Below are 230,194 nucleotides of genomic sequence, written 5' to 3' on the forward strand. Positions count from 1 at the left end.
GGCCTTCAGCACGGCCGGGTCCTTGCTGATCAGCGAGACGCTCCGGCGATCGGCCGACTCCTTGGCCACGCCGATCGCGCGGCCGTCGACCGACAGCACCGGGAGCGCGTCGCGCAGCGGGACCTGACGGTCCAGCTCGAGCGTGACCCGGTACCCGCCGGCCACGCGCTCGATCTGCCAATCATTGCTCTTGGCAACAGTATTCGAGGTCGGGGACGGTGCCGCCGATGCCGACGGCACCAGTCCCCAGCCCAGTAGTGCGACCATCCCCAGCGACAGTGTTTTGCTGCCGATCAACCGCACGAGGTTCCCTTCGTCGACGAACAGGTCGTCCGTCAGACCCCTGCGGCGGAGGATTGGTTGTCGTGGTCAACGGATCGGGACGAAGATCATGCCACGGTCCGACCTCGGGTCATGCCACAGTCTGACGCGGCAACCAACGACCTGTGGTCACCCGTGATCGTCGTCCACGATCAGCCCTGACCTGGTCACCGGCCCGTCGAGCTCCGCGCCGTCGACCGCGTCGACCCTGATGGTGAAGGACTCGGCCTTCTCCGGCAGCTTGTCGTCGAGCAGCGAGACGTCGATCCAGCCGACCCGCTGCCCCGCTTCCACCAGGCCGTACGCCGTGTTGCCGCCAGGTGCGTAGCCCTGCAGGTCCTTGCCGAGCACCGCCGTCCCGCCGATCAGCTTCGCGTCGAAGCCGATGTCCTTGCCGCTCGCCGCGGACAGCCGGACCGGAAAGCGCATCTCGGCCGTCCCCTCGTGGCCGATGGCGTCGCCGATCGTCAGCACCGGCGCCGGGTCGTCGTCCAGCACCACGCCGTCGGCCTGCGCGTCCCCGACGATCGCCTGCGTCGGCAGCGACAACTGCAGCGTGCTCTGCAGGTCGTAGTCGTCGATGGTGTTCGCCTTCACCACCACGCTGACCTTCTGCTTGGTCTGCCCCGGCTCGAACACCAGCCGCCGGCTCACGTCTCCCGGCGCGGCCGGGTACACGTCCCCGGTGTTGGTCTCGGCCCACACAGTGACCCGTACGGCGGACGGCCGCGACAGCGAGACCCAGTAGTCCAGTGAGGTGGTCCCGGTGTTGCCCTCGGTCGCCTTGGCGTCGGCCACCGACACACTCGGCAGCTTGACCGGAGCCGACGCGCCCGGACCGGCGCCGGAGAAGGCCAGGTCGGACAGGTAGATGGAGCCGGCGGCGGTCCGGTCGGTGCGGAGCTCCACCGAGCGGATGTCCTTCCGGTCCAGCTTGCCCAGCCACCACAGCGGCAGCCGGACCGTCCGCAGCAGCGTCTTCGGCAGCACGTAGTCGTCCGCACCGGGCAGCCGGAGCAGCGCGTCGCTGATCGCCGACACCGGCACGTGGACGAACTGACCGCGGCCGTCGGTGACCCGCAGCGAGAGATCCGGCCTGGCCAGTCCGGTCGGCTCGGGTGAAGCGCGGAAGCTCAGCGCGGTGTACTTGGTGACGTCGCGCTGCCCGGCAGGCAGGTCGAACCGCACCGAGCCGGTCGGCCCTGTCCAGCGCAGTCTGGTGACAGCAGTCGTCGGAGCGGTCCTGGCGATGGCCGCCGAGTTCCAGTGCGGCATCTTCCAGCCGTCGTACGACGTCCAGCACGGCGGCAGCGCCGGGGCGGGCCCGCTGTCGTCCGGCAAGCCGGCACAGACCTCCGCCTTCGCGGCGCCACTGACAGCGCCGGCTGGTAGTGCGGTGTCCAGCCGGTTCACGTCCTTGCGCTGCGCACCCGGTGCCTGCGACACCACCCGGACGATGGCCTTGCCCACCGAGGCGGCCCGGGTGTTGGACCCGTCGAACAGCGGCAGCAGCGCCTGCTCGCGGCCGAGCTCGAGCCGGAAGAAGCCCGCGATGTACGCCCGGCCGACGGCCTGCTGCTGCACGGCGGTCAGTCGCATCCCGCCCCTGACCGAGCAGGGACTCGTCGTCGTACCGTCGTCGTAGCCGTCGTCGGAGGACGGCGCAACCGACTGACCGGGCGTCCACTCGCGGTTGAAGAAGTTGTGGTTGGTCCCGAACACCAGCAGGGTCGACCGGCGCGCCTGGTCGGGCGTCACGGCGTACCGGCTGTCGTCGTAGAACTTCTGGCCCTGCAGGTCGATGACGTCGCCGTCGCAGTACGGCAGCATCACGCTCATCGCGACACCGGGCACGGTCGGCCGGGAGAAGTCGACGGGTGCGAGCGGCAGTACGGCGCGGATGCCGTACTTGCCACCGAGCTGCGCGTTGAGCAGTGCGGCCCGGGCAACGCCCTCACCACCGCGCGAGTGGCCCATCAGGCCGACGTTGCCGAGGTCGACCTTGCCGACGTACTGGCTGCCGTACGGGCCGCCACCGGTGGTCGACCACTGCTTCCACAGATCGAGGTGGGCCAGCACCAGCTGCGCGCGGGCCATCGCACCGCCGTCGTAGGTGCCGTCGTCCCAGGCGTTGATCGCGTTCGCGCTGATCGAGACGACCTGGTAGCCGTGGCTGGCCAGTGCCCACGCGGGGCTGTCGTAGCCGCGGAAGCTCGGGATCGACTTCCACTGGCCGGTGCACGGCCAGGGCTTCTCCGGGTACGCGTCGCCGCCGTAACAGACCTGATGGCGCCCGTGCAGGAACACCACGAGCGGCCGGGGTCCGGTCGCTCCGATAGGCGTGTAGACGCGGCCCTGCAGCTCGGCCTTGTGGCCCAGGTCCGGCAGGTTGATCGCCTCGGCACCGAGGTTGTACTCCGACAGGCCCACGCCGTACTGGCCGAGCGCAGCGGGGTCCACCGCGTTCGCCGGGCCCGGTGGCAGCTGCTGCCACTCCTTGAGCAGCGTCGGGTCAGTGGTGGAGCGTCCGGCCTTCCCCCTGTTCAGCTCGGTCGACCAGACCAGGGTGACCTGCTTGCCGGTACGGACAGCCTTGTCCTGGGTGACGACGGTGAGCGTACGGCGGTCCGCCGACTCCTTCGCCGTACCGACGACCCGGCCGTCGACAGCCAGCAGCGGCAGGGCCGCACGCATCGGTACCGGAGCGGCCAGCCGCAGTGTGACCTCGTAGCCGGCGGCGACCGGCTCGATCGACCAGTCCTTGTTCTCGGTCTGTGCCGCCTGACTCTGGACTGCTGCCTGACTCTGGATCGCTGGGACCAACAGGGCCAGCGCTAAGACCGGCACCACCCCCAGCCTCGCGAACAACCGCACAACTGCCCCCTCGACGCCGTGGGCCGCGCGCATGCGGCCCCCTCCCCTTACCTAGACGCCAACGGGGGCAAAACGTTGCTTCGCGGCGTCACTTTTGCACGGAGGTGCAAAGCTGCCGAAAAGCCCGCTCGACCTCTTGCGGGTGCTCCATCTGGGCCACGTGACCGGACTGCGGCAGGTAGAGCGACCTGGCGTCGGGGAATGCGGCCTGCGCCTTGGTCCGGATCTTGGCGTCCACGAGCCGGTCGCGGCCGCCGTACACGAGCAGGACCGGGCAGGTGATCTTCGCGGCGTCCGCCCACAGGGACCGGCGCGGCGGGGCCAGCTGGGAGAACAGGATGCTGCGAGCGCCGTCCAGCGTCGCCTGGGCTCCCCACGGCTGGGTGTCGCGCCGGTGCAGCTCCTCCTCGTACGCCGCGCGCACCTCGGGCGCCAGCGAGCGCGGATCGCCGAACACCATCGAGAGCGAGGCCTGGAAGCGCTGCTCGAACGGCAGCTTGCGGGTCCGCTCCATCACCATCTGCCCGAGCCGCGGTGTGGCCAGTGCGGTGAACCAGAGCGCGCTGGCCGAGGCCCGCGGGTGCGGCAGCGCCGGAGAGATCAGCGTGAGCGAGGCGACCCGCTCGGGCCGGCGTGCTGCGAGTGCGACGGCGGCGGCGCCGCCCATGGAGTTGCCGAACAGGTGGACCGGCTGGGCACCCAACTCCTTGTCCATCAGCTCGGCCAGTACGTCGGCCTGCGCGCCGATGCCGATGCGGCCGACCGGTGGGGTCCGGCCGAAGCCCGGGAGGTCCGGAGCGATGCCGCGAACCGTGTCGCTCAGCAGGAGGCCGAGCGCCGTCCAGTTCAGCGACGAGCCGCCGAGGCCGTGCACGTAGAGCGCCGGTGGGAGGTCCTTGCTCGCGTCGGGGACCTCTCGGACCAGCAGGTCCACGCCTGCGACCGGCACCGTGCGGGCCGGCCATTCCTGTGCACCCAGCGGCGCCCCAGCGCCGGTTACTCCCGCGTAACTGTCCACAGAGCCATGTTAGAACCCCTCCGAGGCTGGACACTGGGAGCCATGGCGGCCGGACAGACCCAACTGACCACCGAGGTCGACGGGCAGACGATGAAGCTCACCAACCTCGGCAAGGTGCTGTACCCGCAGACAGGGTTCACCAAGGCGGAGGTGATCGACTACTACCACCAGATGGCCACCCTGCTGCTCCCCCACCTGTCCGACCGGCCGCTGACCCGCAAACGCTGGCCGGACGGCACGGGCGCGGCGTACTTCTTCGAGAAGAACGCACCACGCGGTACGCCGCCGTGGGTGCGCACCGAGACCCTGCCGACGCCCGGCAGCTCGACCGGCCGGGACGAGGCGTCGTTCGTCGTGGCTGACGACGTACAGACCGTCGTGTGGCTGGCCAACCTCGCCGCGCTCGAGCTGCACGTGCCGCAGTGGCGGATCGGGCTGTCCGACGGCGGCAAGGACCCGCAGGCCGACCTGGTGGTCTTCGACCTCGACCCGGGGCCTGGCGCGAGCATCGTCGAGTGCTGCGACGTGGCACTCGCCCTGCGCGAGCTGCTCGGCCACTACGGGCTGGAGGGGTGGCCGAAAACGTCCGGAAACAAGGGGATGCACCTGTACGTGCCGATCGTGCCGACGTCGTCCCGGACCGCCAGCGCGTTCGCCAAGCAGCTCGCGGAGCAGCTGGCCGAGGCGCTGCCGGAGAACGTCACCGCCACGATGACCAAGGCGCTGCGGCCCGGCAAGGTCTTCATCGACTGGAGCCAGAACGCCAGCGCCAAGACCACGCTCGCGCCGTACTCGCTGCGCGGTGCCGAGGAGCCGCGGGTCTCCACCCCGATCGACTGGGACGAGGTCGCCGCGGCCACGTCGAAGGAGGAGCTGACCTTCCTGCCGCACGAGGTCCTGGCGCGGGTCGAGGAGTACGGCGACGTGCTGGAGGGCCTGTACGACGATCCCCAGCCGCTGCCGTCCTGAGAGGGCTGATCGGCCCGCTGAACGCACCGGACAGCGCCGCAGCGCGCGGGAGACGACTACCGCTAGGTAGGATTCGGACGGTATACACCGGGGGCGGGTCGTCGCCGGTGCCGCACCACCGTAAGGAGCCGATGTGTCGACGACACCGGAGACCGCACCGAAGCGTGGCAGTCGCCTGCCCCGGCTGGCTCGCCGCGCGCAGCTGCTCGAGGCCGCCCAGGAGGTTTTCGTCGCCAACGGCTACCACGCCGCCGCGATGGACGACATCGCCGACCGGGCCGGCGTCTCGAAGCCGGTCCTGTACCAGCACTTCCCCGGCAAGCTCGAGCTCTACCTGGCGCTGCTCGACAGCTCCTGCGAGGCGATCGTCGCGTCGGTCCGGGACGCGCTGAAGTCCACCGAGGACAACAAGCAGCGCGTCGCCGCCACCATCCACGCGTTCTACGAGTACGTCGCCAACGCCCAGGGCGCGTTCCGGCTGGTCTTCGAGTCCGACCTGACCAACGAGCCGGCCGTCCGCGAACGCGTCGACCGCGTCACCCAGGCGTGCGCCGAAGCCTGCTCCGAGGTGATCAGCGCCGACGCCGGCCTGAACAAGGAACAGTCGATGGTCCTGGCCGTCAGCCTCGTCGGCATGGCCCAGGTCAGCGCCCGCTACTGGCTCGCCTCCGAAAACCCCACCCTCGCCCAGCAACAAGCCGCCGACCTGGTAGCCAGCCTCGCCTGGCGAGGCATCCGAGGCTTCCCCCGCACCGAAGGCTGACCCTTTTCCTTCCTTCGACCTCATGTCCTGACAGGACAGGTAGAGGGGTCCGAAGGCCGTCGCGTTTCTGCTCTTGGCGGACTGGTGAGAGCTGGGGGGCGGCAGCGGATAGGCTCGTGGCGTACCGGCGAGACGCGCCGGTCGGAACGTGCCCGGGAGGGTTCCGTGGAGGTCAAGATCGGCGTGCAGCACGCCAATCGTGAGTTGGTGCTGGAGAGCGAGCAGACCCCGGAGGAGGTCCAGTCGGCCGTCGCCGAGGCGCTGACCGGCAAGAGCGGGCTGTTGACGCTGGTCGACGAGAAGGGCCGCCGGCTGATCGTCCCGGCCGAGAAGCTCGCGTACGTCGAGATCGGCGAGTCCGAGATCCGCAAGGTCGGTTTCGGCGCGGTCTGAGACAACCGCGCGGCCACGGTCTGGGATCGGTCCGGACTCGATCGCGTGTCCCGGTTGCGGAGCGCCACGATCGGGGCACGATGAGGATGAGACCTGCGTTCAGGTGGTCTGACGAAGTACCCGTTTGACCTCGGGCACTGGACAGGCGCAGGTAGCCATTCTCAAGGAGGAACCGTGGGATTCTGGGTCTGGATGATCATCGTCAGTCTCATCGCCGGAGTCATCTTCGGGCCACTGGCCCGTCTGGTGCTTCCGGGCAAGCAGAACATCAGCCTCGGTTGGACCATCCTGGGCGGCGGCATCGGCGCCTTCCTCGGCGGACTGATCGCCTACTTCCTCGGTGTCAAGGACACCTCCGGCCCGGACTGGATCCAGTACCTGATCCAGATCATCTGCGCCGCGATCGTGGTCGCGTTCATCTCGTCGCGCAACAGCGGTAAGGCCAGAGTCTGACCGCAGCTTCACCGGCGGCCGCCACCCCCACCCGGGGGCAGGCGGCCGCTTTGCGTTGTGCGGTACGACGGCCGCCTGAGCCCGCCGTACTACGGCTGCAGCCCCAGCGCTGTCATCCGCGCCGTGTGCGCCTCGGTCAGCCGCGTGAACATCCGCCCGATCGCCGCCAGGTCCAACCCCGGCCGATCCACAGACCCAGCCAGCAGCGCCGCGAGCGAGTCCCGATCGGCAGCGATCCGCTGCGCCTGGCTCAGCGCCTCACCGACCAGCCGGCGCCCCCACAAAGCGAGCCGCCCGCCAAGCTTCGGGTCCTCCTCGATCGCCGCGCGCACCCGGTCCACCACGAACTCGGCCTGGCCGGAGTCCGCGAACACCTCGAGCACCAGCGCCCGCGTCTCGCCGTCCACGAACGACGCGATCTCGCGGTAGAAGTCGTTGGCCAGGCCGTCCCCGACGTACGCCTTGACCAGGCCCTCGAGCCAGTCCGACGGCGCCGTGTGGTCGTGGAACGCCTCCAGCGGCGTCACGAACGGCTGCATCGCGTCCATCGGGTCCACCCCGAGCGCGACCAGCCGGTCCCGCAACTGCGCGAAGTGTCCGAACTCGGTCGTCGCCAGCTGGGCCAGCTGGGCCTTGTCGTTCAGGGTCGGCGCCAGCTTGGCGTCCTCGGCGATCCGCTCGAACGCGGTCAGCTCGCCGTAGGCCAGCACACCCAGCAGATCCACCGCCGCGGCCCGGTAGGCGGGATCGTCGAAGGCCGTCGTCTCGGTCATGCCCCGCACCATATCGGCCCCGGCGTACCAGCAGGTGAAATCCGCGCTGGACGGCGCTGACATCGATTGCGGTTACACTGGACGGTGTTTCGCCGGTGACGCGCCCAGATGGGCAGCTGGTGCGAGCCGCTTGCACAGTGTCCCGCGCCTCACGATGAAGGACTTCGAGTGTCCGACCGAAGGACACCGGACCCTGGCGCCGGCCCTGTGCATTCTGTCCGTACAAGCATGTGAGAGGCGATCAGCCTGACCACCTTCCGAGAGCTCGGGGTCCTGCCCGAGATCTGTGACGCGCTCGACCGCGTCGGCATCGTGGAGCCGTTTCCGATCCAGGAGATGACGCTCCCCGTCGCACTGATGGGCACCGACCTGATCGGTCAGGCCCGGACCGGGACCGGTAAGACCCTCGGGTTCGGCATCCCGCTGCTGCAGCGCACCATCTCCCCGGGCGAGCCCGACTACGAAGAGCTGGCTGCCCCTGGCAAGCCGCAGGCCCTGGTCGTGACCCCGACGCGTGAGCTGACCATCCAGGTCGCCAAGGACCTGACCACCGCCTCGACCGTTCGCACGGTCCGGGTGATGACGATCTACGGCGGCGTCGCGTACGAGCCGCAGCTGGACACCCTGAAGTCGGGCGTCGACGTCGTCGTCGGTACGCCGGGCCGCCTGCTCGACCTGGCCAACCGCGGTGTGCTCGACCTGTCGCACATCAAGGTGCTGGTGCTGGACGAGGCAGACGAGATGCTGGACCTCGGCTTCCTGCCTGACGTCGAGCGGATCCTGCGCAAGACGCCCGAGCTGCGCCAGACAATGTTGTTCTCGGCAACGATGCCGTCGGCCGTGATCGGCCTGGCACGCACCCACATGCGGCACCCGCTGAACATTCGCGCGGAGTCGCACGAGGACACCCAGATGGTGCCGACCACGGCCCAGTTCGTCTACCGGGCGCACGATCTGGACAAGCCCGAGGTCGTGGCGCGGATCCTGCAGGCCGAGGACCGCGGCCGGGTGATGATCTTCTGCCGGACCAAGCGCGAGGCCGGCCGGCTGACCGACGAGCTGACCGACCGCGGCTTCAAGGCCGCCGCGATCCACGGCGACCTGAACCAGCAGGCCCGCGAGCGGGCGTTGACCCGGTTCCGCGGCGACAAGGTCGACGTACTGATCTGCACCGACGTCGCGGCGCGGGGAATCGATGTCGAGGGCGTCACGCACGTCATCAACAACACGTGCCCCGAGGACGAGAAGGCCTACATCCACCGGATCGGCCGGACCGGCCGCGCCGGTGCGAGCGGCATCGCGGTGACGTTCGTCGACTGGGCGGACCTCGTGCGCTGGAAGACGATCAACAAGGCGCTCGACCTGCCGTACGACGAGCCGCAGGAGATCTACTCCACGTCGCCGGAGCTGTACCACGACCTCGGCATCCCGACCGACGCCAAGGGCCGGATCAAGGCGGCGCGCGAGGACAAGCCCGAGCGTGACCGTCCGCCGCGTCGCAGCGAGGGCGAGTCGGGTTCGGCGCCGGCCTCGGGCGAGCGCCCGGGCCGCAAGCGGAACCGGAACCGTCGTCGGACCCGCAGCGGCCAGGCCGTCGAAGGCGTCGAGCAGAAGACCGATGCCGACGTGACCGCGAAGACGCTGGTCCCGCCGACCGCGGCGACGTCCACCGAGGCCGCCGAGCACGGGACCGTCGAGCGCGAGCGTGGCGAGCGCAAGCCGCGCCAGCGCAACCGTCGTCGTCGCGGTGGAGACAGTGGTGAGAGCACGGAGTCGCTCGCGCCGCAGCAGGCTGCTGTGGAGCCGGTGGTTGCCGAGCCGGTGGTGGCGAAGGCCGCTGACGGCGACGCTGCTGCTGACAAGCCGCGTCGTACTCGCACCCGTCGGCGCAGCGAGTCTGCGGCCGAGGCCCCGGTCGAGCCGACCGCTGCCGAGGCCGCTCCGGTTGCCGAGGTGAAGGCTGCTCCGGTGGCCGAGAAGGCTGCTCCGGCTGCCGCCGAGGCGGACGCTCCGGCGGAGAAGCCTGCGCGTCGTACGCGGACTCGCAAGGCGGCTGCCTCCAGCGAGGTTGCTGCTGAGGCTGCACCTGTTGAGGCTGCTCCTGTTGAGGCTGCTCCTGTTGAGGAGAAGCCGGCTCGGCGTACGCGGACCCGCAAGACCGCGGCTCCTGCCGAGGCGACGGTTGCCGAAGCTGTGGACGCGCCTGCTGAGGAGAAGCCCAAGCGGACGCGTACGCGGAAGGCCGCTGCTCCGGTAGAGGCTGCTGCTCCGGTCGAGGCTGCTCCGGTTGAAGCTGCTCCTGCTGAGGAGAAGCCGAAGCGGACGCGGAAGAAGGCTGTTGCGGCGCCGGCTGCCGAGGAGGCTCCGGTGGTCGAGGCGGCTCCGGTCGCCAAGAAGGCCGCGGCCAAGCGGCCGGCCAAGAAGGCTGCGGCGAAGAAGGCAGTGGCCAAGCCGGCTGCCGAGGACGCTGTCGAGGCCGTCGAGGAGAAGCCGGTCAAGCGGGCCCGCAAGAAGGCCGCGCCTGCCGCGCCGACCTTCACCGCACCCGAGTAACACCGAACGTCGCAGGCGACCCCGTCCAGTTTCTGGGCGGGGTTTTCTGTTGCCCGACCGTGACCGAACGCCGCAACGCCGTACCCCCGGACGACCGTCCTAGCTGGACAGATCGTCGAGGGGAAAGAAGGTGTGGGCGATGGTGAAGACCCGGTGGACCGCCGTGGCGGCAGGGGTTGTGCTGGCGGCCGTGGCGCTGTCCGGTTGCAGTGGTGGCGGCAACGACTCGGGCTCGGCGTCGAGCGACGCCGCGGCGCCGGAGTACAGCGGACCGCAGGACAAGGCCGCGCCGCAGGCGGACACGGCAGGCGGTTCCGGCGAGGCGAAGGAGAAGGCCGGTGCTCCCGCGCAGCCGAACCTGACGCGGGCGATCGTCAAGACCGGTTCGCTGACCGTCGAGCACGCGGACGTCGACAAGCAGCGGCAGGCGGCGATCAGCGTGGTGACGGGCCTGCGCGGTCAGGTCGCGTCCGAGGACACCGGCAGCGACAACGACGGCCGGATCACGCGCGCAAACCTGGTGCTGAAGGTGCCGACGTCGTCGTACGAGACCGCGATCCAGCGGCTGTCCGAGCTCGGCACGAGGACCGCGATCCATCAGGAGTCCAGCGACGTCACCGAGCAGGTCGTCGACGTGGACAGCCGGATCGCTTCCCAGCGCGCCAGCCTGGAACGGATGCGCGCCCTGCTGGCGAAGGCGACCACGATCGCCGAGATCGTCTCGGTGGAGTCGGAACTGACCCGTCGCGAGGCCGACCTCGAAGCCCTGCTGGCCAAGCAGAAGGCGCTGTCCGGCCAGACCGAGCTCGCCACGCTGTCCCTCGTCATCGCCGAACCAGGCAAAGCACCGGCCGTGGAGAAGGACGACCGAGGCTTCCTCGCCGGCCTCCAGGGCGGCTGGAACGCCTTCACAGCAACGTTCTTCGCGCTGGCGACCGCCATCGGTGCCCTGCTGCCGTTCCTGGTGGTCCTGGCTCTGATCGGCATCCCTCTGTGGCGCTACCGCCACCGCATCCGCCGTACGGCGATCGCTACGCCTCCCCCCAGCGAGGGGTAGCGAGGAGGGGCCTGCGCGCCTCGCCGCGCAACAGGCTGCGCCGCTGCGCCCCCTCCCCGCCCTTCGGGTGCAGCCCGTCCCATCCACGGCGCTGCTTTCCCCGCCTGGCTCTGCTTCTACAGCAGCGACTTGGCGAGTTCGCGATACGCCGCTGCGCCGGGTGTCCCCGGTGCGGTGGTCAGGATCGTCTGGCCGATCGCCGGAGCTTCGGCGAAGCGGATGGACTTGGGGATGGGCGGCTGGAGGACCGGCAGCTCGTACGTGCCGGCGATCGTCTCCAGCACCGTGCGGGCGTGGGTCGTGCGGCCGTCGTACAGGGTCGGGAGGACGCCGAGGATCTCGAGGCCCGGGTTGGTCAGCTGCTGGACGTCGTGGATGGTGTCCAGCAGTTGGCCGACCCCGCGGTGCGCGAGCGTCTCGCACTGCAGCGGGATCAGCACCTCGGACGCGGCCGACAGTCCGTTGACGGTGAGCAGTCCGAGCGTCGGCGGGCAGTCGATCAAGATCCAGTCGTACGACGACGCCAGCGGCCGCAGCGCCGTCCGCAACGACTGCTCGGCACCGCTGTCGCGCGACAGCCGCACCTCGGCCGTCGCCAGCTCGATCGTCGCCGGGACGAGGTCAGGTCCCTCGTCGAGCGCGATCAGGATGTCGCGCGCCTTCGACCCACCGAGCAGCACGTGGTGCAGCGACACGTCGAGGTCTTCGGGATCGACGCCGAGCGAGAACGTCAGACACGCCTGCGGGTCGAGATCGACGAGCAGCACGCGCTGCCCGAGCTCGGTCAGGGCAGCACCGAGCGAGGCGACGGTGGTGGTCTTCGCCACCCCGCCCTTCTGATTGGCGACTGCCAGCGTCCGCGGCACCCGGCCATTGTGCCGCACGGTGGAACGCGCCGCCTCCCGGGCCACCTGTTGACTTAAAGCATTGTTGAAGTTTCAGGATGATCCCCATGACCTCGACCCTGGAGACGACGACCCGAGCAGGCCGGCGCGAGTGGCTCGGCCTGGCCGTGCTGGCCCTGCCGACCATCCTGATCGGCCTGGACATGACCGTCCTGCACCTGGCCGCGCCGATGCTGACCGCCGATCTCGGCCCGAGCAGCTCGGAGCTGCTGTGGATCATCGACGTGTACGGCTTCGTCGTCGCCGGGCTGCTGATCACGATGGGCACGGTCGGCGACCGGATCGGCCGGCGCCGGTTGCTGATGATCGGCGCCGCCGGGTTCGCCGTCGCGTCGCTGGTGGCCGCGTTCGCGACCAGCGCGGCGATGCTGATCGGCGCGCGGGCCCTGCTCGGTCTGGCCGGTGCGACGCTGATGCCGTCGACGCTGTCGCTGATCAGCAACATGTTCCGCGACCCGCGGCAGCGCCAGATGGCGATCGCGATCTGGATGACCAACTTCATGGTCGGCGGGATCGCCGGTCCGCTGGTCGGCGGCGTCCTGCTGGAGAACTTCCACTGGGGCGCGGTCTTCCTGATCGGCATCCCGCCGCTGCTGCTCCTGCTCGTGCTGGCTCGGCCGCTCCTGCCGGAGTTCCGCAACCCCGGCGCCGGCCGGATCGACGTGGCCAGCGTGGTCCTGTCCACCGGTGCGATCATCGCGGTCGTCTACGCGCTCAAGGAGACCGCCAAGGACGGCGTACACCCGATCAGCCTCGTCGTACTGGCTGCAGGTCTGCTGGCCGGCTACACCTTCGTACGGCGTCAGCTGAGGCTGGCCGACCCGCTGCTCGACATGCATCTGTTCCGGCTGCCGTCGTTCAGCGTCTCGCTGGGTGCCCAGACCTTCGGCCTGTTCGTACTGGCGGCCACAGGATTCCTCTCGGTCCAGTACTTCCAGCTGGTGCTCGGCCTGTCCCCGCTGCACGCCGGCCTGTGGATGATGCCGTCGGCCGTCTCCGGGATCATCGGCACGCTGGGCGGACCGCTGATCGTCCGCCGGCTCAGCGCCCGTACGTCGATGACGCTCGGCTTCCTCATCGCGATCCCCGGCCTGGCCCTGATGGCGCTGTCCGGCCGTACGGCGATCGTCGTCGGCCTGGTGATCGCCAACTTCGGCATCCAGCTCGTCCTGGCCCTCACCTACGACCTGGTGGTCGGCAGTGCGCCGCCGGAGCGCGCTGGAGTCGCCTCCGGCATGGGCGAGACCGGTACCGAGCTCGGCATGGCTCTGGGCGTTGCTGTCGCAGGCAGTCTGGTCACAGCGGTCTACCGCAGCCAGGTGACCGAGCAGGCGCTGCCCGCTGGGGTCTCCAGCGAGGCGCGCGACACACTGGGCAGCGCAGTCGCAGTAGCCGACCACCTGCCCGGCCCGCTGGCCAGGGAGGTCCTGCAGCTCACCAGAGCGGCGTACACGGACGGCGTACAGCTCGCAGCGCTGGTCAGCCTGGGCATCATCGCCGTACTCGCTGTGGCGACCGCCACCCTGTTGCGGACCAGGCAGCGGGATACCGTGGAGTCGTGAGTACGCCGCGCACGCTGACCCTGCCCGACGGAGTTCGTCCCGTCACCCTCGAGACCGACCGTGGCAGCTTCGCCACCCTGCAGGCTGTGCCGGACGTCGGTACGCCGCTTGGTACGGCGCTGCTGGTGCCGGGCTGGACCGGCAGCAAGGAGGACTTCGCGCCGCTGGTGGACCACCTGGCCCGCTTCGGCTGGCGGACGGTCGCAGTGGATCAGCGGGGCCAGTACGAGACGCCTGGCCCGGCCGACCCTTCGGCGTACACGCTGAAGGAGCTGGCGCTCGACGTGGTCGCGATGAGCAAGGAGCTGGGTGGCTACAGCCAGCTGGTCGGACACTCGTTCGGCGGTCTGGTCGCGCGTGAGGCGGTGCTGGCCGACCCGTCGGTCTTCTCGACCATCACGCTGCTCTGCTCGGGTCCGGGCGGCTTCAGCGACGAGGCGAAGGTGCAGGGGCTGCAGATGCTTGCCTTCGGCCTCGACAACCTGCCGATCGAGCAGGTGTACGACCTGAAGCTGGAGCACGACAGCAAGGAGCCGCGGTACGTCGCACCGGCGACCGAGATCGCGGCGTTCCTGCGCAAGCGGTTCACCGGGAACGTGCCGGTCAGCCTGGCCGAGATCACCAAGCGGCTGATCGACGCCGAGGACCGGACCGACCAGCTCGCCAAGTCCGGCGTACGGGCTCAGGTCGCGTACGGCGAGACCGACGACGGCTGGCCGCTCGCGGTGCAGGACCGGATGGCCGACATTCTCGGCGTGAAGCCGCAGGTGATCGCCGACGCCGGCCACTCCCCCGCCATCGAGCAGCCGGCCGCGACCGCGCGAATCCTGGTGGACTTCTTCCACGACCACCACTAGTCATCCAGCGTCGATCCATCGCGTACACAACGTGTATCGGCGCTGAATAGCGTTGCAGGCATGACAACCGAAAGCACAGACCGCTCGGGCTCGGTGGGTCGCCGTAGCCTGATCGGCGGCGGCATCGCGGCCACCGTCGCGGCGTCCACTCTGACTTCTGCTTCCTCCGCCTCGGCCGCCACCACGGACCTCCCGCCGGGCGAACTCAAGGGCTACAGCCTGCCGCTGAGCGCACGCGGTACGGCGAACATCGTCGGCGCCCCGCCGTGGCACTACGTCGGCGACCTGATCGGCGCCGAGTTCTGGACCAGCGCCGACGCGGCCAAGGCGGCGCTGCCTGCCGGCCTGACGCCCGACCCGGCAACCGCGGGCCACGGCTACGCGCTGTTCATCGACTGGCAGTTCTCCGGGGACCACCAGGAGTACCTCGACCCGGACCGCAGCCTGTACTCCGAGTTCCTGGTCCTGCTCGACGCGCAGTTCAAGGGCGCGCCGGTCGCCTGGTGCCCGTACATCTACGTCGACAACGACGCGGCGCTGGCCCGCGGCTGGTTCCAGGGCTTCCCGAAGAAGCTCGGCACGATCAAGCAGACCCGCGCCTTCCCGGTCGCCAGCAACGCGGCTCCGGTGGTCGGCCCGGGCGGGACCTTCGCCGCCGCGATGTCGTCAGCCGGCCGCCGCCTCGCCGAGGCCCGCGTCACCCTCGACAAGCCGATCGCCGGAATCCCGGCGCTGGGCCGGCCGATCGTCAACCTGCGGCACTTCCCGCGGCTGACCGCCGGCAACTTCAACAACCCGGCCGTTCATGAACTGACCCAGTCGATCCTGGAGAACCCGACGGTCGCCAACACCTGGGGCGGCACCAGCGACCTGAACTTCCTGCCCGCGCCGGGGGAGGAACTGGCCGATCTCAAGATCGTCCGCAAGGGCATCGGCTTCCGCGGCAGCCTGTCGTACTCGGTCAGGGACCTGAAGATCCTGACCGGTCCGGACGCGACCAGCTGACATTGCGCCATAGTTCTCGAGTGGTTCTCTCGAGTGAGGCCCTTGAAGACTTTGGGTGGGCCGCCGCTGCCTTGGAGGGGTGCACTGCGGCGGCCTACCTACTCGGCTAGGAGACCGGCCGGATGTACGGCTGCAGATCCAGCGAGTCCACGCCGATCGGCTTCAACGCGGTCAATGTCTTCTCGTCCAGGATCCGCAGCTCCACCCGTACCGGCTTGTCCCCCACGCCAAGGCCCGTCGCCGTGATCCCGTACTCCGCCCGCGGCAGCGCGTCGACCGCCTTCTGTTGCTCCGCCGCCTCCGCCTGGCTCACCTTCACCTGCGTCACGCACAGGTTGCCCATGACCAGCGGGTCCACCGCCCGCCGTACCGCCGCGACATCGCCGCGCGCTACGCCGATCATCACGACACTCGGCTTGTTCGGCGGCGCTCCCGGCGTCGTCTCGGTCGGGAAGCCCTCCGGCCAGCCGATCCACGGATTCTGCAGCTCGCTCGCGTGCGCCTTCACGTACTTCTCGAGTGCCGGCGTCATCGACTCACTCGCATCGCCGGCCTTCCACCCACCAGCCGGCGCCGCGCACGGAACCGTCGGCGCCGAGTCGCCCGGCTGCACGGTCACCGGAGGCCCCTGCTCGTCGACCGCGATCGTCCCGGCCGTCCACTTCCCGACCAGCCGCGCGTTGCCTGACCTCACACCACCGATCACGCTCAGATCGACCAGCCGCGTGAGGTCCACCCCGGTCAGATCCACCGCCCCGCCAGGCGCACACTCCGGCGCCCCACCCGCGACGGCGAGCGGCGCGGTCGTCGGCAGCGGCAGGCAGTACCGCACCGGTACGCCGGGAGCCGCGATCACCTGACCGCTGACCTCCACCCGGTCCCCGTCCCTGACCTCCAGCGGATGCGTCTTCCCGTTGCCCGGGGCAACCACCGGCTCGTCGTCTCCACCGGGCAGGACGATCAGCGCGGCCGTCGCGATCGCCGCGACACTCGCCGCGGCCAGCGCCGGAACCAGCCAGCGCTTCGGGGGCTTGCGGGTGATCCGCTCCAGGTCCGGCTCCGGCGGCGAAGGCTGCTCGGCACGCCACCGAGAACCCGCCTGCCGCAGCAGCTCGTCGATCTCGTCGGTCGGTGTCATTCGCTGACCTCCAGCAAGGACCGCAGGCGTGCCCGCGCGTCGGAAAGAGTTGATTTCACGGTGCCCTCGGAGCACCCCATCACCGCCGCCGTGTCGGCCACCGACAGGTCGGCGAAGTAGAAACAGTCCACGGCCAGCCGCTGCCGCGCCGACAGCGCTTCCATCGCCTGCCCCACGTCCACCCGGCCGTCGACGTCCCCACCCGTGGCCGCGGCGTCGTGCTCCGCCAGCTCCACCACCGGCCGAACCCGCCGCGCAGCCTTCCGCGCCTGGTCCGCCGTGATCGCCAGCAACCACGCCGACGCCGACCCGCGCGCCGCGTCGTACTGCCCACGCTTCATCCAGGCGCGCGTCAGCGCCTCCTGCACGATGTCGTCCCGGTCGGCCCCCACCCCCAACCGGCCGGCCACCCGAGCCATCGCCGGCAGGTGCGGCCGCACCCACGCCACGAACCCAGCCCCGTCCGCCGGAGGCGCCACCACCCCACCCCGCTCGATCATCGTCGCAGCCACACCCTGTCTACCCTCTCCACCCCACACCTGGTTGGGTCCCTCCACCAAACCCCCAACGACCCCACCCCCACCAGGTCACAACTGAAACCTCCTCACCACTTATCCACAGATCTAATTCCCCACCCACAGCCCCTCCCGAACTAACTACCTTCGAAGAACAACGACCACCTGGGGGATCAGATGACCGCGACGCCCGACCTTCCGGAGCCCAGCGACCTGCACGCCGGGCTCACCGCCGCGGGCCACGACCTCGACTGGGACGATCCGGTCCCGACCACAGCGCAGCTCATCGCGGAGTTCGGCCTCGAGGCAACGACGGCGAGCCTCTCTCTGCTCCAGCAGGCCCTGGCGCACCACGACTCCACGACTCGGGAGTTCCTTCAGTCGATCGGCGTCGACGTACCGCATGAGCTGGACCATCGGGTGAAGTCGCCACAATCCCTGGCCAGGAAACTCTGGAAGCAACGCCACACCGGCGTACCGGTCGTGGACGTGCTTCGCTTCACCGTGATGACAGAGGCCCCGAGCAGCCTGGTCGACTCGGTCCGCAGCACTGTCGACCGGTTGATCGACGCCGGATGGACGGTGGGCTCGGCCCATCAGTCGTACGTCGACGGCAGCCGCTACAAAGGTGTGCACGCGATCATGCGCACCACTGACGGGATTCCGGTCGAAGTACAGTTCCACTCGACCGAGTCCATCGAGGTGAAGATGCGGACAAAGAGCCTGTACCAGATCGAACGCGACCCGGAGCAACCCCAGTGGCGGCGCGACGAAGCCACCGCTCAGGCAAGGGACGCGTCGGCTGCAATGGCCTTCCCCGCCGGCCTCGAGAGCCTGACAGTGCTGGGTGGCCGCCCGGTCGAGACGAAGCGCTACGGTACGCCGGTCACACGGACGGCACGGCAATCCACCGACGGAACCGAAGAACGCCCAGGCCGGACCGCCGGCATGGCGCACGAGCAGACCAAGGACAACGGGAGAGCGAGATGACGAAGCTGTACCTGGCCTCACACGGCGAGCGCAAGCTGTGGGTCGTCGCGCTGATCGACTCCGACGTCTGGTCGTACCTCCCGAACACCGGCAAGTTCCACCTCAACCTCGGACTCCGGGACGAGTTCTTCACCGGCGGCGACCTCACCTTCACCGACCTCCGCACCAGCGACGCCCGCCACCTGATCGATCAGGAGCTCGGCCGCCTGGCCGCCCAAGGCCTCAACCAGGCCCTCCACGCTTGGGAGGCCGACACCAACACCCTCGATCCCGACACCGTCCTCGCCAGAGCAACCGCCGACCTCGGCTGAGCCGGTACGGCGGCGATGCAGGTGACGCATGCCTACCTGGTCAGGTCCAGCGGGCGAGCTCCGGACGGCGCGTGGATCGAGAACGACGGGCGGACGAGATGACACGGTTGTTCCTGGCACGTGACGAAGAGCGGCTGGTGTGGGTGATGGCGCTGATCGACGGGGACGTGTGGACCTATGTCGCCAACACCGGCAAGTTCCACCGCAACGAGGCCCTGCGTGACGACTACCTGGCCGGCACGATCTTCAGTTACGAGGAGGTCGGTGTGACCGAAGCGCGCCGCGCCGTCGAGGGCGGAGTCGGCCTGCTGGACGAGGAAACCCGAGCAGTCCCCCTCCGAGCCTGGCGAGCCGACCAGCACCCGATGGAACCCGACGTAGTCTTCGCCTCCCTCATCGCCGACCTCGGCTGAGCGGCACGACAGGACGTCCGCCCACGGCGGGGGTTGTACGACCAGCCGACCGCCGACCTCGGCTGAGTACGGCGTACAGACTGATGCCCTGGGCAACTGAGCTGGAGTCAGTCGGTGTGGATGCGGGGGTCGGCGTAGAGCTTGGTGATGATGGATTCGATGGGGGGCTCTTGGACGGAGAGGTCGACCAGCGGGTAGGTGGCGGCGATTTCGGCGACCAGCGGGGCGGCTGAGGTGGTGGGTGGGAAGGAGAGCCACTGGCGGGGGCCGTCGGTGCGGGTGACGGTGGCGCCGGTGATGGTGATGGGTGGGTGGGGCGTGGCGAGGTCGACGACCAGGGTGCGCGGGGCTGATTGGGAGGCTCTGAGGCCGGTGAGGGTGCCGTCGTAGACCTGGTGGCCGTGGTCGATGACCATGACTCTCGAGCAGAGGGCCTCGATGTCGTCGAGGTCGTGGGTGGTGAGGATGACCGTGGTGCCTCGGGACTTGTTGAGTTCGGCCAGGAAGGTTCTGAGGCGAGCCTTGCTGACGATGTCTAGGCCGATGGTGGGCTCGTCGAGGTAGACGATCTCGGGGTCATGGAGCAGGGCGGCGGCGATGTCGCCTCGCATGCGTTGGCCCAGGGAGAGTGCGCGGACGGGGACGTCGAGGAGCTCGCCCAGGTCGAGGAGTTCGACGAAGGTGTCGAGGTTCTCGCGGTGGCGGGCGCGCGGTACGCCGTACATCTTTTGCAGGACGGCGAACGAGTCCTTCAACGGAAGGTCCCACCACAGCGTGGTGCGTTGGCCGAATACGACGCCGATGCGTTTGGCCAGGCGGGTGCGGTGGCGGGAGGGATCGACGCCGGCGACGCGGATGGTGCCGCTGGTGGGGACCAGAATGCCGGTGAGCATCTTGATCGTCGTGGACTTGCCGGCGCCGTTCGGGCCGATGTAGCCCATCACCTCGCCGGGTTCGACGGTGAACGACAGGTCGTCGACGGCGCGGACCTCGCGGCGGGTACGACGCAGGCCGGTGCGGGTGGAGACGGTGAACGCGCGGGACACCTGGTCCAGCTCGATGACGGGCACGACGAATCAGCTCCCTGTACTGCGGTAGCGGCGGAGACCGCCTCGCCAGGCCAGCGACGCGACCGCGGTCATCACGACCGCGACGGCCGGGGCCAGCAGGCCGATCCAGGACGGCAGGCCCAGCGGGGCCGGTTTACCCAGCACGTAGAGCACCGGGTAGTAGTTGACGAAGGCAAGCGGTACGACGAACGTGACGGCGCGGACGATGTCCTGGCCGAAGATCGACAGCGGGTACTGGGTGAGCTGCTGCCCGCCGTACGTGAACGAGTTGGCGAGCTCGGCCGAGTCGATCGCGATGAACTGGAACGCGCCGCCGAGCACGAAGATCGCGGCGAAGATCACCGCGCCGCTGAGCAGCGAGACGACCAGGAAGACCACCTTCAGCGCCGTCCAGTCGATGTCGACGGCACCGATCCCGAGGCCGAGGATCAGCCCCGCCTGCAGCGGCCGGCCGAGCCGCCGGAGCGCGAAGTTGTCCGCGATCGCCTGGACGAACGCCGGGACCGGGCGGACCAGCCAGACGTCCAGATCACCGGTCCGGATCCGCTGGCCGATGCGTTCGATCGAGCCGGTGACGAGGTCGGCGATGCCGAGCGTCATCGACGCGGTGCCGTACAGCAGCGCCATCTGGCCGAGGTCGAAGCCGCCGAAGCTCTTGATGTGGCTGAACATGATCAGTACGGCGACGAAGTCGGTCACCGTGACGAGCGCCGAGCCGATCAGCAGGAACACGAACGACGCGGGATAGGCCAGCGACGACCGGATCCACATCAGCACCAGCATCCAGTACTGGCCCGGCCAGGCCATTGCCCTACGCAACGAGATCTCAGCCACCCTGGATCACCACCTTCCGGGTCGCCAGCACGGTCGCGAGCCGGCCGACCAGCAGCAGGACGACGACCCAGCCGAGCTGGAACCCGAGCGCCCGGGCCAGCCCGTTCTGCCCGAGCCAGACGTCGATCGGGACCTGCATGGTCGCCGCCCACGGCGTCGCCCGGGCGAACTCGCCGAACCAGCCCGGGAACACCACCAGCGGCAGGATCGAGCCGGAGAAGAACAGCGACAGCACCAGCGCGAACCCTTCCAGGCCACGCGAATCGGTCATCCAGAACCCGGACAGCGCGACCAGGTACCGGATGCCGAAGCTGACCAGGATCCCGAACGCCAGCGCGACGCCGACCGCCAACCCTTGCAGGGCCGACGACGGGAAGCGCAGGTCGAAGACGAGCGAACCGACGAGCAGCGGGACGCCGCCGCGGGCGACCAGTTCGAACGCGGCCCGCCCGGCGTCCATCGACAACCACCACAGCATCAGGTGGGTCGGCCGGTACAGGTCGACGGCGATCTCACCGGTCCGGACCCGCTCGCCCAGCTCGACGGTGGTGCGCGCGCCGAAGATCCCGATCGGGACCAGCAGGCCCTGCTGCAGCCAGACGAACGTGAGCGCGTCGGTGACGTCGTACCCGCCGAGGTTCGGGCGCTGGTCCCACAGGGTCAGGTAGACACCGCAGAAGATGAACCCGAAGACGGTGTTGGTGAACGCGCCCGACAGGGTGGCGATCCGGTACGTCGAGAACCGGCGGAACGACCGGACCGCGATCGCCCAGTAGACGCCCACGGCAACCTCCTTTCGTCAGACGAAGGTGGTGTCCGGGGCACAGCGGCACGCTGAACTGCCCCGGATCCTGAAGGACCCGGGGGTTCGGACACCACTGTGGCGGCACGCTGAACGCGCCGTTGTCAAGGGAAGGAGAGTGACGGTACGCCGGGGTGCCGCGGGGCGTCAACCTGGTTTGCAGCAAGTGGCAGCCCGGCCCACCTCAGGCGGTCTGGTCGGACTCCAGCAGGCGACTGAGCAGGGTGGCGAACTGGACCGGGTGGGAGGCGTAGCCGGTGTGGCCGCCGGGGAAGGTGACGACCGGCCAGCCGATCTCGTCGGCGATCACGGCGATCGGGCGGGCCGGCAGGTGCTCGGCGGAGTCCGCTCCTGCCGCGGGGACGATCTTGCCGGCGATCTCGCGGAGCGCGTCGAGGTCGGGACGATAGCGGGTGAAGGGCAACAACTTGTGCGCGAAGAAGGTGTTGGTGTTGCCCATCATGCGCTCGATGGCGTGCCGGTACTCCGGGCGCAGGTCCTCGGGTGCCGGCTGGTCGTCGTCGTCCAGCCCGAGGCCGCCGGCAAACAGGTGCAGCGCGGGGACCGGGCCGTCGGTGGTGTAGGTGCTGTGGACGTCCTCGAAGAACGCGTGCGCGGTGGTGGCGTCGGGCAGTACGTCGACGGCGGGTGGTTCGTGCGCGATGAGCATGCGGACGCGGTCCGGGTGGCGGGCGATCAGCTCGAGCCCGGTGATCGCGCCGGAGGAACTGCCGAACACGTACGCCGGTTGGTCGCCTGCGACTGCGTCGATGAGTGCCAGGGCGTCCTCAGCCGACTGGTCGATCCGCTCGTCGTACGGGTGAGTGCGCTCGTCGGTGGCAACTACTTGAGGGCGGGGGCCGGCCGGGCGGCGGGCCTGCTCGGCGTCGTACGGGCTGCGGGAGTTGCCTCGGGGGTCGTAGGTGATCACGGTGTAGTCGGCCGCTAGCTGGCCGACGATGGAGTCGAAGATGCCGCCGTCGGTGAAGCCGCCGGCGATCAGCAGCAGGACCGGGCCGCTGCCGGTGACCTCGTAGTGCAGGGTCGCGCCGGGCACCGTCAGCTTGTTCACGGTCTTCGTGGTCATGGTCACCCCTCTGTCGTTCGGTGACCCCACTGTCCCGTCGCCCGCTGGCACCACACGCACACGGCGCTGGTACGGGCGCTCAGCCGGCCTTGATGAAGTCCGAGACCGCGTCGGCAACCAGTTGGACGGCGATGGCGCTCAGGAGGAGACCCGCGATCCGGGTGACCAGGAGGACGCCGTTCTCGCCGAGGATGCGCATGATCAGGCCGGAGAAGCGGAGGGTGAGCCACATGACCAGGTGGATCAGGACGATGCCGACCGAGATCGCGACCACCTCGGGCAGGGAGCCGTCGGCGCGCTGGACGAAGACCATGGTCGCGACGATCGCGCCGGGGCCGGCCAGCAGCGGGGTACCGAGCGGGACGAACGCGATGTTGACGTTCTTGGTCTGGACTGGGTCCTCGGCCGTGTCGGTCAGCAGCTGCAGCGCGATCAGCAGGAGCAGCAGACCGCCCGCGGCCTGGAGGGCCGGCAGCGTGATTCCGAGGTTGTGCAGGATCTGCTGACCGAAGGCGGCGAACACCACGATCACGCCGAAGGCAACCAGTACCGCCTGCCAGGCGGCCTTCTTGCGGACCGCGCGGGACTGCCCGGCGGTCAGCGAGATGAACACAGGCACCGTGCCGGGCGGGTCCATGATCACGAAGAGCGTGACGAAGACCTCGCTGAGCAGGCCGAAGTTGATGACGGAGCTCACGGCAGGTACGCCTCGGGCACCTGGGCGCCGCTGGCCGCCGCGTTCGCCTTGGCGACCTCGAGCAGGCGCTGGAACTGCTCCGGGTCGGTCGTGTTCACCCCGAGCTCGTGGTTCACCTTGCCGAGCCCGTGGTGGTCGCTCGATCCGGTCCAGATGATGCCGAGGTCCTCGGCGATCCCGCGCAGCGTCTCCCGCGACTCCGGCCGGTGGTCCTGGTGGTCGACCTCGATCCCGGCCAGCCCGTGCTCGGAGACCAGCTGGGCGATCGTCTCGGCGGTGACGACCTTGTAGCTCGACCGTCCCCACGGGTGCGCGATCACCGGTACGCCGCCGGCGGCGCGGACCATGTCGATCGCCCGGCCCGGGTCGATCGCGTAGTGCGACACGTGCCCCGGCCGGCCGTCGGCCAGGAACCGGTCGAACGCCTCGCCGCGGTTCGCGACCGTGCCGTTGGCAACCAGCGCGTCGGCGACGTGCGGGCGGCCGACCGACGGCGTACCGGTCGCTTGGGCGAGCACCTCGTCGACGGTGAGCTGGACGCCCATCCCGTTCAGCCGGGCGACGATCGAGGGGATCCGCTCGGTCCGGCCGTCGCGGACGATGCGCAACTCCTCGGCGAGCGGCTGGTACGACGGGTCGGGCAGGTACGCGAGCAGATGGACCGCGATCCCGTGCAGCTTGCAGGAGATCTCGATCCCGGGCACGAAACCGATCCCGAGCTCCTCCGCGGCGCGCCGGCCCTCGGCCCACCCGTCGGCCGTGTCGTGATCGGTCAGCGCGATCACGTCCAGGCCGTCCCGCTTCGCGTGCGCGATCAGGACGTCGACCGGGTCGGTGCCGTCCGAGCGGTTGGAGTGGGTGTGGAGGTCGATGCGCACGAGCGATCAGGATCCTTTCTCTCGACAAGACAGACCCGTTCTGGACAAGTCTCGGCACTGATGCTATCCGGACCGCACCCCTCTCCTTACTGTTATCCACATGGAGCGTGACCGGATCGACTGTGTCGGGGCCCTCGTGTACGACGAGCAGCACCGCCTGCTGCTCGTCCAGCGGGCCAACGAGCCCGGCCGCGGGCTGTGGTCGTTGCCGGGCGGCCGGGTCGAGCCGGGCGAGGACGATCCGACCGCCGTGGCCCGCGAGGTCGCCGAGGAAACCGGTCTCCAGGTGGTCGTCGGCGACCTGGTCGGCGAGGTCGAGCGGGACGCGCCCGACCGGCGTCTCTACGTGATCCGCGACTACCAGGCCGAGCCGGTCGGCGGCACGCTGAAGGCGGGCGACGACGCCGACGACGCCCGTTTCGTCAGCCGTGACGAGTTCGAGAACCTGCCGACCGCGACCCTGCTGGCCTCCACGCTCGCCCAGTGGAACGCCCTCCCGGGCTGAAAACCCCGCGACCGTCGAGCCGCGCTGTGCTGATACTGGGCAGATGCTGATCCAGGCGATCGAGGACAACGCCGCCGAGCTGCTGCTGAGGATGGGGACAGCGGGTGGCGGCGTACGGCGTGACGACGCGCAGGTGCGCTGGACGATCGGCGGGTCGCCGCTCGACTACCACAACGCGGTGGTCGCGGCGGAGCTCACCGCTGAGGACGTCGACGCAGTGATCGCCGAGTCGCTCGACCTGATGAAGGCCCACAAGGTGCCCGGCACCTGGCACGTCGGACCGTCGATGCGGCCGGACGACCTGGGTGAGCGATTACTGAAGGCCGGGTTCACGTACGACGGTCGCGAGCCGGCAATGGCCGTCGAGATCGCCCGGATGCCGAAGAAAACGCCGAAGCCCGGGCTGGAGATCACCCGGATCAGCACGGACGAGGAGCTGGCGGTCTGGGCCGACACGCTCGGCCAGGGATTCGGCGAAGGACCGGTCGAGGCCGAGTGGGTCGCCGAGATCTACCGCCGGGAAGGATACGACGATCCCTGGCGGCACTACCTGGCCAGGCTCGACGGCAAACCGGTGGCAACGGCAACGATCTTCCTGACCGAGGACGTCGCCGGGGTGTACTTCGTGATGACGGTTCCCGAAGCCCGCAGGCAGGGCATCGGCGCAGCGATCACCCGGTACGCCGTACAGGACGGCAGCGAGCGGTACGCGGTGCTGGAGGCGTCGTCAGCAGGGCAGAGCGTCTACGCAAGTCTGGGATTCGAGGAAGTCGGCGGGATCGAGCTCTACGAGTTCCACTGATGGATCGCCGCTGAGCCGCGTTCCCAGCCGAGGATCGAGACCGTCGCGGTGTTGAGCACGAAGTGGCGACCCTCCGTGACGTCCAGCTCGAGCCAGCGGGCGGTGAGGGCGCGCAGCGCGTGCGAGTGCCCGAACACCAGGACGTCGCCGTCGACGGCCGCGATCCGGGCGTTCACGCGGTCGAGGCGCTCGGAGACCTGAGCGGGCGTTTCACCGTTGGGTACGGGGTTGGCCCAGACCGTCCAGCCAGGCACGGTCTCGCGGATCTGCGCGGTGGTGATGCCTTCGTAGTCGCCGTAGTCCCACTCGACCAGGTCGTCGTCGACCTCGGCGTCGGCGAAACCGGCCAGCTCCGCCGTACGCCGGGCGCGTTGCCGCGGACTCGTCAGCACCAGGTCGAAGTCGTGCCCCTGCAGGCGGTCGCGCAACTCCCCCGCGATCCGCTCACCCTCCGCGGTCAGCGGCAGGTCCGTCGTAGACGTGTGCTTGCCCGACTTGCTCCACTCGGTCTCGCCGTGGCGGACCAGCCAGAGCCGGTCCTTCCGCTCCCCTGACGCTGCGTGTGTGGTCACCGGGACATCGTCTCAGACAACACATCGAGCAGCCCCGAACCCTTGACCAACCACCCCGGGACAAGGCAGGGTCGAAAACTGTAAGCGCTTCCATTCTGATCCGAAGCCTCCTGAAGGAGCCCCTGCGATGCCCTCCGGACCGACCGGCAAGCCGGCGACGATCTACGACGTCGCCGCGCTGGCGCAGCTGTCGATCGCGACGGTCTCGCGGGTGCTGCAGGGCACCGGTCCGGTGTCGGCCAGGGCCCGGGAGCGGGTCGACCAGGCGGCGCACGAGCTCAACTACGTTCCGCTGCGAGCCGCCCGAAGCCTCGCGGTGCAACGTCACGAGGCGCACGGGCTCGTGCTGCCCGACCTGGCCGGCCCGTTCTACGGAGACCTGCTGATGGGGTACGAACGCTGGGCGGGCGAGCACGGGCAGAGCGTCGTCCTGACCGTCACGCACGGGAATCCGAACCCGGCCAAGACCGTGCGCGACCTGGCGAGCCGCGTGGACGGGATCGTTGTCCACGGCAACGCACTCGGGCCGGCCGTGATCCAGGACCTGCGTCGCGCGAACGTGCCGGTGGTCGTGGTCGCTCACCCGCCCGTGACCGGGTGCGACTCGGTCCGGACCGAGAGCGTGCCGAGCGCGGAGCGGTTGACGACGCGGTTGCTCGACCACGGCCGGCAGGAGCTGCTGTTCGTCGGCGATCCGGCCAGCTCGTACGACGTGTCGCAGCGTTACGCGGGGTTCGCGAAGGCACTGGGTGCACGAGGTCTGAAGGTCCCGGAGCCGGAGCGTGTACCGCTGACGGAAACAGCGGGTGCCGCGTTCGCCCGGGAGTTGCTGAAGGCAAGCACCCGGCCCGACGGTCTCGTCTGCGCGAACGACGAGCTCGCGCTGGCCGCCGTACAGACGCTGCGCGACGGCGGTGTCGCCGTACCCGAAGACATCGTCGTGACCGGGTGGGACGACGTGATGGCGGCGCGGTACGTGTCGCCGGGGCTGACGACCGTGCGGCAGCCGATGGCCGAGCTCGGCCGGCTAGCCGCCCAACGACTGCACGAACGCGTGACCGGGGAACGCACCCGCGCGCGGAACGACGTACTACCGACAGAACTCGTACTGCGGCAGAGCTGCGGTACGGCACCGGGGGACGGAACGGCAACAGCAGTAAACGACTGAGGAGACGAGCATGATCACCCAGAGCACCCGTGGCCGGCTGGTGACCGGCGGCGCCGTACTCACCGCCGTGGCGCTGGCCCTGTCCGGCTGCGGCCGGTCCGAGGACTCCCCCGAGTCGGCCCCGCAGGCGACCACCAGCATCGGCAGCGACCCGGCCACCGGGAACCTGACCGTCTGGGCGATGGGCACCGAGGGCGAGAACCTGCCCAAGCTGACCAAGGACTTCGAGGCCGCCAACCCCGGCACCAAGGTGACGGTCACGCCGATCCCCTGGGACGCCGCGCACAACAAGTTCACCACCGCGATCACGGCGCAGTCGCTGCCGGACGCCGCGATGGTCGGGACCACCTGGATGGGTGAGTTCGCCGACCTCGGCGCGCTCGACCCGACGCCGGCCGGGATCGACACCAGCACCTTCTTCCCGGGCGCGCTGGACACCACCAAGGTCAAGGACGTCAGCTACGGCGTGCCCTGGTACGTCGAGACGCGGGTCGTCTACTACCGCAAGGACCTGGCGGCCAAGGCCGGCATCACGACGCCGCCGACCGACTGGGACGGGCTGAAGGCGATGGCCAAGGCGATGCAGGAGAAGGCCGGTGCGAAGTACGGCATCAACCTGCAGCCGGGCGGTCAGGGCTCCTGGCAGTCCGTGATGCCGTTCGCCTGGTCGGCCGGGGCGAACATCACCTCCGACGACGACTCGCAGTTCACCCTCGACACCCCGGAGATGCAGGAGGGGCTGAAGTACTACCAGTCCTTCTTCGCCGAGAAGATCGCCGGGACCGACCTGCCGCCGAACCAGACCGAGGCGCAGTTCGTCAGCGGTCAGGCACCGATGTTCATCTCCGGTCCCTGGATGGCGGGCTCGATCGCCAAGCTCGGCGGCGACAAGATCAAGCCGAACATCGGCGTCTTCGAGCTGCCGAAGAACAAGACCTCCACGTCGTTCGTCGGCGGCAGCAACTTCGTCGTGTTCAAGGGCAGCAAGAACAAGGACAGCGCCTGGAAGCTGGTCAAGTGGCTGTCCGACGGCAAGACCCAGGCCGACTGGTTCAAGCTCTCGACGGACCTGCCCGCCGTACAGGCTGCGTGGAAGGACCCGAGCATCGCGAACGACCCGCTGCTGCCGGTGTTCGGCAAGCAGCTGGAGACCGCCAAGGCGCCGCCGGCGATCGTGAACTGGGAACAGGTCGCGACCGCGTTCGACACCGAGGTGGAGAAGATGGCCAAGGCCAACCAGTCCCCGGCCGACACCGCGAAGGCAATCCAGGCGAAGGCTTCGTCGATCGGCACCGGTAGCTGATCGTGCGGACGCTGAGGCGCGAGACCGCCGCCGCGTGGATCCTCGTCCTGCCGTTCGTGGTGCTGTTCCTGGCCTTCACGGCCGGGCCGGTGCTGGGCTCGTTCGGGATGAGCTTCACCGACATCAAGCAGCGTGACCTGCGGACGCCGTTCGCGGTCGAGGGTGTCGGTCTCGACAACTACGTGAAGGCCCTGTCCGACGAGACGTTCCGCAAGGCCGCGTTCAACACGGCGTACTTCGTGGTGGTCGGCGTCCCGCTGACGCTGGCAGTCGCATTGGCCGCGGCGGTGCTGCTGGACCGTGGCATCAAGCGGTTCCAGGCGCTGTTCAAGGTCGGCTACTACCTGCCGGTGGTGACCTCGATCGTCGCGATCGCGGTGATCTGGCGATTCGTGCTGGCGCCGGACGCCGGTCTGCTGAACACGGTGCTCGGCTGGTTCGGGATCGACGGGCCGAACTGGCTGGCGTCGAAGACCTGGGCGATGCCGTCGCTGATCGCGATGGCGGTCTGGCGCAACTTCGGCTCGGCGATGATCATCTTCCTGGCCGGGCTGCAGGGCATCCCGGCCACCGTGGAGGAGGCCGGCCAGATCGACGGTGCGGGCCCGTGGCAACGGTTCCGGTACCTGATCGTGCCGTTGCTGCGGCCGACCATCCTGTTCACCAGCGTCACCACCGGGATCGGCTACCTGCAGTTCTTCGAGGAGCCGCTGGTGATGACCCAGGGCGGTCCGCTGAACTCGACGCTGTCGGTGTCGATGTACACCTACCAGCAGTTCGGCTTCGGCAACTACGGGCTGGCCACGTCGATGGCCTACATCCTGTTCGTGGTGATCGCCGTGATCACGTTCATCCAGTTCCGGCTGCTGAGGGAGAAGTGATGCGCCGCACCTGGTGGATCTACCTGATCGCCGTGCTCGGGCTGGTCGCGGTCGCGGCGCCGTTCGTCTGGATGCTGCTGGGCAGCTTCAAGACCCAGGGCGAGCTGCTCCAGGTCCCGCCGACCTGGTTGCCGCAGGCACCGACCTCGCAGAACTACGACGACCTGTTCAACAAGGCGAACTTCCCGCGCTACTTCTTCAACTCCACGGTGGTGGCGCTGGCGGTCACGGCCGGCAACCTGGCGTTCTGCTCGATGATCGGGTACGCGCTGGCGAAGCTGCGGTTCAAGGGCCGCAACGCGCTGTTCGTGCTGGTGCTGGCGACGCTGATGGTGCCCGGGATGGTCACCTTCGTGCCGCTGTTCGTGTTCGTCACCAACGCCGGGCTGGCCAACAGCTACCCGGGGCTGATCCTGCCGTTCCTGGTCTCGCCGTTCGGCGTGTTCCTGATGCGGCAGTTCTTCTCCGGGCTGCCCGACGACCTGATGGACGCCGGGCGGGTGGACGGCACCAGCGAGCTGGGCATCTTCGCGCGGATCATGCTGCCGCTGACCCGGCCCGCGCTGGCCACGCTCGGCATCCTGACCTTCCTCGGCTCCTGGAACAACTTCCTCTGGCCGCTGGTGATCGCCCAGACCGAGGACAAGTACACCCTTCCCGTCGCCCTGGCGCTGTACTCGACCGGGCAGAACGCGCAGAACTACGGCCTGCTGATGGCCGGCGCGGTCGTGGTCGTCGTACCGGTGCTGGTGATGTTCCTGGTCTTCCAGCGGCACGTCACCAAGGGCATCGCCATCACCGGACTCAAATAACCTAGGAGACGTAGATGACCGCCAACATCAGTCGCCGCACACTACTCGCAGCCACGGGCGCAACAGCCCTTGTGGGCACAGCACTTCCCGCGTACGGAGGAACAGCTTCACCAGCTGATCAGCTGAAGGGTGGCTGGAAGCCCAACCGCCAAGATCGTGCCCTGGTCGGCCGCTGGGCGCGTGACACCTGGCGCAGCATCGTCGCGATGACCGACGAGAGGACCGGCCTGCCCGCCGACAACATCGGCGCCTCGGTCACCGACCCGGTCCGCAGCAAGTACACCTCGCCGACCAACATCGGCGGCTACCTGTGGAGCACGGTCGTCGCCGCCGAGCTCGGGATCATCTCGCCGCACGAGTCCCTGCGCCGGCTCACCCAGACCCTCACCACGATGTCGAAGGTCGATCACCACGAGCCCAGCGGCATGTTCTTCAACTGGTACGACGAAGCAACCGGCGAGGTCCTGCACGTCGACCCCGACGGCACCCGCGAGATCACGCCGTTCGTCTCCAGCGTCGACAACGGCTGGTTCGCGGCCGCGCTGATGGTGGTCCGCAACGCCGAGCCGCGCGTACGCCGGCTGGCCGACGGCCTGCTCGGCAAGATGAACTTCGCCTACTACTACAACCCGGACGCACGCCCGGGTGTCGGTGCCGGCCTGATGCGCGGTGGTTTCTTCGAGACCCCGCCGCCGGACGAGGAGACCGACAAGGGCAACCACGCCGGGACCGGCCCGGACGTGTACTACCGCAAGTTCCACTACGACACCTGCAACACCGAGGCCCGGATCGCGCCGTACATCGGGATCGCGCTCGGTCAGGTGCCCGCCGAGCAGTACTTCGCGACGTACCGGACCTTCCCGGACTCGTGCGACTGGTCGTGGGTCGAGCAGCGGCCGGTCGGCGTGCACCGGACGTACCTCGGCATCGACGTGTTCGAGGGCAGCTACTCCTACCGCGGGATGCGGCTGGTGCCGTCGTGGGGCGGCGACATGTTCGAGTCGCTGATGCCCGACCTGTTCGTGCCCGAGGGCCGCTGGGCGGCTCGCAGCTGGGCGATCAACCACCCGCTCACCGTCCGCGCGCACATCGAGCACGGGCTGAACGACGCGAAGTACGGCTACTGGGGCTTCTCGCCGGCCTCCAACCCCAAGGGCGGCTACAGCGTGTACGGCGTGGACGCGATCGGGATGGACCCGAACGGCTACCCGTCGGATCTGGAGGCGACCAACTTCGACGCCGGGTTCGAGGGCTGTCGCGAGGGCGTGAACCCGACTCCGGCGTACGGCGACGGCGTGGTCACCCCGCACGCGGCGTTCCTGGCCATGCAGTACGCGCCGCGGCAGGCGATCGACAACCTGGCGAAGATCGAGTCCCGGCTGAAGGCGTACGCCGGCGGCGGGTTCTACGACTCGGTCGCGGTGAAGTCCGGGCTGATCGCCAAGCGCTACCTGTCGCTGGACCAGGCGATGGTGATGGGTGCCATCGGCAACGTGTTCGGCAACGACGTGATCCGGCGCAACTTCAGCCGCGGCGCGGTCGAGCGGCGGGTCAAGCCGCTGATCGCGATGGAGCAGTTCACCGCCGGTCTCGACTGACGACAACCACCACGGGAGATTTGACGTATGAGTGACGCCAAGGCCGACTGGGACGCGCGGATCGCGGTCCGCAGCGACGAGGTCCGGGAGTTCGAGTTCCCGGACCTGGACCCGCCCAAGGAGGTGAGCGCGGTCGGTGGCGTCGGCCAGGTGACGGTCGACTGGTCGCTGGTGCCCGGCGCGGTCGGGTACCTGATCCTGCGGGGTCTGGAGGACGGACCGCTGGAGCCTGTCGACCACCACAGCGGCGACGTGCTGTCGGTGCCGCTGCCGCCGTACGTGGACACGACCTGCACGCCCGGTACGCCGTACAGGTACGCCGTGGCGAGTGTGCCGGAGGTGACGGTCGCCGGACGAGCCAGTGAGGTCGTCGGGGCCGTGCCGCTGGTGGCTGACGGGCCGGCGCCTGTGCTGCAGGTAGCGGTGGATGCTCACGCGGAGGGGGTCGAGCTGCCGAAGCCGTGGGTGCCGATGGTGGGCAGCGAGCGGCTCAGCCAGCTGCTCTGCACCGACCTGAGTGGTGGCCGGGAGATCGGGCCGGAGCTCGAGCAGGCGCTGCGCCGGATGCACGACGACATCGGTGTGCGCACGGTGCGGGCACATGCGATCTTCCACGACGACACTCGCGTCTACACCGAGGTCGACGGGGAGCCGGTCTACGACTTCACCGTGGTGGACGCGATCTACGACAAGCTGCTGGGTCTCGGGCTGCGGCCGGTGGTCGAGCTCGGGTTCATGCCGCGCGACCTGGCGTCGGACCCGTCCAAGACCGTCTTCGAGTACGGCGCGATCATCTCGCCGCCGCACTCGTACGAGCGCTGGGGCGCGCTGGTGACCGCGCTGGTCCAGCACCTGGTCGGGCGGTACGGGCCGGACGAGGTGCTCGGCTGGGACTTCGAGGTGTGGAACGAGGCCAACCTGGAGGTCTTCTGGTCCGGCACCAAGGCCGAGTGGATGCGCCTGTACGACGTGACCGCCGCGGCAGTGAAGGCCGTGGACCAGCGGCTGGCCGTCGGTGGGCCCTCGTCGGCCGCTGCGGGCTGGGTGGACGACCTGCTGGCGCACGCCGCGTCCGTGGGGTCCCCGGTGGACTTCGTGACGACCCACACCTACGGGAGCCCGCCACTCGACGTACGGGCTTCGCTGGAGCGGCACGGGTTCGGTGAGGCGCGGATCCTGTGGACGGAGTGGGGCGTCACGCCGACCCACTTCAACCCGATCAACGACTCGGTGTTCTCCGGAGTGTTCCTGCTGCGCGGCATGAAGTCCGCGGCCGGGCGGGTGGACGCACTGGCCTACTGGGTCGCGTCGGACCACTTCGAGGAGCTGGGCCGGCCACCGCGGCTGCTGCACGGTGGCTTCGGGCTGCAGACGGTCGGCGGGCTGCCGAAGCCGCGCTTCCACGCGATGTCGCTGCTGAGCCGGCTGGGCCCGGTGGAGCTGCCGGTGGCCATTGAGGGGGACGGTGCAGGCAGCCTGGTCGAGGCCTGGGCTTCGCGAGACCGCGACCGGGTCGCCGTACTGCTGTGGAACCTCACGCTGGACCAGACGAAGGCAGCAGGCGACGCAGACCTCAGCCGCACCGTGGAGCTGTCGGTACCTGGTGTGGACGACAGTTGGACAGCCACGGCGACCTACCTGACTCCCGAGGGGTCAGGAGACCTGGTCGCGGCCGCTAGCGCTCTGGGCGTGGGTGACTGGCCCACTGACGAGCAGTGGACGCAGCTGGCCGCTCACTCGGTACTGAAGAGCGAGCGGGTGTCGCGGGACGGCGACAAGGTGCGGTTGCCCCTGTCGATGCCGTCCGCCGTACTGGTGGAGTTCCGGCCGGTCTAGCTGAGAGGCGTGGGGCGGCCCGGTTGTTCGCCGCCCCGCGCTTCCAGGTAGGAGTTCTTCGGGACCATCACCTTGCGCTTGAACAGGCAGACGACGGTGCCGTCCTGCTTGTAGCCCTTGGTCTCGACGTACACGACGCCGCGGTCGTCCTTGGACTTCGACTCCCACTTGTCCAGGACGACGGTCTCGCCGTAGATCGTGTCGCCGTGGAAGGTCGGGGCGACGTGCCGCAGCGACTCGATCTCCAGGTTCGCGATCGCCTTGCCGCTCACGTCGGGCACCGACATGCCGAGCAGGATCGAGTAGATGTAGTTGCCGACCACAACGTTCTGCCCGAACTGCGTGGTCTCCTGGGCGTAGTTGGTGTCCAGGTGCAGCGGATGATGGTTCATCGTCAGCAGGCAGAACAGGTGGTCGTCGTACTCGGTGACCGTCTTGCCGGGCCAGTGCTTGTAGACCGCACCGACCTCGAACTCCTCGTAACTGCGCCCGAACTGCATCCGTGCTCCTTCCGGTTCCGGCTCATGTTGCCCGGTCCTGAGGCAGCGGCGCAGCCCCCACGCCAGTGGTCTTGATCTCACGCCCGCCGTACGGCGCAGTGGCGTTGGTCTCATCGGGGTGAGCGATCGGTGAGCGGGTGCTGCTTCTCTGAGGAGATGCTGCGGATCCACTTCACCGCCGACGACCTGGCGCGGACCACTCTTGCGGACGAGCCTGACGAGCTGTGGGAGGTCCTGCTGAGCCTGCACATGCTGCAGCTCGAGGAAGGGCCGGTGCCGTACGGCGCCTGGCGGCAGCGGATGCGGCGGCGGCTCCCGCGCGAGACGATCGGCCCGCTGGCCGCGCTGGCGCCTCCGGTCGGCTACTCCCCCGACTTCCTCACCCCGTCCGGTTTCACCGGCGGGTTCGAGGCCGGGCTGGACGAGCTGCTGTCGACGCCCCGGCCCCGCCTGCGGCAGGACCTGTCCAGGCTGTCGACCCGGCGGGGCTCCGCAGCCTGGATCCGTCAGCTGGCCGAAGCCCAGCCGGAGTCCCTGCGTCACCTGGGGCACGCGGTCCGCGTGTACCACCGGTCCGCGCTGGCGCCGTACTGGTCGTCGCTGCGGGGCGCCGTACGGGCGGACCACCGGCAGCGGCTCGAGCGGATGTCGACGGACGGGATCGGCGGCGTGCTGGCCGAGCTGCATCCCGGTGCGCGCTGGCAGAACCAGGTCCTGGAGGTCGCCGACTTCCCGGACGAGGAGCTCCGGCTGGACGGCCGTGGGATCCGCCTGCAGCCGTCGTACTTCTGCTGGCGGGCACCGACGAAGCTGGGCGACCACGATCTGCCGCCGGTGCTGGTCTACCCGATCCAGGACCCGACCGGCCTGCAGCTGGATCAGCTGGCCGACGACTCGGCGCAGAGCCTGGCCGCACTGCTCGGCCGGACGCGGGCGACCGTGCTGAGGCTGACCGTCGACGGCTGCACGACGACGCAGCTGGCCGTGGCCTGCAACATCACCCTGGCGACGGCGAGCCACCAGACCGCCGTACTGCGGGATGCCGGGCTGATCGGGTCACAGCGGATCGGCAAGTCCGTGCGGCACCAGGCGACCGCACTCGGACTTGCCCTGCTGAACGGCCTCTCGGACTAGCTCGACTGTTCCGGCAGTCGCGGGGTGACCTCACCCTTCAGCGCCAGCTTGGCGAGATGGTTGCGAGCCTCTTCGGCGAACTTGAAGTCGCAGAGCACGTCGTACGTCGTCGCCACCACCGCGGTGCGCGAGGTGAAGTCGCGGCGGCCGCCCAGCTGGGCGTAGCCGATCGCGCCGAACGCCATGCCGAAGATCGCGCCGAGCACGACACCGGTGAGCAGCGCGGCGAGCCAGCCGCCGTCGCTGGTGAACAGGCCGAGCAGCACGCCGACGAACAGGCCGAACCAGGCACCGCTGGCCAGACCGGCGGTCAGCGCCCGCGCCCAGGTCAGCCGGCCGGTGATCTTCTCCACCTGGCGCAGGTTGTTGCCGACGATCGTGGTGTGCTCCACCGGGAACTTCTCGTCCGAGAGGTAGTCGACCGCTCGCTGCGCCTGCAGGTAGGTGTCGTACGTGCCGATCGTCAGCCCCGTCGGGCGGGGGTCCATCGAGGGCATGCCCTGGGTGGTCATCGTCGTTCCTCTCCGCTGTTGCTTCCATCCCATCATTGCCGACGCGTGGTAAGGACAGCGCGGCAGCCACACCGGCGGGGCGTTGATAGCCTCGCGTCGATGACCGGACGAAGGTGGGACATGGGCGCCTCCCGGCGCGTCGGACGGGTGTTCGCCCGTCGGCCCGCCGTTCCCGAGGTCCCGGAGTTCGACCTGGTCGGCAGCGGCAAGCTGGACGGCGCACTGGTCGACTGGGCCTACTACCGCGACGGCCGGCGTGACACCCACGACGGTGAGTACGTCGACGCGCTGCAGCGGGCCCGGCGGGGCGAGGGCTACGTCTGGATCGGCCTGTTCGAGCCGAACGAGCACCAACTGGCGGTGATCGGCCAGCAGTTCGGTCTGCACCCGCTGGCGCTGGAGGACGCGACCGAGGCGCACCAGCGGCCCAAGCTCGAGCGGTACGACGAGACGCTGTTCGCCGTACTGAAGACCGTGCGGTACGTGCCGCACGACGACCTGACCGCCACCAGCGAGGTGGTCGAGTCCGGTGAGGTGATGGTGTTCTGCGGGCCCGGCTTCGTGATCACCGTGCGGCACGGGGACCACGGCGAGCTGACCGGGCTGCGGCAGGAGCTGGAGAAAGAGCCGAAGCGGCTGGCCGCCGGGCCGGGCGCCGTACTGCACGCGATCGCCGACCACGTGGTGGACAGCTACCTGGCGGTCGCGGCCGCCGTACAAGCCGACATCGACCAGATCGAGATCGAGATGTTCAGCCCGCGCGGCTGGCGCAACATCGACCGGGTGTACCAGCTCAAGCGCGAGGTGCTGGAGCTGAAGCGGGCGGTCGCGCCGCTGACCGGGCCGATGCGCGCGCTGGCCACCCTGCGGCACCCGATGATCGCCGACGAGACCCGGGACTACTTCCGCGACGTCGACGACCACCTGCTGCGGGTCAAGGAGCAGGTGATCTCGTTCGACGAGCTGCTCAGCTCGATCCTGCAGGCGGGCCTGGCCCAGGTGCAGGTCTCGGAGAACGAGGACATGCGCCGGATCTCGGCCTGGGTCGCGATCATCGCCGTGCCGACGCTGATCGCCGGCGTCTACGGGATGAACTTCGAGAACATGCCGATCCTGACCACGAAGTACGGCTACTACGTCGTGCTCGGCGTGATGCTGGTCGCCTGCACCGTGCTCTACCGCCTGTTCAAGAGGAACAACTGGCTGTAGCGGTTGTGCTACCTGGCGTGCTTTGGTTCAATGCAATGAGTCTGCTGGGGAGGGCTCCGTGCTCCGCATCCATTTCACCCCGCGCGACCTGGCCCGGGTGACGATCTCGACCAAGCCCGCGCCGCTGTGGGAGATCCTGCTCAGCCTGCACATGCTGCAGCACTCCGACGGGCGGCTGGTGTTCGACGACTGGCGCAAGCACGTCCGGACCAAGGTGGCGCCAGACCAGATGCGGCTGCTGCTCGAGCTGATGCCGGCGCGCGGTTACTCCCCCGACTTCCTGACACCGGCCGACTGCCCGGCGGACTTCGACAGCGCGCTGGAGAAGGCCCTGTCGACTCCGCAGCAGCAGGTCCGGTCCGAGCTCGACCTGCTCAGCAAGTACCGGCCGGTCTCGCCGTGGACCCGCGAGCTGGCCCAGGGCGACCGCTCGGCGATGCGCAAGCTGGGCCACGCGATCCGGACCTACCACGACGCCGCCATCGCGCCGTACTGGAAGTCCATCGGGACCCACGTGGCCGCGGACCAGGCGCACCGCGGCGACGCGCTCGCCCGGCACGGTGTGGACCGGCTGCTGTCGTCGCTGCACCCGCGGGTCCGCTGGGTCGCTCCGGTGCTGCAGGTGCTCGACATGAACGACCGCGACTTCTACCTGGACGGCCGCGGCATCGAGCTGCAGCCGTCCGCGTTCTGCTGGCAGGTGCCGACCAAGCTGCGCGACCCGGGCCTCAAGCCGATCCTGGTCTACCCGATCCAGCACGCGCCGGGCATCCTGCGGCAGTCGTCCGACACCTACCGTCCGTCCGACGCGCTGGGCTCACTGCTCGGCTCCACTCGCGCGGCAGCGCTGGAGGCATCAGTAGAAGGCTGTACGACGACCGAGCTGGCCAAGCGCTGCAGCATCTCCCCGGCGGCGGCCAGCCACCAGGCGACCGTGCTGCGCGAGGCCGGGCTGATCACCACCCGCCGGGCGGGTGCGTCGGTGAAGCACGAGATCACCCAGCTGGGCATCTGGCTGCTGTCCGGGTACGGCTCCGGTGGTCTGCGGCACGACAAGCGGCCGGTCGTCACGCCTTGAGCCCTTACGTGTAAGGCTTTTTGCACACCGGCTGTTACGCGTCGGCCAGCAGGCGCTCGACCTCGGCGCGCAGGTTGTCCAGCAGTCCCTGGCCGTGGTCGTCGATCAGCTCCAGCGCGTAGCTCCACGCCTGCTTCGCCGCGGCGTCGTCCGTGCCCTGCCAGGCGTGGCCGAGCCTGACCTGCGAACCGACCGCGGCGGCCGGGTTGCCGATCCGCAGGTTCAGCATCACCGCGGCCGCGAACCGCTCGGTCGCCAGCTCGACCTCACCCAGCCCGACGTACGCCTGACCCAAGGTGTCGTTGACGAAGCACAGCGGCCGCAGGTCGGTGAGGTCCTGGCAGATCCGCACGCACTCGATCGCGGTCAGCCGCGCCTCGGCGTACCGGCCGGACTCGTTGTAGGTCATCGCCAGGTTGTTCAGCAGCCCGGCCGTCGCGTGGTCGTCGCCCTGGGCCCGGGTGATCTCCAGGGCCGCCCGCTGGTGCTCGACGGCTTCGTCGTACTTGCCCTCCAGCTGCCGCAGGAAGCCGAGGTTGCCACGGACCAGTGCGATCCCGTCCGGGTTGCCGAGTCGGGTGAACATCTCCAGTGCCCTCAACAGCTCCACCTCCGCCTGCACCAGCTCACCGCGCGCACCGTGGCTGGTGGCCAGCTGGTTCGCCGCCAGCGCAGCCAGCACCGGATGGTCGACATGCTGCGCGGCCTCCGCCGCGGCCTCCTGGATCGTCAGCGCCTCGTGCAGACTCACCAGTCGCGCCAACGCGTTCCACAGCAGCAGTCCCAGCCGTGCGGCCTGGCCATGCATCCCGCGCGCGGCTCCACCGACCACCATCGCCATCAGCCCGCGCAGCTCCAGGTCGAACCACGCCCGAGCAGCCGGCTGGTCCTCGAACGTCAGCGGGACCGTCCCGGGCAGCGGCTCGTCGATGTAGTGCAGCTTGCGCGGCTCCCCGAGCACCAGCCGCGCCGCGACCGCCGACTGCACCGCCCAGTCCAGCAACCGCTCCCAGGCCGCGTCGACGTCGTCGGTCGCCTTCGCCAGCTCCTCCGCCGCGTACGCGCGCAGCAGGTCGTGCAGCTGGAACCTGTTGGCACTGGTCTCCACCGCGAGGTGCAGATCGGCCAGTCGCCGCAGCAGCTTGCCCGCCGTCCTGGCGTCGTGACCGGTGAGCGCTGCCGCTGCCTGCGGCGCGAAACGCCGGCCTGGGTAGATGCTCAGCATCCGGAAGAACCGCGCCGCCTCCGGATCGAGCGTCCGGTACGACCACGAGAACACCGCGCGCAGGTCGGTCGCCGGATCGTCACTCGCATCGAACGCATCCAGCTGGTGCTCGGTCAGCTCGCCGACCAGCTCGGCCAGCGCGGAGCCCGACCGTCTGGCGACCTGTTCGGCCGCGATCACCAGCGCCAGCGGCAGGTGGTTGCAGCGATCCGCGAGCTGGTCGAGCAGCTGCACACTCCCCGAGTCCGGCAGACCGATCCGGCCAGTCAGCAAGCTCCTGGCGTCCGCCGTCGACAGCTGGTCGATCGCGACCTGCCGTGCGCCTTCCCGTGCGACCAGGCCGCGCAGCCTGCTCCTACTGGTGATCAGTACGACTGCGCCCATCCCTGGCAGCAGCGGCCTGACCTGCTCGGCGTTGAGTGCGTTGTCGAGCACCAGCAGGACCCGCTGGCCCGCAAGCGTGGACCGCAGCAGCGCACTCCGTCCGCCCACCTCAGCAGGGATCTGCGAAGCCGGTACGCCGAGAGCGTGCAGCAGGTAGCCCAGCGCCACCGAGGCATCCACGGGTGCGCCCGGCCCGTACCCGCCCAGGTCCACGAACAGCAGCCCGTCCGGGAACTGCTCTGCGACCAGGTGACTCCAGTGCACAGCCAGACTGGTCTTCCCGACTCCACCCGGTCCGTGCAGCACCACAGCGACGGTGCTCTCGGGGTCGCGGCCGGCCAGTACGCCATCCAGCTTGGCCAGGACATCCTTGCGGCCGGTGAAGCCGAGTACGTCGGACGGCAGCTGGCTCGGCGCGACCCGGCGGGACGGCCTGGTCCGCGTCCCGGTCAGCTCGTCGAACACGGCGCGCAGCTCGGCACCGGGGTCGACACCGAGATCGTCGGCGATGCGGCTGCGCACTTCGTCGTACAGCTCGATTGCTTCCGCCGTACGGCCACTGCGGGCCAGGAGGCGAAGGAAGCGCGCCCAGAGCGACTCGCGCAACGGGTAGGCGACGGTCAGCCTGCGCAGCTCGGACAGCTCCTCGCCACGGTTCTGCGGTGACCGGTCCAGCGAGCGTAGGTCGAAGCGGCGTTCCACGGCGGCCAGATACTGCTCTTCGAGTCGCGGCAGCTCGATCGACTCCAGCCAGTCCGACCGCACCCCTGCGAACGGGCGACCGCTCCACAGCGCCAGCGCCTCGTCGATCGCGTCCCGCTCGTCCACCCGCTCGACGGACTGAGCAGCTGTCCGCAGCAGCCGAGCGAACCGCAGTACGTCGACCTGCTCGGGCTCTACGCGCAGGCTGTACCCGGTCGGACCGGTCGCGACCAGATCCGCGCCGACTGCTCGCCGGAGCCTGGTCATCAACGTGTGCAGGCTCGGACCGGCGTTGGCCGGCGGCGCCTCGCCCCAGATCCGCTCGACGAGCAGAGCCGTCGGGACACTGTCGCCGGCCGTCAGCGCGAGGATCGCCAGCAACGACCGCAGCCGGTCCCCGCCGAGCTCGACGCTCCGCCCGTCGAGCCGCACCGACACCCCACCGAGCAACTGCACCTCAACACTCACACCGCGTCCCGGCCTTCCTCTGCGGTCATCGTGCCGAGCCGCGTGAGGATCTCGTCGCGGTCGAAGTAGATCGACGACTGCCCGTGCCGGTCGGCGGCCTTCACCGCGCGCTGCCAGGCGCCGGCAGCGCCGTCCGGCCGGCCCAGCGCCTGGTAGGCGTCCCCGAGGCTGACCAGCGTCGGCACCTCGACGGCACCGAGCTGCAGCTGCTCGCACAGCCGGGCGGCTTCCTCCAGGTTCGTCACGGCCTGCTGGTACTCGCCTGATCCCAGGTAGGCCGTTCCGAGCGAGTCCAGCGCGTCGGCCTCGTTGCGGGGCTGACCGGTCCGCCGCGCCAGCTCGACCGCCTTGAGCGCGCTGGCGATCGCCTCGTCGTACCGGCCGATGGCGTAGTAGGTGCACGACAGGTTGTTGTGGGCGCCGCCGAGCGAGTTCTGGTCCTCGTTCAGCGCCAGCGCCGTCTTCAGGTGTTCGATCGACGTCTCCGGATCGCCCAGGCGCTGGTAGGTGATGCCGAGGTTGCTGTGGACCTTCGCCATCCCCGTGGTGTCTCCCACGCCGTCGAACAGCTCCAGGGCCCGCAGGAACAGGTCCCGCGACTCCGGGTACCGCTTCACCAGGCCGTAGCTGACCGCGGCCTGGTTGCTGACGAGTGCCTCCAGCAGCGGCTCCCCCGTCCGAGCAGCGGCCCGTACGCCGATCTCGTGCGCCGCGATCGACTCCGGACTGGGTGCGCGGCGCTGGTCGAGGTAGTCCCAGAGCTCGCGCGCCAGGCAGGCGACCAGCCGGTCGTGACCGTGCTCCGGCCAGGCGAAGATCGCCGCCGCCATCGTCACCCACTCCTTGTCGAACCACGCCAGCGCATCCGCGTCACCCGCGAAGACCACCGGCCGTACGCCGGGCAACGGGTCGTGCAACACCTCGTGGCGCAGCTTGCCGCCCCGAGCGCGGCGGGCGGCCTCCGAGGTGTGTGCCAGCCAGTCGAGCAGCCGGGCCAGCGCGTCCTGACGCTCGGCGCGATCGCTGTCGAGGCCTGCCGCGTAGAGCCGGAGCAGGTCGTGCAGCTGGTACCGCGCGGTCCCGACCGCCTCCACCAGGTTCACCTCGACCAGGTGGTCCAGCAGGCGCTCGGTCGTCAGCTCGTCAAGCCCGGCCACTGCTGCCGCGGCCGACCGGTCGAAGTCCGCTCCCGGGTAGCCACCGAGCAGCCGGAACAACCGGGCGACGTCAGGCGCCAGGGCCTGGTACGACCAGGACAAGGCCGCCCGGACGCTGCTCAGCTCGTCGTCCGCGATCTCCAGCTCGTCCAGCCGGTCGCCGGTCTCGGCCAGCTGCCGGGTGATCGCCGCGAGGTCCGAGCCCGCACTCCGTCCGGCCCGCTCGGCGGCGATCACCAGTGCGAGCGGCAGACGCCCACACAGCTCGGCGAACGCGGTCAGCTCGGTCACGTCGTACGGCAGTGCGCCGACTGCGGTCGCCAGCAGGGCAGCGGACTCCTCGGCGGACATCGGGCCGAGGCTGAGGCGCCGCGCGCCCTCACGTGCGACCAGACCGCGCAGCTGGTTGCGGCTGGTCACGAGCACGAAGCCACCGGCGCCCGGGAGGAGCGGGCGGACCTGGGAGGCGTTGCGGGCGTTGTCGAGGACCAGCAGCACCTGACGTTCGGCGACGAGCGTGCGGAACAGAGCGGACCTGGCCTCGACGCCGTTGGGGATCTCCTTGACCGGCACGCCCAGACCGTGCAGCAGGGACTCCAGTGCGTTCTCCGGCTTGACCAGGCCGCCCGCGCTGTAGCCACGCAGGTTCACGTACAGCTGCCCGTCGGGGAACTGCCCGCGGATGCCATGCGCCCAGTGCACCGCCAGCGTGGTCTTGCCGACGCCGCCGGTCCCGTCGATCGCCACGATCACCGCAGCCTGCTCCGGATCCCACGCAGCCAGTAAGCCGTCCAGCTGTTCCAGCGCGGCGTCCCGTCCGGTGAAGCCTGGGACGTCAGCCGGCAGCTGGCGCGGCACTACCTGCTGCGGGGCCTCTGCCGGCTCGCTGTCGAGCAGTCCGGCGTACAGGGCGCGCAGCTCGGCGCCAGGATCCACACCGAGCTCGTCGGCCAGCCGGAGCCGGACGAACTCGTACAGCTCGAGTGCCTCCGCCGTTCGCCCTGCCTGCGCGAGCAACCGGAGCAGCCGCACCCACAGGGACTCACGCAGCGGGTACGCGGCAGTCAGGTCGCGCAGCTCGGCCAGCACTTCGCCGTACTCGCGATCGTCGACCCGGAGGTCGATGCGGCGCTCGACGGCGGCCAGGTACTGCTCCAGCAGTCGCTCATCCGTCGACTCCAGCCAGGACGACCGGACCCCCTCGAACGGCCGCCCGGTCCACAGTCCCAGCGCCTCCACCAGCAGGGCGTACTCCTGCTCGGGATCGTCGCTCTGCTGCGCGGCCCGGACCAGGCTGACGAACCTCAACACGTCCACGGCGTCGGGGGCGATCCGAAGGCTGTAGCCGGCCGGTCCGCTGGTCACCAGGTCGGCGCCGACCGCCCGGCGCAACCGCTTCGTCAACGTGTGCAGGCTGGGCGCGATGTTCTCCGGCGGATCGTCACCCCAGATTCGTTCCGCGATCACCGCGGTCGGCAGCGGATCACCACCGGACAACGCCAGAACGGCGAGTAGCGCACCCACCCGTCCGCCCCCGAGCTCGACCGAGCGGCCGTCCAGCTGCACCGAGACAGCACCGAGCAACCGGATGGCGACCTGCGGCCGCTCCAGCCCTCTTGCCGTCATCTGTCTCCGCTCCCCAGCCGCAGCCCGCAGAGTACCGCCTGGTAACGATTTCCAGCCATGCGTCCGCACTCTGGGTGACAGGGTCGTGACAAGCGTTTTCCCATGGGGCCTGCCTCATAGTGCACGGAACGGGTGCGACGTGGCCGGTGACAGGAAGTTGACAGGGGGTTCCTTGCACGATGGGTGGTGGAGAGAGGAGTACCTGTCGTGCTGCGGATTCATTTCACCAGTCAGGACCTGGCTCGGACCACCCTCGCCGAAGAACCGGACCCGCTCTGGGAGGTGCTGCTGAGCCTGCACCAGCTGCAGGTCCAGGACGGCACGACCCACTACGGCCATTGGCGCGAGCGGACCCGCCGGCAGCTGCCCCGGCCCGCCACCCGGCTGCTGCACCTCGCTCCCCCGCGCGGCTACTCCCCTGACTTCCTGACCCCCGCCCACCACACCGGGACCTTCGACGAGGGCGTCGAGCGCGTGCTGTCCACCTCGCGTGGCCGCTTGCAGCAGGAGCTCCAGCTGCTCTCCGTACGGCGTCCTGCGTCGAGCTGGACCCGGGAGCTGGCCGGCGGCCGCCGTGAGGCGGTCAAGGGCCTCGGCCAGGCCATGCACACCTACCACCAGTCGGCCATCGCGCCGTACTGGGAGTCGATGCGGACGATCGTCCGGGCAGACCACCAGCAGAAGGTCAGCGACCTGTCCGGCGCCGGAGTCGACCGGCTGCTCGGCCACATCCACCCAGCCGTCCGCTGGGAGTCCCCGGTCCTCACCGTCGACGGGCTGCCGGACTCGGACCTGCACCTGGACGGCCGCGGCCTTCGCCTGCAGCCGTCGGTGTTCTGCTGGCGTACGCCGACCAAGCTGCTCGACCCGAACCTGCCGCCGGTCCTGGTCTACCCGGTCAAGCACGGCATGGGCGCACTACGCCGCGGCACAGCCGAGCAACGCTCACGCCCGCTGGCCGCACTGCTCGGCAGCACCCGTGCGGCCGCCCTGGAGTCGATCGCGGACGGCTGTACGACGACCGAGCTGGCCCAGCGCTGCAGCATCTCGCTCGCCGGAGCCAGCCGCCAGGCGGGCATCCTGCGCGAGGCCGGACTGATCACCACCCGCCGGGCCGGTCAGGCCGTGCGCCACGACCTGACCACGCTCGGCCGGATGATCCTCGACGGCTGCGGGACGCCGATCGGATGACCAGGCCCAGCAGTCGTAGCGCCGTCAGGCCTGGTCCCGCCGCGTGCAGCTGGTCAGAGCTTGTAGTCCTCGAGCAGGCGCCGGCCGATGATCATCCGCTGGATGTCTGCCGTGCCCTCCCCGATCAGCAGCATCGGCGCCTCCCGGTACAGGCGCTCGATCTCGTACTCCTTGGAGAACCCGTAGCCGCCGTGGATCCGGAAGGAGTCCTCCACGACCTGCGAGCAGTACTCGCTGGCCAGGTACTTCGCGACCCCGGCCTCGAAATCGTTGCGTGAGCCGGAGTCCTTCTTCCGGGCCGCCTTCACCATCAGCTCGTGCGCGGCCTCGACCTTGACCGCCATGTCGGCCAGCCGGAACAGCACCGCCTGGTGCTCGGCGATCTTCTTGCCGAACGTCTCCCGCTGCTGGGCGTAGGAGATGCCGAGCTCGAAGGCCCGCCGGGCGACGCCGCAGCCGCGCGCGGCCACGTTCACCCGGCCGACCTCGACGCCGTCCATCATCTGGTAGAAACCCTTGCCCGGGACGCCGCCGAGGACCTGATCGGCGGCGATCTCGTAGCCGTCGAAGATCAGCTCGGTCGTGTCGACGCCCTTGTAGCCCATCTTCTCGATCTTGCCGGGGATCGTCAGGCCCTTGTCGACCTCGCCGAAGCCCGGCTCCTTCTCGACCAGGAACGTGGTCATGTTCTTGTAGACCGAGTCCTGACCCTCGTCGGTCTTCACCAGGACGGCGACCAGGTTCGACGAGCCGCCGTTGGTCAGCCACATCTTCTGGCCGTTGATCGTGTAGCTGTCGCCGTTCTTGACGGCCTTGGTCTTGATCGCCGCCACGTCGGAGCCGCAGCCCGGCTCGGACATCGAGAACGCGCCGCGCACGTCCCCGGTCGCCATCCGCGGCAGGTACTTCTGCTTCTGCTCGTCGGTCCCGTGCTGCAGCAGCATGTACGCGACGATGAAGTGCGTGTTGATGATGCCGGACACGCTCATCCAGCCGCGGGCGATCTCCTCGACGCAGAGCGCGTAGGTGAGCAGCGACTCGCCCAGCCCGCCGTACTCCTCGGGGATCATCAGCCCGAACAGGCCGAGCTCCTTCAGCCCCTCGACGATCTGCGTCGGGTACTCGTCGTTGTGCTCCAGCTCGGTGGCCACCGGCAGGATCTCCGCCTCGACGAAGGCCCGGACCGTCTTGAGGATCTCCTCCTGGACGTCGGTCAGTCCCTCGGTCTGCTGCAACCTGCTCATCTCGGCGGCTCCTCGGCTCGGCTTACTCGCGAGTATCGCGACTACCCAGCATCCCGGTACACCCCGACACCCGCTGTGACACCGACCACCTGAATTCCGTCAGGTGCCTCACGCCCAGTGCGCCCACTGGTACGGCGCTGCGCCGGCCCGCCCACCCGACCGTGGACTTCAAGTAGTCGCCACCGAAGCCCGCCTCGTCCCGGGAGGCGGGCTTGACCTACTCGTCGGAGTCCCGCTCCTCGTTGTTGTCGCCCTGGCCGTAGCCGGTGCGGCCGAGGTCGCGGTTGATCGCGGCGATCAGCACGAACTCCTGCGGGGTCGGCTGCCAGTGGTTGGTCCGCTGGGCCGAGCCGAGCCGACGCAGAGCGCTGCGGTACTCGTCCGCCGCCTTGTCGTCGTCCCCCTCGCCGAGCGCGTTGGCCGCCTGGTCCAGGTCCTTGGCCGCCTCACGCACCGGCTTGCTGCCCTCGCCCTGCTGCCCCTGGCGCAGCAGCTGGGCCAGCGTGCGCAGCTGCTTCGCCGTACCGGTCTCGACCGGCTTCGACGGCGACTTCTTGGGCGTCTTCTTCGGCGACGGGGTGACCTTGGGCTTCGGCGTGGGCGTCACCTTGGGCTTGGTGGTCACCTTCGACGCCACGGTCGGGGCGACGGTCGGCGTACCGCCTGCTTGGGCCGGCGGGTCCTGGGAGACGCCTTCCCGCAGCAGGGCGGCGGCCATGATGCCAACCACCAGTACGGCGGCACCGACGAGCACCTTGGTGAACAGGGACCGGCGCTCAGGCGCGATGTGGCTGGTGGTGTGGGCTTCCTCGTCATCAACCGGGTCGCCGAGCAGTTCCGCGTCCAGCGGAGGGCGCGGGGCTGCGACTGGTGCTGCTGATGTGAACGGCAGCAGCTGGGTCGCGTTGCTGACGGGAGCCTCGGGCTGTCCGTTGAGCTGCGCCAGAACGGCTGCGGAGGACGACGGGCGCTGGGCCGGGTCCTTCGCCAGCATCTGCTCGACCAGACCGGCCAGGCCGGGGGCCTCGTCCGTACGGCGTACCGGCGGGACCGGAGCCTCCAGGTGCTGCCGGAGCACGCCTTCGACCGTGTCGGCGACGTACGGCGGGACGCCTTCGAGCAACTCGTACAGGACGCAGCCCAGCGAGTACCAGTCGCTCGCAGTGGTCGCCGCGCCTCCGGTGACCTGCTCCGGGGAGATGTAGGCCGCCGTACCGAGCAGGACCTGTCCGGTGGCGCCGTTGAGGCCACCGGTGTGGGCCAGGCCGAAGTCGGTGATCTTCAGCGTGCCGTCGCCGGCCAGCAGCAGGTTGCCGGGCTTCACGTCGCGGTGGATGATGCCGGCGCCGTGTGCCGCGTCCAGTGCGCGGGAGCCCTGTACGGCGATGTCGGCGACCAGCTTGGTGCCCGGCAGACCCTTGCTGCGCATCAGCTGCGCCAGGTCGGTCCCGATGACCAGCTCCATCACCAGGAACACCTGATCGTCGGCAGCGCCCACGTCGTACGTCGCGACGACGTTGGGGTGCTGCAGCCGGGCGGCGGCCTGGGCCTCGATGCGGAACCGCTGGACCTCGTCCATCGGGTCACCGTCGAGCGCGCGCAGCAGCTTGATCGCCACCGGGCGCGCCAGCACCGTGTCCTCGCCCCGCCAGACCTCACCGGCACCACCTCGCCCGAGCAGGCTGAGCAACCGGTAACGCCCTGCGAGTACCTCGCCGTTCACACCAACACCCCACAACAGTCAGCTTTCGGCCGGATCGCCGCCCTACCTTAGGTGGCGTTCGGCCGGTATGCGAGCCGTCGTCCGCCGTACTGGACGGTCTTAACCTGCTCCTGCCAGGTTTGCGGGTGCCTGACACCACGGCGCGTACTAGGTTGATCGCATGAAGCGATCACTTGTCCCTGCTTTGATCGCGACGACCTTGCTCGCCGCGACGCTGACCACGACGCCCGCCCTGGCGGCACCCGCCGCGCCGTCCGGCCGTCCCGCTCCGACGGTGAAGTGCGAGTTCACCCCGACGCCGGAGAACCCGGCCGCGCGACCGGTCACCGTGCCGAAGGCGACCGCGAAGGCCAAGGGCACCGTCGACGTCTTCTTCGTCACCAACTACGGCCCGTTCGTGGTCCGGATGAACCGCGCGACCGCGCCGTGCGGCGTGCACAACTTCGTGCACCTGGTGCAGAGCCGGTTCTACGACCGCACCCAGTGCTTCCGGCTGACCAACTCCGCGCGCCTCGGCGTGCTGCAGTGCGGCGACATCTACCGCCAGGAGGAGGGCGGCCCCGGCTACAAGTTCCCCGACGAGGTCGACGGCACCGAGACCTACCCCCGCGGCACCGTTGCCTACGGCAACCAAGGCCCGGGCACCAACGGCAGCGAGTTCTTCGTCGTGCACTCGTTCGCCAACATCGACCCGAACTACACCGTGCTCGGCAAGGTCGTCTTCGGCATGTCCACCTTCGACCGCATCGTCGCCGCCGGCATCGCCGACCCCGACCAGGACGGCCCGCCCAACCGCCCGGTCCGCATCCTCAAGGTCCTCACCCTCGGCTGAGCCCCACCATGCTCGACCGGCTGAGCCGGGGCGAACGTATCGCCTGCACAGCAATCGCCCTGGCCGCCGGTGGTGCGGGTGCCGTCGGCGTCTTCCTCGACGGCACCAACACCGGAGGCGTCCCGGTCCTGCTCGCCCTCGGCGCCTTCTTCGGCTACCTCGCGCTGACCGGGCAACGCCTGAACAGCCTCAAGATCGGCGACAACGAGGCAACCTTCCTCACCCGCATGCTCCGCGACCCCGGCCTGTCCGAGCAGACGAAGGTCGAGGTCGCGGAGCAACTGGAACACAGCCCCGGCTTGCCATCGTCGGCCCAGCGCGCGGTCGACGCCGTACTGGACACGCAGCAACAGCTGGTCGCGCAGTACCGGCGACAGGCCCGCGCGGCGATCCAGCGCCTCGCCGGCTCTGCTCTGGAAGCCGAGGCCTCGCTCGACCGCGAGCCCCTCGACTGGGACGTGCTGCTGCGCCCTGAAGGTGGTGCGCAGGTGGCTGTGGAGATCAAGCACCGGCACCGCGGTCTGACCGGCGCCGAAGCGACCGAGATGCTGCAGCTCACGGCTGGGTCGAGCTCGGTGCCGCTGGGGCTGATCGTCGTCAACCAGGATGTCCCCACAGGTGTCCACTACGCGTCAGCCTCGGCCACCTGGCGCATGGTCACCTGGCGAAACCGCGACGACGATGACGCACTCGCTGCGGCCCTGCAGGAAGTGCTGCAGCTCGCCCGCTCACAGGGCTGAATTCTGTTCAGTGCTGGAGTTGCGCGGGCAGGCCGAACAGAGGGAAGTACGCCGGGTCCTGGAAGGTTGTGATCGCGGTGATCTGGTCTGCTTGTACGGCGATCAGGTTGATCGACCAGGCGGCGAAGTTGCCGGTGCCGGAGTCCAGGTAGCAGGCGATCGCCGGTTGGGCGTTGGCGGTGGTCGGCACGGTGCGCCAGGTGCCGCAGGTGCCGCTGAACGGGACGGCTCGAGCGAAGGCGGCGACGGCTTCGCGGCCGGCGTACCAGGCGGGCATGGGCGGCATCGTCCAGGTGACGTTGATCGCGAGGCGGGCGACCAGTGCGTCGATGTCTCCGCGTTCCAGAGCGTCGGCGAACGCTGCGGCGACCGCGCGCTCGCCGGGGGTTGGGCACCCTGCTGAGGTTGGCAGCGTTCGGGAGCTGATGGTGGTTCTGGCTCGTTGGATTGCGCTGGTTACTGAGGCTGTGGAGGCGGACAGGGCTTCGGCGGTTTCGGCGGCGGTGAAGCCGAGGACGTCGGACATCAGGAGCGCAGCGCGCTGGTTGGGTGGTAGGTGCTGGAGGGCCGCGACAAAGGCGAGTTCGACAGCCTCGCGGTGTTCGTAGCGTTCGTCGGGGTGTGGACCGAGCCAGGCAACGTCGGCGCGCGGCTCCGCGTTGTCGACCACGGTGCTCGACGGGCCCAGGTCCATCGGCAGCGCACGGCGTTGCCGGCTGCGCGCTGCGTCCAGGCAGCAGTGCGTCGCAACGGCGTACAGCCAGGAACGCAGCGATCCACGCCCGGAGAATCCGGCCAGCCCGCGCCAAGCCCGCACCAGGGCGTCCTGTAAAGCGTCATCGGCGTCGTGGACGGAACCGAGCATCCGATAGCAGTGCGCATGCAGCTCACCGCGCAACGGCCCCACGAGCTCGGCGAACGACTCCCCGTCCCCCGCAGCAGCCCGCTCGAGCACCCCATCGGTCACCCTTGGAGTATGCCCAGTCAGCAACGGGTCCGGAGGACTGCGACACCTTCGCCTTCGAGGTCGTCGCAGTACGGCGCCCGCCCGATCATCGCCATCACCAACGCGATCGTCGGCCCGGAGACCTCAGCGCCCTCGCCGGTGGTGAAGCTCGTGTCGGTGGCGACCAAACGCAGGCCTCCGATGCGCCCTTTGGCCAGTACGACGACGTCGGTGCTCGCGTAGTACTCGGCGATCGCCGTGAGCACCTCAGCCGAGTAGTCGCGCTGAATCCCCAACGGACGCCGGATGTCCTCGGCGTGCGCGACCGTCTCCGCGAGCGACCACACCGCGCTCCCCCGCCGCCCGAACGGCGTCGTCGACCGGTCAACAGCAGCGCCGAACCGCGCGAGCGTCTCCGCCGGAGACTCACCCAACTGCTCCCGCAGCCGCATCAACACCTGCGCGTCGAAGTCGAACCGATGCCGCAGCACCCCCGCGAACCACCGCGGGAACGACAACGTCGCCCCCGCCGTGAGATGCGCGAGCACCTCACGCACGCTGAGCTCCGTGCAGAGCGACGTCGTACGCCACTGCTCGTCGCTCAGTTCCGCCAGGTCAGCGGCCAGCGCAGCCCTCTCGGCGTGGACCGTCGCCCAGGTGTCGACGGTGATGTGGTCGTGCACGGTGCCTCCTCGTGGAACAGCTGTCACGAGCAAGACGACCGCGCCCGACCCCATTCACCGAACTGTGACTCAGGTCACAGCCATTCAGTCCGTCGGCGGCTGCCACACGTCCGTACGGGTCATCGCGGCGGCGCGCCCCTTCGCCGAGATCACTAGCGCCATCTTCCGCGAGGCCTCGTCGATCATCTCGTCGCCGAGCATCACCGCACCCCGCGCGCCACCGGCGGCGGAGGTGAAGTGGTCGTAGGCGTCGAGGATGTTCTCGGCGTGGTCGTAGTCGTCCTGCCGCGGCGAGTAGACCTCGTTCGCGGCGGCGATCTGGTCCGGGTGCAGGACCCACTTGCCGTCGAAGCCGAGCGCGGCCGAGCGGCCGGCGACGCGGCGGAAGCCGTCGACGTCCTTGATCTGCAGGTACGGGCCGTCGATCGCCTGCTTGCCGTGCGCGCGGGCCGCCATCAGGATCTGCATCAGGATGTAGTGGTACGCGTCGCCGACGTCGTACCCGGGCGGCTGCTCGCCGACGACCAGCGACTTCATGTTGATCGACGCCATGAAGTCGGCCGGCCCGAAGATGATCGTCTCGACCCGCGGCGACGCCTGCGCGATCGCGTTCACGTTGGTCAGGCCGAGCGCGTTCTCGATCTGCGCCTCGATCCCGATCCGCCCCGGCTCGTACCCGTGCACCTTCTCCAGCTGGGTGAGCAGCAGGTCCAGCGCGACCACCTGCTCGGCGGTCTCGACCTTCGGCAGCATGATGCAGTCGAGGTTCGCCCCGGCACCGGAGACGACCTCGATCACGTCGGCGTACGTCCACTCGGTGGTCCAGTCGTTCACGCGCACGACGCGGACCTTGTTGCCCCAGCCGCCCTCGTTCAGCGCGGCGACGATGTTCTTGCGGGCGTCCACCTTGGCGATCGGCGCGACCGAGTCCTCCAGGTCGAGGAACACCTGGTCGGCGTCCAGCCCCTTCGCCTTGGCCAGGAACCGCGGGTTCGACCCCGGTGTCGCCAAGCAGGACCGCCTGGACCGCAGCGCCTTGGTGGCCGTCTCGTCACCCATCGCCTACCCCTTCCAGAGAAGCTGGTTACCCACCAGTTTCACGAGAGCGTACGGCGAAACGCCAGGTCGGCCGGTGACCCGGCTCACTCCAGAGCACGATGTGTCCCGACTCACCGAGCCGAACCGGGCCAGACCGGCGGGCCCTCAGCAGATCGAGTCCCGCGGCGCCGGGTTGCCCAGCCCGAACACCGGCCGCGCCTTCAGCCCCAGCCACGTCCCGCCCAGCGCGGCCAGGCCCCAGATCCACCCGTGCAGACTGCCCGACGCGATCCCCGCCAGGTACGCGCCGATGTTGCAGCCACCCGCGAGCCGCGCGCCGATCCCCATCACGATCCCGCCCAGTACGGCGGCCAGCGCCGTCCCCATCGGGATCCGCCGGTGCAACGTCCACGCTCCCCCGGCCGCGGCCGCGATCGCCGCGCCGAACATGATCCCGAGGTCGGTCAGGCTCGTCTTGTCCGCCAGCACCGCACCGGCCAGCATCTTCGCCTGCGACGGCTGCTGCCAGAACGCCCAGTTCTCCGGGTGCAGCCCGATCCACTGCAGGAACTTCGCGCCCCACAACCCGAACGCACTCGTGATCCCCCACGCCCCACCGGACACGATCAGCACACCCGCACCCAGCGCCGCGAGCACCAGCGCCCCGACCCACAGCGGCCACGACCCGCGGATCACCCGCGCAGCCCCACGCGCAGACGGTACGACGCCAGTCGGCGGCGGCACCCGACGCTTCTGCACCACCGAACTGATCGCGAAAACCCCAGCCAGTACGGCGATCGTGACGACCCACGACCCGACCCAGCCGACGTGATCGGACAACACCACAGCAGGGAACGCCGGTAGGTCGTCCACAAGTTCCCACTGCCACGCGTACAGCACCGACCCGAGGATGAACCCGCCCAGCGTCAGCACGATCGTCGACTGCCCCGACCCGACCGCGAACAAAGTCCCCGAAGCGCATGCTCCACCGAGCTGCATCCCGAACCCGAACAGCACCGCGCCAAGCACCAGCCCGACCCCGAGCGGCCCGCCGGACGGCGCCGGCGTACTGCCGAACAGCCCGGTCCCCGTCCCGATCACCAACGCGAACAGCGTCGCCGTCGTCCCGAGCAGCAAGGTGTGCGCCCGCAGCCCCGTCCCGTTGCCAACAGCAACGAGTTGGCGCCACGCAGAGGTGAACCCGAAGCGCGAGTGGAACAACGCGAGCCCGAGTCCCAGACCGAGCAGCAGCAGTACGCCGGGCTTGGCGCCGTGCCGGCTCCAGACGGTCGCGACGAGCGCGACCGCACCGATCAGGGCGACGACCAGCGGGATCCGGTTGACGGGTCCGGGCGCGGGCGCCGCCGGTCGTTCCTGCGACGTCACGCCGTCGAGAAGCTTGCGAGCCAGGGGCGAAATGCTCGTGGTAGCCATGACTTCAACGATAGAAAGCCTGACGGCGACTGAGCGCCGCTCTCATCATCCGGACAGCTGTGACAGTCTTGGACCGTGACGACGGACGAGGCCGTGGCGGAGATCGCCGGTGTGATGAAGAAGGCCGGACTGGTCTGGCTGTCCTGGAGCGGGCGCCGGGCCGTGCCGGCCTGGTTCGCCGCGGTGGACGGCTCGTACGTCGTACTGGCGGACCGGGACGGTAGCGCTGAGCAGCCGCTGCCCGGTCTGGTCGACGCGGACGCCGTTGAGGTCGTCGTACCGGCTAAGCCTGCTACTGCTCGCCTGTCGGCGTGGAGTGCGACCGTACGGCGCTTGGAGCCCGGCAGCGAGGAGTGGACCGCTGCAGCCCTGGTGCTGCGGACCGAGCGCCTCAACGCCGCCGGTCTGGGCAACCAGCTCGACCGCTGGAAGACCCAGGCCGACCTGCTCGTCCTGGAGCCGACCGGCGCCATCACCGCGGCGTACGACGACACTCACCCCGCGGTGACACCTGCGGAGACGTCGGCCACCACCAGAGGCAAGCGCCCGATCACCCTGCACCGTCGCGCCGGCCGCCGCCCCAAGCTGAGCTGAGGGCGGCGACCGGAGGGCCTAGTTGAGGCCGAAGGCGCGATCGACGGTCTGTACGACGCTGTTGCCCGCCGTGTCCCGAGCGGTGGTCCGCAGGCTCACGTAGCGAGCCTTCGACGGCGCGTCCAACTGCACCTGCCACGTAGAGCCATGGCGGCTCGACCGCAGTGTGCGCCAGCTGGCTCCGTCGTCGTACGAGACCTCCACCGCGACACTGCTGGCCTTGCCCGGCCCAGCCAGCTGCGACGGCGTCACCGACAACCCAGTACGCCGGTGCGCCCGGCCTGCCAGGTCAGTGGAGACCGCGTAGTCCAGCTGGATCAGCGGGAGCGTCTCCAGCTTGGTGTAGTCGGTCTGCGCGGACAGGAAGCCCCACTCGGTCCGAGTGCTCGGCGAGTACGGCCGGCCAGGCAGGTCGCGAGTGGTGTCGACGACCAGCTTGTACGGCAGCCGCTCGGGCGACACCTCGGCGGACGCGTAGTCGGCGCCCTCGCCGAGCAGGGTGTCCCCCTGGTACAGCGACGTCTTCAGCGTCACTCCGTCGAACAGAGTGCCCTCGTGCGCGCCGGAACCCCAGGCCGGCATCCCGAACACGCTGATGATGTCGCCGACCCGCGACGGCGGCGTCGACATCGCGTTGTCGTTCAGCAACCGCGGCCGGGTGATCCCGGCGAACCAGGTCTCCCGGGTGGTGCTGCGGGCGGCGTACGCCGTCGACGAACCGAACAGGCTCACACCGGCCCCGGCGGTCTGGCTCAGCCATTTCACCTTCGGCCCGGCGGTCACCCAGACGGTGTGGTCGCCCTGCGCCTGCAGAGTGCTGCTCGCCGAGCCCACTGCCCACGTGAGGTCGGCCGACAGGTCGTAGCGGATGTCCTGCGCCTCACCCAGCGAGGTGTCGCGGTACGACACCTCCAGCTTGGCCAGGTCACGCGTGGCCGGGCGGTAGCTCAGGTCACGCGGGATGGCACCGTCGTGGTGCTGCACCAGGTCGTACAGGTACTGCGGGTACGGGTGCGAGGTCAGCTTGACCGTCCTGGCACCGTGCCGGAGCTGCGAGACGAGCCGCTGCCCCTGGTCCGTCGGCAGCGCCGCGACCGGCAGGGTCGGGGCCTCCTCGACCGGCAGGTCCGACCAGGCGTCGAGCGGGCCGTAGCCGTCGTTGACGATCAGCAACTGCTTGGCGCCGGCCTTCGCAGCGGACTTGGCCTGCTCAGTGGCCGGGACCCGGTCGTTGCGGAGGACCACTGCGACCTTGCCGCGCACCGACGTCCGCTGGAAGTCCGCGGCAGTTCCGTCGCCCAGGTAGACGAGCGATGCGGCGCCAGTGCCGGCTTTGAGCTTCGGCGACAGGCTCTGGACCTTCGGCGTCCACGAGTCGTTGCCAGAGGCAATCGTCACGGCGGGCTGCGTCTGCCGCCAGCGGGCCGCGAACGTGTACGAGCCCTGGGTGACCTTCTTGGTCGGCGTCGCCCACACGCTGTCGTAGAGCCACCACTCGAGCTGGTAGCTGTCGACGAATTGGTGCAGGTCGGGGTAGCTGCGGTACTGGTCGATCCGGACCCCGTCGTTGACCGTCGGCTGCGGCGCGATCGCACCGACCTTGCGCAGCGTGGAGGCGTCGAAGGTCAGCGTCCGGTCCTTGCCGAGCACGAGCTCGGGCTCGCTGAGCACGGCCCGGGCGAGCGAGTGCGGCCCGTCGAGACCGGGCACGTCGGCGTACATCCAGACGGCGTACGTGCTCGGGCGGATGCTGACGTCCAGGCGACCGGTCTCGTCGACCAGGTACGCCTTCGGCACGGTGTCGCGCAGGACGTCCTTCATGATCACCACGCCGGGCAGCCCGGAGCCGCGCCGGTCCTTGGCGTTGACGGACAGGTTGACCCGCTCACTCTGCTTGCTCAGGCCAACAGGGGTGTGCAGCTCACCAGCAGGCCCGGTGGCGGTCAGCATGGCGCTGTAGCCGGCGTCCTCGACAGCCAGGTCCAGATGCCCTTGTACGCCGACCGTTGCGGTCCCGTGCGCGGGCACGGTCACCTGCTGCGCCGTGAGGGTCAGCAGCCCGGTCGGAACGCCCGGAGCGGTGACAGCCAGGTTCAGCGTGACCGGCTCGGCACCTGTGTTGGTGTAGACGACGTCCTTGGTCTGTACGCCGCTGGACGGGTAGGGCCACTTGGCGAACAGGAATGCCGAGCCGGTCGCGAACACAGTGCTCTTGACCGCGTTGGCGGCGTCAAGGCGACCGCTGCCACCGGCGTACGGGCTGATGGCGACGGTCCGCTTGGTGGTGCTGACCAGAGCGTCCTTCAGCTGAGCACCAGTCCAGTCAGGGTGCACCTTGGCCAGCAGGGCGGCAGCACCGGCGACGTGCGGAGTCGCCTGGGAGGTGCCGCTCATGGTCAGGTACGAGCCCTCACCCTCCGGCGCGTACTGCGACCGAGCAGCCAGTACGTCGACGCCCGGCGCCGTCAGCTCCGGCTTGAGCGCGGAGTCACCCAGCCGCGGGCCGCGGCTTGAGAACGAGGCCAGCCGGTCGGCGGAGTCCACCGCACCGACGGTCAACGCCGCGTCGGCCGCACCAGGAGCTCCCACGCTGAACGGGCCCGGGCCGGCGTTGCCCGCGGCGATCACGAACAGCGCACCGGTCTCGGCGCTCAGGCTGTTCACCGCCTGGCTCAGCGGGTCGGTGCCGTCGCTCCCGCCGTCCGAGCCGAGGCTCATGCTGATCACCTTGGCGTGCTGGTCGCGGGCGGCCCACTCCATGCCGGCGAGGATCCAGGAGTCCTGGCCGCCGCCGTCGTTGCCGAGCACCTTGCCGACCAGCAGGCCCGCGCCCGGTGCGACGCCCTGCTCCTTGCCGCCGGAGGCTGCGCCGGTACCGGCGATGGTGGAGGCAACGTGCGTGCCGTGGCCGTGCCGGTCGGTGATGTCCTCACCGGGGACGAAGCTGGCCGACGCCTTGATCTGGCCGGAGACGTCCGGGTGCCCGGCGTCGATACCTGTGTCCAGCACGGCTACGTCGACGCCCTGGCCGGTGTTGCCGCTCTGCCAGACCTCGGGGGCGCCGATCTGGGCGGTGGTGTCTGCCAGCGAGACCCGCGCCTTGCCGTCGAGCCAGACCTTCGCGATCCCGCCCGGCAGGACCTTCATGCTTGTGCCGCGCATGCTGGTGCCGCGGGCGGCCGTCGTACCGGTGAGTGACTCCCAGAAGCCGGTCGCGTCGCTGCGGTCCGCCACCATCGCTGCGCCGTGGATGCTGGTCAGCGTGCGGGTGCGGCGGGCTCCGTCGGGGACGACCTGCTTGCGGGCGTCGGCGTACGAGACGATCAGCGGCAGCTGGTCGGTCTGGGCGTCGTCGTAGCCGTCGGCGAGCAGGTCGGAGACGTTGAACAGGCCGTCGTCGAGTACGCCGGAGGCGACGTACGGCATGGCCGCGTCGGGGTAGACGTAGGTGTCCTTGCCGACCGTCATGATGTGGGCGCCGGCCGGGCCGCCGGTGGGCTTCTGCACGGTTGCGGTGGTGTGGCCGTCCGCGGTGGTGGTCGCGGTGACCTTGTCACCGGTGATCAGCGTGACGGTCCGCGGCGTACCGGCCTTAACTGTGGCACTGGGCTGCTGGACGCTTGGCTGCTGGGCGGCGGCAGCGCCCGCTGGGGACGACCAGCCGGTCGCGAGCAGCGCCAGTGCGGCACTGACAGCGACCAGCCCGCGTCCGCGGGAGGAGAGCTGGGACAAGGGGACTCCAAGGGGTGCAGGGGTTCCCCGGCATTACATGTGCGCCGTGCCGTCGGCTGCTATCGATTGAGCTGGCGCAAAGCTGACACGACCAATCCGGACAGCGCGTCCAGCAAGTGGACAGCGGTCAGAGCCAGCCGCGGTCCCGCGCGTGCCAGCCGAGCTGCAGGCGCGACCGCGAGTTGGTCCGCTCCATCAGCAGCTGCACCCGGCGGGCCACGGTCCGCCGGCTGATCCCCAGCCGGACCCCCGCAGCGTCGTCGGTCAGACCAGCCACCAGGAGCGACAGCAGGTACCTGTCCTCCGCCGACATCGGGTCCTCCGCCGCCAGCGTCTTCTCGGCCGTCACCACCAGCGGGCTGGCCCGCGACCACACCGTCTCGAACAGCGCGACCAGTGCGTCCAGCAGACCGCATGGGTGTACTAGCAGCGCTGCGTCACGCGCAGGAGTGGCCCAGTCGAGCGGCAGCAGCGCCAGCTCCCGGTCTGCGACAGCCAGCTTCGTCGGCAGGTCATCCACGATCCGCGCCTGCTCACCGGCCTGCACGTGGCTGACCGCGCTGGCCGACAGCAGCTCGTCGCTCAAGGCGCTGCTGTCGTACACGACCCGGTAGGCGACCCCCTCGGCCTGCCGTGCGAGCTGCGTCCGGTTCACCTCGGCCGTTGCCGCGTACGGCGGTGCCACCAGCTCCCGCATCTGTTCCCGGGCCGTCCGCTGCACCCGGTCGAAGGCCAGACCGACCGCTGTCTGGCCGGACACGATCTCGATGAGCTCCTCGGTCCGCCGGTCGCTGGCCTGGTTGTACGCCGCCGCAGTCAGCCGGTACGCCGCCTCGCGCACCCGCTCGAGCTCCTCCTCCTGCCGCTGGACCAGCTGCTCCACCGCCAGGTCAGGCGGCACCGGTACGACGAGCTCCCGCGGCGGGGGCGTCCGGTGGACGAACCCCTCCCGCTGGAGGGCGTCGACAGCCCGCAGTACGTCCGCCTCCGACAGCCCGACCCGGTCGGCCAGCTCGACCACGGTCGCCGATCCCTGCCGGACCAACGCCAGGTACGTCGCCTCGTTCTCGGTCCCCAGTCCAGTGGATCTCAGCATGCCCGCCCCATCCGCCACGCCGATGACAACGATGTACCGGCCCGGAGGAAGTCTAGAAACCGTTTGCCGACTTGGCACCCCACGGTCCAGGGGCCGACACGCCCCCGTCGCCGGGCGGCCGTCGTACCGGGTGTCGACACGGCCTCCTGGGGCGCTGTGTGCGGGTGGGACCGGGTCTGGCGGTTAGCCTCGGGGCATGAGCGGATCTCCGGCGCGTGTGTACGTGGCCCGGCTGGCCGGGTTGCCCGTGTACGACCCGAACGGGGACCAGGTCGGCAAGGTGCGCGACGTCGTGGTGATGCTGCGCCAGGACACCCAGCCGCCGCGGGTGCTCGGGCTGGTGGTCGAGGTGTTCACCCGGCGGCGGATCTTCCTGCCGATGACGCGGGTCACCTCGGTCGACGTCGGCCACGTGATCACCACCGGGCTGCTGAACATGCGCCGGTTCGAGCAGCGGGCGACCGAGGTGCTGGTGCTCGGCGAGATGCTGGACCGGAACGTGACGATCCGCGAGACCGACGCGTCCGCCGTGGTGTTCGACCTGGCGATGGAGCAGTGGCGGACCCGGGACTGGGTGCTGTCGAAGGTCGCCGTCACCGAGGGCGCCAAGCGATTCCGGCGGCGCGGGCAGTCGCACGTGCTGGACTGGGCCGACGTCAGCGGGTTCGCGCAGAGCGAGGACGCGCAGGGTGCGACGCACATGCTGGCCGCGTTCGACACGATGAAGCCCGCGGACCTGGCCGGCGTACTGCACGAGCTGTCGCCCAAGCGGCGCAAGGAGATCGCGTCCGCGCTGAACGACGAGCGCCTGGCCGACGTACTGGAAGAGCTGCCCGAGGACGACCAGGTGGAGATCCTGGCCGGCCTCGACACCGAGCGCGCGGCCGACGTACTGGAGGAGATGTCGCCGGACGACGCCGCCGACCTGATCGCCGAGCTGCCGACCGAGACGGCCGAGCGGCTGCTGACGCTGATGGAGCCGGACGAGGCCGAGGACGTACGACGGTTGCTCACGTACGAGGAACGCACGGCCGGCGGCCTGATGACGTCCGAACCGGTGATCCTGCCCGCCGACGCGACCGTCGCCGACGCGCTCGCCCACGTGCGGAACGCCGAGCTGAGTCCGGCGCTGGCCGCGATGATCTACGTCTGCCGGCCGCCGCTGGAGACGCCGACCGGCCGGTTCATCGGCATCGGACACATCCAGCGGCTGCTGCGCGAGCCGCCGTCGGCGCTGGTGTCCGGCGTACTGGACACTGACCTGGACGGACTACGCCCGGACGACGGGCTGCAGGCTGTCAGCAAGTACCTGGCGACGTACAACCTGGTCGCCGCTCCCGTGCTCGACGACGAGGGCCGCCTGCTCGGCGCGGTCACCGTCGACGACGTACTGGACCATCTGCTGCCCGACGACTGGCGCGGATCCGCGCAGCTGGAGGTGGACCGGGATGCCCCGTGAGGACCGCGACGACCGCCGGAGCAACAGGTCCGACGACCGCCGGCCCGCCCGCTCGGAGGAACGCCGGCTGACCCGCCCGGCCGCCGACCGGCTGGACGTCCCCCGCGAACTGCGCCGCACGCTGGTCCGACGTCGCGCGTACGACGCCGACGCCTTCGGCCGGCTGTCCGAGCGGATCGCGCGCTTCCTCGGCACCGGGCAGTTCCTGGTCTACATGACCGCGACGATCGTGTTCTGGGTCGTGTGGAACATCTTCGCGCCGGAGCACCTGCGCTGGGACCAGTACCCGTTCATCTTCCTGACCCTCGCGCTCAGCCTCCAGGCGTCGTACGCCGCCCCGCTGATCCTGCTCGCCCAGAACCGCCAGGAGGCCCGCGACCGCGTCCAGTACGAACGCGACCGCGACGTCGACGCCCGCTCCCGCGCCGACATGGAGTTCCTCGCCCGCGAGATGGCGTCACTGCGCATGTCCGTCGGCGAGGTCGCCACCCGAGACTTCCTCCGCTCCGAACTCCGCTCCCTCCTCGCCGAACTAGACAAGGACCGCGAGGACGACCGCGTCTGAACTATCGGCCTCGTCTGCGGTGATAGTTCAGGGTGTAGTTAGGGTTGCCTTGCCGGACTCAGGTCACAGTGGACCGTGGTGGGGCGGTTGTGGGGGAGCACGTAGCCTGTGTGCATGGCTCCCTCTGCTGACCAGGTGACCGCTGCGCTCGGGTCGGTCATCGATCCCGAGATCAAGAAACCGATCACCGAGCTGGGCATGGTCGAGTCCGTCGTGGTGAAGACCGACGGCGTGGTCGTGGTGACGATCCTGCTGACCGTGTCCGGTTGCCCGATGAAGGACACGCTGCGGCGGGACACGACCGCCGCGGTGAGCGCGCTGGACGGCGTGACCGGGGTCGAGGTCGTGCTGGGTGTGATGTCGACCGAGCAGCGGGCCGCTCTGCAGACGCAGTTGCGTGGTGGTGTGGCGGAGAAGGAGATTCCGTTCTCGCGGGCGGACTCGCTCACCAAGGTGTTCGCGATCGCCTCCGGCAAGGGTGGCGTCGGCAAGTCCTCGGTGACGGTGAACCTGGCGGTCGCGATGGCCGCCAAGGGGCTGTCGGTCGGCGTACTGGACGCTGACATCTACGGCCACTCGATCCCCGCGATGTTCGGGGTCGCCGACGAGCGGCCGACCGCGGTCGACGACATGATCATGCCGGTGCCCGCGCACGGCGTGAAGGTGATCTCGATCGGCATGCTGAAGCCCAAGCGCGACCAGGTGGTCGCCTGGCGCGGCCCGATCCTGGACCGTGCGCTGGTGCAGATGCTGGCCGACGTCTACTGGGGCGACCTCGACGTCCTGCTGCTCGACCTGCCGCCGGGCACCGGTGACATCGCGATCTCGGTCGGCCAGCGGCTGACCACCGCCGAGGTCATCGTCGTGACGACCCCGCAGGAGGCTGCCGCCGAGGTGGCCGAGCGGGCCGGGACGATGGCGCAGATGGTGCACCAGCGCGTCGCCGGCGTGATCGAGAACATGTCGTTCCTGCCCTGCCCGCACTGCGGCCCCGAGCACCGCATCGAGATCTTCGGCACCGGCGGCGGCCTGCGCGTCTCCGAGACCCTGTCGGCCCGCCTCGGGTACCCGATCCCCCTGCTCGGCGAGATCCCGCTCGACGAGCGCCTCCGCAGCGGCGGCGACCTCGGCCAGCCCCTGGCGCTGTCCGACCCGGACACCCCCGCCTCCAAGGTCATCGTCGACATCGCCGAACGCCTCGGCGGCAAGCCCCGAGGCCTCCTCGGCCGCCAGCTGGGCCTCTCCCCCGTCGGCCGCTGACCCCGTACGACGTGACGCCCCGCCCCGGCTCCGCCCGGGGCGGTTGGGCGGGAAGGAAGTAGCCCGCCGCCCCTCCCTCCGCCACCGGCTCCGCCGGGGCGAACGAGGTTGGGGTCAGGCGGTCCTCGCCCCCGCCACCGGCTTCGCCGGGGCGGCCTTTGGCGTGCCTCGCATGAGTTGCGGAACGCGGTTGCCTGGTTGCGGAACGTGCTGAAAGTCTTGACGTGGGCTGTGACAGTCGGGTATCTCTTGCTGACAACGATGTCACACCGCCCGTGACAGCACCGCCCCATCGACGCAGCAGCGCCCCGCTCATCAGCACGTAGTCCGCCGCCCTGGACCGCGTTCGCTGAGCGGGGTGCGGCCGCGTGGAGTGCACGGTGCCGTCCCGACGTCGAAGGACCGCCCGTGAAGAAGCACCGTCGTACCGCCGCCGTCCTGGCCGGCTCCCTGATCACCGCGCTCGTCTCGACAGCGCTGGCCTCCGCAGTGCCGAGCCCGTCTCCCCAGTACGACGGCCAACCGACCACCGCTCCACCCAGCACCACACCACCAGGCCTCAGAGCGCAGGAAACCCACGGGCAGAGCCGGATCACCAGCAGCTCGCCGGACCCGACCGAGCACGTCGACCCGCTGATCGGCACGTCCAACCTCGGCGACGTCTTCCCCGGCGCGGTCATGCCGTTCGGGATGCTCTCGTTCAGCCCGGAGACCAGCCGCGGCAACCAGTTCCGGACCGCGGCGCCCGGCGGCTACCTGTACGACGCGACGCGCATCCGCGGCTTCAGCCTGACCCACATGTCGGGCACCGGCTGCGCCGGCGGCTCCGGTGACATCCCCATCTTCCCGTACGCCGGGGCGGTGACCACCTCTCCGCAGACCGACGCCAAGGACGAGGTGTACGCCAGCACGTTCTCCCACGCCAACGAAACCGCCAAGCCCGGCTACTACAAGGTCGGCCTCGACTCCGGCGCAACTGCCGAGCTGGCTGCCACCACCCGGACCGGCTCAGCGTCGTTCACCTTCCCGGCCGACAAGGCCAAGTCCCTCCTGTTCCGCACAGCCAACTCCGAGGTCGGCTCCAGCGACGCCACGGTCACCATCGACCCGGCCAAGCGCACTGTGACCGGCTCGGTGACCAGCGGCAACTTCTGCGGCTACCTGGCCTCCGTAGGCCAGCGCAGCTACTACACGCTGCACTTCGTCGCCCAGTTCGACCAGCCGTTCGCCAACCACGGCACCTGGAAGGACGCGACCGTCAGCCCGGGCAGCACTTCAGCCACGGGCGGTACGTCGTACGGGACCGACGGCTGGATGCCTGCGGGCAAGGGCTCCGGCGCCTACCTCGGCTTCGACAGCAGCACCGTGAACATGCGGATCGGCATCTCCTACGTCAGCAAGGCGAACGCAGCCGACAACCTGGCCAAGGAGAACCCGCGCGGCCAGTCACTCGCCAAGACGGCCGCCAAGGCCAAGCAGTCCTGGCGCGACCAGCTGAACCGGATCGAGGTCACCGGTGGCGCCACTGCCGACCGGACCACCTTCTACACCGCGCTCTACCACGCCCTGCTGCACCCGAACGTCTTCAGCGACGTCAACGGCCAGTACTGGGGCTTCGACCAGAAGCCGCACAAGCTGAGTCGCGGCCAGAAGAACCAGTACGCCACCTTCTCCGGCTGGGACGTCTACCGCTCGCAGGTCCAACTGCTGGCCCTGCTGGAGCCGCAGCGTGCCGGTGACGTCGCGCAGTCCCTGCTCAACCAGGCCCAGCAGAACGACGGCATCTGGGACCGCTGGACCCACGCCTCCGGCAGTACGGCGGTGATGACCGGCGACCCGTCGGCGCCTGCCCTGGCTGGGATCCACGCGTTCGGCGGCACCAACTTCGACGTACGGACTGCGCTGAAGTCGCTGGTCAAGGCGGCGACCGTACCGACCGCGAAGGACCTGAGCTCGGCGGGCAAGCCGGTGATGTCGATCGGGCAGCGGCCGTCGCTCGACAAGTACCTGGCGCTCGGCTACATCCCGACCAAGTCGAACGCCTGGGGCGGCGCGGTCGAGACGCTCGAGGACACCACCGCGGACTTCGCGCTGGCCGAACTGGCGACGGCGATCGGTGACCGCAAGACGGCCGACACGTTCGTGAAGCGCTCGCAGTACTGGCAGAACGTGTTCAACCCCGAGAACGGCGGCTACATCCAGAACCGGGACGAGAACGGCGCCTGGCCGGCCTTCACGCCGGCGACGCAGGACGGGTTCGCCGAGGGCAGCAGCGCGCAGTACACGTGGATGATCCCGCACAACCGCGCCGGCCTGTTCGACGCGATGGGCGGCAAGGACGCGGTGAACCAGCGGCTGGACGCGTTCTTCAAGGACGCCGACGGCAACTGGGCGCTGACCAAATCCGGTGACCTGCACGCGGAGATGGACAACGAGCCGTCGATCAACACGCCCTGGATCTACAACTACAGCGGCCAGCCGTACAAGGCGCAGGAGACGCTGCGGCAGGCGATGAGCCAGCTGTGGAACACGACCACCGGCGGCATCCCCGGCAACGACGACCTCGGCGCGATGTCGTCCTGGTACGTGTGGACAGCGCTGGGCCTCTACCCGGAGGTCCCGAGCCGGGCCGAGCTGCAGGTCGCGGCGCCGCTGTTCCCGCGCGCGGTGATCCACCGCGACAAGGGCCGGACGATCAAGATCAACGCACCGGGCGCGACGGCTGCGACGAAGTACGTGCAGAGCCTGCGCGTCGACGGCCGTACGTCGACCAAGCCCTGGCTTCCCGAGTCGTTCGTCAACCGCGGCGGCACGCTCGACTTCAAGGTCTCCGCCACGGCCAACCCGGCGTGGGGCTCGGCCGCGAAGGACGCACCGCCGTCGTGGCGGACCGGTGAGATCCCGTTCCAGACCTCGACCGACATCGGCCGCCTGGTGGTCGCTCCCGGGACCACCTCCGAGCCGGTGACGATCAAGGCCCACCGGCTCAGCGGTACGGCGACCAGCGTCTCGTACACGGTGACAACTCCCGCTGGGCTCACGGCGTCCCCTGCGAGCGGCTCCTTCACCGTGGACCAGTCCGGCGGCGCACCTGTCCGCGTGACAGCAGCTCCTGGTACGCCGGACGGCCGCTACCCGGTCACGGTGGCGCTGAAGGCAGCCGACGGGACCGTGCTGCCGCGGCTGGGCTTCACCGTGGTGGTAGGGCTGCCGAACTCGTTCTCCGTACTGCGGGAGGGTGTGGCGGCGTCGGACGATGCCGGTGACCACACCGAGGCGGACTACGACGGCGGCGGCGTCAGCTACTCGCGGCAGGCGCTGGCGGCCGCTGGGCTCACTCCTGGCGGGACGGTGACTAAGGAGGGGCTCGCGTTCGTCTGGCCCGGCGTACCGGTCGGTGAGCCGGACAACGTACCGGCTGACGGGCAGGTGCTCGACCTGTCTCTGCCGGCCGGAACGACTCAGCTGTCGTTCGTCGGTAGTGCCGTGAACGGGAACCAGGAGGGCAAGGCGACGCTGAAGTTCGCGGACGGTACGACGAGCGAGGTCGACCTGTCGTTCAGCGACTGGACGCTGGGCGGTGGCGGCGACACCGTGCACTTCGGAAACCTGGTCGTCGCCTCCACGCCGTACCGGAACGAGTCCGGTGGCGGACGGGACAACGTCGCGACGCATATTTTCGCCACCGCGCCGGTACCTGTTGCCTCGGGCAGGTTTCCGGTTAGCGTGACGCTGCCGAAGAATCGCGACCTGCGGCTCTTCACGCTGGCCACCGGTTGATCCCGAACCGCCCTGAAGGAGAACCACGATGAGAGCCACCAGCGTCATCGCCTGCGCCGCCCTGAGCGTCGCCGGCCTGCTCGCCACCACCGGTACGGCGCTCGCCGTACCGGCCCCTGCCCCGGCGCCGGCTGAGGCCCCGCAGGTCGTCGCGGCACAGGCGACCACGCCGAGCGGGACCACCACGGGCCCGTGCAAGTACACCGCGACGCCCGACGACCCGTCGCCGCGCCCGGTGACCCTGCCGCCGGACCCGACCCCCACTCCCTCGAAGGGCGTCGTACGGGTCCTCCTGGCCACCAACCAGGGCCCGGTGCTGCTCACGCTCGACCGGGCCAAGGCGCCGTGCACGGTGCAGAGCTTCCTGCACCTGGCCAAGAGCAAGTTCTACAACTTCACCACCTGCCACCGGCTCACGCTGTACACGACCCTGAAGGTCCTGCAGTGCGGCGACCCGACGGGCTCCGGTGAGCGCGGCCCCGGCTACAGCTACAAGGACGAGCTCCCGACCGACCTGCCCGCGTGGCCGACCGACCCGCCGGGCGCCCTCCCCCGCCTGTACGCCCGCGGCACGCTGGCGATGGCCAACGCCGGCCCGAACACCAACGGCAGCCAGTTCTTCCTCACCTTCGGCGACTCCCGCCTCCGCCCCGACTACACCGTCTTCGGCACCATCGACCGCCTCGGCCTCAAGGTCCTCGACCGCGTAGCCGCCGCCGGCATCGTCCCCACCGCCGAAGACCCGGCCCCCATCGACGGCACCCCCGTCCGCACAACCAACATCCTGATCGCGCAGCGCCTGGGCTTCTAGAACAAACAACAGCCCCACAGTCCTCGGACTGTGGGGCTGTTCTATGCCCTGCGCTTGGGCACGTGCGGTCTGTACGGCGACACTGTCGGATCGCCCGGGATCCAGAAGCGCCACGGGTTGTCGGCGGCTTCCCGCAAGCCCACTCGTGGGCCGGTGGACGGGACTCCGTCGAAGCCGTCGCCTGGGAGGAGCCGTACGGCGGACTTCGGCGAGAGCAGGTCGGTGCCGTTGGGTTCTCGGCTGTTGATGCCCAAAGCAACACACAGCCGGGCCGGGCCGCGGGCGAGATCCCAGTCCGGGTTCTTCACCGTGCGTTTGGTGGGCAGCGCCGAGTTGAACTTCTCGACCACCGGCGCGACCGCACCTCGCCGGGCACGGGCAAGCTCGACGCCCTCGATCACCTCGCCAGCACGAAACAGCACCGCCGACGGCTGACCGTCAGGCCCCACGCTGATGTTCATGCAGTAGTGCATGCCGTACGTGAAGTAGACGTACAGAAATCCAGCCGGCCCGAACATCACCGCATTCCGCGGAGTCTCGCCGCGATAGGCATGCGAGCCAGGATCGTTCGGCCCGTCGTACGCCTCGACCTCGGTGATGCGGACGGAAACCGTGCCCTCGTCGGTGGTCCGGCGGAGGACCATGCCGAGGAGCTGAGGGGCGACCTCCAGCACCGGGCCGGCCAGTTGAGTACGACGAACAGGCATGTCTGGACCCTACTGGCCGGGCGGTGAAAGCTCAGGCGAGGCGTTCGGTGAAACGCAGTGCCTGGGCGCGAAGCTCCACCAACTGTTCGGCCACTCGGTCCTTGGCCGTGCCGCCGCGGGCATTGCGGGAAGAGATCGAGCCTTCGACGGTGAGAACTGTCCGGACCTCCGGCGTGAGATGCGGCGAGATCGCCGCCAGCTCGGCATCGCTCAGGTCCCACAGCTCGATCCCGCGCTTCTCGCACTCCTGCACACAAGCACCGGCCAGCTCGTGAGCCACCCGGAACGGCACCTTCTCCCTCACCAACCACTCAGCGATGTCCGTCGCCAGCGAGAACCCCTGCGGCGCCAGCTCCTCCAGCCGCGCGGTGTCGAACACCAGCGTCCGGATCATCCCGCTGAACGCCGGCAGCAGCACCTCGAGGGTGTCGACGGAGTCGAAGACCGGCTCCTTGTCCTCCTGCAGGTCCCGGTTGTACGCCAGCGGCTGCGCCTTCAGCGTCGCGAGCAGACCGGTCAGGTTCCCGATCAGGCGACCCGACTTGCCCCGGGCCAGTTCCGCGATGTCGGGGTTCTTCTTCTGCGGCATGATCGAGGACCCGGTCGAGAACGCGTCGTCCAGCCGGACGAACCCGAACTCCTTGGTCGCCCAGAGGATGATCTCCTCGGCCTGCCGGGACAGGTCGACACCGATCTGCGCGGTGACGAACGCGAACTCGGCGACGAAGTCCCGCGCGGACGTCCCGTCGATCGAGTTCGGCGAGGAGTTGGTGAAGCCGAGCTCGGTCGCCACGAACAGCGGGTCGAGCCCGAGCGAGGAACCGGCCAGCGCGCCCGCGCCGTACGGCGAATCCGCTGCGACGCGCGTGTCCCACTCGGCCAGCCGCTCGAGGTCGCGGATCAGCGGCCAGGCGTGCGCGAGCAGGTGATGCGAGAGCAGCACAGGCTGCGCGTGCTGAAGATGCGTCCGGCCCGGCATCGCCACGCCGAGATGCGTCTCCGCCTGGTCGGCGAGGGTGTTGATCTGGTCGAGCACGAGCCGCGCGATGATCCGGCCGTGCTCACGCAGGTAGCTGCGGAAGAGCGTCGCGACCTGGTCGTTCCGCGACCGTCCCGCACGGAGCCGCCCACCGAGCTCGACTCCCAGCCGCTCCAGCAGACCGCGCTCGAGCGCGGTGTGCACGTCCTCGTCGCCCTCAGCGGGAAGAAAAGCACCGGACAGTACGTCGGCCAGCAGTTCGTCGAGCCCGCGGAGCATGCCCTCGAGGTCGTCGTCGGTCAGCAGCCCGGCACGGTGCAGCACCTTCGCGTGCGCCTTCGATCCGGCGATGTCGTACGGCGCCAGCCGCCAGTCGAAGTGCGTCGACTTGCTCAGCGCCGCCAATGCGTCCGCCGGCCCACCGGTAAACCGGCTGCCCCACAGGGTCTCTCCCGTACTCATCCAGCAATCCTCTCAAGACAGCACACAACACAGCAGGTGGGGGCACGTGATTGCCAAGAGCAACTAGTTCGCGGCGTCCTTCTCGGTCCGCGCCGCCAGGCTCAGGAAGCGAGCGGCCAACGCCTCTCCGCCCACAGGGTTGCGCGACACCACCATCACCGTGTCGTCCCCCGCGATCGTCCCGAGAACGTCGTCCAGCCCGACATGATCGATCGCCGACGCGAAGTACTGCGCGGCCCCCGGCGGCGTCCGCAGGATCACCAGGTTCGCACTGCCCTCCGCCGAGACCAGCAGCTCCGACGCGACCCGCGCCAACCGGGCCTCGAAGGCAGCCGCCTCACCCGCGCGCGGGCTGCGATCCCCGCCCTCACCCGGTACGGCGTACACGAGCTGCCCGATCGCGTCGCGAACCTTGACCGCGCCGATCTCCACCAGATCCCGCGACAACGTCGCCTGGCCGACCCCCAGCCCCGCACCGGCGAGCAGCTCGGCCAGCTCGGTCTGCGACCGCACCGGCTGGCGCCCCAGCAACTCCACGATCCGCTGCTGACGTGCGGTCTTCGTGGTCGGTGCGATGCGCTGGTCGGCGCCGGTGGCGTAGATCGCCCGGTCGGTTGCGGTCTCGGGCATCGCCTGGCGGTCCGCGTCGTTCGGAGTCATGAGGAGAAGTTTCGGGCCAGGAGCCAGGAAAGCAAGGCCTTCTGGGCGTGCAGCCGGTTCTCGGCCTCGTCCCACACCACCGACTGCGGCCCGTCGAGCACCGAGGCGTCGATCTCCTTGCCGCGGTACGCCGGCAGGCAGTGCAGCACGATCGCGCCCGGATCGGCCTTCGCCATCAACTGCTCGGTGACCGAGTACGGCACGAACGGCGCCTCACGCAGCGCGGCCTCGGCCTCCTGCCCCATCGACACCCAGGTGTCGGTGGCAACAACATCCGCACCGGCGATGGCTTCGGAGGCGTCGTCGGTCCACTTGACCGAACCGCCGGTCGCAGCGGCGATCTCGACCGCCTTCGCGAGGATCGCCGGATCCGGCTGGTACTCGGCCGGCGAGCCGATCGCCACGTGCATGCCGGCGGTCGCGCCGCCGAGCAGGTACGAGTGGGACATGTTGTTCGCGCCGTCGCCGAGGTAGGTCAGCTTCAGCCCGGCGGTCTTGCCCTTGTGCTGCCGGACCGTCATCAGATCGGCGAGGATCTGGCACGGGTGGAACTCGTCGGTCAGCGCGTTCACGACCGGCACCTTGGACGCGCCGGCCATCTCCTCGATCCGCGTCTGCCCCGCCGTACGCCAGACGATCGCCGCGACCTGCCGGTCGAGCACCCGCGCGGTGTCGGCGATCGGCTCGCCCCGCCCGAGCTGCGAGGTCTGCGCGTCGATGACCAGCGGCACCCCGCCAAGATCGGCGATCCCGACCGCGAACGAGATCCGCGTCCGGGTCGACGTCTTGTCGAAGATCACCGCGACAGTCTGCGGACCGGCCAGCGGCTGATGCCCGAACCGGTCCCCCGCCAGCTGCGCGGCCAGCGTCAGCACCTCGTCCTGCTCGACCGGGCTCAAGTCGTCATCGCGCAGAAAATGTCTGGTCACAACCCCTCCCGATCCGAATCAAGGAGCATCAAGAGGTTTTGGGGCCTCTCGGTCTGGACTGAGGAGGGAGGGAACGTAGCGACCGACCGACGAGGGAAGACCGGGAGACAAAGCCCCAAAACCCGCGGCGACGAAGTCGACGCCAAAAGCACAGTCATGGAACCTCCACCTTGTCGAGCAGCCCGGGCAGGGCCGCGACGAAGCTGTCCGCGTCGGCCTTGGTCAGAATGTACGGCGGCGCCAGGCGCAACGCGTCGGGAATCGGGTTGTTGATGACAAATCCCGCCTCCATCGCCAATGCCGCGATCTGGTCGGAGACCGGCTGCGTCAGCTGGATCGCGAGGAGCAGCCCGCGACCGCGGACCCCAGCGATCAATGGGTGGTCCAGCGCTTCAACAGCTGCACTCAAGTAGTTGCCAATAGCCCGGACATTCGCCAGCAGCCCGTCCCGCTCGATCACGGTCAGCACCGCAAGCCCGGCGATAGAAGCCACCGGATTCCCGCCGAACGTCGTCCCGTGATTGCCCGGCTGCAGCAACTCCGACGCTGCCCCGAAGCCCAGGCACGCACCGATCGGGATCCCCGCACCGAGGCCCTTGGCAACAGTCACCAGGTCCGGCACGATTCCCTCGGCCTGGAAGGCGAACCAGTCGCCGGTCCGGCCGACGCCGGTCTGGATCTCGTCGATCCACAGCAGCGCGCCGTGCTCCGACGTGATCCGCCGCGCCGCCTGGAGATACCCGGCCGGCGGTACGACGACGCCGTTCTCGCCCTGGATCGGTTCGAGCACGACCGCGGCCGTCTCGTCGTCGACGGCGGCCTCGAGCGCGGCAGCGTCGCCGTACGGGACGAAGGTGACGTCACCGGGCAGCGGCGCGAACTGCTCGCGGTACGCCGGCTTCCAGGTGATCGCGAGCGCGCCCATCGTCCGGCCGTGGAAGGCGCCGACGGTGGAGACGATCTTGGTCCGGCCGGTCTTGCGGGTGATCTTGAACGCGGCTTCGTTCGCCTCGGTACCGGAGTTGGTGAAGAACACCTTGCCGTCGGGCGCGTCGATCAGCGAGAGCAGCTTCTCGGCCAGCGCGATCTGCGGCGCGGAGGCGAAGAAGTTCGACACGTGGCCGAGCGTGGTGAGCTGGCTGGTGACCGCGGAGACGATGAACGGGTGCGCGTGGCCGAGCGAGTTCACCGCGAGGCCGCCGAGCAGGTCGAGGTACTTCTTGCCGTCGGCGTCCCACAGGTACGCGCCCTCACCGCGGACCAGCACCTTCTTCGGCGGGCCGAAGGTGTTCATCAGGGAGTGCGTGTAGCGCTCGGTCAGCGCGGCGCCGTTTCCGCCCGCGGACGACAGCTCGCTCAGTTCGGCCGGCATCAGTTCGGTCATGACGGGATCACCTGGGTTCCACTTCCGGCGTCGGTGAAGATCTCCAGCAGCAACGAGTGCGGCACCCGGCCGTCGATCACGGTCGCCCGCGAGACGCCGGACTGGACCGCGCGCAGGCAGGCCTCCATCTTCGGCACCATGCCCGAGGCCAGCGACGGCAGCAGCTCGGCCAGCTCGGCGGCGTCGATCTGGGTGATGATGTCGTCGCTCTCCGGCCAGTTGCGGTAGAGCCCGGCGACATCGGTCAGTACGACGAGCTTCGACGCACCGAGCGCGACCGCCAGCGCGGACGCGGCAGTGTCGGCGTTCACGTTGTGGGCCTGGCCGTCCTCGTCCGGCGCGATCGTCGACACGACCGGGATCCGGCCGGCGTCGATCAGGTCGATCACGGCTTCGGGCCGGACGTCGACCACGTCGCCGACCAGGCCGATGTCGACCGCCTCGCCGTCGATCATCAGCCCGCGCCGCTCGGCGGTGAACAGCCCGGCGTCTTCACCGGACATCCCGACCGCGAACGGACCGTGCGCGTTCAGCAGACCGACCAGCTCGCGGCCGACCTTGCCGACCAGGACCATGCCGACGACGTCCATCGCCTCGGGCGTGGTCACTCGCAGCCCGCCGCGGAACTCGCTGTCGATCCCGAGCCGGGCGAGCATCTCGCTGATCTGCGGACCACCACCGTGGACGACGACCACGCGGACTCCGCAGTGCCGCAGGAACACGATGTCGGACGCGAACGCCTGCTTCAGCTCGTCGTCGACCATCGCGTTGCCGCCGTACTTCACCACGATCGTCTTGCCGTGGAACTCCTTCAGCCACGGCAACGCCTCGGTCAGGACCGCGGCCTTCTCGACAGCGTTCGCCTGCGCGGCAGCCGCGGAGCTGATCTGCACCTTGGACTGCTCGGTCGCCGTCACGAGGAGTACGCCGAGTTCTCTTCGACGTACGCGTGGGACAGGTCGGTGGTCAGCACCGTCGCCGACGCGTCGCCCGCGTGCAGGTCGATCACGACGTCGATCTCCAGCCCGGACAGGTCGGCCTCGGAACGGTCGACACCCTTGCCACCGGCAACGCAGATCGCGGCGCCGTTCAGCGTGATGTCGAGCAGCTGCGGGTCGAACGCCGTCGGCGCGTTGCCGACCGCCATCGCGATCCGTCCCCAGTTCGGGTCGCTGGCGAAGAAGGCGGTCTTGCACAGGTTGTCCTCGGCAACGACCTTCGCGGCGGCGACGGCCTCGGCCTCGGTGGCGGCGTTCTTCACGGTGATGCTGACGTACTTGGTCGCACCCTCGGCGTCGGCCTGCAGCTGCTTGACCAGGTCGCCGGCCAGCGTGGTCAGCGCGGCCTCGAACTCCTCCGGCGTGACCGTGACACCGGACGCACCCGAGCTGAGCAGCAGCACGGTGTCGTTGGTCGACGTACCGCCGTCGACGTCGAGCCGGTTGAAGGTCTTGCCAACCGCGTTGCGCAGGGCGTGGTCGAGGTGCGGCTGGTCCAGCACGGCGTCGGTGGTGATCACGCTGAGCATGGTCGCCATGTTCGGCGCGCACATGCCGGCGCCCTTGGCGAAGCCGCCAATGCTCCAGCCGCCTTCGTGAGTGAGGAACGCCTGCTTCGGCACGTTGTCCGTCGTCATGACCGCGGTCGCCGCGGCCAAGCTGTGCTCCGCGGTGTCACCGAGAGCATCGACCACGGCCTTCAGCCCGGGCAGCACCTTGTCCATCGGGAGCCGCTCACCGATCAGGCCGGTCGAGCAGACGCCGATCTCGCCCGCGCCGACCCCGAGGATGGAGGCCAGCTCTTCGGCGGTCTTGTGCGTGTCCTGGAAGCCTTCGGGACCGGTGCACGCGTTCGCACCGCCCGAGTTCAGTACGGCGGCCTTCAGCTTCCCGGCGGTCAGCACCTGCTGCGACCAGAGCACGGGGGCGGCCTTCACCTTGTTCGTGGTGAAGACACCGGCCGCGGCGTACTCCGGGCCGTCGTTGAGCACCAGCGTCAGGTCGGGCTTGCCCGCGGGCTTGATCCCGGCGATCACCCCGGCCGCGCGGAAGCCGGCCGGCGCGGTGACTCCGGCGCTCCGATCGACCGAGGCGGACGGGGTGACGGTTGCGGTCACGGTGCGACTCCTACGAGGGGAAGGGCCAGGGTCTCGTCGAGACCGGCGGCAAGATTCATGCACTGCACGGCGGCACCGGCGGTGCCTTTGGTGAGGTTGTCGAGAGCGGCCACGACGACGACGCGGCCGGTGCGCTGGTCCAGGGCGAGCTGCAGGTGCACCGTGTTGGCGCCCAGGGTGGCCTGGGTCTGCGGCCACTGGCCCTCGGGCAGCACGTAGATGAACGGTTCGTCGGCGTACGCCTGCTCGTAGACGGCGCGGAGCTGCTCGATCGTCGTGCCCTCGGTGACCGGCGCGCTGGCGGTGGCGAGGATGCCGCGGGCCATCGGCGCGAGCACCGGGGTGAACGAGACGCTCACCGGTCCGTCGGTGTGCGGCGCGAGGTTCTGCTCGATCTCCGGGGTGTGCCGGTGCACGCCGCCCACGCCGTACGCGGTGGCCGAACCCATCACCTCGGCGCCGTGCAGGTTCGGCTTGGGACCCTTGCCCGCTCCCGACGTACCGCTGACAGCGACCACCACCAGTTGGGCGCTGTCGACGAGTCCTGCCTGTACGGCGGGGAGCAGGGCAAGGGTGGACACGGTGGGGTAGCAGCCCGGTACGGCGACGCGGTTGGCGCCGCGGAGCTTCTCGCGCTGACCGGGGAGCTCGGGCAGGCCGTACGGCCAGTGGCCGGCGTGCTTGCCGCCGTAGAACTCGATCCAGGCCTCGGAGTCGACCAGCCGGAAGTCCGCGCCGCAGTCGATCACGGTGACGTCGTCGCCGAGCTGCTCGGCGATTTCGGCGGACTGTCCGTGCGGGAGCGCCAGGAACACGACGTCGTGCCCACTCAGCGTCGCCGCGGAGGTCTCCTCGAGCACCCGGCCGGCCAGCGGCGTCAGGTGCGGATGGTGCTGCCCCAGGGTGGACCCGGCGTTGCCGCCCGCGGTCAGCGCCCCGATCTCCACCTCCGGGTGCGTCGAGAGCAGCCGGAGCAGCTCTCCCCCGGCGTACCCACTGGCCCCTGCGACCGCGACCCTCAGCGTCATGTGAATGAGTATGTCAGACGACGCATGAATATCCAACCCTGTTTCCAGGGGTCGGCCCTTCGAGACTAGGTGACGCACGTCATGTCACAACGGTCCGGGCGTGGCGTGTCCGGGAGGGTGACTCGAGGAGGCAGGCGATGGCGCGGATCAACTTGGAGCACCGCCGGACGGTGTTCGTACGGGCGATGGAGTGGTACAGCAAGCGCAAGTACGGGGCGGTTCTCGATCCCGGGAAGGTGGCGCTGCACCACAAGGGAGTGCTGACGACCATGCTGGCGATGGAGGGGTCGGCAGCGCGGTGGAAGAGGCTGGACCCGACGCTGAAAGCGCTGGCCACGATGGTGGCGAGTGCCGAGATCGGGTGCAGCTGGTGCATGGACTTCGGGTTCTGGGAGTACCACCACCAGAATGTGGATCGAGCCAAGCTGCGCGATGTGCCAAGGTGGCGGGACAGTGACGTCTACTCGGATCTGGAGCGCGCGGTGATGGGCTACGCGGTGGCAGCGACGGCGACTCCGCCTGCGGTGACCGACGAGCAGGTGGAGCGGTTGCTCGAGGACCTGTCCGAGGCCGACCTGGTCGAGCTGACCGCGCAGATCTCGCTGGAGAACTACAGGTCCCGGATCAACGCGTCCCTCGGGCTGACCAGCCAGGGGTTCAAGGAGACCTGTGAGTTGAGGCCGGCGTGAGTGAAGCAGAGCTGGCGGCGGAGTTCGACGAGCACCGGGCGGTGCTGGTCGGTGCGGCGTACCGGGTGGTCGGGAGTGTGACCGACGCGGAGGACGTCGTACAGGAGACGTGGTTGCGGTGGTCGGCGGCTGACCGGACCGAGGTGCGCGAGGTTCGTGCGTACCTGATCCGGATCACCACGCGGCTCGCACTGAACCGGCTCCGCCAGCAGAAGTCCCGGCGGGAGAACTACGTCGGGCCGTGGCTGCCCGAGCCGATCGTCGCTACGCCGGACGAGCAGGATCCCGCGGCGATCGCCGAGGTGGCCGACTCGGTGTCGATGGCGATGCTCGTCGTACTGGAGACGCTGTCGCCGCTGGAGCGCGCGGCCTTTGTTCTACGTGAGGTCTTCGACCTGCCGTTCTCGGAGATCGGGGACACGCTGGGTCGGTCCGAGTCCGCCGTACGGCAGCTCGCTCACCGGGCGCGCGAGCACGTGCACGCGCGGCAGCCGCGGCATCGCGTCGACAAGGCACGGCACCAGGAGCTCACCGACCGCTTCATGGCGGCGTCCTCGTCGGGCGACTACGAGCAGGTCGTCGCGATGCTCGCGCCCGATGTCGAGCTGGTCAGCGACGGCGGCGGCAAACGCCGGGCCGCGCTCCGGCCGATGTACGGCGCCGACAAGGTCGCCCGCTGGCTCGTCGCGGTGGTCAGCTCGCCGGAGACCGCCGGGATGGAGTTCGCCACGACGCAGCTCAACGGCGAAGTCGCGTACCTGGCCTACAACGGCGACGACGTCGACACCGCCGGCTTCCTCCAACTCGACGAGAACGGCCTGATCAGCCACATCTTCGTCGTCCGCAACCCCGACAAGCTCACCGGCGTCCCCCGCCGCAACCAACTCTGCTGAGGTAGGCCCTCCTCTAGACTCCTCCTGCAACCCAGTCGCATCTAGGAGGTTCTGGTGGAGTACGTCGAGATCGAGGCGGACGCGGTGTCGGATCCTGGGCTGCGGGCGGATCTGCTCGACACCTGGATCGCGGCGACGGACGCCGGGGGCAGTGTCGGCTTCACCGCGCCGGCGCCGGTGCATCTGGTGGCCGAGACGCTGGATCTGGCGCTGGAGCAGGTGGCAGCCGGGCTGGATCTGCTCGGTGTACTGCACAACGGCGACCGTTACGTCGGCATGGGTCTGCTCATCGCCAACAGTGGGCAGCTGAGCTCGCACTGGCGGACGGTGCTGCGCGTGATGGTCCACCCGAAGTACCAGGGCAGCGGCGCCGGGCGGCTGCTGATGGATGGGTTGCGCTCGTCGGGCGAGCAGTTGGGGCTCGAGCAGTTGATGCTGACCATCCGCGACGGCGGTGGACTGGATGCCTTCTACGAGAAGCTCGGGTATCGCGTGGTGGGCAGCCACCCGCGGGCGGTTCGGGTCGCGCCGGACGACTACCGCGACGAGATCATGCTGGTCACCGACCTCGGCAACTGAAGCGAGGGCGGGTCCTGCTCCTCAGCAGGACCCGCCCTCGCTGCTCGTGGGGTTACCGGCCTCGGCGGAGCAGCGTCAGACCGAGCGCGGCGAGCAGGCCGCCCAAGGTCAGCAGGATCGCGGGCGGTCCACCGGTGTCCGGGAGCGTCGCGGCAGCAGGTGCCGCACCACCACCCGGCTGGTCGACCGGCGGCTGAGCGCCGACGGCAACCTTCAGGTGCGACTCGACAGTGCGCCCGTCGGTGTCGGTGACTCGGTAGGCAGTCTTGGCCATCCCGGAGAACGTCCGATCCGGGACCAGCCGGATCGTTCCGTCCGGCAGGACCGACCAGACCCCGACGTCCGGTACGACGAGCCGCGCGACACAGGTCGCTGTTCCAGTCGCGAGGCAGACAGTCGTGGGGATCCACGAAGCACCCTCGGTCGCCGTGTCGTTCAGCAGCGGGTTCACGACGACCGGGTTGCCCGGCGTCGACGTCCCGCCGTCCGGCATCGCCTTCGCACTCAGCGGCGCGGTCACCGTGACCTCCAGCCGCGCGGTGTCCGACGTACCGTTCCGATCCGTCACCCGATAGCCCACGGCTCGCGTCGTACCGCTGAATCCCCCGGCAGGGTTGAAGGTCACGGTCCCGGCAGCAGCAACCGTGAACGTCCCCTCCCCCGGAATCGTCACCGTCTTCTTGTCCTTGCCATCGACCGGATCCCGTACGACGACCGACCCCGGATCCAGCGCCGCCGACGCGTCACCGGCGCGATCGTTGTCCAGCACCGGAACGACCACAGCCTTCCCGTACGCCGTCCGCGCGCTGTCATCGACGGCGACCGGCCGCACCGGCAGCACCGTCACCGCGATGGTCGAGCGCGCCGCGTTCCGGTTGCTGTCCTTCACCTCGTACTGCGTCGGCCGGCTCGTCCCGGTGAACTTCGCCACCGGACTGAACGTGACCTTGCCATCGGCAACCACCAGCATCCCTTGCCCGGCCACAGTCAAACGGCTGACCAAGTCCCCGTCCAACCCCACGAGCAGCAGCGACGCCGGATCGAGCTTCGCGCCCGGTCCAGGCTTGTCGTTGGCCAACGGATCGAAGACCACCGACTTCCCCTGCTTCGTCTTGAACCGATCAGGCTGCGCGACCGGCCGAGCCTCGACAGTCACCGTCACCGTCGCCGTACCGGTGCTCCCGTTCTTGTCGCTCACCTGATAGGTCACCGGCGTGGCCGACCCAGTCGAGCCGCCCTCCGGCACCAGCCGCACTCCCCCATCAGGCTGCGCCGTCCACATCCCTTGCCCAGCAACCCGCAGCGACGCCGCCGCGTCCCCGGTCGCCGGATCGATCATCCGCACCGACGACGGCACCAGCGGCGCACTCGGATCTCCCGCCTTGTCGTTCCCCAGCACCGGCACGGTGATCGGCGTATCGAACGCGGTCGTCGCCGCGTCGTCGACCGCCACCGGCTCGATCCGACTCACCGTCACAGTCGCCGTCGCAGCCGCCTTGTTCCCACTCGTGTCGGTCACCTGATACCCGACAGCGCTCCGCCCACTGAACGTCGCCACCGGCTCGAACGTGATCGCGCCCGTGACAGCGTCGACCTCGAACGTCCCCTGCCCGGCGATCGTCACCTTCCGCTCCCAGACCCGGATCGACGAGGTCCCGTAGATCTGGACCGACGTCTTCTCCAGCTCCGCCGCCGTCCCCGGCACGTCGTTGGCCAGCGGGTCGAAGGTGATCGCGCCGTTCTGCTTGGTCGTGACGCTGTCCGGCTTCGCCTCCGGCCCCTTCCCGACGGTCAGGAACAGCAGCCCTTCGGCGGTCGTCCCGTTGTCGTCGGTGATCCGGTACGTCGCCGGCGTCGTCACGCCCTGGTAGTCCTTCACCGGCGTGAACGACACCCGCCCGGTCTTGTCCGCGACGTACGTCCCCTCCCGCGGCTGCGTCACCTTCGCCCGGTAGACGCCGTCCGCGGGGTCCTTCAGCAGCAGGCTCCCGGGGACCAGCGGCGCGCTCGGATCACCCGGCTTGTCGTTCGCCAGGACGTCGATCGTGATCGCCTGGTTGTACGGCGTGATCGCCGAGTCGTCGGCGGTGAACGGATCGATCGGGGTGGTGCTCAGCAGCAGCGTCGCGGTCGCCGTCGACTTGTTGCTGTCAGCAACGCGATAGGTGATCGGCCGCCCCTTGCCCCGGAACGTTGGCAGCGGATCGAAGAGCACGGCCCCGCTGTCCTGCACGGTGTACGTCCCCTGCCCGGGAACGGTCACGGAACGAGCGAAGTCCGACCGCGCCGAAGCTTCCCGCAGTACGACGGACGCCGGGTCCAGCTTCGCGTCCGTCCCCGGGCTGTCGTTGCTCAGCACGTTCACCGTGACGGTCACGTCCTGCAGCGTCGACGCCGTGTCCGCCCGCGCGACCGGCGGCGCCCCGACGACGATCCGCACGACCGCGGTCACGAGCGTCCCGTTGTCGTCGGCCACCTGATAGGTGAGGTCCGTCGTCGACCCGCTGAACCCGGCCGCCGGATCGAAGACCACCAGGCCGGCGCGAGCGGTGAAGACCCCTTGCCCCTTCACGCTCACCGACGGCTTGAACACCCCGTCGGCCGGGTCCTCGAGCCGCACGCTCCCCGGCACCAGTGGCGCCGTCGGGTCCCCGGCCTTGTCGTTGCCCAGCACCTTCAGCGTCACTGCCTTGTCGTACGGCGTGGAAGCGCTGTCGTCCGCCGCGACCGGAGTCACCGGCGTGACGGTCGCCGCGATCGTCGACCGCGTCGCCTGGTCGAACCAGTCCGAGACCCGGTACTGCAGCGTCGTCGCCGTCCCCGTGAACGACGGAATCGGGTCGAACACCACGGTCCCGTCCGGATCCACGTTCCACCGACCCTGCCCCGGAACCGTGACCACCTTCCGCAGCGACCCGTCGGCCGGATCGATCAGGACCAGACTGAGCGGGTCGAGCCCGGTCCCCTTGCCTGCCACATCGTTGGCCAGGGCATCGATCTGCAGCGTCACGTCCTGCGGCGTCCGTGCGGTGTCGGGTTTCGCGGCCGGCGGTGACGGCTTCGCGATCGTGACCGTCAGGGCCGCGCCGGTCGGCGTACCGTTCACGTCGGAGACCGCGTACGCGAGCGACGTCGCGACCCCGGTGAACGACGGCAGCGGATCGACGTCGACCGTGCCGTCCGGCTTGGCCGTGAACGTCGCCTCGCCGTCGACGACGACCACCTGACGCGGCACCTCGCCGATCGGGTCGATCAGGCGCAGACTGGTCGGCACCAGTGGCAGCGCCGGATCGCCCGCGGTGTCGTTGGCCAGCACCTTGACCGTCACGTTCGTGTCGTACGCCGTACTCGCGGTGTCGTCGGTCGCGTCGGGCTGGACGCGGGACACCTCGGCGCTCAGCGTGGCCGAGCCGATCGTCTTGTTGCCATCAGCAACCTGGTACTTGATCGGGGTCGCCTTGCCGTGGAACGCCGGCACCGGCTCGAAGAGGATCCGCCCGTCCGGGCGGGTCGAGTACTTGCCCTGGCCCGGGATCTCCAGCGTGGTCGCCGCCTCGCTTCGCCCGGCCGTCGGGAACAGCCGCACGCTCTCGGGGTCCAGCGCGGACCCGGTCGGCCCGGGCTTGTCGTTGGCCAGCACCGACGCGTACGCCGGAGTGCCCTGCAGCGTCGTCAACGTGTCCGGGTTCGCCACCGGGGGGCCAGGGGCATCGACACTGACCACGAGCTGCGCCCGCGCCGCGGTCCCGTTCTTGTCCAGCACCTGATAGGTCAGCGCGGTCGTGCTGCCCTGGAATCGGGTCGCCGGCGCGAACTCGATCTTGCCCTCGACCACCTGGAACTCGCCCTGCCGCGCGACCACGACCTTGCTCACCAGCTTGCCGGACTTCGGCTCGACGAGCATCAGCGACGCCGGGTCGAGCGGGGCGTCCGGCGAGCCGGGCTCGTCGTTGTCGAGCACCGGGACGACGGCGTTGGTGTCGAACGGCGTACTGACCGAATCGCCCAGCGCCTTCGGCGTGACCGGCGTGACGGTGACGACCAGCGTCGACTCCGTCAGCTGACCGGTGCTGTCGGCAACCCGGTACCCGATGGTGGTCGCGACGCCGGTGAAGCGCGGCAGCGGGACGAAGTCGACGCCGCCGTCGGGCTTGACCGTGTAGCTGCCCTGGCCCGGAACGACCACCTTCTTCTTGAAGGCCGGGTCCTCCTTCGCGGTGCCGCCGGCCGGATCGCGGAGTTCCACCGTCTTCGGGTCGAGACTGACACCCGGCGCGGCCTTGTCGTTGGCCAGCGGCGTGATCCCGAGGCTGACGTTCTGCGCGGTGGTCGCGGTGTCGGGCGCGGCAACCGGCTTGGCCGGCAGCTCGACCGTCACGATCAGCGTCGCCTTGGCCGTCGCGCCGTTGCTGTCGGCGACGCGGTAGGTGACTGGCTCGGCGACGCCGACGAAGCCCGGCACTGGGTCGAAGTCGATCCGGCCGTCCGGCTTGGCGACGTACTTGCCGCGGCCGACGACGTTGACCATCTGACGACAGGCCGTCTGGTCGACCAGGCAGAGCGAGCTCGGCTGCAGCGGCGTGCTCGGGTCGCCGGCCTTGTCGTTGCCGAGGACATCGGTCGTGACACCGGTGTCGTACGGCGTACTGGCGGTGTCGTTGACGGCGACCGGCGGAGGCGGCGGCGCGATCGCGAGCGGGTAGTCCTCGACCTCGCCGGAGTCGGCCGCGCCGGTCGGCTTCTCGACCTGGGCCGCCGTGTACCCGGCGCGGATGCGCGCGGTGGTGAGCCCGGCCGGCCCGAGCTTGCCGAACTTGGCCCAGGTCAGCATCGTCTCGCCCTGCCCGGCCGCGAAGGTCGAGCAGGCCCGCTCGACGGCCTCGAACGTGCCGTTGCGATTCAGGTCGATCCAGCCACAGACCTGCCCGGGCTTCGACGCGCCGGTCAGCACCACGGGCACGGCGTACGACGTGGCGCTGGTGAGCAGCGGGCCGAAGGTGACGCCGTCGTCGGCCTTGTCCGGAGTCGTCGGGCCGGTCTTCGCGTTGGCGACGGCCGCGTTGTCCTCGGTCGCGTCGGCACCGATCCGCAGGTCGCTGAGCACCGACCAGGCGGCGCCGTACGACGAAGGCGCGTCACCGAAGTCCTCGCCGACCGACGCGACGACCGAGAACGCGTCGGCCGAGGTCGTGGTGTTGAAGGCGGGCAGCTTCGGGTGCTTGGTGAAGAGGGCGGTCAGGTCGAAGCTGATCGTCTTGGCGATGCCGTTGACCTGGACCGAGCCGCAGGCCGCGGTCGCGGTGGAGTCGAGGCCGTCACCGGTGTCGGTGTTCACGCAGTTCGGACCGGCGTCGTGGTTCGCCGCGCTGATCGTGTCGCTGGTGACGGCGAGGTTGTTGCCCTGGCCCACCTTCCGCAGGCTGAGGCCGGCGGTGCCGAGCTTGAGCACGGTGTGCAGCTCGGACTGGCCGCGCGGCTGCCCGTTGACGCTCTGGTTGGACGCGCCACCGATCCCGGCGAGGTGCAGGACCGGGTTGCGGACCGGCTGCGAGAAGGTGATCGTCAGGGTGCCGCGGTTGCCGCAGTTGCCCGTGGCCGCGCAGTCGCCGGTGTTGACCAGGAGGTCCTGCGCCGGAGTGGTCCGCGCAAGGGCCGGTTGGTAGGTCTCTGCAGCGGGGCCGTGATCGCCGACGGTCGTTGCGTCGAGCAACTCGGTCTTGCCGGTGACGGCGATCGTCTGCGTCAGACCGGAGCCGGGCATCGCGGCTGTCGCCGTACCGGCTTGGTCGAAAGGTGCCGAGGGCACCTGGTAGCCGGCCGCCGGAGTCACCACGCTCAGCACGGTCAACGTCAGCAGGATCGCCAGTACCGGTCGGGAACGTCCCGAAATCCTGCCCACAGTTCCGCCCCTCCCCAAAACGCACGTCCTGCATCGCGTCGGCACCGGGGCGAAACGGGCCAGCGCAGAGACAACGCTCCACGCGGAGTAGATGTTACGCGGGAATCACCGCGTCAGTTCGTAAATCTGGACGTGCTGCTCGCGATGTCTCAGCTGGGCGAGCCGCGCGAGCTGCGGCGAGACCGGACCGTCGTACAGATCGGCGTACAGCCAGCGCACGGAGTACTGGTCGCGCAGGCGGCGCAGTACCTCGGGCGTCGGTGCGTCGAGTGCCTGATTGGTGAGCAGAACGCGGTCCGGCCAGGGCGACGGCTGGTTGGTGTAGCGCTTGCCGTTGACGCCCTGTCTGCTCATCGCCTCCTGGGTGTAGGCCCAGCCTTCGATCAGCGTACGGCGGCCGGCGATCCCGCTGACCAGGTAGCCACGGGCGTCGCAGCCCGGGCGCTGCGGTCCGGCCGGGCGGCACCACGTGTTGCTCGCGACAACGTCGTCCGGTCGAGCGTTGCGCGCCAGCCAGAGCGCTGCGGCCGCTTCGTCCGGATGGACTCGCCAGTGCGGTGACGTGAACGTCTTGGCCTGGCGGCTGGTGGTCGCCCGGACGCCGAGCGCGAACGTACTCGCAGCCGGCACAGCGAGGATCGTTGCCAGAGCAACGACTCCCCCGAGCCCAGCCAGCTTGGACCAGCGCTTCGCCGCCAGCGGCCAGAGCAGCGTCAGCACCACGGTCACTGCGAGCACAGCGATCAGCGGACGAGCCACCAGTACGACGCGGTCGAGCTGGTCACCCCTCGGCTTTGCCTTGGTCGCCATCAGCGCTGCCGTGTAGACGAGGCCGAGTCCAGCAGCCAGTACGCCGACGACAACCGCCGCACGCCGCCGGTCCTGCAGTTCCTTGAACCAGAGCGCCGCCAGCCAGCCGATCGCAGCCAAGCTGATCGGTACGACGCTGCGGACGAAGTACGACTCGCTGGCCGACGGGTGATCGACCAGGAGGTACCCGGCCCAGCCAGCAACGAGGCCGCCGAGCAGGAACCAGCCGAGCGGATCCCGTCTGACCTCACGCCGTCCGAGCAGGCCGTAGCCGGCCAGTGCGACCGACTGGGTGATCAGCATCAGCGCGAACACGACCAGCGCGCCGACGATCGACAGGAACCGGCCGGAGGTCAGCGCAGGGAGGAGGAGCCCGCCACCGCCTGCTGGCGTCGCGTCCCCGGTCGCGGCCCGGTAGCCGGCTTGCAGTTTGACGATCGCCAGCAGTTGCAGGCCGGAGCCGCTGGTGCTCCCGGCAACGGTCAGCAGCGTGCCGACCGCGGCAGCCACCAGCACCGCGCCGGCGGCGATGAAGCGGGCCGGCAGCTTGCGGTCCCGGATCAGGACGAACAACGCGGACAGGCCGACCGCACCGACCAGGATCGGCAGGATCGTCGGCTTGGCCCCACCGCCGACCAGAGCGACCGACAGCGCGAGGACCCACAGGCCCTTCGGCTGCTTGCCGCGGAACAGCAGCTCGACCACGAAGATCGCGGCCGCCGTACCGGCCAGCATGCCGAACGTCTGCGACGGGCTGATCAGGCTGAACGGCGGCGCCAGGTCCACGCCGTTGTCGATGAACAGCGCGAGCTGCGGCGCGGCAACAGCGACGGCAACGAGTACGCCGGTCCACCAGGCGCGGCTGACCATCCGGGCGAAGGTGGCGAACACCAGCAGGCCCACCACGAGCAATGGGAGCAGCCAGAGCCGATAGAGCACGAGAATCGGCGACAGCCGAGTGATGTCGACCGCGCCGGCCATGTCGGCGTTGGCGAACCAGTGGTAGTCCAGCTCAAGGCCGGCGACCTGTGGCAGCTGCGGCGGCACGGACCGGGTCAGCTCGTTCACCATCGACAGGTGGAACAGCAGGTCCGGGTAGTACGCCATACCGGCCGGTGGCATCGGGTGGTACGCGTAGACGCCGAAGGTCGCGCCACCGACCATGACTGCTGCGGCTGCGGCCAGTCCCCACGTCCAGGTCGGTGGCAGCGGCTTGGGCTCAGCGATCCGCCAGTGCCTGCGCAGCTGCGGTACGGCGGCGAACAGCGCGAGCACCAGCACCGGCCAGACGACGAGCGCCTGCTGCCAGCCGACCAGAGTGAACAGGGCCCAGCCGAGCAGCTGGTAGGTGAAGCCGACGACGGTCCCCAGGCCCAGGTCCTCGGCCCAGTTGCCGGTGCTGCGCCAGAGGGCGCGCAGCAGGAGGACGCCGGGCAGGGCAACGCCTGCGGCGAAGTAGACGGCGTACCGGAGGATCGCGGTGATCGGTACGTCGACAGTGAGCAGGCCGATGAGTGCGACGGCCAGCGGGAGCAACCACGGCAGCAGCCGGGTCATCGGTCGGGCGGAGCGTTCCGTCAGACCGGCGGGCGGAAGGTCGACGAGGGTCAAGTCGGTATGGTTTCCCGCTCCAGCACCTGGTGGCCGCTGTCGTCGAGACTGTCGTAGCCGACCAGGAACTGCGGCCGTTTCTGACTCGACTGGAACAGGCGGGCGACGTACTCCCCCAGGAGGCCCAGACACAGCAACTGGATCGCGCCGATCACCGCCACGGCCAGGACGGTCGACGTCCAGCCGGGGATGCTCTGGCCGGTCAGCTTGATCACGAGCGCACCGATCACGAACGCCACCGACAGCAGCCCGCCGAACAGACCGAGCCAGGTGGCCAGCCTCAAGGGAGCGGCAGAGAATGCCGTGACGCTGTCGAAGGCGAGCCGGAGCATCTTGCGCAGGTTGTACTTCGTGACACCCGCGGCCCGCTCGGCCCGGACGTACTTGACCTCGGCGCTCGGGAATCCGAGCCACGGAATCACCAGCCGGAACACGCGACCGTCCTCGGGCAACGCGTTCACCGCGTCCACCACCCGGCGCGAGACCAGCCGGAAATCGGCGGCGTCGAAAGGAATGTCCCGACCGACCAGGCGGCACATCAAGCGGTAATACATTCGGGCAGTGGTGCGTTTCGCCCAGCTGTCGCTGGACCGGTCCGATCTTACGCCGTACACGACGTCGACGTCCTTGTCCCGGGCGGTCGTCAGCAGCTCGGCGATCACCTCGGGCGGGTCCTGCAGGTCGGCGTCGATGGTGACCAGATGGTTGCCCCGGGCCCGGCGGAAGCCTGCCGAGATGGCGGCCTGGTGGCCGGAGTTGCGCAGCAGGCGGACCAGCCGCAGCTGTGGCCAGTCGGTCGCGGCGGCGAGCAGCAGCGACGCGGTCGCGTCCCGGCTGCCGTCGTCGACGACGAGCAGCTCGTAGCTGACGCCGAGTCCGTCCAGCAGGGGCCGCATCCGGTCGAAGAAGATCGGCAGCACCTCTTCCTCGTCGTACATCGGCACGACGACGGAAAGATCAGGAACCTGTTCGCCCACCGCGCCCACCCCCAGCCGTTTTTCTGTCCACATCAGTTAAGAACGCCCGAAAAGGGCAAAAAGATGCTTTCGTAGGTGAATTGGCAGCTACTTGCAGGTGATTCGTGACACCGGGCGGCGTGTCCTGCCGCAGAGTCACGACTCCGACACGGCCACGGCACCGGTCCGGCGGGGATCGCCGACGGCCTGCAGGCCGGTCTCGGGATCCCAGAACGCCGCGGCGACGCCACCGAAGTACATCGAGTGCGGCGGCATCGGGCGGATCGGCAGGCTGGTCGTCGCGCCGGTGACCTCGAGGTCGTCCTCGTAATCGACGACGACGTCCGCGCGGACCCGGACGTGCATGCGGGGGTACTCGACGGCTTCCTCGAGCGAGAGCCCGCCGTGGGTGTAGAGGGCGTACGTCTGGGCGATCGCGGTCGGGATCCGGTCCGAGCCCGGCGAGCTGATCGCGAGCACCGCGCCGTCGCTGTCGCGGCGGGCGACGCTGGGTGCCATGTTCGAGGTGAGGCGGGTGCCGGGCGCCAGACTGTGCGGGCCGCCGGACAGCAGCTCCTGCTCGCCGAGCGCGTTGTTCAGCCAGATGCCGGTGCCGGGCGTCATCACGCCGGAGCCGTACCCGGACGAGACCGTGATCGCGCACGCGTCGCCCTCGTCGTCGACGACCGAGACCGTCGCCGTACTGGGTGAGGTCAGTGCGCGCAGATCGCCGGCCGAAGCGAGGTCGAGCAGCTTCTGGCCTTCGAGGCGGCGGACGTCCTCCTCGTCGAGCTCGGCGAGCCTGCGGCCGAAGACGGCGTGCTGGACCTCGACGAGGCGTTCGAGCTCCGACGGGTTCCAGCCGCCTTGGGTCGGTACGCCGTCGAGCAGCGCGAGCATCGCGGCGACCGCGACGCCGCCGACAGCCGGTGGTGGGTTGGTCGCGAGGCTCCAGCCGTTCTGCTTGACGACGAGCGCCGGGCGAACGATCGCCTCGTACGCCGCAAGGTCCTCGGCGGTGAGGATGCCGTCGTTGTTCTGCATGTCGTGCACGAGCAGCCGCGCGAGCTCGCCGGTGTACATGGTCTCGGCGCCGGCCTTGGCAATCAGCTCCAGGGCCTCGGCGAGCTCGGGGATCACGACGGTGGTGCCGGCCTTGATGACCTGGCCTTCGTCGTCGTGCACGACGCCGTGGGACGGTTGGTGCCAGCCGAAGATGATGTCGTGGGTGAAGCCGAGGTAGTACCCCGAGGTCCGGCTCAGCGTGAACCCTTGCCGCGCAACCTCGATCGCGGGCTTCACGACCTCGCTCCAGGGCGCCTTACCGGAACGCCGGTGCGCCAGATCGAGCGCCTTCATACCGCCCGGCGTCGCAACCGACCCGTGGCCGACGGTCGTCGTCGTACCGCCGCCATAGTCGGTGGTGACGTCCCAGATCCCCCGCCCGAACCGGTCGTCCGGCAGCCCGCGGCCAGGCATCTCCACCCAGCCGTCGATAGTCACCGGCTCCCCACCCGCGACCTGCAACGTGACAAACCCACCCGAGGCCGGCGAGACGACGCCGATCTCATTCACCATCGTGACCAGCGTCGCCGCAATCGCCGCGTCCACGGCGTTCCCGCCCTCAGCCGCCAACCGCACCCCAGCATCAGCCGCAGCCTTGTTAGGCGCCGCGACGGCCACCCTCGGATGAGACGCCATCAGACCGCACGCCCGACGGCTTGCCGGGTGATCCCGGTGAACCTGCTGCTGAGCCGCGCGACTGCGCGAGACGGCGTCTCGCCCACCGGCCGTCCGGCCAAGCGCCGACTCACCGCCAGGCGCGTCACGCCCTCGCCCGCTCGGCGGGCGGGCGAGCGGCGGACGGGGGTGCGCGACCCCAGGTGGGCCGAGGCGTTGCCCGCCCGTGGGCCGACCGGGCGTCGGCTTGGGGCCGGGCCCTCGCCCGTGGTGGGGAACTGGTGTGGGGCGAGGGCGACGGCGGTGGCGGGCATCAGGTCAGCCGACGCGTTGGACTGCGTTGAAGCGGTCTACGGCTACCTGGACTGCGGCTTGCCGGGTGTCGGCGACCTCGTTCTCCTTCAGCGTCCGGTCGGGGGCGCGGAAGCGGAGGGCGAAGGCGAGTGACTTCTTGCCTTCGCCGATCTGCTCGCCGGTGTAGACGTCGAACAGCCGGATCGACTCCAGCAGTTCGCCGGCGCCCTCGGACAGCGCGGCCTCGACGTCCGCCGCCGGTACGTCGGCCGCGACGATCAGCGCCACGTCCTCCTTGGCCACCGGGTACGACGAGAACGGCTGCGCCGTGACCGTCGCCGGACCGGCCGCGATCAGGGCGTCGAGGTTCAGCTCGACCGCACTCGACCGCGCCGGCAGACCGAACGCCTGACACACCTTCGGGTGCAACTCGCCGGCGTATCCGATGACGATGCGACCAGCCGCGTCAGCGCCGGCCGAACCGGCTGCGTCAGCCGGGCCGGCGACGGTCAGTTCGGCGCAGCGGCCTGGGTGCCAGGGGGCTCGCTCGACGTTGCGCAGCGTCGGCTCGACGCCGATGGACGTTGCGATCGCGCGGGCGACCTGGACGGCGTCGGCCCAGCTGACCTGCTGGCCCTTGCCCCACCAGCCGGTGGGAGTGCGCGAACCGGTGAGCACGACGCCGATGTGCAGCGGCTGCTCGGGCAGCGCGTCGTACAGGGCCTTGAGCTCGTCGTCGGTCGGACGCTGCGCGACGGTCGGCAGCGGTGCCGGCTTGGCGCCGGGGCGCGGGGTGAAGACCAGGCTGGTCTGGAAGATCGCCAGGTCGGTCGAACCGCGGCCGACGTTGCGCTCGGCGGTGCGAAGCAGCGTCGGCAGGAGCGTCGTCTGCATCGACGGCTCCTCGTCGGACAACGGGTTGACCAGCTTCACCGTCGTACGGCGTGCGTCGTCAGCCGGCAGCCCCATCGCGTCGAAGTCGGCCTCACCCACGAACGGGTAGGAGACGACCTCGGTCAGCCCAGCACCAACCAGCGCGGTAGCAACCCGACGACGCCGCCGCTGCGACACCGTCAGCCCCTGCCCACCCGGAGCAGACGGCAACACCGAAGGCACGTTGTCGAACCCGAACAACCGAATGACTTCCTCAGCAAAGTCGTTGGGGTCCCGCAAGTCAGGCCGCCACGAAGGCGGAGTCACCGTCACCAGTTCAGCAACAGAATCCTGAGCACCAACAGCAAAAGCAGCCGGTACGGCGTCGGACGCAGCCGAAGCGACCTCACACCCAACCGACTCCAGGTGACGAGTGCTCTCCTCAACGCTGATCTCAGCACCGGCAACCCGCGCCGCGTGGTCTGCGCGGAAGGTCACTGCCGGCGCTGCCGGGTGCGTGTCGATCAACGTCTCTTCCGCCAGGATCGTCCCGCCGGCCAGCTCGGCCAGCAGGTCCGCTACCCGCTGCGCGGCGTACCGCGGAAGCGCCGGGTCCACCTCGCGCTCGAAGCGCCGCGAAGCCTCCGACGACAGCTTGTGGCGGCGGGACGCGCGCGCGATCACGATCGGGTCGAAGTGTGCGGCCTCGATCACCACGTCCGTGGTCGACTCGGAGATCTCCGTCGACGCCCCGCCCATCACGCCGGCGATGCCGATCGGGCCGGAGTCGTCGGTGATCAGCAGGTCCTCGGTGTCCAGCTCGCGGGTCTGGTCGTCGAGCGTCATCAGCTTCTCGCCGGCGGCCGCGCGCCGTACGACGATGTCGCCGCTCAGCCGGTCCTTGTCGTACCCGTGGATCGGCTGGCCCAGCTCGAGCATCACGTAGTTGGTGACGTCGACCCCGATCGAGATCGGCCGCATGCCCGACGCGACCAGCCGCTGCTGCAGCCAGCGCGGCGACGGCGCCTTCGGGTCGATCCCGGTCACCGTCCGCGTCACGAACACGCTGCACCCGTCGGCGTCGTCGACGCGCACCGGGTAACCACCCTCGCCCGAGCCGTTGACCGCAAGCCCGGCCGGGTCCTTCAACGGAACCCCGTACGCCGTCGCGGCCTCGCGAGCGACCCCGCGGATCGACAAGCAGTACCCACGGTCCGGCGTGACCGCGATGTCGAGCACGTCGTCGCGCAGCGACAGCAGCTCGATCGCGTCGTCGCCCGGCGTCGCCTCGCCCGGCTTCAGCACGACGATGCCGTGCGTACCGTCGTCGCCCAGGCCGAGCTCGGTGCTGGAGCAGATCATCCCGGCCGAGACGTGGCCGTAGGTCTTGCGGGCCGCGATCGCGAACCCGCCCGGCAGCACCGCGCCGGGCAGCACGACGACGACCAGGTCGCCGACGGCAAAGTTGTCCGCGCCGCAGACGACCCACTGCGGCTCGTCCTTGCCGATGTCGAGCGAGCACCAGCGGATGGTCTTGCCGTTCTTCTGCGGCTCCGGCTCGAAGGTCAGCACCTTGCCGACCACGAGCGGCCCGGTCAGGTCGGACTCGACGACGGTCTCCACCTCGAGCCCGGCGCGGATCAGCTTCTCGCCGACCTGGCGGCCGGTCACGCCGTCCGGCAGCTCGACGTACTCACGAAGCCACGACAGTGGGACCCGCATCAGATCTCCATCCCGAACTGGCGGCTGAACCGCACGTCACCCTCGACCATGTCCCGCATGTCCTCCACCCCGTTGCGGAACATCAGCGTCCGCTCCAGGCCCATCCCGAACGCGAATCCCGAGTACCGCTCGGGGTCGATGCCGCAGGCCTGCAGGACCCGCGGGTTGACGACGCCGCAGCCGCCCCACTCGATCCAGCCCTCGCTGCCGCAGGTGCGGCACGGGCGGTCGGGGTTGCCGACGGAGGCGCCGCGGCAGACGAAGCACTTGAGGTCGACCTCGGCCGACGGCTCGGTGAACGGGAAGAAGTTCGGCCGCAGCCGCGCTTCCAGGCCCTCGCCGAACATCGACACGACGAAGTGGTCCAGCGTGCCCTTCAGGTGCGCGAGCGTGATGCCCTCGTCCACCACGAGGCCCTCGACCTGGTAGAAGACCGGCGTGTGCGTCGCGTCCAGCTCGTCGGTGCGGAACACGCGGCCCGGGCAGATCACGTAGATCGGGGGCTTGCGGGTCAGCATCGACCGGGCCTGCACCGGCGACGTGTGGGTCCGCAGGACCGTCCCGGAACCCGCGGGCTCGACGAAGAAGGTGTCCTGCATCTGCCGCGCCGGGTGGTCGGGCTGGAAGTTCAGGGCGTCGAAGTTCAGCCACTCGGCCTCGACCTCGGGACCCTCGGCGACGTCCCAGCCGAGCGCGGTGAAGACGTCGGCGATCTGCTCGGAGATCAGCGACAGCGGGTGCCGGGCACCGGGCTGCGGGCTGGTCCAGGGCAGCGTCACGTCGACCTGCTCGGTCGCGAGCATCCGCTCCTCGTGCTCGGCCTCGAGCACGGCCAGGCGGCCGGCGTACGCGTCGTTGATCGCCTTGCGGGCCGAGCCGATCCGCTGACCGGCTTCCTTGCGGCCCTGCGGCGGCAGCGCGCCGATCTCGCGGTTGGCCAGCGCGATCGGCGACCGCTCGCCGAGGTGGGCCAGCTTGGCCTCCTGCAGCGCCGACAGGTCGGCCGCGGTCCGGAAGGCGTCGAGGGCCTCGTCCCGCGTCCGTTCGACCTCGTCGGCGTGCAACGGAGTCACCTCGACGGGGTCGTAGTTCTTGTTGGGACCGGACATGGCTCACTCTCGGGTCGCTGATACCTAACCTGCTGCTGGCAGTCTAGGAACCCACGGCGCCCGAGCGTGAATCGGTTGTCCACAGGAACCATCGATGCGCATTGTTGCGTGGTCGCGGACACCCCCGCGCAAGTTCACGCGCTCGATCTGTTGACTCCCCGGGCCGCCGATCGTAGGGTCCCGGTTAATTTCAGCATGCCCTTAATTCGGTTTCTGCCATGCCCGTAACCCGTGCCCGTCCGTACCGGGAGGCGTTGTGCACCAGCGATCAGCACCATCGGCCCTCATCGTCGCCGTCATCGGCGCCCTGTTCCTGACCCTCACCGCCGGCCCGAGCGCGGCCGCCGCGCCGCCCACACTCGCAGCGGAGAACCTCGGCCCGGCTTCCGCGGTCACCTCGACCAGCGTCGCCGAGCAGGTCGGCGACCGGATCTGGACCGCGAGCTCCGGCGTCTCCCCGGTCCAGGTCGGCGCGTTCGACCCGGCCACCCAGAAGATCGAACAGAAGATCGCCCTTCCCACCGGCGCCGGCGCCTGGGCGATGACCCACGTCGGCACCGATCTCTACATCGGCCTCTACACGCCGGGCGACGTCTACAAGATCGACACCACCACGGGCGCGCTGACCAAGGTCGCGCGGTTCGGCTCGTTCATCTGGTCGATCGCGGCCACGCCCGACGGCCGGATCGTGGCCGGCACCTACCCGGACGGCGGCGTGCACGAGTACGACCCGGCGACCGGCGCCACCCGCTCGTACGGCGCCGCCTTCCCCGGCGAGCAGTACGTGCGCAGCATCGCGGCCGACGAGACCACCATCTACGCGGGCGTCGGCACCAAGGCCCACCTGATCGCGATCGACCGGATCAGCGGCGAGCGGCGCGACGTGCTGCCCGCCCGGTACGCCGACCGGACCTTCGTCGCCACCCTCGCGCTGGCCGGCGGCAAGCTGGCCGCGGGCCTGTCCCCGACCGGGACGATGCTGGTGTTCGACACCGCGAACCTGGCCGAGCCGGTCGAGGTACAACCTCCGGGCGGCGACCAGTACGTCACCGCGATCACCGTCGACGAACCGACCGGAGACGTGTACCTGGGCACCCGCCCGTCCGGCACGCTGTACCGCAGCCGGGGCGGTGAGCTGCAACGGCTCGGTTCGCCGTACGACGGGGCGTACTTCAACCGGATCTTCGTCGACGGTGGCACGATCCGGGCCGAGCTGACCAGCGAGGTCGTCACCTTCGACGAGTCGGCCGGCACCTTCAGCGGCACCGATCTCGGCGCCGCGGGACTTCCGCCCGCGCCGGAGCAGGCGATGGGCATCGCGGCGACGCGGGACACCGTGCTGGTCAGCGGCAAGGCCGGGATCCAGGTGCACGATCTGAAGGCGGGCACGAACCACCGGGTCTTCCTGCCCGGCGAGGCCAAGACCCTCACGCCGGTCGGTCGCGACGTCTATCTCGGCGTCTACACGCTGGCCCGGCTCTGGGCGATGAAACCCGACGGCACCGGGCTGCACGAGTACGGCCGGATCGAGAACGAGCAGACCCGCCCGACCGACGAGGCCTACGACGAGCGGACGCGGACGCTGCTGATCTCGACCGAACCCGACTACGGCAAGTACGACGGGACGCTGACCGAGCAGCAGTTCGGGACCGGGCGGCGCGAGGTGCACCGCGGCGTGGTGCCGCACCAGTCGGTGCGGTCGGTCGGGGCCGACGACGGTATCGCCTACCTCGGCGGCGCGACCCGCAACAGCCTCGGCACCACTCCGGTGTTGCCGGAGGCAACAGTCGTCGCCTTCGACCTGCGCCGGAACCGGACCCTGTGGGAGATCGCGGCGGCCCCTGGCGCGCAGGCGTTCAGCGACGTCGTGCCGTACCGCGGCCGGCTCTACGCCACCACCGACGACGGCCGGCTCGCCGTACTCGACCAGCGCACCGGCAAGGTGCTCAGCACGCAGACGATCGGTACCAGCCAGAGCCGGCTGGCGATCGCCCGCGGCCGGCTGTTCGGCACCGACAGCAAGCGCGTCTTCGAGGTCAGCCCGGGACGCGTGCCGGCCGTCACCACGGTCGTCGACGGACTCGACGCCCAGATCTACAGCTACCCGCTGATCACGGCCTCCCACTCCGGCGACGCCCTCTACACGATCAAGGGCCGCGACCTGGTCCGCATCACCGACCCGGCGGGAGCCCACCGATGACGCAGAACGCAGCAGGAGACCCGGCACGGACGGTGTCGCGGCGCACGGTACTGGCCGGAAGCATCCTCGCCGGTACGGCGGCCGCCCTGACCACGACGCCGGCTCTCGCAGGCCCCTCCGCCACGACGCCGGCTCTCGCGGGCCCCTCTGCCGCACCGGTGGACGGCTCCACGCTGCCCCGGTTCGGACCGGCCTGCTCGACGGCAGCGGTGGTCGCGATGGCCGTGCACGACGGGCGGGCCTACCTGATCACCCGCGGCATTGTGCCGCCGAAGCTTGTCGAGGTCGACCTCGCGACCCGCCGCGTCGTCCGCACCACCGACCTGCCGGTCGGCGAAGGCGGCTGGGCGATGACGGTCGCCGCGGGCAAGATCTACGTCGGGCTCTACCCGGTCGCCGACGTCTACTGCTTCGACCCCGCGACCGCTGCCCTGACCCGGGTCGGCAGCCTGGCCGGCGCGGGCGGTTTCGTCTGGGACCTGGTGACGGCTCCCGACGGCCAGGTCTTCGCGGTCAGCTATCCCAACGGCACGGTCTGGCAGATCGATCCGGCCACGCAGGCCCTGACCCGGCTCGGCGCTCCGGTGGCAGGAGCGCAGTACGGCCGGTACGTCGGCGCGGCCGGTTCGTCGGTGTACGCGGGCATCTACACGCCGGCCCAGCTTGTCGCCTACGACCGAACCGGCGGCGGCTTCCGCGACCTCACGCCGGACGCCGTCCGCGGGCAGACCTTCGGGCCGTTCGCGGCCACGGCCGACCGGCTCTTCGTCGGCAGCAGCGGCGCCTTGCTCAGCATGGATCTCGACGGCGGGAACGTCCGGGTGGTGCCGTTGCCGAGCGGCCAGACCGGCATCGACGCGATCGTGGTCGGCGCGGACGGTACGGCGTACGTGACCACTCGCGGCGCGGGGACAGTGTGGTCGTGCGGTCCGGACGACGTGACACTCACCGCGGTGGCGACACCGGCGCCGGCCGACGAGCACCGCCGGCTGGTGCTGCTCGACGGCGGCACACTGCTCGGCGCGACCGGGTCGGGCGTGCTGTGGTGGCTCGATCTCGGCACCGGACAGTTCGAGCTGCTCGACCTGGTCGACGCCGGGTTCGAGCCCGCGGCCGACAAGCCGCAGTCCATCGAGCTCGGCATGCCCCACCTGTACGTCGGCGGGCACTGGGTCGTCACCGAGCACTCGCTCACCCGGCGGACCAGCCGCCGGATCCGCGTGCCGGGTGAGGCCAAGACGCTGACCTGGCAGGACGGCCACCTGTACTCCGCGCTCTACCCGAGCACCGAGGTGGTCCGGATCGACCCGCGGACCACGGAGGTGCACAGCTTCGGGATCATCGGGCACGAGCAGCTCCGGCCCTGGCAGGCGGCGTACGACGAACGGACCGGACTGTTGGCGATCGCCTCCGCGCCGGGAACCGGCAAGCTGGTCGGCGCGCTCACCCTGCTGGACGTCCGGACCGGCCGAATGGACGTCTACCCGAACCTGCTGCCGGACCAGAGCATCATGTCGGTGTCGATCGTCGACGGCATCGCCTACCTCGGCGGCGACGTGGTCGGCGGCGGCGGCATCACCCCGACCCGGACCTCGGCCGCGATCGGCGCGTTCGACCTCCGGCGCCGCCGCCTGCTCTGGACCGCCGAACCGCTGGCCGGTGAACGGTCCATCCAGAGCGTCGCGATCCACCGCGGTCTCCTGTACGGCGTACTGAAGCGCACCAGCGGCGGGTGGTTCACCTACAACCTGCGCACCGGCGAGGTGGTGCGTGCGACGACCAACCTGTCGGGCTACGGGGAGATCTTCGTCCACGAGGACCGGGTGTACGTCGAGACGAACTTCGGCGGCAACCTCTACCAGCTGGGCCCCGGACCCGGCCAGGCGCGACTACTGGTGAACAAGCTCGGCGACGGCTGGTACACGGTCCCGCAGCTGAGTCCGGTGCGCGGCCGCCCGACGCATCACGCCTGGGGCCTGGCCGATCGCGACCTGGTCCAGCTACCGCTGCGGTGAGCGATTGGTGACGGTGCGGCACAATCGGGAGCATCGTCCGACGACCCGAAGGCAGCACGTGATGACGAACGCGGACCTCACCGCCCCAGCGACCGAAGCCGGTCCGGAGACCGGCGACCCCGCCACCGGCCTGAAGTGGCTGCTGGCCGTTGGCGGGGCGATCGGGTTCCTGGCCGCGTTCGTGCTGACCGTGGAGAAGTTCCACCTGCTCACCGACCCGAACTACACGCCGAGCTGCAGCATCAACTCGGTGCTGTCGTGCGGCTCGGTGATGGTGACGCCGCAGGCTTCCCTGTTCGGCTTCCCGAACTCGCTGCTCGGCATCGGCGGCTTCGCGATCGTCACCACGCTTGGCGTCCTGCTGCTCAGCGGCGTACGGTTCCCGCGCTGGATCTGGCTCGGCCTGCAGGTCGGCGTCAGCGCTGCCGCCGTACTGATCCACTGGCTGGCCTACCAGAGCATCTACACGATCGGCGCGCTCTGCCCGTACTGCATGGTCGTGTGGGCGGTGACGATCCCGACGTTCTGGTACGTCACCCTGCACAACTTCCGCGACACCCGCTGGGTGCGCTCACTCAGCGGCTACCACGCGGTCGTGATCGGTGCCTGGGCCCTGTTCGTCACCGGCATCATCCTGACCCGCTTCTGGCTCGGCAACGGCTGACAGCCAGATCGGATTGGTCCACGCACGCCCACCTGCCGCGTCCTCGACGGTGACCCGGCAGTGCCGGCCGCGGAACATCTCCAGCGGTAGCGAACACTCGGTCAGGTCGGTCCCCTGCACCACCTCGGCCCCGGGCGCACCTCCGCTGAGCAGCACCTTCACGACCGGCGAGCACTGCACAGTCACGACACCGTCGTCGATGCGTACGTCGTACAGCTCAGGGCCCGTGCTGGAGTAGAAGTGGCCGGCCTTGAGTGCTGCGAGCAGTGGGTCCGGCTCCAGGGTCTCCGCACGCACCTGCACCCAAGCAGCACACGGCAGCGGGTCCTGCGGCTGCAGGTGCGCGTCGTCAGCGGCGTACGCCGTCAGCCGATGCCCGCGATTCAGCAGTACGTCGGTGAGATGCCAGCTGTCGCCCCGGTTCTCCCGGTCGGCCAGAGCGTTGTAGACCTCGACCGAGTGGGCCGCGTCGAGGCTCTCGGCGTCAACGGCCGTGAGCAGCGACGCGGACGGGTGTGCCATGCCCACGAACGCACCCGCTGACCGAGCCCGCCACGCCAGCTCCGGCCCAGTCTCCTCGGGGCTGGGTGGCGGGAAGTCCAGCGGCAGGCCTACTGCCACGATGTGCCAGGACTGGCCGGCCTCGGTCCGTGGCGCGTGGAGCTCGGCGCCGATCAACGTGGTGAAGCCGTCGGAGCGGAGCGGCCGGGTGTCTGTCACCGGGTAGCCGTGCTCGGGGCGGAAGTGGTCGGTGAGAGCCAGGAAGTCGTAGCCGGCGTCCTGGTAGATCCGCACGGTCTCGGCCGGCGACAGCGCGCCGTCCGACTCGTTCGAGTGCGTGTGCAGGTTGCCCCGCCAGAACCGTCCGCTCTGCCTGAATGGCAACCCGTCTCTCACCGCCACATTCTCACCGCTGCAAGGTCAGCCGGCGTGCTCGGCTTCCAGCTCCGACTCCGGCTCGGCGGCAACGGCCGACCTGCGCGGCAGGACGAACAGCGCGACCAGCGTGCCTGCTGCTGCTCCGATCAGACCGGCCGTCATAGCGATCGACATGGCGTCCGTGAAGGCCTCGCGGGCCACCTGAGCGAACTCCGGGCCCAGAGCCAGCGTGTCAGCGATGGACTCGCGGGCAGGCACCGAGTCCGGCAGAGCAGCCGAGTACGCCGCAGCCAGCACACTGCCCAGTACGGCGACCGACAGCGCGGCGCCGGTCTGCTGGACGGTGTCGTTCATCGCCGAGCCGACTCCGCGGTGCTCGGCGGGGACGGCCTGCATCAGCAACGTGTACGCCGCCGGGCCGGCCAGGCCGCCGCCGATACCCATCACCATCAGGCCGACGATCAGCAGCCCGTACCCGGTGTCCATCGTGACCTGCGTCAGGATCCCGAAGCCCGCGGCGATGACGGCCAGGCCGGTCGCGATCAGCGTGCGGTCGGCGAACTTCTTGCCCAGCGTCGCGCCGACGCCGTTGAAGAGCATCGCGGACACGGCGTACGGAATCAGCGCGAGGCCGGCCTTGAGCGGGCTGTAGGCCAGCACGAACTGCAGGTACTGCGTCAGCGCGAGCAGGAGTCCGCCCGCGGTGAACGACAGCAGCACGATCGACAGGCTCGTCCCGCTGAAGTTGCGGTCCTTGAAGAGCTGCAGCGGGACCATCGGGTGCGGCGTTCGCCGTTCCCACACAGCGAAAGCGATCAGTCCGAGCACGCCGACCGCGAGCCCACCGAGCACGCGGCCCGAGCCGAGACCGTCGGCCGGGATCGAGATGATCGCCCAGACCACCGCGGACATCCCGACGACCGACAGCAGCGCGCCGACAGGATCGACTGCCCGCGCCGGGCCCTTCGACTCGGGGATCAGCGCGATCGTCCCGATGATCGCCAGCACCGCGATCGGCACGTTGATCAGGAAGATCGAGCCCCACCAGAAGTGCTCGAGCAGTACGCCGCCGATCGTCGGCCCGGCGACCACGCCGACCATCGCGACGGTGGACCAGGCGGCCATCGCCTTGCGCTGCTCCTCCGGCGGGAAGACCGTGAACAGCAACGACAGCGTGCTCGGCATCAGCAGCGAGCCGCCGACGCCCATCAGCCCGCGGCAGGCGATCAGCTGCCACGGGTTCGCCGCCAGCGTGGCCAGCAACGAGGCCAGCCCGAACACGATCAGTCCGATGATCAGCATCCGGCGCCGGCCGTACCGGTCGGACAGACTTCCGGCGGTCAGCAGCAGGCCGGCGAACGCCAGGATGTAGGCGTCGATGATCCACTGCACGTCGGCCGGGGTGGCGGACAGGTCGCGCATCAGCGACGGGATGGCCAGGTTGAGGACGGTGTTGTCGACCACCAGCACCATCACGCTCAGACACAGAATCAGCAGGATCCACCAGCGCCGGGGATGCCCGGCCTGGCTCGACTCGAACGATGTACTAGTCACTCGCACACTGTACGACGAACTGGAACACTGTGCGAGTCAGATTAGAATGAGCCCATGGAATCGATCTGGACGAGGCAGCGGACCGCAGCTCCGGCCCGCGAGACGCTCAGCCGCGACCAGATCGTCAAGGCGACGATGGAGCTGCTCGACACCGAGGGCCTGGCCGGCCTGAGCATGCGCAAGCTCGCCGCCCGCCTGGATTCAGGCGCGACGAGCCTGTACTGGCACGTGCAGACCAAGGACGACCTGATCGATCTGGTGATCGACGAGGTGTACGGCGAGATCGACGTCCCCGACGCCGAACTGGCCGGCTGGCGAGCCGGCGTACTGCTGCTCGCGCACAACCTGCGCGCCGCAGTCCTGCGGCACGGCTGGGTGCCCGAGGTGATCTACACCCGCCCGAGCATCGGCCCGAACGCGATCAGCATGGGATCACGCGGCCTGGCCCTGTTCGCCGCCGCCGGCTTCACCGGCCGCGACATCGACTACTCGATGGGCGCCGTCTTGTCGTTCGTCTTCGGCAACGCGAACTCCCAGGCCGCCTGGCAGGCCTCGGTCCGCCGCTCCGGCCGCACCGTCGCCGAACGCAACCAGGAGATCCTCGCCGAGGTCGACCACCTCACCACGATGGACCCCCGCATGCACGAGTCCGTCCAGCGCCGCCGCGTCGTCGACATGGACCAGCTCCAGAACGAGTCCTTCTCCTACGGCCTCGACAGCCTTCTCGACGGCCTGGAGAACCGCCTCAGTGCTGGTCGTTGACGTTCTGCTGCTCGTTGTCGATGCGCTGGGCCCGGGCTGAGGCGTAGAGGCAGACGGCGGCGGCGGTGGCCAGGTTGAGGCTTTCGGCGCGGCCGTAGATCGGGACCTTCACCGAACGGTCGACGATCGCGTCGTACCCGTCGGGCAAGCCGTGGGCCTCGTTGCCGAACAGCCAGACGGTCGGCTTGGCGAGGGTGCCGTCGTCGATGCACTCGTCGAGGTCGAAGCTGCCGTAGCCGTCGGCGGCGAGAACCTGGATGCCCTGGTCCCGCCACGCCTTCGCGGCGGCCGGGACGTCCACGTCGAGCGAGATCGGCAGGTGGAACAGGCTGCCGACGCTGGCCCGGACGGCCTTCGGGTTGTGCGGGTCGACGGACTCGCTGGACAGCACGACGGCGTCCGCGCCGGCCGCGTCGGCGGTCCGGATCAGGGTGCCGACATTGCCCGGGTCGCGGACCTGGACTCCGACGGCGACGAGCGACGCCGTACGCCGTACTGCCTCGTCGAGCGAGACGTCGACGAGTGAGCAGACCGCGACCACGCCCTGGGACGTGACGGTCTCGCTGAGCGCTTCGACGGCGGCCCGGTTCACCTCGAACCAGGGCACGCCGGCGACCGTCGCCAGGTCCCGCAGGTCGCGGTGCCGGGTGGCGACGTCAGGTTCGGCGTACACCTCGACGACGCGCTCGCGGTGCTCGAGCGCTTCCCGGACGGCTTGGGGGCCTTCGACCAGGAAGCGGCCGGTCTTGCGGCGGAACGCGCGAGTGGCGAGCCTGCGGGCCTGCTTGATCCGCACAGACTGCGCGGTCAGCAGACCAGGGCTCGCCACTCGAGTGCTACTACTGGGTGCGGTGATGCTCAGGCCGCGGTCGACGGCGCGTTGACGTCCGCCGGCAGAGCAGCCTTGGCCACGACGACGAGCGCGCTGAACGCGGCCGGGTCGTTGACGGCCAGGTCGGCCAGGATCTTGCGGTCGACCTCGACCTCGGCCAGCCGCAGGCCCTGGATGAACCGGTTGTAGGTCAGGCCCTCCGCGCGGGTCGCGGCGTTGATCCGCTGGATCCACAGCTTGCGGAAGTCGCCCTTGCGCGCCTTGCGGTCACGGTAGGCGTAGACGAGCGAGTGGGTGACCTGCTCCTTCGCCTTGCGGTACAGGCGCGAGCGCTGGCCGCGGTAGCCGCTGGCCTGCTCGAGTACGACCCGGCGCTTCTTGTGGGCGTTGACTGCCCGCTTCACGCGTGCCATGAGGTGTTACTCCTTGTACTTCTGCGCCGGCGGGGATGGTACCCACGCGGCGGGGATGTCCGGGGAAAAGGGGCGAGGCTCAGATGCCGAGAAGCTTCTTGGCCTTCTTGACGTACGCGGGTGCGACCTCGACGGTGCCGGACAGGCGACGCTTGCGCTTGGACGACTTCGCCTCGGCGAGGTGGCGGACACCGGTCTGCTCGCGGCGGATCTTGCCCGAGCCCGTGACCCGGACACGCTTCTTCATCCCCGAGTGGGTCTTCATCTTCGGCATGGCTGTGTTCTCTCGTTTCTTCGTTGACTCGAACCGGTGGTCCGGCTCCGGCCTCAACGGCCGGAGCGACGGATCACTCCGGGTCGAGGTTGTCGGCCGGACCCTTCGGCTTCTTGGTGGCGCCGGCTGCTTTCTCGGCCTCGAACTGCTGGAGCTGCGCGGCCCGCTCGAGGCGCTCGGCCTCTTGCTCGGCCTCGTGCTCGGCAAGCTTCTTGGCCTTCTCGGCTTCCACGTCCACGCGCGCCTCGGACTTCTTCTTGTGCGGTCCGAGCACCATGATCATGTTCCGGCCGTCCTGACGCGGCGAGGACTCGACGAAGCCGAGCTCGGTGACGTCTTCGGCCAGCCGCTGCAGCAGCCGGAACCCCAGCTCGGGGCGGGACTGCTCGCGACCACGGAACATGATCGTGATCTTCACCTTGTCACCGGCACGGAGGAAGCGGACGACGTGACCCTTCTTGGTCTCGTAGTCGTGCGGGTCGATCTTCGGCCGCAGCTTCATCTCTTTGATGACGGTGTTGGTCTGGTTCCGGCGGGACTCGCGCGCCTTCTGCGCGGTCTCGTACTTGTACTTGCCGAAATCCATCAGCTTGCAGACCGGCGGGCGTGCCGTCGCTGCAACCTCGACCAGGTCGAGATCGGCTTCCTGTGCCAACCGAAGAGCGTCTTCGATCCGGACGATGCCTACCTGCTCACCGTTCGGTCCGACCAGACGCACCTCGGGAACGCGGATGCGCTCGTTGACGCGCAGTTCAATGGTGATGGGTCCTCCTGGGTTGTTCGATACTGGTGCCACCTGCTGACCGCTGCCCCGGAGATTCCTGTCAGGAACGACAAAAGCCTCCGTGCGCGATCCACACGAAGGCCCAATTCCCAGATCGACGACCCGCCAACCCCTGACCGCTGGGTGGTTCGCCGTACGATCGCCGCGGTTGCTCCGGCGGTGAAGCCGGAAACCTCGGCGTGACCGGGACCCGCCGACTCTTCGTCGACTGGGTGGGAGGTGGCCCTCCGCTTAGACTCGAACCGTTGGCGGCCCTGAACTATTCCGCTCAGGGGTCACCGTCAGACCGAGTCGGTCGCCATGTAAGAGTAACAGCATGACCGACCCGATCTCCACTTCGCCTGATGCCCCTGCCGACTCCCCCGCCGTGGAGGAGTCGCGGGTGGACCCGATGTCGACCGTCTCCCGCGACATCGCCGAGGTACCGAGCGTGGAGATCATCTCGACCGCGGCCCTGCACCTGATGAGCGCCGCCGCCGTCAACCTCGGCCTGGCCGAGGACCTGCCCGAGCACCAGGACCTCGACGAGGCCCGCTCGCTGATCGACGCCCTGGCCGGCCTGCTCGACGCCGCCGCCCCGAGCCTCGGCCACCACCACGCCGCTCCCCTGCGCGACGGGCTGCGTTCGCTCCAGCTCGCCTTCAAGGAAGCCTCCACCATCCCCGACGAGCCCGGCACCGGCCCCGGCGAGAAGTACACCGGCGAGGTCCACCCGAAGGCCTCCCGCCGCCGCTAGTCAGCCATCTGCGCGAAGAAGTCCACCGCGCCGTCCGGCGCGTTTGGGGCGAAGAGCAGACCCATGTTGGCGGCGGACCCAGCTGCCGCCTCCTCGCTGCGGGGGAAGAGCAACTGCTCGTACTGCGTGAGCGCGGCTTCGGTGTCGTCGCGGTGCTCGAGCAGGGCTGCGGCCAGGTCGGCGGCATCGAGGAGCGCGAGGTTCGCGCCTTCTCCGGCGAACGGCGACATCAGGTGAGCGGCGTCGCCGAGCAAGGTGACGCCGGGGACGCGCGGCCAGCGGTGGCCGATCGGCAGAGCGTGGATCGGGCGCGACACGAGCGGACCGTCGGCGGATCGGATCAGGTCGAAGAACCGCTCGTCCCACCCGGCGAACTCGGCCAGCAGTTCGTCCTTGCCGGTCGGCGCCTCGCCCTCGGGAAGCCGCAGCGCGACGTACACGTGCAAACGGTCGGGCTCGCGGTGCGCGAGGAATCCACGGTTGTTGCCCAGAGCAAACATCATGCCGTCGCCGATCAGGTCGGCGGCATCGCGGTGCTCGCCGATCAGATCCAGCTCGACGAACGACAGGCCTTCGTACGCCGGAAGCGCGGGCGACACGAGCGGCCGCACCTTCGACCAAGCACCGTCCGCACCAACCACCAGACCTGCAGTGACAACAGATCCGTCAACCAGTGTTAGCCGGCCAGCGGTGACCTCGGTGACCTTCGAGCCCCACCGGATCGTCCCCTCCGGCAGGCTGTCGATCAGCAGGTTCCGTAGATCCCGCCGATGCACCTCCGGGCGACCGGTCCCGCCCTTGTCCTCGTGCCGTAGTACGGCGTACCGGTCGTAGATGCGCATCGCCTCCCCGCCGGGATGGACGAGCCGCTCGAACCCGTCGTACAGGCCGGCCGCGCGCAGCGCGACCTGACCGGAGTCCTCGTGGATGTCGAGCATGCCGCCCTGCGTGCGGGCGTCCGGCGACGCGTCGAGCTCGTAGATCGTCGCCTCGACGCCGTTCACATGCAGGATGCGGGCCAGCATCAAGCCACCGAGCCCGGCTCCGACGATTGCGATCATGGCGTTCCTTCCGGCCGTGGAGTGTCGCGCACTCCGTTGATCAGGACGCGGAGTCCCCACGTCAGTCGCGCTTCCCCCGGACCGGAGAGCAGGTCCTCCCCGTGCGCCGCGAGCTGCGGGTGTACGCCTGGGTCCACCGCGCGAAGCCTCTTCGTCAGCGGGTCCCACTCACCCGGGTCCTTCTCACCGGCGTGCTCGGCCGCCGACGCGGTCACGAACTGCAGCAGCAGGTCGATCCCCCACGCCGCCCGGTCCTTCGCCACGCCGCCTTCGTCCAGCAGCGCCAGCAGCGTTTCGATGAGATCCAGGTAGTTCGGCCCCGACGGCCGCGCCACGAGCGCCGCCTGCGCGAGCTCGGGGTACTCCATCAGCACACCCTCGTACGACGTCAGCACCGCTTCCAGCCGCTCGTGCCAGTCCCCCGCCGTCGGCGTGAGCTCGACAGACCCGAGCAGCTCGTCCAGTACGGCGGCATGCAGCTCAGCCGTGTTCCGCACGTAGACGTAGAGCGAGGCCGCGCCCGTATCCAGCTCGTCCGCCAGCCGCCGCATGGTCACGCGCTTCAACCCCTCGGCCCGCACCAGCCCGACCGCGGTCCGCACGATCCCGTCCCGCGTCAACGCCGCCTTCGCCGGCCGCTCCCGCCGACTTCGCGGCTCCCTGTCCTCAGTCACCCTCCGACCATAACGAACATGTTCGCTCCGAACAAGTTCGTAACGAACATGTTCGGCAGATCACCGAAGGCAGCCCCGGCCGCGCACGGCGACCGGGGCTGAGGCTTCGGGCAGGTCGGCGCTTGCACCGCCCTGCCGTCGTACGGCGTACTAGCCCTTGACCGCGCCTTCCTCGACGCCCTTGAAGAAGAAGCGCTGGAGGGTGGCGAAGACGATCACGATCGGGATGAAGGCGATCATCGTGCCGGCGGCGATCAGGCGGGGGTTGTTGCTGAAGGTGCCGGACAGGTACTGCAGGCCGACGGTCAGCGTGTACTTGTCGGGGTCGGTGAGCACGATCAGCGGCCAGAGGAAGTCGTCCCAGGCGCCGATGAAGGCGAAGATCGCGACCACGCTGATCGTGCCGCGGACGCTCGGCAGCGCGATGTAGCGGAAGCGCTGCCAGACGTTCGCGCCGTCGACGATCGCGGCCTGGTCGACCTCGAGCGGGAGCGAGCGGAACGCGTTGTACATCAGCAGCACGTTCAGCGCGCCGATCATGCCGGGCAGCGCGACGCCGAACAGCGTGTTGGCCAGACCGAACTCCCGGACCGTCACGTACTGCGAGATGATCGTGACCTCGCCCGGCAGCACCAGCGTCGCCAGGAACAGCCCGAGCACGAGCTTGCGGCCCTTGAACTGCAGCCGCGACAGCGCGAAGCCGGCCAGCGACGACCCGATGATGTTGCCTCCGACAACCAGTACGGCGACTTGCAGCGAGTTCCGCATGTAGTCCCAGACCGGGATGGTGTCGGCCACCGCGCCGTAGTGGTCGAGCGTCGGCTGGGCCGGCAGCAGCCGCGGGATCCGGGTGTAGATGTCCTCGCCGGATCCCTTCAGCGACGTGGACAGCTGCCACAGGAACGGCCCGATCGTGATCAGCAGCACGAACACGAGCAGGACGTAGCGGACGACCTTCTCGGTCGGCGACATCGCGTTGAAGCTGAAGGTGCCGCGCTTGCGCTTGCGTTCCGGCGTACCGGGTTCGTCCGGTACGGCGACCGGCCGGGCCGGATCGGTGACCACACTCATGCGTCCGCCGCCTTCCGGTTGAGCCGGGCCAACGCCAGCATCGGTACGACGGTGACGAAGAAGAGCACGATCGACAGCGCGGACGCGTAGCCGAGGTTGCCCTCGAAGCCCTGGCTGTACTGCTGGATCAGCATCACCACCGACGAGTCGCGACCACCCGGACCGCCGTTGCCACCACTGAGGATGAACAGCTCGGAGAAGACCCGCAGGGCCGACACCGAGATCAGGATCGCGATCAGGATCATCGTTCCCCGGACGCCGGGAATCGTGATGTTCGTGAACCGCCGGAACGCACTGGCCCCGTCGACCGCGGCCGCCTCGTGCAACTCACGGCCGACGTTCCCGAGCGCGGCCAGGTAGATGATCATGTAGTAGCCGAGCCCCTTCCAGATCGTCAGGCTGATCGCGCTGAACAGCAGCAACCACTGGTCGGACAGGAACGGCAGCGGGCCGGAGATCACGCCGAGCTTCTCGGCCATCCCGTTGACCAGGCCGCGGTCGTCGAGGATCCACTGCCAGATCAGCGCGACGACGACCGCGGACGCCACCACCGGCGTGTAGAAGGCGGTCCGGAAGAACGTGATCCCGGGCAGCTTCTTCTCGACCAGGACCGCCAGCGCCAACGGCACGATCGTCAGGAACGGCAGGCAGACGATCATGTAGATCACGCTGTTCAGCAACGCGTAGCGCAGCTGCTCGTCGTGCAGCAGGGCCTCGAAGTTCTTCAGTCCGACGAAGGTCCCGCCGCCGATCGGCCTGGCGTTGGTGAACGACAGGATCACGGTGTTGATCGACGGCCACAGGTTGAACACCAGCAACCAGGCGAGTGCCGGGACGACCAGCACCCACGGGGAGAACCACCGGTGGTAGCGCATCGCGTTACGGGGCGAGCAGCTGGTCGGCCTTGGCGACCGCGGCGTCGAGCGCCTTCTGCGAGGTCACCTTGCCCGAGATCGCCAGCGAGATCTGCTGGTTGATGAAGTCGTTGGTCGCGCCGCTGATCACGGCCGGCTGCAGCGACTTGGCCTTGGCCAGCGACTCGAACGCGAGCACCTTGGCGTCGCTCTCCGGCGTACCGTCACTCTTGGAGAAGTACGGGTCGTTCGCGGACGCCTTGGTGGACGGGAAGATGTTCACGATCTTGGCGAACGCGGCCTGGTTCTCGGCGTTGGTGACGAACTTGGCCAGCGCGATCGCGGCGGCCTGGTTCTTCGACTTGGCCGAGACCGACAGCCCCTGCACGTACAGCGGCGGGGTGTCCAGGGCCGGCGACGGGACGACCTTGCCCTTCAGCGACGGGTTGTCCTTCTGGAAGTCCACGATCGCGTTGCCGCCACCGGTGGTCCAGGCGACCTTGCCCTGGGTGAAGAGCTTGGAGTTGCCCAGGTACTCCTGCGTGAGGATGTCGCGCGGCAGGTAGCCGTTCTTGTAGGCGTCGGCGTACTTGTCCAGCAGGGCGACGGCCTCGGGGGTGTTGAAGGTGAACTTCTTGCCGTCGTCGCTGAGGATCTTGACGCCGGCGTTGGTGAAGTCGCCGATGCCGGGCAGCCGGCTCATCAGGTACTCCTTGCCGCCGGACTTGTCGTGCACCACCTTGGCGGCCGCGAGCAGCTCGTCGAAGGTCTTCGGCGGGTTCTTCGCGTCCAGACCGGCCGCGGCGAACTTGGTGGAGTTCCAGTAGTCGATGTCGGTGTTCAGGTACCAGGGGTAGCCGAACGTCCCCTCGACACCCTGGTACTGGTACGCCGTGACGCCGCCCTCGACGTAGTCGGTCTTCACGGCCGGGTCGGCCGCGGCGACGTCGAGCAGCAGGCTCTGCTTGGCCAGCGGGAGCGCGAACTCCGGCGGCAGGTTGGTCACGTCGGGCAGCTGACCGGCCGACGCCTGGCTCAGCACCTTCTTGTCGTACCCGTCGCCCGGCTGGTCGAGCCAGGTCACCTTGGTGCCGGGGTACTTGGCCTCGAAGGCCTTGATCACGCCTTCGACGTACGAGGTGAACTTGGGCTTCAGCGCCCAGGTCTGGAAGCTGACCTCACCGGTCACCTTCGCGTTCGCGTCGACGGTCGGCTGGGCGCCGGACGAGGACTCCTCGGACGAACCGAGGCCACAGCCGGCCAGGGTGAGCGCCGCGACGGCGAGTGCTGCCACCGGGGCGAGACGACGACTACGCATGGAATTCTCCTGAAGTGATAAACCGGTATAGCTCCTGCACTATCCACATCGTAGAATCCGCTGTCAAGGGTGGGGACCGACCAGGAGGTGGCCGATGGCCAGACCGACGATCGCGGACATCGCGGACCGCGCGGGCGTGTCCAAGGGTGCGGTGTCGTTCGCACTGAACGGGCGGCCCGGGGTGAGCGAGGCGACGCGCGCGCGGATCCTGGCGATCGCCGAGCAGATGGCGTGGCGGCCGCACAGCGCGGCTCGCGCGCTCGGCGCTTCTCGGGTCGACTCGGTGGGGTTGGTGATCGCTCGGCCCGCACGGACGCTCGGGGTGGAGCCGTTCTTCGCGCACCTGGTGTCGGGGCTGCAGTCCGGGCTGTCGGCGCACTCGATCTCGCTGCAGCTGCTGATCGTCGAGGACACCGAGGCGGAGATCGAGGTGTACCGGCGGTGGAACTCCGAGCACCGCGTCGACGGGGTGATCCTCGTCGACCTGACCGTGCGGGACCCGCGGATCGACGAGCTGAAGGCTTTGGAGCTGCCGGCCGTGGTGATCGGTGGGCGCGGTGGCAAGGGCAACCTGCCGTCCGTGTGGGCGTCCGACCGGGACGCGATGCTCGCCGTGGTGGAGTACCTGGCCGCGCTCGGGCACCGGCGGATCGCGCACGTCGCCGGTACGCCGAACTTCCAGCACACGCAGCGGCGGATGCGCGCGCTACGCGACGCGGCGCCACGACTCGACCTGCTGGAGGCGCCGTCGCTGGCCACGGACTTCAGCGACGCGGAGGGCGCGGCCACGACGCGCAAGCTGCTGTCGCAGGCGGTCCGGCCGACCGCGATCGTCTACGACAGCGACGTGATGGCCGTCGCCGGCCTCGGCGTCGCGATGGAGATGGGCGTCTCGGTCCCCGGCGAGCTGTCGATCGTCGCCTTCGACGACTCGATCCTCACCCAACTGATGCACCCGGCCCTGACCGCACTGTCCCGAGACACCTTCGAGTTCGGCCGCCAGGCGGCGGAGGTGCTCCTCGAGGTCATCGCCGACCCAACAGCCAGCATCAACCGCCGCACAGCAGACCCGGTCCTGACGGTCCGAGAGTCCACCGCTCCCCCGGCCTGACCCCGCGCTGTTTGCCCGATCCTCTAAACCGTTTTAGCATCATCCACATGCTCTCGGATCCCGCCACGCCCCGGTTCGGCGCGAACTACGTTCCCTCGGCCGGCTGGTTCTACAGCTGGCTGGACTACGACCCGGCGGCGGTCCGCCGGGACTTCGCCGACCTGGCCGGGATCGGGCTCGACCACGTGCGGGTGTTCCCGATCTGGCCGTGGATCCAGCCCAACCGCGCGATCATCCGCGAGGCAGCGATCGACGACCTGCTGGACACGATCGACGCGGCCGCCGAGCACGGGCTGACCGTCTCGGTCGACCTCATCCAGGGGCACCTGTCGAGTTTCGACTTCCTGCCGTCGTGGGCGCTCACCTGGCACAAGGCCAGCCTGTTCGAGGACGCAACCGTGCGCGACGGCCTCACGGCGTACTGCGAGAAGGTCGCCGCCGCGGTCGCCACACGGCCGAACGTCTTCGCGATCACCCTCGGCAACGAGGTCAACAACCTCTGGCCCGACAGCACGACCACGCCCGAGGCCTCGACCGCCTGGGCGCAGGAGCTGCTGACCACGGTGAAGAAAGCGGCTCCGGACGTCCTGGCGTTGCACTCGGTCTTCGACGACGCCTGGTACAAGCCGGACCACCCGTTCAGCCCGGTCGACGTGGTCGACCTGGGTGAGCTGAGCACCGTCCACTCGTGGGTGTTCAACGGGGTCTCTCGAGTGGACGGGCCGCTCGGCCCGGCGACCCTCACGCACGCCGACTACCTGGTCGAGCTGGCCGCCGCGACCTCGCTGGACCCGGCCAGGCCGGTCTGGCTGCAGGAGATCGGCGTACCGGGTCCTGACATCCCGGCGGACCTGCAGGCTGAGTTCGTACGCCGTACTGTCGAGCAGGTCGTGCACAACCCGGCCCTGTGGGGCATCACCTGGTGGTCGTCCCACGACATCGACCGCAAGCTGCTGGACTTCCCGGACCGTGAGTACGACCTCGGGTTGTTCACCGTCGACCACCAGCCCAAGCCCGCGGCGACCGCACTGGCCGAGGCGATCGCGGAGATCCGCGCCGGCGGCGTCCACTCGACCGAGCCGACCACGCTCACGGCGCCGTACAACCTCCGCACCGACCTCCACCGGCGCGCGGAGATCGCCCCGGGCAGCCCCTTCCACCTCCAGTGGGTCGAGGCCCGCGCCCAGGGCCCGGTCCGCATCGCCCTGCCCTAGGCCGGTCGATCAGGCCTTCCGGTCGATCAAGACCTGGATGCCGTCCAGGATCCTCGTCAGGCCGAACTCGAGGTCGTCGTCGAGCTCGTCCTCGTACTCGTGGTTCGTGTAGAGCTTGGTGAGCATCGGGTAGTTGCCTGCGACCAGGCGTGGCACGAGGAAGGCGCCGACGTGCTCGGCCTGGACCGGGACCTGCTCGCTGGCGGCGAGCTGGCGGGCCAGGGTGGCGTAGCTGCGGACGTAGCCGTCGAGCAGGACGACGCAGCCGAGGTTGTCGTGCATGCTCAGGCCGGTCGAGTCGAGTGACTGCAGCAGAGCCTCGACCCAGCTGAGCAGGTTGGGCGTGGCCGGGGCGCCGCGGATCGGGAAGTCGAGCATCCACGGGCGTGCGGCGTACTTGGCGACCTGGGCATTCACCCACGCGGTCGCGCCGGTGCGCCAGTCGCCGGTGCCGAGGTCGGGCGCCGGGCCGAAGGCGGTCTCCTGGACCAGGACGAGCAGCTCGTCCTTGGAGCGTACGTAGCGGTACATGGCGTTCGTGGTGACGCCGAGCTGGGCCGCGATCTTCTGCAGCGAGATCGCCTCGAAGCCGTGCCGGTCGCCGAACTCGATGCCGGTGGCCACGATCTGCTCGACGCTCAGCGCCGGCTTCGGCCCACGCCGCTGGACCGGCAGCACGCCCCAGGACAGGGCGAGCCCCGGCGGCAGCTGGGTCCGGTCGTCACTCACAGGCACCATCCTGGCTCAGATCGGACCGCCAACCGAGCCTCACGGCCGGATTGGGGTGCTAGCTCCACCCCCGAGACGGGACCCAGAACCCTCCGCCTGAAACTGTTCAATCCCTACGCTATTTCGTGTCGGACCGATCCACCGGTCCGCTACGAAGGAGCCTCAGATGAACACCATGACCGCGACCCTCGGCCCGCTGCTCTCCCCCGACGAGCTGGCGCTGACCGACACCGACCGGCGCGCCGCGCACGAGAAGATCGACTGCGCCACCCGGCTCGGCGGACTGTCGCCGCTGCAGGCCGCTGACCGGCACGACCTGGTCGGCGTCGCCCGGACCCGCGGCGAGCTGCGGCAGGTCTTCGACGGCCTACCCGACGCCGTACCGCCGTACGGGCTGACGCTGGCGCTGCGGATCGCGACCGTCGGTTGGCTGGCGGTCTGTGCGATCCAGTTCGTCGTCTGGCTGACCCTGGCCGTCTTCGGTCACTTCGACGGCCCCTGGTGGCTCTGGTCCGACCTCGGGCTGGGCGCTGCCGTCGGCGTCCTGTGGTGGACCAACGAGTCCTACCACCGCAAGTCCCAGCTGCGGGCCCTCTGATGTCCGCACCGGTTCAGCTGACCGACGTCCGCAAGGTGTACGGCACCGGTCCCGGTGCCGTCACCGCCCTCGACGGAGTCAGCTACGGCTTCGCCGAGGGCTCGTTCACCGCAGTGATGGGCCCGTCCGGGTCCGGCAAGAGCACCCTGCTGCACTGTGCCGCCGGACTGGACTCCCCGTCAGCTGGTGAGGTCCACCTGGCCGGTACGGCGTTGCGCGGGCTCAACGAGACCGCCCTGACCGAGCTGCGCCGGGAGCACGTCGCCTTCGTCTTCCAGGCCTTCAACCTGATGCCGGCACTGACTGTGCGGCAGAACGTCGTACTGCCACTCACGCTGGCCGGGCAGCGCCCCGACAAGGCGTGGGTCAACGAGGTGATCCAGCGGGTCGGCCTGGCTGACCGCACCAGGCACCGGCCGGGTGAGCTGTCCGGCGGCCAGCAGCAGCGGGTGGCTATCGCCCGGGCACTGGCCGGCCGCGCCGCGATCACCTTCGCCGACGAGCCCACCGGCGCGCTGGACACCCAGACCGCCGGTGACGTGCTCGCACTGCTGCGCGACCAGGTCCGTGCGATCGGGCAGACCGTCGTGATGGTCACGCACGATCCGGTCGCCGCGTCGTACGCGGACACCGTCGTCTTCCTGGTCGACGGCCAGATCGTGTCCCAGATGCCGTCGCCGACCGCCTCGTCGGTCGCGGCCGAACTCGCCCAACTCTCCCGCCTGAAGGTGACCCGATGATCCGGCTCGCACTGTCCAGCCTGCGCTTCCGTACGGCGGCGTTCCTGGCGATCTTCGTCGCGGTGCTGCTCGGCAGCTCGCTGATGGCCGCCGCCGGCGGTCTGCTCGAAACCGGCCTGCGGCTCAACGCGGCGCCGCAGCGCCTGGCCGAGGCGCCGATCGTGGTGACCGGGCGGCCGGCGTACCACCCGCCGAACGGGAGCGGCTCGGTGGCGTATCCCGAACGGCACGCGGTCTCCTCGGCGCTGACTGCCGAGCTCGCCGGTACGACGGGAGTCGCGAAGGTTGTTGCGGACGTCTTCGTCCCGGCTGCCGTGGCGCCGGGCGACGAGCTGAACGGGCACGGGTGGGCCTCGGCCGCGCTCACGCCGTACAAGCTGATCGGCGGGCGGGCGCCCGCGGTCGGTGAGGTCGTGCTGGATCGGCGGCTGGTCGGCTCGGCGCAGGTCGGGTCACCGGTTGCCGTTGTGGTGAAGGGAGAGCCGCGCGACTTCGTGCTCGCCGGTGTTGCCGAGGGCGCTGTCGACGTACCGGCGATCTTCTTCAACGACCGGCAGGCGCGCGAGCTGTCGCCGCGGCCGGGGATGGTCGACGCGATCGGGGTCTTTCCGGCCGCGGGGGTGCCGGTGAAAGGCCTGGCCGAGCAGCTCGACCTGCCGACCGGGGTGGTGGCGCTGACCGGCGACGAGCGCGGCGCGGCCGAGTTCGCGGGGATCGCGACGAGTCTGCCGCTGATCATCCTGTCCGGGGTGTTCGGTGGGATGGTCGCAGTCGTGATGGCGCTTGTGGTGTCCGCGACGATCGGGCTGTCGGTCCGGCAGCGGCGTCGCGAACTGGCCCTGCTGCGCGCGAGCGGAGCGACGCCTGGTCAGGTGCGGAAGATGGTGGTCACCGAGACGATGCTGGTGTCGTCGATCGCGCTGGTGCTCGGGCTGCTCCTCGGGCGCACTGCGGGCGAATGGATCTTCGGGATGCTGAGCGGCGGCGGGATCGTGCCGGCGGCGCTGCGGTTCGACCAGGGCGTGCTGCCGTTCGCGGGAGCGGCCTTGCTGACGCTGGTGATTCTGCGGGTGACGGTCGGGATCGCGGCCGGGCGGGCGGCACGGATCCGGCCGATCCAGGCGCTGGCCGAGGCTCTGGTGCCGCCGGTCGCTATTGGGCGGGTGCGGATGATCATCGGTGCGGTGTTCGCGGCCGGGACGGTCGGGATCGGGGTGTCGACGATCTTCATGAGCCCGGCCGACGCCGCGGCGATCGGTGGACCGGCGGTGCTGACGGGGTCGATCGCGGTCGCCGTCCTGGGGCCGCTGGTGATCCGTCGGGCGCTGACGCCGCGAGTGACGGAGTTCTTGTCGTCGCGCGGTCCGACGGGGGCGCTCGCGGTGATCAACCTGCAGGTCCGGGCGGTGCAGTTCGCGGCGATCCTGGTGCCGATCGTGCTCGCGTCGGCGATTGCCTTGGGCAACATCTACGCGCAGACGACGCAGCAGAAGGCGGCGGTCGAGGCGTACACGGACAACCTGTACGCCGATGTGGTGGTGACTGACACGGGCGGGTTGCCGGGTGGGGTGGTCGAGGCTGTTCGCCGTACAGAGGGTGTGTCGGCGGCGTCCGAGCTGGTCCGGAGCAAGGGGTGGATCGAGGAGCCGTACGACAGCTCGCACACCAGCGATCCGTGGCCGCTGCTCGGGGTGAACGGGCCGGTGTACAAGGGGAAGGTGAAGGCCGGGTCGCTGGACGACCTGACCGGGGAGACGGTGGCGCTGCCGCCTGGGGTCGCTCGGAAGCTGAAGGTGGACGTCGGTTCGGAGATCGGGTTGAGGCTCGGGGACGACGCGCTGGTCAAGGTGCGGGTGGTGGCGCTGGCGGAGGGAACGTCCGGGTACGAGTCGTTGCTGCTGCCTTCGGCGTTGCTCGCGGCGCACACGTCGACCGGGTTGCCGTCGCAGGTGCTGGTCCGTACGTCGTCGCCTGAGAAGGTCTTGGCGGCGCTCGACCTCGGGAAGTGGCCGGGGGCAACTGCCGGTGAGCGGGAGCTGCTGGGTGCGGGCTTCGACACCGGGCTCGGGGTGGACGCGTGGATCGCCTACCTGCTGGCGGGGATCGCGATCGCGTACACCGCGATCGCCTCGATCAACACCATCGCCGTGGCGGTGCTCGACCGGCGCCGGGAGTTCGGCCTCCAACGCCTGACCGGCTCGACGCGACGCCAGGTCCTGCGCATGCTCTACCTCGAGCACCTGGTGATCGCCGCGCTGGGCCTGGTGCTCGGCCTGATCGCGGCCGCCTTCACGGTCCTCCCGATCGCCATCGCCACGCGAGGCTGGCCGATCCCGTCAGGCCCGTGGTGGATCGGGGTGGCCTGGGTGGCGGTGGTCCTGCTCCTGGTCCTGCCCACCACAGCCGTCACCAGCCGGTTGGCCATGAAGGGCAAACCGATCGACGCAGTTGTCTAGTCGGTGGGGTGGACCCAACCGAAGCCGCCGTCTTCCAGGCGTACGACCTGGAGGCCGGCGGCCAGGCGCTGGACGTCCTCGGTCTCGATGACGCCAGGCGCGGGGCCCGCCACGTCGAGCACGATGGCCGAGACGCCTTCCTGTACGGCGGCGGTGGCGACCAGCTGCGTCTGGGCGGGCATCGGGCGGGCCTCGGGGCTCCAGCGGGCCAACGCGTCGGTGCTGGTGAACGCGAGCAGCGCGTTGCGGCCGTCCTGGCCCTGGAGAAGGGCCACCGCCATGTCGGAGCTCTTGTCGTGAGCCAGCCCCTGCTCGTCGTGCTCGACCTCGCCGAGCATGGCGACGACCGGCACCAGCAGCCTGGCCGTGGTCAGCGCGTGCAGGATCGCGCCGAGGTCCCGCTGGGCGAGCGCCTCGGCCAGGGCGGCGTCCGCCGTACCGTCGTCGTTGTCGAACCCGGTGAAGGCCAAGCGTTTATCCGGCTGCACGCTCACCATTGTCCCCGGACGCCGGTTTCAGGGTGTGCTCAGGGCTCTTCCCGGCTTGGTTCCGCGCATCTCTGTGCGAGCCTGGGTGTGTGCCTGACTTCAATGATCTGACGCTGCTGCCGTTCTGTGCGGGTCTCACCCTGCTCGGCCTGATCGGCTCGTGGGCTGCCTGGCGGCGCCGCGGGGCGGCGGCCGGCGTACGAGGTGTCGCCTGGTCCCTGCTGCCGGTCTCGCTCTACCTGACCGGCCTGCTGGAGCTGGTCTGGGACGTCGTGCGCTCGGCGGTCAGCTGGGTCACGCACCTGATCTTCTCCCCCACGGTGTGGGCCGGGGCGGCGCTGTTCGGCGTCTCCGTGGTCCTGTACGTCGTGTCCGGTGTGGCCAAGGGCCGCCGGAGCCCCGCGGCGGAGAAGCCGGCCACGACGAAGCCCACGGCCGCCGCCGGTGAACTGACCAGCACCGGACCGGCCCCCGCCTCGGCCTCCGCCCCTGCCACCAAGCCGGCCAGAGCCCCGAAGGGGGCCAAGGCGAGCAAGCAGGAGTCGTCGGAGTTCGACGAGATCGAGGACATCCTGAAGCGCCATGGAATCAACTGACAGCCCCACCACGCTGACCGTCGACAGCCTGCTGGACCACGTCCAGGGCAGCCCGGCGCGACTCGGCCGGACCCGCCTGATCGGCGTCGACGGTCCCGCCGGTTCCGGCAAGAGCACCCTGGCCGCCCGATTCGCCGCGCGTGCGGAGGCGCGCGGACTCCGCTGCCAGGTGCTCCACATGGACGACCTGTACGACGGCTGGGACGGCGCCGTCCGCGGCTTCGGCCTGCTGCGCGACCACGTGCTGCAGCGGATCGCCGACGGCCGCGAGGGCCGGTACCGGCGCTACGACTGGATCCAGGGCGCGTACGCCGAGCTGCACGTCGTACCGACCACCCTCGACCTGCTGATCGTCGAGGGCGTCACCTCCTGCGACCGCGACGCCGACCACTGGCAGTCGCTGCGGATCTGGATCGAGACCAGCAACGAGGTCCGCCTCGACCGCGGCATCGAACGCGACGGCGAACCGCTCCGCGACCGCTGGCTCGACTGGATGCGCTGGGAACGCGACCACTTCGCCGTCCAGCACACCCGCGACCGGGCCCACGTCATCGTCGACGGCAACCCGACCCTCCCCCACGACCCCGACACCGAACTCGTCACCAAGTCGGTCCACCTCACCCACGACTCCGCCGCTTCCTGAATCAGAGGGGTGGTGGGGTGGGGGGAGAAGCCGGGCACCCCCGAGGCGAGCACGCTTCGCGCGCCGCCAAGTCCCCGCTCCCGCACGGCTGCCGGTCCGCGCACACGCCCGCTCGATTCTCCCGCGACGCGCTCCTCGTGCCGCCGAGTCCCCGCTCCCGCACGGCTGCCGGTCCGCGCACAACGCCCGCTCGATCCTCCCGCGACGCGCTCCTCGTGCCGCCGAGTCCCCGCTCCCGCACGGCTGCTGGTCCCCACACGCACCCGCCCGATTCACCACCGCCCGCACGGCCGGCGGCCCCCACCCGCCCAGTCCCCGGTCCCCTTGTCCCGCGCATTGTGACGAAGCCGAAGACGAGACGGGCTCCGCTGCGGGCGTGCTTCGGGTGAGGATGGTGGCATGAGCGTTTTGCCATCAGGGGAGCAGTGGACCATTCGTGCGGGTGAGTACGCCGGGACGGTGGTGAGTGTCGGCGGTGGGCTGCGCGGGCTTGCGTACGGCGAGCGCGAGGTGCTCGTCGGGTACGGCGAGGACGAGGCGGCGCACGCCGGGATCGGGCAGCACTTGTTCCCCTGGCCCAACCGGATCACCGATGGCAAGTACACCTTCGGCGGCGCGGACCAGCAGCTTCCGCTGAGCGAGCCGACCAGGGCGAACGCCATCCACGGCCTGACCCGCTGGGCGAACTGGGAGCGGATCGACGACGGCCTCGACGAGTCACTGGTCGAGGTCGCGTACCGCCTGCACGGCCAGCCGGGGTACCCGCACCAGCTCGACCTAGCGCTCACCTACCGGCTCGACGCGGAGACCGGCCTGACCGTCACCGCGTCGGCGACGAACATGGGGCCCAGCGCAGCGCCGTACGGGTATGGCACTCACCCGTACCTGACCGTCGGCCGGCAGCTCGACGAGTGCGAGCTGGAGTTCCGCGCCGATCAGTGGCTGGAGGTCACCCCGGATCGGCTGACCCCGGTCGGCAAGCGGCCGGTCGCCGGCTCGGACTTCGACTTCGGGACCGCGCGGAAGATCGGCGGGCTCGACATCGACAACGCGTTCACCGGGCTGCCGAGCGGCTGGGTCGTCACGCTGATCGACCCTGCCAGCGGCAACCGCGCCGTACTGAGCGGTGACACCGGCTGGCTGCAGCTCTACACAGGCAACGCGATCGGCCGCGTCGGGCTGGCCGTCGAGCCGATGACGTGCCCGCCGGACAGCTTCGTCACCGGCGAGGACCTGGTCGTGCTCGAGCCCGGCGACGAGCACAGCACGACGTTCGCGGTCAGCGTCTAGCCCGTACGGCGGCGCGCGGCGGCGAGCAGGCCTGCTGTCGCGCGCCTGCGCCTAGGACGTCTGCGTGCCAGCCCCGTGAGCGCGAGCGACGGCGGCGAGCTCCTTCGCCGCCGCTGTCGCGCGGACGCCCTCGGACGCCTGGATCGCGAGGATCCCGAGCCGGTTGTCGTCGGTGTCGTACATCTGCAGCCACGGGTCGCCGGCGGTGAAGCGCAGCACCTTCACGTCGCTCCACGGGTACGAGTACGACTTGAAGACGTTGCGCACCCGCAGCCCATCGGCGTACGCCGTGACCCGGACGGTGGCCATCCGGTAGAGCAGGTACAGCACCGTGCCGAAGAACGCGATCAGCGTCAGCCGCTGGAAGAGCGTGAACGTCGCCCGCGACTCGTCCGGCAGCCGGAACCAGATCACCCCGAAGACCGCGAAGATCGACAGCGCCATCGCCGTCGTCACCGCCGCGACGATCCGCGGGTGGAAGGTGAACAACGGGGTGACGCCGGTCACGAGCGACTCCGGGGTGGCCATCAGATCCGGGCTGCGTGGATGTCGGTGGTCAGGATCGCCCGGGCGCCGACGTCCCAGAGCTGGTCCATGATCTTCTGTGCGTCGGCCCGGAGCACCATCACGCGGACGGCGACCCAGCCTTCGCGATGCAACGGCGACACCGTCGGCGACTCCAGACCCGGGGTCAGCGCGTTCGCTGCCTCCACGGACTCGGCCCGGATGTCGTAGTCCATCATCACGTAGTTGCGCGCGACCAGGACGCCTTGCAGCCGCCGTACGAGCTGCTGCAGACCGGCCGGCTGGTCGACGCCGTGGCGGGTGATCAGCACCGCCTCCGACGTCAGGATCGGCTCGCCGAACACCTCGAGGCCCGCCTGGCGCAGCGTCGTACCGGTCTCGACGACGTCGGCGATCACGTCGGCCACGCCGAGCTGCACGGCGGACTCGACCGCGCCGTCGAGCTTCACCACGGACGCCTCGACGCCGTTCTCGGCCAGGTGGTCGGACAGGATGCCGGCGAACGACGTCGCGATCCGCTTGCCCGCCAGGTCCTTCACGGAGTCCGCGACACCGGGCCGTCCGGCGAACCGGAAGGTCGAGCCGCCGAAGCCGAGCTCCATCAGGATGTCGTCGTCGGCGTGCGAGTCGAGCACCAGGTCACGGCCGGAGATGCCGACGTCGAGCGTGCCCTCCCCGACGTACACGGCGATGTCACGGGGGCGCAGGTAGTAGAACTCGACCTCGTTCGCGGTGTCGGTCAGCGCGAGGTCCTTGGTGGTCCGGCGCTGCTTGTAGCCGGCCTCGGTCAGGATGGCGGTGGCGGCCTCGCTCAGCGAGCCCTTGTTCGGTACTGCGACGCGCAGCATGGGGGTAGGCCTTTCGGAAGAGGTGGTCCCGGAATCCGCAGTGACTCCCTACAGATGTCGGTACACGTCGTCGAGGTCCAGGCCGAGCGCGTGCATCATCACCTGCGCGTGGTAGAAGAGCTGGCTCAGCTCCTCGGCGGCCCGGTCCTTGCCCTCGTGCTCGGCGGCCATCCAGGACTCGGCGGCCTCCTCGACCAGCTTCTTGCCGATCGAGTGCACGCCGGCGTCCAGCGCGGCCACGGTGCCGGATCCCTCCGGCCGGGTCAACGCCCTCTCGCCGATCTCGGCGAACAGTTCCTCAAAGGTCTTCATCGCGAGCCCAGCCTAGAGGGCGACCGGTGACGCCGGGTCAACAGGTCTCGTCCAGCGGGACGAAGCTCAGGTGGATTCCGGGTCGTACGGCGCGCGCTGACCGGCCGGGAGCCGCTGTACGGACTCCATCAGGTCGCTGGAGTTCGAGACCGGCTTGTCCTCGTCGTAGTCGTCGTCCATGCCGTCGAGCAGGTGCTTGCGCACGAAGCTGCGCGGGTTCAGATCCCGTACGTCGAGGTCGGCGAACTCCGGGCCGAGCTCGTTGCGCAGGTCGTTCTGGGCGTTGTTCACCAGTTGGCGCACCTGGCGCAGCAGGCGGCCCGCCGTCCGGGCGAACTCCGGCAGCCGGTCCGGCCCGAACAGCAGCACGGCGACGATGGCGATCACGACGAGCTCGAGCGGCCCGATGCCGAACATGTCCCCACCTTCTCCGGTCGTTCCCCAGTCCGCAGACAGGGTAGCCCGCGTGCGGTCAGCGCGTCGGGCGGGTCAGCCTCTGGTCGGCGGAGTCCCGCCAGGTTTCCTTCCCGGATTCCTGCCGGTCGACTCCTGGTCGCCGTGCCTTGTCCGGTTCCGGCCTGGTGGCTTGGCCGGTTCCGGCCGTACGGCGTACCAAGTCTTCGGTGCCGTCGGCGGTCCGGATGGCCCGCTGGGCTCACCCGGTCTGCTGACCGAGCGTGATGTTGGCCTGCCGCGGGCGGCCGGCGCGCTGGTAGTCGAGCTTCACGGTCTCGCCCGGCCGGTGCGTGCGGATCGCCACGATCAGGCCTTCGGCGGTGTCGACCGGCTGGTTGTTGATCGAGGTGACGACGTCACCGGTCCGTAGTCCGGCCTGCGACGCCGGCGAGCCCGCCGTCACGTCCGTGACCCGCGCGCCGCCCTCGAACCGCATGTCCACGTTCGCCCCGATCACCGGGTACGACGCCTTGCCGCTGGCGATCAGCTGCTGCGCCGTACGGCGAGCCTGATCGATCGGGATCGCGAACCCGAGCCCGATGTTGCCGCTGCTGCCTTCCTCGGCGCCGCGCACGGTGGCGATCGCGGAGTTGACGCCGATCACCCGCGCGTTCATGTCGGCCAGCGGGCCGCCGGAGTTGCCCGGGTTGATCGCGGCGTCGGTCTGCAGCGCGTTGATGTAGGAGATCTCGCCCTCGCCGCCGGCGGTGACCGGGCGGTTCTTGGCCGAGACGATGCCGGAGGTGACCGTGCCGGCCAGGCCGAGCGGCGAGCCGATCGCGACGACGTCCTGCCCGACGACCGCCTGGTCGGAGCGGCCGAACTGGACAGCCGGAGCGTCGATCCCGACCACCTGCACGACCGCCAGGTCGTACGCCGGGGAGCGGCCGACCAGGCGAGCCGTCGCGGCCTTGCCCTGCTGCGTGACGACCTGGATCGAGCCGCCGTTGGCCGCGGCCGAGACGACGTGGTTGTTGGTCAGGATGTGCCCGGAGGTGTCGATCACGAAGCCCGAACCGGTCGCGCTGCTGTCGTCGGCGCCTTCGACCTTGAGCTGGACGACGCTCGGCAGCAGGGCCTGCGCGACCGCGGAGACGCTGCCGCTGCGGATCTTCGGGTCGGCGCCGTTGCCGATCGCCGGCCCGGGCTGGTCGACGATCGGGTCGGGGCGGTCCAGCGCGACGACGGTCGCGGCCGCACCGGCACCGGCGATGAGCGCGACGATCAGCGAGACGATCGCCGCGATCAGGATCGTCCGGTTGCCGTTGGGGTTCTTCGGCGGCTGGGACGGGGTGTACGCCCGCGCCTGCTGCTGGTGCCAGTCGAGCGGCGGCGGAGGCACGTACGTCGGCTGCGGCTGCGTCGGCCACGCCTGCCCTTGGTACACGGGCCGGAACCCGGGATCCCCCGACTCAGGCCGTCCCCCGAAGCTCCGCTGAGTCATCGACCGCTCAGCCTGCCGGTACGCCGCGTCACCACCCGGAGATGCCAACGGCGCACTCCCGTTCTGCGCAGGAGGCGTCAAAGCGGAAACAGCAGGATTGGCCAGGGGCGTCGGACCAGGAGCACCCAGCGCGTCCGCGCCGGAGGCGCTGGACTCCGGGGACGCGGCCCCTCCTCCCCTCCCCTCATCCGGGGCAGGCGGGGGCACCACAGGACCGGCGGTGGGGACCGGGCGGGTCCGTTCCGCGTCCTGTGGGGTTCTTACTGTCGGCTCGGCGTCGTCCCAGCTCACGGTGGCCGCCTCACGTCGTCGTTTGTCTCGTGGAGGGAGCTGCAGGAGACACTCCCAGCTTCGATTATCCCAGCTTCCACGAGAGCGCACTCATCGGAGTGAGCCACGTCGCGATTCGGGCCAGTCCAGTACCCATCCGCTGCACCGGTGTCACCTTCGCCGGCACCTCGTGCGGGAACGCCTCCACGACCCGCGCGAGCACGTCCGCGGGCAGGTCGCCGACGAGCGTGTAGACGATCCCGCCCGACGACCACACGGCGTACGACGGCATGCCGTACCGCACGTGCACGCCCGGCGTACCGGTCGTGCCGTACCCGGCGACAGCCTTCGGATCGAGCGCTCCACGCTGCTGGAACAGCGACACGTTGAACAGCCCGTCGGAGTACGAGAACTGCAGCACCCCGGCCGCCGTGTCCTGGTGCAGGTCGTACAGCTCCAGCGAGTTCGGCAGCTCGCTCGTACAGGTCCAGCCCTGCGTCCGCAGCCCGTCGACCCCGCTGAGTCCCATCGAGTCCGACCCGCCCGGCAGCATCGGCGGCAGGTGCCCGAGGAACTCGCCGTTCTCGATCTCCAGGTCGGTGAACACCGTCGCCCGCACCAGCGCCTTGCCGTCCGCACCGAACAGCTGCCGCTGCAGCAGCAGCCCCGTCGCCTGGTCGATCCAGAACCGCGCGGCGAGCGTCTGGTCGTCCCGCAGGGCATCCACCAGTACGGCGGCCCGCCCGATCGTGTCCGTGCAGCAGCGGTAGACCAGCTGGTACGTCGCCTTGAGCAACGCGAGCGGTCCGCCGTCCACAGCCGGGCTGTGCCCCTCGGTGGCCCGCTGCACGAACGACTTGGCGTCGGACGAGCTGGAGCCGACCAGACTGATCTCCGACCCCTGCGACGCCGCGTGCACGATGTCGAGCATCGCCGAGCTCGAGCCCTGCGGTCCCCACGAGGTGACGATCTGAGTGCCGTGGTACGAGATGTGGTCCGGCGCGGCAGCAGCCCGCTCCAGCCAGCTGACCGCCTGCGGCACGTCCTCGCGAGGAGCAGCCGGGGCGGGCGCAGCTGTAGCGGGCAGGGGCAGGCCGATGCCGATCAGGACAGTGCTGACCAACACCGCGAGCCGGGCAGGGCCGACCAGCCGGGTAGTGCTCACAGGTCAGCGCCCGCTCAGAGCCACCGGCTGCAGCGTCGGGCTCAGCCCGGCGTACCCAGTCCCGTTGTAGGAGTTGAAGAAGGCCACTGGGTCACCGAACGGGCTCCCACCCGCAGTGGCCGCGTGGTCGGCCGAGAAGCTGGCCACCGGAGGGGCCAGCACCGGCGGCTGCTCGGTGCCCCGCGCCGGGTCGCCCAGCACGAACGCCGTCCCCAGCAGGGACGCCACAGCAGCGGCAGACCCAGCAGCACCCAGTACGCCGGTACGTCGGCGCGACCGCGGCGTCGTCGTACGGGCAGCCGGCCTGGTCGCACCGGTCCGGGCGGCCGGGAACGCCGAGCGCTGCGGGCTGAGCGTGACAGCCGGCGTGAGCACCGGCCGCACCTCTTCGCGCGGCTCGAGCGAGAACGCGGGCACGCCCATCAGGCGCTGCATCAGGTCGGTCGACGGCTCCGGAGTCTCCAGGGCCGACATCTGCGCCTTCAAGCGGCGCTGGGCGTCGACCTCGGCGCGGCAGGAGTCGCAGCAGACCAGGTGGCTCAGCACCCGGTCGCGTGAGTCGTGGTCGAGCTCGCCGTCGACGGCGGCGCTCAGCTTGTCCAGCGGATGCTGCACGGTCATCGGTCGTCACCTCCACCGGCAAGGGGCCCGTCGGCTGGCGGGCCGCTGACACGGGAGTGGCCGGTCCGGGGCGCGCGGTGCTCGAGGTGCTTGCGCAGCATCGAGCGGCCGCGGTGGATCCGGCTCCGGACGGTGCCGAGCTTGACGTCCAGCACCGCCGCGATCTCGTCGTACGTCATGCCTTCGATGTCGCACAGCACCACGGCCGCGCGGAAGTCCTCCGGCAACGCGTCCAGCGCGTGCTGGACGTCGTGGTCGAACTGGTCCTGGTCGAGCTTCTCGGCCGGACCGCTGCCCTTGGCCGGCAGCCGGTCGTGCGCGTCCTCGGGCAGCCCGTCGAAACGGATCCGCTGCTTGCGGCGGGCGCCGTCCAGGAACAGGTTGGTGGTGATCCGGTACAGCCAGCCCTCGAACGTGCCCGGCGTGTAGCTCGACAGCGACCGGAAGACCCGGACGAAGACCTCTTGGGTCAGGTCCTCGGCGTCGTGCTTGTTGCCGGTCAGGCGGTAGGCCAGCCGGTAGACGCGCGCCGAGTGGGTCCGGACGATCTCGTCCCACGACGGCAGCACGTCGGGCTGGGTCTGCGGGAGCGGCTGGGGGGCCAGGGCAGGCACCACGGAGGTGTCGACCGGCTTCACGGCAACGCCTCCCTGGGTCCGCTCGGCAACGAGTGTGACCACCATGGTGCCGTGTTCACCGTCCTCTGCGCACGTCGGGGACACCCGGGCTGAACCCTGAGATGCCGGTACGACGGTCCAACGGCGCGCGTGGACGGGAAGTTCCCGGTGATCACTTGTCCCTCAGTAGACGCCACAGCAACCGCGATCGGTTGACCGGGTGACCTATTTCTCCTCGATCACGGCGATCGGGTCCCCGTCGCGAACCACTTCTCCCTCGCTCACCTTGAACTCGGTGATCGTCCCGGCCACCTCCGCCAGCACCGGAATCTCCATCTTCATCGACTCCAGAATCACCAAGGTGTCCTGCGGCCCGACACTGTCCCCGGCCTTGGCGGTGATCTTCAAAACATTCGCCACCAGCTCCGCCACCACGGTGTGACTCACGAGCACTCCTCCATCGCCGGCATCAGATTGCCGATCCTAGTGCGCACCACCCACCCCCGATCCCCGCGCCCGTCACCGCCAACCGCCGCCCGCCGCCCGCCGCCCGCCGCCCGCCGCCCGCCGCCGGCCGCACCTGACCACGTCCGCCACCGCAGCACCCCCGCCACCTCGACCCCCAACCACCGCCCACCCCCACCGCAGCACCCCACGGCGCCGGTCGCCACCCACGCAGCCCCGCCGGCAACCACCCCGGATCCCTCACCGCAGCGCTCCGCCAACCCGCCCGAAACCACGGCGCCGGTCGCCACCCACGCAGCGCCCCGCCCGCAACCACCGCGGATCGCTCACCGCAGCGCTCCGCCACCCCGCCCGCAACCACGGCCCCTGGCCGCAGCACCCCAACCGCCCCGGCCGCAGCAGCCCCGCCCACAACCACCGCCCAGCCCCCATCCCCCCGGCCGCAACCACCGCCGATCCCCCGCAGGCAGGCCGCCGGGCCCCTCGCCCCACCACCGTCGCCGCTCGCCCACCGGCCCGCGGCCCGACATCCAGAGCCGCAGGCACGCCACCGGCCTCTCCGCCCACGGCGCTCACGGCCCGCCCCTCCACACCCGCCCCGAACCCCACGGCCACAGGCTGACCGCCAGCCTCTCGCCCCACCCCGCTCGCCGCACGCCCACCACCCCCGACCCCATCCAGGACCACAGCCAGACCGCCGGATCTCCGCCCCACGGCGCTCACGGCCCGCCCTCCACACCCGCCCCGAACCCCACGGCCACAGGCTGACCGCCAGCCTCTCGCCCCACCCCGCTCGCCGCACGCCCACCACCCCCGACCCCATCCAGGACCACCGCCAGACCGCCGGATCTCCTCTCGTCACGCTCACCGCCTGCCCGCCGCCCTCGCCCCGTCCTGGGCCGGGCCGGGCGGGCCGGGCGGGGCGGGCTGGGGCGGGCTGGGGCGTGGCGGGCTGGGGCGGGCCGGGCCCGAGGCCATCCATGGCTCGACCATCCGAGGTTCGGCCATCCGGGGTTCGGCACACGCGGAGCACCAGCAGGCCGCCACCCACGCGTTGCAACTCGACGGCGGTGACCGCTCGGCGAACCTGGTACAGCTCGCACAGGGTGCCAGCTGTTTTCCCGGACCGACGCATGTACGACGGGCACCAACCGGGCACCTGCCCTGCCGGTGCAAGCCGGCCCCGGTCCGGCTCCCGCCTAGTTGGTTGCTTGGCGGGCTCGGTGCGAGGCGACTCTGGTGCGGCCCGCGCAGGTGGGCGTGCAGAATCTGCGCGGGCGTCGGGCGGCCGGGTTGACGAAGACTCGCTCGCAGTCCTGCGCGGCGCACACACCCAGCGCCTGGAAGCCGTGCCCGGCGGCGAAGCCAGCGAGGCCTAGCGCCGTACCGGCTGCCATCCACTGCGCCCAATTGGCGCCCGGCTTGGCGACGTGTAAGTGCCAGGGCGATCCGTCGTGGTCCGACAGATACGGCCGTACGGCGTACTCAGCGAGCAACTCGTTCAGCAGCCGCGCGGCTTCGGCCGGCTCGACGTGGAAGGCCGGCCGGATCAGCTCGCGGACCTCTCGCACCTCGACCAACACCGGCCAGGTGATTCTGATCGGCTCGGACTCGCCGTGGTCGAGCAGGAACTGCCGGACGTCGGCCGGCTTGGTCAGCTGCTCCGGCTCCAGCGTCCGGGTGTTGACCAGGTCGACCGCGAGCCGGACGAGCCGATCCGGAGTCTGCAGGCTTTCCATTGGCAGCATCGTAACGCCTTTGTTAACGTAACGCGTAACTGCTCCCTATGCGTTACAGCGAGGTGGATCATGCGGGCGTACTACGTGGCGGCGACGCTCGCCCGCCTCGGTGACGAGATGGTCGCCTTTACCTTGGTGCTGCTCGTGCTGGACCGCACCGACAGCCCAGCGCTCGCCGGGATCACCGGCGCGGCCTACGCACTCCCCGCCGTGCTCACCGGACCGCTGCTGGGGACCTGGCTCGACAGAACGGCGTACCGCCGTACCGCGCTCGGGCTGAACCAGGCGCTGCTCGGCACGGTCATGGTGACGCTGGTCTTCGTCACCGGGCACTCAGCTGCCTGGCTGACGCCTGCACTGGCCGCCGCAGCCGGCGTGACGCTCCCGATGGTGAGCGGCGGCTTCACCAGCATGCTGCCGTCGCTCGTGTCCAAACACCTGCTGCCAAAGGCCAACAGCTACGAGGCAGCGAGCTTCGGCGCGGCCACGATCACCGGTCCGGCCGCGGCCGCCACGCTCGCCGCCGCCGTCTCAGTCGAGGCCGCCGTGGTGGTCATCGCGGTAACCGCGACGCTCAGCATCTTCGCCATCGCCAGGCTCCCCGCACTACCCGCCGCAATCACCGCGGAAGACCGCGAGCCCTTCCTGGCCTCGGTCATCGGCGGCCTCACCCATCTCGCGCGCACTCCCCGGCTGCGCGCGTCCACGATCACCACCACTGCGTTGATGGGCTCGGTAGGCGTCCTGCTGATCACCCTGCCACTCCACATGACGGCCCTCGACGTACCCCGCTCGTGGGCCGGCTATCTCTGGACAGCGCTCGAGCTGGGCAGCGTCACCACCGCAGTCCTCCTCGGCCGCCTACAGACCCGCTGGCGTCCGGAGCTTGTCGTCATGGTCGCCGTAGCCGCGTACGGCCTAGCCATGAGCACCTGGCCGTTGGCCTCGACCTTCGCAGTCCTCCTGGTGCTGGCCGCAGCCACGGGCCTGCTGGAAGGCCCGATGCTCCCGGCGATGTTCGCCGCCCGCCAGCAGTACTCGCCCGTCGAGCTACAAGGCCGAGTCAGCACCACAGCCGCCAGCCTCCGCGTCGGCGCCGCCGCCCTAGGCCAGGCCGCCGGCGGCCTCCTGGTCCCCGTAGTAGGAACCCACACAGCCCTCCTAGCCGTAGCCATCTCGCTAGTCGCCGCCGCACTCCTAGGCCGACTCTCCACCGGACGAAAGCCCACCCATGCCCTCACTCTCTGACAACCCAACGCCCGCACCCACACTCCCCAGCAACCCGAGCCCCGCACCCAGCCCCGTAGCCCCACTCACTGACCACCTCACGGCCGCACCCACACCCGTCGTCCCACGCGCTGGCCACCCGCGCCCCGCACCCACACCCGCCAACCACTTGAAGCCCGCGCCCACATTGCCCGGCCACCCGATGCCCGCACCCACACTCGCTTGCCCGCCGAGCCCCGCGCCCACACACCCAGGCCACCCCACACCCGCGGCCACAGCCGCCGACCACCCCAAGCCCGCAACCTCACTCCCTGACCACCTCCCGCCTGTCACCTCGCTCCCTGACCACCTCCCGCCTGCCACCTCGCTCGTTGACCCGCCGCCATTTGGTGGGTTAACCCATGAAATAGCCCGTCGGCCCACCGGATTTCCGTGGGCCAACGGGTCGGTTGGTGGGTTAACTCACCAACTGACCGCAGATCTCCTGTACCTGGAAGGCTGGGTTCACGGGTGGTCGATCTCGCGGAGCACTCCCCCGCCGGTCGCACTGCCCGAGGGCTACCGCATCGACGTCGGCCAGCCGCGTCACCTGGTCCGGTACGTCCTGCCGACTCCGCAGCAGGAGCTCATCGATCAGCTGCACGAGCCGGGCACCTGGCTGAAGACCGGCGGCGACCTGCCCACGCTGCCTCCCCGCTGGACGCTGGAGCCGCCGGAGTACCTGATGACCACTCCGCTGAAGCCGTCCCAGACGGACACCGCCCCAGCAGCCGCAGCCGCTCCGACCACGCCGGGCACCGACGCGCCGGCCACCTCCGTGCAGATCCCCGTGAGATCCGCCGGAGTAGACCCGCAGATGGAACCGACTGCCGACGTCGATTGGCTCGTCGAGGCTGCTGCCGAGGCCGACGGGCTCGTCCAGGCTGACGGGCTCATGCAGGTACCCGCCGAGGCCAGCGGGCTTGTCCAGGCTGCTGCCGAGGCCGGTGGACTTGCGCCGGTGCCCACTGAGGCCGACAGCCCTGTCCAACCGACTGCCGAGGCGGACGGGCTCGTGCGGGTGCCTGCTGTGATCGACGGACGCGTCCGGCTGACCACCGAGGTAGACGGGCTCACGCAGGTGACCGTGGAGCTCGACGGAGTCGTCGCCGCTCGGGGGCAGGTTGCCGTTTGGGGCACGTACGCGACGTTCGACCAGATTGTTACCGAGCCGGCGTACCGGCGGCGTGGGCTGGGTTCCGTTGTCATGCAGACGCTGTCGAACGCAGCAACCCAGCAGGGTGCGCGGACCGGCGTACTGGTTGCGACGGACGACGGCCGGGCGCTCTACACCCGGCTCGGCTGGGAGCTGGTCAGCACGCTCAACGTCGCCTGGATCCGAGCCTGATCACTCGACCGTGCGGGCCAGGATGCCTAGCGTCGCGCGGAGGCCGGCTTCCGGGATGACCGGGAAGATCTCGGCCTTGCGGTAGCGCTCGGCGATCTGGCTCCAGTCGTAGTACGACGTGACCAGGGTCCCCGTCTCCGAAGGCTCCAGGCGGTAGCCGTACAGGTGCTTGATCGGCGGTTGGATCGTGCCGGAGATCGTCCATTCGATCTCCGCGTCCGGTACGAACCGCGTGATGATCACGGTCACGTCGTACTTGCCCATCGGCAGGTCGTTCAGCGATTCGCGATCCATGTGTACGACGAACTCGTCGCCGACGGCATCGACCAGCGCCCCCTCGGCCGACTGCAACATCCCGGAGCTGTCGATCGCGACGTGCCCCCGCGGGTCGCGGAGCACCGCGAACACCTCCGACGGCGCCGCCGCGACCTGTCGCTGGACCTCGAACCGCTCAGTCGTCATGCGGCCCACCCTGTCACCAAAGCCAACTCTGAGGCGCGCCGCAGGACGGGTCGAGGCGCTACTCGCCGTGGGGCCAGTAGTGGCGGGCGAGGTCGGCCCGGCCGCAGGTGGGGCAGCACCAGGTCAGGGCGGCCGCAGGTCGGGACGGCACCAGGTCGAGGCGGCCGCAGCCGCTCAGGTCAGCCGAGGATGACCGATCGGCTCAGGCTGCGCGGCTGGTCCGGGTTGAGACCGAGCGCGAGGGACTTGGCGACCGCGACGCGTTGGGCGACCACCAGGGATGCCATCGGGTCGAGGTCGGCGTGGTGGACGACGGTGGCGCCGGTGGCGGTGATGTCGTCGAGGAGGCCGTCGGGGGCCTCGCCGAAGAGCCAGACGCCGCGGCCGGGCTGGGCGATGGCGATCGGGCCGTGGCGGTAGTCCATTGCCGGGTACGCCTCGGTCCAGGCCGACGCCGCCTCGCGCTGCTTCAGGCCGGCTTCGTGGGCCAGGCCGATCGTCCAGCGCGTGCCGAGGTAGCTGACCTGCTCCAGCTTGGCGAGTTCGTCGACGTCGATCGTCAGCGCGGTCTCGGCGTCGGCGGCGGCCTGGGTCAGGTCCTGGCCGAGCGACACCCGCAGCAGCGCCAGGGTCGTGGTCGCGAAGCGGGTCTGTACGACGGACTGCTCGTCGGCGAAGTCGAGCATGATCGTGTGGTCGGCCAGCTCGACGATCGGCGAACCCGGGGTCGCGGTGATCGCGATCGTCGGGACCGACGTACGGCGGATCAGGTCGAGCACCTCGGTCGTCGTACCGGACCTGCTGATCACCACGATCGCGTCGTACGCGCGATCGAAGGCGAACTCGGACCCGGCGAAGGCGTCGGTCTCGCCCTGGCCGAGGTCCTCGCGCAGCGCGGCGTACGCCATCGCCATGAACCAGGAGGTGCCGCAGCCCACGGCCGCGACCCGTTGACCGGGCTGCGGGAGTGCGCCACCGTACTGCGCGAAACCGGCCTCGACCTGTCGCCACAGGGCCGGCTGGGTGGCGATCTCGGTGCTCACGAACGGGGTGTCGGTCATGTCGTCTCCGGAGATGTAATGGTCGAAACTGCTCGAACGTGATCGAATGGTGCCAACCGGCAGCCGCCCGGCTGACCGATTGTGTAAAGGAGGAGCCCCGGGTGAAGCGTTATGAACGGCTGAACACGTTGCTCGAGTCGCTGGCCGAAAAGGGCGCGATCGACGTCGACGAGCTCGCCGAGCAGCTGCACGTGTCCGCGGCGACGATCCGCCGCGACCTGGACCACCTGGGCAAGCAGCAGCTCCTCACCCGGACGCGTGGAGGCGCGGTCGCCAACGCCGTCTCCTACGACCTGCCGCTGCGCTACAAAACTGCGCGTTTCGCGTCGGAGAAGCAGCGGATCGCGCAGGCCGCGGCCACGCTGGTCCGTCGCGGCATGGTGATCGGCATGAACGGCGGCACCACCATCTCGGAGGTGGCGCGCACGCTGGCGACCCGGCCGGAGCTGTCGGCCGAGCACGGCGAGCCGGCCTTCACCCTCGTCACCAACGCGCTGAACATCGCCAACGAACTGATCGTCCGGCCGCACGTGAAGATGGTGCTCACCGGCGGCGTGGCGCGGCCGCAGTCGTACGAGATGATCGGGCCGCTGTCGCACCGGATCCTGGCCGACCTGTCGCTGGACATCGCCTTCATCGGCGTCGACGGCATCGACGAGACCGGCGCCACCGCCCACCACGAGGGCGAGGCGAACATCAACCAGCTGATCGTCAGCCGGGCCGCCAAGGTCGTCGTGGTCGCCGACTCGAGCAAGCTCGGCCAGCGCGCCTTCGCCCGGATCTGCGAGCTCAGCGAGATCGACACGCTCGTCACCGACGCGCAGGCCGACGAGTCCCAGCTGGCCGTCTTCAAGGAAGCCGGCATCGACGTGATCCGGTCCTGATCGACTGAATTTCCGCACGGCCACCTCCCAGGGGTGATCTCTGACTCGTCAGCACGATCATATCTGACTCAAGCGGCCGTGTAATGAGCAAGAGTGCGCAGTCTCAGCGCGGGAGACACGGAACGAGCACCGCAGGGCGCTAGGCTTTCGACGGATGAGGACTGCAGCGGCGAGACATTGGGAGGGCATCATCGCCACCGGCATCGACCCCGCGTCCTGGGCGTACGCCGAGGACTACACCGGCGAGACCGACACGGTCGCCGGTGCCCGGGCGAGCGCCAACGACAGCGGGATCTCCGCGATCGGACCCGGCGCCGCCTCCGCCCTGAGCGTCCTGGCCGCCGCTGTCGGCGCCAAGTCGGTCGTCGAGATCGGCACCGGTACAGGGGTGTCCGGCCTCGCACTGCTGCGCGGCATGCGCCCCGACGGCACGCTGACGACGGTCGACATCGACGCCGAGAACCAGCGCCTGGCCCGGAAGACCTTCCTCGACGCCGGCGTCCCCGCGAACCGCTTCCGCCTGATCGCCGGCTCCGCCCTGGACGTCGTCACGCGCCTGACCGACGGCCACTACGACCTGGTCTTCTGCGACGCCGACAAGCGCGAGTACACGGCGTACCTGCACGAGGCCCTGCGTCTGCTCCGCCCCGGCGGCGTCGTCGCGTTCGACAACGCCCTGCACGGGGGCCGCGTCGCCGACCCGTCCCACCGCGACGCGGACACCACCGCCGTCCGCGACCTCGTCCAAGCCATCCGCGACGACGACGACCTCGTCTCCGCCCTCCTCCCCTGCGGCGACGGCCTCCTGGCCGCCGTCAAACGCGCCGAGTAGCTGAAGGCCTTTACGCCGGGGAGCCGGGCCGCGGCTGATCGCCGTCCGGCTGACCCGCCTCCTGCGGGCTCGCCGGGTGAGTCGCACCTACCTGGCTCACTCCGCCGCGTGGCCCGTGAGGCGGGTTATTTCGTTGGTGACCGTGTGCCAGGCGTCGGTCAGGGGGTCGATGAGTTCGTAGTGGCCTACGCCGTCGAGGCGGTCGAGCTTCGACGTCGGGTGGGCGGCGAAGTAGGACTCGGAGACCGACAGCGGGACGCGTTGGTCTCGGGTGCCGTGGATGAGGGCTACGGGGGCGATGGGGGCCGGGAGGTGGGTCGGGTCCAGGTCGTTGCGTACGCCGGAGCTGATGAAGTCCTGTACGGCGCCGTCGTCGAGCCAGAGCTGGTCGGCGAGGAGGAGGTCCGCCACGGGGGCCAGGGCGACCACGCCGCGGAGCTGGACCGGGTTGAGCGTCGCGGCGGCCCACAGGGCCAGGTGGCCGCCTGCTGAGTGGCCTACGAGGACGTAGCCGGCGTGCAGGTCCATCAGGCCGGGCAGGCGGTCCAGAGCGTCGCGGATGTCGTTCGTCGTGATGTCGGGCTGTCCAGGGACCCGGCGGTACTCCACGGACGCCACAGGCCAGCCCTCGGCGGCCAGGGCCTCGCCGAGCGGGCGGGCGTGGACTCGGTCGTACTCCGGGCGCCAGAAGCCGCCGTGCAGGAAGATGACGGCCGGGCGGTACTCCTTGGCGTGCCAGACGTCGACGACGTGATCCGCGTCCTCGCCGTACCGGAGCTGCTCGTCGGGCTCACGGGCCTCGCGGGACAGCACAGAGCGGTCCTCGGTCATCCAGACCTCCCCAGGTAACGCGTCGCGTTGGCGGTCAGCAGCTTGTGCCGCTGCCCGTCGGACAGGAAGCCGGCCTTGCGCACCACCTCACCGGCCGGACGCTCACCCAGCGGGTACGGATAGTCACTGCCGACCATCACCCGGTCCTCACCCAGCGTGTCGACCAGCAGCCGCAGCGGGGCTTCGTCGAACACCACGGTATCGACAAAGAAGCGGTCCAGATAGTGGCTCGGGGCATGCATCGACCGGCCGCGGACGATGTCGCCGCGCCGGTGCCAGGCGTTGTCCAGTCGGCCGAGCCAGAACGGGAAGCTGCCGCCGCCGTGCGCGAAGCAGATCCGCAGCGTTTCCGGCAGCCGGTCGAAGGCGCCGCCGAGGATCATCGCGAGGACGGAGAGGTGGGTCTCCGCCGGCATCCCGGTCAGCCAGCGCGCCATCCAGCGGTCGACCCGTGGGCCGCCGGGCATGTCCCACGGATGCACCAGGACCGGTGCTCCAACGAGGGCGCAATGGGTGAGGAAGGCAACGATCCCGTCGTCGTCGAGGTCGCGGTCGCCGACGTGGTTACCGATCTCGACCCCGACATGTCCGGCGTCGAGGCAACGATCCAGCTCGGCGCAAGCCGCGTCCGGATCCTGCAACGGAACTTGGCAGAACGGGACGAACCGCTCGTCCCCCGCGAGCGTCTCCAGCGTCCGGTCGTTGAAGATCCTGGCCAGTTTGACCGCCTGATCCGCCGGCCGTTCGTACCCGAAGAAGACGGGCGTCGGCGACACCACCTGCAGATCGATGCCGTCGGCATCCATGTCCGTACGCCGTACGCCGGTGTCCCACGCCTGCGGCCCGACCGGCCGGAACTCGGTCTCCCCGACCATGATCATCGCGTCCCGCTCGGAGTCGATCCTCAACCACGGCCACCCGGTCCCACCACAAGCGGTTGAAAGATCAGGCCACCCCTTGGGGACGAGGTGAGTGTGGACGTCAACAGTCATCGACACACCGGCAGAGGTCGGCGACCATGCGGCCGGAGAGGTCGTCTTGAGCTGAGGCCGCGGCGGCCGGTTGAAAGAGAGAGGTGCCGAGAGCCGAGCACACTCAGCGCGCAGCCCATCAGGCTTTGCCGGGGTGCAGGGTGCCGCACGACGGGCAGGTGCGGGCGTCCTCGCTCTCGTAGAAGGCCTTGAAGACCGGCGGGAGGTCCTCGACGATGTCGGTGACCTGGAGCTCGACCTCGTGGACGATCGCGTTGCAGTTGGCGCAGTACCAGCGGAACTTCTCCAGTACGCCGGGCTCGCGGACCCGCTCGATCACCAGGCCGATCGACTCCGGGCCGCGCTGCGGGGAGTGCGGCATGTTGCGCGGCAGCACCCACATCTCGCCGGCGTTGACCTCGACGGTCGCCGGGCCGTCCTCGGTCATCACGTTCACGCGCAGCTGCCCGGAGATCTGGTAGAAGAACTCCTCGTACGGGTCGACGTGGAAGTCGGTGCGCTGGTTCGGCCCGCCGACGACCATCGTGATGAAGTCGTCCCCGGTCGGGAACATCTGCTTGTTGCCGACCGGCGGCTTCAGCAGGTGCTTGTTCTCCTCGACCCACTCCGGAAAGTTCGTCGACTCCAGGTTGACCATCTCAGCTCCTCTGCGGGATCGCCGCTACAGCGGAAATTTCAATCACTAACTGCGGATGCGGCAGCTGATGCACCGCCACCGTCGTCCGCGAAGGCCCGGTCTCGTCGAAGAACTCGCCGTACACCTCGTTGTACCCGCCGAAGTCGTTCATCGACACCAGGTACGACGTGACGCTGACCAGGTCCTCCAGCCCGGCGCCGACCGACGCCAGGATGTCCCGGATGTTCTCCAGTACGGCGCGCGTCTGCACCCGGATGTCGAGCGTCGTGGTCCCGAGCTCGTCGACCGACGCGCCCGCGATCGTATTGTCCGGCAACCGGCTCGACGTCCCCGAGACGTAGGCGAACCCGCCCGCCACCTTCACGTGCGGGAACCGCCCGCGCGGCACCGCCTTGCCTGGGACCACCTTCGCGTCAGCCACAGCTGCATCCTCTCCCGGACCGGCCGATCCGGCCAGCGGACGCCCGGCCGGGACTCCGGAACTGGCTGATCTACGACATGGCGGTATCAGGCCAGCCGACCTCCTTGCCGGGCCCCGGCCACCCTGACGAGGATCGAACGCGGTCGTCATCAGGCCGCCATCCGTCTGGGGAGGAACCCCGTGCAGGTCCGTCGAAAACTCACCACGCTCGCCGTGCTGGCCCTCGTCCCGCTCCAGGGAATCGTTGCCACCACCCCGTCCCAGGCGGCGCCCGCCAACCTGCCGCCCGAGCTGACAGCTCAGCTGGCCAAGGGCCCGGCCGACTTCTGGGTCCGGTTCGCCGACCAGCCCGAGCTCACGACAGCCGCCAAGCTCACCAACTGGAAGGCCCGAGGCGAAACAGTCCTCAGAACCCTTCAGGACAAGGCGAATCGGGACCAGGCGAGCGCCGTACAGAAGCTGAACGAAGCACACACCCGCTACACCAGCCTCTTCATCGACAACTCGCTCTACGTGCACGGCGGCTCCCGCTCGCTGGCCGAGAAACTGGCCGGGCAGCAGGGCGTCACCCTGGCAAAGCCCCGCAGCTACGACCTCCCGGAGCTCAAGGCCACGCAAGCACCGGCAATCGCAGGCGCCGAGTGGGGCCTGAAGGCGATCCGCGCCGACAAGACCTGGAGCAGGTACGGCGCGACCGGCCAAGGCGTCGTCATCGCGAGCATCGACTCCGGCGTCCAGTTCGACCACCCGGCGCTGGCCGGTTCGTACCGCGGCGCGAAGACCGGCCACGACTACAACTGGTACGACCCCGCGAACGTCTGCGGCGCCGCTCCCTGCGACAACGCCGGCCACGGCACGCACACGATGGGCACCATGGTCGGCGACGACCACGCCGGCAACCAGGTCGGCGTCGCTCCCGGCGCGACCTGGATCACGGCCAAGGGCTGTGAGACCAACAGCTGCACCGACCTGTCCCTCGCGCTGAGCGCCCAGTGGATGCTCGCCCCGACCAAGCTCGACGGCAGCGACCCGGACCCGGCGCGCCGCCCGAACATCATCAACAACTCGTGGGGCTCGGCCGACTCCGGCGACTGGTACCGCGACTTCGTCCGCCAGTGGGTCGCCGCCGGCATCTTCCCCGCGTTCGCCGCGGGCAACGACGGCCCAGGCTGCGGTTCGGTCTCGGCCGAGAGCAGCTACAGCGAGGCGTACGCCGTTGGCTCGATCGACGAGACCGGCCAGATCAGCTCGTTCTCGGCGCGCGGAGACGCTGCGCACGACGGCAAGCCCAACCTCACGGCGCCGGGTCAGGCGATCCGTTCGAGCGTGCCAGGCTCCCGGTACGGGATCAGCAGCGGTACGTCGATGGCGACGCCGCACGTCAGCGGAACGGTCGCCCTGCTCTGGTCGGCCGCGCCCTCCCTGATCGGTGACATCGCGAAGACCCGCGCCATCCTGGACGCCTCGGCACACGACCACGCCGACGACACCTGCGGCGGTACGGCGGCCGTCAACCCGACGTACGGCGAAGGCACGCTCGACGCGTTCGATGCCGTCAGCAACGCGCCCCGCGCGAACGCCGGACTCGTCACCGGCAAGGTCTCCGACACAGCAGGCGAGCCGCTCACCGGCGCGGAGGTCAGCACACCGGACGGCAACACCGTCAAGACCGATGCTGATGGCAACTACCAGCTCTACCTCGACGAGGGGACGCACGACGTCACCCTCGCGCTCTTCGGCTACGACACCCAAGTCCTCACCGGTCTGGTGATCACCCCGCGGAGCACGACGACCAAGAACGCCGTCCTGGCCACCACGCCCCGCTCGACCGTGACCGGTCTGGTGCGCGACGCGTCCGGCCACGGCTGGCCGCTGTACTCGAAGGTGACGATTGCGGGCGCTCCGGGCGAGTGGTTCACGAGCCCGTCGACCGGCCGCTTCTCGGTCGACCTTCCGGTCGGTACGACGTACGCGGTGACCGTGCAGCCCGTCTATCCCGGCTACCCGGCGACCACCACCGAGATCGAGGTCGGCAACGCGGACGTGGCAAAGGACTTCGGCGTACCGATCGACACCGCGGACTGCAAGGCGCCCGGTTACGACGCCGAGTGCAAGAAGGTCCGCGGCGGACTCGTCCAGGGCAAGGTCACCGACGCCAACACCCGCAAGCCCGTCGAGGGCGCGACAGTCATCGACGGCAAATCGAGGGCCGACGGCTTCTACTACGCCTTCGCGCCGACCGGCACCACCCGGCTGACCGCGACCAAGCGCGGCTACCAGAACCTGAACAAGGCGATCACCGTCGATCCGGACTGGGCGATCCAGGCCAACTTCGCGCTCAAGGCCGGCATCCTCTCGATGACCCCGAGCAAGGTCGCCGCGACCGTCCAGCTGGGCAAGGCGACCACGAGCCAGGTCGTCATCACGAACACCGGCACCGCGTCCGCGACGTACAAGCTCGGCGAATCTCAGCAGGGCTCCCGGATCCAGAGCCTGAAGAGCAACACGCCAGTACGCCGTACGCAGGTCACGGGCCTGACGCCGGGCCGGATCAGCGGCCCCGTGAAGGGGACTCCAGCGGCGCCGACCGCGGGCTCGTGGGTCGGTCTGCCTGACTACCCGTCGACGATCCAGGACAACGTGGCCGGCTGGTCGAAGGGCCGCCTGTACTCCTTCGGCGGCACCATCCAGGGGTACGGCGCAACCACCGACGTGTACTCCTACGACCCCGCGACCCTCACCTGGACCCAGCTCGCGGCGATGCCAGACGGACGGCAGCGACCGGCGGCCGGGTTCGTCGACGGCAAGTACTACGTGGTCGGCGGCTGGGGCGCGCAGGCCGGCGCCGCGACAAAGACGCTGATCTACGACCCGGCCACGAACCTGTGGAGCGGCGGCGCCGACAACCCCAAGCCGTGGGGCGCGGTCGGTTCGGCCGTGCTCGACGGCAAGCTGTACTCGATCGGCGGCTGCACCGGCGACTGCCAGACCGCGACGAGTGACGTGATGGTCTACGACCCCGCGACCAACCGGTTCAGCCAGGCGGCGTCGTACCCCGAGCCGGTCTCCTGGACGTCCTGCGGTGGCATCAACGGTCGCGTCTACTGCGCCGGCGGTCTGGTCGACGGGCCGACCGGGCGGCCGCTCAGCACCAAGAGCACCTACGCGTACGACGCGAAGGCCAACACCTGGACGCGCGTGGCCGACCTGCCGGTCGACCTGTGGGCCAGCAGCCACGCCGTTGCGAACGGCAACCTGATGGTCAGCGGCGGCGCGGCGTACGACTCGTCGGTCCTGACCAACGAGGGCTTCGGCTACGACCCCGACCTGGATCGGTGGACGGCGATCCCCAACGCGACGCAGGGGACGTTCCGCGGCGCGGCAGCCTGCGGCCTGTACCGCGTCGGAGGGAAGAGCCCGAACTTCACGCTGCCGATCGCCGAGGCACTTCCGGGGTACGACGACTGCGAGGAAGCCGGCTCGGACGCTCCCTGGCTCAGCGAGTCGGCGCCGACCGGGACCGTCCCGGCGAAGTCCAGCGTCACGGTCACTCTCACGCTGGACGGGCAGCAGGTCAGCCAGCCGGGTGTCTACCAGGCACGACTGACGCTGGGCGAGGAGACGCCGTACCCGGCCGTCTCCACGGATCTGACGCTCACCGCGCAGGCTCCTGCCAGCTGGGCGAAGCTGTCGGGAATCGTGAGCGGCAAGCAGTGTGACGGATCGGTCGTGCCGTTGCCCGGCGCAACCATCGCGGTCGACCGCGGGGCCGGGTCGTGGACGTTGACCAGCGGGGCAGATGGCGGCTACGCGCTCTGGGTGCCGGGCAACAAGGCGAAGGCGCAGCTGATCGCGGCGCTTCCGGAGTACCGGCCGGCGTCCCTCACCGTGGTCCTCAAGCAAGGCAGCGCCATGGTCCGGCCGATCACGCTGCAACAGCTCGGCTGCTGACTGAGGCCTGACGGCCCCGCTCAAACAGTGGGGTCGTCAGGTCAGCTCGACACAGACGTTGGTGAGGTCGGAGTAGAAGTCGACCGAGTGGGTGCCGCCCTCGCGGCCGAGGCCCGAGAGCTTCATGCCGCCGAACGGCGTGCGCAGGTCGCGGAGGAACCAGGTGTTGACCCACACGAGGCCGACGTCCAAAGCAAAGCCGGCCCGATGAGCGCGGCCGACGTCGCGAGTCCAGACGGTTGCCGCCAGCCCGTACTTGCTGTTGTTGGACAGGGCGAACGCCTCGTCCTCGGTGTCGAACGGTGCGATGTGGCAGATCGGGCCGAACACCTCCTCGGTGTTCGTGCGCGCGTCCGCAGGTAGGCCGGTGACCACTGTCGGTTGCACGTAGCAACCGTTGTCGCGGATGTCGCCGAACGACGGGACATCGCCGCCGGCCAGGACCGTCGCGCCCTCGGAGCGGGCCAGGTCGTAGTACGACAGGACCTTCGTACGGTGGTCCTGGGAGATCAGCGGCATGTTCACCGTCGCCTCGTCGGACGGCCAGCCGAAGGTCAACGCGTCGGCCCGCGCGGCCAGGCGGGTGCAGAACTCGTCGTACACCGGGCGTTCGACGTACAGGCGTTCGGTGCACAGGCAGACCTGGCCGCCGTTGGTGAACACCGAGCGGACCGAGCCGTCGATCGCCGCGTCCAGGTCGGCGTCGGCGAAGACCAGGCCGGCGTTCTTGCCGCCGAGCTCGAACGAGACCGCCTTGACGCCGTCGGCCGCGGCCTTGGCGATCGCGGAGCCGGTCGACGACTCGCCGGTGAAGGTGATCGCGTCGACGCCGGGATGCGTGGTCAGGAACTCCCCCGCCGACGACGGACCGAAGCCGTGCACGAGGTTGAAGACCCCGTCCGGTACGCCGGCCGCCGCCATCACCTCGGCGAGCACGGTCGCCGAGGCCGGCGTTTCCTCGGACGGCTTCACCACGACGGCGTTGCCGCAGGCAAGCGCCGGGGCGACCTTCCAGGTGAGCAGCAGGAGCGGGAGGTTCCAGGGCACGATGATCGCGACGACGCCGGCGGGCTTGCGGACGGCGTAGTTCAGCGCGCGGCGGCCGTCCGGGAGCGTGGTCGTGTAGGACTCGGTCGGCGTGGTCGTCGCGAAGTCCGCGAACGCCCGGAAGTTGGCCGCACCGCGCGGGATGTCGAGCGTGCGCGCCTGACTGATCGACTTCCCGGTGTCGCCGACTTCAGCAGCCACCAGATCGTCGAACCGCCGCTCCAGCTCGTCGGCGACATTGCGCAGTACGGCGGCCCGCTCCTGCTCACTCATCCGACCCCACGGGCCCTTCAAAGCGCGAGAAGCGGCCTCAACCGCCGCATCCACGGTCGAAGCGTCCGCCTCACACACGTCGAAGATGTGAGCACCGGTCACGGGACTGTGCTTGGCAAACCTCGAAGCAGTCTCGACAAACGAGCCGTCGACAAAGTTCCGCAGCAACCCAGGCTCGGTCACCACCCCGGTCAGCAACTCGGGTCGCCACAACGAAGTCATCGCTTCTTCACCGCCGCTCTGATCAACGCACCCACAGCACCGACTCCCAGACCAACAGCCAAACCGAGCAGCTGATGCTGTCGCCTGACCCGGTGACGGACTTCGGCGTACGGCGTGGTGGTGAAGCTGACGAGTTCGTAGCGGGAGACGTAGCGGCCGGGGAGCAGTCGTTCGACGGCGTGCTCGAACTGTTTGGTCAGGCGGAAGACCGGCGAGGCGACCTTGTCGCGCATCTCGACGAAGTTGGCCAGCGCCATCTCGGCGATCGCCTCGGTGTTGTCGCGCCGGCGAGCCTCGAACAGCGGCAGAGCGCGGGCCCAGGAACCGCCCGTTTCGTCCAGGCAGCGGTCCAGCGCGACGACGTCCTCGAAAGCGCAGTTCGCGCCCTGGCCGTAGAACGGGACGATCGCGTGCGCGGCGTCGCCGATCAGCGCCGTCCGCCCGTGCGCCTGCCACGGATGCGTGTGCACGGTCCCGAGGACGCCGACCGGATTGTGCAGGTAGTCGTCCACCAATGTCGGGGCCAAAGGCAACAAATCGGGATAATGCTCCCCGAAGTACCCCAGGATCAACGCCGGCGTCGTCAACGCGTCGAACGAGCCGGCAGGCCAGAACAGCGTGCAGGTGAAGGACTTGTCCGGGTTCGGCAGCGCGATCATCATCGACGTCCCGCGCGGCCAGATGTGCAGCGCGCCCGGATCCAGCACGAACTCCCCACCGGCGGAAGGGATCGACAACTCCTTGTACCCGTAGTCCAGGAAGTCGACGTCGTCGACCACCGACCCGTCCCCCACCAACTGCCCACGCACCGCGGACCCCGCGCCGTCGGCTCCGAGGACGATGTCAGCCTCCACCTGCACAACACCGGAAGGCGTCTCGAACCCCAGAGCACCGGTCTGCGAGTCCAGCGACACCAGCCGATGCTCGAAGACGATCGAAACGCCCGGCGCCTTCTCGGCCGCGTCCAGCAGCGCGTTGTTCAGCGCACCCCGGCTGATCGAGTTGATCGCCCGGTCCTGCGACGCACTGTAGGAGTGGAAGTCGAGCGGCCCGTCGACCGGGTGGATCATCCGCCCCTTCATCGGCAGCGCGTCGGCCATCACCTCGTCGTCCAGCCCGATCCGCCGCAGCGCGTCCAGCCCGCGTTCGGAGATCGCCAGGTTGATCGACCGCCCGCGCTCGGCCTCGCCGACCCGCGGATCGGCCCGCTTCTCGTACAGGGTCACCGACAGACCGCGCCGCGCCAGGAAGCAGGCCAGCAGGCTGCCGGTCAGTCCGGCACCGACGATCGCGACAGTCATCAGGCCTCCGTCAGGCAGTCTCGGGTACGGCGGCCGCGAGAGCCTGCGCCGCACGCCAGCAGTCGTGGTAGAGCGAGTACAACGGCACCGGAGCCAGCCGTACGACGTCCGGCTCGCGCGCGTCGGCGATCACGCCGTACTCGAAACGCAGGGTCTTGCACAGCTCCCCCGCGCGCAGCCCGCCGCCGACACGGATCGACAGCTGAGCCCCGCGCTGCGCGGGATCGGTGGGCGTGATCACCTGCAACGGCCGGCCAACCGTGACCTCGTCCAGCAGGCGCTCCAGGTACGCCGTCAACCGCAGGCTCCGCGCCCGCAGTACGTCCATCCCCACCTTGTCGAACAGCTCGTACGACGTCCGCACCGGGCTCATCGCGAAGATCGGCGGGTTCGACACCTGCCACGCATCGGCAGAGCGCGGCGGCCGCGACTCCGGCGCCATCTCGAACCGCGTCGCCGGCTCGGTGCTCCACCAGCCCTCGAACCGCGGCAGATCGCCGCCGTGGTGCCGCTCGTGCACGTAGGCCCCGGCGAGCGCGCCCGGCCCGGAGTTCAGGTACTTGTACGAGCACCACGCGGCGAAGTCCACGTCCCAGTCGTGCAGCTGCAGCGGAACGTTGCCCGCGGCATGCGCCAGGTCCCAGCCGACGACCGCACCGGCCGCTTGACCGGCGGCGGTGATCGCCGGGATGTCCATCAGCTCGCCGGTCAGGTAGTTGACGCCGCCGAGCAGCACCAGCGCGGTGTCCGGGCCGAGCACGGCCACAACATCCTCGGTCCGCAGCGTGTCCTCACTGTCGCGGGGACGCAGCCGGACGATCGCGTCGTCCGGATCGAGTCCGTGGAAGCGCGCCTGCGACCGTACGGCGTAGCTGTCGGACGGGAAGGCCGAGTCCTCGATGACGATCCGGAAACGCCCGGCCGTCGGGCGGTAGAACGAGACCATCAGCAGATGCAGGTTGACGGTGAGTGAGTTCATCACCACGGTCTCGCTCGGAAGCGCACCGACGAGTCGAGCAGCAGGTGCCGTCAGCAACGCGTGGTACGGCAACCAGGGCCGCTCGGCATCCAAATGTCCCTCGACCCCGAGAGCACCCCAGGAGTCGAGGTCGGCCAGCAGTTCCCCGCGAGTCGCTCGCGGCCGGAGGCCGAGAGAGTTCCCCGCGAAGTACGCGACGTCCGGGTAGTAGCCACCGTCCACAGGCGGCACGTCGAACAGCTCGCGATGCCCCGGATCCCCGGCATCCAGCGCGAACGCCTCGGCCTCGGTGCCAGGTCGCGCCGGCTCTCCGTTCTCCGCGGTCACGCCTCGGCGGCCTCGTCCGCGGGCTCGGCGACGGCGGCCGGCGGGTCGACCACCTGCCCCTTGCCGAGCACGGTGACCCCGCCCTTGGACACGGTGAACCCGCGCGCCCGGTCGTGCTCGGGATCGACGCCGATCTGCACGCCCGGCGGGATCTCCACGTTCTTGTCCAGGATCACGTTCTTCAGCACCGCACCCGCGCCGATCTTGCAGTTGTCCATGATCACCGCGCGCTCGACGTGCGCGCCGACGGCAACGATCACGTTCGAGCCGAGCACCGAGTGGTCGACGACCGCGCCGGACACGATCGAGCCCTGGCAGATGATCGACTCGCTGACCGTCGCGTGGTCGGTGAACTTGGCGCCCGGCAGCTGCGGGTGCGAGGTGAAGATCGGCCAGTCGGAGTTGTACAGGTTGAACACCGGCTGGACCGAGACCAGGTCCATGTGCGCCTCGTGGTACGAGTCCAGCGAACCGACGTCGCGCCAGTACGAGTGGTCGCGGTCGAGCGCACCCGGTACGTCGTTGTCCTTGAAGTCGTAGACCCCGGCCTTGCCCTCGGCAACCAGCATCGGGACGATGTCGCCGCCCATGTCGTGCCGGGAGGCCGGGTTGGCGGCGTCCTTGCGCAGCGCCTCGACCAGGACGTCGGCCGAGAACACGTAGTTCCCCATCGAGGCGAAGGTCTCGTCCGGGGAGTCCGGCAGGCCCGGCGGGTCGGCCGGCTTCTCCAGGAACTCCGCGATCGTGTGGCCGTCGTCGGCGGTCTTGATCACGCCGAACTCCGACGCCTCGGCCCGGGGCACCCGGATCCCGGCCACCGTCACGCCGTTGCCGCGCGCGATGTGGTCGGCGACCATCTGCGAGGCGTCCATCCGGTACACGTGGTCGGCGCCGAACACGACGATGATGTCGGGCTTGGCGTCGTTGATCAGGTTCATCGACTGGAAGATCGCGTCCGCGCTGCCCTGGTACCACTGCGGGCCGAGCCGCTGCTGGGCCGGGACGCAGGTGACGTAGTTGCCCAGGAAGGTCGACATCCGCCAGGTGATCGTGACGTGCCGGTCCAGCGAGTGCGACTTGTACTGGGTCAGCACGCACAAGCTGCGGATGCCCGCGTTGACCAGGTTGGACAGCACGAAGTCGATCAGGCGATAACTCCCGCCGAACGGCACGGCCGGTTTGGCCCGGTCCGCCGTCAGCGGCATCAGCCGCTTGCCCTCGCCGCCGGCCAGCACGATTCCGAGAACTCTGGGTGCCTTCGCCATGTCCGCACCCTAACCGCGGATCCTCCTTTGCATAAGACGCTTGCGAGTGTCGCCACACTGAGTACATGCCAACCCTCATCGAACCCACCACTGCCGTTCACCGATCGTTCCTCGCGGCCTGGGACGAGTTGGGGCCGGAAGAGGAGCGGTGGATGGGCGCGCACGCCCTCTACGAGGACTGGACCAGGACCCAGGCCGAGGACCCCGGGGAGTTCGCCAGGCTGGTCGAGAACATCAAGTCGGAATCAGATGAGCGCACCGACCTCCCGCCCGGCCTGGTCCACCAGACCGTGCTCTGGTTCACCGACGGCGACGTGTGGCTCGGCCGTCTCGCCATCCGCCACGAGCTCACCCCGGCGCTGCTCGAGCTCGGCGGACACATCGGGTACGTCGTACGGCCGTCAGCTCGCCGGCAGGGCCATGCGGCCGAGATGCTCACCCAGTCACTGCCGCTCGCGGCCAAGCTCGGCATCGACCCCGCGCTGCTCACCTGTGACGTCGGCCACGACGCCTCCCGCAAGGTGATCGAGGCGGCCGGCGGCGAGCTGGAGGACGAGCGCCACGGGAAGCTGCGTTTCTGGGTGCCCACCCGGCTGTCCTGATCTATGGTCAGGCTTATGAAGGTCGGCATCCTGACGCGTGAGTACCCTCCGGACGTGTACGGCGGGGCCGGTGTGCACGTGGACTTCCTGGTCCGCGAGCTGCGCCGCCTGATCGACGTGGACGTGCACTGCATGGGCGAGCCACGGGCCGGCGCGACCGCGCACTCCGAGGACGACGCCCGGATCGCGACCGCCAACTCCGCGCTCCGGGTGCTCTCGACGGACCTCACAATGACCGCTGGAGTCAGCGGCAGCGACCTGGTCCACTCCCACACCTGGTACGCGAACATGGCCGGCCACTGGGCCAAGCTCCTGTACGACGTACCGCACGTGGTCACCGCGCACTCGCTCGAGCCGCGCCGGCCGTGGAAGGCCGAGCAGCTCGGCGGCGGCTACCGCCTGTCGAGCTGGGCCGAGCAGACGGCGTACGAGGCGGCGGACGCCGTCGTCGCGGTCAGCCGGGGCATGCGCGACGACGTACTGGAGTGCTACCCGACCGTCGACCCGGCCAAGGTCCACGTGATCTCGAACGGGATCGACGCGGACTTCTACCACCCGGACCCGGCCACGCACGTGCTCGACCGGCTCGGCGTCGACCAGAGCCGGCCGTACGTCACGTTCGTCGGCCGCATCACCCGGCAGAAGGGCGTGCCGCACCTGCTGCGCGCCGGGCTGCAGCTGGACCCGTCGGTGCAGCTCGTGCTGCTCGCCGGAGCCGCTGACACCCCGGAGCTGAAGGCCGAGACCGACGCGCTGATCGACGAGCTGAAGGCCGCCCGCGACGGCGTCTTCGTGGTCTCGGAGATGCTGCCGCGCGAAGACGTCCGCCAGGTGCTCACGCACGCGCTCGCGTTCTGCTGCCCGTCGGTCTACGAACCGCTCGGCATCGTCAACCTCGAAGCGATGGCCTGCGAGACCGCCGTCGTCGCGAGCGCGGTCGGCGGCATCCCCGAGGTCGTGAACGACGGCGTCACCGGCACCTTGGTCGCGTACGATGAGAACGACGTCGTCACGTTCGAGCGGCAGCTCGCCGAGGGCATCAACGACCTCGTCGCCAACCCGGCCAAGGCCGAGGCCATGGGCAAGGCCGGCCGCGAACGCGCCGTCTCCGAGTTCGGCTGGGACGCCGTCGCGGACCGCACGGTCGCGCTCTACACCTCGCTGCTCTAAATCACGGTGAGCAGAAGACGCGAAGCCGAGCCCCAATCTGCGAAGCCGCTCCCCAGGCAGTCTGCAGCAGCGCGTAGATCTGGATCAGCTCAGGTGTCGGCGTGGCCACGGCGGCCTCGAGTTCAGATTTACTCAAAGCCGCCCCCAGCACCAGCCAGACCTCCCGGTCCGCCGCCGGGTCTACGATCACGGAACGCGTGTGCTCCCACGCTTTTTCGCCGCTCTTGTGGTCGCCGACACGGATACGCCCAGCTTGATGTTCCTCGCCGTCCTTGCTGTTTTTCCAGCGCGTATCCCAGTACGGCTTGACCGGTGAATCTATGGTCATCGGCTGCAACCACAGAAGGTTCTTGACAGCCTGCGAGACCACTTCGTGCAGGGCGGACGCAGAGACCTTGCTGCCGTTACCTGACTTGGCGTGGATGAAGGCGACCCGGCCTGGCTGCACTGCGATGAAATCGGCGATTTCCTTGCCCATGTCGCCGCAGAACAGGAGTTCGACATTGCGAAACCACCGGGTCAGCGGCTCAGCGACCCGACTCCGGGATTTGGGGCGAATTTCATCGATCAGGCCGAACGAAGAATCGCGGTCCCAGGAATCGTCCGATCGCCACCCGCCCTTCTCACTCTTCGCCTTCTTGAGAGCGGGGACAGGCTCTAGCAGCTTGAGGAGGCGAAAGCGGTGCAGATCCTGCTCGGGGCGCAGGGGACGAACGAAGCTCCCGTTCACATACATGAAGCCGTCGGTCTGCGGGATCACTCGGAGCAATTGCTCGCTGTTGATCACCGAGACCAACTCCCGGTGCGGCGCTGACCGCTCCAGATACGAAAGGTCTCTGAGCACCTGACAGCCGACAACGTACCGGCCTTGCATGTTGTCCCACTCAACAGTGGAGTCCATCTCACGGCCACCGACCCCGATCTTAGTCCGACCGGCCAGGACCGCGTTCGCATAGTCGTCCAAGACCAGCGGCCGCACAACGCCGTTCTCGTCCACCCGTTCGAAGTCGTCGGCGGTCACGTCGAACAACACGTGCCGCGGCTGCTTGTCAGCGGGCTCGACGACTTCAGCGTAACGACCGAAGGTAACCGATGGATCCTGCTCAGAATCCATCGCTGCCGACAGGCCGTCGAGCCACAACGCGTACGCGGCGAAGTTGCCCGCCGCGCCGCGATCGTCGCGAACTCGCGCACGGCTGACGCCGAGATACCGGCGGAACCGATCGTCGCCACCCGTTACTGGCGGATAGCCCTCAGCGACAGAACAGATGTAGGCATAGTCGCTCAGCTCGGGGGCGATCTCCTCTATCGCTACAGCTCGGATTGTGCGCGACCGCACCGACTGCTGACCGATGTCGGTGTTGTCCAGCGAAACCGTGGTGAATCGCGAATCTCTGGCGAGAAGTTTCGACAGCAGGGCGCGCTCTTCGTGGCGGAGCCTGTCGGCAATGAACGTCGGTGTTCTCCCTACCCTGTCGTAAAAGAAGAGCCGCCCATCCTTCACCCGCAGCACGGTGAACCCGAAGGTCGCCTCGACGAAAATCCCGGTCAGCAAGTGCGAGGAGTTGCCCACCGCAATGTACGGCAGGATGACGGTCCGCGGATCGGGCCGCTGCGGCGTACCAAGTAGACGATCATCGACCTGCCACTCGTCCGCGACTCCGTCGGCGATCACGTCGAGCGAGAGATCGGTCCGAGCGTGGAACACCCTGGTGGCGAGCGGAAACGCGAACTGCTTCCAGCAGTCGTCCGCAGTCATATCGAGCGTTGAACGAAAGCGTCCGCCGTAGTACAGACTCGGCGGCTGGGCCGCCTGCATTCTCTCGGCTAGGTGCGCCGTGCTCGACGTGAGGTCACCACTGGATCGGTCGAAGTCCTCGTAACGCTTCCAGACCTCCTCCGCGTCGCCGGAACTGGCGGCGAAAACCCATGCCGTCCGGTCGTCCGCTGACTTTCCAGGATTTCTGAGTACCCGACCGATCTGTTGAACGACCTGTCGATCGGTCCCGGGTCCGGACTGCAGTGCCAGGATCCGAAACCTCGAGTCGTCCAAACCCTCGATCAGCTTGTTCTGGTGGACCCAGAACTCCGTTTCGGTACTCTTCGGGTCCGGGACGGATGATCGAAGTGAGCCCGCCGTCGGAAACGTGTGGTGCAGGCCGACCACCGTTCTGTCTGCAGCCTCCAGAGCGGCGACCGTGGCGCGGATCGCGCGGACGTCACCGCAGCGGACAATGGTCCGGCTGTCGGGACGCTGCTGCTTGATCTTATCAACGCTCTGCAGGAGCTCCGCAACGAAGCCCTCCGGAGACTGGTCCGACAACAGCTCAAACGCGGGTTCCCGCAAGTACCCTGTCCGGACCGCCTCGTGGTGCGGGTAAGAGAACTGATTCTTGTCATCGACGGTGAAGAACTTCCGGTCGTTGCGGTACGGCGTCGCGGTCATCAGGACTGTCGGACACCCGAGGGATCGGACGGCCTTCGACCACTTCGGTGCAGGCTCGTAATGACCTTCGTCGACGAACGCGGCGCCGAAACGGCCGAACAACTCCTTCATCCGTTCCTGTTCAACCTCGACGGACTCGAAGACCCTGAGGATCTTCGCAATCGTGGCAACGAAGATCGCCGGCGTCAGGGTGTCCACAGACTTCATCTCGGCCGTTGTCGGTAGCTGACGGACGTCCGGCCAGTCCGTAGGCCGCTCCATTCCAAGGCAACCTCACAAGCGACTGTCGAGCTCACCTCGCAACTGATCGACAAGGTTCAGCCATGGCGTCACTACCAGCACATGCCCGCCGGGATTGGCGCGGACGTGACGGTCGATGGCCGCAGCAATCACCGCGGTCTTCCCAGTCCCCGTCGGCATCGTGATCAGGGCAGAACGATCAGGGACGCCAGCAGAGATATGGCGACCGATGACTTCGACCGCCTTCCGCTGGTGCGGCCACAGAAACGACATCATGGACTGCTGTTCGGGCACGACCTCATCCAACACGCTTACCGTCGAAACAACGATGAGTTCGTGCGTGTCGGGTCAGACTCCTCGCGAGCATGAAGTTCGGAGCGCCGCCACGTTGCCGGCCGGCACGAGACGTCTCCACGTCGACCGTTCAGCACAGCACCAATGAAGGGGCACATTGCTACGCAGATTCAAAATTCCGCGACTCACAATACTCCCCTCGGCGACCTCGTCATTATACTGTTCTTCTCTCTGTTCTTCTCTCTGTTCTTCTCTCTGTTCTTCTCTCTGTTCTTCTCTCTGTTCTTCTCTCTGTTCTTCTCTCTGTTCTTCTCTCTGTTCAGTAGGTAAAACCCCACCATCGATTGGGGGTCCGGCACCCTCGTGGTGCGCTCCCGCCTGCGGGAGGCTCGTGGTATGAGATCTCCTGCCAGCAAGGCCGTCGCCGCCACCCTCGCCACTGCCGCGCTGCTCGCGGCCCCCTTGTCCGCGTACGCCGCGGTGACCCAGCCGACGTTGTCCGAGGCTGCCGTCACCAGCGTGCACACACCGCGCGGCAGCCTCGTGTCGGCCGTCCCGGTCTTGCGTCTCAAGGCCGCCGATCTCGACAAGGCCGCGATCGACGCCGGCTTCGTCGGCGCGCCGAAGTCCCGGTACGACGTCACGGCGTACCGGCTGATCTACCGCACCGTCGACCCCTCGGGGCGGCCGACGACCGCCAGTGGGCTCGTCGTACTGCCGGACGGCCGGCGCGGTGGGCTCACCGTGGCCGAGTACCTGCACGGAACCATGGGGACCAAGGCGTACGCGCCGTCGGTCGACCCCGAATCGACCGACGGTGTGGTCACCGCACTCTTCGCCGGTGCGGGGCTGGCCGGGGTCGCGCCCGACTACCTCGGGCTGGGGCTCGGTCCGGGCAAGCACCCGTACATCGACACCAAGACCGAGACCAGCGCGTCCGTCGATCTGTTGCTCGCGGCCCGTTCCTTCGCGTTCAAGCACGGCGTCGTGCTGAAGCGGGACGTCCTCGTCACCGGCTTCTCGCAGGGCGGCCGGGCGTCGATCGGGGTCGCGCGAGCGCTCAGCCGGGGCGAGGCCGGACCGTTCCGGCTCGGCGCCGTGCACGGTGTCTCGGGGCCGTACGACCTGCTCGGCACCGAGCTGCCGGCCGTGTTCAGCGGCGACGTCGAGCCGCACGTCGCGACGCTCTACCTGGCCTACTTCGTCACCGCGTGGGACCGCACGGTCGGCCTGTACGACAAGCCGCGGGACGCCTTCCGGGCGCCGTACGCGGAGATCGTCGAAGGGCTGCTCGACGGGACGCACTCGGACGAGGAGATCTTCACCAGCCTGCCGGACAGCCCGGCGAAGCTGTTCACTCCAGAGTTCCTGGCGAAGCTGGAGCACCCGACCGGGCGGTTCCGCCAGGCGCTGCGGGACGCTGACCGGATCTGCAAGGACTGGACGCCTGGAGTCACCGTGCACCTCTACTCAGGCACGAAGGACACCGACGTGGTCGCCGCCAACTCGGACTCGTGCGCCGCGTCGCTGCGGGCGCGGGGTGCGGACGTCCGGCTCCACTCGATGGGCGCCGTCGACCACTTCGGGACGGCGATGGCGGCGTACCCGCAGATCATCCGCGCCTTCAGCCGGTACCAGTAGTCAAGCTCCCCAACAGACTGAGGGCGTCGGCACTGCGGGAGCCGGGCTCGGCGTGGAAGACGACCAGGATCAGATCGTCGGTGCCGCTGACGACGAACTTGTTCGACTGCAGGTCGAGCTCTCCGACCAGCGGGTGCTGCAGCCTGCTCACGCGGCCCCGCTTCGGCCGGACCGCGTGCTGCGCCCACAGCCGGCGGAACAGCTCACTACGGACCGACAGCTCACCGACCAGCTCGACCAACTGCGGGTCCTCGACGTCCGGCCCCACGTGGGAGCGGAGACTGGCGACGCCCTCGGTCACCGTCTCCTCCCAGTCCCGCCGCAGGACCTGCTCGTCGGGGTCGAGGAAGACCGCCCGCAACAGGTTGACCCCGACCGCGTAGTTCGGCGACAGCGCCCCGGCGAGCTCGTTCACCGCCAGCACGTCGGAGAACTTGTTCTGCAGGTACGCCGGGTTGTTCGGCCACCCGTCGATCAGCTGCCGCACACTCTTCGGCACCTCGGGCTGCGGCTCGGCCTGGGCGCGGGACCGCTCACGGGTCAGCTCCACCAGGTACTCCGTCGCGTCGGCGTCCAGCTGGAGCACCTCGGCGAGCGCGTCGAGCACCTGGACCGAGGGGCGCCGGTCGCGGCCCTGCTCGAGCCGCAGGTAGTAGTCGGAGCTGATCCCGGCGAGCATCGCGACCTCTTCGCGCCGCAGACCGGGCACCCGGCGCAGACCGACGCTGCGCAGCCCCACGTCCTCCGGCCGGACCAGCTCGCGCCGGGCCCGGAGGAACTCACCGAGCGGGTTGCTCTCCATGCCTCCACGGTAGCGGCGGGCGCGCCCGGGTGACTGGGTCCTGTCAGTCCCAGGAACAGCAGGGCACTCCCTGTTCTGCTCGCGGCGACGAACAGTGGGTGGTAGATCCACTTCCCTCCGAAAGGCCTCTCACTCATGAGCAACGTTCCCGGCGGCACTCTTCGCCTCGCCGACGACCTCGTCATCAGCAGGATGGGGTACGGCGCGATGCAGCTGGCCGGCCCGCACGTCTTCGGTCCGCCGAAGGACCACGACGCCGCGATCGCCGTCCTGCGCGAGGTGGTCGAGCTCGGCATCACGCACATCGACACCAGCGACTTCTACGGGCCGTTCGTGACCAACGAGCTGATCAAGGAAGCACTGCACCCGTACGCCGACGACCTGCGGATCGTCACCAAGGTCGGCGCCCGGCGCGGCGACGACGGCAGCTGGATCCAGTCCCGGGACCCGGTGGACCTGAAGCTCCAGGTCCACGAGAACCTCGACCACCTGGGCGTCGACGTACTCGACGTGGTCAACCTGCGGGCCGGCGACAACGACCAGACCAACGACGAGTCGGTCGCCGAGCAGTTCGGCGCGCTGGCCGAGCTGCAGAAGGAAGGCCTGATCCGGCACCTCGGTCTCAGCGGCGTCACCGGCGAACAGCTCGCCGAGGCCCAGGCGATCGCGCCGGTCGTCACGGTGCAGAACCTGTACAACCTGGCCCACCGGCGCGACGACTACCTGGTGGAGATCTGCGCGCGGGAGAACATCGCCTTCGCGTCGTACTTCCCGCTCGGCGGCTTCACTCCCCTGCAGTCCGGCACGCTGACCGCTGTCGCCCAGCGCCTCGACGCCACGCCGCAGCAGGTCGCCCTCGCCTGGCTGCTGCAGCGCTCGACCACCAGCGTCGTCATCCCCGGCACGTCATCCGTCGCCCACCTGCGCGAGAACGTCGCCGCCGCGGACCTGACGCTGCCCGCTGACGCGATCGCCGAGCTGGACGGGATCGCCGGGTCGACGCCCACCACTGACTAACCTCCGTGCGGAGCCCGGCCGGACTCTCAGCTGAGCGTGCAGCCTGCGATCCCGCCGGGGTTGATCAGTGGTGCGCGTCGGCCGTCAGGCAATACCGGCGAGCGGGTCCTCCGACGTGAGCCACGTGGTGAGGAGCCGGGCGCCGGCACCGGTCGCGCCGACCGAGTACTCGTACTCGTCGCGCGGGGACTCGGCGATGCTCGACAGGTCGAGGTGCGCCCACGGGACGTCGCCCGCGAACGCCTTCAGGAACAGCGCGGCGGTGATCGACCCCGGGCCCTTCGAGCTGTTCACCGAGTCAGCGATCGGCGTGGAGATCAGGTCGGCGTACTCGGCCGGCAGCGGCATCCGCCACAGGCGCTCGCCGGAGACCTCACCGGCCGCCGCGAGCTGGCCCGCCAGCGCGTCGTCGGTCGCGAACAGCCCGCCGTACAGCATCGCGCCGAGCGACACCTTGATCGCACCGGTCAGCGTCGCGATGTCGACCAGTACGTCCGGCTTCAGCTCCTTGACCGCGTAGGCAAGCCCGTCGGCCAGCACGAGCCGGCCCTCGGCGTCGGTGTTCTTCACCTCGGTGGTGCGGCCGCCGTAGTGGCGGATCACGTCGTCCGGGCGGTACGCCGTACCGGACGGCATGTTCTCGGCCGAGCAGACCAGACCGGTGACGCGGACCTTCGCGCCGAGCTCGCGCAGCGCCGACATCGTCGCGATCACCGAACCGCCGCCGGTCATGTCGCGCTTCATCGACACCATCGACTCGCGCGGCTTCAGCGAGAGGCCGCCGGTGTCGTAGGTGATGCCCTTGCCGACCAGTACGACGTACGGCGTGTCGGGGCCGGCACCTTCGGGCGTGTAGTCGATCCGGATCAGTCGCGGCGGCCGGGTCGAGCCCTTGCCGACCGCGAGGATGCCGCCGAAGCCGTCGGCGGCGAGCGCCTTCTCGTCCCAGACCGTCACCTCGAGCCCGCCGTGCGAGGCCAACTCGGTGGCCCGGGCGGCGAGCCAGGCCGGGTCCTTCTCGTTCGACGGGGTGGTGGCGAACTGGCGGGCCAGCCAGCCGGTCCGGCCGACGACCAGGCCGCGATCGACCGCGGCGGACCGGTCGGCGTCCGAGCCGTCGGTCAGCGTGATCCGGCCGGCCACCGGCAGGCCCGCGTCGACGGTCTTGAGGGTGTACGTGAACGAGCCGAGCACGAGCCCCTCGGCGAAGCCCTGGAGCGCCTCATCATCGATGCCTTCGGCAACAAGTGTGGTGAGCTCGTCCTTGCCGCGGCCGAACCGGGCGACCGCCGCCCCGGCGTGTCGCAGCTCGGCCGTCGTACCGGATCCGGCGCCGACCAGCAGCACCTCGGTGACCTCACCGGACAGCAGCGGGTACGCCGCGGTGGCGCCGGCCGTCGTACTGAAACCCGTGTCGCGCTGCACCTCGAGCAGGCGGTCGAGGTCGACCCCGAGCCGCTCGCCGGCCTCCTTCGCGGCGGCGGGCAGACCGGCTTCGCCGACCACGACGACCCACGAGGGGGCACCGTGCACAGGGAGCCCGGGCTGCCAGGCCACGGCCGGCAGGGTCGGGAAGACGAACTTGGCGCTACGGCGAGCCACAGGAGACCTCACGGGGTTTGATCAAACTTGCCTGGTTGTTACGACCGCGACTTTACTTCTGGAGAAGAAGTAACAACCCCGGCGGGTGCCTGATGCAGGCAGCCACCGGGGTTGTTACGGGTTTTTGTCAGGAGGGTGCGCGTGCGTCACCCTGCGGGGACAGCTAGCCGACTACGGCCTTGAGCGCGTTCCCCAGCTCGGTCGCCTCATCCGCGTTCAGCTCGACGACGAGCCGACCGCCGCCTTCGAGCGGAACCCGCATCACGATGCCCCGGCCCTCCTTGGTGACCTCGAGCGGACCATCGCCCGTCCGCGGCTTCATCGCCGCCATGCGCGCACCCCTTCCCTCATTCGGATACTGTCCTCATCGGTTTTGAGCGACGACACCGCGCGGTGACCGTCGCCGGCGCCACGCGGTGATGCGCCGTCGGCGCGTTATCGCAGTGTGTATCAGGACCCATTATCCCCGATCCGAGGCCAGAGCCGCGCACCATACGGCAGACTCAGGTCTCGTGCACGCCCGATCAGCCCTTTTCGACCTGTACGGCGACCACCTGCGTGCCCGCGGCGCGCGGGCACCCGTGGCCGCGCTGGTCCGGCTGCTGGCGCCCCTGGGCGTCCAGCCGCCGGCCGTCCGAACGGCCGTTTCGCGGATGGTCCGGCAGGGCTGGCTCGAGCCGGTCCGGACCGACGGGCAGCCCGGGTACGCGCTGACCACCCGGGCGCGTCGCCGGCTCGACGACGCGGCCGTCCGGATCTACCGGACCGACCAGGACAGCGACGGCCTGGACGCCGTACCGGCCCCGGCCGGACGGTGGGACCGGCACTGGCACCTGTGCATCCTGCGCGAGGTCCCGAACGCTCGGCGCCGCGAGCAGCTGGTGAGCCAACTTTCCTTCCTGGGTTGGGCTCCGCTGTCCGACGGCGCCTGGGTCGGGCTGCGGCACGACACCGAGGTGGACCAGATCCTGGCCGCCGAGGGGATCGCCGCGGATCGCTTCCGGGCACCGGTCGACAACGACGCCGTGGAGTTCGCCCGGAGGGTCTGGAAGCTGGACGACCTGGGGGCGTCGTACGACGCCTGGCTGACCGAGGCGAAGGCTCTGGTGGAGCGGGCCGAGGGCGCTGTGACCGACGAGCAGGCGTTCGCCGTACGGTCGGAACTGGTGCACGAGTGGCGCAAGTTCCTCTTCGTCGATCCGGGGCTTCCGGCCGAGTTGCTGCCGGCCGGTTGGGCCGGTGCGCGGGCGGCCGAGTTCTTCGATTCGCACGCCGCACGCCTGGGCCACGCGGCCGGGCGTTTCGTCGACAACTGCCTGACTGTTCATTGACCTTTCTCACCGATTGTTGGGAGCTCGCAACGATGAGTGACTCTGTGGTGTACGACGTGACCGACGGCGTCGGCACGATCCGGCTGAACCGCCCCGACGCGATGAACTCGCTGGACACAGCGACGAAGATCGCGCTGCGCGACACCGTGCGCGCGGCCGCCGAGGACGATTCCGTGCGGTGCGTCGTACTGACGGGCACGGGTCGGGCGTTCTGCGTCGGGCAGGATCTGAAGGAGCACATCGGCCTGCTCGAGGCCAACGACATGGACGCGCTCTGGTCCACGGTCCCCGACCACTACGCACCGATCGCGCTGGCCCTCGCCGAGATGCCGAAGCCGGTCATCGCGTCTCTGAACGGCGTCGCCGCCGGCGCGGGCGCGTCGATGGCTTTCGCCTGCGACTTCCGCGTAGTCGCCGACACCGCCGGCTTCAACTTCGCCTTCACCGGCATCGGTCTCTCCTGCGACACAGGCATCTCATGGACCCTCCCCCGCCTGATCGGCCAGGCGAAGGCCACCGAGCTCCTCTACTTCCCCCGCACCATCCCCGCCACCGAAGCCCTCACGCTCGGCCTGGCCACGTCCGTCGTACCAGCCGCCGACCTAGCCACCGCCACCGCAGACCTGGCTCAGAAGCTCGCCACAGGCCCCACCCAGGCCTACGCCGGCGTCCGCCAGTCCATCGCCTACTCCGCCTCCCACACCCTCGCCGAGGCGCTGGAGTTCGAAGCAGGCAAGATGCAATCCACCGGCAGCACCACCGACCACCGCAACGCGGTCGCGTCCTTCGTCGCCAAACAAAAGCCGGTTTTCGAAGGAAAATAGAAGCTGCCAGAGGCAGGTCAGCGGGCGATGCAGTCGGCGAGGTGGTCGTTGACGATGCCGGTGGCCTGCATCAGGGCGTAGGCGGTGGTGGGGCCAACGAAGACGAAGCCCTTCTTCTTCAGCGCCTTGGCCATCGCGATCGACTCCGGCGTGGTCGCCGGTACGTCGGACAGCGTCTTCGGCACGGACTGGTGATCGGGCTGGAACGACCACAGGAACTCGGTGAACTCCCCCGGCTCCAGCTCCAGCAAGGCGCGTGCGTTGACGATCGCCGCGTTGACCTTCAGCCGGTTGCGCACGATTCCCGCGTCGCCCATCAGCCGCGCCCGGTCGTCCTCGCCGTACGCCGCCACCACCTCCGGGTCGAACCCGGCGAACGCCCGCCGGAAGTTCTCCCGCTTCCGCAGGATCGTGATCCACGACAGCCCCGACTGGAACCCCTCAAGCGTCATCCGCTCGTACAGCCCGTGGTCGTCGCGGATCACCTGCCCCCACTCGTCGTCGTGGTAGGCCACGTACTCCGGCGCCGACACCGCCCAGTCACACCGAGGCCGCCCATCGGCCCCCAGCACACTCACAGCCCCGGACGCCGAACCACATCAGACACCGCACTGTGCCGGCCACGCGGGGCATCCTCGGAGGCGTCACCTGCCTCGCCGTTCTCGCTTGGCTGTCCGGTGCTCGCGGTTTCGCTGGCCGTCGGCCCGGCGCTTCCCGGCGCGGTGTTCCCAGGCCCGGTGTTCTCAGGTCCACCGTTCTCCAGCCCGGTGTTCCCAGGCCCGGCGTTCCCCGGCGCGACGTTCTCCAGCCCTGTGTTCCCGGGCCCGGCATACCCCGGCGCGGTGTTCCCAAGTCCACCGTTTACCGGCTGGGCGTTCCCCGAACCAGCGATCCCAGATCCGGCGGTCCTTGGTCCGGTGGTGGTGTCTTCGGCAGCTTCCGAGCCGTCGGCACTCGCGGCCCAGGCCGACCCTTGCGCGCCATCCGAAGACCCAGTGCTCGCAGATCCAGCCCCAGCCGTGTCGTGCCCACCACTTGCAGGCTCGGCGCTGGCCTGGCCGGCCTCCCCGGATCCGGTGGGCAGTCGCCAGATGCCCTCGGCCTCGTCGGTGTCGGCGTCGGCCTCGTCGGCCTCGACCTCGTCGGCTGGCTGAACGGCGGCGGTCGCGTGGTCCAGCGGCAGTTGCTCGGCCTGCGGGGACGCGGGCGGCGGCCCGTGCTGGAACCAGGGCTCCGGCTCAGCCTCGGGCTGCGGCGCAGCAACCGGCTCCTGCATGCCGAGCTGGTCGAGCGTCGGCGAGTACTCATCTACCTGCCGGATCGGGTACGCCTCAGCACCCACAGCCCACCCCGGCGCTGCCGGAGCCGCGTATGGGTCGGCCTGCGCACCCGGAGTGCCGTACGGGTCTGCTTGCGCGCCCGGCGCAGTCGCCGGAGTGCCGTGCGGGTCGGCTTGTACGTCGGCTGCCGCGTCGCCCTGGTCCTCACGTGGGTTCGCTTGTCCGTCGACCGAGGGCTCGTACGAGTCCGCAGGCCCGGCGGCCGGCGCAGCAGTCGGAGGCTCGGATGGATTCGCCTGTAGGGCGGCCGGCTGGTCGATCGGAAGCTCGTACGGGTTCTGCTGTACGGCTGTCGGAGGCTCGTACGGGTTCGCCTGTACGGCGGTCGGTTGGTCGGTCGGGGACTCGTACGGGTTCTCATGTGCGGCGGCCGGTGCTTCGGTCTGGGGCTCGTACTGCGAGGCGCCTAGCGCGTCCGTCGGCTGGGTGTACGGGGCCGGTTGAGGCCGGGGGGTCGGGTTCGCCGAGTCGGCGTACGGGATTGCCTGGGACGGGGCGTCTGCGGGTGCCGCGTACGGGTCGGCTTGCTGGGTGGCAGGGCCTGCGTACGGGTCGGCTTGCTGGGTGGCGGGGCCTGCGTACGGGGCTTCCTGTACGTCGGCCGGGCCGGCGTACGGGTTGTCCTGGGGTTGCGGCGGCAGGGCTGGGTCAGGCGGGAGGACGGGCTCCGGCTCCGGCGGCCGAGTGGGCTCCGGCTCAGGCGGAAGCACCGGCTCCGGCGGCAGGCCCGGCTCGGGCTGCGGCGGCGGCGTGGGCTCCGGCTCGGGCGGGCGTACCGGGTCCGGCTCAGGCGGAAGCGTCGGCTCCGGCTCGGGCTGCGGCGGCGGGGTGGCTGATGGGTAGCCCAGGCCGGCTTGGGGCGGCGGGGCGTCCGTCTGTGTCGGCTCGGCGGCAGACTGCTGGGGCTCAGCGGCAGACTTCCGTGCCTCGATGGCGGCCAACCGTGCGTCAAGGATGCTCTGGTGCTCGGTCGCAGCCGACGGCTGCCGTGGGGCGGCGGCCTGGTGCTCGATGACGGGCGCCTGCTCTGCAGTTGACTGCTGCGGCTCAGCGGCCGCCTGCAGGTCGGAACCGGAGCGGAACTCCTCAGGTGTGGACGACATCTCGGCGACGGACTGCTGTCCTGCAGTGGACTGCGGGTCTGCGGCGGACTGCTGCCCTGCAGTCGACTGCGGGTCGGCAGCGGACTGCTGCCCTGCGGCGGCCTCCGAGTCGGCGGCGGACTGCTGCCGTGCGGCGGCCTCCGGGGCAGCAGCAGCGTGCTGGTCAGTGGCAGCGTGCTGGTCGGCAGCAGCCTGCTGATCCGTGGCAGCCTGCTGGTCCGCTGCGGGGGCGCCCTGCGGGAAGTCGCCGCCTACGAGGATCGGCTTCTGGTAGCCGGTGTCGTCGAAGTCGGTGGGGTCGTAGTCGGCGCGGGAGGCGAAGCCGGCGCCTTCGGGGCCGTGGAGGATGGGGGTGAGGGCGCGTTCGAGGTCGGCGATGCGGCGGTCGCGTTCGGCGACCTCGCGGCCGAGGCGTTCGAGCAGGCCGTCGACCTCGTCCATCCGGTAGCCGCGCAACGTGACCGCGAACCGGGTGGTCGCGATGTCGTCGGACGACAGCACTTGGCGGGCGGGTACGGACACGTCCGGCCGGTCGTCGTAGGCGGGGCTCATCCCACCCCAGCGCCCGGAGGCGACGACGGCGACAGCACCGATCAGTACGACGACAATCAGCCCGAAGAACCACATCACGGGACCGATCGTGCCACGCCGGGGTGCACCGGCGCACAATCCCCGCGGGTTTGCGCCACCGAGACGCGGGTGCACACACTCGTCAACTTCCGCGCAGGTGCACCACAGCGGGCCTGCCGACTTGGGGTGTCGGGTGGGGACGAGTGCGGGCAGGCACATCACAGTGCGCGTGCCTATTCGTTGTCAGGCACGCGGGGTGAGGAGAAGACGAGCAGGCACACCATCGGGTGTATCAGGTGGGGACGAGTGCGGGCAGGCACACCGCAGCGCGCGTGCCTACTTGTTGTCACGCACGCGGTGTGACAACAAGACGAGCAGGCACACCCCGCCCGCACGGCCTCGGTGTCAGCTGCCGTCTGAGCCCAGGCGGTGCTGCTCTCGTCGTTCGCGGGCCTCGGGGTTGTCCTCCACATCCGCAGCCGCGGCAGCAGCCGCCTCCTCCGCGGCCGCGTCGGCCATTTCGCCGGCCTTGACGATGTAGCTGATGGCCTCGTCGACGTCGTCGGTGATCGTGAACATGTCCAGGTCCGCGGCGGAGATCTTGCCGTCGGCAAGCATGGTGTCGCGGAGCCAGTCGGCCAGACCACCCCAGTACGACGTACCGAAGAGCACCACCGGGAACGACGTCACCTTGCGGGTCTGGGCCAGGGTGAGCGCCTCGAAGAGCTCGTCCAAAGTCCCGAAACCGCCGGGCATCACCACGAACCCCTGCGCGTACTTCACGAACATCGTCTTGCGGGTGAAGAAGTACCGGAAGTTCATCCCGATGTCGACCCACTCGTTCAGGCCGTTCTCGAAGGGCAGTTCGATGCCGAGCCCGACCGACACCCCGCCGGCCTCGGAGGCACCCTTGTTCGCGGCCTCCATCACGCCCGGCCCACCGCCGGTGATCACCGCGTACCCGGCGCCGACCAGCTTCCGCCCGAACGACTCGGCGGCGGCGTACATCGGGTCGTCGGGCTTGGTCCGCGCCGACCCGAACACGCTGATCGCCGCGCCGAGCTCGGCGAGCATGCCGAAGCCCTCGATGAACTCCGACTGGATCCGCAGCACCCGCCACGGGTCGGTGTGCACCCAGTCCGACGGGCCGCGGCTGTCCAGGAGCCGTTGCTCGGAGGTCCCCTGCTGCACCTGGTTGCGCCGCATGACCACCGGTCCCCGCTGCTGGGACTGGGGGCGGTCTGGGTGAATGGAATCTGCCATGTCCCCCAGATTAGTGCGGCCCGCCGACGGGCAGCGGGGACTCGCGCGGGCGAATCAGGCTGTCAACCAGCTCCTCAGCCGCTGTTCACACTGCTCGATCTCCGCCTCCGGCACGTACTCCTCCTGCTTGTGCGCGAGCAGCGGGTCGCCAGGCCCGTAGTTCACCGCCGGTACGCCGAGCAGCGTGAACCGCGCGACGTCGGTCCACCCGAACTTCGGCTTCGGTTCCCCGCCCACGACCTCGAGGAACGCGGCCGCCGCCGGCCGCTGCAACCCCGGCAGCCCGCCGGGCGCGCTGTCGGTCACGACCACGTCGTACCCGTCGAAGACCTCACGCAGGTGCGCCTCGGCCTCGGCCTCGGACCGGCTCGGCGCGAACCGGTAGTTGACCGTCACAGTGCACAGATCCGGTACGACGTTGCCCGCGACGCCGCCGCTGATCCCGACCGCGTTCAGACCCTCGCGGTACTCGAGCCCGTCGATCGGCACCCGGCGCGGCTCGTACGCCGCCAGCCGCGCGAGCACGTCCCCGGCGGCGTGGATCGCGTTGACGCCCATCCACGAACGCGCCGAGTGCGCCCGTTCGCCGCGGGTGGTGATCTCGATCCGCATCGTGCCCTGGCAGCCGGCCTCGACAACCGCGTTCGACGGCTCCATCACCACCGCGAAGACGCCGTCGAGCAGCTCGGGGTTGGACTGCGAGAGCTTGAACAGCCCGTTGCGCTCGGACTCGATCTCCTCGCAGTCGTAGAACACGTAGGTGACGTCACGGTTCGGCTCGGCCAGCGTCGCGGCCAGCCGGAGCCCGACGGCGACGCCGCCCTTCATGTCGCAGGCGCCGAGCCCGTGGATCAGGCCGTCGGCGCGATGCGACGGGAGGTTGTCGTTCAGCGGGACGGTGTCCAGGTGCCCGGCGATGACGATCCGCTCGGCGCGGCCCAGGTCGGTCCGGGCGACGACCGTGTTCCCGTGCCGGAACACCTTCAGATGCCCGTACGCCGACAACGCGGCCTCGACCGCGTCCGCGATCTCCTCCTCGGTGCCACTCACCGACGAGACGTCGACCAGCGCGGCCGTCAGGTCGGGTCCGGATTGGGTCAGATCGAACTTCGCCATCAGTCGTCCTCGGGTCGGGGCAGGAACACGCAGAACTCGTTGCCCTCCGGGTCGGCGCAGATCGACCAGCCGATCTCGTCGTCCTGGGGCCGCAGCAGTGTCGCACCCGCGGCCAGCACCGCGTCGAGGGTGTCCGCGTCGACGTCCCAGTGGACCCGGTTCTTCACCGTCTTCGGCTCGGGCACCTCGATGAACACGAAGTAGTCGAACGGCAGACCGGGCACGTTCTCCAGCCAGCTGTACGGCTTTCCCTCGCCGGCGTTGAAGTCGCCGCCGAGCACGCCGTGCCACCAGCGCGCCTGCGCCTCCGGGTCGGCCGAGTCGATCACGACCTCCATCAACCGGTACGCCGGAACGCTGTCCCGCGGGAACCCGCAGAACTCTCCGCCCTCCGGGTCCTCCATCACCGCCCAGCTCTGCTCGTCGCTGATCGGCGACTGCACGGTCGCGCCGAGCGTCTCCAGGTCGGCGATCGCCGAGGTGTGCACGTCGAGATGCACCCGCTGCTTCACGGTCCGCGGCTCGGGCACCTTGTTGATCCAGACCGTCTGCTCCGGCGAGTCACCTTGCAGCGCCACCGGCCCTTCCGCCGGGGCGTCCGCCCGGGGTGCCAGGCCCAGCACCGTCCCCCAGAACTCGGTCATCGGGCCGACGGAGCTCACGTCGACGCAAAGGTCCTTGAAGCGCGCAACACTCATTCCCCAAGGCTAGAGGGGTCCGCCGACTGTTTCCGGTAGTGCCGGTTGACGCGCTCGCGGTTCCCGCAGGATGGTGAGCACCAGGTCTGCCGGGGGTCGGTCTGCAGGAAGTACCTGACGCATCGCGCCGCCGGGCAGGCCCGCAGGCGCAGTACGTCCGGCCCACTGAGGAAGTCGATCGCCGACCGAGCCACTGCCCCGGTCAACAGCTTCAGCGGGTCGCCGCTGCGTGCGGACCAGCTGGTCGTCGGCAGGTCGGCATCGTCGGCCCAGGACAGCTGAGGAGTCCCGAGGAAGTCCGCCGTCCGGTTGAGCCGCCGAAGAGCTGTCGAAGGATCGAGCGGCGCCGCCAGTTCGACCCGAGTAGGCGCCGCCGGCCGAACAGCCCGAGCGAACAAGTTCCGTACGACGCTCCGCAGCTCGACCAGAGCGGGCGAGACATCGGGAGAAGACAGGTCAAGGGACAGCCCGACTACCTGCTCGACCTCCGGCGTCGTCTGCTCCAGAAAAGCCTCGACACCCTCTCGGGTCGCGAGGGTGTCGAGCAGGCCGCCGTGGCCGTCGTGGCGGATGGTGCGGGCTAGGTCGAGGGCGAGCACGCGGACGAGTCTAATGGGATACCCGGTTGCTGCCATGTGAAGGTCTCCTCTAGGGTCCTAACGTCAAGTCTGGTGACTGCCGTTAGGAGCGTCATGCTGAAACCCGAGGTCCCGGCCGCCGTGCAGCGGTTGAACGTCGTACTGGCCGAGTTCGACGAGACCACCGCGCGTGAGCCGTCGGCGCTGCCGGGATGGTCGCGGGCGCACGTCGTGGCGCACCTGGGGAACTTCGGCGACGCGATGACGCGACAGGTGGAGGAGGCGCTCGAAGGACGGCAGGTCGACATGTACGACGGCGGCCAGCCCGCGCGGACCGCGGCGATCGAGAGCGACTCGGCCAAGCCCGCGGACGAGCTGACGCAGCACGCCAAGGAGGCACTCGCGAACTTGGTCGCCGCCTGGGAGCGTGTCGACGACTGGTCACGCCCGGTGCGCCACCGCAACGGCACGCTGGCCGACACCGTCCTCAACGCCTGGCGCGAGGTCGACATCCACGCCGCGGATCTCGACCTGAGCTACACCGTCGACGACTGGTCGCAGGACTTCTGCATGCACCTGCTCGCATTCCTCCGCCCGCGCGTTCCCGAGGGCACCCGCCTGGTCCTGCAGGCGCCGGGCGTCCGCTGGGCCCACGGCGAGGGCGACGAGCTCGTGATCGAGGGCAAGCTCACCGACCTGACCGCCTGGATGGCCGGCCGACAGCCCCGGGGGCCCCTCAGCGGAAACCTCCCGGAGTTGCAGCCCTGGCCCTAACCGACGGTGAAGTCGTCCACCTGGATGAAGGTGTCGGTCCCGGGAGCGTCGAACCCGGCGTACACGGTGACCTCGTGCACCCCGGCCGGCACCTTCACCGTCACCTCGTGGTGCACGTACCCGGTGGACGCCCCGAAGGTCGTCTCCCCCAGCCCTCGTACGCCGAACTTCCCTGCACCAGCAGGCAACCCCGCCGACGCGTTGATCCACGACCCGAAGGTGTAGGTGGATCCAGGCTGCACCGGCACCTTCTGCGTGAGCGCGCTGAAGCCGGTCCCCGACGTCCGGATCCACCCGTTGTTCGCGCCTGAGTGGGCGAACCCGAGCCCACGATCGACGCCGTTCGCCGCGGTTCCCTCGAAGAGCCAAGCCGGCTTCCCACCGCCGGTCCCTTCGAAGCCACCGTCAGCCACCTGTACGGCGTACCGCACGGCGACCTCAGCGACCGAGGTGTAGCTCCGCGTCCCACCCGGCAGCCCGATCACTCGCACCCCATCGGTCTCCACCGCCGGGAACGTCAACGTGTACGTCTTGTTGGCGCCCGCGGAAACATCACCCGGGTACGCCGGGCTGACGGTCTGCGCGCCGACCTCGACCCAAGCCCCGTCCCTCTTCACCTGCACCCGAGGCCGCCCGGTGAAGAACCCACCCTCGGCCGACACCGCGCCCGACGTGAACTCGACCCGGTTCACCTTGTGCTTGGACGGCCAGGTGTAGCCCCACCACGAGGCGCCCTTCACCTCGTCGTCGAAGTCGGTCTCGCTGCCGGTCAGCACCCCGTCGTTCAGCAGGGCGAGCTTCCCGGATTGCGCAGACTTGGAAACAGCGACAGCTCCGGCGGCGGCCAGGTTCGCGGTCCCCGGCAGATCCGAGGCAGCCCCACCGACCGACGGCGTCAGCACCAGCTTGCGCAGGTTGAAGTTGTAGACCGACGTCCCGATCCCGCCGCCACCGCACGGGCACACGTTGGCCTGCAGGTACATCGTCTTCCCGTCCGGCTGGACGAACTTCGACGGGATCGTGACGCCGTACCCGCCGTACTTGGACGTCGACCACGGGTACCCGCCGAAGTCCTTGGACAGGAAGTGCTTCCACGGCCCCCACGGCGTCGGCGACTCGTAGAACTCGAACGTGTACTCGGTCCACGACGTGTACACGTAGCGCTTCTGCTGGGGCAGGTACGTCGTACCGCCCTGGCTGATCACCGACAGGTTGCTCGCGTTGGTCCCGTACGTCTGCTGGTAGAGCCGCCGCTGATCCGTCAGCACCGGCCTCCGGTCAGCGATCTTCCGCGACCACTCCGGCTTCCCGCGATCGTTGCTGCCAGCAAAGAACTCCCAGGCCTTCCGGTCCTGCACCTGACGCTTCGGCACCCGCGCCAGGAACACGCTCTGCGGATCCGCGACCGTGTCGTCGAAGGAGTCGCGCCAGTTCCCGTCCAGCCCGTACGCGTACACGTACCCGTCGGGCGCCGCCGCTCCGCCCTTGCCGAAGTCGGCGAACCAGATCGTCGTGAACACGTGGTCGCCGAACATCGGCTTGCGCTGGTCCCAGGTCCAGGTCCGCCCGTGATCCACCGACTTGAGGATCGTCGCCGCCGGTACGTCGTTGAAGTCCAGCGCGAGGTCCTGCACCGCCAGGTACATCGTGTCGCCGACGCAGACCATCCCGGTCGGCTTCCGGTTGTAGCCCGCGCCGCTCCAGATCGACCCGACCTGGTCGCCGCGGGCGACCGTCGCGCCCGTCAACGATCCCGGCTGGCCCTTGATCTCGCTGACCGCGATGTCGGAGAACTCCGCGTCCAGGCTGAAGCCCTTGCCGTCGCCGTTCGCGGAGTACAGGTCCCCGTTCCCGGCCCAGCACGACGGCCACAGGTCGCCGTCACTCGGACTGGCCTGCCCGGTCGTCTCGACCGTCGCCGTACCGACGTACGTGCTCTCACCGCCGGCAAGAGGAGACGTGCCGTCTCCAGAAGAGGTCAGTACGGCGACCGACCCGAAGGCCAACGGCAGGACGGCAAGCAACGCGGCACGCTTCACGACGGGCTCCTACTTCAGGCCGGTGGTCTTCATCGCGTCGACCAGGCGTTTCTGGCCGGCGACGAAGACGACGACGGTCGGGATCGCCGCGATCACCGCGGCGGCGAGGATCAGGTTCCACGCGGAGGCGTACTGACCTTGCAGCCCCGAGATGCCGAGCTGGACGACGCGCAGATCCGGGTTGCGGGTGATGGTCAGTGGCCAGAGGAACGCGTTCCAGTTGGCCAGGAAGAACAGCACCGACAGCGACGCCAGCACCGGGCGGCTCAGCGGCAGGATGACGCTCCAGTACCGGCGCCAGTAGCCGCAGCCGTCGAGGTCGGCGGCCTCCTCCAGCTCGCGCGGGATGTTCAGGTAGTACTGGCGCAGCAGGAAGATGCCGAAGGCATGGAAGATGCTCGGCACGATCAGCCCGGCGTAGCTGTCCAGCAGACCGAACTGCTTGGCGACCAGGAACAGCGGGACGAGGATCACCGGCAGCGACACCAGCAGCGTCGACATGATGCCGGAGAAGATCAGCGCCCGGCCCGGGAACCGCAGCCGGGCCAGCGCGTACGCCGCCATCGAGTGGAAGAACAGCGCGATCACGGTGACCGCGACCGACACGATCGCCGAGTTCATCAGGAACCTGGGCAACGGGAACTTCAGCAGCACGTACTGCAGGTTGTCGAGCGTCCAGCTCGACGGCCAGCCGAACGAGAACACGTCCTCGGCCGGCTTGAGCACGCTCAGCAGCACCCACAGCAACGGCGCGACGGCGATCAGGGCCAGCACGTGCGCCAGGACGGGAAAGAACTTAGTCCTCATCGAAACGGCCTCCCTTCGTGAAGGCGAACATCAGGCCGGTGCAGAGCACGAGGATCGCCACCACGACCGTGGTCAGCGCCGCGGCGTACCCGAGGTTGTTGAAGGTGAAGGCCTGTTCGTAGATGTAGAGCACGACCGTGCTGGTGGCCCGGGCCGGTCCGCCCTTGGTCAGCACGAAGACCAGGTCGAAGGCCTGCAGACCCGTGACCGCACCGATGGTCGAGTTGACCACGACGAAGAAGCTGGTCGGCCGCATCAACGGCCAGATCACGAACCGGAACCGCTGCCAGGCCGAGGCGCCGTCGATCTCCGCGGCGTCCTCGAGCTCCTTCGGGACGTCCTTGAGACCCGCCAGCAGCACCAGCATCTGGTAGCCCATCACGAACCAGACGCTGATCATCACATAGGTGCCCAAGGCAAGCGATGGGGTCCCCAGGAAGGACACGTCACCGAGCCCGAACGGCGCCAGCAGCTTGGAGACCGCACCGCGCTTGTCGACCAGCAGGAACTGCCAGATCAGGCCGACCACGACCAGGCTGACCACGTGCGGCAGGAAGAACGCCGACCGGACCCAGCCGATGCCGCGGAAGTGGTTGCGGACCAGCATCGCCAGCCCGAAGCTGATCACGAACGCGATCGGCACGAAGCTGACCACGTAGATCGCGGTGATCCTCAGCGACGCCCAGAGCTGGTCGTCGCTGCCCATCAGCTTGTAGTTGGCCAGGCCGACGTACTGGTAGTTGCCGAAGCCGTCGACCTTGAAGAAGGCGACGCCGAGCGCGAGCACCATCGGGACCGCGACGAAGGCGAGCAGGCCGAGCAGATCCGGCGCGAGGAACGCGTACGCCGCCAGGGCCTCGCGCCGCTTGCGCGTCATGCCGGCCTTGGGCGTGGCCGTCGTACGGCGTACCGACGGCTTGGACGGGGGCGCTGTCGTCGTGGTCATCAGCTGATGGGCGCGCCCTGGTAGGTCTTCAGGAACGTGTCGATCCGTTCCGCCGCGTCAGCCGCCGCCTTGGCCGGGTCGGACCCGTTCAGCTGGCAGGCCTGGATCGCGTCGGCGATCGGCTGGTACACCTCCGGTGGGAACCGCGGCTCGGGCTGACCGGTCGGCGCGATCTCGTCGACGAACTTCTTCAGCACGCCCTGCTCGAAGGCACCCTTGGCGTCCGCCGCCTGCTGGACCGACTTGCGCGGCGGCACGTTGGTCTTCACCACGGTGTTCCACTGCCGCTGCCGCTCGACGCCCTCGGCGTCGGTCGAGCCGAGCGCCCAGGCGATGAACTTGGCCGCGGCCTCGGGGTTCTTGCCCTTGGAGTTGGCCACGAACGCCCAGCCGCCGAGGTCGGTGGCCGGCTTGCCGCCGTCCGGGGTCGGCAGCGGGATGATGCCGTACTTGAACTTGGCGGCCTTGCCCTTCATGTCGGCGACCGCCCAGATCCCGCTCTGCTGCAGGGCGACCGCGCCGGAGCCGAGGTTGGACACGACGTCGCCGCCGCCGTCGCCGAGTGCCTTGCGCGGTGCGACCTTGGCCTGGACGGTGTCCTTCCAGAACTTCAGCGCCTGGACGGCGGCCGGCGAGTCGAACGCGACCTTGCCGTCCTTGATCGGCGTTCCGTCGCCCTGCCAGAGGAACGGGTACCAGGTGAAGTTCTGGTAGTAGCCGGGCAGCGTCTCGAACATCACGCCGTACCGGTCCTTGCCGGTCAGCTTCTCGGCGACAGCCAGCGTCTGGTCCCAGGTCTTCGGCAGGTCGGCCTCGGACAGACCGGCCTTGGTGAAGGCGGCCTCGCTGTAGTACATCGCGAGCGGCTCGATCTCCATCGGCAGGCCGTACACCTTGCCGTCGACCGATCGCGCCTCGAGCAGGCCGGGCAGGTAGTCGCTCTTCGACTCCGCCGGCAGCGCGGACGACAGGTCCTGCAGGACGCCGCCGTTGTAGTAGCGCAGGAAGTCGCCGGGGCTGATCAGGAAGATGTCCGGGCCCTCGCCGGACTGGAAGGCGGTCTGCAGCGTGGTCCCGTTCAGGTAGTCCTTGCCCGGGATGTAGCGCAGCTTGACCTTGACGTCGTTGTTGGCGTTCCACTTCTCGGCCGTGTCGACGAACCACTTGCTCTGCGGGCCGCCGTCGTCGGAGGGACCGTAGAAGTTCCAGAACGACATCTCCTTGCCGTCGCCGCCGCTGCCGCCGTCACCTCCGCACGCGGTCAGCAGGGGGCCGCCGATGCCGGCGGCGGCCAGGGCGCCGAGACCACCGCGCAGGACGGAACGCCGGCTGATCGGCCTGTACGGGTTGGGGGTTGCGGACATCAGGGGCTCCAGGGGTAGCGCTCCGGGAACGGGCAATCGATTTCTCGCAATCTACGAGGGGTCACCGGAACGGTCAAGAGGGTGACGGTGCCGACTTTGACCGGACAAGGTGGTTGGCCTTGTTTTGAACAGGTTGCAGACGTTGACACCGTCGCGACCCGCTGCCTACGCTTCGGAAATCGATTTCTGACACAGACCGGAAAGCGGGTCGAGGATGCCAGTAGTGCCGAACCGTGCGGACCGCCCCACCGCCCAGCTCCCGCGGGAGCTGGTCACGCGGGGACTGGCGGCGGCACGGACCGCGATCGAGACCGAGGCCGCGGCCGTCTCCGCCCTGGCGGACCGGCTGGACGGCGTCTTCCTCGACGTACTGACCGCGGTGGCCGCGTGCGAAGGGCATCTGGTCGTCACCGGCCTCGGCAAGTCCGGCCTGGTCGGCCGCAAGATCGCGGCGACGCTGGCCTCGACCGGCACGCCGGCGACCTTCATCCACTCCGGCGACGCCCTGCACGGCGACTCGGGTGCGGTCACCTCGCGCGATCTCGTGCTCGCCTTGTCGGCGTCGGGTGAGACCGCCGAGGTGTGCGCGTTCGCGCGGATGCTGGCCGAGCGGCAGATCCCGGTGATCGCGATGACCGGGGCCGAGGAGTCGACGCTCGCGCAGCTGGCGACGTACACGCTGGACACGATGGTCCTGCGGGAGGCCGACCCGTTGAACCTCGCGCCGACCGCGTCGACCACCGCCGCGCTGGTGATGGGTGATGCGCTCGCGTGCGCTCTCGTCGTACTGCGGGAGTTCACGCACCACGACTTCGCGCGGTTCCATCCGTCGGGTGCACTCGGGCGGCGGCTGCTCGGCGGGGAGCAGGCATGAGCGGGTACGACGTGTGCGTGCTCGGGTCGTTCATGAAGGACCTGGTCGCGAGCGCCGAACGACGGCCGCTGCCGGGTGAGACCTTGCACGGCACCGGGTTCGCGGAGTTCCTCGGCGGCAAGGGCGTGAACCAGGCGATCGCCGCGGCCCGGATGGGGGCGCGGACGGCGATCGTCGGGACGATCGGCGACGACCGGTACGGCGAGGAGTTCCTCGACCTGCTGAAGACCGACGGCGTCGACATCGACTGGGTGATCCGGCATCCCTCGCTCGGGACCGGGGTCGGGCTGCCGTTGGTGCTGCCCGACGGGAGCAACTCGATCATCATCGTGTCGCGCGCGAACGCGGCGATCACGCCCGCGGACATCGAGGCCGCGGGCGACGTACTGACCGGCAGCCGGGTGCTGAGTGTCCAGCTCGAACTCCCGGTCGAGGCGAGCCGCGCTGCCCTCCGGCTCGCCTCGGCCGCGGGCGTCACCACGATCCTGACGCCGGCGCCCGTCGGGCCGGTCGATCCGTCGCTCGCGGCGTACGTCGACATCCTGGTCCCGAACGAGGTCGAGGCCGCGGCGCTGACCGGGCTGGACTGCGACGACGAGTCGCAGGTGCCGGTGATCGCGCGCAAGCTGGCCGACGAGTGGGACCTGCGCGGGTGCGTGGTGACGTTGGGGTCGCGCGGCGCCTACGTGCTGGATCGGTCCGCGGGGGTCGAACTGCGGATCGCGCCGCATCGGGTCGACACCGTGGACACGGTCGGGGCCGGGGACGCGTTCTGCGGATCGCTCGCGGCGTCGCTGGCGGAGGGGGCTTCGCTTGCAGACGCCGTACGGCTTGCGAATGCCGCCGGAGCGCTGTCGACGACCGTGAACGGGGCTGCCGCTTCGGCTCCCTCGCGGGCTGCCGCGGCCGGTCTGCTCGACTCGTTGGAAATCGATTCGTCGTCGTTCGCTGCTGCTCCACCCCAACCGTGAGACTCTAGATGCCGTCCAGACGGCGCCTACGGGTTGAACGGGGAGTGAGCATGACGACGATCTACGACGTCGCGCGTAGATCGGGCGTGTCCCCGGCCACCGTGTCGCGGGTGCTGAGCGGGCGGCGCAACGTGGACCCGGAGCTGTCCGAGAAGGTCCGCGCGGCCGTCGCCGAGCTCGGGTACCGGCCGAACGGCGTCGCGCGGAACCTGCGCCGGGCCAGCACGAACCTGTGGGCCGTGGTGATCTCCGACATCGAGAACCCGTTCTTCACGTCGCTGGTCCGCGGGCTCGAGGACGTCGCGCAGACCGAGGGCTATCACGTCGTGCTGTGCAACTCCGACGAGGACCCGGCCAAGGAAGCGGCGTACGCCGGTGCGGTGCTGACCGAGCAGATGGCCGGCGTGGTGATCTCGCCGACGTCGACCGCCGAGGGCGTGCAGCAGCTCGCCGAGGCGAAGACGCCGATGGTGCTGATCGACCGCCGCGTCGAGGGCGTCGAGGCCGACACCGTCCTGGTCGACAACGAGCACGGCGCCGCCGAGGGCGTGAAGCACCTGATCGACGGTGGCTACTCGCGGATCGCCTGCATCACCGGCCCGCGCCGCGTCAGTACGGCGATGGACCGCCTCGCCGGGTACCGCGCCGCGCTGCGCGCCGGCGGCATCCGGTACGACAAGGACCTGGTCCGCCACGCCGACTTCCGCGAGGCCGGCGGCTACGCCGCGATGGAAAGCCTGCTCGAACTCCCCGAGCCCCCCGAGGCCCTCTTCGTCACCAACAACCTGATGACCGTCGGTGCCCTGGAATGCCTGGCCAAGAAGGGCGTCCGAGCCCCCGCCGACATCGCCATCGTCGGCTTCGACGACATCCCCTGGGCCGACCTCGTCGTCCCCAGCCTCACCACAGTCGCCCAGCCGACGTACGAACTGGGCCGCACCGCGGGCTTGCTGTTGAAGGACAGAATCGCCGCCCCCGGCCGCCCGCCGTCGACGGTCACCCTCCGCACAGAACTCCACATCCGCGAAACCTCGGCCCCTAAGAAGAAGTAGCTTTCGCCGTACGACGTGGGTCGAACGTCGGGACCCATTTGGCTAGCCAGGTGGAGCCTGTGAGGGTTAGGGCTCCTAGGGTTAGGGAGGCCGCCGCTAGCGGGAACGCCAGGGTGATGGCTCCGATGAGGACTGGGCCGATGACTGAGCCGAACTCGGCGCAGAAGGTCCAGCCGGCCAGGAACTGGGCTCGGTGGCCGGGTGGGGCTGCGTCGGCTCCTAGGGTTTTGACGATGCCGGAGCCCAGGCCGTTGCCTACGGCCATCAGCGTGCCTACGGCGAGGATGCTGGTGAAGGCCGTGGAGAGCGGGAGGGTGAGCATTCCGAGCCCGAGGAGGACCGTGGCGGGGACTGCGATCCACACCCGGCCGAGGCGGTCCATGACTACGCCGGCGGGGTAGAAGAGCAGCATCTCGATGCCGTTGGTGATGCCGAAGACGATCGAGGTGTCGGTCGCGGACAGGCCCAGGTGCTCGCCCCACAAGGGGATCAGGCTGGTGCGGGCGGCGCGGGCGACGGCGATGACGAAGACGCCGGTGCCCAGGGTGAGGAACGTACGGCGGTGCTCCCAGAGCACCTGCTTCAGGGAGAGGCGTTCGACCTGGATCGGTTCGTGGGCGCCTTGGGGTTCGCCGGCGGTGAGCAGGACGACGATCGCGCCGACCGAACCGGCCACGCCGACGCCGTACGCGCCGGACATGCCCCAGTGGTGACCGGCGAAGGCACCGAGGAACGGGCCGACGAAGAGGCCGATCCGGCTGACTCCGCCGAGGGTGGACAGCGCGCGGGCGCGGAGCTCGACGGGGACGACCTCGGTGACGTACGACTGGCGGGCCAGGCTGAACACGGCGCCGGCCAGGCCGGCGACCAGCAGGCTGAGGCCGAGCAGCCACGGCGTACGGACGACCATCGCGGCGCACCACGCGACCGCGCTGACGACGGCCGCGACGAGGAGTGCGCGGCGTTCACCGATCCGTACGACGAGCGCGCCCGCCGGGAGCGAGCCGGCGAACTGGCCGATGCCCAGTACGCCGACCAGGAACGCGGCGAAGCCGACCGAGGCGCCCAATTGGAGCGCCGACAGCGCCACCACCGGCAGAACAGCACCTTGCCCCACAGCGTTCAGCACCGTTGGACCGAACGCAGGCACAGCAATGCGCCAGAGGCTGAAGCCGCTCATCCTCTCCTCCGTATCTCTCGACATCAAGATACATGAGGTGAAGAGAAGTTAGTGTGGTGGTGGCGGTGGGATGTTGCCGGCGCGGATCCAGCGGACGCAGTCCAGGGCGCTCGCCGAAGGCGGCCGCACTCGCAGCCCAGCAGCAACAGCCCGCGAGTTGTCGAGCTGGAAGGTCCCGTCGTTCGACCCGTCGTGCGGCAGGTGGAACCGATCGACCTCCGGCGCCCAGTCCACCCCCAGCTCAGCCGGTACGACGGACCGCCACGCCTCGGCCAGCTCCCGCATCGTCCAGGTCTCACTCACCGCCGCGAACGGTCCGGCGAGCCGTTGAGTCGTGACCAGCAACAGGAAATCCGCCAGGTCCCGAGCGTCCAGCCACTGGATCGGCTGCTCGGGCCGCGCCGCGCACTCGAGCATGCCCATCGCGGCGACCGCCTGCCCCCAGTTGCCGAAGTCGGGGTTGTACGGGCCGACGACGAAGCCGGAGCGGATCGCGGCCGTGCGGTCGCCGTACAGGTCGGCCAACAACAGCTCGGCACGGACCTTGGACGGCCCGTAGAGATCCATCGAGAACACGTCCTCCGGCGCATCGGTTGGCCAGGGCAACAACTCCGCGTCCTCGGTCTGCCCCGGCGTCCGCTGGTCGGCGTACACGCCGATCGTGGACATGAACGTGTAGTGCCCGACGCGATCCCGCAGGACCTCGGCACTTCGTTGGACGTCGCGGACGAGGAAGCCGGACATGTCGATCACGCCGTCCCACTCACCACCAGCCAGTACGCCGGGCGCCGCGCGCTCCCCCACGATCCGCTCGACCTCGGGAAACAGCGACGGCCCGGTCAGCCCGCGGTTGAACAGCGTGACCTCGTGGCCGTCCCGCAGCGCGGCCTCCACAAGATGACGACCGAGGTTCTTGGTCCCGCCGAGCACGAGCAGCCTCACAACTGCTCCAGCAGACCGTCGAGCTCCTCGAGCAGCGGGTCGATCCAGTCCTTCGACGACGGCACGGTGTGCACGCCTTCCTCGATCACCCAGGCCAGCGCGCGCAACGTGAACCCGCAGCCTCCGGTCAGCACCTGCCGCTCCACCAGCCCGTGATCGGCCTCGGCGACCTCGCAGTACCGGCCGACGAGCAGGTCGCGATCGTGGCCGAGGGCAACGGCTTCGCGGGTGAGCGTGTAGAGGTCGGGCAGTTGCGGCGCCAGGTAGGTCAACGGCCAGTCGACCGGCGTCCAGCGCTTGCCGTCGGTGACGAGGTTCTTGCCGACGTAGTCCCCGTGCACCACGGCCGGTCGCACGTGGCGGTGCAGCTCGTCGACCGCGGGCCGCAGCCGGGTCTCGACGCGCTCAACCAGGTCGGCAGAAGACGCGAGCGGCGCCGGGTCCTCGACCCAGGCTTTGCGACCAGCTGAGATCTCAGCCGCCAACCCCACCAGCCGGTCCGCGGTGAACTCGCTCTCCCCCGAGACCTCCACCGCCCGGATCTCCGCCAGCAGCTCGACCGCCGCCACGAACCCGTCCAGGCTCGGCTCCTGCTCCAGCGTCACCCGGCCGACGTCCTCCATCACCAGCAGCACCGCGCCGTCCAGCCGCACCAGCTCGAGCAGCTCCGGAGCCGGCAGCCGCAACGGCCGCACGTACCGCTCGTACGCCGTACCTTCGGTGCTCTGCGCGTCACTCCCCCGCTTGACGATCACACTGCGCAGTCCGTACGACAGCCGCCAGACCTCCGACGACCCCCAGTACCGCAACCGGTCGCCGCTCACCTCGTCGAGCGCCGGTGCCCCGGTCGCCTTCAGCACGGCCGGTTCGACGGCCTCGATCCACACCGGCAGCACGCCGTACACCCCTTCCCGGACCAGCCGGTCCAGACCAGCCAGTAGAGCACGCCCTGTCCGCACTGTGCGCACCAATTAGAACCCGCATCGGTCGTCTGGCAGGCTGGCCCGCATGACTGAGACTGCCGCGCACGCCTGGGGCTTCGGCCTCGCCACCGTCACCGAGTCGGGCTCGGTGCTCGACGTCTGGTACCCGGCGCCCGAGCTGGGCACCGCACCGGCGGACGTGAAGGCGCCGGCCGAGCTGATCGCTGCCGAAGGCAACGACGACCTGCGCAAGGTCCGTCGTGAGGTCGTCAAGGCCGAGATCGCGCTGGACGCCGCTCCCGACGGTACGGCGGACGCCTACCTGCGGCTGCACCTGCTGTCGCACCGTCTGGTCCGCCCGCACGGCGTCAACCTGGACGGCATCTTCGGCGCCCTGCCGAACAACGCCTGGACGTCGCACGGCCCGGTGCCGGTCGACCAGGTCGAGCAGGTCCGGCTGCGCGCGCGGGCCGCGGGCCTGTACCTGTCGGTGACCAGCGTCGACAAGTTCCCCCGGATGACCGACTACGTCGTACCGTCCGGTGTCCGGATCGGTGACGCGGACCGGGTCCGCCTCGGCGCGCACCTGGCCGAGGGCACCACGGTCATGCACGAGGGCTTCGTGAACTTCAACGCCGGCACCCTCGGCACCTCGATGGTCGAGGGCCGGATCGTGGCCGGTGTGGTGGTCGACGACGGCAGCGACATCGGCGCCGGCGCGTCGATCATGGGCACGCTGTCCGGCGGCGGCAAGCAGGTCGTCTCGATCGGCAAGCGCTGCCTGCTCGGCGCGAACGGCGGGATCGGCATCTCGCTCGGCGACGACTGCGTGGTCGAGGCGGGGCTGTACGTGACGGCCGGCACCAAGGTGACGCTTCCGGACGGCAGCGTCGTCAAGGCGCGCGACCTGTCCGGCCAGCCGGGCCTGCTCTACCTGCGCAACTCCGTCACCGGCGCTGTCGAGGCGCGGCCGCGCAAGGGCGAGGGCATCACGCTCAACGAAGCCCTGCACGCCAACGCGTGACCGTACTTTCTGAGGATTTCCCGGCGGCACTTTCGGATGATTTTCCGTCTGCGGCCGCCGTAGGGCCCCGGTCCGCCAACCAACCGGGGCCTCACCACGTCAACCAGTTCGTGACCAGCCATCCGGAACCCGCCGCCGCCCCCCGCACGTTGGGAGCGGTATGCCGGTGAATCGTGGAGTGATCGTCGCTGTCGGCGCGATCGGCGCGCTCGCGCTGGCCGTCGGCGGCGCGATCGCGTGGGTCGGCGGCCAGGGCATCGGGCCGCTGATCCCGCCCCGGGAGCAGTGCGAGGCGACCGTCAACGGGACCACCGTGACGCTCGACCTGGAGCAGGCCCAGTGGGCCGCGGTGATCACGGGCGTCGCCGTACGGCGTGGGCTGCCGCCGCGCGCGGCCACGATCGCGCTGGCCACGGCGTACCAGGAATCCGGCCTGCGGAACCTCGCGCACGGCGACCGGGACTCGCTCGGGCTGTTCCAGCAGCGGCCGTCGATGGGCTGGGGCACGGCCGCGCAGGTCACGGACCCGCACTACGCAGCGTGGAAGTTCTACGACGCGCTGGTCAAGATCAAGGGCTACGAGAAGCTCGCGGTGACGGTCGCGGCCGACCGGGTCCAGCGCAGCGCCTTCCCCAACGCGTACGCCGACCACGAGGGTGACGCGCGGATCCTGGCCTCGGCGCTGACCGGGCAGACCAAGGGCGCGTTCAGCTGCACGCTGGACAACCCGTCCGGAGCGGTCGAGACGATCGGCAAGAACGGTCTGACGCCGCGGGCCGAGGCCGTTCGGCAGGACGTCACCAAGACGTTCGGCAAGCTCTCCACGGGCGGGTACGCCGAGGGTGGCGTCCGGTCGGGGCACATGGAGGGCTCGGCGCACTACGACGGCCGGGCGGTCGACATCTTCGTCAAGCCGATCTCGGCGGCGAACACGACCCGCGGCTGGGCGCTGGCGCAGTACCTGGTGGCCCAGGCGGACCGGCTGAAGATCAAGACCGTCATCTTCAGCGACAAGATCTGGACCGCGGGCGGGCGCTCGGACAGCGGCTGGCGCGACTACCAGGCGCCGGACCGGGCCGGGAACCGCGACACGTTGCGGCACCTGGATCACGTCCACGTGGACGTCGTCGACCAGTAGACGCAGAACTGCGGCGCACCGATCCGGTGCACCGCAGTCCTGAAGGGTCGGGCTAGCTCACTCGTCGTGCTCCTGCGGGGGCAGGGCCGCGATGAACGGGTGGTCCTTGTCGATCTTGCCCATCTTCGACGCGCCACCGGGCGAACCCAGGTCGTTGAAGAAGTCGACGTTCGCCGTGTAGTAGTCCTTCCACTGGTCCGGCGTGTCGTCCTCGTAGTAGATCGCCTCGACCGGGCAGACCGGCTCGCACGCTCCGCAGTCGACGCACTCGTCGGGGTGGATGTAGAGCATCCGGTTGCCCTCGTAGATGCAGTCGACCGGGCACTCCTCGACGCACGCGAGGTCCTTGAGGTCAACACACGGCTGCGCGATGACGTAAGTCACTGGTACTCCTCCTATGGCCAGCAAGCGCAGCGGTCGGGAAATGCTGCGGTGCGGTAGTGCTCGGTTCTCTAGTATCACGGTAGTAGATGACCCACTCTGCCAGGAGTCCGCATCGTGTCAGGCCTCAGTGCCCGTGATATCGGCCACCGTGTCGTGGTCCGCCACCGACTGGACGGCGGTCAGGCGACCGACGTCATCGGGGTGTTGCAGTCGTACGACGAGCAGACCCTGGAGGTCCGTCACGCCGACAGTACGCCGTACGGGATCCAGCGGGCAGCGGTCGTGGCGGCCAAAACGATCCCTGAGATGCCGCTGCGGCGGGTGGATGTGGAGCAGCTGTTCCTGACCACCGCGCTCGGCCGGCCCGCGACGGAGACCCAGTACGTCGGCGAGTGGCTGCTCAGGGCGTCCGGTGGCTGGACCGGCCGGGGGAACTCGGTGCTCCCGGCCGGTGACCCGGGGTTGCCGTTCAGTGACGCCGCGAAGCAGGCGGAGGTGTTCTACCAGGAGCGGGGGCTGCCGCCGCTGGCGCTGACGCGGATCGGCTACCCGGAGTTCGAGGAGTTCACCGGGCAGGGCTGGACCGAGGCGCGGCCGCAGAAGTCGGACGCGCTGGTCCTGCACACCACGCTGGACCACGTGAACGGCGTACCGGCGTACGAGGTGCTGGTGGCGGACCAGCCGGCTGCGGAGTGGTACGAGGCGGCCTTCGAGGACGAGACGCCGGCTACGGCGCCGTCGGTGATGGAGGGGGCACCCAAGGCCGCCTTCGCGTCGGTGGAGCTCGACGGCCGCGTGGTGGCCGTCGCGCGGGGGTCGATGACGGGCCACTGGCTCGGGGTGGACGCGGTGCGGGTCGATCCGGCGTACCGGCGGCGTGGACTGGCTACGGCACTGCTGCAGGGGCTGGCGCGCTGGGCTGGGCCTGCGGGCGGTCGCAGGACCTACCTGGAGGTCGAGGAGGAGAACGTGGGGGCCCTGACCACCTACACGGCTCTCGGGTACGTCGAGGCGTACCGCTACCGCTACCTGACCAAGCGGTAGGACGCCAGCGCCCCGACCAGGCTCAGAGCGGCGAAGCCGACCAGTACGACGCTGAGCGCGTGCTGCGGGTCTGTGCTGAGGCTGGAGTAGACCGCTCCGGCCAGGGCGACTCCGAAGGCTCCGGAGAGCTGGGCGTTGGTCGCGACCACTCCGGAGAGGTCTGCGGCGTACTGCGTGGGCATGCTCGAGGTGATGCCGCCGATGAGGGTGTTGGCGCTGATGCCCAGGCCGAGGCCGCCTACGCCGAGGAGGGCGAACAGGAGAGGGCCGGACGTGCCGCCTGCCTGCAGGTAAGCGAGGACGGCCAGGTAGCCCACGCCCAGGATCGAGCAGCCGAGTACGGGGAGCCAGCGGATGCCCTCGGGGAGTCTGGGGAGCAGCGGGCCGGCGATGCCGAAGGCAGCGACCCAGACGACCATGGCCAGGCCCGAGTACGCCGGGCTCTTGCCGAGGCCTTGCTGGAGGTAGAGGGCCAGCACGAAGAGCAGGGCGAAGTACGAGCCGGTGGTGGCACCGTGGGCCAGCAGGCCGGCGCGGACGCGGGGGTGGTGGAGGACCTCGCGGGCGATCAGGGGGCGGCCGCCGGATGCGGCTGCTCGGCGTTCGCCGTACTCGAAGAGGGCGAGGGCGGGGAGGCTGAGAGCCAGGCTGATCCAGGACCAGGTGGGCCAGCCGCGCTCGGAGCCGAGGAGGAGCGGGACGATCACCAGCAGGACGGTGGCGGACAGGGTGAGGACTCCCCTGGCGTCGAGAGGTTGCTTGGTGCCGCGGGCGGGGTCGAGGTGGCGCCGGCCGGCGATGGTGAGGGCGATGCCGATCGGGACGTTGACGAGGAAGATCGGGCGCCAACTGGTGCCGAACAGGTCGGCGGAGATCAGGACGCCGCCGAGGACCTGACCGGCGACCGCTCCGCCGGACAGGGCGATGGAGAACCAGCCGAGGGCTTTGACGCGGTCGCGTCCGGCGTACGAGAGCTGGATGCCGCTGAGAACCTGCGGGACCATCAGCGCGGCGCCGGCGCCCTGGAGGAAGCGGGCGGCCGTCAGGGTGCGGATGTCGGGAGCCAGGCCGCAGGCGAGGGAGGCGAGCGTGAAGAGCTGCAGGCCGGTGAGGAAGACGCGGCGGTAGCCGATCGACGAGCCGAGGCGGGCGCCGGTGACGAGCAGCACCGCGAAGGCGACGACGTACGCCGAGACGACCAGCGCCGCCTGACCTTCGGTGGCGTGGAGATCCTGCTGCAGCGCTGGAGCAGCGATGTTGGCGACGGCTGTGTCGACGTTCGCCATGAACTGCCCGGTCAGCAGGACAGCGAGCATGGCACCGCGGCTGGGGGTCGTTGTTGTCGTCGTGGTCACGCAGGTGGAACGTGCGTTCCTGCCGGGGTGTGAGGGCGGCGCGGGATCGGCGGGTGCCGTGCCGGCCCGCTCGCCTGGCAAGCGGGCCGGCACGGCCTCGGGCTAGCAGGCAGGCACAGCCATGGCCGAGATGTCCACGACGCGCTTGGTGTGGTGGACGCTGCTCCCGACCCAGGTCGTGAACGACGTGCCGTCGTACGAGCCGGCATAGATGTTGACCTGGCTGGCGAGCCGGTTGGGCCCGATCTTCTCTCCGCTGATCGGGTAGCTGTGATCCGACATGTAGTAGGCCCACTCGGCCCACTTGCCCGTGTCGTTCCACGCGGAGGCGCGGAAGTCCTTCGACTTCAGCTCGCACAGGTACAGCGTGATGCCACCGGCCCAGGCCATCGCCCGGCCGTAGGTCCGCAGCTTCCCCCAGGTCTGGGGTCCGACCTTGCCGTCGGCGGTGATTCGGGCGTCGGTCTGGAAGGCCCGGACCCGGTCGCGCGTCGCTGAGCCGTACACACCGTCCGTGCTGAGGCCACCCAGATTCATCTGGAGGTGCGTCACGCAGGTGCCACGGCTGCCGTAGGCCAAGTAGGTGGTGGAGCAGCTCGCAGCCGCCGCCACCGCCTCGGCTGCCGCCGCGGGCGCGGCCTGCGCGGTGGGAGCGGGCGCGGCCGTCCGGGCGCTCGGGCTGTTGACGTCCGCATCAGCTGTCGCGACCAGGCCGCACACCAGGCTGCCTGCCAGTGCTGCGGCGACGATGGCGCCACGGGTGCGCGGTCGACGCAGGATGTTCCTCATCTGGATCCGTTCCTCTCTTGGGGGCCGTCTGACAGCCGCACCTTAGGGATCAGGAGCAACAACCCACTGCCCGTACTCCGCCCGTACCGTCCACGGGGTGGCCGTGTGTGAGGGCGGGGTGCTCGCCGTCGGCGTACTAGGGTCGGCTCATGGCGGACCATGCGGCCGAGCGGCCGGAGTACCCGGGTGACTTCGAGGGGACCGTGCGGGTCGAGTACACGCCGCACCCGGACGACGGGGTGGCGGACCCGGGCGAGATCGTGTGGACCTGGGTGCCGTTCGAGGAGGACCACCACCGTGGCAAGGACCGCCCGGTGCTCGTGGTCGGGTCCGACGGGGCTTACCTGCTGGCGCTGATCCTCACCAGCAAGGACCACGACCGGGATGCGGCCGACGAGGCGCGCTGGGGGCGGGTCTGGTTGGACATCGGCAGTGGGCCTTGGGACAAGGCGGGGCGCAACAGCGAGGTCCGCCTGGACCGGGTCCTGCGGGTGGAGCCGGCGCAGGTCAGGCGAGAGGGCGCGGTCATCGGTGAAGAGCTGTTCAACCAGGTGGCCGCAGAACTGCACCAACTCCGCAGAGCATGACGAAAGGGCCGCCCTGAAGGGCGGCCCTTTCGTATTTCAGCTGGGTGGGCGGGCGCTGCCGGTGGGCTTGGTCATGCCTGGGGTGGGAGGCGTGTCCGGGGTGTTCGGCGGCGTCGGGGTACCAGGCTTCGGGCCGCAGCGGATGTCGTCGGCGGCGTTGTAGTTGGTGGTGAAGGACTCGGTCTTCACCCGCGCGCCGTTCTTCGCGAAGTACCGGTAGATCTTGATGTCGAAACCGCCGGTCGGCGCCTGCGGGCGGCAGCCCGCCTCCTGGCTGTAGACCAGGCCGGGCGAGCGGAAGTTGTACTTCGCCGACTGCCCGGCGGTGACGTCCCAGACCTTGGTGCCCCAGATCTTCACCGTCAGGGTGCCCTGCTTGCCGGGCGTCGAGGCGGAGAAGATGGTCTGCACGAAGACCCCGTGCCCGGAGTCGTTCTGGAACTTCAGGTCCACCGACGGCCAGGCGACGGTCGCCTCGCGGCCGACCGGGTAGCGGTTGATGTAGACGCTGTGCGCCTTGTGCTCGACGTCCTTGAGCCCGGCGAAGAAGGCCGCGTTGAAGGTCGTGGTCGCCGACTGCGAGACACCGCCGCCGAGGTCGAGCACGAACTTGCCGCCGTTGATGATGTTGCCCTCGGTGAAGCCGTTCTCCTTGGTCCGCTCGCCGACGATCTTGTTCAGGCTGAACGTCTCGTTCGGCTTGAGCAGGGCGCCGTTGATCTTGCGGGCCGCGGTCCCGATGTTCACGTTGCGGTACTCGGCGTGCGGGAAGTGGGTGGTGGCCTGGCCCATCACCTCTTTGATCCCGAGCCCCTGCGCGGCCTCGGTGGTCAGCGCGGCCTTCGACTTGGCCAGTCCGACCGACGCCTTCCGCTCACTCGCGGCCTTCGGCAGGATCGAGAGGATGGCCGGGACCACCTTGTCCCGCGCGACGATCTCGCCGTCGACCGCGGGCACCACCTGCGGCCGGCCGCCGACGATCTGGATCGTGGCGTCCTTCGGCAGCGTCTCCAGGTCCTCGAACCGCTTCTTGAACAGCGGCTCGAGCTTCTTCGCGTCCAGGCTCGGGGTGAACTTCCCGTCCTTGGCGACCAGCTTCAGGGCCGGCGCCAGCTCCCGCGGGGTGAGGTTCACGCCCTTGTCACCGACGGTCAGCCGCACCGGCCCGGACATCGCCGGCTCGGCGTACTCGCTCATCGCCTTGGTGATCGCGTCGGTCCCGGCCTGCGGCTTGGTCACGCCGACCGGCAGGTCCTTCGGGTTCCCGTCGGAGGGGAACCCGGACACCACGGTCTCGGCGGCCTTGTCGTTGTCGAGCTGCAGCCCGTCGGCCGGCGCGTGCTGGACGGCCTTGGCGTTCGGGAAGGTGATCGTGCCCTCGGTGGCCGGGCGGTTGACCTGCTGCGCGAGCTTCTCGACGGCGGCCTTCAGCTTGCCCTCGTCCTGCGCGACCACGGGCGCGACGGCGTCACCGCCGGTCATCACCTGCCACATCCGGGCCGGGTTCAGGCTGCGGCCCGCACCGGCGTCGGCCACGGTCGCGTCGACGTCGAGGCTGAGTCCGGCGTCGGCCGGCTTCACCTGGAACGTCGTCTCGCCGGCCTTGAGCTTGATCGGCAGCTTGAGCCGGTCGTCGATGCCCGCCTGCAGCTTCGCCTTGGCCTCGTCCTCGGACAGTCCGCCGAGGTCGATGCCCAGCACTGTCGTGTCCCCCGGTACCTTGTCGCCGGTCAGCGCGAACGCCACGCCGTACCCCACGACGAGCACTCCGAACCCCGCCGCGGCGATGATCCCCGCGAGCTTGTTTCTCCCCACCGGACAGAGTCCTCCTGCTCGAACCAGATGACAGACGGCACATCCTACGCGACCGGGGCAGCCCGACTCGCCGCCGATCTGCCCCGGGATGCCCCAGTGCCCAGGGCCTAACTGCCCCGGAGGTCCCGGTACTGCCCCGCGTAGTAGATCAGGGCGCTGGGGTCATCCGCGGCACCCAGGCTGAGCACCTCACCGACCACGATCGTGTGGTCACCGCCCTCGTACGTCGCCCAGGTGCGGCACTCGAGCCAGGCCGGCGCCCCGACCACCAGCGGGCAGCCGGTCTTCGGCCCGGGCACGGTCGGAATCCCGTCGAACTGGCTGTACAGGTCGCGCCCCGACCGGGCGAAACGCTCCGCGATCGCGTGCTCACCGGCAGCCAGCACCGAGACGGCCCAGTCCCCGCGGGACAGCACCGCCTCGTGCATCCGCACGCCTTTGTCCACGCAGACCAGCACCAGCGGCGGATCCAGCGACACCGACGTGAACGCGCTCGCCGTCATCGCGTGCGCGACGCCGCCCTGCAGCGTGCTCATGATCGTGATCCCCGACGCGAACCGGCTCATCGCCGTACGGAAGTCCGCGGGCGCGATGCTGCCACTGGAGTCCGGGGTCACTCCAGCAGCCTAAGACCCGTCAGTAGCTGACGTCTCAACCCGGTGTGTGGCCACGGTCACTCACCCCGGCAGCAGTCGGCTCAGAGGCCGGCGAACAGGTCCGACTCCACGCCGTTCGGGCCCGGGACCGCGGTGCCCTTGACCAGGCGGTAGGCCTCGTCGCCGAAGATCTCGCTGCCGTTGTTGTTGGACAGCGCGAAGAACGGCCCGTCGACGGTGATCTGGGTGGCGTGCGCCTTCATCGCGTTCATCTTGCGGTCGAGGTACCCGTCCGCGGAGACGATGCAGTCGATCAGCCGGTCTGGCGTGATCATCGGCGGCATCGGGCCCTCGGGGTCCATCCCCTCGAAGGTGGTGGTATCGCCGGACTCGCGCAGTTTGCGCAGGCCCTCGCGCATCGGGCCCTCGGCCATCGCGGTCCAGTAGATCTTCGCGACGTCCCAGGCCGGGCCGAGGTCCTCGCGGTACGACCGGGCGGCGGCCAGGGCAGCGGCGTACGTCGCGACCCGGTGGGCCTTGACGTGGTCCGGGTGCCCGTAGTTGCCCCACTCGTCGTAGGTGACCAGGACCTGCGGGCGGATCTCCCGGATGATCGGGACCAGGTCGTTCGCGGCGGCGACCAGGTCGGCCTGCCAGAAGCTGTCCGGGCGGGTGTCCGGCGGTACGGCGGCGTTGCCGCTCTCGTCGTAGATCATCCCGGTGTCCCGGTAGCGGCCGGGACCGCCGAGGAAGCGGTGGTCGGTGACCCCGAGCTCGTCCATCGCGGCGGCCAGCTCACCGATTCGGTGCGTACCGAGCCCGTCGGTCTGGTCGGCGGCCAGGTGCTCGAGCTCCGGCACCAGCACCTCCCCCTCCTCACCGAGGGTGCAGGTGACCAGCGTGACGTGGGCCCCCTCCGCGACGTACTTCGCCATCGTCGCGCCGTTGTTGATCGTCTCGTCGTCGGGGTGGGCGTGCACCAGCAGCAGCCGGCGGCCAGGAAGCTCACTCATGCGGCCAGCCTACGTCGCTCCCCGGACAGTTCCGGACGACGCAGACCGACCGCCGCGGGCCGCTACCACCAGGTCACGGCCCTGCCCGAACTCAGCCGAACCGACGGACCAGCAGGCACCCGGCCTGGAACCGCGACCGGGCCCCCAGCCCGGCGATCAGCGCGCTGATCTCGGACCGCACAGTCCGCAGCGACAGCCCGAGCTGCCGCGCGATCGCGGCGTCCTTGGCGCCGGTCGCCATCAGCCGGCCGATCATCACCTGACGGGTGGTCAGGTCCTTCGCCGCGGCCGGTGTGGGCCGCCGCGACCCGAGCTCGTACACCTCGCAGACGACCTCCGGCGCGAAGTCCTCCATTCGCACCACAGGGACAGCCTGGTAAACGGACATCCTCAACTCCTCCCCAGATTGGTCCAGCGCAGCCCATTCTTCTGAGGGCCCGGGGAGGTCACCAGGTACAACCCATACAGTTCACCCATACAAAGTGGCGATCGTGAGGGGTGATCGGCGTTGGAGTCGCAGTTCGCGGCCCTGCTGCGCCGGCACCGGACGGCGGCCGGCCTCACCCAGGACGAGCTGTCGGCGGTGTCCGGGATCAGCGTGCAGGCCATCAGCACGCTGGAGCGCGGCACCCGTAGGTACCCCCAGCCGGCCACTGTCCAGGCGCTGGCGACCGCCCTGCGGCTCGACAAGGACCAGCAGGCCGCTCTGGTCGCCGCGGCCTCCCGACGCGGCCGGACGGACCGGCTGCCGCTGGACGACCCGGCGACGCCAGTGGTCTCGCCACGACAGCTCCCGTTCGCCAGCGGCGACTTCACCGGACGGGTCCAGGAGCTGGCCGAACTGAGCCACTACCTGATCGACAGCCCCGGTGTGAGCGTGACGGCGATCACCGGCATGGGCGGCATCGGTAAGACCACTTTGGCGATTCACGTCGCGCACGAGGTGGCCGCACACTTCCCCGACGGCCAGCTGTACCTGGACCTGCGCGGGTTCGGGCTGGGCCCACCGCTGGAGCCCCTGGAAGCACTGACCTACCTGCTGGAGGACCTGGGCGAGACGCCGGCCGCCGATCTGCCGACGGCCGCAGCCCGGTTCCGGACCGTGCTGGCCGAGCGTCGGCTCGTCCTCCTGCTCGACAACGCGGCCGACCACGAGCAGGTACGACAGCTGCTGCCCGGAGCCGGTGGCTGTGCCGCCGTGGTGACGAGCCGTCGCAGCATGGCGGGGCTGGGCGGCCGCCAGTACCAGCTGGGCGAGCCGCCTCTGCACGAGTCGATCGAGATGCTGCGGCGCATCTCCGGTCGGCCGGACGCCCCGGAGGGCGAGTGCGCCGAGGTGGTCCGGCAGTGCGGCGGCCTGCCGCTGGCGATCCGGATGGCCGGCGCCCGCCTGGCGTCCAGGCCGTCCTGGCCGGTGGCGCACCTGGCTGACCGGCTCGCCGACGGTCGGCGCCGGCTGGACGAGCTCCAGCTCGACGACTCCGGCGTACGGGCGACTTTGGTGCTGTCGATCGAGCAGCTGGCCGGCAGCGAGGACCCGATCGACGTACAGGCCGTGTCGATGTTCGCTCTGCTCGGTCTGGCCGAGTGTCCCGACCTGACCTCCGCACTGGCCGCATCGTTCTCGGACAGCCCCGAGCAGGAGGCGGAGATCGTGCTGGAGCGGCTGGTGGACGTGCACCTGCTGACCACGCCCGCTCCTGGGGTCTACCGGTTGCACGACCTCGTACGGGTCGCTGCCCGCGAGTTCGCCGAGCAGACCCTCTCGCGCGACGACCGGCTGGCGGTGACCACGCGCTGGATCAAGCGGATCTCGGCGGTCGTCTGGCGCGCCAGCGAGTACTCCGGTCATGGAGTCACCCGGGAGCGCTGGCTCGACCAGGAGTGGCTGAAGGGTGCTGACGACCTGCCGACGCAGGAGGACGTCCTCGGCTGGCTGGACGCCCAGCGCTCCGGTCTGGTGACGACCATCCAGCACGTTGCCACCGAGCAGCCTGAGCTCGCCGTACAGGTGGCTGTCGGTCTCAACGCGTACTACGCACTGCGCCGCGCATGGCTCGACTGGCTGCAGGTCAACGAGGCTGTACTACGTCTGGTCAGCGGAGGTCCCGACCGCATCGCCGAGGGCCTGGTGATGCACGACCTGGGCGCCGCCCATGCCGAGCTGGACCAGTACCAGCAGGCCGTGACGCCGCTGCGCCGTGCGATCGACGCGGCGGACGCCTCTGGCGACGGCAACCTGCAGGCCCTCTGCCTGAGCAGCCTCAGCCACGTCCTCGAACGCACCGGCCGGACCGCCGACGGCATCCCGTACGCCGAGCGCGCACGCGAGATCGGCCTGCGCCTGGGCATCCCTCCTCGCGCCGCGTGGGCTTGCCTGGCGCTCGGCATGCTCTACCTGAAGACAGGTGCGACCGAAGCCGCGCAACGGCACTTCACCGAGGCCCTCGGCCTGCTGGTCGAGCCGGGCCAGGAGCGCTACCGCGGCATGATCGCCCAGAACATCGGTGTCTCCTACCGCGAGGCCGGCCGGTACGAGCCGGCCGCCGACAGCGTCCAGCAGAGTCTCGGGCTCTACCGCCAGGCCGGCGCCGCCGTACAGCAGGCCGAGGTCCTCAACGAGCTGGGCAAGCTCTGCCTGGCCCAGGGGCGGCTCGACGAAGCAGTCGCCCACCAGAGCGAGGGCCTGGCCATCGCCGGCCAGTACGGCGACTGGCTGTGCGAGGCGGACATCCGCAAGTCGCTCGGCGAGGTCCGCCACCTCCAGGGCCGGCTCCCCGAGGCCCGCCGCGAGTGGCGCATCGCCCTGTCCATCCGCGAGCAGCACAACGCCCACGGGACCGCCGAGCTCCGCGAGCTGCTCGGCATCTCCTAGAACGTGCCGAGGGCGGTACCGGAGATCCGGTACCGCCCTCGGGTTCAGCTAGTTCGTGCTACCTGCTCGAGATCAGCCGACCTTCTTCAGGGCGATCTTGGTCAGGTCCGGCAGGCCACCGATGTCGGAGTTGGCCGTCGCGCCGGTGATGTTGCCACCGAAGACGTAGATGTTGTTGTCCGCCGAGATCGGAACCAGCGGGAACGTCTTCATGGCCTCGTCCAGAACGTCGGACCACGCGGTGGTGGCCTCCTTCTGGTCGGCGATCTTCGGGATCTCGTTCATCTTGTCCCAGCCGATCGGCGAGCGGCCGTAGTTGTTCTGCGCGGCCTTGCCCGGCGCGGAGTTGTCCGGGCCGAAGACCGGCGGGACGACCGTCGACAGCGACGGCCAGTCGTAGCACCAGCCGGCGGTGATCAGGTCGGTCGCCGACGCGTCGTTCTGCTGCGTCGAGTAGTAGTTGTCACCCGGGATCTTCTTGATGTCGACGTTGACACCGATCTTCTTCCAGGCGGCCTGAGCGGCCTCCGCGGCCTTGATCGAGATGTCGGTCGCGTCGGACGCGCCCAGCTGCAGCTTCTCGCCCTTGTAGCCGGCCTCGGCCAGCGCGGCCTTGGCCTTCTCGAGGTCACCGGTCAGCGGCGCCTCGAAGGCGGTGTTCTTGCGGTAGCCCTCCATGCTGTCCGGCACGACCGAGTCGACCGCGACGTTCAGCTTGTCGCCACCACGGGCGGTGATGTACGCGGTCTTGTCGAACGCGTAGGTCAGCGCCTCACGCATCTTCTGGTTCTTCAGCAGCGGCTTCTGCTGGTTGAACGCGATGTAGCGACGGCACACGTCGGTGCCCTCGACGACGCGGTCCTTGACGTTGGCCTGGGTCAGCTTGGCCAGGTTCTGCGGCTGGACGCCGGAGAAGCTGATCGCGTTGGCGTCGGCACCGGTGCCGGCGATCAGGCGCTGGTCGACGATCGCCTCGTCGTCACCGAACTTGAACTCGAAACCGTCCGGCAGCGCCGTACGGATCGGGTCGGTGGCCTGGTCCCAGTTGGTGTTGCGCTCCAGCACCAGCGTCTTGTTGCGGGTGTAGGTCTTGATCTTGTACGGACCCGACGACCACACCCGGTTGTCGTACTGGGTCTTGGTGTCCTTGGCCTGCGGCGTCGGCGCGAAGATCTTCATCGACGCGGTCATGTCGAACTCCGAGACCGCCTGGTTCAGCTTGAAGACGATGGTCTTGTCGTCCGGAACCTCGATCGCGGTGCAGCCCTTGCCGCCGTTGTTGCCGGCCGGCGTGTACGGGCCCGCGTAACCCTTGCAGTCCAGGTAGCTCTTGCCGTACGGCGCACCCTCGGACAGGTCGGCGGAGAACGACCGCTCGACGTTGTACTTGATGTCCTTGGCGGTGATCGGCGAGCCGTCCTCGTACTTGAGGCCGTCCTTCAGCGTGAAGGTCCAGGTCTTGAAGTCGGCCGACTTCTCCCACTTCTCAGCGGTGTCACCGACGAGCTCGGTCTTCTTGCTCTCCGGGTCCCACTTGAACGCGGTCAGCGTGCGGTAGAGGAGCTGGCCGGACATACCGGTGTCCGTGACGAACGCACGGGCCGGGTCCAGGTGCTCGAAGTCCGAAGCGTGGTAGACGGTGACGATTCCACCCTTCGCCCCCTTGTCCGAGCTCTGGTTGCCGGCGTCGGTGCCGTTGTCGTTGTCCCCGCCGCATGCCGCCAGCGTGAGGGTCAGGGCCAGACCCGTGGCGATCACGGATCCGGCGCGCTTGGCGTGTGTCATGCCATCCTTCTTTCTGTTTCCTCCATCGGGACGCCGGGTCACGGCTGCCCTGGTGACTGGAATGCCGGTCATCTACTCATGACCGGGATTTCCCTTCAACGGTTCTCCGTCGCCGTCACCGGATCGTGACGACTTCAGTGCGGGACGGAGACCGTTTGTTACCGTCTGTGTCCGTCAGACGACGTCGCGTTCCTCCGGGAAGTGACAGGCGGCCGCGTGGCCGGGGGCTCCGATCTGGACCAGTGGCGGCTCCTGCTCGGCGCAGACGTCCTGCGCCTTCCAGCAGCGAGTACGGAACCGGCAACCGGACGGCGGGTTCAGGGGGCTGGGAACGTCGCCGGTGAGCCGGATCCGTTCGCGGCGCTTGACCGCGTCCGGATCGGGCTCGGGAACCGCCGACAGCAGCGCGTGGGTGTACGGGTGACGCGAGTGGTTGTACAGCTCGTCCCGGGTCGCGATCTCGACGATCTTGCCCAGGTACATCACCGCCACCCGGTCGGAGATGTGCCGTACGACGGACAGGTCGTGGGCCACGAACAGGTAGGTCAGGTCGAACTCGTCCTGCAGGTCGTCCAGCAGGTTCACCACCTGGGCCTGGATCGACACGTCGAGTGCCGAGACCGGCTCGTCGCAGACGATCAGCTTCGGCCGCAGCGCGAGCGCGCGGGCGATCCCGATCCGCTGCCGCTGACCGCCGGAGAACTCGTGCGGGTAGCGGTTGTAGTGCTCCGGGTTCAGGCCGACCCGGGCCATCAGGTCCTGGACGGCCTTCTTGGTGCCGCCCTCGGACTTGATGCCCTGAATGTCGAACGGCGCGGCGATGATAGTGCCGACCGTCTGGCGCGGGTTCAGCGACGAGAACGGGTCCTGGAAGATGATCTGCACGTCACGCCGGAACGGCCGCATCGTGCGCCGGTTCATGTGCGTGATGTCGGCGCCCTGGAAGGTGATCTTGCCGGCGGTCGGCTCGTCCAGCCGGGTGACGAGCCGCCCGGTGGTGGACTTGCCGCAGCCGGACTCGCCGACCAGGCCGAGCGTCTCACCGGCGATCAGCTGGAAGTCGATCCCGTCGACCGCCTTGACCGCGCCGGTCTGGCGCTGGAACAAGATGCCCTGGGTGACCGGGAAGTGCCGTTGCAGGCCCTCCACCTCCAGCAGCACCTCGCCGCGCACCGAACCGGTCCGCTCGGGCTTGCCCTTGGTCTTGCGGGTGGGCTTCGGAGTCGAGGTCGTGGTCACGTTGTCCCCTTGGGTGGCCGCGCTCACAGCGCCGGCTTGATCTGCTCGGTGAACAACCGCTGCCGCTCCGGGCTGTCGATGTGACAGCGGGACGCGTGCGGACCGCCGCCGATCTGCAGCAGCTCCGGTACGTCGGTGACGCAGAGGTCGCCGGGCACCTTGCCGCGGAAGTCGCAGCGCGGGTGGAACGGGCAGCCGGTCGGCAGGTTGATCAGTGAGGGCGGCGAGCCCTTGATCGACTTGAGCCGGTCGCCGCCACCGGTGATCCGCGGGATCGAGCCGAGCAGGCCCCAGGTGTAGGGGTGCTCGGGCCGGTAGAAGATGTCGCGGACGTCGCCGGCCTCGACCACGCGGCCGCCGTACATCACCACCAGCTTCTCGGCCATCTGCGCCACCACCCCGAGGTCGTGGGTGATGATGATGATCGCGGAGTTGAACTCCTTCTGCAGGTCGTTCATCAGGTCCAGGATCTGGGCCTGCACGGTGACGTCGAGCGCGGTGGTCGGCTCGTCGGCGATCAGCAGCCGCGGGTCGCACATCAGCGCCATCGCGATCATCGCGCGCTGCCGCATCCCACCGGAGAACTGGTGCGGGTAGTCGTGGAACCGGCTGGCCGGCGACGGGATGCCGACCCGGTCCAGCATGTCGACCGCGCGCTTCTTCGCGACCGCCTTGGACACGTCGTTGTGCACCAGGTACGCCTCGACCAGCTGGTCGCCGATCCGGTAGAACGGGTGCATCGCCGACAGCGGGTCCTGGAAGATCATCGAGACCTTGTTGCCGCGCAGGCGGCGCATCTCCTCGACCCGCATCGAGACCAGCTCGTCGCCGTCCAGCCAGATCTCGCCCTCGACCTGGGCCCGGCTGCCCTTGTGCAGGCCCATGATCGCCAGGCTGGTCACGCTCTTGCCGGACCCGGACTCGCCGACGATGCCGAGCGTCTCACCGGGCCGCAGCGAGAAGCTCAGCCCGTTCACGGCGCGGACCAGGCCGTCGTCGGTGGGGAAGCGCACCTGCAGGTCGCGGACCTCGAGGAAGGCCTCGGGGTCCCGCGTGCCGGCCGGGCGGGTCGGCTCGGTGGATGCGGTCGTGCTCACGATGTCGGCTCCGTCCGGGTGCTGGTGTCGGTGCTGGCTGCGTCGTACCCGCGCCCGCTCACGAGAGCCTGACCCGCGGGTCGATGAAGGCGTACAGCACGTCGACCACGATGTTGGCGAAGACCACGAAGAACGCGGCGACCAGGACCACGCCCATCACCACGGGCAGGTCGTTGCCGAGCACCGAGTCGATCGACAGCTTGCCCAGGCCCTGGATGCTGAAGATCCGTTCGGTGATCACCGCGCCGCCGAGCAGGGCACCCAGGTCGAGCCCGAAGATCGTCACGATCGGGGTCAGCGCGGCCCGCAGGCCGTGCTTGAAGACCACCTTGCGCTCGTTCAGGCCCTTGGCCCGCGCGGTGCGGATGAAGTCCTCGTTCATCGTGTCGATCATGTTGGCCCGGGTGAGCCGGGTGTACAGCGCCGCGTTGACCAGCGCCAGCGTCACCCACGGCAGGATGAAGAACTGCAGGAAAGGTCCTATCCCCGCCGATGGACTGGAGTTCGCCTGATCGGGATAGGGCAGGATGCCGCCCTTCACGATGAACACGAACACCAGCAGGTAGCCGAGGACGAGCGTTGGGAACGAAACACCGAACAACGCCAGTCCGACGCTGAGTTTGTCCACCCATTTGCCCTTGCGCAGCGCCGCTATCAGCCCCAGCAGCACGCCGGAGACCAGCCAGAGGACGGCGGCCCCGGTGGCCAGCCAGAACGTCGGGCCGATCGCGTCGGCGATCGAGTCGGTGACCTGCAGACCGTTCTGCAGCGAACGGTCCAGGCACGGCCACGCGCAGTGCTCCTGGGAACCCTCGCTGCCGAGCTCGCGCCCGCCCGGGTTGACCAGACCACTCATGTACCGGCCGTACTGGACGATCAGCGGGTCGTCGAACCCGTACGACGCGTTGACCTCGGCGATCCGCTCGGTGTTGCAGTCCTTGCCGCAGATCAGCAGGGCCGGGTTGGCCGGCGTGGCCCAGAACAGGAAGAACGTGATGGCGCTGATCGCGAACAGGATCAGCAGCATCTGCAGCAGGCGGCGGACGATGTAGTTGAACACGCTTCGGTCAGCTCCGTCCGGCTCGCGGGTCGAGCGCGTCGCGCACCGAGTCACCCAGCAGGTTGAAGGCGAGCACTGTGATGAACAGCATCGCGCCAGGGAAGAAGAGGTAGAGCGGGTTGCCCTCGTACCAGTTCGAGGCGTCGGAGATCATCCGGCCCCAGGAGGCGGTCGGCTCCTTGACGCCCACGCCGAGGAACGACAGCGCGGCCTCGGCGGTGATGTAGGTCGGGATGATCAGCGTCGCGTAGACCAGCAGCGTCGGGATCAGGTTCGGCAGGATCTGCTTGAAGATCACGTAGCCGGGACCGGCGCCGAGCGAGCGGGCCGCGTCGATGAACTCGCGCTCACGGATCGACAGCGTCTGACCGCGCACGATCCGGGCCAGGTAGGCCCAGCCGAAGAAGCCGAGGACGAAGATCAGTACACCCATCCGCAGCGTGTTGTTGTCCGGGATGCCGAAGGTGTCCTGGGCCCGGTCCGCGATCACCGGCGTCAGCGCCAGGATGAACAGCAGCGTCGGGAAGCTCAGCAGGATGTCCATCAGACGGCTGATCAGGGCGTCGACCCAGCCGCGGAAGTAGCCGGCGACCATACCGATGACGGTGCCGAGGACGACGGCCACGACGGTACCGCCGAGGGCGACCAGCAGCGACGAGCGGGCGCCGTACACGAGCCGGGCGAAGACGTCGCGGCCGTTCTGCGGCTCGACGCCGAGCCAGTGCTCGGAGCTCATCCCGCTGCCGAACAGACCGCCGGCCGGGATACCACCCAGCTGCGTGTCCAGCAGGTCGTTGCCGTTGCTGTCCTTGAAGTTCGGCTGGTCCGGTGGGAAGCCGCTGATCTTCACGATCAGCGGGGCGCAGATGGCGATCAGGATGATCAGCACGATGATGATCGCGCTGATCAGGGCGATCTTGTCCTTGCGCAACCGCGCCCAGGCGATCTGCCCGAGCGAACGGCCTTCGATCTGCTTCGCCTCGGCGGTCTCGGCGATGTGTTCAGCGGGGAGTCCGCCATCGGGCGGGGAAGCTTCGGTCGCTCCCAGAGTCATTAGTTTTTCCCCCAAGCCTTCCCGGTCGAGCGAAATGTCTTTCGCGGCCTGGCGGGAACCCTACAAATCTCGCAGTGTGGACGCCACGGGGCGGGCCACCTCGTCGCTGAATCGTGACTGATCACCCATCGGCGACCAGATGGTGACTCAGCGTGGCCAGAAATGGGCGGTCGGCCGGCAGCCAGCCGAGAGTTCCCAGGTCAGCGGCCTGCACCCAGCGGATCTCGGTGTGCTCGCGCAGCACCGGTAACCAGTCGTGACCGGCCGGTTCGGCCAGGTAAACCCGCAATACGTATTTATCTCCGATGAATTCTTCACCGGGCAACGCCGCGCCGACGGTGATCCGAAGACCCAGTTCCTCCTCGATTTCCCGTACGGCGGCCGCCTGGTCGGACTCCCCCGGCTCGACCTTGCCGCCGGGGAACTCCCACCCGCCGTCCGGTCCCGGACGCAGCGCCGCCAGCACCCGGCCCTCGTCGACGATCGCCACGCCGACGACCACCCTTCTGTCCATGCGCCGACTGTGCCACCCGGCGCGCAACTGTCGGTCCCGGCACGCAGGATGTCTTCCATGCCGCTGCAGAACAGGGTCCTGCCGAGTCAGGAGATCGTCGCGTCGCCCGGTCGTGGGCTGCTGATGGGCAACCGTGGCTCGCTGCACGACGCCGATCGACGGCTCGGGACAACGCGGTGGCGGTCGAAGGCGTGGTTGTGCTGCCTGCTCGACTACAAGGGCGTCAGCCGCGACCCGATGCCACCCGGCCGGTGGACGGCGTTGTTCTTCTTCGACGAGGCCGTCGCGCTGGCCGCCGGTCATCGCCCGTGCGCGTACTGCCGTCGTACGGACTTCGTCCGGTACGGCGACGCGTGGGCCGCCGGGCACGGCCTGGCCGAGCGGCCGCGGGCCGCGGCGATGGATGCGGTGCTGCACCACCAACGAGTCGAACCCCACAGCCGCCGGCAACGCACGACCTCCGCCGTACTGAGTGAGCTGCCGGACGGCGCGATGATCGCGGACGCCGACGGACCGGCCCTCGTCCTGGACGGACGGGTGCACCACTGGTCGTGGGACGGCTACACCACGACGGCCGAACGATCGGCGGACGAGGAAGTGACGGTACTGACCCCACCGGCGAATCTCGTTGTGCTGAAGGCCGGATACGTCCCATTACTCCACGAAAGCGCGGTCGGCAACAAAGGGGAACCTAACTAGAAACACGCCGTACCGAAGGGTCTTCCGTTGTGCGCCGTGCGAAGGCAAAGTGTGCCCATACTTACAGCGACAAAACCATTACTGGAGTCGGTATGGGCGATGGCAGCAGCAGTGTGGCAGCTGTGCAACGCGCACTCGAGGCGCTGCACGGAAGCGTCGGGAAACTCAGCCACGAGTACGGCGACACCCTCGGCGTACGCCGACTGGTCTCCGACGTGGCCCGGTTGAGCGACGACCTGGCCGAGCTGGGCCCGCCTGACCCGCGGCACAGACCCGGACCTGTTCCGGAGGAACTCGAGGAGATTCCCGACGTGGAGTATGACGCGTCCATGTGGACAGAAGCAGAGCACGAAGGCTTCGGAGCACCGGACCGGCGCGCGCCCTGATGGCTATTGGTGTGAACAGTTCCGGTCGCGCGCAGATCGGGCAGAAGACGTTGCGAACCGACCGCTGGTGGCTGGCGCCGCTGCGGATCGGCGTGATCCTGGGCTTTTTCGTCGTCTACGCGACGATCCGGATCTTCATGAACAAGTGGTACTGGGTCGACGAGCACCACTACCTCACTCCCCTGTACTCGCCCTGCATCACCGAGTCCTGCGTCCCCGGGTCGAGTCACCTGGGCACGTGGTTCGGCGAGTTCCCCCGGGTGATCCCGTTCAGCATCATCACCTTCGCGGTGCTGGCCGGCTTCCGGGGCACCTGCTACTACTACCGCAAGGCCGGCTACCGCTCGCTGTTCTTCGCGCCGTCGGCCTGCGCCGTCCCGGAGCCGCACAAGAGCTACACCGGTGAGCGCAAGTTCCCGCTGGTCGCGCTGAACCTGCACCGTTACTTCTTCTACGGCGCGCTGGTCTTCGGAATCCTCAACGTGTACGACGGTGTGCTCGCCTTCCACGGCACCGACGGCGGCTTCGGCATCGGCCTGGGCACGCTGATCATCTGGGTCAACCTCGTTGCCCTGTGGCTGTACACGCTGTCCTGCCACGCCTGCCGGCACATCGTCGGCGGCCGGCTGAAGAACTTCTCCAAGCACCCGTTGCGCTACCGGTACTGGACCTTCGTGTCCAAGCTGAACCCGAAGCACGGCACCTTCGCGATGGTGTCGCTGTTCACCGTGATCCTGACCGACGCGTACATCATGTCGCTGTCGGCCGGCTGGTTCTCCGATCTGCGCTTCTTCAACTGATACGGACGTTAGCTACTTATGACTGAACTGGAACGACACCAGTACGACGTCGTCGTGATCGGGGCCGGCGGCGCCGGTCTGCGTGCGGCGATCGAGGCCCGCGAGCAGGGCAAGCGCACCGCGATCGTGTGCAAGTCCCTGTTCGGCAAGGCGCACACCGTGATGGCCGAGGGCGGCTGCGCGGCGGCGATGGGCAACGCGAACTCCAACGACAACTGGCAGGTCCACTACCGCGACACGATGCGCGGCGGGAAGTTCCTGAACAACTGGCGGATGGCCGAGCTGCACGCGCAGGAAGCCCCCGACCGGGTCTGGGAGCTGGAGACCTACGGCGCGCTGTTCGACCGGACGCCGGACGGCCGGATCAGCCAGCGCAACTTCGGCGGCCACTCCTACCCGCGGCTCGCGCACGTCGGCGACCGGACCGGGCTGGAGCTGATCCGCACCCTGCAGCAGAAGATCGTTTCCCTGCAGCAGGAGGACTTCCAGGCCACCGGCGACTACGAGGCCAACCTCAAGGTGTACGCCGAGTGCACGGTCACCGAGCTGCTGAAGGACGGCGACGCGGTCTCCGGTGCCTTCGGCTACTGGCGTGAGTCGGGCCGCTTCATCCTGTTCGACGCACCCGCGGTCATCCTGGCCACCGGCGGCGTCGGCAAGTCGTTCAAGGTCACCTCGAACTCCTGGGAGTACACCGGAGACGGGCACGCCCTGGCGATGCGGGCCGGCGCGACGCTGATCAACATGGAGTTCATCCAGTTCCACCCGACCGGCATGGTCTGGCCGCCGTCGGTGAAGGGCATCCTGGTCACCGAGTCGGTCCGTGGTGACGGTGGGGTGCTGCGCAACTCCGAGGGCAAGCGGTTCATGTTCGACTACGTGCCGGACGTGTTCCGCGCGCAGTACGCGGACACCGAGGAAGAGGCCGACCGCTGGTACAAGGACGCCGACAACAACCGGCGCCCACCGGAGCTGCTGCCCCGCGACGAGGTCGCCCGGGCGATCAACTCCGAGGTCAAGGCCGGTCGCGGTACGCCGCACGGCGGCGTGTTCCTGGACGTGTCGACCCGGCTCCCGGCCGAGGAGATCACCCGGCGGCTGCCGTCGATGCACCACCAGTTCAAGGAACTGGCCGACGTCGACATCACCGCCGAGCCGATGGAGGTCGGTCCGACCTGCCACTACGTGATGGGCGGCGTCGAGGTCGACCCGGACACCGCGTCGTCCGTCGTACCGGGACTGTTCGCGGCCGGTGAAGTTGCCGGAGGCATGCACGGGTCGAACCGGCTGGGTGGCAACTCGCTGTCCGACCTGCTGGTGTTCGGCCGGCGGGCCGGCATGGGCGCCGCGATGTACCTCGACTCGCTCGGGGACAACCGGCCGAAGATCTCCGAGGCCGACATCGACGCGGCGGCGGCCGAGGCGCTGGCGCCGTTCGAGCTGGAGGGTGGGGAGAACCCGTACACCATCCACCAGGAACTGCAGCAGTCGATGAACGACCTGGTCGGCATCATCCGCAAGGCCGAGGAGATGGAGCAGGCGCTGTCGCGGCTGGCCGAGTTCCGCGGCCGGATCGCGAAGATGACCGTCGAGGGGCACCGGCAGTTCAACCCCGGTTGGCACCTCGCGCTCGACCTGCGCAACATGCTGACCGTGTCCGAGTGCGTCGCCAAGGCGGCGCTGGACCGTGAGGAGTCCCGCGGCGGTCACACCCGCGACGACTTCCCGGGCATGAACGCCGAGTGGCGCAAGCTGCTGCTGGTCTGCCGCCTGAACGCCGACGGCAGCGTCGACGTGTCGAAGAAGGACCAGCTCCCGATGCGGGACGACCTGCTCGAACTGTTCGAGCTGGACGAGCTGTCGAAGTACCTGACCGAGGAGGAACTGCCGGCATGACCTACAAGGGCAAGTTCCGGGTCTGGCGGGGTGACGCCGAGGGCGGCGACCTGCAGGACTACGAGGTCGACGTCAACGAGGGTGAGGTCGTGCTCGACGTCATTCACCGTCTGCAGGCCACGCAGACGCCGGATCTCGCGGTCCGGTGGAACTGCAAGGCGGGCAAGTGCGGGTCGTGCTCGGCCGAGATCAACGGCATGCCGAAGCTGATGTGCATGTGCCGGATGAACACGTTCGAGGAGGGCGAGACCGTCACGGTCACGCCGATGCGCACCTTCCCGGTGATCCGCGACCTGGTCACGGACGTGTCGTTCAACTACCAGAAGGCGCGGGAGATCCCGTCCTTCACGCCGCCGGCCGACCTGAAGCCCGGTGAGTACCGGATGCAGCAGGTCGACGTCGAGCGGTCGCAGGAGTTCCGCAAGTGCATCGAGTGCTTCCTGTGCCAGGACACCTGCCACGTGATCCGGGACCACGAGGAGAACAAGGAGTCCTTCTCGGGCCCGCGCTTCCTGATGCGGATCGCCGAGCTGGACATGCACCCGCTGGACGCGGCCGACCGCCAGCACGAGGCCCAGGACCAGCACGGCCTCGGCTTCTGCAACATCACCAAGTGCTGCACCGAGGTGTGCCCCGAGCACATCAAGATCACCGACAACGCGCTGATCCCCATGAAGGAACGCGTCGCCGACCGCAAGTACGACCCGATCGTCTGGCTCGGCAACAAGATCCGCCGCCGCGCCTGACCTGATCACCCCAGCAACCCCCGGCCCGCACCACGGCCCCGGGGGTTGCTGCGTTGTAGGGGAGTTGGTGGGTTGGTGCGCGCCCCCGAACGCTTCGCTGCGCTCGCTCACGATCTCCCCTCACCACCTCCTCCCCCTCCGGGCCGGAGGGGCGGTCAGGGTTGGCTCACTCCTGTGGGGGAGGTCGCTCACCTGTGTGGGTGAGACATTCGCCACGTTCTGTCTTCTAGGGTGCTCGGCATGGACGTTCTGGTGATCGGGCTGGTCAATCTCGTCATCTTCATGGTGATCTTCGTGCCGGTGTCGCAGCGGTTGCTCGGGGTGCGGTTCGGGCTCGGGCGGATGGCGATCGGTGCGTTCCTGACCCTCGTCATCTTCAGCCCCTTGATGAACGCCCTGGTCGGCCCAATGCCCTGGACCGGCTCGAACGGCGCGGCCGTCGCCTACCTCAGCCTCACCGCGCTCTGCTCGATGCTGGCCGGCCTGATCTTCCTCGTTCTGTCGGAGGCCCTCGTCCCGACCGGCTCGCTCCCCCGCGTCCGCGACCTGCGTCGCGACGTCGGCGGCCGGATCGCCCGCACCCGCCGCTACCTCCAGATCCTCCGCATCGCCGTACGCCGTGGGCTCGGCCCCTACCTCCGCGGCCGTCGCCGCCCCGGCCGCGAGGACGCCGCCGGCCAAGCCGACCTGGCTCGCTCCCTGAGACTCGCCCTCGACGAAGCCGGCGTCACGTTCGTCAAGCTCGGCCAGGTCCTCTCCACCCGCAGCGACGTCATCCCCGCCTCCGTCGCCGACGAGCTCAGCCGCCTCCAGGACCAGGTCTCCCCCGCCCCCTGGCCCGAGATCGAGCAGGCCCTCACCGACGAGCTCGGCGCCCACCCCCAGCAGATCTTCCAGGACTTCAGCACCGAACCCCTCGCCGCAGCCTCCGTCGCCCAGGTCTACACAGCCCGCCTCGCAGACACCGGTACGGCGGTTGTCGTGAAGGTCCAGCGCCCCGGCATCACCGCCCTGGTCGAGCGCGACCTCGACATCGTCCGCCGCCTCGCCCGGATGCTCGAGCGCAACACCGACTGGGGCCGCTCGATGGGCGTGCGCGCGCTCGCCGAGGGGTTCGCCGACGCGATGCTGGAGGAGCTCGACTTCACCGTCGAGGCCGGCAACATGACCACCGTCGCCGCCGGTCAGGCCGTCGTCGCGAACGCCGACGTCGTCGTACCGGAGCTCTACCCGCGCCTGTCCACCCACCGCGTCCTCACCATGCAGCACCTCGACGGGGTCGGCCTCGGCAACGCGGCCGCCGTACTGGCCGAGCGTGGGCAGGACGGTGCTCAGCTCGCGCGCGTCCTCTTCGACTGCCTGCTGAGCCAGGTCGCGATCGACGGCGTGTTCCACGCGGATCCGCACCCGGGCAACTTCCTGCTGCTCACCGACGGGCGGCTCGGCATGCTCGACCTCGGCTCGGTCGGCCGGCTCGATCCGTCCACCCGCGAAGCCCTCCAGCGCTTCCTGCTCGGTGTCGACCACGGCGATCCGGTCGCCGCGACGGACGCGTTGCTCGAGATCGTGAACCGTCCCGACGTCGTCGACGAGCAGGCCCTGGAACGCGCGGTCGGCCAGTTCATGGCCCGCCACCTCGGCGCGGGCGCGGCCCTCGGCCCGGCGATGTTCAACGACCTGTTCCGCATCATCACCGCGCACGGCCTCGGCGTCCCGCCCGAGGTCGCCGCGGTCTTCCGCGCGCTGGCAACGATCGAGGGCACCATCTCGCGGCTGTCCCCCGGCTTCGACCTGATCGCCGCGTCCCGCCGGTTCGCCGCCGCGCACGTGACCGACCGGCTCGCTCCGGATGCCTTACGCCGGACGGCGACCGAAGAGCTCGCCACCCTCCTACCGATGCTCCGCAGGCTTCCGAGAAGGATCGACCGCATCGCCGCCGCGGCCGAGTCGGGGCGGCTCGGGCTCAACGTCCGCCTCTTCGCCGACGAGCGCGACCGGCGGCACTTCACGACGATGCTGCACCAGGCCCTGCTCGCGATCCTCGGCGCGACAGCCGGTGTGATGGCCGTCCTCCTGCTCGGTACGCCGGGCGGCCCGCGGGTCACCGACTCGATGACGTTGTTCCAGCTGTTCGGCTACAACCTGCTGGTGATCTGCGCGGTGCTCGTACTCCGCGTGCTGGTGCTGATCTTCCGCCTCCCCGACGCCCGCCGCAGCAGTTGACTTCAAGCGAGCTTGAACCTTGAGGATGAGGCGCATGTCCCAGGATCAAGCAGTGCACGCCCCACCCCGCCTGTTCGGCCGCGAGCACCTCGCGCTCGTGCTCGGCGTGGTCGGTTTGGTCACCCTCGGCGCGTTCGAGAACCGCGCGGTCGGTACGGCGCTGCCGACGATGGTCCGCGAGTTCGACGCGCTCGGCAGCTTCGGCCTGGCCAACGCCGCCCCCAACGCGTCGTACCTGGTGTCACTCGCGATCGCCGGACTGTGGGCGGACCGGCGCGGACCGGTCGCCGCACTGCGAGCCGGCGCGATCATCTTCGCGGTGGCGCAACTGCTGGTCGGTACGGCGCAGTCGATGCCGATGGTGATCGGCGGCCGGCTGCTGAGCGGCTTCGCCGAGGGCCTGCTCGATGTCGCCCTGATGGTCCTGGTCGCGCGGGCGCTTCCCGCCGTACTGCGGCCGCGGATGTTCTCGCTGTTCGCGGCGATGTGGATCCTGCCGTCGGTGGTCGGTCCGGTGGTGACCGGGCTGGTCACCGAGCAGGCGGGTTGGCGCTGGGTGTTCCTCGGCGCGTTGCTGCTGCTGGTTCCGAGCTGGCTCTGTCTCCGCCCGGCGCTCCGGATGCTCGCGCACGCCGAGAAGCCTGCAGCGGACCCGAAGGAAGCCGACGCACTGAAAGCCTCAAAAGCCTTACTCCCTTGGGCATTCGCCGCCTCGGTCGCACTCTTCACCCTCACCTGGGCCGGCGACCAACTCGAGGCCCACCCGACAACGGCCTGGATCACGATCCCGATCAGCCTCGCGATCCTCGGCGTCGCTGCCGTACGGGTGATGCCCGCAGGCACCTTCACCGCCCGCCGCGGCTTCCCCGCCGTGGTCGCCGTCCGCGGCCTCGGCGGCGCTGCCTTCGCTGGAGCCGGCGCCTACCTCCCCTTGTTGCTCACGGTCCTGCATGACTTCAGCCCGTCCCGCGCCGGCGTCACCCTGTCGATCACCGGCGTCAGCTGGGCCCTCGGCTCCTGGCTGCAGGGCCGCGACCACGGGTTCGACCGCCTCACCGTCCTCCGCACCGGCCTGGCCCTGATGACCGTCGGCATCGCCGGTACGTCGTTGCTTGCCTGGACCAACAACACCTGGGCCGGCCTGATCTGCTGGTCGATCGCCGGCGTCGGCATGGGCCTCAACTCCTCCAGCGTCTCGGTCCTCACCCTCGACCTGTCCGACGCGACCAACTCCGGCCGCAACAGCAGCAGCGCCCAGATGGCCGGCACGATGAGCATCGCCGCCGTCTTCGCCCTCTTCGGCACCCTGCTCGCCGTCAACGCCGACCACCCCACCGGCTGGGTCTTCGGCGCCATCATCACCACGTCCGCCGTCCTGGCCCTCCTCGCCCTCCTCACCTCGGCAAAGGTCCCGCGGTTGCAGCGCTAGAGTGTGCGGCATGGCTGAGCTGCTGACGGATGACCAGATCAACGCGGCGATCCGCGACCACCTCCCGGAGTGGAAGGTGCAGGACAACGCCCTCGTCCGCAGCGTCAAGAAGGACTCGTTCCTGGACGGGATCCGGCTGGTCGCGACGGTCGCGCAGCTGGCCGAGTCGATGAACCACCACCCGGACATCGACATCCGCTACACCACGATCACCTTCCACGTCTCCAGCCACGACGCCGGCGGGATCACCGACGACGACCTGGTGCTGGCCCGGCACATCGACACCGCCGCGGGCTGACCTACCCGAAACCGTCATCCGGAAGTTGCTTACCTGTTAACTAGATCGGGCGAAAGTTTCCGCCCGATCGCGTTGGGTCCAGGCATGACTTCTTCCGTACGACGACCGCGCGTCGCCGTGGCCGGTGCTGTGCTGCTGGCCGCGATCGCCGGTCTCAGCCTCGCCCCGGCCGGCGCCAGCGCCGCAGGCAGCCTCACCCTGCCCCTGGGCGACCAGGACCTCACCGAGACCCGCAGCGCCCAGACGCTGACCGCCGGCGTCACGCTGACCAGCATCCGGCGCGGCACCGAGCCGGCGCCGGCTGACCAGATCAACACCACCACGCGGGGCCCGTACTCGATCAAGGTCCTCACGATCGACCCCGCCAAGGCGAAGGGCTACGTCAAGGCGACGTACGGCCCGGACCTGGCCAGGACCGAGAAGACCACCGCCCTGGTCACCGGCGCGGGCGCGCTGGCCGGCGTGAACGCGTCGTTCTTCACCTTCACCGCCAGCCAGCTGTACCCGGGCGAGCAGGTCGGCCTCGGCCTGTTCGGCGGCAAGCTGCTGAGCGAGCCGCTGGCCGACCCGGCCGAGACGAACTTCCTGATCGACGCCAAAACCAGCAAGGCGCTGATCGGTCACCTGAGCTGGACCGGCACCGTGACGAACAAGAAGACCAAGGCCACGCTGCCGCTCGAGTTCGTCAACCACCCGCCGGTCGTCCCCGCCGCCTGCGCGACGCTGACCGCGCAGACCGACTGCGCCGTACCGGGTGACGTCTCGCTGTTCACGCCCGAGTTCGCCGCCGCGACGCCCGCCGGTGCCGGTATCGAGGTCGTGCTCGACCAGCGCGGCTGCGTCGTACGGACCGCCACCACGCGCGGTACGGCGCTGGCCGCCGGCCAGACCTCGATCCAGGCCACCGGCCAGGACACGATCAACCTGTTCCAGGCGCTCGCCGGCGGTTGCGTCACCACGGCACTGGCCGTGAAGGACGAGAACGGCAAGAAGGTCGCCCTCAAGGACAGCCTGTACGGCGTGACCGGGCGCGGCCTGCTGGTGCGTGACGGCAAGGTCGTCGAGCAGCCGACCGGCGGCAGCTTCAACGACCGCAACCCGCGGACGCTGGCCGGTACCACCAAGGACGGCAAGATCGTCTTCGTCACCATCGACGGCCGCCAGACCACCAGCGTCGGCACCACGATGACCGAGTCCGCGGCGCTCGCCAAGGCCCTCGGCCTGCGCGACGCGATGAACCTCGACGGCGGCGGCTCCACCTCGATGGCCGTCAACGGTGCCCTCGTCAACCACCCCGGCGGCGCCGAACGCGCCGTCGGTGACGCGCTGGTCTACATCGACTCCAAGTACCAGGGCTGATCCTGCGAGGACTGCGCCGACCTCACACCGGTTGGCGCAGTCCGAGCACGGTCCCTTCGGGATCACGCACGTAAGCGACCCACCCCTGCCCCGGGATCTCCTGCACGTCCCCGACGACCGCCCCACCGGCCGCGACCACCGCCGTACGGGTCGCCTCCAGGTCGTCCACCTGCAACCACACGATCGCCACCTGCCCCTGCTGCCCCCGGCTCATGATCGCGCCGTCGATCCCGTCGCCGGCACCGGTCGCCGCCAGCAAGTAGTCGTCGGCAAACGGCGACGCCTCGCTCTCCCACCCGAAGGCAGCGCGATAGAACTCCGCCGCCTTCTCAGGATCGGCCGAGGTCAACTCCACATGAATGATCCGTCCCATCCCGTGAGTGTGCCTGCTACCCGCCAGACGGGTCTTGGACGGATCTCTCATGCATCAGGGCAGCGATCCCGTTGCTCACCGCGCGGAACGACGAAGCGCTGACCCCCGTGTACCGCTTGAAGTCCCGCGCCGCGTGCGCCTGGTCGTAGTACCCGTGCAACGCGGCGAGCATCGCGGTCCCGTCCGCCGGGCCGTCGAGCAGCCCACCGGTGAAGTGGAAGAACCGGACGATCTCCCCGAACTGCTTCGGCCCGACCCCGACCAACTCACGGAACCGCCGGTGCAGCGTGCTGTACGGGACGTCGAGCGCCCGCGCGAGCTCCGCGACCGGCAACGTCCCGCGGGATTCCTCGATCATCCGCACCGCGCGCTCGGCCACAGTGAAGTCGACCGGCCGCAGTCGAGGAGCCAACCAGTCCGCCAGCACCGCGGCACGCGCCGGACCGAACTCGCACGACCGCAAGTGATCCGCCAACTGTTCGGCAGTCCCCGGTCCCAGCCAGGTGTCGAGCGACAGCACCTGATCGACGAGCTGCGTCGAGGTCAGCGCGGCGAGACCCCACGGCTTCAGCTCGACGCCGACGTAGCTCGACGGACCCGCCTGACTGAGGACGTGCGGTCGCGTCATCACCCCGAACAGGCAGCCGTCGTTGGGCCACGTCGCGCCGCTCACCGGATCGTGCCGCTGCCCCGGAGTCCCCAGCGCGACCACTAGCGCGGGACGGCCGTTGGGGATCAGGATCTGGTCGGCCGCTCCGTCGCCCTCGACCATCCAGTAGTGCTCGACCACCTCGCGCTGCGGCAGCGGCGGCGGGAAACGCAGGTAGGCGACCACGACCCCACGATATGACCGGTTCCCGTCATGTCGTACGTCTGCCAGAGTCAGCACTGGCTCGTACGGCGCGCCGCCGCGTAGATCTGTGGGCATGCTCATCCACGGACTCGCCGCCCTGCTCATGATCCCGGTCAGCTCGCCCGGGTGGTTCTGGAACGTGCCCCAGTGCGACACCGTGTACGGCGACGGTGGTGTCACCTTCTCGGCCGACGACGGCGCGCGGCTCGCGCCGACCAAGCAGAAGCTGCAGCGGGTCACCTACGCGAAGGTCGCGACGCTGCACGAGCCGAACGTGCTGATCGCGATCGGCCGGCAGTCGATCCAGCGGTCGGCCGATGCTGGTTGCAGTTGGCAACAGATCGACAAATCGCCGGACGACCTCGCGACGTACGACGTCACAGCGGGCCCCGGCAGTACGGCGTACGTGCACAGCGTCAACGACCAGCCGATCCACCGGGTCGACGGCACCCGCGTCAGCACCGTCCAGGGCCCGACGCCGGGCAACGGGATCGCCGCACTGCACGCAGGGCAAGGGATTCTGCGGGTGCTCGGTGGGGACGGGCAGGTCTTCGGATCGATCGACGACGGCGTCACCTGGAGACCCCAAGGCAAAACACCGGCCCGCGATTTGTTCGTGTACGACGCGGTGATCGACCCGACCAACCCCGACCACATCGTCGCCGGGGTGATGTCCGACGGCGTCTACACGACCTTCGACGGCGGCCGGAGCTGGACTCGCGCCGCGCCTGTCGAGCGGGTCAACGCGTTCAGCGTCGCTATCTCCCCAGCGAACCCGCAGCGGGTCTGGATGGAGGGCTACGACCGGGACGCGAGTACCCGGTTCCTCTGGCAGTCCGACGACGGCGGCCGCAAGTTCCGGCCGGTGCTCGACGAGTCGCAGGCCACGCTCTACAACGGCAACCGGCTCTGGCCGAGCCCGGTCGACCCGGATCTCCTGTACTTCGCCTACGGCACCTCGTTCGCGAACTACGGCGCGGACCTGTACCGCTTCCGCACGTCGACCGGCGAGCTGACCAAGCAGCACAACACCTTCGACGGCATCCCCGGCCTGGCCTTCAACCCCGCCGACCCGAGCATCCTCTACCTGGGCCTGGCCGAAGAACGTTGACCGGCATCCGCGAACGGTGGTGAGGATCTGACATCCTGGACCGGTGACGACTGCTGACGAGTACCGCCTGCTGGGTTTCAGTGCCGAGGACCAGGCCGACGCCGAGAAGCTCGACGTCGACCCGGTTCTGGTGGCCGACTTCGCCGCGCAGCTACGCACGGCGATCGGTGGCGTCCCGGTGGAAGGTGAGCTGAAGACCCCCGACGACCCGCTGGTCTCGCTCGCGGCGTACCTGGAGACCCTGCCGGACATCCGCCGCTACCACCAGGAGCGCGGGGTCAGCGACGAGATCAGCTGGGCCAGCCTGGCCGACCTCGGGCAGCAGCTGAAGGTCAACCGGCGCACGCACGGCACGTTCGGCCTGGAGACCCACTCGTGGGTCGCGACGTACTGGACCGGCGCTCTGTACGCGCTGGGCCGGCTGCAGTTCCTGATCCACCCGGTCCCGGACTCGCACCCGGTGCCCGGCGTCGAGCCCGGCGAGTGGGTGCTCGGCGCGCACATCCCCGCGACCGGCCCGCTGACGCCGGAGTCCGTGGACAACAGCATCCACCAGGCCCGCGCGTTCTTCGCCGAGCACTTCCCCGAACACCCGGTGAAGACCGTGACGCTCGGTTCCTGGCTGATCGACCCCTACCTGCTCGACCACCTGCCGCAGGAGTCGAACATGGTCCGCTTCGGCCGCCGCTTCACGCCGTACGGCGAACCGCAGGACTCCCAGGACAGCGCGATCTTCTTCACGTTCCGCAGCCACGACCTCGGCAAGCTCGACGAGTTCCCGCAGGACACCACGCTGCAGCGGCTGATCGTCGAGCGGATCAAGTGCGGCGGCACCTGGCAGACGGCTTTCGGCTATCTCGATCTGTGAGGCGGCTCAGCCTTTGGGTACGCCGTACTTGGTCAGCCAGGCGATCAGCTCGACGTTGCTCACGCACTTCACGTCCGGCTGCTTGCACGTCTCCTTGACGAACGTGGTCAGCGAGTCGGAGTAGACGCTGTTGTTCCACCGGTTGAAGTGGTTGCCCAGGAACAGCGGCGGGTTGTTCCCGGCGCGCGACCGCGCCAGCGCCTGCCGGTACGTCGCCAGAACCTGCGCCTTCAGCTTCGGCGCGTGCGCGGCCGGCGCCTTCTTGGCCTTGGTCTGCGCGTACCAGAGGTTGTAGTCCATCGTCAGCGTGCTCTTGTGCGTCCCGGCCAGGTCGACGGACTGCAGCGGGAAGTCCCAGACGCCGTCCTCCTTCTTCGGCCACGCGATGTAGCCGGGCTCGGAGGCGTCGTACAGCATCCCGCGCTGGCGCATCACCTGCCGGTACGCCGGCCGGTTGCCCTCGAGGCACGGCGTGCGCATGCCCTTCACCGTCGCCGGGTCAAAGGGCGCCGCCAGAGTCTTGCCGGCGGCCAATGTCGGCCCGGTCTCGACCATCGTGTCGAACGCGTCGAGCTCGGCCTTCCACTGCGTGGCGGACCAGCGGTCGATCCCGTTCTTGCCGCAGAAGTGGCCGTTGGCGTGGGTGCCGATCTCGTGGCCCTCGGCAATCGCCTGCCGCAGCACGGTCGCCCGCGCGATCGCCTTCGGCGCGTCGGCCCAGCCGATGTCGGACGCGCCGGGCTTCTTGTACGGCGGTTTGTAGTCGGTCTTACGCGCCTCGGGGTACAGGTACGGGCCGGACAAGAAGAACGTCATCCGCGCGTCGACCTGCTTGGCGACCGTGCGCCAGTGCGACCAGAGCGCGAGGTCGCCGGCCCCGTCGAAGGAGACGACGACGAACAGCGGTGGTTTGCCGTTCGCCAGCTTGGCCGGGAAGGACCTGGTCACCGGCGCCGCGGCGGGCGGCTTCACGCCCGGCGTCAGCGTGGTCGACGGGTCCGGCTCGTTCGGCGTACTGGATGGTGGTTTGCCGGACGGACTCGACGAGCCTTCCGGCGCGGTGTCCGCGCATCCGGCGGCCAGCGCCGCCACCACCGCCGTCGCTGCGATCAGTCGTTGCCGCCTCAGCATGCCTCGACCACGACCTGGACAGTTCCCCAGAGCTTTGCCCCCGTCATACAACTACTGACGCACGAGCACCCGATCCAGTTGGCCCGGAACACGCGACCGGCGCGAAAGCGTCCGGATAGTCGTTACTCGGCCGCAACCTTCGCTGCTTTGCGGCGGCCGACGACCCGCCGGGTGGTCTCCAGCACCAGCCCGATCGTGAAGGCCAGGCCGAGGCTGAACGCGAGCGCCTTCAGCGAGTCGTGCGCGAACGCGTCGCCGCCCAGGTACCCGAGCAGTGCGACGTACGTGTAGGCCACGGTGACACCGGCGGCCGTGAACAGCACGAACTTGCGGAACGAGTACGCCGTCGCGCCCGCGGTCAGCGTCGCGACCATCCGCGCGCCGGGGATGTAGCGCACGGTCATCAAGATCAGTCCGCCGCGCGTGTGCAGCGCCGTGCTGACCTTGTCGTACATCGCCTGCCGGGCCTCTCTCCGGCGCATCCAGCGCCGCAGCGCCGGACCGGAGCCGCGGCCCAGGAAGTAGCAGACGCACTCGCCGATCACCGAGCCGACCATCGCCAGCACGATCACGAGCAGCAGGTTCTGGTGACCGGCCGCGGCCGCCATCCCGGCCGTCACGATCAGTCCTTCGCTCGGGATCACCGGGAACACGGCGTCGACCAGGGCCGCGAGGAACAGGACGAGCAGCAGCCAATGCGACGCCATCGCGATGCTGAGCAGCTCTCGGGCGGCGTCCATCAACTCGGTCACGACCCCGAGCATGCCATCCGGAGTCAAGGAGCTCCCAATCCCGACACCGTGGTTCGGGGCCCCTGGGACTGAATTCACCCAGTGTTCACAGCTGGACGGAAAGTTCCGAGATTCCGTTCATCAACAGGCCCGGGTTGCGCCGCGGATCACCGTCCGGCTCGGTCAGTCGCAGGTCCGGAAAGCGCTCGAACAGCATGCCGAGCGCGATCCGCCCCTCGAGCCGGGCCAGCGGCGCGCCCAGGCAGTGGTGGATGCCGTGACCGAAGCCGAGGTGCTGGTTGTCCGCCCGCGCGATGTCGAGCTCACCGCCGGCGCCGAACTTCACGTCGTCGCGGTTGGCCGCGACCAGCGCGAACACGATCACCGCGCCGGGCAGAATCGTCCGCCCGGCGATCTCGATCGGCGCCTGCGCGACGTACGGGATCGCGGCCTGCAGCGGGCCGTCGTACCGGATGAGTTCCTCGACGGTGGCCGGGAGTCGTTCGGGTTCGGCCTTGAGGAGGGCGAGCTGGTCGGGGTGCGTGAGTAGTGCGTGCACACCGTTGCTGATCAGGCTGACCGTGGTCTCGTGGCCGGCGGCGAGCAGCAGGTAAACCATCGAGGTCAGTTCGTCCGTAGTCAGCCGGTCGCCGCCGTCGCGGGCGGCGATCAGTGCCGACAAGAGATCGTCGGACGGCGCCGCCACCCGGCGGTCCTCGATCATCTCGCGGATGAACTCGACCATCGCCAGCGCGGCCTCGACGTACTCCTCGGGCGTGTGGACCGCGGCGTTCACGACGATCGACGACCAGCGGCGGAAGTCGTCGCGGCGGATCGCGGGGATGCCGAGCAGCTCGGAGATGACCGTGATCGGCAGCGGGTAGCTGTAGGCGCTGACCAGGTCGATCGGCCCGTCGGCGGCCGCCATCTCGTCGAGCAGCTCGGTGGCGATCTCGCGGATCCGCGGCTCCAGCAGGTCGATCCGCCGCCGGGTGAACGCCGCCGACACGAGCTTGCGCATCCGGGTGTGGTCCGGCGGATTGGCGTTCAGCATGTGCCGTTCCATCGAGTTGATCAGGTCGGTCCACACGTGGTCGCGGTGTGGCCCGTCGAGCGGCGACCGGACGACGTCCGGATGCGCGAGCAACTGCCGCGCTTCGGCGTACCCGGTCACGAGCCAGACCGGTACGCCGGTGAAGAGCGTCACGTACTGCAGCGGCCCCTCCGCCGCGATCTCCGCGAATCCCCGCAAACGAGCCTGGCCACTGGTTTCCGTGAAAGGCGAAGTCACCTCACCACCGTACGTGCGTGGGGGTTGACTCAACACTTCACCAGATGGTGAAGTGTCCTGGTGCTGACCACGACCTTCGCCGCGCTGGCCGACCCGACTCGGCTGGCGATCGTGACCCGGCTGAGCCGCGGCGAGGCGACCATGGGCGAGCTCGCGACGCCGCACGCGATCAGTCCGCCGGCGATCACCAAGCACGTGCACATCCTGGTCGACGCCGGCCTCGTGACCCGGCGCAAGGTCGGCCGGACGGTCGTCTGCGCGATCCGGCCGGAGGCGCTGTCCGAGGTGGAGGTCTGGCTCGGCGACCTCACGACGTACTGGAACCGCACGGTCGACCGGCTGGCGGACCTTCTGGAGGGGAACGACGATGGTGGATGACATCCGGATCGAGCGCGTGCTGAAGGCCGAGCTCGAGGACGTGTACGCCGCGTGGACGCGGGCCGAGCTGCTCGCGCAGTGGTACTGCCCGAACCCGGCGCTCGAGCTGAAGGTCGACGCCGACGTCCGGGTCGGCGGCACGTACGTCGTCGAGATGGGCCAGTACGTCGTCCGCGGCAGCTACCTGGAGGTCGACCCGCCGCACCTGCTCGCGTTCACGTGGAAGTGGGACGAGGACACGGACGAGCCGTCGACCGTGCGCGTGGAGCTGAGCAAGGCCGACGAGGGCACCCGGATGCTGTTGCTGCACACGGGTTTCACCGGCCCGGACGACGCCGCCAACCACCTGCAGGGCTGGGAGCCCGAGCTCGACCGGCTGGAGAAGCTGCTCACGCGCTGAGGTGCTGCTCACGTCTCGGTGAGTTGCTCGGCCAGCTCGGTCCGGCTGTGGATACCGAGCTTCGTGTAGACCTTGCGCAGGTGGTACTCGACGGTCTTCGGACTGAGGAACAACTTGGCCGCGGCCTCGCGGGTGCTGAGGCCGTCGGCGAGAAGCTGGGCGACCTGGCGTTCCTGCGGCGTCAGGTCGTCAGCGCTGCTGTGCTCCCGCCGCCGAGCCGTCTCCCCGGTCGCCTTCAACTCCCCCGCCGCCTGATCAGCCCAAGTACCAGCCCCCAACTGGTCGAAGATCCCGACAGCCGCCCGCAGCTGAACGCGCGCGTCCACCCGCCGTCGTACGCGACGAAGCCACGAACCGTAGACCAGATGCGTCCGGGCGGCCTCGAACAGGTCGGGAGTCAACTCGTGGAGCTGCAGCGCGCGCTCGAAGGCCGCCTCGTCGTCGTTCACCAACCCCTCGGCCCGCGCTGCGCGGGCAAGCGACCACGGCAGGCCTTTGTGGGCAGCCCGCTCAGCGAAAGCCCGAGCTGTCGCCGCCGCCTCCTCCGGCCGCCCGAGCCGGAGATACACCTCCACCAGCTCAGGCGCCGGCGACAGATCGGGGTCGAGCATTCCGCCGGCGGACAACGTAGTAACCAACCGGTCGTATGCCTCGAGCGCAGCAGCCGGGTCCCCACGGCCCAGTTCCAGATCACCCAGCGCGTACGACGACCACGCCAACCCCAGCCGAATCTCCCGCGCCGTACAGATCTCTATCGCCTCGGCCGCTTGGGCCTGGCACTCGTCGACCCGCCCGCGCCGCGCGGACAGCCACGCCTGCCCCGCCAGATTGATCGCCAGCTCGGTGGTCTGCCCGGTCTCGCGCGACAACCGGATCCCTTCGTCGTACGACGTCGCGGCGTCGGCCCAGCGATCGGTCGTCGCCTGGTCGCGGGCCAGGTGGAACAGGACGCCTGGGAGCAGGCCGAGCGCGACGCCGTCGCGGCTGTCGCGCAGGACCTGCTGGATGACCTCGCGGCCGCCTTCGCGTTCGCGCAGGAACATCGGCGCGAGCACCACCCACACCTGGTGACGCAGGTCGAGCTTCACCGTGCCGGAGAGCGTGACCGCCGTACGGATCTGCTCGCTGCCGCCGCTGCCCGCGAAAACCCGCGCGACTCCGCTGGCCAGCAGGCCAAGCAGGCGACCCTCGGGCTGGTTGATGCTCGGCAGGATCGCGTCGATCTTCTCGGCGACCCGTAACGCGGTGCTGGTGTCGCCGAGGTAGAAGCAGGCGTTGACGGTGTCGCCCAGCAACCGGATCCGGGTCGGCAGGTCGTCGGCCGCATCGGCGGCGGCGAGCAGGATGTCGCGGGCCTGGCCGGGTGAGCCACACCGTACGGCGATGTCGCCGCGCAGTTCCTGGGCGCGGATCCCGACCACCGGCGTGATCGCCCGCCGCAGCGCTTCGACCAGCAACTCCTCGGCCCGATCGGGCAACCCGGCGAACCATGCGGCCTCGCCCGCGGCGACCAGGCGGCGGCCTTGCTCGGCTTCGTTGTCCGTCAGTCGCGCGGCCCGTTCCAGCGCGGTCGCCGCGACCGCGTGCGCGCCGCGTTCGACCGCGTGCCCGGCGACGATCTCGAGTCTCCGCGCGACTTCGTCGTCCGTCCCCAGCGCGGCCTCGGACAGGTGCCAGACCTGCCGGTCCGAGTCGGCCAGTACGCCGGCGATCGCCTGGTGGACGGTACGACGCGTGCCCGACGCCGCCCCGGCGTACACGGACGAGCGCACCAACGGATGCCGGAACTCCACCCGGCCATCGACGATCCGAACCAGTCCGGCGTCCTCGGCCTCGGCCAGTACGGCGACGTCGACGCCTAGCTTTTCGCACACGGCGGCGACCAGCTGCAGGTCGCCGTCGTCGGAAGCCGCCACCAGCAAGGCGATCCGGGCCTCCGGGCTCAACCGATCGGCCTGCGCGGAGAACGCCTCCGCCAGCAACCGCGGCACGGGCACCGGCGCGCCCGGTCGGATTCTGTGCAGGCTTTGGGGATTCAGCTCGAGCAACGCGAGCGGGTTGCCGCCGACCATGCGATGCACCTGCGCCACGTCCGCCGTACGACGTCCGACGAGTTCGCGGGCGTCGTCCAGCCCGAGGCCTTCGAGCCGCAGCGCGGGAAGGTCCGCCTCGGCCAACGGATGCGACTCTCCCGATCGTGCTGCCACCAGCAGCACGATCGGGTCGGCGACCAACCGCCGGGCCGCGAACACCAGCGCCTCCGCCGAAGGCCGGTCGATCCACTGCGCGTCGTCGACGAGGACCGCCAGCGGCGCTTGTTCGGCGTACCGGCAAAGGAGGCTGAGCGTCGCGGCGCCCACAGCGAACCGTCCGGCAGGATCGCCTGGTGTGGTCAGCGCGAGGGCTGCCTGCAGAGCAGCCTTCTGGGGCGCAGGAATCCTCTCCAACTCACCCAACGCCGGGCGGAGCAACTGCAACAACCCACCGAACGGGACTTCATGCTCGGTCTCCGTTCCCCGCGCTCGGAGCAGGCGAAGGCCGGCGGACTGTGCGGCTGCCTGGTCGAGAAGGGTGGTCTTGCCGATCCCCGGTTCCCCGGTGATCAGCAGCACCCCGCTGGATCCCACCCTCGCCCCCGCGACCAACCGCTCGATCGCCCGCCGTTCGGCCTCCCGCCCGATCAGCATCCTCGGAGTCTAGGACCAGGTGCCCCACCTGATGCGACGGATTGTCGAGAACTTCTAGCGTCACCGAGGTAAAGCGATCCCAGGGAGGGGACCCATGACCACCATCGACCAACCGGTCACCGTCGACGGCGACAAGCTGATGCAGTTCGTGTTCCAGGCCGTCGGCGAGGTCGGCGCGACGCTCAACGCGGCGCTCGTCGTGATGGGCGACAAGCTCGGCTACTACAAGACGATGGCCGGCGCCGGCGGCCTCACGCCGGCCGATCTGGCCGACCGCACCGGCACCCACGAGCGCTACGTGCGCGAGTGGCTCAACGCTCAGGCAGCCGGCGGCTTCGTCACCTACGACCCGTCCACGGGCCTCTATACGCTGCCGCCCGAGCAGACCGTCGCGCTGACCGACGAGAACAGCCCGGCGTTCCTGCCCGGCTTCTTCCAGATCGCGCTCGGGACCGTCCAGGACACCGACCGCATGATCGACGCGGCCCGCAGCGGCGCCGGCATCGGCTGGCACGAGCACGACACCGACGTGCACGACGGCTGCGAGCGCTTCTTCCGGCCCAGCTACCACGCCAACCTGGTCGACGGCTGGCTGCCCGCGCTCGACGGGGTCGTCGACAAACTGACGAACGGCGCGAAGGTCGCCGACATCGGCTGCGGTCATGGCGCCTCGACGATCCTGATGGCGCAGGCCTTTCCACAGTCGACCTTCATCGGGTCCGACTACCACCAGGAGTCGATCGCGACGGCCCAGCAGCGAGCGGCGGACGCCGGCGCCGATGTCACCTTCGAGGTCGCCGGCTCCACGTCGTACGCCGGTGAGAACTACGACCTGGTAACGACCTTCGACGCCCTGCACGACATGGGCGACCCGGTCGGCGCCGCGCGTCGGGTGCGCGAGTCGCTCGCGGCCGACGGCACGTGGATGGTCGTCGAACCGATGGCCGGCGACAAGGTCGAGGACAACCTGAACCCGGTCGGCCGTGCGTACTACGGCTTCTCCACGCTGCTGTGCACGCCGGCGTCGCTGTCCCAGGAGGTCGGCCTCGGGCTCGGTACGCAGGCCGGTCCGGCGCGGATCCGTGACGTGACGACAGCGGCCGGTTTCACCCGGTTCCGGGTCGCGGCGCAGACGCCGTTCAACCTGGTCTACGAAGTCCGCCCCTGACACAGTGAGCGGCATGGCGCACAAGCCCGCGCGGGCGGCCGATCGGGAGGGTTCGGTCGCCCGCGACGGCGTGAACATTCACTACCGGGTGTACGGCGAGGGCGACGGCCCGGCGCTCGTGCTGCTGCCGACCTGGTCGCTCGTACCCTCGCGGGTCTGGAAGGCGCAGGTCCCGTACCTGGCGCGGCACTTCCGGGTGATCACCTTCGACGGTCGCGGCTCGGGCTCGTCGGACCGCCCGGTCGGCGCTTCGGCGTACAGCGATGTCGAGATGGTCGAGGACACGATCGCGGTGCTGGACGCCGTCGGTGCGTCGTCCTGCGTGCTCGTGGGGTTCTCCCGCGGCTGTCCGTGGGCGCTGGAGGTCGCGCTACGGCAACCGTCGCGGGTGCTCGGGGTGGTCTGCATCGGCTCGGCGACCAGGCTGACGCCGATGCTGGAGGAGCGCACGCAGTGGACGTGGGACGAGCGGCACGACACCACGGAGGGATGGGCGAAGTACAACAGGCACTACTGGCTCGAGGGCGGGTACGACGACTTCCTGGAGTTCTTCTTCGCCCAGATGTTCCCGGAGCCGCACTCGACCAAGCAGATCGAGGACGGGATCGGGTGGGGGCGCGAGATCACGCCGTCGCTGCTCGTCGACACCGAGGCCGGGCGGTCGGGGCATCTCGATCCTGCGCGGTTCGCCGACGTGAGCTGTCCGGTGTTGGTCGTGCACGGTTCGGCGGACGGGATCCGGCCGCCGGCCGAGGGTTCGCGGCTGGCCTCGTTGACCGGGGGTTCGTTGGTGACGGTCGTCGGAGGTGGGCATGCGCCGCATGCTCGTGATCCGGTGGTGGTCAATCACCTGCTCAAGGACTTTGCCGCGCGGCTGATGCCGACGCCTGTACGGCGTACGTGGGAACGGGCTGCGTCACGGCCTCGCCGGGTGCTCTACCTGTCGTCACCGATCGGGCTCGGGCATGCACGGCGGGATCTGGCGATCGCTCGATCGTTGCGCTCGCTTACTGGGGATGTGGAGATCGAGTGGCTCGCGCAGGATCCGGTGACGCGCGTGCTCGCCGACGCGGGCGAGGTCGTGCACCCGGCGTCGTCCTGGCTGCTCAGCGAGTCGGACCACGTGGACTTCGAGGCCGGCTTCGCCGAGCACGACCTGCACGCGTTCCAGACGCTGCGGCGGATGGACGAGATCCTGGTCGCCAACTTCCTCACGTTCAACGACGTGGTCGAGGACCGGCACTACGACCTGGTGATCGGCGACGAGGCCTGGGAGGTCGACTACTTCCTGCACGAGAACCCGGAGCTCAAACGCTTCGCCTACGCCTGGCTCACCGACTTCATCGGCTGGCTCCCGATGGACTCGTCGGAGGCGGCGCTCACCACCGACTACAACGCCGAGATGCTCACCCAACGGGCCCGCTACCGCCGCCTGCGCGATCATTCGCTGTTCGTCGGCGATCCGGAAGACATCGTCGCCGACTCCTTCGGCCCCGACCTACCGGTGATCCGCGAGTGGACCGAACAGAACTACACCTTCACGGGCTACATCACGGGCTTCACGCCCCCACCCCGTCAGCTGTCGGGGCCACCACGCTGCCTGGTCACCGTCGGCGGCTCCGGCGCCGGTTCCTCCTTACTGCACAGGGTTCTGGACGCCGTACCAGCCATCCAACGTCTCGTCCCCGGCATCACCTTCGACATCGTCACCGGCCCCAGGATCAACCCTTCCTCTTTGCAGGTAGTCCCCGGCGTCCGCCTGCACGGCTACCTCCCCGACCTCCACCTGCAACTCGGAAAAGCAGACGTAGTCATCACCCAAGGCGGCCTCACCACCTGCATGGAGCTGACCGCACAACGAGTCCCCTTCGTCTACGTCCCGCTCCAGCACCACTTCGAGCAGAACTTCCACGTCGCCGCCCGCCTCGACCGCTACCGCGCCGGCCACCGCCTCGAGTACGCCGAAGCCGCCGACCCCAACCTCCTCGCCGAGGCCGTCGCCAAAGCCCTGACCGACCCGATCGACTACCTCCCGGTCAGCACCGACGGCGCCGACCGAGCAGCAAGCCTCCTCGCAGAACTCCTCTAATCAGCACGCCCCCGCAACCGATCCAGCCCGACCACCAGTACGACGGTCACCGCCAGCAGCACCAGCGACTCGGCCGCGGCGGTGAACGTCTGCCCCCGATCGGTCAACGCGAACACACCGACCGGCAACGTCCGCCACGACGCCGGGTAGACCATGATCGTCGCCCCGACCTCACCCATCGACAGCGCGATCGACAACCCTGCCGACGACACGATCGCCGGCCGCAGCATCGGCAGCCGCACCGTCCACAGCACCCGCGCCGACGACGCACCCAGCGACGCGGCCACGTCGGCGTACACGTCGTCCGTCCGTTGCAACGCCGCCGTCACCGTCCCGTACGTGAAGGCAACCATCAGCACCAGATGCGCGATCACGACGATCCACTTCGTCCCGTTGAGCAGCAGCGGCGGCCGGGAGAACGCGACGAGCAGGCTCAACCCGACAACCACCGACGGTACGGCGATCGGCAGGTGGTGCAACGCGTCGGTCAGCCGCGCGAGCCCCGGCGTCGCCGCCCGGCTCGCCAGCGCGGCCCACGTCCCGAACCCGACCGCCAGCAACCCACCGAGGAACGCCGTCTGCAGACTCACCGCGATCGACGCCAGTTCATCACCCGACAAGGCCTCGCGCAGATGAGTCGCCGTCGGATCGGACGGCAGTACGCCGTTCCAGCTCCCGGCGAACGCCGCGGCCGCGACGACAACGAACGGCGCCAGCACGAGCACCCCGAAGACCAGCAGGAAGATGCCCTGGACAACGAGCTTCGGGCCCCTAGACCAGACGAGCACGACGGCCTCCCAGCGTTCCGCGCAGTACGGCGTACAGGCCGATCGACAGCGCGATCTGCACGACCGCGATCACGCACGCGGCCGGGTAGTCGAACATCACGATCCCCTTGGTGTGCACGAGCAGCGGCAAGGTCGTCGTGTCGCGCGCCCCGAGGAACAGCACGATCCCGAACTCGTTCAGCGTCAGCAGCAACGTCAACCCGCCACCGGCCGCGAGCGCCGGCCGGACCTCGGGCAGGATCACCTGCCGCAGCACGCGCCACGGACCGCCGCCGAGACTCGCCGCGACGTCGAGCTGAACGCGCGGGATCTGACTCATTGCCCCGAGCAACGGGCGCATCACGAACGGTGTGTAGAAGGTGATCTCCGCCAGGACCACGGCCCACGGCGTCGTCATGAATCCGCCCAGGAGTGACCCGAACACCCCGGCCGAGCCGTAGAGGAACGTGAACGACAGCGCCACCAGGAACGACGGCAGCGCGAGCATCGCGTCGACCATCCCGGACACGATCCGCGCGCCGGGGAACGGGACGAAGCTCACGACGACGGCGAGGAACGTCCCGACCACCAGGCAACCGACCGTCGAGCAGACCGCGATCTGCACGGTCCTGACCAACGCCTGCCGGAACTCTGCCGACCCGATCACCTCGGCCCACGAGCCGCGCGACTCGGCGGCGACCAGGATCAACGGATAGACCACCAGTCCGGCGATCAGCAGCAACGGCGGGATCAGCCAGAGCGACCACGTACGGCGTACCGCTGCCTGTTTGTTGCTCAACGCAACCGCGATGGCCGTCACCGCGACGCCACCAGACTGCACGCCTCACTCGGCAACCGCATCGACACCGCCGACCCGATCTTCGGAACCTCGCGATCGGCCGGCACATCCACGTGGACGGGAAGATCACCGAGACCGTCGACGGTGCACGTCAGCCGGTGCGAAGCGCCCCGCCACTGAGCGGCCACCAACCGCCCCGGCACCCCGTCCTCGCCCAGCCGGATGGCGTGAGGCCGCACGCAGAGCAGCACCTCGCCCGGCCCACTCGCCGCACTCAACGCGCCCGGCGCGACTCCGGGCAGCCGGCGGCCGGCGAGCCGGACCTCCTCCCCCACCACCTCGACCGGCAGCAGGTTGGCACCACCCAGGAACGACGCGGTGAACGCGGTCGGCGGCGTCCGGTACAGCTCGGCCGCCGGCGCGATGTCGACAAGTCGAGCATCCCGCATCACCGCGATCCGGTCCGCGAGCGCGAGCGCCTCGGCCTGGTCGTGCGTAACGTAGACGATCGCGACGTCCGGCACCTCACGCCGTAGCTTCTGCAGCTCGTCGAGCATGTCGGCTCGCAGTTGCGCGTCGAGCGCCGCCAGCGGTTCGTCGAGCAGCAGCACCGGCGGCCGGATCGCCAGCGCCCGCGCGATCGCGACCCGCTGCTGCTGACCACCGGACAGTTCGCGCGGGTACCTCCTGGCGTACTTTTGCATCCCGACCATCCCGAGCATTTCGGCGACCCGCTCGGCCACTTCCCGCTTCGGTCGGCGGGCCGCCCGCAGCCCGAAGGCCACGTTGTCGGCGACCCGCAGGTGCGGGAACAGCGCGTACTGCTGGACGACGACGCCGATCCCCCGCTTGGCCGGCGGTACGTCGGTGACGTCGACGCCGCCGATCCGGATCCGCCCACGGCTCGGCCGGACGAACCCGGCGACCGCCTTCAGCGCCGTCGACTTGCCCGACCCCGACGGGCCCAGCAGGGCAACGGTCTCCCCTGCCGCGACTGTCAGGCTCAGCCCTTCCAGCGCACACGTCTTGCCGAAGTGAACCGTGACGTCGTCCAGCTGGACGGTCATCCCTGCACGGCCTTCGTGTACGCCGCCACGTCCGCGTCGAGGTCGGCAAGCACCTGGGTCCAGTCCGGCTGCCAGATCTCGACCCCCGCGACCGCCTTCTCGACGGCTTGGTAGTTCGCGTCGGTCGGCTTGACGTCGGCGCGGGCCGGGATGCCGAAGGCGTCACCGGAGACTGTCTGCTGGGCTTCGGTGGAGAGCAGGTAGTCCATCAACTGCTTGCCACCGTCAACGTTCGGGGCTTTGGCACCGAGTCCCATCACGTAGGGCAGTGAGACCGTCGTGCGCTTGCCTTCCTTGGTTGCGGGGAAGAACAGGCTGAACGCGGACTTGTCGTTGGCGATCGAGGCCAGGTTCATCTGCACGTCGCCGTTCGCGACCCAGATCTCGCCCTTGCTCACCTTCGGCTGCAGCTTGCCGGTCGAGGCCGACGGGCCGACGTTGTTCGCCTCGAGCTTGCCGAGGTAGTCGAGCGCGCCCTGCTTGCCGAGCAGGTGCTGCAGCAGCAGGAGCACCGCCGTACCGTCACCGGCCTGGCCCGGCGTCGAGTACTGCACCTTGCCCTTGAACCGCGGGTCCAGCAGGTCGTCGAACGTCTTCGGGCCGCCGGCCTTCTGGTTCACGATGAAGTTCAGGTAGTTCTCGACCACCGTCACGTAGTTGTCGGCCTTCAGACCCTTCACCTGGTCGGCACCCGGTACGGCGTACGGCTGGAGCAGTCCGTCGGCCGACGCCTTCTGGATGAACGGCGGCAGTGTCACCACCACATCGGCCTGCGGGTTGGACTTCTCCTTCTGCAGCCGGGAGACCACCTCGCCCGACCCGGCCTCGACGATCTGGACCTTGGTCCCGGTCTTCTCGGTGAACGCCGCGAACCGGGTCTTGTACCAGTCGGCCAGCCCGTCGGCGGTGTAGACGGTCACGGTCTTGGCATCGCCGGTGGACGCGGCCCCCGTCCCGCCGCAAGCGGCGAGCACGGTCAGCAGCAGGGCGGCGGCGAGCAGGGATTTGGTTGCCTTCACTTCTCCAGCTTTCGGTCGCGGAGCAGCCCGGGCAGGTCCCGGACCGACTCGATCACGTGAGTGGCTCCCGCGGCCGCGAGCTGCGACCGGTCGTGGGCGCCGGTGAGGACCCCGGCCACGACGCCGGCACCGGCGCGCGTTCCCGAGGTCATGTCGTACGCCGTGTCGCCGGCCACCGCGACGTTCACGGTGGCGTCGGCGCGGAGGTGGAGCAGGGCCGTGAGGACCATGTCCGGGTACGGACGGCCGCGGCCTGCTTGCGCCGGACAGAGGGTGAGGTCGGCGAGCGTTCGCCAGTCGAGTGCGGCCAGGATGCGCTGCTGGGTCGTCTCGGCGAAGCCGGTGGTGAGGCAGACCTTGACGCCGTCGTCCTGGAGCTCGCGGATTGCTTGGTGTGCGCCCTCGATCGGGCGGCAGCGACCGTCGTCGACGAGCTGTCCGTACGCCGTCTCGAACGCCGCGTTCGCCTGCTGGGCCTTGGCTTCGTCGTGGTCCAGCAGGTGGCGGAAGACGGTGATCTTGGACTCGCCCATCGTGGCGCGGACGTGGGCCAACATGCCGTCGTACCGGCCGTCACCGGGTTCGATGCCCTGGGCACCGATCGCGGCGGTGAAGGCCTGCTCGACCAGGCCGTTGTCGACGACCGTCGTACCGGCCATGTCGAGCACCGCGAGCTGGATCAACGCGTGCTGCCGCGTCACCGGCCGACCGCCTGGAAGCTCGCCTCGGCAATCGCCGGCGCCATCGTCATGCCGCGGCCGCCGGGGCCGGTGACGAGGTGCACGCCGTCGGCAACCTTGCGCCGTACGACGACCTCGCCCGGGGTGGTGGCCTGGGAGTAGACGCCGGCCCAGCGCCTGGTGATCTTCGGGATCTTGCGGCCCAAGATGGTTTCGGCAGCCGTCATGAGGTAGTCGTACGGATCTTCCTGGACGTCGAAGCCGAACGGCTCGGCGTACTCGTGGGTGTCGCCGATGGTCAGCCCGCCGTGCGTCCGCTGGACCATCAGCAGCTGCATCTTGTGCTCGTCGGCAACTGTTGCCTGAGGCACCTGATTGAGCGCGTCGAGCGCGGGGCCCTGGTACGCCGGGTAGTAGCGGAAGCTGTCCGCGTCGGCGACCGCGGTCGTCAGCTGCTCGTCGAGGGGTGCGGTCTGCATCATCTGCAGGCGGACCCGGCGTACAGGCAGGTCGTCGGTGAGCTCGCGAATCAGCCCGCTGTGCCAGGCGCCGGTGCAGAGCCAGACCTCGTCGGCCGCGTGTGTTTTGCCGTCATCGGTCCGCACCTGCCGGTCCCTCACCTCCCTCACCTCACGGCTGGGCTGGAACAAGTACCGACCAGAACTCTCCAACTGCGTGCGCAAAGCGCCCAGCACCTCACGAGGCTCGACCACGGCGTCCTTCGGACACCACAGCGCCCCGAGTATTTCGCCCCTGAGCGCTGGGTTGCGCTTGCGCGCCTGCTCGGCGTCCAGCAGCTCGAACCCGCGACCTTCATCCGGTCGGGCAGCCGCCTCCTTCGCGACCGCCAACTCCTCCTCGGTCCGGCACACCGTCAGCGACCCGGCCCCGCGGAAGTCGAGCCCAGCGACCTGCTTGCTAGTCTCCTCCCACAGCTCACGAGCCCTCACCGCGGTCTCCAGCTCAGCCCCGCCGGCACGACCGCTCACCCATACGAGCCCGAAGTTCCGCACCGTCGCGCCGCGCGGACCTGCCTCCCGCTCGAGGTGCACGACCTCGTCACCCCGCCGTACCGCCTCCCAGGCATGGAACGTGCCCAGCACACCGCCACCCACCACAACCACCCGCACAACTGCCTCCTCGTGTCCGTCGCGACCAAGATTGGTCCGGACCAATTAAAGAGGCCGAGCGATCAGCTGTCAGGAGGATGAAGCGGAAACAAACAGTTGGAACTCAGAACCGGGCCGCCGACGCGTCGCAGCCTGGGGGCACCTCAAGCGCTCAGGGCCGGCGGCGCCGACGCATCGCGGGCCGAAGCGCCTCAAGTGCTCAGGGGCGCAGCGTCGCGCGAAAAGCGACCCGATCCCCTCGATACAAGGACCGAACAACCTCAATCGGCCGACCATCAACATCCCGGCTCCGACGATGCAGCAAGAACATCGGCATCGACTGCGTAGCCTGCAGCAGCTCAGCCTCACGCGGCGACGCGATCACCGTCTCGACTACCTCCTCGCCCTCCCCGAAGCGCACACCGAGATCGTCAGTCAGACACCTGTACAGCGAGCCCGTCGGCCGCAGTACAGCCCGCAAAGTCGGAAACCTCTCCACCGCCAGATACGTGATCTCCAGCCCAATCGGCTGCCCATCGGCAAGCAACACCCGCTCCAGCCGATGCACCGGCTCCCCGACCGCCACCCCAAGCCCGTCCGCCAGCTCGGCATCAGCCGTGACCTCCTCGAACGCCACAACCTCCCGCGCCGGCTCATGCCCCTGCGCCCGCAACGCCTCGGTGTAACTGACGAGCGCGAGCGGCTGAATCAACTTCGGCGTAGCAACGAACGTCCCCTGCCCCTGCCGAGCCCGCAACCGCCCATCGGCGACCAGTTCACGAATCGCCTGCCGCATCGTCCACCGAGACACCCCGAACTCAGCCGCCAACGCACGCTCCGGCGGCAGCGCCGCCCCCTCCCCCAACCGCTCCAACAGCTCAACCAGCCGGGTCTTCACGGCAAAATGCAGCGGCACATCCACGCCGCCGACTCTAGACCGTCGAAGATGACCTTCTTTCACCCTGTGACCAAAGTGGAAGTCAATCTCGATTGTCATCTACAACGTTGTACTTCCAGGTCTTGTTGCAGCTCCACCTCAACGGTTTACGACGTGAAAAAAGTCGGCCTCAATGGAAGCTGCACCCCACCGACCCGCCCACGTCGGACCACCTCGGGTGCAGGTGGCCCCTGGAGAACCCCGTGACCCCGCACCCACGCCCCGCCTCCCCCTCCGGCGAAATCGAAGCCAACCTGGGCCACCCCCGCCCCACCCCCTGACCGATCCGGGGTACGACGATGGGGGCATCACTCGTCCCCCGGATCCCGGAGCCGCGACCCCCAGGACGGCGGGGTCGCGGCTCCACTCTCTGCCCGGCGCCACACGCACGCCGTACCGCGCCCCCCGTCGTACAAGCTCCGGGCTCCGGGCTCCGGGCTCCGGGCTCCGGGCTCCGGGCTCCGGGCTCCGGGCTCCGGGCTCCGGGCTCCGGGCTCCGGGCTCCGGGGAAAAACTAGAGCCCCGGGCGGCAACCCGGGGCTCGGAACGGATGGATGGGCGGCGTGCTCAGCTGCCGGACTTGCGCCTGAACTGGCGCTTCTGCTTGTCGTTGTGCGCCTCGCCCACGCCTTCGTGCCGCGGCCCACTCCCCGGGTGCGACTCGTGCTGCGCGTTCTTCTTCGCGAGCGCCTCGCGGAACTTCTCCTGCAGATCGTCCTTCGCCGGCTTGCTGGACTTGTCGCTCATACCGTCTCCTTAACAAACCGTCAGGGCATACACCCTCTAGCTAACCAAGTGTGACCACCCCCGCGCCAGCCAATATCACCGGGTCACCCCTTCCACCCGACGACCCCGCCCCCAACCCCCACGATCTGGCCGCCACCCCGGCGAACCAAGCGTCGACCAGGAGTGGGACTACGCCATCACCCCACCAGCCCCAACCTTCGAAGCCTTCATCACAGCCCTGACCGACGGCTCCGAGTACAACTTGAGCTGAGGCCTAGTGCCCAGCTGGGACTTGGTGCTTGGCCTGTGCGGGCCTCACCGCAATCCCCACCTGCCGCGCCCGATGCCACCAACCGAATAGAACAGATCCTCGCGACCACGAAAATTCTCCGAGTCGGACGAATGACACTCCAGGGTGTTCCTTACTGTCGCCTGCCATGCAGTGCTCAGCGGCTTGTGAATCCGGGCGATCTCCCCGTAAATCTCGGACAGCGATCCCTCTCCGCCCAGGGCCGTCAGCGCCTTCACGAGGTCGCCCTTCCAGCTTGCCATGGAGTCAACCTAGCGGTCGTCTGGCCACCGTGGCGGCGAACGCTCCTACTCGTTGGAGGGCCGACGGGTGGCGTGCAAGCTCTGCGTTCGGCCAAAGCCGCAGCCAAGAACTGACGCCGCCGACTCCCTGAAGGCGGCCCGCCCCTCCCGCGGCCGCACCACTTGCGATGCATCCGAGGCCCAGACGGTGGGGCTGACCTCGACGCCTTCGTCACGGTCGCGTTATCGACGACGTGCCCGGGCACAGCTCGTCAAGAATCTTCGCCGTCGGAACCTTCGTTCTGGGAATCGTCCTCGTCTGATTGTTTCTGCCTTTTCGACTTGAAGAGTCCAGCTACGTTGGACCCCACGGCGCCCGCCGTTCCGGCAATCGCGCCGCCAATGCTCTTGGCTCTGCTCGGCGCCAGTTCATCGGTCCGCTTCACGGCCGCCAGGTAAACTTCCGCGTCGACATTCGGCGGCGGGAGTTCCCGGAGATGATCCATCAGCCGTTGCGATTGAATCCGCAGCGTGACAAAGGTGAGGCCGCCCGACACCACTCCCCCGACCACCGGAACGACCTTGCTCATAGCTTTGGCGAAGCTCTGCTTGGTGACCTGTACTCCGATAACTCGCAGCGTCTGCTTCATCGGGATGTACCAGGCGGTCTTGGTCAGGGCCACACCTGCGATTTTCCTCTGGACCGCAGGGCGGGCGACCTGAGCGGCAAAGAGACTCATCGAGACCGATGCGCCGCCGACTCCCATCATGATGCCGAGGAACACAGCGAGGATGCCCAAGGACTCATCGTCCAGGTCGTCGATGTCGTCCAAGAACGACTGCCAGCCGTAGAGGTAGGCGAGCTTCTGCATCACTCTGAAGGCGTGAACATAGAACTGAGTGATGTCAGCAGGAACCGTTCCTATCATCGCGAGCCCGCCGGGTAGGCCGGCCGCGAACGACAACGCCGTAGATTTCCCGGTCTCGAAGTCGATTACGCTCCTGGCGATCTCGTCTAGCAGGGCCGGTGAAAGTCCGGCCACCGCTGGATTCTCGCTGACAGCCCGATCTATCGCGGCCGTACCGACGCCCTTTTTGTGAAGCTCCGCCCTGAGGAACTGCATCCGGTCGATGCGTACGCCACGCAACCGTACAACTTTCTTGAGGAACGCAATGGCGAACTGCTCGGCCTCCCGATCCTGGTCATCCATCATGGAACTGATACTCGGACCGTCATCTGTCACAGCGCACATCATTGCCACTGTTCGCCGAAGTTGTCCACAGTCGAGCTGACCACAAGACATAGAACAGAAAAGACTGGTCCGGCGGCCGTCGGTTGGCGGACCAGCCCCGTCCAGCGACGCCAGTCAGCGCTTTGTGGCGTCGCGCTGGCGGCGGGCCTGCTCGAAGTCGGTGACGTTCGTCAGCCACGGGCCGTGCCCGTCGAGGGCGGCGTAGCCGCCGGTGATGAAGGTGCGGACCAGGGTACGGTAGCCGTCCAGACCGTCGACCAGGCTGTACTCGACCCGGTGTTCCGGAGTCGACCCGGCGATTGTCGTGATGCGAGCGCTCGAGTCGGCGTAGAAGTGGAGCTGGAGTCCTTCGCCCTTCTCTTCGTCCTCGATGGTGAAGACCTCGTTGTCCGCGGCGGAGCGATCGTTGACGAACTCCCAGAACTGCGTCGTGGCGGGCCGGCGACTGCCCGGGAGCCAGATCGCCTCGCCGTCCTTGTCGTCGGTGAAGATGAGCTTCCTCGCACCCTCGGCGACTTCGTCATCCTCGATCGGCAGGCTCCTGGCGCGGTCCGCGGCCTCCGAGCACATCAAGAAGCTCACGGTCGCCACTGCATCGTCGACGAGTTCAGGATGTGCACCGCGCACGGCTGCCTCGACCGTCGCTTTCATCCGCTCCCAGTCACGCTTGTCCGTCCCGCGTCCTCCCCGGCGCGGATCACGATTGATCCGCAGACCGGCGCACGCACGCTCCGCAGTAGCGATCACCCGCAGTACGCCGGGCAGCAGCGCCGGATCGACCGCATCGGGACGGCGCCCAGGGATCGTCGCGCCATGGAGGTACTGCCCGGTGAACTTCAGGATCGCGGCGTCCAGCGGAGCCAGCGTCACGCCGCGCTTGGCGCGTCGACGGCTCGCGTCGTACTCCTGCACTCGCGACCAGTCAGCCGTCTCGGTCGCCGAGCCCATCGCGGCCCAGACCTGGCCGCGATCGAGCAGGGCGATGTCGGCACCGTGGGCGATCAGCTGGCTCCTGTTCCACCGGATGCGCCGGAACAGCGCCTCGATGTCAGCAGGCGCGGAGAAGAGGATCGGATCCAGGAGCGCGACGGCAGCATCCTCGTCCAGCTGGCCCCGAGTCCCGGCGGCGTCGCACAGCGGCAGGATCGCACTCCACAGCAGCAGGTGCCGCGTCAGATCGTCCTGGATCACCGCAAGATGGGCATCCTCGATCGGGAACGTGAAAGTGCGAGGGTCGTGGTTGGCGTCGGCGCCCGCACCGAGCTCGATCCCGAGTACGCCGTGCTCCCGCACCACCTTCGGGATCCACCCGTCGCGGGTGAACACGACATCCCTCATGACCAGCGTTCGAGTTCGGCGTCGAGGCGAGGGTCCATCCGCACCCAGACCTCGCCGTCGGCAGCCTCGGCCGGGGCGTCGCCTCGTTCGAGCCCGAGGAACTCGATCAGCACGAGCAGCGCTGCACGTTCGGCCCGGTCGTCATCCGCACCGTGCGAGTCGAAGAAGACGCACCACTGGTCGCTCGGGTCGACGATGCCCGAATCCGCCCAGATCCGGCCGACCTCGTCGAGCGCCGCGGCTTCGGTCGTGATCGTGGCCGCGCGGGCAGCACCGCGAGCCTCCGGTGACGCGTCGAGGTCCGCGAGGTTGGAGAGCCAGGCGCCGAAGCGATTGAGACCGGCGTACCCGTTCTCGAAGAACAGCATCGCGCTCGGTGTGTACCGATTGGGCCTGTCGACCTTGAGGTACTCGACGTTCGTCCCCGTACTGCGGGCGATCACTCCTTGACCACGCATCAGCACCAACCGCTGGCCCGCCGGTTCGTCGTCGATCGTGCAGGTGTCACCATCGCGCTCCCTGAAGAACGCGGAGAACGCCACATAGGCTTCCTGAGCGTCAGGTACGACGACCCGCTGATCGTTGCCGTCTCCGGCCCCGAAAACGAACTCTTTCGGGCCAGGGCTGTAAGGGCGGGCCATCGGGTGTCCTCACTCGAATCCGTCGCACGAACGGAAAGACTGGTCGGCGGCAATCACTTGCCGGACCAGCCTATTGCCGCGCAGGGCCTAGACGTTGAAGCGGAACTCCACCACATCTCCGTCGGCCATGATGTAGTCCTTGCCTTCCATGCGGACCTTGCCGGCGGACTTGGCGGCGGCCATGGAGCCGGCTTCGACGAGGTCGGCGTACGAGACGATCTCGGCCTTGATGAAGCCGCGCTGGAAGTCGGTGTGGATGACGCCGGCGGCCTCGGGGGCGGTGGCGCCCTTCTTGATGGTCCAGGCGCGGGATTCCTTCGGGCCTGCCGTCAGGTAGGTCTGCAGGCCGAGGGTCTCGAAGCCGACGCGGGCCAGGACGTCCAGGCCGGGCTCCTCGACGCCCATCTCCGAGAGCATCTCGCGGGCCTCGTCCTCGTCGCCGAGCTCGACCAGTTCGGCCTCGAACTTGGCGTCGAGGAAGATCGCCTCGGCCGGCGCGACGAGTTCGCGCATGCGGGTCTTGAGGTCCTCGTCGGCGAGCTCGTCGGCGTCGCAGTTGAAGACGAACAGGTACGGCTTGGCGGTCATCAGCATCAGTTCGCGGATCGCGTCGCGGTCGACGTTCGTCGCGATGATCGGCGTACCGGCCTCGAGGTGCTTCTGCGCCTCGCGCACCGCCTCGAGAACGGCGACGCTCTCCTTCTTCAGCCGGGACTCCTTCTCCAGCCGCGGGATCGCCTTCTCGACGGTCTGCAGGTCGGCCAGGATCAGCTCGGTCTGGATCGTGGAGATGTCGTCGGCCGGCGAGACCTTGCCGTCGACGTGCGTGACGTCCTCGTCGACGAACACCCGCGTGACCTGGCAGATCGCGTCGGACTCGCGGATGTGGCTGAGGAACTTGTTCCCGAGCCCTTCACCCTCCGACGCACCGCGCACGATGCCGGCGATGTCGACGAACTGGACGGTGGCCGGCAGCTGCTTGACCGAGGAGAAGATCTCGGCCAGCTTGCCCAGCCGCGGGTCCGGCACCCCCACCACACCGACGTTGGGCTCGATCGTCGCGAACGGGTAGTTCGCCGCGAGCACGTTGTTCTTGGTCAGCGCGTTGAAGAGCGTGGACTTGCCCGCGTTGGGGAGCCCGACGATTCCGATGGAGAGTGCCACGGGCGCCAAGACTACGCGTCCGTCACGCCTGACCCCAATCCACAGCCGGTACGACGGACAGCAGCCCCCGTACGACGTACCAGGTGCCTCAGATCACGAACGACTCCAGCTCCGCGTCGTACCAGCGCTTGGTCAGCCCCAGCGGCCGCATCCCGAGCCTCCGGCACACCGCGAGCGACGCCTGGTTGTCCGGCCGCACCACCGCGTAGATCTCCGGCAGCCCGCCCTTGAACCCCCACCCGATCGCCCCACGCGCCGCCTCGGTCGCCAGCCCGCGCCCCCACGCGTCGGGATGGAAATGCCACCCCACCTCGACCTCACCACGCCCCGGCTCAGCACCCGCCGGCAGCGGCACCAGCAGCACAGTCCCGGCCACCGTCCCTGTCGCCTTCTCCTCCACCGCCCACACCCCGTGCACCGGATCGGCATTGCGCAGGTTCCACCGCTCGATCACCCGCGACGCGGCGTCCCGGTCCGTCATCGCCCGGGGCGTCGCGCCCAGCCAGCGCGACACCTCCCAGCGCCGGTAGATGTCGTACACCCGATCGCCGTCGGCCTCGGCCCAGTCGCGGACCACCAGCCGCTCGGTCTCGAAGACCACCTTGGCGTCCATCGCGTTCTCCCCTCGCCCTGT

Annotated in this window: 209 protein-coding genes (1 of these 209 running past the window's edge); 84 read left to right on the top strand and 125 right to left on the bottom strand. The window is 69.4% G+C overall.

Annotated elements, in window-relative coordinates; translation table 11 throughout:
* The 3 genes from ACYVIO_RS27610 to ACYVIO_RS27620 all read right to left on the bottom strand — a co-directional run.
* A protein-coding gene (locus tag ACYVIO_RS27610; RefSeq protein WP_460653821.1) for a Calx-beta domain-containing protein crosses the window boundary here: on the bottom strand, nt 1-267 show its beginning. Its footprint begins 2,406 nt before the window's first position; only the first 267 of its 2,673 coding nucleotides appear in the window; the start codon lies at nt 265-267; its stop codon lies beyond the left edge, outside the window.
* Between the two features lie 183 nt (nt 268-450).
* On the bottom strand, nt 451-3,168 hold the full coding sequence (locus ACYVIO_RS27615; protein ID WP_460653822.1) for an alpha/beta hydrolase: 2,718 nt from the start codon (nt 3,166-3,168) through the stop codon (nt 451-453).
* A 115-nt stretch (nt 3,169-3,283) separates the two neighbouring features.
* Nucleotides 3,284-4,213 carry an alpha/beta fold hydrolase gene (locus ACYVIO_RS27620; RefSeq protein ID WP_460653823.1) on the bottom strand — a complete coding sequence of 310 codons (930 nt, stop codon included), beginning with the start codon at nt 4,211-4,213 and terminating at the stop codon, nt 3,284-3,286.
* A gap of 42 nt (nt 4,214-4,255) precedes the next feature.
* Between ACYVIO_RS27620 and ligD the strand changes: the two genes are divergently transcribed.
* The 4 genes from ligD (at nt 4,256) to ACYVIO_RS27640 (ending at nt 6,791) form a co-directional block, all read left to right on the top strand.
* Complete coding sequence (ligD, locus tag ACYVIO_RS27625) at nt 4,256-5,182, top strand: non-homologous end-joining DNA ligase (protein WP_460653824.1); 927 nt, start codon at nt 4,256-4,258, stop codon at nt 5,180-5,182.
* Between the two features lie 133 nt (nt 5,183-5,315).
* Nucleotides 5,316-5,945, top strand: a complete 630-nt coding sequence (locus tag ACYVIO_RS27630) for a TetR/AcrR family transcriptional regulator (RefSeq protein WP_460653825.1) — start codon at nt 5,316-5,318, stop codon at nt 5,943-5,945.
* A gap of 165 nt (nt 5,946-6,110) precedes the next feature.
* Complete coding sequence (locus ACYVIO_RS27635; protein WP_460653826.1) at nt 6,111-6,338, top strand: DUF3107 domain-containing protein; 228 nt, start codon at nt 6,111-6,113, stop codon at nt 6,336-6,338.
* Nucleotides 6,339-6,512: 174 nt separating this feature from the next.
* Complete coding sequence (locus ACYVIO_RS27640) at nt 6,513-6,791, top strand: GlsB/YeaQ/YmgE family stress response membrane protein (protein ID WP_425831367.1); 279 nt, start codon at nt 6,513-6,515, stop codon at nt 6,789-6,791.
* Nucleotides 6,792-6,880: 89 nt separating this feature from the next.
* Here the strand turns inward: ACYVIO_RS27640 and ACYVIO_RS27645 are convergent, their stop codons facing one another.
* On the bottom strand, nt 6,881-7,564 hold the full coding sequence (locus ACYVIO_RS27645; protein ID WP_460653827.1) for a ferritin-like fold-containing protein: 684 nt from the start codon (nt 7,562-7,564) through the stop codon (nt 6,881-6,883).
* A 336-nt stretch (nt 7,565-7,900) separates the two neighbouring features.
* On the opposite strand from ACYVIO_RS27645, the gene ACYVIO_RS27650 reads away from it, so the two are divergent.
* Nucleotides 7,901-10,117: a DEAD/DEAH box helicase gene (locus ACYVIO_RS27650; protein ID WP_460653828.1), complete on the top strand. Its 2,217-nt coding sequence runs from the start codon at nt 7,901-7,903 to the stop codon at nt 10,115-10,117.
* Between the two features lie 139 nt (nt 10,118-10,256).
* Nucleotides 10,257-11,174 (top strand): DUF4349 domain-containing protein, encoded by a 918-nt coding sequence (locus ACYVIO_RS27655; protein WP_460653829.1) that lies wholly within the window; start codon nt 10,257-10,259, stop codon nt 11,172-11,174.
* 116 nt (nt 11,175-11,290) lie between these two features.
* Here the strand turns inward: ACYVIO_RS27655 and ACYVIO_RS27660 are convergent, their stop codons facing one another.
* Nucleotides 11,291-12,040 carry a ParA family protein gene (locus ACYVIO_RS27660; RefSeq protein WP_460653830.1) on the bottom strand — a complete coding sequence of 250 codons (750 nt, stop codon included), beginning with the start codon at nt 12,038-12,040 and terminating at the stop codon, nt 11,291-11,293.
* Nucleotides 12,041-12,126: 86 nt separating this feature from the next.
* Here ACYVIO_RS27660 and ACYVIO_RS27665 point away from each other — a divergent pair, with 86 nt between their 5' ends.
* The 3 genes from ACYVIO_RS27665 to ACYVIO_RS27675 are packed head-to-tail and all read left to right on the top strand — an operon-like array spanning nt 12,127 to nt 15,503.
* Complete coding sequence (locus ACYVIO_RS27665) at nt 12,127-13,641, top strand: MFS transporter (protein WP_460653831.1); 1,515 nt, start codon at nt 12,127-12,129, stop codon at nt 13,639-13,641.
* Nucleotides 13,638-14,498, top strand: a complete 861-nt coding sequence (locus tag ACYVIO_RS27670) for an alpha/beta fold hydrolase (protein WP_460653832.1) — start codon at nt 13,638-13,640, stop codon at nt 14,496-14,498. Before ACYVIO_RS27665 ends, ACYVIO_RS27670 begins: the two co-directional genes overlap by 4 nt.
* 60 nt (nt 14,499-14,558) lie before the next feature.
* Complete coding sequence (locus ACYVIO_RS27675) at nt 14,559-15,503, top strand: acetoacetate decarboxylase family protein (RefSeq protein ID WP_460653833.1); 945 nt, start codon at nt 14,559-14,561, stop codon at nt 15,501-15,503.
* Between the two features lie 106 nt (nt 15,504-15,609).
* Here the strand turns inward: ACYVIO_RS27675 and ACYVIO_RS27680 are convergent, their stop codons facing one another.
* Together ACYVIO_RS27680 and ACYVIO_RS27685 are read right to left on the bottom strand one after the other, a co-directional pair.
* Nucleotides 15,610-16,641, bottom strand: a complete 1,032-nt coding sequence (locus ACYVIO_RS27680; RefSeq protein WP_460653834.1) for a hypothetical protein — start codon at nt 16,639-16,641, stop codon at nt 15,610-15,612.
* The gene (locus ACYVIO_RS27685; RefSeq protein ID WP_460653835.1) at nt 16,638-17,153 is read right to left on the bottom strand and encodes an RNA polymerase sigma factor; all 516 of its coding nucleotides are present in this window, start codon (nt 17,151-17,153) and stop codon (nt 16,638-16,640) included. The genes ACYVIO_RS27680 and ACYVIO_RS27685 overlap by 4 nt, the downstream gene beginning before the upstream one ends.
* Nucleotides 17,154-17,333: 180 nt before the next feature.
* On the opposite strand from ACYVIO_RS27685, the gene ACYVIO_RS27690 reads away from it, so the two are divergent.
* From ACYVIO_RS27690 to ACYVIO_RS27700, 3 genes are all read left to right on the top strand, one after another.
* The gene (locus tag ACYVIO_RS27690; RefSeq protein ID WP_460653836.1) at nt 17,334-18,146 is read left to right on the top strand and encodes a hypothetical protein; all 813 of its coding nucleotides are present in this window, start codon (nt 17,334-17,336) and stop codon (nt 18,144-18,146) included.
* On the top strand, nt 18,143-18,457 hold the full coding sequence (locus ACYVIO_RS27695; protein WP_460653837.1) for a hypothetical protein: 315 nt from the start codon (nt 18,143-18,145) through the stop codon (nt 18,455-18,457). Before ACYVIO_RS27690 ends, ACYVIO_RS27695 begins: the two co-directional genes overlap by 4 nt.
* 98 nt (nt 18,458-18,555) lie before the next feature.
* Nucleotides 18,556-18,870, top strand: coding sequence for a hypothetical protein (locus ACYVIO_RS27700; protein WP_460653838.1), 315 nt, complete (start codon nt 18,556-18,558; stop codon nt 18,868-18,870).
* 107 nt (nt 18,871-18,977) lie between these two features.
* On the opposite strand, the gene ACYVIO_RS27705 is transcribed toward ACYVIO_RS27700, so the two are convergent.
* The 6 genes from ACYVIO_RS27705 to ACYVIO_RS27730 form a co-directional block, all read right to left on the bottom strand.
* The gene (locus ACYVIO_RS27705; protein WP_460653839.1) at nt 18,978-19,940 is read right to left on the bottom strand and encodes an ABC transporter ATP-binding protein; all 963 of its coding nucleotides are present in this window, start codon (nt 19,938-19,940) and stop codon (nt 18,978-18,980) included.
* Nucleotides 19,941-19,946: 6 nt separating this feature from the next.
* Nucleotides 19,947-20,774, bottom strand: a complete 828-nt coding sequence (locus tag ACYVIO_RS27710) for an ABC transporter permease (protein ID WP_460653840.1) — start codon at nt 20,772-20,774, stop codon at nt 19,947-19,949.
* A complete protein-coding gene (locus tag ACYVIO_RS27715; RefSeq protein WP_460653841.1) occupies nt 20,767-21,558 on the bottom strand; it encodes an ABC transporter permease in 792 nt (263 codons plus the stop codon). Before ACYVIO_RS27715 ends, ACYVIO_RS27710 begins: the two co-directional genes overlap by 8 nt.
* A gap of 202 nt (nt 21,559-21,760) precedes the next feature.
* Nucleotides 21,761-22,663 carry an alpha/beta hydrolase gene (locus ACYVIO_RS27720; RefSeq protein ID WP_460653842.1) on the bottom strand — a complete coding sequence of 301 codons (903 nt, stop codon included), beginning with the start codon at nt 22,661-22,663 and terminating at the stop codon, nt 21,761-21,763.
* A 79-nt stretch (nt 22,664-22,742) separates the two neighbouring features.
* Nucleotides 22,743-23,360 carry a MarC family protein gene (locus tag ACYVIO_RS27725; RefSeq protein ID WP_425831333.1) on the bottom strand — a complete coding sequence of 206 codons (618 nt, stop codon included), beginning with the start codon at nt 23,358-23,360 and terminating at the stop codon, nt 22,743-22,745.
* Nucleotides 23,357-24,238 (bottom strand): PHP domain-containing protein, encoded by an 882-nt coding sequence (locus tag ACYVIO_RS27730; RefSeq protein ID WP_460653843.1) that lies wholly within the window; start codon nt 24,236-24,238, stop codon nt 23,357-23,359. The genes ACYVIO_RS27725 and ACYVIO_RS27730 overlap by 4 nt, the downstream gene beginning before the upstream one ends.
* Nucleotides 24,239-24,338: 100 nt before the next feature.
* Between ACYVIO_RS27730 and ACYVIO_RS27735 the strand changes: the two genes are divergently transcribed.
* Together ACYVIO_RS27735 and ACYVIO_RS27740 are read left to right on the top strand one after the other, a co-directional pair.
* On the top strand, nt 24,339-24,743 hold the full coding sequence (locus ACYVIO_RS27735) for an NUDIX hydrolase (RefSeq protein ID WP_460653844.1): 405 nt from the start codon (nt 24,339-24,341) through the stop codon (nt 24,741-24,743).
* A gap of 43 nt (nt 24,744-24,786) precedes the next feature.
* Nucleotides 24,787-25,545 (top strand): GNAT family N-acetyltransferase, encoded by a 759-nt coding sequence (locus ACYVIO_RS27740; RefSeq protein WP_460653845.1) that lies wholly within the window; start codon nt 24,787-24,789, stop codon nt 25,543-25,545.
* Here ACYVIO_RS27740 and ACYVIO_RS27745 read toward each other — a convergent pair.
* Entirely contained in the window at nt 25,530-26,117 is a 588-nt protein-coding gene (locus ACYVIO_RS27745; protein ID WP_460653846.1) for a histidine phosphatase family protein, read from the bottom strand. The two genes, ACYVIO_RS27740 and ACYVIO_RS27745, sit on opposite strands and share 16 nt — an antisense overlap.
* A 127-nt stretch (nt 26,118-26,244) precedes the next feature.
* Here ACYVIO_RS27745 and ACYVIO_RS27750 point away from each other — a divergent pair, with 127 nt between their 5' ends.
* The 6 genes from ACYVIO_RS27750 to ACYVIO_RS27775 are packed head-to-tail and all read left to right on the top strand — an operon-like array spanning nt 26,245 to nt 33,715.
* Nucleotides 26,245-27,285, top strand: coding sequence for a LacI family DNA-binding transcriptional regulator (locus tag ACYVIO_RS27750; protein WP_460653847.1), 1,041 nt, complete (start codon nt 26,245-26,247; stop codon nt 27,283-27,285).
* A gap of 10 nt (nt 27,286-27,295) precedes the next feature.
* Entirely contained in the window at nt 27,296-28,588 is a 1,293-nt protein-coding gene (locus ACYVIO_RS27755; RefSeq protein ID WP_460653848.1) for a sugar ABC transporter substrate-binding protein, read from the top strand.
* Between the two features lie 2 nt (nt 28,589-28,590).
* Nucleotides 28,591-29,469 carry a carbohydrate ABC transporter permease gene (locus ACYVIO_RS27760; protein ID WP_460653849.1) on the top strand — a complete coding sequence of 293 codons (879 nt, stop codon included), beginning with the start codon at nt 28,591-28,593 and terminating at the stop codon, nt 29,467-29,469.
* Nucleotides 29,469-30,281 carry a carbohydrate ABC transporter permease gene (locus tag ACYVIO_RS27765; protein ID WP_184797195.1) on the top strand — a complete coding sequence of 271 codons (813 nt, stop codon included), beginning with the start codon at nt 29,469-29,471 and terminating at the stop codon, nt 30,279-30,281. Before ACYVIO_RS27760 ends, ACYVIO_RS27765 begins: the two co-directional genes overlap by 1 nt.
* Before the next feature lie 14 nt (nt 30,282-30,295).
* Nucleotides 30,296-31,879 carry a glucoamylase family protein gene (locus tag ACYVIO_RS27770; protein WP_460653850.1) on the top strand — a complete coding sequence of 528 codons (1,584 nt, stop codon included), beginning with the start codon at nt 30,296-30,298 and terminating at the stop codon, nt 31,877-31,879.
* 27 nt (nt 31,880-31,906) lie between these two features.
* Nucleotides 31,907-33,715 (top strand): GH39 family glycosyl hydrolase, encoded by a 1,809-nt coding sequence (locus tag ACYVIO_RS27775; RefSeq protein WP_460653851.1) that lies wholly within the window; start codon nt 31,907-31,909, stop codon nt 33,713-33,715.
* Here the strand turns inward: ACYVIO_RS27775 and ACYVIO_RS27780 are convergent.
* Nucleotides 33,712-34,215, bottom strand: a complete 504-nt coding sequence (locus ACYVIO_RS27780) for a MaoC family dehydratase (RefSeq protein ID WP_460653852.1) — start codon at nt 34,213-34,215, stop codon at nt 33,712-33,714. The genes ACYVIO_RS27775 and ACYVIO_RS27780 overlap by 4 nt on opposite strands.
* Before the next feature lie 156 nt (nt 34,216-34,371).
* Between ACYVIO_RS27780 and ACYVIO_RS27785 the strand changes: the two genes are divergently transcribed.
* Nucleotides 34,372-35,349 carry an ArsR/SmtB family transcription factor gene (locus ACYVIO_RS27785; RefSeq protein ID WP_460653853.1) on the top strand — a complete coding sequence of 326 codons (978 nt, stop codon included), beginning with the start codon at nt 34,372-34,374 and terminating at the stop codon, nt 35,347-35,349.
* Here ACYVIO_RS27785 and ACYVIO_RS27790 read toward each other — a convergent pair.
* On the bottom strand, nt 35,346-35,861 hold the full coding sequence (locus tag ACYVIO_RS27790; RefSeq protein ID WP_460653854.1) for a YflT domain-containing protein: 516 nt from the start codon (nt 35,859-35,861) through the stop codon (nt 35,346-35,348). The two genes, ACYVIO_RS27785 and ACYVIO_RS27790, sit on opposite strands and share 4 nt — an antisense overlap.
* 99 nt (nt 35,862-35,960) lie before the next feature.
* Between ACYVIO_RS27790 and ACYVIO_RS27795 the strand changes: the two genes are divergently transcribed.
* Nucleotides 35,961-37,070: a magnesium and cobalt transport protein CorA gene (locus ACYVIO_RS27795; RefSeq protein ID WP_460653855.1), complete on the top strand. Its 1,110-nt coding sequence runs from the start codon at nt 35,961-35,963 to the stop codon at nt 37,068-37,070.
* Between the two features lie 58 nt (nt 37,071-37,128).
* Complete coding sequence (locus ACYVIO_RS27800; protein ID WP_460653856.1) at nt 37,129-38,148, top strand: ArsR/SmtB family transcription factor; 1,020 nt, start codon at nt 37,129-37,131, stop codon at nt 38,146-38,148.
* A 34-nt stretch (nt 38,149-38,182) separates the two neighbouring features.
* Here ACYVIO_RS27800 and ACYVIO_RS27805 read toward each other — a convergent pair whose 3' ends face one another.
* Both ACYVIO_RS27805 and ACYVIO_RS27810 read right to left on the bottom strand, forming a co-directional pair.
* Nucleotides 38,183-40,927 carry an AfsR/SARP family transcriptional regulator gene (locus tag ACYVIO_RS27805; protein WP_460653857.1) on the bottom strand — a complete coding sequence of 915 codons (2,745 nt, stop codon included), beginning with the start codon at nt 40,925-40,927 and terminating at the stop codon, nt 38,183-38,185.
* A complete protein-coding gene (locus ACYVIO_RS27810; protein WP_460653858.1) occupies nt 40,924-43,710 on the bottom strand; it encodes an AfsR/SARP family transcriptional regulator in 2,787 nt (928 codons plus the stop codon). The genes ACYVIO_RS27805 and ACYVIO_RS27810 overlap by 4 nt, the downstream gene beginning before the upstream one ends.
* A gap of 207 nt (nt 43,711-43,917) precedes the next feature.
* Between ACYVIO_RS27810 and ACYVIO_RS27815 the strand changes: the two genes are divergently transcribed.
* Entirely contained in the window at nt 43,918-44,901 is a 984-nt protein-coding gene (locus tag ACYVIO_RS27815; RefSeq protein WP_460653859.1) for an ArsR/SmtB family transcription factor, read from the top strand.
* Between the two features lie 53 nt (nt 44,902-44,954).
* Here ACYVIO_RS27815 and ACYVIO_RS27820 read toward each other — a convergent pair whose 3' ends face one another.
* Both ACYVIO_RS27820 and ACYVIO_RS27825 read right to left on the bottom strand, forming a co-directional pair.
* Nucleotides 44,955-46,145 (bottom strand): acyl-CoA dehydrogenase family protein, encoded by a 1,191-nt coding sequence (locus ACYVIO_RS27820; protein ID WP_460653860.1) that lies wholly within the window; start codon nt 46,143-46,145, stop codon nt 44,955-44,957.
* A gap of 217 nt (nt 46,146-46,362) precedes the next feature.
* A complete protein-coding gene (locus ACYVIO_RS27825) occupies nt 46,363-47,868 on the bottom strand; it encodes a serine/threonine-protein kinase (protein WP_460653861.1) in 1,506 nt (501 codons plus the stop codon).
* 160 nt (nt 47,869-48,028) lie between these two features.
* Here ACYVIO_RS27825 and ACYVIO_RS27830 point away from each other — a divergent pair, with 160 nt between their 5' ends.
* Both ACYVIO_RS27830 and ACYVIO_RS27835 read left to right on the top strand, forming a co-directional pair.
* Nucleotides 48,029-48,700 (top strand): peptidylprolyl isomerase, encoded by a 672-nt coding sequence (locus tag ACYVIO_RS27830; protein WP_460653862.1) that lies wholly within the window; start codon nt 48,029-48,031, stop codon nt 48,698-48,700.
* A gap of 8 nt (nt 48,701-48,708) precedes the next feature.
* The gene (locus ACYVIO_RS27835; protein ID WP_460653863.1) at nt 48,709-49,440 is read left to right on the top strand and encodes a hypothetical protein; all 732 of its coding nucleotides are present in this window, start codon (nt 48,709-48,711) and stop codon (nt 49,438-49,440) included.
* 7 nt (nt 49,441-49,447) lie between these two features.
* On the opposite strand, the gene ACYVIO_RS27840 is transcribed toward ACYVIO_RS27835, so the two are convergent.
* The 4 genes from ACYVIO_RS27840 to ACYVIO_RS27855 all read right to left on the bottom strand — a co-directional run bounded on the left by ACYVIO_RS27840 (nt 49,448) and on the right by ACYVIO_RS27855 (nt 53,541).
* A complete protein-coding gene (locus ACYVIO_RS27840) occupies nt 49,448-50,407 on the bottom strand; it encodes an RNA polymerase subunit sigma-70 (protein WP_460653864.1) in 960 nt (319 codons plus the stop codon).
* A gap of 17 nt (nt 50,408-50,424) precedes the next feature.
* Nucleotides 50,425-51,069, bottom strand: coding sequence for a maleylpyruvate isomerase family mycothiol-dependent enzyme (locus ACYVIO_RS27845; RefSeq protein ID WP_460653865.1), 645 nt, complete (start codon nt 51,067-51,069; stop codon nt 50,425-50,427).
* A gap of 84 nt (nt 51,070-51,153) precedes the next feature.
* Nucleotides 51,154-52,128 carry an HpcH/HpaI aldolase/citrate lyase family protein gene (locus tag ACYVIO_RS27850; RefSeq protein WP_460653866.1) on the bottom strand — a complete coding sequence of 325 codons (975 nt, stop codon included), beginning with the start codon at nt 52,126-52,128 and terminating at the stop codon, nt 51,154-51,156.
* Nucleotides 52,129-52,272: 144 nt separating this feature from the next.
* The gene (locus ACYVIO_RS27855; RefSeq protein WP_460653867.1) at nt 52,273-53,541 is read right to left on the bottom strand and encodes a YeeE/YedE family protein; all 1,269 of its coding nucleotides are present in this window, start codon (nt 53,539-53,541) and stop codon (nt 52,273-52,275) included.
* A gap of 75 nt (nt 53,542-53,616) precedes the next feature.
* Between ACYVIO_RS27855 and ACYVIO_RS27860 the strand changes: the two genes are divergently transcribed.
* Nucleotides 53,617-54,135 carry a hypothetical protein gene (locus ACYVIO_RS27860; protein WP_460653868.1) on the top strand — a complete coding sequence of 173 codons (519 nt, stop codon included), beginning with the start codon at nt 53,617-53,619 and terminating at the stop codon, nt 54,133-54,135.
* Between the two features lie 18 nt (nt 54,136-54,153).
* On the opposite strand, the gene ACYVIO_RS27865 is transcribed toward ACYVIO_RS27860, so the two are convergent.
* Complete coding sequence (locus ACYVIO_RS27865) at nt 54,154-57,867, bottom strand: S8 family serine peptidase (protein ID WP_460653869.1); 3,714 nt, start codon at nt 57,865-57,867, stop codon at nt 54,154-54,156.
* Between the two features lie 127 nt (nt 57,868-57,994).
* Entirely contained in the window at nt 57,995-58,963 is a 969-nt protein-coding gene (locus ACYVIO_RS27870; protein ID WP_460653870.1) for a helix-turn-helix domain-containing protein, read from the bottom strand.
* Between the two features lie 196 nt (nt 58,964-59,159).
* Between ACYVIO_RS27870 and ACYVIO_RS27875 the strand changes: the two genes are divergently transcribed.
* The 5 genes from ACYVIO_RS27875 (at nt 59,160) to ACYVIO_RS27895 (ending at nt 66,838) form a co-directional block, all read left to right on the top strand.
* Nucleotides 59,160-60,422: a magnesium transporter MgtE N-terminal domain-containing protein gene (locus ACYVIO_RS27875; protein WP_460653871.1), complete on the top strand. Its 1,263-nt coding sequence runs from the start codon at nt 59,160-59,162 to the stop codon at nt 60,420-60,422.
* Nucleotides 60,412-60,987 (top strand): DUF1003 domain-containing protein, encoded by a 576-nt coding sequence (locus tag ACYVIO_RS27880; protein ID WP_460653872.1) that lies wholly within the window; start codon nt 60,412-60,414, stop codon nt 60,985-60,987. Before ACYVIO_RS27875 ends, ACYVIO_RS27880 begins: the two co-directional genes overlap by 11 nt.
* 114 nt (nt 60,988-61,101) lie before the next feature.
* Nucleotides 61,102-62,247 carry an Mrp/NBP35 family ATP-binding protein gene (locus tag ACYVIO_RS27885; RefSeq protein ID WP_460653873.1) on the top strand — a complete coding sequence of 382 codons (1,146 nt, stop codon included), beginning with the start codon at nt 61,102-61,104 and terminating at the stop codon, nt 62,245-62,247.
* 408 nt (nt 62,248-62,655) lie between these two features.
* Nucleotides 62,656-66,027 carry a GH92 family glycosyl hydrolase gene (locus ACYVIO_RS27890; protein WP_460653874.1) on the top strand — a complete coding sequence of 1,124 codons (3,372 nt, stop codon included), beginning with the start codon at nt 62,656-62,658 and terminating at the stop codon, nt 66,025-66,027.
* A 28-nt stretch (nt 66,028-66,055) separates the two neighbouring features.
* Nucleotides 66,056-66,838 carry a peptidylprolyl isomerase gene (locus tag ACYVIO_RS27895; protein WP_460653875.1) on the top strand — a complete coding sequence of 261 codons (783 nt, stop codon included), beginning with the start codon at nt 66,056-66,058 and terminating at the stop codon, nt 66,836-66,838.
* Nucleotides 66,839-66,879: 41 nt separating this feature from the next.
* Here the strand turns inward: ACYVIO_RS27895 and ACYVIO_RS27900 are convergent, their stop codons facing one another.
* The 8 genes from ACYVIO_RS27900 to argC form a co-directional block, all read right to left on the bottom strand.
* Complete coding sequence (locus tag ACYVIO_RS27900) at nt 66,880-67,545, bottom strand: DNA-3-methyladenine glycosylase (protein WP_460653876.1); 666 nt, start codon at nt 67,543-67,545, stop codon at nt 66,880-66,882.
* Nucleotides 67,546-67,576: 31 nt separating this feature from the next.
* On the bottom strand, nt 67,577-68,986 hold the full coding sequence (gene argH / locus ACYVIO_RS27905) for an argininosuccinate lyase (protein ID WP_460653877.1): 1,410 nt from the start codon (nt 68,984-68,986) through the stop codon (nt 67,577-67,579).
* 63 nt (nt 68,987-69,049) lie between these two features.
* A complete protein-coding gene (locus ACYVIO_RS27910) occupies nt 69,050-69,616 on the bottom strand; it encodes an arginine repressor (RefSeq protein ID WP_460654625.1) in 567 nt (188 codons plus the stop codon).
* 26 nt (nt 69,617-69,642) lie between these two features.
* Complete coding sequence (gene argF, locus ACYVIO_RS27915) at nt 69,643-70,575, bottom strand: ornithine carbamoyltransferase (RefSeq protein WP_460653878.1); 933 nt, start codon at nt 70,573-70,575, stop codon at nt 69,643-69,645.
* Nucleotides 70,576-70,729: 154 nt separating this feature from the next.
* Entirely contained in the window at nt 70,730-71,959 is a 1,230-nt protein-coding gene (locus tag ACYVIO_RS27920; protein ID WP_460653879.1) for an acetylornithine transaminase, read from the bottom strand.
* The gene (gene argB / locus ACYVIO_RS27925) at nt 71,956-72,846 is read right to left on the bottom strand and encodes an acetylglutamate kinase (RefSeq protein ID WP_460654626.1); all 891 of its coding nucleotides are present in this window, start codon (nt 72,844-72,846) and stop codon (nt 71,956-71,958) included. Before argB ends, ACYVIO_RS27920 begins: the two co-directional genes overlap by 4 nt.
* A gap of 26 nt (nt 72,847-72,872) precedes the next feature.
* Entirely contained in the window at nt 72,873-74,075 is a 1,203-nt protein-coding gene (gene argJ, locus ACYVIO_RS27930; protein WP_460653880.1) for a bifunctional glutamate N-acetyltransferase/amino-acid acetyltransferase ArgJ, read from the bottom strand.
* Nucleotides 74,072-75,103, bottom strand: coding sequence for an N-acetyl-gamma-glutamyl-phosphate reductase (gene argC / locus ACYVIO_RS27935; RefSeq protein WP_460653881.1), 1,032 nt, complete (start codon nt 75,101-75,103; stop codon nt 74,072-74,074). Before argC ends, argJ begins: the two co-directional genes overlap by 4 nt.
* Nucleotides 75,104-75,240: 137 nt before the next feature.
* Between argC and ACYVIO_RS27940 the strand changes: the two genes are divergently transcribed.
* The 3 genes from ACYVIO_RS27940 to ACYVIO_RS27950 are packed head-to-tail and all read left to right on the top strand — an operon-like array spanning nt 75,241 to nt 77,264.
* Nucleotides 75,241-75,792, top strand: a complete 552-nt coding sequence (locus ACYVIO_RS27940; RefSeq protein WP_460653882.1) for a carboxymuconolactone decarboxylase family protein — start codon at nt 75,241-75,243, stop codon at nt 75,790-75,792.
* Nucleotides 75,789-76,685, top strand: a complete 897-nt coding sequence (locus ACYVIO_RS27945; protein WP_460653883.1) for an RNA polymerase sigma-70 factor — start codon at nt 75,789-75,791, stop codon at nt 76,683-76,685. Before ACYVIO_RS27940 ends, ACYVIO_RS27945 begins: the two co-directional genes overlap by 4 nt.
* A 54-nt stretch (nt 76,686-76,739) precedes the next feature.
* A complete protein-coding gene (locus tag ACYVIO_RS27950) occupies nt 76,740-77,264 on the top strand; it encodes a GNAT family N-acetyltransferase (protein WP_460653884.1) in 525 nt (174 codons plus the stop codon).
* Nucleotides 77,265-77,316: 52 nt separating this feature from the next.
* Here ACYVIO_RS27950 and ACYVIO_RS27955 read toward each other — a convergent pair whose 3' ends face one another.
* The 6 genes from ACYVIO_RS27955 to pheS form a co-directional block, all read right to left on the bottom strand.
* Nucleotides 77,317-83,106 carry an Ig-like domain-containing protein gene (locus ACYVIO_RS27955; RefSeq protein ID WP_460654627.1) on the bottom strand — a complete coding sequence of 1,930 codons (5,790 nt, stop codon included), beginning with the start codon at nt 83,104-83,106 and terminating at the stop codon, nt 77,317-77,319.
* A 162-nt stretch (nt 83,107-83,268) separates the two neighbouring features.
* Entirely contained in the window at nt 83,269-85,584 is a 2,316-nt protein-coding gene (locus ACYVIO_RS27960; protein WP_460653885.1) for a hypothetical protein, read from the bottom strand.
* Nucleotides 85,581-86,561, bottom strand: a complete 981-nt coding sequence (locus tag ACYVIO_RS27965; protein WP_460653886.1) for a glycosyltransferase family 2 protein — start codon at nt 86,559-86,561, stop codon at nt 85,581-85,583. Before ACYVIO_RS27965 ends, ACYVIO_RS27960 begins: the two co-directional genes overlap by 4 nt.
* A 135-nt stretch (nt 86,562-86,696) precedes the next feature.
* Entirely contained in the window at nt 86,697-88,223 is a 1,527-nt protein-coding gene (locus tag ACYVIO_RS27970; RefSeq protein ID WP_460653887.1) for a gamma-glutamyltransferase, read from the bottom strand.
* Between the two features lie 315 nt (nt 88,224-88,538).
* On the bottom strand, nt 88,539-91,109 hold the full coding sequence (gene pheT, locus ACYVIO_RS27975) for a phenylalanine--tRNA ligase subunit beta (protein WP_460653888.1): 2,571 nt from the start codon (nt 91,107-91,109) through the stop codon (nt 88,539-88,541).
* Complete coding sequence (pheS, locus tag ACYVIO_RS27980; protein ID WP_425831228.1) at nt 91,109-92,218, bottom strand: phenylalanine--tRNA ligase subunit alpha; 1,110 nt, start codon at nt 92,216-92,218, stop codon at nt 91,109-91,111. The genes pheT and pheS overlap by 1 nt, the downstream gene beginning before the upstream one ends.
* A 256-nt stretch (nt 92,219-92,474) precedes the next feature.
* On the opposite strand from pheS, the gene ACYVIO_RS27985 reads away from it, so the two are divergent.
* From ACYVIO_RS27985 to ACYVIO_RS27995, 3 genes are all read left to right on the top strand, one after another.
* Nucleotides 92,475-94,418 carry a YncE family protein gene (locus tag ACYVIO_RS27985; RefSeq protein ID WP_460653889.1) on the top strand — a complete coding sequence of 648 codons (1,944 nt, stop codon included), beginning with the start codon at nt 92,475-92,477 and terminating at the stop codon, nt 94,416-94,418.
* Nucleotides 94,415-96,433, top strand: a complete 2,019-nt coding sequence (locus ACYVIO_RS27990; protein WP_460653890.1) for a hypothetical protein — start codon at nt 94,415-94,417, stop codon at nt 96,431-96,433. Before ACYVIO_RS27985 ends, ACYVIO_RS27990 begins: the two co-directional genes overlap by 4 nt.
* 61 nt (nt 96,434-96,494) lie before the next feature.
* Complete coding sequence (locus tag ACYVIO_RS27995; protein WP_460653891.1) at nt 96,495-97,097, top strand: vitamin K epoxide reductase family protein; 603 nt, start codon at nt 96,495-96,497, stop codon at nt 97,095-97,097.
* On the opposite strand, the gene ACYVIO_RS28000 is transcribed toward ACYVIO_RS27995, so the two are convergent.
* Nucleotides 97,005-97,994, bottom strand: coding sequence for a CehA/McbA family metallohydrolase (locus ACYVIO_RS28000; protein ID WP_460653892.1), 990 nt, complete (start codon nt 97,992-97,994; stop codon nt 97,005-97,007). The two genes, ACYVIO_RS27995 and ACYVIO_RS28000, sit on opposite strands and share 93 nt — an antisense overlap.
* 24 nt (nt 97,995-98,018) lie before the next feature.
* Nucleotides 98,019-99,530 carry an MFS transporter gene (locus ACYVIO_RS28005; protein ID WP_460653893.1) on the bottom strand — a complete coding sequence of 504 codons (1,512 nt, stop codon included), beginning with the start codon at nt 99,528-99,530 and terminating at the stop codon, nt 98,019-98,021.
* Between the two features lie 54 nt (nt 99,531-99,584).
* On the opposite strand from ACYVIO_RS28005, the gene ACYVIO_RS28010 reads away from it, so the two are divergent.
* Nucleotides 99,585-100,292, top strand: coding sequence for a TetR/AcrR family transcriptional regulator C-terminal domain-containing protein (locus ACYVIO_RS28010; protein ID WP_460653894.1), 708 nt, complete (start codon nt 99,585-99,587; stop codon nt 100,290-100,292).
* Here the strand turns inward: ACYVIO_RS28010 and ACYVIO_RS28015 are convergent.
* The 4 genes from ACYVIO_RS28015 to infC form a co-directional block, all read right to left on the bottom strand.
* Entirely contained in the window at nt 100,276-101,121 is an 846-nt protein-coding gene (locus ACYVIO_RS28015; RefSeq protein ID WP_460653895.1) for a TrmH family RNA methyltransferase, read from the bottom strand. The genes ACYVIO_RS28010 and ACYVIO_RS28015 overlap by 17 nt on opposite strands.
* Nucleotides 101,122-101,150: 29 nt before the next feature.
* Nucleotides 101,151-101,537, bottom strand: coding sequence for a 50S ribosomal protein L20 (rplT, locus tag ACYVIO_RS28020; RefSeq protein WP_184797282.1), 387 nt, complete (start codon nt 101,535-101,537; stop codon nt 101,151-101,153).
* A 79-nt stretch (nt 101,538-101,616) separates the two neighbouring features.
* The gene (gene rpmI, locus ACYVIO_RS28025) at nt 101,617-101,811 is read right to left on the bottom strand and encodes a 50S ribosomal protein L35 (protein WP_130383713.1); all 195 of its coding nucleotides are present in this window, start codon (nt 101,809-101,811) and stop codon (nt 101,617-101,619) included.
* Nucleotides 101,812-101,884: 73 nt separating this feature from the next.
* Nucleotides 101,885-102,607, bottom strand: a complete 723-nt coding sequence (infC, locus tag ACYVIO_RS28030; RefSeq protein ID WP_460653896.1) for a translation initiation factor IF-3 — start codon at nt 102,605-102,607, stop codon at nt 101,885-101,887.
* Between the two features lie 304 nt (nt 102,608-102,911).
* Here infC and ACYVIO_RS28035 point away from each other — a divergent pair, with 304 nt between their 5' ends.
* Nucleotides 102,912-103,331 carry a DUF1844 domain-containing protein gene (locus tag ACYVIO_RS28035; protein ID WP_460653897.1) on the top strand — a complete coding sequence of 140 codons (420 nt, stop codon included), beginning with the start codon at nt 102,912-102,914 and terminating at the stop codon, nt 103,329-103,331.
* Here the strand turns inward: ACYVIO_RS28035 and ACYVIO_RS28040 are convergent.
* The 5 genes from ACYVIO_RS28040 to ACYVIO_RS28060 form a co-directional block, all read right to left on the bottom strand.
* Complete coding sequence (locus tag ACYVIO_RS28040; protein ID WP_460653898.1) at nt 103,328-104,392, bottom strand: FAD-dependent oxidoreductase; 1,065 nt, start codon at nt 104,390-104,392, stop codon at nt 103,328-103,330. The two genes, ACYVIO_RS28035 and ACYVIO_RS28040, sit on opposite strands and share 4 nt — an antisense overlap.
* A complete protein-coding gene (locus ACYVIO_RS28045; RefSeq protein WP_460653899.1) occupies nt 104,389-105,066 on the bottom strand; it encodes a TetR/AcrR family transcriptional regulator in 678 nt (225 codons plus the stop codon). Before ACYVIO_RS28045 ends, ACYVIO_RS28040 begins: the two co-directional genes overlap by 4 nt.
* 150 nt (nt 105,067-105,216) lie before the next feature.
* Complete coding sequence (locus ACYVIO_RS28050; RefSeq protein ID WP_460653900.1) at nt 105,217-106,137, bottom strand: carbohydrate ABC transporter permease; 921 nt, start codon at nt 106,135-106,137, stop codon at nt 105,217-105,219.
* Complete coding sequence (locus ACYVIO_RS28055) at nt 106,134-107,012, bottom strand: carbohydrate ABC transporter permease (protein ID WP_344180018.1); 879 nt, start codon at nt 107,010-107,012, stop codon at nt 106,134-106,136. Before ACYVIO_RS28055 ends, ACYVIO_RS28050 begins: the two co-directional genes overlap by 4 nt.
* A 4-nt stretch (nt 107,013-107,016) precedes the next feature.
* Entirely contained in the window at nt 107,017-108,309 is a 1,293-nt protein-coding gene (locus tag ACYVIO_RS28060) for an ABC transporter substrate-binding protein (protein WP_460653901.1), read from the bottom strand.
* 94 nt (nt 108,310-108,403) lie between these two features.
* Here ACYVIO_RS28060 and ACYVIO_RS28065 point away from each other — a divergent pair, with 94 nt between their 5' ends.
* Together ACYVIO_RS28065 and ACYVIO_RS28070 are read left to right on the top strand one after the other, a co-directional pair.
* Complete coding sequence (locus tag ACYVIO_RS28065) at nt 108,404-109,420, top strand: LacI family DNA-binding transcriptional regulator (RefSeq protein ID WP_460653902.1); 1,017 nt, start codon at nt 108,404-108,406, stop codon at nt 109,418-109,420.
* 47 nt (nt 109,421-109,467) lie between these two features.
* A complete protein-coding gene (locus ACYVIO_RS28070) occupies nt 109,468-110,634 on the top strand; it encodes a glycoside hydrolase 5 family protein (protein ID WP_460653903.1) in 1,167 nt (388 codons plus the stop codon).
* Between the two features lie 9 nt (nt 110,635-110,643).
* Here the strand turns inward: ACYVIO_RS28070 and ACYVIO_RS28075 are convergent, their stop codons facing one another.
* A complete protein-coding gene (locus ACYVIO_RS28075; protein ID WP_460653904.1) occupies nt 110,644-111,363 on the bottom strand; it encodes a TetR/AcrR family transcriptional regulator in 720 nt (239 codons plus the stop codon).
* 166 nt (nt 111,364-111,529) lie between these two features.
* On the opposite strand from ACYVIO_RS28075, the gene ACYVIO_RS28080 reads away from it, so the two are divergent.
* From ACYVIO_RS28080 to ACYVIO_RS28090, 3 genes are read left to right on the top strand one after another with little or no spacing between them, the layout of a single operon-like run.
* A complete protein-coding gene (locus ACYVIO_RS28080; RefSeq protein WP_460653905.1) occupies nt 111,530-111,961 on the top strand; it encodes a DUF1707 domain-containing protein in 432 nt (143 codons plus the stop codon).
* On the top strand, nt 111,961-112,701 hold the full coding sequence (locus ACYVIO_RS28085; RefSeq protein ID WP_460653906.1) for an ABC transporter ATP-binding protein: 741 nt from the start codon (nt 111,961-111,963) through the stop codon (nt 112,699-112,701). The genes ACYVIO_RS28080 and ACYVIO_RS28085 overlap by 1 nt, the downstream gene beginning before the upstream one ends.
* Nucleotides 112,698-115,157, top strand: coding sequence for an ABC transporter permease (locus tag ACYVIO_RS28090; RefSeq protein WP_460653907.1), 2,460 nt, complete (start codon nt 112,698-112,700; stop codon nt 115,155-115,157). Before ACYVIO_RS28085 ends, ACYVIO_RS28090 begins: the two co-directional genes overlap by 4 nt.
* On the opposite strand, the gene ACYVIO_RS28095 is transcribed toward ACYVIO_RS28090, so the two are convergent.
* Nucleotides 115,154-115,654, bottom strand: coding sequence for an SseB family protein (locus tag ACYVIO_RS28095; RefSeq protein WP_460653908.1), 501 nt, complete (start codon nt 115,652-115,654; stop codon nt 115,154-115,156). The two genes, ACYVIO_RS28090 and ACYVIO_RS28095, sit on opposite strands and share 4 nt — an antisense overlap.
* Before the next feature lie 80 nt (nt 115,655-115,734).
* Here ACYVIO_RS28095 and ACYVIO_RS28100 point away from each other — a divergent pair, with 80 nt between their 5' ends.
* From ACYVIO_RS28100 to ACYVIO_RS28110, 3 genes are all read left to right on the top strand, one after another.
* Entirely contained in the window at nt 115,735-116,241 is a 507-nt protein-coding gene (locus ACYVIO_RS28100; protein WP_460653909.1) for a hypothetical protein, read from the top strand.
* The gene (locus ACYVIO_RS28105) at nt 116,228-116,884 is read left to right on the top strand and encodes a uridine kinase family protein (RefSeq protein ID WP_460653910.1); all 657 of its coding nucleotides are present in this window, start codon (nt 116,228-116,230) and stop codon (nt 116,882-116,884) included. The genes ACYVIO_RS28100 and ACYVIO_RS28105 overlap by 14 nt, the downstream gene beginning before the upstream one ends.
* Nucleotides 116,885-117,283: 399 nt before the next feature.
* Entirely contained in the window at nt 117,284-118,174 is an 891-nt protein-coding gene (locus tag ACYVIO_RS28110) for an aldose 1-epimerase family protein (protein WP_460653911.1), read from the top strand.
* Between the two features lie 51 nt (nt 118,175-118,225).
* Here the strand turns inward: ACYVIO_RS28110 and ACYVIO_RS28115 are convergent, their stop codons facing one another.
* The 10 genes from ACYVIO_RS28115 to ACYVIO_RS28160 all read right to left on the bottom strand — a co-directional run bounded on the left by ACYVIO_RS28115 (nt 118,226) and on the right by ACYVIO_RS28160 (nt 126,636).
* Nucleotides 118,226-118,702 carry a PH domain-containing protein gene (locus tag ACYVIO_RS28115; protein WP_460653912.1) on the bottom strand — a complete coding sequence of 159 codons (477 nt, stop codon included), beginning with the start codon at nt 118,700-118,702 and terminating at the stop codon, nt 118,226-118,228.
* Complete coding sequence (gene hisG, locus ACYVIO_RS28120; protein ID WP_460653913.1) at nt 118,702-119,547, bottom strand: ATP phosphoribosyltransferase; 846 nt, start codon at nt 119,545-119,547, stop codon at nt 118,702-118,704. Before hisG ends, ACYVIO_RS28115 begins: the two co-directional genes overlap by 1 nt.
* 48 nt (nt 119,548-119,595) lie before the next feature.
* Nucleotides 119,596-119,859 carry a phosphoribosyl-ATP diphosphatase gene (locus ACYVIO_RS28125; protein WP_460653914.1) on the bottom strand — a complete coding sequence of 88 codons (264 nt, stop codon included), beginning with the start codon at nt 119,857-119,859 and terminating at the stop codon, nt 119,596-119,598.
* Between the two features lie 66 nt (nt 119,860-119,925).
* Nucleotides 119,926-120,276, bottom strand: coding sequence for a sec-independent translocase (locus ACYVIO_RS28130; RefSeq protein ID WP_460653915.1), 351 nt, complete (start codon nt 120,274-120,276; stop codon nt 119,926-119,928).
* Between the two features lie 238 nt (nt 120,277-120,514).
* Entirely contained in the window at nt 120,515-121,759 is a 1,245-nt protein-coding gene (locus ACYVIO_RS28135) for a S1C family serine protease (protein WP_460653916.1), read from the bottom strand.
* 355 nt (nt 121,760-122,114) lie between these two features.
* Nucleotides 122,115-123,194 (bottom strand): sigma-E factor regulatory protein RseB domain-containing protein, encoded by a 1,080-nt coding sequence (locus ACYVIO_RS28140; RefSeq protein ID WP_460653917.1) that lies wholly within the window; start codon nt 123,192-123,194, stop codon nt 122,115-122,117.
* 3 nt (nt 123,195-123,197) lie between these two features.
* Nucleotides 123,198-123,815 (bottom strand): anti-sigma factor family protein, encoded by a 618-nt coding sequence (locus ACYVIO_RS28145; protein ID WP_460653918.1) that lies wholly within the window; start codon nt 123,813-123,815, stop codon nt 123,198-123,200.
* Entirely contained in the window at nt 123,812-124,498 is a 687-nt protein-coding gene (sigE, locus tag ACYVIO_RS28150) for an RNA polymerase sigma factor SigE (RefSeq protein ID WP_460653919.1), read from the bottom strand. The genes ACYVIO_RS28145 and sigE overlap by 4 nt, the downstream gene beginning before the upstream one ends.
* A gap of 159 nt (nt 124,499-124,657) precedes the next feature.
* Nucleotides 124,658-124,879, bottom strand: a complete 222-nt coding sequence (locus ACYVIO_RS28155) for a biotin/lipoyl-binding carrier protein (protein ID WP_460653920.1) — start codon at nt 124,877-124,879, stop codon at nt 124,658-124,660.
* Between the two features lie 1,217 nt (nt 124,880-126,096).
* Nucleotides 126,097-126,636, bottom strand: a complete 540-nt coding sequence (locus ACYVIO_RS28160; RefSeq protein ID WP_460653921.1) for a CGNR zinc finger domain-containing protein — start codon at nt 126,634-126,636, stop codon at nt 126,097-126,099.
* Between the two features lie 69 nt (nt 126,637-126,705).
* On the opposite strand from ACYVIO_RS28160, the gene ACYVIO_RS28165 reads away from it, so the two are divergent.
* Nucleotides 126,706-127,884, top strand: a complete 1,179-nt coding sequence (locus ACYVIO_RS28165) for an MFS transporter (protein WP_460653922.1) — start codon at nt 126,706-126,708, stop codon at nt 127,882-127,884.
* A gap of 436 nt (nt 127,885-128,320) precedes the next feature.
* Here the strand turns inward: ACYVIO_RS28165 and ACYVIO_RS28170 are convergent, their stop codons facing one another.
* Entirely contained in the window at nt 128,321-128,506 is a 186-nt protein-coding gene (locus ACYVIO_RS28170) for a hypothetical protein (protein ID WP_460653923.1), read from the bottom strand.
* Between the two features lie 81 nt (nt 128,507-128,587).
* Here ACYVIO_RS28170 and ACYVIO_RS28175 point away from each other — a divergent pair, with 81 nt between their 5' ends.
* Nucleotides 128,588-129,250 carry a GNAT family N-acetyltransferase gene (locus ACYVIO_RS28175; protein ID WP_460653924.1) on the top strand — a complete coding sequence of 221 codons (663 nt, stop codon included), beginning with the start codon at nt 128,588-128,590 and terminating at the stop codon, nt 129,248-129,250.
* Here the strand turns inward: ACYVIO_RS28175 and ACYVIO_RS28180 are convergent, their stop codons facing one another.
* Together ACYVIO_RS28180 and ACYVIO_RS28185 are read right to left on the bottom strand one after the other, a co-directional pair.
* The gene (locus tag ACYVIO_RS28180; RefSeq protein ID WP_460653925.1) at nt 129,251-129,712 is read right to left on the bottom strand and encodes an SRPBCC family protein; all 462 of its coding nucleotides are present in this window, start codon (nt 129,710-129,712) and stop codon (nt 129,251-129,253) included.
* A gap of 179 nt (nt 129,713-129,891) precedes the next feature.
* Nucleotides 129,892-130,773: an SIS domain-containing protein gene (locus tag ACYVIO_RS28185; RefSeq protein WP_460653926.1), complete on the bottom strand. Its 882-nt coding sequence runs from the start codon at nt 130,771-130,773 to the stop codon at nt 129,892-129,894.
* Nucleotides 130,774-130,874: 101 nt separating this feature from the next.
* Between ACYVIO_RS28185 and ACYVIO_RS28190 the strand changes: the two genes are divergently transcribed.
* Complete coding sequence (locus tag ACYVIO_RS28190) at nt 130,875-131,657, top strand: DeoR/GlpR family DNA-binding transcription regulator (RefSeq protein ID WP_112244167.1); 783 nt, start codon at nt 130,875-130,877, stop codon at nt 131,655-131,657.
* A 154-nt stretch (nt 131,658-131,811) separates the two neighbouring features.
* Nucleotides 131,812-132,489: an O-methyltransferase gene (locus ACYVIO_RS28195; RefSeq protein ID WP_460653927.1), complete on the top strand. Its 678-nt coding sequence runs from the start codon at nt 131,812-131,814 to the stop codon at nt 132,487-132,489.
* A 96-nt stretch (nt 132,490-132,585) separates the two neighbouring features.
* Here the strand turns inward: ACYVIO_RS28195 and ACYVIO_RS28200 are convergent, their stop codons facing one another.
* The 4 genes from ACYVIO_RS28200 to ACYVIO_RS28215 form a co-directional block, all read right to left on the bottom strand.
* Nucleotides 132,586-133,320 (bottom strand): alpha/beta hydrolase, encoded by a 735-nt coding sequence (locus tag ACYVIO_RS28200; RefSeq protein WP_460653928.1) that lies wholly within the window; start codon nt 133,318-133,320, stop codon nt 132,586-132,588.
* Complete coding sequence (locus ACYVIO_RS28205) at nt 133,317-134,312, bottom strand: amidohydrolase family protein (protein WP_460653929.1); 996 nt, start codon at nt 134,310-134,312, stop codon at nt 133,317-133,319. Before ACYVIO_RS28205 ends, ACYVIO_RS28200 begins: the two co-directional genes overlap by 4 nt.
* Before the next feature lie 118 nt (nt 134,313-134,430).
* Nucleotides 134,431-134,949, bottom strand: coding sequence for a 3-hydroxyanthranilate 3,4-dioxygenase (locus tag ACYVIO_RS28210; RefSeq protein ID WP_460653930.1), 519 nt, complete (start codon nt 134,947-134,949; stop codon nt 134,431-134,433).
* A 1-nt stretch (nt 134,950) separates the two neighbouring features.
* Nucleotides 134,951-135,370, bottom strand: coding sequence for a RidA family protein (locus tag ACYVIO_RS28215; RefSeq protein ID WP_460653931.1), 420 nt, complete (start codon nt 135,368-135,370; stop codon nt 134,951-134,953).
* 180 nt (nt 135,371-135,550) lie between these two features.
* On the opposite strand from ACYVIO_RS28215, the gene ACYVIO_RS28220 reads away from it, so the two are divergent.
* Nucleotides 135,551-139,321: a S8 family serine peptidase gene (locus tag ACYVIO_RS28220; RefSeq protein WP_460653932.1), complete on the top strand. Its 3,771-nt coding sequence runs from the start codon at nt 135,551-135,553 to the stop codon at nt 139,319-139,321.
* A 36-nt stretch (nt 139,322-139,357) separates the two neighbouring features.
* On the opposite strand, the gene ACYVIO_RS28225 is transcribed toward ACYVIO_RS28220, so the two are convergent.
* From ACYVIO_RS28225 to glgC, 4 genes are read right to left on the bottom strand one after another with little or no spacing between them, the layout of a single operon-like run.
* Nucleotides 139,358-140,863 (bottom strand): 2-hydroxymuconic semialdehyde dehydrogenase, encoded by a 1,506-nt coding sequence (locus ACYVIO_RS28225; protein WP_460653933.1) that lies wholly within the window; start codon nt 140,861-140,863, stop codon nt 139,358-139,360.
* On the bottom strand, nt 140,860-142,164 hold the full coding sequence (locus tag ACYVIO_RS28230; RefSeq protein WP_460653934.1) for an FAD-dependent oxidoreductase: 1,305 nt from the start codon (nt 142,162-142,164) through the stop codon (nt 140,860-140,862). The genes ACYVIO_RS28225 and ACYVIO_RS28230 overlap by 4 nt, the downstream gene beginning before the upstream one ends.
* Nucleotides 142,165-142,174: 10 nt before the next feature.
* Nucleotides 142,175-143,470: a kynureninase gene (gene kynU / locus ACYVIO_RS28235; protein ID WP_460653935.1), complete on the bottom strand. Its 1,296-nt coding sequence runs from the start codon at nt 143,468-143,470 to the stop codon at nt 142,175-142,177.
* Nucleotides 143,467-144,735 carry a glucose-1-phosphate adenylyltransferase gene (gene glgC, locus ACYVIO_RS28240; protein WP_460653936.1) on the bottom strand — a complete coding sequence of 423 codons (1,269 nt, stop codon included), beginning with the start codon at nt 144,733-144,735 and terminating at the stop codon, nt 143,467-143,469. Before glgC ends, kynU begins: the two co-directional genes overlap by 4 nt.
* Nucleotides 144,736-144,800: 65 nt before the next feature.
* On the opposite strand from glgC, the gene ACYVIO_RS28245 reads away from it, so the two are divergent.
* Both ACYVIO_RS28245 and glgA read left to right on the top strand, forming a co-directional pair.
* Nucleotides 144,801-145,337, top strand: coding sequence for a GNAT family N-acetyltransferase (locus ACYVIO_RS28245; RefSeq protein ID WP_460653937.1), 537 nt, complete (start codon nt 144,801-144,803; stop codon nt 145,335-145,337).
* 15 nt (nt 145,338-145,352) lie between these two features.
* Nucleotides 145,353-146,507: a glycogen synthase gene (gene glgA / locus ACYVIO_RS28250; RefSeq protein ID WP_460653938.1), complete on the top strand. Its 1,155-nt coding sequence runs from the start codon at nt 145,353-145,355 to the stop codon at nt 146,505-146,507.
* 1 nt (nt 146,508) lies between these two features.
* Here the strand turns inward: glgA and ACYVIO_RS28255 are convergent, their stop codons facing one another.
* Entirely contained in the window at nt 146,509-149,151 is a 2,643-nt protein-coding gene (locus tag ACYVIO_RS28255) for a DEAD/DEAH box helicase (protein ID WP_460653939.1), read from the bottom strand.
* A 75-nt stretch (nt 149,152-149,226) separates the two neighbouring features.
* Nucleotides 149,227-149,487 (bottom strand): DEAD/DEAH box helicase family protein, encoded by a 261-nt coding sequence (locus ACYVIO_RS28260; protein WP_460653940.1) that lies wholly within the window; start codon nt 149,485-149,487, stop codon nt 149,227-149,229.
* Between the two features lie 396 nt (nt 149,488-149,883).
* Between ACYVIO_RS28260 and ACYVIO_RS28265 the strand changes: the two genes are divergently transcribed.
* Nucleotides 149,884-151,128: a hypothetical protein gene (locus ACYVIO_RS28265; RefSeq protein WP_460653941.1), complete on the top strand. Its 1,245-nt coding sequence runs from the start codon at nt 149,884-149,886 to the stop codon at nt 151,126-151,128.
* On the opposite strand, the gene ACYVIO_RS28270 is transcribed toward ACYVIO_RS28265, so the two are convergent.
* A complete protein-coding gene (locus ACYVIO_RS28270; protein WP_460653942.1) occupies nt 151,112-151,930 on the bottom strand; it encodes a helix-turn-helix domain-containing protein in 819 nt (272 codons plus the stop codon). The two genes, ACYVIO_RS28265 and ACYVIO_RS28270, sit on opposite strands and share 17 nt — an antisense overlap.
* 135 nt (nt 151,931-152,065) lie before the next feature.
* On the opposite strand from ACYVIO_RS28270, the gene ACYVIO_RS28275 reads away from it, so the two are divergent.
* A complete protein-coding gene (locus tag ACYVIO_RS28275; RefSeq protein WP_460653943.1) occupies nt 152,066-152,947 on the top strand; it encodes an oxidoreductase in 882 nt (293 codons plus the stop codon).
* An 84-nt stretch (nt 152,948-153,031) separates the two neighbouring features.
* On the opposite strand, the gene ACYVIO_RS28280 is transcribed toward ACYVIO_RS28275, so the two are convergent.
* Together ACYVIO_RS28280 and ACYVIO_RS28285 are read right to left on the bottom strand one after the other, a co-directional pair.
* Entirely contained in the window at nt 153,032-154,549 is a 1,518-nt protein-coding gene (locus tag ACYVIO_RS28280; protein WP_460653944.1) for a leucyl aminopeptidase family protein, read from the bottom strand.
* Nucleotides 154,550-154,712: 163 nt separating this feature from the next.
* Nucleotides 154,713-154,880, bottom strand: a complete 168-nt coding sequence (locus tag ACYVIO_RS28285; RefSeq protein WP_012923066.1) for a DUF3117 domain-containing protein — start codon at nt 154,878-154,880, stop codon at nt 154,713-154,715.
* 181 nt (nt 154,881-155,061) lie between these two features.
* Here ACYVIO_RS28285 and ACYVIO_RS28290 point away from each other — a divergent pair, with 181 nt between their 5' ends.
* Together ACYVIO_RS28290 and ACYVIO_RS28295 are read left to right on the top strand one after the other, a co-directional pair.
* Nucleotides 155,062-155,880 (top strand): PaaX family transcriptional regulator, encoded by an 819-nt coding sequence (locus ACYVIO_RS28290; protein WP_460653945.1) that lies wholly within the window; start codon nt 155,062-155,064, stop codon nt 155,878-155,880.
* A 32-nt stretch (nt 155,881-155,912) separates the two neighbouring features.
* On the top strand, nt 155,913-156,704 hold the full coding sequence (locus ACYVIO_RS28295; RefSeq protein ID WP_460653946.1) for an enoyl-CoA hydratase/isomerase family protein: 792 nt from the start codon (nt 155,913-155,915) through the stop codon (nt 156,702-156,704).
* A gap of 17 nt (nt 156,705-156,721) precedes the next feature.
* On the opposite strand, the gene ACYVIO_RS28300 is transcribed toward ACYVIO_RS28295, so the two are convergent.
* The 6 genes from ACYVIO_RS28300 to ACYVIO_RS28325 form a co-directional block, all read right to left on the bottom strand.
* Complete coding sequence (locus tag ACYVIO_RS28300) at nt 156,722-157,282, bottom strand: DNA-3-methyladenine glycosylase I (protein WP_460653947.1); 561 nt, start codon at nt 157,280-157,282, stop codon at nt 156,722-156,724.
* Nucleotides 157,279-159,774, bottom strand: coding sequence for a DivIVA domain-containing protein (locus ACYVIO_RS28305; RefSeq protein ID WP_460654628.1), 2,496 nt, complete (start codon nt 159,772-159,774; stop codon nt 157,279-157,281). The genes ACYVIO_RS28300 and ACYVIO_RS28305 overlap by 4 nt, the downstream gene beginning before the upstream one ends.
* Before the next feature lie 348 nt (nt 159,775-160,122).
* A complete protein-coding gene (locus ACYVIO_RS28310) occupies nt 160,123-160,980 on the bottom strand; it encodes an LOG family protein (RefSeq protein ID WP_460653948.1) in 858 nt (285 codons plus the stop codon).
* 54 nt (nt 160,981-161,034) lie between these two features.
* Nucleotides 161,035-162,096 (bottom strand): succinyl-diaminopimelate desuccinylase, encoded by a 1,062-nt coding sequence (gene dapE, locus ACYVIO_RS28315; protein WP_460653949.1) that lies wholly within the window; start codon nt 162,094-162,096, stop codon nt 161,035-161,037.
* Nucleotides 162,096-162,794 (bottom strand): VOC family protein, encoded by a 699-nt coding sequence (locus ACYVIO_RS28320; RefSeq protein ID WP_460653950.1) that lies wholly within the window; start codon nt 162,792-162,794, stop codon nt 162,096-162,098. The genes dapE and ACYVIO_RS28320 overlap by 1 nt, the downstream gene beginning before the upstream one ends.
* On the bottom strand, nt 162,791-163,393 hold the full coding sequence (locus ACYVIO_RS28325) for a CGNR zinc finger domain-containing protein (protein WP_460653951.1): 603 nt from the start codon (nt 163,391-163,393) through the stop codon (nt 162,791-162,793). Before ACYVIO_RS28325 ends, ACYVIO_RS28320 begins: the two co-directional genes overlap by 4 nt.
* Before the next feature lie 93 nt (nt 163,394-163,486).
* Here ACYVIO_RS28325 and ACYVIO_RS28330 point away from each other — a divergent pair, with 93 nt between their 5' ends.
* Nucleotides 163,487-164,146: a maleylpyruvate isomerase family mycothiol-dependent enzyme gene (locus tag ACYVIO_RS28330; protein ID WP_460653952.1), complete on the top strand. Its 660-nt coding sequence runs from the start codon at nt 163,487-163,489 to the stop codon at nt 164,144-164,146.
* Here ACYVIO_RS28330 and ACYVIO_RS28335 read toward each other — a convergent pair.
* The 4 genes from ACYVIO_RS28335 to ACYVIO_RS28350 are packed head-to-tail and all read right to left on the bottom strand — an operon-like array spanning nt 164,143 to nt 169,302.
* A complete protein-coding gene (locus tag ACYVIO_RS28335; protein ID WP_460653953.1) occupies nt 164,143-166,185 on the bottom strand; it encodes a DUF4185 domain-containing protein in 2,043 nt (680 codons plus the stop codon). The two genes, ACYVIO_RS28330 and ACYVIO_RS28335, sit on opposite strands and share 4 nt — an antisense overlap.
* Nucleotides 166,186-166,194: 9 nt before the next feature.
* Nucleotides 166,195-166,992, bottom strand: a complete 798-nt coding sequence (locus tag ACYVIO_RS28340) for a carbohydrate ABC transporter permease (RefSeq protein ID WP_460653954.1) — start codon at nt 166,990-166,992, stop codon at nt 166,195-166,197.
* Entirely contained in the window at nt 166,982-167,938 is a 957-nt protein-coding gene (locus ACYVIO_RS28345) for a carbohydrate ABC transporter permease (RefSeq protein WP_460653955.1), read from the bottom strand. Before ACYVIO_RS28345 ends, ACYVIO_RS28340 begins: the two co-directional genes overlap by 11 nt.
* Nucleotides 167,938-169,302 (bottom strand): ABC transporter substrate-binding protein, encoded by a 1,365-nt coding sequence (locus ACYVIO_RS28350; protein WP_460653956.1) that lies wholly within the window; start codon nt 169,300-169,302, stop codon nt 167,938-167,940. The genes ACYVIO_RS28345 and ACYVIO_RS28350 overlap by 1 nt, the downstream gene beginning before the upstream one ends.
* 223 nt (nt 169,303-169,525) lie before the next feature.
* Between ACYVIO_RS28350 and ACYVIO_RS28355 the strand changes: the two genes are divergently transcribed.
* The 3 genes from ACYVIO_RS28355 to ACYVIO_RS28365 are packed head-to-tail and all read left to right on the top strand — an operon-like array spanning nt 169,526 to nt 172,199.
* On the top strand, nt 169,526-170,176 hold the full coding sequence (locus ACYVIO_RS28355) for a KpsF/GutQ family sugar-phosphate isomerase (protein WP_460653957.1): 651 nt from the start codon (nt 169,526-169,528) through the stop codon (nt 170,174-170,176).
* Nucleotides 170,173-171,147 (top strand): ribokinase, encoded by a 975-nt coding sequence (locus ACYVIO_RS28360; RefSeq protein WP_460653958.1) that lies wholly within the window; start codon nt 170,173-170,175, stop codon nt 171,145-171,147. The genes ACYVIO_RS28355 and ACYVIO_RS28360 overlap by 4 nt, the downstream gene beginning before the upstream one ends.
* Before the next feature lie 8 nt (nt 171,148-171,155).
* Complete coding sequence (locus ACYVIO_RS28365) at nt 171,156-172,199, top strand: LacI family DNA-binding transcriptional regulator (RefSeq protein WP_460653959.1); 1,044 nt, start codon at nt 171,156-171,158, stop codon at nt 172,197-172,199.
* Here the strand turns inward: ACYVIO_RS28365 and ACYVIO_RS28370 are convergent.
* From ACYVIO_RS28370 to ACYVIO_RS28380, 3 genes are read right to left on the bottom strand one after another with little or no spacing between them, the layout of a single operon-like run.
* A complete protein-coding gene (locus ACYVIO_RS28370) occupies nt 172,186-173,379 on the bottom strand; it encodes an MFS transporter (protein WP_460653960.1) in 1,194 nt (397 codons plus the stop codon). The genes ACYVIO_RS28365 and ACYVIO_RS28370 overlap by 14 nt on opposite strands.
* Before the next feature lie 48 nt (nt 173,380-173,427).
* Nucleotides 173,428-174,321 (bottom strand): Rossmann-fold NAD(P)-binding domain-containing protein, encoded by an 894-nt coding sequence (locus tag ACYVIO_RS28375; protein WP_460653961.1) that lies wholly within the window; start codon nt 174,319-174,321, stop codon nt 173,428-173,430.
* Nucleotides 174,318-175,280 carry a phosphotransferase family protein gene (locus ACYVIO_RS28380; RefSeq protein WP_460653962.1) on the bottom strand — a complete coding sequence of 321 codons (963 nt, stop codon included), beginning with the start codon at nt 175,278-175,280 and terminating at the stop codon, nt 174,318-174,320. Before ACYVIO_RS28380 ends, ACYVIO_RS28375 begins: the two co-directional genes overlap by 4 nt.
* A gap of 49 nt (nt 175,281-175,329) precedes the next feature.
* Here ACYVIO_RS28380 and dapD point away from each other — a divergent pair, with 49 nt between their 5' ends.
* Nucleotides 175,330-176,268: a 2,3,4,5-tetrahydropyridine-2,6-dicarboxylate N-succinyltransferase gene (dapD, locus tag ACYVIO_RS28385; protein WP_460653963.1), complete on the top strand. Its 939-nt coding sequence runs from the start codon at nt 175,330-175,332 to the stop codon at nt 176,266-176,268.
* A gap of 160 nt (nt 176,269-176,428) precedes the next feature.
* Nucleotides 176,429-177,406, top strand: coding sequence for a hypothetical protein (locus ACYVIO_RS28390; RefSeq protein ID WP_460653964.1), 978 nt, complete (start codon nt 176,429-176,431; stop codon nt 177,404-177,406).
* 57 nt (nt 177,407-177,463) lie between these two features.
* Here the strand turns inward: ACYVIO_RS28390 and fdxA are convergent, their stop codons facing one another.
* Nucleotides 177,464-177,790, bottom strand: coding sequence for a ferredoxin (fdxA, locus tag ACYVIO_RS28395; RefSeq protein ID WP_363665263.1), 327 nt, complete (start codon nt 177,788-177,790; stop codon nt 177,464-177,466).
* Between the two features lie 114 nt (nt 177,791-177,904).
* Between fdxA and ACYVIO_RS28400 the strand changes: the two genes are divergently transcribed.
* Nucleotides 177,905-178,834 (top strand): GNAT family N-acetyltransferase, encoded by a 930-nt coding sequence (locus tag ACYVIO_RS28400; RefSeq protein WP_460653965.1) that lies wholly within the window; start codon nt 177,905-177,907, stop codon nt 178,832-178,834.
* Here ACYVIO_RS28400 and ACYVIO_RS28405 read toward each other — a convergent pair.
* Nucleotides 178,816-180,150: an MFS transporter gene (locus tag ACYVIO_RS28405; RefSeq protein ID WP_460653966.1), complete on the bottom strand. Its 1,335-nt coding sequence runs from the start codon at nt 180,148-180,150 to the stop codon at nt 178,816-178,818. The genes ACYVIO_RS28400 and ACYVIO_RS28405 overlap by 19 nt on opposite strands.
* Here ACYVIO_RS28405 and ACYVIO_RS28410 point away from each other — a divergent pair.
* Entirely contained in the window at nt 180,149-180,295 is a 147-nt protein-coding gene (locus ACYVIO_RS28410; protein ID WP_460653967.1) for a hypothetical protein, read from the top strand. The two genes, ACYVIO_RS28405 and ACYVIO_RS28410, sit on opposite strands and share 2 nt — an antisense overlap.
* Here ACYVIO_RS28410 and ACYVIO_RS28415 read toward each other — a convergent pair.
* Nucleotides 180,292-180,978: a peptidoglycan-binding domain-containing protein gene (locus ACYVIO_RS28415; protein WP_460653968.1), complete on the bottom strand. Its 687-nt coding sequence runs from the start codon at nt 180,976-180,978 to the stop codon at nt 180,292-180,294. The genes ACYVIO_RS28410 and ACYVIO_RS28415 overlap by 4 nt on opposite strands.
* Before the next feature lie 149 nt (nt 180,979-181,127).
* Here ACYVIO_RS28415 and ACYVIO_RS28420 point away from each other — a divergent pair, with 149 nt between their 5' ends.
* On the top strand, nt 181,128-181,565 hold the full coding sequence (locus ACYVIO_RS28420) for a type II toxin-antitoxin system PemK/MazF family toxin (protein ID WP_460653969.1): 438 nt from the start codon (nt 181,128-181,130) through the stop codon (nt 181,563-181,565).
* A gap of 36 nt (nt 181,566-181,601) precedes the next feature.
* On the opposite strand, the gene ACYVIO_RS28425 is transcribed toward ACYVIO_RS28420, so the two are convergent.
* The 4 genes from ACYVIO_RS28425 to ACYVIO_RS28440 all read right to left on the bottom strand — a co-directional run bounded on the left by ACYVIO_RS28425 (nt 181,602) and on the right by ACYVIO_RS28440 (nt 185,377).
* Entirely contained in the window at nt 181,602-183,380 is a 1,779-nt protein-coding gene (locus ACYVIO_RS28425) for a VanW family protein (protein ID WP_460653970.1), read from the bottom strand.
* 107 nt (nt 183,381-183,487) lie between these two features.
* The gene (locus ACYVIO_RS28430) at nt 183,488-183,997 is read right to left on the bottom strand and encodes a flavin reductase family protein (RefSeq protein ID WP_460653971.1); all 510 of its coding nucleotides are present in this window, start codon (nt 183,995-183,997) and stop codon (nt 183,488-183,490) included.
* Between the two features lie 80 nt (nt 183,998-184,077).
* Entirely contained in the window at nt 184,078-184,989 is a 912-nt protein-coding gene (mshB, locus tag ACYVIO_RS28435; protein ID WP_460653972.1) for an N-acetyl-1-D-myo-inositol-2-amino-2-deoxy-alpha-D-glucopyranoside deacetylase, read from the bottom strand.
* Nucleotides 184,990-185,080: 91 nt separating this feature from the next.
* A complete protein-coding gene (locus tag ACYVIO_RS28440; protein WP_460653973.1) occupies nt 185,081-185,377 on the bottom strand; it encodes a response regulator transcription factor in 297 nt (98 codons plus the stop codon).
* Nucleotides 185,378-185,497: 120 nt separating this feature from the next.
* Between ACYVIO_RS28440 and ACYVIO_RS28445 the strand changes: the two genes are divergently transcribed.
* Nucleotides 185,498-187,864: a tetratricopeptide repeat protein gene (locus ACYVIO_RS28445; protein WP_460653974.1), complete on the top strand. Its 2,367-nt coding sequence runs from the start codon at nt 185,498-185,500 to the stop codon at nt 187,862-187,864.
* 72 nt (nt 187,865-187,936) lie between these two features.
* Here the strand turns inward: ACYVIO_RS28445 and ACYVIO_RS28450 are convergent, their stop codons facing one another.
* The 6 genes from ACYVIO_RS28450 to ACYVIO_RS28475 all read right to left on the bottom strand — a co-directional run bounded on the left by ACYVIO_RS28450 (nt 187,937) and on the right by ACYVIO_RS28475 (nt 194,613).
* Nucleotides 187,937-189,649 carry an ABC transporter substrate-binding protein gene (locus ACYVIO_RS28450; protein WP_460653975.1) on the bottom strand — a complete coding sequence of 571 codons (1,713 nt, stop codon included), beginning with the start codon at nt 189,647-189,649 and terminating at the stop codon, nt 187,937-187,939.
* 174 nt (nt 189,650-189,823) lie between these two features.
* Nucleotides 189,824-190,888, bottom strand: coding sequence for an ABC transporter ATP-binding protein (locus ACYVIO_RS28455; RefSeq protein WP_460653976.1), 1,065 nt, complete (start codon nt 190,886-190,888; stop codon nt 189,824-189,826).
* A gap of 23 nt (nt 190,889-190,911) precedes the next feature.
* A complete protein-coding gene (locus ACYVIO_RS28460; RefSeq protein WP_460653977.1) occupies nt 190,912-191,985 on the bottom strand; it encodes an ABC transporter ATP-binding protein in 1,074 nt (357 codons plus the stop codon).
* A gap of 58 nt (nt 191,986-192,043) precedes the next feature.
* Nucleotides 192,044-193,045 (bottom strand): ABC transporter permease, encoded by a 1,002-nt coding sequence (locus ACYVIO_RS28465; protein ID WP_460653978.1) that lies wholly within the window; start codon nt 193,043-193,045, stop codon nt 192,044-192,046.
* 7 nt (nt 193,046-193,052) lie between these two features.
* Nucleotides 193,053-194,099: an ABC transporter permease gene (locus tag ACYVIO_RS28470; RefSeq protein ID WP_460653979.1), complete on the bottom strand. Its 1,047-nt coding sequence runs from the start codon at nt 194,097-194,099 to the stop codon at nt 193,053-193,055.
* A 121-nt stretch (nt 194,100-194,220) separates the two neighbouring features.
* A complete protein-coding gene (locus ACYVIO_RS28475; RefSeq protein ID WP_460653980.1) occupies nt 194,221-194,613 on the bottom strand; it encodes a (deoxy)nucleoside triphosphate pyrophosphohydrolase in 393 nt (130 codons plus the stop codon).
* Between the two features lie 57 nt (nt 194,614-194,670).
* Here ACYVIO_RS28475 and ACYVIO_RS28480 point away from each other — a divergent pair, with 57 nt between their 5' ends.
* The 9 genes from ACYVIO_RS28480 to ACYVIO_RS28520 all read left to right on the top strand — a co-directional run bounded on the left by ACYVIO_RS28480 (nt 194,671) and on the right by ACYVIO_RS28520 (nt 204,449).
* The gene (locus ACYVIO_RS28480) at nt 194,671-195,312 is read left to right on the top strand and encodes a hypothetical protein (protein WP_460653981.1); all 642 of its coding nucleotides are present in this window, start codon (nt 194,671-194,673) and stop codon (nt 195,310-195,312) included.
* Nucleotides 195,313-195,404: 92 nt separating this feature from the next.
* Nucleotides 195,405-195,698: a hypothetical protein gene (locus ACYVIO_RS28485; protein WP_460653982.1), complete on the top strand. Its 294-nt coding sequence runs from the start codon at nt 195,405-195,407 to the stop codon at nt 195,696-195,698.
* Between the two features lie 11 nt (nt 195,699-195,709).
* A complete protein-coding gene (locus ACYVIO_RS28490; RefSeq protein WP_460653983.1) occupies nt 195,710-196,498 on the top strand; it encodes a hypothetical protein in 789 nt (262 codons plus the stop codon).
* Nucleotides 196,499-196,516: 18 nt separating this feature from the next.
* The gene (locus ACYVIO_RS28495) at nt 196,517-198,394 is read left to right on the top strand and encodes a fumarate reductase/succinate dehydrogenase flavoprotein subunit (protein ID WP_460653984.1); all 1,878 of its coding nucleotides are present in this window, start codon (nt 196,517-196,519) and stop codon (nt 198,392-198,394) included.
* Complete coding sequence (locus ACYVIO_RS28500; protein WP_460653985.1) at nt 198,391-199,140, top strand: succinate dehydrogenase/fumarate reductase iron-sulfur subunit; 750 nt, start codon at nt 198,391-198,393, stop codon at nt 199,138-199,140. The genes ACYVIO_RS28495 and ACYVIO_RS28500 overlap by 4 nt, the downstream gene beginning before the upstream one ends.
* A 240-nt stretch (nt 199,141-199,380) precedes the next feature.
* Nucleotides 199,381-201,363, top strand: coding sequence for an ABC1 kinase family protein (locus ACYVIO_RS28505; RefSeq protein ID WP_460653986.1), 1,983 nt, complete (start codon nt 199,381-199,383; stop codon nt 201,361-201,363).
* 34 nt (nt 201,364-201,397) lie between these two features.
* Entirely contained in the window at nt 201,398-202,792 is a 1,395-nt protein-coding gene (locus ACYVIO_RS28510; RefSeq protein WP_460653987.1) for an MFS transporter, read from the top strand.
* Nucleotides 202,793-202,802: 10 nt separating this feature from the next.
* Entirely contained in the window at nt 202,803-203,090 is a 288-nt protein-coding gene (locus ACYVIO_RS28515) for a 4a-hydroxytetrahydrobiopterin dehydratase (protein ID WP_460653988.1), read from the top strand.
* Between the two features lie 84 nt (nt 203,091-203,174).
* A complete protein-coding gene (locus ACYVIO_RS28520; protein ID WP_460653989.1) occupies nt 203,175-204,449 on the top strand; it encodes a phosphodiester glycosidase family protein in 1,275 nt (424 codons plus the stop codon).
* A 22-nt stretch (nt 204,450-204,471) separates the two neighbouring features.
* Here ACYVIO_RS28520 and ACYVIO_RS28525 read toward each other — a convergent pair whose 3' ends face one another.
* Nucleotides 204,472-204,822, bottom strand: coding sequence for a VOC family protein (locus ACYVIO_RS28525; protein WP_460653990.1), 351 nt, complete (start codon nt 204,820-204,822; stop codon nt 204,472-204,474).
* A gap of 16 nt (nt 204,823-204,838) precedes the next feature.
* A complete protein-coding gene (locus ACYVIO_RS28530) occupies nt 204,839-205,657 on the bottom strand; it encodes a DUF6597 domain-containing transcriptional factor (RefSeq protein ID WP_460653991.1) in 819 nt (272 codons plus the stop codon).
* Nucleotides 205,658-205,748: 91 nt separating this feature from the next.
* Between ACYVIO_RS28530 and ACYVIO_RS28535 the strand changes: the two genes are divergently transcribed.
* Nucleotides 205,749-206,786, top strand: coding sequence for a WD40/YVTN/BNR-like repeat-containing protein (locus ACYVIO_RS28535; protein WP_460653992.1), 1,038 nt, complete (start codon nt 205,749-205,751; stop codon nt 206,784-206,786).
* 43 nt (nt 206,787-206,829) lie between these two features.
* On the top strand, nt 206,830-207,654 hold the full coding sequence (locus tag ACYVIO_RS28540) for an acyltransferase domain-containing protein (protein WP_460653993.1): 825 nt from the start codon (nt 206,830-206,832) through the stop codon (nt 207,652-207,654).
* A 6-nt stretch (nt 207,655-207,660) separates the two neighbouring features.
* Here ACYVIO_RS28540 and ACYVIO_RS28545 read toward each other — a convergent pair whose 3' ends face one another.
* The 3 genes from ACYVIO_RS28545 to ACYVIO_RS28555 all read right to left on the bottom strand — a co-directional run bounded on the left by ACYVIO_RS28545 (nt 207,661) and on the right by ACYVIO_RS28555 (nt 210,807).
* Nucleotides 207,661-208,785 (bottom strand): polysaccharide deacetylase family protein, encoded by a 1,125-nt coding sequence (locus ACYVIO_RS28545; protein WP_460653994.1) that lies wholly within the window; start codon nt 208,783-208,785, stop codon nt 207,661-207,663.
* 122 nt (nt 208,786-208,907) lie between these two features.
* Complete coding sequence (locus tag ACYVIO_RS28550) at nt 208,908-209,537, bottom strand: DedA family protein (RefSeq protein WP_460653995.1); 630 nt, start codon at nt 209,535-209,537, stop codon at nt 208,908-208,910.
* An 85-nt stretch (nt 209,538-209,622) separates the two neighbouring features.
* Nucleotides 209,623-210,807, bottom strand: coding sequence for a cytochrome P450 family protein (locus ACYVIO_RS28555; protein ID WP_460653996.1), 1,185 nt, complete (start codon nt 210,805-210,807; stop codon nt 209,623-209,625).
* Nucleotides 210,808-210,867: 60 nt separating this feature from the next.
* Between ACYVIO_RS28555 and ACYVIO_RS28560 the strand changes: the two genes are divergently transcribed.
* Nucleotides 210,868-211,185 carry an ArsR/SmtB family transcription factor gene (locus ACYVIO_RS28560; protein WP_460653997.1) on the top strand — a complete coding sequence of 106 codons (318 nt, stop codon included), beginning with the start codon at nt 210,868-210,870 and terminating at the stop codon, nt 211,183-211,185.
* Nucleotides 211,175-211,585 carry an SRPBCC family protein gene (locus ACYVIO_RS28565; protein WP_460653998.1) on the top strand — a complete coding sequence of 137 codons (411 nt, stop codon included), beginning with the start codon at nt 211,175-211,177 and terminating at the stop codon, nt 211,583-211,585. Before ACYVIO_RS28560 ends, ACYVIO_RS28565 begins: the two co-directional genes overlap by 11 nt.
* A gap of 8 nt (nt 211,586-211,593) precedes the next feature.
* On the opposite strand, the gene ACYVIO_RS28570 is transcribed toward ACYVIO_RS28565, so the two are convergent.
* Nucleotides 211,594-214,272 (bottom strand): helix-turn-helix transcriptional regulator, encoded by a 2,679-nt coding sequence (locus tag ACYVIO_RS28570; RefSeq protein WP_460653999.1) that lies wholly within the window; start codon nt 214,270-214,272, stop codon nt 211,594-211,596.
* A 94-nt stretch (nt 214,273-214,366) separates the two neighbouring features.
* Between ACYVIO_RS28570 and ACYVIO_RS28575 the strand changes: the two genes are divergently transcribed.
* Entirely contained in the window at nt 214,367-215,440 is a 1,074-nt protein-coding gene (locus ACYVIO_RS28575; RefSeq protein WP_460654000.1) for a class I SAM-dependent methyltransferase, read from the top strand.
* A 13-nt stretch (nt 215,441-215,453) separates the two neighbouring features.
* Nucleotides 215,454-217,529, top strand: coding sequence for an alpha/beta fold hydrolase (locus tag ACYVIO_RS28580; protein ID WP_460654001.1), 2,076 nt, complete (start codon nt 215,454-215,456; stop codon nt 217,527-217,529).
* On the opposite strand, the gene ACYVIO_RS28585 is transcribed toward ACYVIO_RS28580, so the two are convergent.
* The 14 genes from ACYVIO_RS28585 to ACYVIO_RS28650 form a co-directional block, all read right to left on the bottom strand.
* Nucleotides 217,526-218,317, bottom strand: a complete 792-nt coding sequence (locus ACYVIO_RS28585; RefSeq protein WP_460654002.1) for an ABC transporter permease — start codon at nt 218,315-218,317, stop codon at nt 217,526-217,528. The two genes, ACYVIO_RS28580 and ACYVIO_RS28585, sit on opposite strands and share 4 nt — an antisense overlap.
* Nucleotides 218,301-219,116 carry a 2-aminoethylphosphonate ABC transporter permease subunit gene (locus ACYVIO_RS28590; protein ID WP_460654003.1) on the bottom strand — a complete coding sequence of 272 codons (816 nt, stop codon included), beginning with the start codon at nt 219,114-219,116 and terminating at the stop codon, nt 218,301-218,303. The genes ACYVIO_RS28585 and ACYVIO_RS28590 overlap by 17 nt, the downstream gene beginning before the upstream one ends.
* Entirely contained in the window at nt 219,113-220,162 is a 1,050-nt protein-coding gene (locus ACYVIO_RS28595) for an ABC transporter ATP-binding protein (RefSeq protein ID WP_460654004.1), read from the bottom strand. Before ACYVIO_RS28595 ends, ACYVIO_RS28590 begins: the two co-directional genes overlap by 4 nt.
* Nucleotides 220,159-221,181, bottom strand: coding sequence for a 2-aminoethylphosphonate ABC transporter substrate-binding protein (locus tag ACYVIO_RS28600; RefSeq protein WP_460654005.1), 1,023 nt, complete (start codon nt 221,179-221,181; stop codon nt 220,159-220,161). The genes ACYVIO_RS28595 and ACYVIO_RS28600 overlap by 4 nt, the downstream gene beginning before the upstream one ends.
* Entirely contained in the window at nt 221,178-221,882 is a 705-nt protein-coding gene (locus ACYVIO_RS28605; protein ID WP_460654006.1) for a phosphonatase-like hydrolase, read from the bottom strand. Before ACYVIO_RS28605 ends, ACYVIO_RS28600 begins: the two co-directional genes overlap by 4 nt.
* Nucleotides 221,879-222,991 carry a TIGR03364 family FAD-dependent oxidoreductase gene (locus tag ACYVIO_RS28610; RefSeq protein ID WP_460654007.1) on the bottom strand — a complete coding sequence of 371 codons (1,113 nt, stop codon included), beginning with the start codon at nt 222,989-222,991 and terminating at the stop codon, nt 221,879-221,881. The genes ACYVIO_RS28605 and ACYVIO_RS28610 overlap by 4 nt, the downstream gene beginning before the upstream one ends.
* 199 nt (nt 222,992-223,190) lie before the next feature.
* Entirely contained in the window at nt 223,191-223,892 is a 702-nt protein-coding gene (locus ACYVIO_RS28615) for a GntR family transcriptional regulator (RefSeq protein WP_460654008.1), read from the bottom strand.
* Between the two features lie 582 nt (nt 223,893-224,474).
* Entirely contained in the window at nt 224,475-224,654 is a 180-nt protein-coding gene (locus ACYVIO_RS28620) for a DUF5302 domain-containing protein (RefSeq protein ID WP_425830986.1), read from the bottom strand.
* 294 nt (nt 224,655-224,948) lie between these two features.
* Nucleotides 224,949-225,185, bottom strand: a complete 237-nt coding sequence (locus ACYVIO_RS28625; protein ID WP_460654009.1) for a hypothetical protein — start codon at nt 225,183-225,185, stop codon at nt 224,949-224,951.
* A gap of 251 nt (nt 225,186-225,436) precedes the next feature.
* Entirely contained in the window at nt 225,437-226,378 is a 942-nt protein-coding gene (locus ACYVIO_RS28630; protein WP_460654010.1) for a hypothetical protein, read from the bottom strand.
* A 153-nt stretch (nt 226,379-226,531) separates the two neighbouring features.
* On the bottom strand, nt 226,532-227,755 hold the full coding sequence (locus ACYVIO_RS28635) for a DUF6357 family protein (RefSeq protein WP_460654011.1): 1,224 nt from the start codon (nt 227,753-227,755) through the stop codon (nt 226,532-226,534).
* Nucleotides 227,752-228,297, bottom strand: a complete 546-nt coding sequence (locus tag ACYVIO_RS28640; RefSeq protein WP_460654012.1) for a hypothetical protein — start codon at nt 228,295-228,297, stop codon at nt 227,752-227,754. The genes ACYVIO_RS28635 and ACYVIO_RS28640 overlap by 4 nt, the downstream gene beginning before the upstream one ends.
* Before the next feature lie 186 nt (nt 228,298-228,483).
* The gene (ychF, locus tag ACYVIO_RS28645; protein WP_460654013.1) at nt 228,484-229,560 is read right to left on the bottom strand and encodes a redox-regulated ATPase YchF; all 1,077 of its coding nucleotides are present in this window, start codon (nt 229,558-229,560) and stop codon (nt 228,484-228,486) included.
* Nucleotides 229,561-229,648: 88 nt separating this feature from the next.
* Nucleotides 229,649-230,173, bottom strand: coding sequence for a GNAT family N-acetyltransferase (locus tag ACYVIO_RS28650; protein WP_460654014.1), 525 nt, complete (start codon nt 230,171-230,173; stop codon nt 229,649-229,651).
* Nucleotides 230,174-230,194: the final 21 nt, after the last annotated feature.

The sequence above is a fragment of the Kribbella endophytica genome, from assembly GCF_054781295.1.

Bases quoted from the DNA above. Each gene is read 5' to 3' on its own strand.
- ligD (WP_460653824.1), top strand. From the start codon at position 4,256: ATGGCGGCCGGACAGACCCAACTGACCACCGAGGTCGACGGGCAGACG.
- ACYVIO_RS27645 (WP_460653827.1), bottom strand. From the start codon at position 7,564: ATGACCGAGACGACGGCCTTCGACGATCCCGCCTACCGGGCCGCGGCG.
- ACYVIO_RS27650 (WP_460653828.1), top strand. From the start codon at position 7,901: ATGACGCTCCCCGTCGCACTGATGGGCACCGACCTGATCGGTCAGGCC.
- ACYVIO_RS27655 (WP_460653829.1), top strand. From the start codon at position 10,257: ATGGTGAAGACCCGGTGGACCGCCGTGGCGGCAGGGGTTGTGCTGGCG.
- ACYVIO_RS27665 (WP_460653831.1), top strand. From the start codon at position 12,127: ATGACCTCGACCCTGGAGACGACGACCCGAGCAGGCCGGCGCGAGTGG.
- ACYVIO_RS27675 (WP_460653833.1), top strand. From the start codon at position 14,559: ATGACAACCGAAAGCACAGACCGCTCGGGCTCGGTGGGTCGCCGTAGC.
- ACYVIO_RS27680 (WP_460653834.1), bottom strand. From the start codon at position 16,641: ATGACACCGACCGACGAGATCGACGAGCTGCTGCGGCAGGCGGGTTCT.
- ACYVIO_RS27690 (WP_460653836.1), top strand. From the start codon at position 17,334: ATGACCGCGACGCCCGACCTTCCGGAGCCCAGCGACCTGCACGCCGGG.
- ACYVIO_RS27695 (WP_460653837.1), top strand. From the start codon at position 18,143: ATGACGAAGCTGTACCTGGCCTCACACGGCGAGCGCAAGCTGTGGGTC.
- ACYVIO_RS27700 (WP_460653838.1), top strand. From the start codon at position 18,556: ATGACACGGTTGTTCCTGGCACGTGACGAAGAGCGGCTGGTGTGGGTG.
- ACYVIO_RS27720 (WP_460653842.1), bottom strand. From the start codon at position 22,663: ATGACCACGAAGACCGTGAACAAGCTGACGGTGCCCGGCGCGACCCTG.
- ACYVIO_RS27735 (WP_460653844.1), top strand. From the start codon at position 24,339: ATGGAGCGTGACCGGATCGACTGTGTCGGGGCCCTCGTGTACGACGAG.
- ACYVIO_RS27740 (WP_460653845.1), top strand. From the start codon at position 24,787: ATGCTGATCCAGGCGATCGAGGACAACGCCGCCGAGCTGCTGCTGAGG.
- ACYVIO_RS27750 (WP_460653847.1), top strand. From the start codon at position 26,245: ATGCCCTCCGGACCGACCGGCAAGCCGGCGACGATCTACGACGTCGCC.
- ACYVIO_RS27755 (WP_460653848.1), top strand. From the start codon at position 27,296: ATGATCACCCAGAGCACCCGTGGCCGGCTGGTGACCGGCGGCGCCGTA.
- ACYVIO_RS27765 (WP_184797195.1), top strand. From the start codon at position 29,469: ATGCGCCGCACCTGGTGGATCTACCTGATCGCCGTGCTCGGGCTGGTC.
- ACYVIO_RS27770 (WP_460653850.1), top strand. From the start codon at position 30,296: ATGACCGCCAACATCAGTCGCCGCACACTACTCGCAGCCACGGGCGCA.
- ACYVIO_RS27775 (WP_460653851.1), top strand. From the start codon at position 31,907: ATGAGTGACGCCAAGGCCGACTGGGACGCGCGGATCGCGGTCCGCAGC.
- ACYVIO_RS27780 (WP_460653852.1), bottom strand. From the start codon at position 34,215: ATGCAGTTCGGGCGCAGTTACGAGGAGTTCGAGGTCGGTGCGGTCTAC.
- ACYVIO_RS27785 (WP_460653853.1), top strand. From the start codon at position 34,372: ATGCTGCGGATCCACTTCACCGCCGACGACCTGGCGCGGACCACTCTT.
- ACYVIO_RS27790 (WP_460653854.1), bottom strand. From the start codon at position 35,861: ATGACCACCCAGGGCATGCCCTCGATGGACCCCCGCCCGACGGGGCTG.
- ACYVIO_RS27795 (WP_460653855.1), top strand. From the start codon at position 35,961: ATGACCGGACGAAGGTGGGACATGGGCGCCTCCCGGCGCGTCGGACGG.
- ACYVIO_RS27810 (WP_460653858.1), bottom strand. From the start codon at position 43,710: ATGACGGCAAGAGGGCTGGAGCGGCCGCAGGTCGCCATCCGGTTGCTC.
- ACYVIO_RS27820 (WP_460653860.1), bottom strand. From the start codon at position 46,145: ATGAGCAGGTTGCAGCAGACCGAGGGACTGACCGACGTCCAGGAGGAG.
- ACYVIO_RS27830 (WP_460653862.1), top strand. From the start codon at position 48,029: ATGAAGCGATCACTTGTCCCTGCTTTGATCGCGACGACCTTGCTCGCC.
- ACYVIO_RS27835 (WP_460653863.1), top strand. From the start codon at position 48,709: ATGCTCGACCGGCTGAGCCGGGGCGAACGTATCGCCTGCACAGCAATC.
- ACYVIO_RS27850 (WP_460653866.1), bottom strand. From the start codon at position 52,128: ATGGGTGACGAGACGGCCACCAAGGCGCTGCGGTCCAGGCGGTCCTGC.
- ACYVIO_RS27855 (WP_460653867.1), bottom strand. From the start codon at position 53,541: ATGGCTACCACGAGCATTTCGCCCCTGGCTCGCAAGCTTCTCGACGGC.
- ACYVIO_RS27870 (WP_460653870.1), bottom strand. From the start codon at position 58,963: ATGCTGAGATCCACTGGACTGGGGACCGAGAACGAGGCGACGTACCTG.
- ACYVIO_RS27875 (WP_460653871.1), top strand. From the start codon at position 59,160: ATGAGCGGATCTCCGGCGCGTGTGTACGTGGCCCGGCTGGCCGGGTTG.
- ACYVIO_RS27880 (WP_460653872.1), top strand. From the start codon at position 60,412: ATGCCCCGTGAGGACCGCGACGACCGCCGGAGCAACAGGTCCGACGAC.
- ACYVIO_RS27885 (WP_460653873.1), top strand. From the start codon at position 61,102: ATGGCTCCCTCTGCTGACCAGGTGACCGCTGCGCTCGGGTCGGTCATC.
- ACYVIO_RS27895 (WP_460653875.1), top strand. From the start codon at position 66,056: ATGAGAGCCACCAGCGTCATCGCCTGCGCCGCCCTGAGCGTCGCCGGC.
- ACYVIO_RS27900 (WP_460653876.1), bottom strand. From the start codon at position 67,545: ATGCCTGTTCGTCGTACTCAACTGGCCGGCCCGGTGCTGGAGGTCGCC.
- argH (WP_460653877.1), bottom strand. From the start codon at position 68,986: ATGAGTACGGGAGAGACCCTGTGGGGCAGCCGGTTTACCGGTGGGCCG.
- ACYVIO_RS27910 (WP_460654625.1), bottom strand. From the start codon at position 69,616: ATGCCCGAGACCGCAACCGACCGGGCGATCTACGCCACCGGCGCCGAC.
- ACYVIO_RS27920 (WP_460653879.1), bottom strand. From the start codon at position 71,959: ATGACCGAACTGATGCCGGCCGAACTGAGCGAGCTGTCGTCCGCGGGC.
- argC (WP_460653881.1), bottom strand. From the start codon at position 75,103: ATGACGCTGAGGGTCGCGGTCGCAGGGGCCAGTGGGTACGCCGGGGGA.
- ACYVIO_RS27940 (WP_460653882.1), top strand. From the start codon at position 75,241: ATGGCGCGGATCAACTTGGAGCACCGCCGGACGGTGTTCGTACGGGCG.
- pheT (WP_460653888.1), bottom strand. From the start codon at position 91,109: ATGCGGGTCCCACTGTCGTGGCTTCGTGAGTACGTCGAGCTGCCGGAC.
- pheS (WP_425831228.1), bottom strand. From the start codon at position 92,218: ATGTCCGGTCCCAACAAGAACTACGACCCCGTCGAGGTGACTCCGTTG.
- ACYVIO_RS27990 (WP_460653890.1), top strand. From the start codon at position 94,415: ATGACGCAGAACGCAGCAGGAGACCCGGCACGGACGGTGTCGCGGCGC.
- ACYVIO_RS27995 (WP_460653891.1), top strand. From the start codon at position 96,495: ATGACGAACGCGGACCTCACCGCCCCAGCGACCGAAGCCGGTCCGGAG.
- ACYVIO_RS28010 (WP_460653894.1), top strand. From the start codon at position 99,585: ATGGAATCGATCTGGACGAGGCAGCGGACCGCAGCTCCGGCCCGCGAG.
- rplT (WP_184797282.1), bottom strand. From the start codon at position 101,537: ATGGCACGCGTGAAGCGGGCAGTCAACGCCCACAAGAAGCGCCGGGTC.
- rpmI (WP_130383713.1), bottom strand. From the start codon at position 101,811: ATGCCGAAGATGAAGACCCACTCGGGGATGAAGAAGCGTGTCCGGGTC.
- ACYVIO_RS28035 (WP_460653897.1), top strand. From the start codon at position 102,912: ATGACCGACCCGATCTCCACTTCGCCTGATGCCCCTGCCGACTCCCCC.
- ACYVIO_RS28040 (WP_460653898.1), bottom strand. From the start codon at position 104,392: ATGATCGCAATCGTCGGAGCCGGGCTCGGTGGCTTGATGCTGGCCCGC.
- ACYVIO_RS28050 (WP_460653900.1), bottom strand. From the start codon at position 106,137: ATGAGTGTGGTCACCGATCCGGCCCGGCCGGTCGCCGTACCGGACGAA.
- ACYVIO_RS28055 (WP_344180018.1), bottom strand. From the start codon at position 107,012: ATGCGCTACCACCGGTGGTTCTCCCCGTGGGTGCTGGTCGTCCCGGCA.
- ACYVIO_RS28060 (WP_460653901.1), bottom strand. From the start codon at position 108,309: ATGCGTAGTCGTCGTCTCGCCCCGGTGGCAGCACTCGCCGTCGCGGCG.
- ACYVIO_RS28065 (WP_460653902.1), top strand. From the start codon at position 108,404: ATGGCCAGACCGACGATCGCGGACATCGCGGACCGCGCGGGCGTGTCC.
- ACYVIO_RS28070 (WP_460653903.1), top strand. From the start codon at position 109,468: ATGCTCTCGGATCCCGCCACGCCCCGGTTCGGCGCGAACTACGTTCCC.
- ACYVIO_RS28080 (WP_460653905.1), top strand. From the start codon at position 111,530: ATGAACACCATGACCGCGACCCTCGGCCCGCTGCTCTCCCCCGACGAG.
- ACYVIO_RS28085 (WP_460653906.1), top strand. From the start codon at position 111,961: ATGTCCGCACCGGTTCAGCTGACCGACGTCCGCAAGGTGTACGGCACC.
- ACYVIO_RS28090 (WP_460653907.1), top strand. From the start codon at position 112,698: ATGATCCGGCTCGCACTGTCCAGCCTGCGCTTCCGTACGGCGGCGTTC.
- ACYVIO_RS28095 (WP_460653908.1), bottom strand. From the start codon at position 115,654: ATGGTGAGCGTGCAGCCGGATAAACGCTTGGCCTTCACCGGGTTCGAC.
- ACYVIO_RS28105 (WP_460653910.1), top strand. From the start codon at position 116,228: ATGGAATCAACTGACAGCCCCACCACGCTGACCGTCGACAGCCTGCTG.
- ACYVIO_RS28110 (WP_460653911.1), top strand. From the start codon at position 117,284: ATGAGCGTTTTGCCATCAGGGGAGCAGTGGACCATTCGTGCGGGTGAG.
- ACYVIO_RS28115 (WP_460653912.1), bottom strand. From the start codon at position 118,702: ATGGCCACCCCGGAGTCGCTCGTGACCGGCGTCACCCCGTTGTTCACC.
- hisG (WP_460653913.1), bottom strand. From the start codon at position 119,547: ATGCTGCGCGTCGCAGTACCGAACAAGGGCTCGCTGAGCGAGGCCGCC.
- ACYVIO_RS28125 (WP_460653914.1), bottom strand. From the start codon at position 119,859: ATGAAGACCTTTGAGGAACTGTTCGCCGAGATCGGCGAGAGGGCGTTG.
- ACYVIO_RS28130 (WP_460653915.1), bottom strand. From the start codon at position 120,276: ATGTTCGGCATCGGGCCGCTCGAGCTCGTCGTGATCGCCATCGTCGCC.
- ACYVIO_RS28135 (WP_460653916.1), bottom strand. From the start codon at position 121,759: ATGACTCAGCGGAGCTTCGGGGGACGGCCTGAGTCGGGGGATCCCGGG.
- ACYVIO_RS28145 (WP_460653918.1), bottom strand. From the start codon at position 123,815: ATGACCGTGCAGCATCCGCTGGACAAGCTGAGCGCCGCCGTCGACGGC.
- sigE (WP_460653919.1), bottom strand. From the start codon at position 124,498: ATGGTGGTCACACTCGTTGCCGAGCGGACCCAGGGAGGCGTTGCCGTG.
- ACYVIO_RS28160 (WP_460653921.1), bottom strand. From the start codon at position 126,636: ATGGAAAGCCTGCAGACTCCGGATCGGCTCGTCCGGCTCGCGGTCGAC.
- ACYVIO_RS28165 (WP_460653922.1), top strand. From the start codon at position 126,706: ATGCGGGCGTACTACGTGGCGGCGACGCTCGCCCGCCTCGGTGACGAG.
- ACYVIO_RS28175 (WP_460653924.1), top strand. From the start codon at position 128,588: ATGACCACTCCGCTGAAGCCGTCCCAGACGGACACCGCCCCAGCAGCC.
- ACYVIO_RS28180 (WP_460653925.1), bottom strand. From the start codon at position 129,712: ATGACGACTGAGCGGTTCGAGGTCCAGCGACAGGTCGCGGCGGCGCCG.
- ACYVIO_RS28185 (WP_460653926.1), bottom strand. From the start codon at position 130,773: ATGACCGACACCCCGTTCGTGAGCACCGAGATCGCCACCCAGCCGGCC.
- ACYVIO_RS28195 (WP_460653927.1), top strand. From the start codon at position 131,812: ATGAGGACTGCAGCGGCGAGACATTGGGAGGGCATCATCGCCACCGGC.
- ACYVIO_RS28200 (WP_460653928.1), bottom strand. From the start codon at position 133,320: ATGACCGAGGACCGCTCTGTGCTGTCCCGCGAGGCCCGTGAGCCCGAC.
- ACYVIO_RS28205 (WP_460653929.1), bottom strand. From the start codon at position 134,312: ATGACTGTTGACGTCCACACTCACCTCGTCCCCAAGGGGTGGCCTGAT.
- ACYVIO_RS28210 (WP_460653930.1), bottom strand. From the start codon at position 134,949: ATGGTCAACCTGGAGTCGACGAACTTTCCGGAGTGGGTCGAGGAGAAC.
- ACYVIO_RS28225 (WP_460653933.1), bottom strand. From the start codon at position 140,863: ATGACTTCGTTGTGGCGACCCGAGTTGCTGACCGGGGTGGTGACCGAG.
- ACYVIO_RS28230 (WP_460653934.1), bottom strand. From the start codon at position 142,164: ATGACTGTCGCGATCGTCGGTGCCGGACTGACCGGCAGCCTGCTGGCC.
- glgC (WP_460653936.1), bottom strand. From the start codon at position 144,735: ATGGCGAAGGCACCCAGAGTTCTCGGAATCGTGCTGGCCGGCGGCGAG.
- ACYVIO_RS28245 (WP_460653937.1), top strand. From the start codon at position 144,801: ATGCCAACCCTCATCGAACCCACCACTGCCGTTCACCGATCGTTCCTC.
- glgA (WP_460653938.1), top strand. From the start codon at position 145,353: ATGAAGGTCGGCATCCTGACGCGTGAGTACCCTCCGGACGTGTACGGC.
- ACYVIO_RS28265 (WP_460653941.1), top strand. From the start codon at position 149,884: ATGAGATCTCCTGCCAGCAAGGCCGTCGCCGCCACCCTCGCCACTGCC.
- ACYVIO_RS28270 (WP_460653942.1), bottom strand. From the start codon at position 151,930: ATGGAGAGCAACCCGCTCGGTGAGTTCCTCCGGGCCCGGCGCGAGCTG.
- ACYVIO_RS28275 (WP_460653943.1), top strand. From the start codon at position 152,066: ATGAGCAACGTTCCCGGCGGCACTCTTCGCCTCGCCGACGACCTCGTC.
- ACYVIO_RS28285 (WP_012923066.1), bottom strand. From the start codon at position 154,880: ATGGCGGCGATGAAGCCGCGGACGGGCGATGGTCCGCTCGAGGTCACC.
- ACYVIO_RS28295 (WP_460653946.1), top strand. From the start codon at position 155,913: ATGAGTGACTCTGTGGTGTACGACGTGACCGACGGCGTCGGCACGATC.
- ACYVIO_RS28305 (WP_460654628.1), bottom strand. From the start codon at position 159,774: ATGTGGTTCTTCGGGCTGATTGTCGTCGTACTGATCGGTGCTGTCGCC.
- ACYVIO_RS28310 (WP_460653948.1), bottom strand. From the start codon at position 160,980: ATGGCAGATTCCATTCACCCAGACCGCCCCCAGTCCCAGCAGCGGGGA.
- dapE (WP_460653949.1), bottom strand. From the start codon at position 162,096: ATGGCGAAGTTCGATCTGACCCAATCCGGACCCGACCTGACGGCCGCG.
- ACYVIO_RS28320 (WP_460653950.1), bottom strand. From the start codon at position 162,794: ATGAGTGTTGCGCGCTTCAAGGACCTTTGCGTCGACGTGAGCTCCGTC.
- ACYVIO_RS28330 (WP_460653952.1), top strand. From the start codon at position 163,487: ATGCTGAAACCCGAGGTCCCGGCCGCCGTGCAGCGGTTGAACGTCGTA.
- ACYVIO_RS28340 (WP_460653954.1), bottom strand. From the start codon at position 166,992: ATGAGGACTAAGTTCTTTCCCGTCCTGGCGCACGTGCTGGCCCTGATC.
- ACYVIO_RS28345 (WP_460653955.1), bottom strand. From the start codon at position 167,938: ATGACCACGACGACAGCGCCCCCGTCCAAGCCGTCGGTACGCCGTACG.
- ACYVIO_RS28350 (WP_460653956.1), bottom strand. From the start codon at position 169,302: ATGTCCGCAACCCCCAACCCGTACAGGCCGATCAGCCGGCGTTCCGTC.
- ACYVIO_RS28360 (WP_460653958.1), top strand. From the start codon at position 170,173: ATGAGCGGGTACGACGTGTGCGTGCTCGGGTCGTTCATGAAGGACCTG.
- ACYVIO_RS28365 (WP_460653959.1), top strand. From the start codon at position 171,156: ATGCCGTCCAGACGGCGCCTACGGGTTGAACGGGGAGTGAGCATGACG.
- ACYVIO_RS28370 (WP_460653960.1), bottom strand. From the start codon at position 173,379: ATGAGCGGCTTCAGCCTCTGGCGCATTGCTGTGCCTGCGTTCGGTCCA.
- dapD (WP_460653963.1), top strand. From the start codon at position 175,330: ATGACTGAGACTGCCGCGCACGCCTGGGGCTTCGGCCTCGCCACCGTC.
- ACYVIO_RS28390 (WP_460653964.1), top strand. From the start codon at position 176,429: ATGCCGGTGAATCGTGGAGTGATCGTCGCTGTCGGCGCGATCGGCGCG.
- ACYVIO_RS28410 (WP_460653967.1), top strand. From the start codon at position 180,149: ATGGCACCGCGGCTGGGGGTCGTTGTTGTCGTCGTGGTCACGCAGGTG.
- ACYVIO_RS28405 (WP_460653966.1), bottom strand. From the start codon at position 180,150: ATGCTCGCTGTCCTGCTGACCGGGCAGTTCATGGCGAACGTCGACACA.
- ACYVIO_RS28415 (WP_460653968.1), bottom strand. From the start codon at position 180,978: ATGAGGAACATCCTGCGTCGACCGCGCACCCGTGGCGCCATCGTCGCC.
- ACYVIO_RS28420 (WP_460653969.1), top strand. From the start codon at position 181,128: ATGGCGGACCATGCGGCCGAGCGGCCGGAGTACCCGGGTGACTTCGAG.
- mshB (WP_460653972.1), bottom strand. From the start codon at position 184,989: ATGAGTGAGCTTCCTGGCCGCCGGCTGCTGCTGGTGCACGCCCACCCC.
- ACYVIO_RS28440 (WP_460653973.1), bottom strand. From the start codon at position 185,377: ATGTCCGTTTACCAGGCTGTCCCTGTGGTGCGAATGGAGGACTTCGCG.
- ACYVIO_RS28450 (WP_460653975.1), bottom strand. From the start codon at position 189,649: ATGACACACGCCAAGCGCGCCGGATCCGTGATCGCCACGGGTCTGGCC.
- ACYVIO_RS28470 (WP_460653979.1), bottom strand. From the start codon at position 194,099: ATGACTCTGGGAGCGACCGAAGCTTCCCCGCCCGATGGCGGACTCCCC.
- ACYVIO_RS28475 (WP_460653980.1), bottom strand. From the start codon at position 194,613: ATGGACAGAAGGGTGGTCGTCGGCGTGGCGATCGTCGACGAGGGCCGG.
- ACYVIO_RS28480 (WP_460653981.1), top strand. From the start codon at position 194,671: ATGCCGCTGCAGAACAGGGTCCTGCCGAGTCAGGAGATCGTCGCGTCG.
- ACYVIO_RS28485 (WP_460653982.1), top strand. From the start codon at position 195,405: ATGGGCGATGGCAGCAGCAGTGTGGCAGCTGTGCAACGCGCACTCGAG.
- ACYVIO_RS28495 (WP_460653984.1), top strand. From the start codon at position 196,517: ATGACTGAACTGGAACGACACCAGTACGACGTCGTCGTGATCGGGGCC.
- ACYVIO_RS28500 (WP_460653985.1), top strand. From the start codon at position 198,391: ATGACCTACAAGGGCAAGTTCCGGGTCTGGCGGGGTGACGCCGAGGGC.
- ACYVIO_RS28505 (WP_460653986.1), top strand. From the start codon at position 199,381: ATGGACGTTCTGGTGATCGGGCTGGTCAATCTCGTCATCTTCATGGTG.
- ACYVIO_RS28510 (WP_460653987.1), top strand. From the start codon at position 201,398: ATGTCCCAGGATCAAGCAGTGCACGCCCCACCCCGCCTGTTCGGCCGC.
- ACYVIO_RS28515 (WP_460653988.1), top strand. From the start codon at position 202,803: ATGGCTGAGCTGCTGACGGATGACCAGATCAACGCGGCGATCCGCGAC.
- ACYVIO_RS28520 (WP_460653989.1), top strand. From the start codon at position 203,175: ATGACTTCTTCCGTACGACGACCGCGCGTCGCCGTGGCCGGTGCTGTG.
- ACYVIO_RS28525 (WP_460653990.1), bottom strand. From the start codon at position 204,822: ATGGGACGGATCATTCATGTGGAGTTGACCTCGGCCGATCCTGAGAAG.
- ACYVIO_RS28535 (WP_460653992.1), top strand. From the start codon at position 205,749: ATGCTCATCCACGGACTCGCCGCCCTGCTCATGATCCCGGTCAGCTCG.
- ACYVIO_RS28545 (WP_460653994.1), bottom strand. From the start codon at position 208,785: ATGCTGAGGCGGCAACGACTGATCGCAGCGACGGCGGTGGTGGCGGCG.
- ACYVIO_RS28565 (WP_460653998.1), top strand. From the start codon at position 211,175: ATGGTGGATGACATCCGGATCGAGCGCGTGCTGAAGGCCGAGCTCGAG.
- ACYVIO_RS28570 (WP_460653999.1), bottom strand. From the start codon at position 214,272: ATGCTGATCGGGCGGGAGGCCGAACGGCGGGCGATCGAGCGGTTGGTC.
- ACYVIO_RS28575 (WP_460654000.1), top strand. From the start codon at position 214,367: ATGACCACCATCGACCAACCGGTCACCGTCGACGGCGACAAGCTGATG.
- ACYVIO_RS28580 (WP_460654001.1), top strand. From the start codon at position 215,454: ATGGCGCACAAGCCCGCGCGGGCGGCCGATCGGGAGGGTTCGGTCGCC.
- ACYVIO_RS28595 (WP_460654004.1), bottom strand. From the start codon at position 220,162: ATGACCGTCCAGCTGGACGACGTCACGGTTCACTTCGGCAAGACGTGT.
- ACYVIO_RS28620 (WP_425830986.1), bottom strand. From the start codon at position 224,654: ATGAGCGACAAGTCCAGCAAGCCGGCGAAGGACGATCTGCAGGAGAAG.
- ACYVIO_RS28625 (WP_460654009.1), bottom strand. From the start codon at position 225,185: ATGGCAAGCTGGAAGGGCGACCTCGTGAAGGCGCTGACGGCCCTGGGC.
- ACYVIO_RS28630 (WP_460654010.1), bottom strand. From the start codon at position 226,378: ATGATGGATGACCAGGATCGGGAGGCCGAGCAGTTCGCCATTGCGTTC.
- ACYVIO_RS28635 (WP_460654011.1), bottom strand. From the start codon at position 227,755: ATGAGGGATGTCGTGTTCACCCGCGACGGGTGGATCCCGAAGGTGGTG.
- ACYVIO_RS28650 (WP_460654014.1), bottom strand. From the start codon at position 230,173: ATGGACGCCAAGGTGGTCTTCGAGACCGAGCGGCTGGTGGTCCGCGAC.